Consider the following 177,866-nt stretch of genomic DNA (forward strand, 5'->3'; position numbering starts at 1 on the left):
CGCGATCTCCCACAGCCCGTCCGGAACAATCCAACTCCACGTACCCCGCCCCATGACGAGCTCAACGAGCCAGCCCCACATAGGACACGGTCTTACTCCCGGCGGACGTTCACGTGGCCGCGGTGATCGGACCCCGGGCGAGCCGCCAGGCCGTCATGGCCGACAGCAAGGCCTGGAGGTCCTGCGGCACCGTCGGTGCCAGCCCGGTGAGTTCGCGTATCCGGCGCAGGCGGTAGTCCAGGGTGTTGGGGTGGATGTGCAGGGCCTGGGCCGTGCACCGGCGGTCCTGCCCCAGATTCACGTAGACCAGCAGGGTGTGCATGAGAGAGGCCCCGTTGCCGTGCAGCGGAACCAGGCGGCTCATGAGCAGTTGGGCGAGGTCCGGGCATCTGGTGAGCGCGGCCTCGACGGGCATGTCCGACAATTGGTGTACGCCGTCATCGAATTCGAGGACATCGGTGACGTGCTGGACGGTCCTCGCCTCCTCCAGGGCCGCCGGAATGTGCTCGTGGGTCTGCGCCGAAGCCACCGAGGCGCGCGTCCGGGAGACGTCGACGACACCGTCGAGCATCCGCTCGCAGAAGGCCCGGAGCCGAACCCACGGGACCGGGAGGAGGGTCGGCAGCAACAGGACCTCGGCGTCCTGGCGTTCCGCCGTCAGGATGGCGTAGCGGTCGATGGCCGGGCGCCACCGCGGTTCCCGCGGCCGCACGAGCGCCACCGCGTAACTGGGGGCGAGCCTGACGCCGTGGCGGGACGCCAGCGGCTCGGCCGGGCGGCCGTCGAGCAGCGCCTCGGCGACCTCCCGGTACAGGGCCTCGTTCCCCGCGGACGCCGGGTCCCGGCGCGTCGGGGCCGAAGCCGCCTGCGCGTGTCCGGCCTGTTCGAAGAACTCGGCCGCGACGCGCAGCAGCCCGATCCGCTCTGCCGCGTCCGCCCCGTCGACGAGGACGCGCCAGGTCCGGGCGAAAGCGGTCTGGCGCACCGTGCGGACCAGGTCCGGGGCGAGGGAGTCCCACCGCGGGGCGGTCGGCGGCTCCGTGCCCTGCCCCGCGCGGAAGCCGCCCCGGGGCGGCCGGCCGGCTGCCTCCAGGGCCTCCTCGACGGCGTGCCGGGCGAACGGAAGAAGGCGCTCCCGGTCCGCCGGGGCGGATCCGCCGGGAGCGGACTCGGCCAGCACGGCGCAGGCGATCTCCTCGGCCAGGGCGTCGGTCTCGGCGCGGACTCGACCGACTGTGGCCAGGTCGCCCATGGTGTCCGTCATTGCACACCTTCTTCCTCTTGTGCAGGTGCTGCGGCCATGCTTGCCACCATCAACCAGAGAGCGCTCTCTTAATTCGCGGTGAGCCTACATGGCACAACCGCCTTCCCGGCAGGTCTGGTTGGATCCGATCTGCGGAACCCCCGGCCGGGGGCCGAGGCCGGTGCGCTGCGAGGTCCGAACGATCAGGTCCGCTCTTCCGGGACCTGTCGCAGCAGGCGGGCAAGCGCCGTGAGGCTCGTCGGACGGCGCAGGTCTTCGATCGTGAGGCCTTCGAACCCGCTCTCCCGCAGCGCCGTGAACACGCGCGGGGCCAGGTGAAGCCGGCCGCCGACCGTCAGATACGTGCCGGCCATCGTCGGCTCGGTCAGGTCGTTGGCCGCACCGACCGCCTTGCCTAGGGCTTCCTCGGCCGCTCCCGCCGGAGCCTTCATCGGACGGTCCGCGCCCGAACCGGTGACCGTGGTCCCGTCGGTGCGAGCGACCACGAAGCGGTGCGGGCTCAGTACGGCGCCGCGTCCGTTGTCGGCGGAGAGCAGATGGTCGCGCAGCTCCCACGGCTGGAGGTCCGTGCCCACCTGGGCGGTGACACGGCCGTCCTCCTCGCGGACGTCGGCGTGGCGCACCGCGGGATGCGCCCGCAGGCGGTCGGCGATGCAGTCGAGGTCCACCCAGACGCCGTCGACCAAGGCCCAGCGCGCACCCGGTCGCCAGGGGTCGGCCGCCAATGCCTCGGCTTCCTCGAAGGCCAGGTCGCCGGACACGGAGGCATGGACCAGGATCGCCTCGACCAGGGTGACGAACCCCGCGTCGTCACGGGCTCCCGGGATGGACGCGTCGAAGCGCGAGTGAATGTGGACCCGCTCGTCCTCGACGTAGGCGCTGATGTACAGATTGCAGCCGTCCCCGAACCCGTTGGTCCGCTCCAGGACCACCTGCGATTTCGGGAGCAGGTCCCGTGGATCGCCGCTCTGGTCCACGGAGCCCCAGTCGACGCCGTAGATGGTGGAGCCGACCACCTCGGGTCCGGACAGGAAGCTGCCCCGCTCGGCATCGACGTGCCCCGCGCACTCATGGAACTCCAGGACGTCGAAGCCCATGTGCCGTCCCGAGAGGAGCAGGGACCTCTCCAGACGCCGGAGCACCTCGGAGAACGAGGGCCTGCCCTCGAGATCGACGATCAACGGCATGTCCCGGAAGACCGCGGCGGCCACGTCCTGAGTGGTCGGGTGCTCCCGGAACGACCAGGTCATGCTCAGCCCCAGCCGGGTCCGAGCGAACTGGACCGCCAGAGCGGTGTACACGGCCGCGGTGAAGAGCGAGGCCGGTGTCGCGGAGAGCCGGCGCTGCAGGGCGGCCAGGGCCTGGGTGGCGGCGGGCGACTCGATGGTCGCGCGCAGTATGTCGGCTCCGGGCGCGGTGCGGCTCAGCGGCACCGACGTCACCGGGAAGCCCTTCAGCGCCGTGCGCCAGTACTTCAGGGCGGCCTCGACGCGTGGCCGGCCGGCTTCCCGCTCGTAGAGGGCCCGCTCGATCGGCTGGGGCGCTTCCGCGCTCAGGCGAGGGGCCCGGTCCTCGGCCCGGGCGGCCAGCAGCTCGTTGAGATCGGTGAGCAGGATCCAGCCCCCCATCCCGTCGGCCGCGATGTGGGCGAGGGCGGCGACCAGCTCTCCTTCCGGAGCGCGGCCGAACCGGATCGGAGGTTCGTCGGCGACGTCGAACGGGCTCTCGTAGAAGAGGCGCCGGGCTTCCCCGTCCTCGACGACGGGCAGCGGCGCGAGAACGTTCCGGTGTACGCGCTGCTGCGGCGCACCCTCGCCATCGGCGTCGAAAGCGGTGCGCAGCACCTCGTGCCGGAGCAGGAGGTCGCTCACCGCACCGCCGACCGCCTCGTCCGACAGTCCCTCGGGCACGGGGACGGCCCACTCGTGGTTCGGGTGATGACCCCGGCCACCGGCCTGGTAGTTCACCCACTCCAGCTGGCCGATGCCGGACTGCATCGGGCCCGTGCGTTCCAGCCCTCCGGCGAATGTCGCCTTCTCCTCGTCCGGATTCATCCTGTTGGCGTGCATGGGTGGCCACCTCTCTCGGCACCGCTGTCGCAGTGCATCTGGTCGGACGGGGTACCGGGCCGGTGGCCGGTACGCGAAGGCCGGTCTCCCCGCGCGCTCCCCTGAGTCACGGGGGCGCCCTCAGTCGCCGTCCGCGGCCTGGAGACCGGTGAACAGCATGCTCGGCCGGCGCAGCTCCACCGCCGCCGTGAACCCGCCGAGGTCGAACATCAGGTCCACCGAGGCGCAGGCGAGGCGTTCGACCGCTCCGTCCGCCCATGAGTCGCCGTCGCCCCGTAGCCGGTGGGCGCGCGCGGCCACCAGGACGCCGAGTGCGGCGGGCACCGCGAGCAGGCTTCGCCCCCTGGTGCGGGCCGCCAGCGCCCCTCCGGCCACGGCGGCCGCCGTGGCCACGGTGAAGGCGTTCAGCGCGGGCCGGCGATGGTGGGGATGGACGGAGCAGACCCACTGTTCGGAGCGGCCGTAACCGTAGAGCCGGCGGCCCGCCGAGGAGAGCGAGCCGACGATGTCCTGGTCGTGGACGGCCACCGCCCCGGCGTCGCACACGATCTTGTATCCGGCGTCGGAGATCTTGATGCCGAGGTCGCAGTCCTCGCCGCCCACGTGGTCCAGGCTCTCGGACGGGAAACCGCCGACTTCCATGAACACTTCACGACGCACGGCGAGGTTCGTCGTCGTCGCCCAGGTGACCGTCGCGCACCGCTGCGGGCGTTCCAGGTCGTCGTTGATCAGCTTCGACCAGCGCATGACCCGGTTCGCCGGCGACTGCCGCGGCTCCACGAAGGTGGGCCCCGCGACTCCTCCGACGGAGGCGTCGGCGCCGCGCAGCGTGCTGATGTGGCGTGCGATGAGGTCCGGCGGCACCCGGCAGTCCGAGTCCGTGAACAGCACGAGGTCGTACGCGGCGCGTTCGACGCCCAGATTGCGCTTGGCGCCGACGTGGCGCGACCCTCGCACGTAACGGGCTCCGAACTCATGGCAGTTGGCCTGATGGAGTGCGGCGTCGGACGGTTCCGAGTCATCGACGACGATGACTTCCGAGGGTTCGGGGCTGTGGTCCATGGCGATGCGGAGTGAGACCAGTTGCGCACGCATCAGTGACACGCGGCCCTTGACCGGGACGACGACCGACATCCCGTGTTGCGGTGGTGCCTCGGGCACGTGTCCTCCTTGGGTTCGGGGAAGCTCGACGGAATTCCTCCCCCTCTGCGTATCGGTGGTCGAAAACTTCGCCCCGCCTTCTTATCTTCGGCCGCCACCAAATATCAGGCCCGACTGTTTGTCAACGAGCCGGTTGTCGTGCGCACCTTTCGCCCCGCTCCTCCTCTTTGCTGCCGGTGAGGGGGAATGGCTCTTCCGATCCGGGCCCCGACTGTGCTGCCTCCCAAGTGCAGTTGTGACCGGAACCGGAATCGGCGTCCGTGCACAATTCGCCGTCCTGGCGACCTCTTCGCGGTGCATTTCGATGACACAATGGCAAAGATCAAGTGGCACGGGATTCCTTGCCGTGCGAGTTCAGGCGGATTCACTGTTCACGTTCTGCCGACGCCGGCGGACCTCCTGATCCCATCCCGTTCTCCCGATGAGGAGGCTCCATGCGCCGACCCCGGTCCGACAGCACCGTCCTCGGGACCTGCCCGCCGCCCGCGGCGGCGCACGGGCCCGACTGCCGACGGCGGCGTGCCGGCTGATGATCGAAGGCATCCTGCCCGGCTGCGTGGCGGTCGCCGAAGCGTTCGACGATCCACCGGGGGCCGAGTTGTTCCCGGAGGAGGAACGTGCGATCCGCGGCTCCGCCGAGAGGCGTCGGCGCGAATTCACCACCACCCGGCACTGCGCCCGACGGGCGCTGGCCGGGCTCAGGATCGCCCCGACCGCCATCCCGGTCGGGGCGCGGCGGGAACCCCGCTGGCCGGTCGGCGTCGTGGGAAGTCTGACCCACTGCGAAGGCTACCGGGCCGCGGCCCTGGCGGCGGAGAACCGCCTCGTCTCGGTCGGCATCGACGCCGAGCCACACGCACCGATGCCCGAGGGCATGCTCGCCGGAATCGCCGGTCCTGCGGAGACCTCACGTCTGGCGGAACTCGGCGAGGAGTTCCCTCATGTGCACTGGGGCCGCCTGGCGTTCAGCGCCAAGGAATCCGTGTACAAAGCCTGGTATCCCGTGGCCCGGAGCCGGCTCGAATTCCACGATGCCGTCCTCGACTTCATTCCGCGTACGCAGACGTTCACGGCGGAACTGCACCGGAAGGGCCCTTCGGCCGACGGACTGGAGCTCAACCGGCTGACCGGCCGCTGGCTGGTGCTGAACGGTCTGATCCTCACCGCGGTGACCATCGCGGGCCGTGGGTCCGGAGCCGGTGGAGGCGGCCTCACGCGGCCGGCCGGCGGGGGAGCGCCCGTTGATCCGAAGACCGATCCCCGAAGTGAATGTTCTTCGTTCAGAAGGCTGGAGCGTGCAGAAGTGATGATTACGCGCGACGACATGACGGCGGTCATCGCCGAGTGCATGGCCCTCCAGACGGGCGAGGCCTCCGTCGACTACGACACGCCGATAGCCATCGACTCATTCAGCTTCGTCTGGCTCCAGCACCAGCTCGGGGAGCGCTTCGGCTACGACCTGCAGCCGCCGGAGGGCGAGGTCATGCAGACGCTGAACTCGGCGCGGGCCATGCACCGGTATCTCGCCGGCCTCAGCCCGGACCGATTCGCCCCGGTGGACTGAGGAGTTCACGTGGTGACCGTGGCCGAGGGCCACGCCGCACCGGTTTCGACATTCAGGAGTTTTCCATGGCAACAGGGAGTCCGCCTATGCCCGAGCAACCCGCGTCCGCCGCGCTGGATCCCGAGTTCGAGGCCGTGCTGCGGAAGAATCTGGACGGTCTGACAGGATCGGACGTCCCCCTCCGGGCGGACAGCGATCTGGCGGCGTACGGACTGGACTCGCTCACGGTCGTCCGGCTCATGGTGGCCGTTGAGGAGACCTTCGGGGTGCTGATCCCCGACAAGGCCCTGACCTTCGAGGTCTTCTCGTCGCCCGCCGCCCTGTGGAACCTCGTTTCCGGGCTCCGGGAGGACTCGGGTGAACGCTGAATCCCTTCAGGACGTCGTGGACCGGGTGCGCAGGGTCCCCGAGAAGTACCGGGCATACGACCAGGACACGTCGACCGCCGCGAGGATCTACCGGATCGGCGAGCCGCTGCTGTCCGACCTCCTCGATCTCGGGTTCCCCCACCACGCGTCGGCCGGGAACCGGTACTTCGACCAGCTGGACCTGGACAACGTCGCGCTCGCGCTGCGCCTGCCCTCGCCGCGCCACCTCGCCATGCGGCGCTGGCCCCAGATCTTCCGTGCGATGGTGGACGACACACCGATGCGCTACGACGTCGAGGTCTCCGCGGAGTGCGGTTCCTCGGAGACCGGGCATCCGTGCGACTTCCGGCTCCCCGAACCGGTACTCGCCCTCGGGGTGGACGCGGGCCCCACGGCGCGGCGGTTCACGCTGCGCCGCGACATCTGTGCCACCGGACGGCCCGGGGATGCGCCGCCGGAACTGCGGCCGCTCTTCGCCGAAATGGACAGGTTCCAGTTCCACATCCTGCCGGTGGACCTGTACGGCGACCTGTCCTTCCTCGCGGACACCTCCCTCGCCAACTGCGAACTGGCCAGCCGCTACCTGTTCCGGCGGGGCGTCGAGGAGGGCTGGGAGGCCCGACGCAGCTTCGGGCTGCTGCTGTCCAGCCCCTACTCCGCGCCGCACTTCTGGGCCGAGTTCCGACTGGACGGGACATGGGCCGCGTTCGATCCCTTCCTGATCACGAGTCTGGAGCGGTGGGGGGTGCTCACACCCGGTGAAGTGCCGACCACCCAGGTCCTGGACTCGGCCGTGATCCGGATCGCCGAGGAATGGATCGACCTCGTCCAGGACGCCGACGTCCCCGCCCAGGTCTCCTTGCTCACCCGCTACCGGCCGCTGACCGACGTCGGGTGAGTGGTAGCGGCCTTCCCACAGCCGTGCCCGGGTCCGGACGTCATCCGGCACTCCGGAAGACTCGTCCCAGGGGTGCGTATGAAAACTCTTCTCATCGACAATTACGATTCCTTCTCCCACAACGTGGCCCATTACCTCGGGGAGATCAACGGCTCCGAGCCCACCGTCATCCGCAACGACGAGCCCGGATGGCGTGCGGAGCACCTCGACGGGTTCGACAACGTCGTCATCTCCCCCGGGCCGGGAACACCGGGCGTCCCGGCGGACTTCGGCATCTGCAGCGACGTCATCTCGGCGGGCCGCATACCGCTGCTCGGGGTCTGCCTCGGACACCAGGGCATCGCGATGCTCGGCGGCGGGACCATCGCGCTCGCCCCGGAGCCTCGGCACGGCCGCAAGTCGCCCGTCTTCCACGACGGCACCGGGCTGTTCGCCGGCGTACCGTCGCCGCAGGAGGTCGTGCGCTACCACTCGTGGGCGGTCGACCGCCTCTCGGACGATCTGGAGGCGCTCGCCTGGACGCCCGACGGGGTGCTGATGGCCCTGCGGCACCGGGAACGGCCCCAGTGGGGCGTGCAGTTCCACCCCGAGTCCATCTCGACCGGGCACGGCCACCGCCTGCTGGCCAACTTCGCCGAGCTGAGCGGTGAGTGGAACCTGCGGAACGGCCGGACCACCCGCCCGCGGCTCCCGCGGCCGGCCCGCCCCGGCGGACCGGACCCGGAGCGCCGGGTGACGTACCGGCTGCTGGTCGAGGAGTTCCCCACCGGACCCGACGCGGAGCAGGTCTACGAGGCGCTGTTCCTCGACCGGCCCGAGGCGTTCTGGCTGGACAGCAGCCGGCCCGATCCGCGCCTGGGCCGCTTTTCCGTGATGGGGGCGGCCGAGGGCCCGCTCGCCGAGGTGGCCACTGCCGATGTCGCCGCCGGCACGGTCACCGTCAGGTCGGGACAGCGCAGCCACAGCGAGGTCCGGCCCTTCCTCGACTGGCTCGACGACCGCCTGCGTACCGCCGAGGTCGTCGGGGGCGAGGACCTCCCCTTCGACTTCCGGGGAGGGTGGGTCGGCTACCTCGGCTACGAGCTCAAGGCCCAGTGCGGCGCCGGCGGACCGCGCCACCGCTCCGAGCACCCGGATGCGTGCTTGCTGTTCGCGCCCCGCAGCGTGGTCTTCGACCACAGCACCGCCACGACGTACCTGCTGGCCCTGTACACCGAGGACGACGCACCGGCGCGGAACTGGCTCGCGGCCACCCGTGCCCGGATCGAGGCGTTGCCCGGCACCCCCCGCCCCCCGGCGGCGCGGCCGGAGCCGGCCGGGGTGCCCCTGGCGCTGCGTCACGAACGCGGCCACTACCTGGGACTCATCGAGTCCTGCCAGAACGCCATCGCCGCGGGCGAGAGCTACGAAGTCTGCCTGACCAACATGATCGACGTAGAGACCACGCTCGACGTGTGGTCCGCGTACACCTCGCTGCGCCGGGACAATCCGGCTCCGTTCGCCGCGCTGCTGCGCCTGGGCGACCTCTCGGTCCTGAGTACGTCCCCCGAGCGCTTCCTGCGCGTGGACGGCGAGCGGCGGGTGGAGGCCCGGCCGATCAAGGGCACCCGCCCCCGTGGCCGCACGGCCGAGGAGGACCGGGCGCTCAGGGAGGACCTGGCCACCTGCGAGAAGGACCAAGCGGAGAACCTCATGATCGTCGACCTGCTGCGCAACGACCTGGCACAGGTGGCGGTGGTCGGGTCGGTGGCCGTCCCGGAACTGTTCGCCGTCGAGACCTACGCCACCGTCCATCAGCTGATCAGCACCGTGACGGCACGGCTGCGCCACGACCGCAGCCCGGTCGACTGCGTCCGCTCCGCCTTCCCCGGAGGCTCGATGACCGGCGCGCCGAAGCTGCGCACCATGGAGATCATCGACCGACTGGAGGACGGTCCCCGGGGGATCTACTCGGGTGCGATCGGGTACTTCTCGATGTCCGGAGGCGTCGACCTGAGCATCGCCATCCGCACCCTCGTGGCGCGGCCCGGCCGCGTCAGCTACGGCGTCGGCGGCGCGATCGTGTCCATGTCCGACCCCGTCGCGGAGTTCGACGAGACGGTCGTCAAGGCCACGCCGCTGCTCACCCTGCTCGGTGCGGATCCGCCGGGGTGCGACGCGGCCGGAGCGGAGAGCAGCGGCGGTCCCGTGTCATCGACCCGTTTGACGGCCCGTTACTCCTTCTCGCTCCGGGAGACGCCGTGATGCTTTATCACCGGTTCGAGGCGTCGGTCGCCCGTCACGGAACCCGGACGGCCCTGGAGATCGACGGAGAGAGCTACAGCTACCGCCGGCTCGCCGAGATGGCGGAATCCCTCGCGGCGCACATCCACGCCCGGTCGGACAGCGCGCACCGGAGAATCGGCCTGATGACCGGGCGGAGCCTGCTCGGCTTCGTCGGCTATCTGGCCGTCCAGCGCCTGGGCACGTCGGTCGTCCCGCTCAACCCGGCCTTCCCGCAGGAACGGACGCGCCACATGCTGGCGGCCTCCGGGGCCGGCCTGGTGGTCGCCGCACCCGGACTGACCGTACCCGACACCGAGGGCGTCCGCGTGCTGGCCGTGGACCCGACGGCGGTGCCGGAACCAGCCCCGGCCCCGGCCCCACCGCTGGTCGACGCCCCCGAGGCGGAGGCGTACCTGCTGTTCACCTCCGGCTCGACGGGCGCGCCCAAGGGGGTGCCGATCCGGCAGCGCAACCTCTCCGCGTTCCTGGAGACGGTCCGGGACAGGTTCGGTCTGGGCCCGGAGTCCAGGTGCTCGCAGTTCTTCGACCTGACCTTCGACCCTTCCGTGTTCGACCTCTTCGCGGCCTGGTCCGCGGGCGCGACCCTCGTCGTGCCGAACCGGAACGACCTGTTGCGGCCGGTGCGGTTCGTCACGGACAACGCCCTCACCCACTGGTACGCGGTGCCCTCGGTGATCAGCAGGGCGCAGGCCGGCGGAAGGCTGCTGCCCGGGAGCATGCCGTCACTGCGGCACAGCATGTTCGGCGGTGAGTCGCTCACCTGGCAGCAGGCCCGCGCCTGGAAGGACGCCGCGCCCCGGAGCGTCCTGACCAATGCCTACGGGCCCACCGAAGTCACCATCTTCTGCAGCGACGTCACCCTGCCCGCGGACCCGGGCGACTGGCCGGCCACGCCCAACGGGGTGGTGCCGATCGGTCTGCCCTACCCGGGTCTCGAATACGTGGTGTTCGACGAGTCGGGGCAGCCGGCCGCCGAGGGCGAGCTGTGCGTCCGGGGACCGCAGCGCTTCGACGGATACCTGGACCCGGCGGCGAATCGCGGCCGGTTCCACCCCTCGCCCCCTCCGGAGGGAGATCCGGCGGTTCCGAAGGACAGCTGGTACCGGACGGGGGACCGGGTGACCTGGATCGACGGCGTTCCGTGCTTCCTCGGACGCGTCGACCACCAGGTGAAGATCAACGGCTACCGGGTGGAACCCGGTGAGATCGAGGCGGCGCTGCTGTCCCTGCCCGGCGTCGCCCTCGCCGTGGTCGTGGCCGTCCGGGAGGACGCCGACGTGCTGGCGCTGTACGCCGTCTGCGTGGCCCCGTCGAGCGACCCGGCCGCGCTGCGTGCCGCACTCGTACGGGACCTTCCGGCCTACATGGTGCCCCGGCGGGTGCTCACCGTGGACCAGCTGCCCTGCGACGCCAACGGCAAGGTCGACCGCCGGGCCGTGGCCGAGCTGGTCCGGGCCGCACTCGACCGCCCGGTGGCCGCCGGCGCGGGACGGGCCGTCGAGCCAGCGACCGCGTCGAGCGGAGAACGGAGCCGGACATCATGACATCCGCAACGGAACTGAGTGCCCGTCTGTGCGGGGAGGTCTCGGCCGAACCGGTGTGGGGCGACGAGGCGGGAACCGTCGACCGGGCGGCGCTGCACCAGGAGGTCGACCGGTGCGTCGGTCTGCTCGTGCGGCACGGCGTCCGGCCCGGCGTCTGCGTGGCGGTACAACTCAGCCCGGACGCCGGCCTCTTCGCCCTCGTCCTGGCGATCTGGCGGCTGGACGCCCGGGCCATGCTGCTGGACCACCGGCTCACCGAGGCCGAGACCGCGTCGCTGACCCGGCTGTGCAGGCCGGCCTTTCGGGTGCGCGCCTCGGCCGCAGGGGGCCACTTCACCGGCCGGTCCGAGCTGGCCGTCGAGCCGCTGGCCGACGCGTCCCCGCTGCCGGACCAGGTGTGCCTCGTACAGTTCACCTCCGGATCGACCGGGCGGGCCAAGGTGGTGGGCCGCTCGGCGGCGTCGCTCGACGCGGAGCTCGACCGGTACGCCGACATCGAAGACATGCCGGGCAAGGACGACCGGCTGCTCCTGCTGTGCTCGCCGGTCCACACCTGGGGCCTGATCGGCGGCATCCTCCACGGCCTGGCGGCGGGCCTGCCGGTGCTCATCCCGTCCGCGCAGCACGGTGCCGCGATCGCCCGTGCGGCGGTGGCGCTCGACCCGACGGCGGTGTTCGGTGTGGCGACCCACTTCGACCTCATCGGGAAGACGGCGGAACTGCCCCGGCTGCCGCGGCTGCGCGTGGCCACCAGCGCCGGGATGGCCACCGGCCCGGCCGTTGCCGAGCGGTTCCGGCTGGCAACAGGTTGCCGCCTGGGCCAGGTGTACGGCATGACCGAGGTCGGGGTGATCACGGCCGACCTCGCCGGCCTGCTCCCGGCTCCGTCCGTCGGCCGGCCCGCCCCCGGCATCGACGTCCGGGTGACCGACGGCGAGCTCTGCGTCCGGATGGACGGCACCCCGTACCTCGTGGAGGACGGCGTGCCCCGTTTCACCGACGGCTGGCTGCGGACGTTCGACCGGGCGGTGATCGACGGGGCAACCGGCGCGGTCACCATCCTCGGCCGCGCGGATTCCGTGGTGGCGATCGGCGGCATCAAGATCGATCTGATGGAGATCGAGCAGACGCTCAAGGAACACCCTGACGTCACCGCCGCGGTCGTGACGTTCGGGACCGTGGTCGAAGCCCACGTGGCGATCAGGAACGGGCTAACGGACCGGGCACTCGCGGCCTGGTGCCGGGAGCGGATGAACCCGCTGAAGGCGAAGCGGTACTACCTGCAGGACCGACTCATCGAGACACCGACCGGAAAGGTTGTCCGTGACCGAGTACAGCTCCTCTCCGCATTCCGAGAGCGCACAGCAGCAGCCGACGACGCCGCCCGAGGGAATCAGTAGGGACGAACTCTTCGCCATCCTGGCCGACTGCGAGGACGCGGGACTGCCCGAGACCATAGACGGCGACACCCTGCTCGTCATCGACTCCTACGCCGCGATCTGGATCCAGCACCTGCTGGAGGAGCGGCACGGCGTCGTGGTCAAGCTCAGCGGCGAGACCGCCGGCGTCGACTCCGTCGCCGGGTTGCAGGCCCTGGTCAACCGCGGTCTCGGAACGGGGTCCGTATGACCGCGGAGGTCTTCGTCAGCGGCTTCGGCGTGTTCGGTGCCTTCGGCTTCGGGCCGGACGCCCTCCTCGCCGGAGCCTTCGCCGGTACGCCGGCGTTCCGCCCGGTCACCCGCTTCGACGTGTCCCACTGCCGCACCGACCGGGCGGCCACCTGGCAGGACGCCGACGCGTACTTCCTGGACGGCCGGCACGACACCGGGACGGTCGAAGTGGCGAGCGCATGCGGAAGGCAGGCGCTCGACATGGCCGGCCTGCGCGGTCCGGCGGACGTTCCCCTCGTTCTGGCGACCAAGGTGCGCGCGCCCTCGCTGGAGCCGGATTCGGCCGCAGGGACCACCGCGCGGGTCGCCGACCGGCTGGGTCTGGGCACGCCGCGGCGCACCTTCGTCAACGCGTGCTGTGCCGCGACGAACGCCCTCATCCATGGAGCGCAACTGGTCGGTACGGGGGCTGCCGAGGCGGTGCTCGCGGGCGGGGCCTTCCTCGTCGACCGGCAGGCGTTCGGCCTGTTCGACGCCGCGCAGGCGCTCGCCGCCGACGGGCGGCTGCGCCCGTTCGACCAGGACCGCAAGGGCGTGCTGCTCGGCGACGGCGCCGCGATGCTGCTGCTGGAATCGGGGAAGAGGCTGCGCGCACGCGGGGCCGAGCCCCTGGCCAGGCTCGCCGGCTGGGCCATGACCGACGACGCCTTCCACGTGGCCAAGCCGCACGTGGAGGGGGCCGGGGCCGCGGCAGCGGTCACAGGGGCCCTTCGACGCGGGGGCATCGGCCCGGACCGGCTCACCTACGTCAACGCCCACGCCACAGGCACCCCGCTCAACGACGCCGCCGAGGCGGCCGGGCTGCACACCGCGCTCGGCGACCACACGGAGACCGTGTACGTCAGCGGGACGAAGAGCACGACCGGCCACGCGCTCGAAGCCAGCGGAGCCCTGGAGGCGGTCATCTCGCTGCTGGCGATCCGCTCCTCGGTGCTGCCGCCGACCGCGGGGCTCGACCGGCCGGACACCCGCCACCCGCTCCGGCACGTCACATCCCCGGAACGGATCGACGTGCCCTACGCGTTGAGCCTCAACTCCTCGGTCGGCGGGGTCAACGCCGCGATCCTGCTGGCGGCGGCATGACGACGCTGCCGGAACTGGAGACCGTCGCCGGGGCTACGGTGCACGGAGGCCCGCAACTGCCCAGGCTGCCCGGGTTCATGGAGTCCGACTTCGCGCCCCTGGTGTACGCCGCCGTCCGCGCGTGCGTCGGCGAGGCCCGCTCGGAGCACCTGCTCACCGACGCCGGCGACCGGTGTGCGATCGTCCTGGGCTCGCAGTACTTCGACACGGTCACCCTGGAGCTGTCCGTCGAGCACGTGAACCGCAAACGGGTCAACCCGATCTTCTTCTACCAGGCGGTGCCCACCGCCGTGCTCGGCCAGATCGCCCGCGACTACCGGCTGACCGGCCCGGTGAGCTGTGTGGCCGCCCTCGACGACGTTCGCGCGGAGGTCCATGAGCTGGCCCGGGTGATCCTGGCCGACGGCGGCGCGGACCAGGTGCTCGGCCTCGTGGTCGAGATGCGTCCCGACCCGGCGCTCGGCTTCGCCCGCGCCGACCTGATGCGCGCGGTACCAGGACCGGCCGGGCGGAAGGGAACGCCATGACCTCCTCCGGAGCCCGGCCCTCGCGGGCCGCCCTGGTGCGCGGCACCTGGCTGGTGAACAGCACAGCCGACGGAGTCACCGAACCGGCCACCTTCCGGCTGCACGACCGGGAGTGGGACCTGCTGCCCGGGGTGTTCGCGCCGAACTACTGCGAGTCCACCGCGTTCTTCACCGAGTCCATCCCGTTCCCGGTCGGCGGCTCGTTCCTCGAAGTGGGCAGCGGCACCGGCGTGACCGCGGTCAGCGCCGCGGCCGAGGGCTGCACCAGGGTCGTCGCCACGGACATCAGCGAGGCGGCCGTCGAGAACAGCAGGCTGAACGCCTCCCGGCACGGGCTGTCCGACCGGATCGAGGTGTACCGGGGCGACGTCTTCGACGGCCTCCGGCCGGAGGACCGGTTCGACCTGGTCTTCTGGAACTCCCCCTTCATCGACCCCGGCGCCGCCACCGCTCCCGCCCGGGTCCAGGACGAGAGGCGGGAGGGCCTGCGGCGGGCCGTATTCGATCCCGGCTACCGCGCGCACCAGCGGTACCTGGCCGAAGCCGCCACCAGGCTGACCGCCGGCGGCCGGCTGCTTCTCGGCTCCAGCGACCTCGGCGACCACGACACGCTGCGTCGGCTGGCCGACGATGCGGGCTACCGGATCTCGGTCCTGCGCACCTCGGGCGACCGGGTACGCGGCATGGCCTACCAGCTTCTCGAACTAGTGCCCAGTGACGATTAGGAGATCCCAGGTGGGGACCACGCTTGTCCCGTCCCACGTACGCCACGCCATCGCCGCCGAGCCGACGCTGGGGGGAGGCAACGCCCTGGAGGTGGCGCTGCGGGTCAGTCCGGACGTCCACGCTCCCTACCTCTACGCCGAGTTGCGCATCCGGGACGCGCACGGCGTCCCGCGCGACTGGCTGAGCCTGGCCGACCTGGCCGAGCTGGTCGACGCGTGGAGCGCCTGGTACGCCGACCGCGGCGTCGGCCCCCGCGACCGGGTCGGGGTGTACCTCCGGGACAGCGCCGACGACCTGGTCCACTATCTGGCGCTCAGCCGGCTGGGGGCGATCGCGGTCCTGGTCAACGGCGAGATGGAGGCCGGCATCGCGCTCAACCACCTCCGGCAGACCGCGCCGGTGGGGCTCCAGACGGACGCCATCGGTCTGGAGCGCCTCGGCGGCGCGTTCGAGGCGGAGGGCGACAGCTTCTGGGTGTCCTCGACCGACGCCACCGTTCCGTCCCGGGACCTGCCGGTACCGGCGCCGTTCCGGCACGCGCCGGGCGACCCCGTCCTGATCTGCCACACCTCGGGCACCACCGGCACACCGAAGCCGGTCATCTGGGCCCACGCGCAGATGATGGTGGGCATCAGGGCCCACCTGACCGGGTTCCGGGACCATGCGCAGTCGCTGATCCTCTCCGCGCTGCCGCAGTCGCACGGTTCCGCCATCGGTTACGCCCTGCTCGCGATGCTCTCCGGCGTGCCCCTGGCACTCATGTCCGACCGCAGCAGCAGTGCGGTGACCGCGGCGGCGGGCCGCTACGGCGCGACCATCGTGGTCGGCTTCGCGGTGACGCTCGCCGAGCTGGCGCTGCGGGAGACCGACGCGCCCGGTCTCGACCTGGTCGAGCGCTGGGTGAGCGTCGGTGATGCCTCGCACCGCGCACACATCGCCAGGTTGGTCGAGCGCGGCCAGCACCGGGTCGGCGCCGAACCGGTGCCCGGCTCGATGTTCGTGGACGGCTTCGGCAGCTCGGAGCTGGGCTGGGGCGGTGTGCTCGGCCTGATTACGATCCCCGGAGTCGTCCCGCCGCACCGCTGCCTGGGCGTCGCGCAACCGTTCGCCGAGGTCGCCGTCCTGCGGCCGGACGGTACACCGGCCGAGGTGGGCGAGGTCGGGCTGCTCGGGGTGAAGGGCCCGACGGTGACCCCCGGCTACTGGAACGACTCGGACAAGACCTATCGCAGCCTGCTGAACGGCTACTGGCTCTCCGGCGACCTGGTCTTCCGGGACCGGGCGGCCCGCTTCTATCACGTGGACCGGGCGGTCGACGCCATACACACCGCGGCCGGAACGGTCTACTCGGTGCTCACCGAGGAGATTCTGCTCGCCCATCTGCCGGAGCTCGACGACTGCGTCGTGGTGGCGTCCGAACAGGACGGGGAAGTCCGCGCCGTCGTCCTGGTCCACCTCCGCGACGGCCACGGCACCGAAGGAATGCTGGACCGGGCCAACAAGATCCTCAGCGGCCTGGACAAGCCGCCGCTCGCCGAACTCCGGTCGGCCGAACAGGAGTCGATCCCGGTGGGCGTCACCGGAAAAGTACTCAAGCGCAGGCTCCGCGAGGCGTATGCTGCCGCGGCCGCCCACAGGTGTTGATCGCACCGCAGTGCCGCAGAAGCACTGACCGAGCACGAGAAAGAGCGATGTCGAGCACCCAGGGGAAGACATGACTACGGATACGGGCCATTCCGCGGCCCCGGCGAAGCAGTGGGTGATGCCCGCTCTCGTCCGGTACTCCTTCGTGGAGGCCCCGGTGGTGAGCACCCTGACCGCGCTCACGGCCGTGCTGGCAGGCGCCGCGCCGGTCGGCATCACCATCGCGATCGGTGAACTCGTGGACGGTCTCACCTCGGCGGTCGGCAAGGGCACGAGCGGGCCGGTGGCGGACGAGTGCTTCCGCTGGGTCGGGGGCATCGTCCTGCTGTTCCTCGTCACCCACCTCGCCGAGTCGGCACGCAGCGCGCTGGGCCGGGCGCTCGGCCGCCGGGTCACCGGGCGGCTGGGCGAGCGGGTGATGGGGGCGGCCTCGGAGCCGACGACCGTCGGCCATCTGGAGGACTCCGCCTACCTCGGCCGGATCAGCCGGGCCCGGGGCGCCGGGACCATCGACATGCCCCCCGGGGAGGCCGTCTTCGGGTACTCCACCAGGTCCACGCTGTGGGTGACCGCGATCGGTTCCGCGGCGCTGCTCACCGGGGTCGCCTGGTGGCTGGGGCCGATCGTCTTCGTCGTGTTCACGCTGCTCCACTCCCGGCTGGTCCGGAACTACCGCAAAGCCGTTGTCGAGACGGTGAACCAGACGACGGAGCTGCGCCGTACGTCCTATCTGCGGGATGTGCCCATCACGCCCGGAGCGGCCCGGGAGGTGCGGCTGTTCGGCCTGGCCGGCTTCTTCCGCGAGGCGTACGAGGCGGAGTGGCGTACGAACATGGCGGAGGTCTGGCGGCGCCGGCGCGAGCACGACCTGTTCGTGGTGGTGGTCGTGCTGCTCACCGGCGCTGCCGTCGCCTCGGTCTTCTGCTACCTGGCGTACCGGGCCGCGACCCGCGCCGACGGGACGACCGTGGGTGATCTGGCGATCGGCGGCCTGGCCGTGCGGGCGCTGATGCAGGTGCTCCGGGCGGACGACGACGACCTCCGCATGGGCTTCGGAGGGAAGGCCGCCGGCGAGGCGCTGTCCTTCCCCGCTGTGGAACCGACCGCGGAGCCGCTGGCGCCGTCGTCGGCCGAGCAGGTGTCCTCCGGCACCATAGCCTGCGAGGGTCTGCGGTTCTCCTACGGTGGCGGCGCGGGCGAGGTGCTGCACGGCATCGACCTCACCGTCCCCGCCGGTCAGTCGCTCGCCGTCGTCGGCCTCAACGGCGCCGGCAAGACCACACTGGCCCGCCTCGTCGCCGGACTGGACGCTCCGAGCGGGGGCTCGCTGAACATCGGCGGGGTGCGGGTCGACGACGTGGGTCGGCGCGGCTGGCAGCGTCAAGTCGTCGCGGTGTTCCAGGACTTCGGACGTTACGAGCTGACCGTGCGCGACAACATCGCGTTCGGCTCGCTGCTCCACGCGGACGACGAGGACGGACTGCGTGCCGTGGCACGACAGGCCGGGCTGCTGGACTTCATCGAGCGGCTGCCCGACGGCTGGGACACGGTGATGTCCAGCGGTTACGCGGGCGGGGTCGACGCGTCGGGCGGCGAATGGCAGCGCATCGCTATCGCCCGAGCACTGTTCGGCCTGCGCCATGGCGCACAACTGCTGATCATGGACGAGCCGGCCTCCAGTCTGGACCCCCGCGCGGAGGCCCAGCTCTACGACACGTTCCACGAGCTCACCGCGGGGGCCACCACCATCGCCATCTCGCACCGCTTTGCCACCGTGCGCAAGGCGGAGCGGGTCGTCGTGCTCGACGGCGGCCAGGTCATCGAAGACGGCACACATGAGGACCTGCTGGCCGCCGACGGCCGGTATGCCGAGCTGTTCCGCCTGCAGGCCAAGCGTTTTGAGGAGGTGGCGTCGTGATCGGCGCGCTGCGGTTCGTCCTGGCGATCGGACCACGCACGGACCGTGTCCGGTCCCTGCTGGTGGTGGCGGTGGCCCTGCTGGAACCGGCCACCGGGGTGGGCCTGGCCGTGCTGCTCGGCCTCTTCAGTGAGGTGGCGACCCGCCACTCGACGGACGGCCTGATCGCCCTGACGCTGTCCGCGGCGGTATTCGTGATGCTCACCCAGGGCACGTTCATCGCCGGGTACTTCACCCGGCTGCGGCTGCAGGAGGAGATCCAGAACCGGATCGAGCTGCGGTTCATCGACGTGGTCGGCACGACGCCGACCCTGGAGGTCCACGAGCGTCCGAGCCGTTCCGACAAGGCGGCCACGGCCCGTGCCACCCGCGGCCAGATCGGACCGGCCTTCGACCGGCTGCTGTGGCTGACCGGAGCAGCGCTGGCGCTGATCGTCTCGGCGGTGCTGATGGCGTCGGTCGTCCCGGTCCTCGCGGCGCTGCCACTCTTCGCCATCCCCACCGTGCTGGCCACCAAGGCCGCGGACAAGCGACGCGGCGATGCCGAAGAGCGCACCACGCCCAGCACCCGGCTGGCCGGGCACCTTTTCACGCTCGCCACCACCGCCGCACCCGGCCGGGAGACCCGTCTGTTCGGACTGGCGGGCGAACTGCGGCGCAGGCACCGCGCGCAGTGGGACGCTGCTGGCCGCGACATCGCCGGAACCGACGGACGGGCCCGGGTGCGGGTCGCCCTGGCGTGGCTGCTCTTCGTGCTGGCCTACGCGGGCGCGATCGTCCTGATGGTGCGGGCCGCCCTGTCCGGCCAGGCCTCACTCGGCCTGGTCATCACGGCCGTCGCAGTCAGCAGCCAGATCACCGGACAGGTGCAGGGCCTGCTGAACCTGAGCTTCTGGACCCTGGAGTCGCTGCGGGCGACCCGGGTCTTCCTCGACGTCGTCGAGGACGCTGACGCGGAGCGGGCGGCCGTCGTGCCAGCCACCCCGGCGCCGGTGCCGGACGCACTGCGCGACGGGATCACCCTGGAGGGCCTCACCTTCCGGTACTGGAACCGGGAGCAACCCTCGCTGGACGCCGTCGACCTCCACCTCCCGGCCGGTGCGGTGGTCGCCCTGGTCGGCGAGAACGGCGCCGGAAAATCCACCTTCGTCACCATGCTCACCGGCTTCTACCGCCCCGACGCGGGGCGCGTCCTGGTGGACGGCACCGACCTCGCCCAGCTCTCGCCGGAGGAGTGGCGGGCCCGGACCACCGTGGCCTTCCAGGACCCGGTCCCGATCGAGATGTCTCTCCAGGACACCATCGGACTGGGTCTCCTCGGCCACCGCGACGACCCGGAACGCATCCTCGAAGCGCTGCGGACCGCAGGCGGCGACAGGCTTCTCTCCGGGCTTCCCGACGGCCTGGACACCCGGCTCGGACGCACCTCCTGGGACGGCAAGGGCCTGTCGGGCGGCCAGTGGCAGACACTCGCCAACGCCCGGGCCGCGATGCGGCGGACGCCGCTCCTGCGCATCCTCGACGAGCCCTCCGCCAGTCTCGACGCCCGGGCCGAGGAGTGGCTGTTCCAGCAGTACGCCGAGCTCAACCGCCTGGACGGCGGGGTGACCGTACTGGTCACCCACCGCTTCACCACCGCCCGCGCGGCCGACCTCATCGTCGTCCTGGACCACGGCCGGGTCGCCGAGATGGGCACCCACGACAACCTGATCCAGGCCGACGGCACCTACGCCGAGCTGTGCCGCCTACAGGCCAGATACTTCGTCTGACCACCCGAGGCGCGTTTCGCACTCGACCCCTGTCGTACGTGGGCGGCCGGGTCTACGACGAGGAGATGGGCTGGATGGTACTGAGGGGGACGGGCTGTCCACGGCCGCCGAGCGGGACGGCAGCGTACTGCAGTTCCTGTCCGAAGGCCTCAACGGTCGCTCAGGGTGGCTGCGATCCCGTTGCACGCGAGGCTCTGAGTGAGGGGGCGCCCGGAATCCGTGGGCAGGGACGTCGTGTCCAGGCTCTTGATCAGCGCGGTGATCTCCTTCTCGCCCGCGGCGGGGTCCTCGCCCTCGGAGAAGCACGCTCCGTGCTTTACGAAGTCCTCGGTGAAGTCCTGCAGTGCATACTGGAATTTCTTCGCCTGGCCGAGACCGCATTCCGGGACGTTCTGGGTGATCGACCACGGCGTCGAAGACGGTTCGTCCGACGTCCGCCAGTGTGTGCGCCAGGCCACGGGGCATGGCCGTCATGGCGTTGGTGAAGACCTCGGCTTCTCCGGGTGCGGCGGCAAGCCAGTCGAAGTTGGGTGCGCCGAGGGCGGCTTCCGCCTGAGGGCTGCCGGTGCGAATCGGGTGCGACAGGCGACCCCACGGCAGCCGGCGCGACTCGGCTCCACCCCACAGCGCCAGGCCCCCCAGAGACCCGGGAGGTCGGAGCGCAAGGTGTCGAGCAGAGGCGTGCTGGTGAACCGCTCCCCGTCGGTGGAGCCGGCCAGGCCGAGGGAGGCACACGCCCGCAGGGTGGCCATGAGGAGTTCCGACAGCCCGGATCGGTAACAGTGCCGGTACTCCCAGGGCGTACGGGGCTAACGTCGTGGGAGTCGCCACGGTGCAGCCCGGCGACGGCCTCCGTCGCGGGAGGCGACCACGCGCGCACACTCCAGGAGAGCTCATGGCGAAGATTCTTTTTGTGATGACCGGTGCAGACCGGCGGACGCTGGCCGACGGTGGCACGAAGCGCACCGGTTTCTGGGCCGACGAGGCCGTCATCCCGTACGAGGCGTTCAAGGCCGCGGGCCACGAGATCACCGTGGCCACTCCGGGCGGAGTGGTGCCACCGGTGGACCCGGCCAGTCTCAGCGCCGGGGCCGACGGCGGTGACGAGAACGCCGCCGCGGTCCGGGCCGTACTGGAAGGCGCTGCGGAGTTCAGTAGCCCGCTGGCGCTCTCCGGCGTGCGGGCGGAGGACTTCGACGCGGTGTACGTGCCCGGCGGGCAGGGCCCGATGGAGGATCTGGCGGTCGACGCCGACTCCGGCCGCGTTCTCACCCAGGCAGTGGAGTCAGGGATTCCGGTCGGCGTCGTGTGCCACGGCCCGGCCGCGCTGCTGGCCGCGGTCAAGGAGGACGGGACGAACGCCTACGCCGGTTACCGGATCACCGCCTTCAGCAACACCGAGGAGCGGCTGGCCGGAAACGCCGACACAGCGAGGTGGCTGCTGCAGGACCGGCTCACCGAAGCCGGTCTGAAGGTCGAGGTGGGTGAGCCGTGGGCGCCGCACGTCCAGGTCGACCGCAACGTCGTCACCGGTCAGAACCCCGCCTCGTCCGGTCCGCTCGCCGTCGAGTTGCTCAAGCAGCTCGACGGCCCCGCGCCGGTGACGCCGTAGGGTCCGGGCAGCGAAGTGATGTGCCGCCCTCCGGCGCGCGTGGCTGGCGGGGGGCGGTGCGCGTCATCACGGGTGTGCCCGGCCGGAAGGCGGACACGCGGGGGCTGCGGAACAATGACCGGGGAGCCGGCAGGGGGCGCGCACGGTCCCGGGAGAGATGCCGATGCGCAGGGGACGCAGCCGGTGTGACCGCAGCCCGGGAGTGATCGACGGCCGGCGGGAGTCACGCGGTCCCGGTGCAGGACCTGGGGCAGGCCCTCCTCGCTCCCCTCATCGGCGAGCCGCCTGACGACGACGCGGCACTGCCGGTGGCACGCGTACGGGTTCCGGCCGGAGGGGCGGTGGCCGCTTGGGAGTATCCCGCGGTCCTGGAACGGGTCGCGGATGTCCGGGCCGAGACGGCCGGCCAGTTGACCCGGTGGGGACTCGACGAGCTCGGGTTCACCACTGAACTGATCGTCAGTGAACTGGTCACCAACGCCATACGCTACGCCGGCGGGCCGGTGCTGCTCCGGCTCATCAAGGACCGACGGCTGATCTGCGAGGTGTCCGACACCAGCCAGACGCAGCCCCACCTGCGCAGGGCACTCACCGACGAGGGCTGTTCCTCGTCGCCCAGCTCACACACCGCTGGGGCAGCCGGTACACCGCCTCCGGCAAGACCATCTGGAAGGAGCAGCTCATCGACGGCCCGGAGGCGTGAGGAAGAGGGCCCTGACCGGGCCCGTCCCGTCGGCGGGCCCGGTCATCAGGGGACCTTCACCCAGTCGAGAGTGCGTTCCACGGCCATCTTCCAGCCCGCGTAGCCGTTTGTGCGCTGGTCGTCGGACCACTTGGGTTCCCACCGCTCCGACTCGTGCCAGTGGGTGCGCAGTTCGTCGGTGTCCCGCCAGAAGCCCGTTGCCAGTCCTGCCGCGTAGGCGGCGCCGAGCGCGGTCGTCTCCGCGACGGCGGGACGGCTTACGGGGACGCCGAGGACGTCAGCCTGGATCTGCATGCAGAGGTTGTTGGCGGTGACACCGCCGTCGACCCTGAGCACGTCGAGGTGGACGCCTGAGTCCTGTTCCATGGCCTCGACCACATCGCGGCTCTGGTAGCAGATGGCTTCCAGGGTGGCTCGTGCCAGGTGTGCGTTGTCGTTGTACCTGGCCAGACCGACGATCGCTCCCCGGGCGTCGGAGCGCCAGTAGGGGGCGAACAGGCCCGAGAACGCGGGGACGAAGTACACGCCGCCGTTGTCGTCGACCGTACGGGCGAGATCCTCGCTCTCGGCCGCGGTCTTGATGATCTTCATCTGGTCGCGCAGCCACTGCACCGCTGAGCCGGTCACCGCGATGGATCCTTCCAGCGCGTAGACCACCGGGTCCTCGCCGAACTGGTAGGCCACGGTGGTGAGGAGACCGTGCTGGGAGCGGACCAGCTCCGTGCCGGTGTTCAGCACGAGGAAGTTGCCCGTACCGTACGTGTTCTTGGCCTCGCCGGGTGAGAAGCAGACCTGCCCTACCGTCGCCGCCTGCTGGTCGCCGAGGACTCCGCCGATGGGGACGGCGGCGCGCAGCGGCCGGGAGGTGCGAGTCGCGCCGAAGGCTTCGGGGTGCGACGACGGGTTGATCGTGGGCAGCATCGCCCGGGGGATGCCGAAGAAGCCCAGCAGTTCGTCGTCCCAGTCGAGGGTCTCCAGGTCCATCAGCATGGTGCGGCTCGCGTTGGTCACGTCGGTGGCGTGGATGCCGCCGTCGGGGCCGCCCGTCAGGTTCCACAGGACCCAGGCGTCCGTGTTGCCGAAGACGGCGTGGCCCGCCTCCGCCGCTTCCCGTACGCCGTCGACGTTCTCCAGGATCCACTGGATCTTGCCGGCGGAGAAGTAGGTGGCCGGTGGCAGCCCGGCCTTGCGGCGGATGACCTCGCCCTGGCCCGTGCGTTCGAGGTTCGCCGCGATGGCGTCGGTCCGGGTGTCCTGCCAGACGATCGCGTTGTAGTAGGGCCGCCCGTTGCGCGGGTCCCAGACCACCGTGGTCTCACGCTGGTTGGTGATCCCGATCGCCGCCAGGTCCTGGGAAGCCAGACCGCCGTAGCGCAGGGCGTTCTGCATCACCGAGTTGGTGCGCTCCCAGATCTCCACCGGGTCGTGTTCCACCCAGCCGGAGCGGGGGAGGATCTGGGCGTGCTCCAGCTGGTGCTTGGCGACCTCGTTGCCGCCGTGGTCGAAGATCATGAATCGGGTGCTGGTGGTCCCCTGGTCCACCGCGCCGATGAAGTCCGCCATGATGTACCGCCTCTCGAACCGCTGTCAGCGGTCCTCGCTCGCCGGGACCCGCCCCGTCGGCTCGGGTTCCGCGGAAGGCAGGAACCTGCTGATCAACCCCTTGTACAGACCCGCGCCGAGCAGTCCGCCGACCAGGGGGCCCAGGATGGGGACCCAGAAGTACAGATTTCCGTACTGGTCCCGCCACGCTCCGCCGTACCCGGTGATGAAGCTCGCCAGCCGGGGGCCGAAGTCACGGGCCGGGTTGATCGCGTAACCCGCGTTGGTACCGAACGCCATGCCGATTGCGACGACGACCAGGCCGATGACGAACGGGGCCAGATTCGCCCCCGGCGGCGTGTTCAGCATGTCGGTGATGGCCATGATCAGCAGCAGCAGGATGGCGGTGCCGATGACCTGGTCGCGGAAGGCGCCCCATTCGTGAACCGGCAGAGCGGCGTTGCCGTTCGCCGGGAGTGTGGAGAAGACCGTCTGCGTCTTGACGGTGTGTCCGGGGTCGGCCTTCGCCAGCGCCTCGCTGTAGTTCCAGCGCACGAGGAGGGCGGCCACGAACGCTCCGGCCGTCTGGGCGAGCGCGTACGGAACGACCTTGCTCCAGGGGAAGTCCTTGAAGGCGGCGAGCGAGAGGGTCACCGCGGGATTGAGATGGGCACCGCTCAGCCGCGCCGCCACGTAGACGCCCAGGGTGACGCCCAGGCCCCAGGCCCAGGCGATGCTGTCGTGGTCCCCGAGGCCGCCAGGGGGATCGGTCAGGGCCCCGCCTGCCGCCACCTGGGCCACCACGCCGCACCCGAAGAGAATGAGGATCATCGTGCCCGCGAACTCGGCCGACAACTCGCCCAGCAAACCGGACCCCGTACGGCGCTCAGCCATGGAAGCTCGCCCTCCGCCGGCCGGACCGGCTGTCGACTATCACCCGGCAGTAAGAGCAGGCTAAGGCGACTCACATAAAGGTGCATATCGGGAGCAGAACCGACTGCGGCGGCTGTGCGCTTCCTTGCCGGGGGCACGGCCGCCCTCGGACTGGCGGTGACCGGGCAGGCCGGACGGATGCCGGGGCGAGCAGAGGGCTGCCCTGCTCCCGGTGGGAGGCTCACGTGCCGACGGGGTCCAGGTGCGCGAGTGTGGTGATGATGCGGTCCTCGATGTCCTCCGGCCAGGGGAAGGCGCGGGTCACGGCGCGCTGGTGTGCGAGTCCGTGCAGGCCGAGCCAGAGCGCGACCGCGTCGGCGGAGGGGTCCGTGCTGGTGGAGTATCCGCCGGCGACGCAGTCGCCGAGGGTGTCGACCAGGATCTGCATGGTCTCCATGCCGAGTGTGGCCAGGTCCCGCGCGGTCAGCGAGCTGTCGCCCAGGTCCGGAACCCAGAGTCCGCCGAACATCGTGCGGTAGCGCTCGGGGTGGAGCCGGGCGAACTCGAGATAGGCGTTGCACACGGCGTACAGGCGCTGCCGTGGGTCGTCGTCGGTCTCGCCCAGTATGGAGCGCAGCTTGTTCTCCAGTCCGGTGAACTCCTGTCGCACGACGGCGAGCATGATGGCCGGCTGGTCGGGGAAGTGCGGGTAGATCGACGGAGCCGCGATTCCCACTTTGCGTGCGACCGACCGCAGGGTGATGGCGCGCTCGTCGCCGGCCTCGTCGAGGAGCTCCACCGCGGCGGTGATGATGTCGTCGCGCAGGCGACCGCCCTCCCCGCGACGGTTGCGGGCGCGTGCCGGGCCCGGTGTCGAGGTGGTTTTTCCGGTGCGTTCCATCTTGTCACCTTACACAGTGAAGTTTATTGCGGCAGCCTCTTGCGGGTATTGGGTTACGTCTGTAGCTTTACGATTGTAAGTGAACAAGTGAAGCGTCAGGGGATTTCGTGATGACCAGCACTGCCGCCATCCGCATCCGCGTTGCCGAGATCGTCCTGCCTCGCGCCGTCGAGCTGGGCGGCCTTGATCTCCGGACCTGCGGCCTCCTTCCGTCTCCATCCAGGGCGGGCCCCCTCGGGGGTGAGTGTCGTGGCCGGGTGCGGCGTGTACACCCTCGCCGCGGCCCCCGAACGCCGTCGCCTCGCGCGATGGCGGGCGACTGTCGCCGAGTGAGCTCACGCTGACGATGGCAGGCACTGACATCAACTGTTACGCTGATGTCAGTCACTGTCATTGCTGAGGGTTTTCGTACCGCTCGGCGGTACAAGAAGGTCGTTTCACATGCGTGTTTTCGTTACCGGCGCGTCCGGCTGGATCGGCTCCGCCGTCGTCCCAGACCTGATCGGAGCAGGGCATCAGGTCGTGGGACTCGCCCGCTCGGAGGCATCCGCCGACGCTCTGACCGCGGCCGGAGTCACGGTGGTGCGGGGCAGCCTCGACGATCTGGACGTCCTGAGCAGCGCGTCTGCGGCTGCGGACGGCGTGATCCACCTCGCGTTCGACCACGAAGTCGCCTTCCTGGGAGGGAACTTCAAGGGAGCGGCCGAAAGGGACCGGCGCGCAGTCGAGGTGATGGGGGAGGCGCTGGCCGGTTCTGACAAGCCGTTCGTTCTCGCCTCCGGCACGCCCGCGGTACCCGGGCGGGTGGCGACCGAGCTCGACGGGCACGAAATCGTGCCGGGCGCCGCCGACAATCCGGTGCTCGCGGGACCGGCGGCCCGGATGGCCACTGCCGAGTGGGTGCTCTCACTCGCTTCTCGCGGCGTACGCTCGTCCGTCGTGCGCCTGCCGCGGACCAATCACGGTGAAGGTGACCAGGGCTTCGTCGCGACCCTGGTCGGCACGGCCCGCGAGAAGGGCCTGGCGGGCTACTACGGCGACGGGAGCAACCGCTGGCCCGCTGTCCACCGCCTGGACTCCGCGCACATGTTCCGCCTCGCGCTGGAGGAGGCCCCCGCGGCATCGACGCTGCACGCCGTCGCCGACGAGGGGGTGTCTCTCCGCGACATCGCGGAGGTCATCGGCGGGCACCTGGACGTGCCGGTGGCCTCTGTCCCGCCGGAGGCGGCCGACGAGCACTTCGGCTGGCTCACCATGGTGCTCTCGACCGACCAGCCGGCCTCCAGCGCCGTGACACGCGAGCTGACGGGGTGGCTGCCGACGCAACCGGGGCTCATCGACGATCTCGACAAGGGCCATTACTTCCACATCCCGTCCGTCTGAGTCACTGCCGGAACGAAGCCCCGGCCGTCCGCCGCGACGGGCAGGTGTGGTCAGCGCGATCGCCGGACTGGTGATTCGCCGGGCCAAGATCACTACGGCGTCGCACCCTGGCGAAGGTGGCCGACCAGCGGACCGGACAGTCCATCTCGATCAGGCCGGGGCCAGGCAGTACGACGGTGCCGCGGAACCCGATCTTCCAGCTGGGGACCGGTGAACCATGGGACGACTTCCGCACCCTGAGGTGTGTGTACTCCGTGGGCACGAGGGCCCGAACACGGTGACCCCCGAGGTTGTGCGTCACGAGCATGCGGCCCTGCTCGAGCCGGCCGGGAATGTCGATCAGTCCGTAGACGTGGAAAGCGGAGAGACCACCGCCTTGATTTCCACCACCGTGGTCGCGCTCTTCGGGACGTGGCTGACAGGGACCGCGCCGTTCCCACGGGGTCCCCTCCTCCCGGCGGTGTTCGCAGCCGGCCCCACCCCGGTCCTCGTCCGAGATCCGGCCGGCTTTACGTTCCGCGTCCTGCTGACCCCGCCGGCGGTCGCGGCCGTCGCCACCACGGCCCGTGCCGCCCTTCCGCCCGGGTCCCGCCGACGGCCGCCCTCATAGCGCCTACCTGCGGTACCGGCCGCCCGACGCTCGGCTTTCTCCGGCCCAGCGGCCTTCTCCAGCCCCGCCTTCTCCGGCCCCGCGGCCTTCGCCCTCAGCCGATGGTCACCACCCGTGCCCACGCGGGTGGCCCGCCCGGGGTGTACTCGGGATCGGACTCGTCGTAGGACGAGCGGCGGCTGTCGCGGCCGAACAGACCCACGACCGTCCGGCACGGCGGGCGCCGGGACGGCCAGGGGGTCTGGCCGTCCGTCAGCATCACCACCACGTCAGGGCGCGGACGGGACTCCAGGGCGCGGGCGAAGCCCGCCCGCAGGTCGGTTCCGCCGCCGCCGAGCAGCTCGACACCCTCCGTACCGCCGCACAACGGGCGGACCCGGCCGGCCGCCGCGTCGCACGGCAGCACACCGACGAGGTCCCTGCGGCCGCCCACGGCCCGGGAGATCGCCGCCACCTCCAGCAGCGCGCTGCCCAGCTCCGCGTCACTGACCGAGCCCGAGGTGTCGATCACGACGACGACCCGCGTCGGTCTGCGCCGCAGGCTCGGCAGGATCGCACCCGGGACCGCCGCCGAACGGCGCGCCGGCCTGCCGTACACATAGTCCTCGCCCGTGCCCGGTGCGGAGGCCGCCGACCGTACAGCCGCCCCGAGCAATTCGCGCCAGGGCTGCGGCGGGTGGAAGGCCTCCTCCGCCCACCGGCGCCACCCGGCGGGCGCGTTCCCCGGACGGCCGACGATGCCCTGCGCCACCCGGAAGCGGACCGCGTCCCGTTCCTGCGTGCTCAGTCCGTGGGCCCCGTCCGGCCCTTGATCCCACGGGCGCGGCAGGCCGTCAGCGCCGCTGCCGCACTCCAGCCACGCCAGGTGGGCGGTGTGCGGCCCGAGCCGGAACTGGCGTAGGTAGTCCTCCATCAGTTCGCCGTCCTTCAGCCCGAGTGACCCCGGGCGGACCGCTCCTTCGGGCCCCACCAGCCCCTCGCCGAAGATGTCGTCGTTGATCTCGCAGTCGGCCGCGATGTTCATCCGCAGCCACTCCGCCGGACCGTTCAGCCGGTGAAGGTGCGCATAGCGGTCGCTGCGCCCGTGGTGGTCACGCAGCAGGTGCGACACCTCGTGCACCCAGACACCGGCCAGCACCTCCACCGGGGTGCGGTCGACGAAGGCGGGGGACACGTAGCACCGCCAGTACGGATCGACCGCCATCGTCGGAACATCACGGGACTCCACAGGGTGCAGGGCGAACAGCGCCGTCGCCAGGTATGGCCGCACCCGTGCTGCCTGAAGACGGGCCGCGAAGAGCTTCCCGGTGTCCAGCCCGCTGCCGGGAACGCGGGCGGGCGCGACGGGGCCGCCGGGGGCGGGCGCGGTCACCGGCCCGCCCGTACGACATCGAGGGCACGGACCTTCGCCCGGTCGGCCCGCTGCGATACGGACACCGCGCCGGCGAGCCCCTCGATCGACACCGGCACGTCCCAGTCGTCCCGGCGCAGGGTCGCGAGCGTCGTCGCCGGAACGACCAGCAGGTCCGGAACGCCGGTCTCCGCCGCCCTCGCCAGCAGCGCCCAGGCGGCGTCCCACCGGGCCCGCTCCGGGCGCGAGCGGACCGCGGCGACCACCGCGTCCAGGGTCGCCTGTCGCAGGTCCCCGCGCTCCGGCAGCTCCGCACCTCCCGGATCGGCGAGCAGGTCCTCCGGGTCAGGCAGGTCCATCCTGTCGAGGTAGGCCAGGAACTCCAGCCCGGGCCCGTCCCCCACCGTCCCCCTGACCAGCATCGACAGAACATCGCGCGAAGCACCGGCGGCGGTCGCGAATGCGGTCAGGCACAGCGCCATGTCCCAACTGCGCGGTGACGGCCACGCTCCGCCGCGCCGGGCCTCACCCGAGGGCAGCCGGTGCACCAGGGCAGGCCGGGCCCCCAGCAGCCCGCACACCGCGCGCCGGGCGAACGCCACGGACTCGGTCAGTCTGCCGGCGTCGAGCACCGGCAGCGTGGCCCGGGGCCAGACCCCGCCGAGTCCCCGCACCACCACGTCGGTGTCGTGGACCCACTGCAGATGGACGAACCGGTTGGCGAGCGGCGGGCTCAGCTCCCAGCCGTCGGCGGCGGAGGACCGGGGATTGGCGGCGGCCACGATCCGTACGCCCGGCGGGAGGCGCAGGGCACCGACCCGGCGTTCGAGTACGAGTCGCAGGAGTGCCGCCTGCACGGCGGGCGGTGCGGTGGACAGTTCGTCGAGGAACAGCAGGCCGCGGCCCGCTCGCACGAGGCTCACCGCCCAGTCCGGGGGTGCCATCGGGATCCCGTTCTCAGCCGGGTCGTCCCCGATGACGGGGAGACCGGAGAAGTCCGAGGGCTCGTGCACGCTGGCGATCACCGTGGTCAGCGGCAGGTCCAGGGTGGTGGCGAGCTGGGTGAGCGCAGCCGTCTTGCCGATGCCGGGCTCGCCCCACAGCAGCACCGGAAGATCCGCGGACACGGCCAGGGTGAGCGCCTCCAGCTGCGGATCCGGCCGGGGCGCGGTGGTCGTGTCACGCAGCAGAGCCAGGAGCTCGCCGGACAGGTCGAGGCGTGAGGCCGGGGCGGAGGGAGCGAGGGAGTGGGACGGGTCCGGCGTCCGAAGGGTCTCGAAAAGCGGGGTCTCGGAAAGAGGGGTCTCGGCGAGCGGGTATCCGGGGAGCGGAGCGTTCGTGGTCATGAGGCATCACCTGTGGGGTCGTCGAAGGCGGTCGGCGCCCGGTGGGGCGGGTGCGCGAGGACACGGAAGGGGCGGCGGCGGTCCTGCGGAACCGCCGCCGGAGGTCAGAGAGAGGCCGCTTGCCGCGGCCGGGAGCGGTGGGTCGTGGGCCGGGAAGGCTTCTGGCCGGGCGGTTCCCGGCCGGGTCCGGTGAGACCGGCCCTGAACAAGCCATGGGTCACCCGCTGCCGGGCGGCATCGTGCAGGGCGTCGCGCAGGTCCCCGTCCCGCAGATGCGCTCCGGCGCCGAGCACGTTGTCGATACGGGCCAGGGCTCCTGCCGCGTCCCCGTGGGCGAGCCGGTCACGGACCTCGGTGAGGCAGTCCGGCCGGCGATGCGCCACGTCGATGACCTGGAGGCAGGGGAGGGGCGTCCCGGTGAGCGCGGCGAGCAGTTCCTCCCGCCGGATCTCGGCGGGATCGTGGTCCAGCGGAACCAGCACCCCGTCGATCAGGCCGATCCGGTGCCGGGCGCCCCGGCAGTCCACCGTCCGCGCTGTGGTCCGGCAGTCACCGTCCCCGTCCGCGGAGGGGCCGGGGGCGGAGGGTCCTGGTGTTCCGGGCTCCAGGGCCGCCGCCACCAGCGGATGCAACCGCTCGGCGGCGATCCAGCCTTCGCGCAGCAGTACGAGGTCGGGCAGGACCCAGGTGGCGGCGTCGGGCAGGACCGGATGTCCGGCGCAGGCACCCGCCCGCGCGAACTCGACGGAGCGAACCTCGGGCGTCGTGCCACCTCCCCCCGAGAGCGAATCCGAGAGCGAATCCGAGACCGAATCCGAGACCGAATCCGAGACCGAGGCCGCCGCGGAATCCGAGACCGAGGCCGCCGCGGAGGCGCGGACGTCCAGGAGGAGACGTCTTCGGGCACCGAGACGGACCGCGACACGGCCCCCTCCCGGAGAGCCCTCCGCTGCCGTCAGCAGGGCCGCCTCGGCTGCCCACCGGCCGGACGCGAACCGCTGCGCACCCGGCAGGGACCCGGCCCAACGTGGCGCCGGCCCACCGGCCACGGAACGTTCGCGCAGTTCACCGCTACGGCTCGCGTCCCACAGATGGCGGTGCAGATCCAGACGGAACCGCCGGTCGGGAGGCCGGTAGCCGCCTGGCCCGGTCGACGCGTGGCCGTCCCACAGTGCCAGGCTGATCCGCTGCCCGGCGTCCGCCCACGTGGGCGCCGTACGCGCGACGAGGTGGACCGGACGGGCGCGGCCCGGATCGTCGTACCGGACGAGCGTGAGGGAGGTGCCGGGCCGCAGGAAACCGTCAGGTGCGGTCCTGGGCATGTGCCAGCGCAGCAGATCGGGTGCGAGCCGACGCAGGTCCGCCCGGAGCCGGACGGCCAGTTCGCTGCCGTGCAGGCGTCCGGCGGTACGCAGGTCCAGGTCGACGTCGAATCCGGCGGCGGCACACGCCCCCGCCCAGTCACCGGCGGTACGCCGGGCCGTCGCTGTCCTGATCATGGGGGGCGGCACGGCGATCTCACGCACGCGCAGCCAGAAGGAGAGGCGGGAATCCTCGAACGCGGTCCTGGTGAGCATCAGCACTCACCTTGCGCGGTCGGGACCCCCAATCTGCGAACACATTGAGTAGTCATCGGCGGGAGCGTAACCCCGGACCCGCGCGGCGGGCCACACCTTTTCGCACAGCGCTGCCCCAAGGTGCCCGAGTAGCTGCTCCGGCAGCGGACTTGGACCGGTCACTCCAGGTGCCGGTGCCCGCAGCCGGGACGCGGGCCCGGCCGAATGCCGAGCCCGCCGTGCCGGATCCGTAGCGGAACCGGGCCCGTTCCGCGCCGTCAGCGCTGCAGTGTCAGCAGACCCGGACGGTAGGGCAGGAGGCCGTAGTCGCCCCCGGAGCCGGGGCTGCGCCCCTGGTAGAGCAACCGCAGATTGCAGGGGTCGACGGTCATGGTCTGATCGGGGCTGGTGCGGAGCAGTTCGCCATGGCTGATGTCGTCGGTCCAGGTGGCCCCACTGTTGGCCTTGCCGGCGAAGGGATTGCTCTCGGTCGCGGCCTGCGGTGTCCATGAACCGCTCAGACTGGTGGCCGTGAACGAGCGGAAGTAGCGGCCCTGTGAGCCGATCGCCTCCACGATCATGAGGTAGCGGTTCTGGCCCTGCAGCTTGTAGACCTGCGGGGCTTCGAACAGGTTGTTCGTCGTATCGCTCATGACCACTGTCGAGGTCGAGCCGAAGCTGCCCGGGAAGTTCCCGATCGGCATGCCGGCCCGGTAGATCCTGCCGTTGTCACCGGCGAAGAACAGGTACATGTTCGTCCCGTCACCGATGAGCGTCTGGTCGATGGGCCCCGTTCCTGAGTCGGGGATGCTTCCGGAGAAGAGCACCTGCGGGGCTGACCAGCCATTCGGATCGGTGGGGTCGCTCGACGTCCGGTAGGAGAAGGCCGTCCCGCCCCACTGGTAGGCGAGCACCCAGATGTCCTTGGGCGCAAAGTGGAAGAGCGTGGGCGCGACCGTGGAATTCGACATCGCGTTCTGGCCGGCCGAGGCCATTTCCGGCCAGTCGGTGAACAGGTTGAAGTTCATGGAACCCCAACTCGTCCCCGTGTCGTGCGTCGTCGCATAGACGAGTTGCCTGCCGCCGTAGGGGGCGACGGTGAAGTCCTTGAGCGAGACCCAGCCCGCCTTGGGCTGCGCCAGCGCACCCGTTGATGTCCAGCGGTATGCCGAGGGAAGACCGCACGGGCCGGAGTTGTCACCGCTGACCTTGACCAGCTGCCATTGCTGGTTGGCGCCACCCCAGTCGTCGTACTGGACGATATTCGAGTTGTCGGCAGTGGAGGCGCCCTGCACTTCGAGGGCCTTGTCGCTGTGGCGCGAGATGAGCCTCACGTAGCCGTCCGAGCTGTCGGCCAGTCGCCACTGCTGGTTCGTGCCGTTGAGATCGGCCCACTGGACGATCGAACCGCCGTTCGCGGTGGACCAGTTGTGGACGTCCAGCACCTTGCCCGAGTGGCGGGACCTTATGCGGTAGTAGCCGCCTCCGGAATCGACGAACTGCCACTGCTGCTGCGCCTGGTCGTTCCTGGTCCACTGGGTGATGCGGGCGCCGTCACCGGTCGCCATGTTGTAGACATCCAGGGCCTTGCCGCTGTTGCGGTTGACCAGCACGTACGAGGCGTCGGAGTCCACGGTCGCCGCGCCGGCGGGCTGGGCGCCGAGGAAGGTGGCCAGAAGCAGCAAGGGCGCGACGACGGCGAGTAACCGTCGTGCCCGGACCGGGGAAGGGTGGCGGAACCACATCGGAGGGCCTCCTTGGTGGGGGGCGGTGTGAGGCGACCCCGGCGAACCGCGTGGCAGCTGTGCCAGGGGACGGAAGATTCCGAAACCTTTCGAAGAACTTCCGGATTCTGTGACGCCTCAAGTTAGGAATGCAAGGCCCTCGGGTCAAGGCCTGGCGCTGATCTGTCCGTAAACAGAGCCGCTCCAGTAGGCGTGACAAGCTGCCGCGTCGACCGGGAATCCCCTGGCCTTGGTGCTCAGGCATCCGTCGGCAATGGCGCCGGAGGTTCGAGGTCCAGCTCACCGAGAGCTCTGAAAGTTTCGATCGTTAGACGGAAACTTTTTCTGCGAAGGGTGTTGACGATCCATCGTCAACACCCCAGCATCCCTGTCTGAGGCACCGGCCATTGCCCGAGATCCCGTACGACATCGGCTCCGGGCGATCTGCGTCGCACAGCGATCCACGCACAGCCGCACGACCGATCCGCGCACCTGAGCACCCGTACCGCCACTTCTTCGCTCCGGTGAGGCCCCGGCACGCCCCGTCCGTCCGAGAGGGAGCGGACGACGTACCGCCCCGCACTTCAGTCCAACCGTGATTTCTACCTTGGAGGCACAGTCATGGGCTCGTTCGCCCTTCCCCGACCCGGTATGCGCCGGAGATCCCGCGGCCTGCTGATGGCTCTGGTCGTCGGCGCCCTCGGCGCGGCCGGCACCCTGGCCGCACCGCCGAACGCACACGCGGCCGAGACGACGCTTGGCGCCGCGGCAGCGCAGAGCGGCCGCTATTTCGGCACCGCCATCGCCTCCGGCAAGCTCGGCGACGGGGCGTACACGACGATCGCGGGCCGTGAGTTCAACTCGGTGACGGCCGAGAACGAGATGAAGATCGACGCCACCGAACCGCAGCGGGGCCAGTTCAACTTCACCTCTGCCGACCGTGTCTACAACTGGGCGGTGCAGAACGGCAAGGAGGTTCGCGGTCACACCCTGGCCTGGCACTCCCAGCAGCCCGGCTGGATGCAGAGCCTCAGCGGCAGCAGTCTGCGCCAGGCGATGACCGACCACATCAACGGCGTGATGGGCCACTACAAGGGCAAGATCACCCAGTGGGACGTCGTGAACGAGGCATTCGCCGACGGCAGTTCAGGAGCGCGGCGCGACTCGAACCTCCAGCGCAGCGGCAACGACTGGATCGAGGTCGCCTTCCGCGCCGCGCGCGCCGCCGATCCGGCCGCCAAGCTCTGCTACAACGACTACAACGTCGAGGACTGGACCTGGGCCAAGACCCAGGCCATGTACGCCATGGTGCGGGACTTCAAGCAGCGCGGCGTGCCGATCGACTGCGTCGGCTTCCAGTCGCACTTCAACAGCGGCAGCCCCTACAACAGCAACTTCCGCACCACCCTGCAGAACTTCGCCGCCCTCGGCGTCGACGTGGCCGTCACCGAACTGGACATCCAGGGTGCCTCGGCCACCACGTACGCCAACGTGGTCAACGACTGCCTGGCCGTCGAGCGCTGCCTCGGCATCACCGTCTGGGGTGTGCGCGACAGCGATTCCTGGCGAGCGGACCAGACGCCGCTGCTGTTCGACAACAACGGCAACAAGAAGTCGGCCTACACCGCGGTCCTGAACGCGCTCAACGGCGGCTCGACCACGCCCCCCGAAGAGGGTGACGGCGGCCAGCTCAAGGGCGCCGCCTCGGGCCGCTGTGTGGACGTCCCCAACGCCTCCACCGCAGACGGCACCGCGGTCCAGCTGTACGACTGCCACACGGCGAGCAACCAGCAGTGGGAGCAGACCGCCGCCGGTGAGCTGCGGGTCTACGGCAACAAGTGCCTGGATGCCGCCGGCACCGGCAACGGGGCCAAGGTCCAGATCTACAGCTGCTGGGGCGGCGACAACCAGAAGTGGCGCCTCAACTCCGACGGCTCCATCGTCGGTGTCCAGTCCGGACTCTGCCTCGACGCCGCCGGCTCCGGCAACGGATCCTCGGTCCAGCTCTACTCCTGCTCGAACGGCGGCAACCAACGCTGGACCCTGACCTGATGCATCCTGCTCCGCCAAGGTGGCGGCGAGCCCCGCGATCGTCGGGCTCGCCGCGGTGAATCCGCGGCGGCGGCCGCGTCCGGTCCCCGGCGTCCGGCGGAGCTGCGCCGGACGCCGGGGACCGCTGCGGGGCCGAGCAGCGGGCCCGCCCGGCGGAACCCGACGTGGGCCGCGTACGGCTGATCAGCCGCGCCGGCAGCAAGGCGGTGGAGGCACGGGCGCCCCGCTCAGCCGAGGAACTCGCGGACCAGGGCGCCGGCCGCCTCCCGGCACTCCTCGAAGTAGGCGTGCCGGGCGCCTGGGAGGAGACGGGCGGTGGCGTCCGGGATGCGGTCCGCGAGCAGCGGGACGTTCTCCGGCGGGGTGAGCCGGTCCTGGTCGCCGTGGAGGATCAGCGTCGGAGCCGCGACGGAGGGGAGCGCGTCCCACGCGTCGTGCCGGTTGCTCGCGGTCAGGTGCCCGCGCCGGGCGTGCGGCTGCATATGGGGATCGCCGAGGGTCTTGTACGGACCGGGGTGCCGGGCGATCCAGCCGGGACTGTACATAAGCTCGGTCAGCGTCTGCCGTACGGCGTCGGGGTCGGGCAGGGCCAGGGCCCGGCGCACCGTGGCATCGCGTTCGACGGCGGCCGGCCCGCCGGGCGAGGTGCAGCCGAGGACGAGGCGCCGGACCCGGTCGGGGTGGCGGGCGGCGACCCACTGGGCGACGCGGCCGCCCATCGAGGTGCCGTAGACATCGGCCCGCTCGACGCCCAGCGCGTCGAGGACCGTCACCACGTCCTCCGCGAAGCGCCGCGTGGAGTAGCCCTCCCGGGGCGCGTCGCTCGCGCCGGTGCCGCGGTAGTCCATGGTGATCGTGAAGCGGGCGCCGTGGAAGTCCTCGCGTACGCCGTCCCACCAGTGGTGGTTGTTCGCCTGCCCTGCCAGGAGGACCAGCGGGAGGCCCGTGCCGCGACTCTGGTACGCCACCGACACCCCGTCATCGGTCCGTACGAAGGCGTCGGGGTGTTCGTCGGTGCCGGTCACAGGAGTTCCTTCCGGAGGTGTGGGTGCCCAGGATCATCTGCCGCCGGACGCGCCCGCACAGCGGCGCCGCGCCGAGCGTGCCGTTCACGACGCCGGTGCCGGGTGGAACGGTCCATCCGTCGGCCACGGGAGCCACCGCCCACGGATGCTCCCGCACCAGGAGCGGGCGCTGAGGGGCGTCGTCATCAGAGCGGTTCCCCGTCCGGTCGGCCGCACCGGTGGCTCGGCGAGCAGGCCGGTCGTGCTCTCCGGGAGCCCGTGCCGGCGATGCCCGTCACCCCTCCGGGGCTGGGCCGCACGCACATGAACGCAGATGATGGTACTCCCGCCCGGGCCGCCGACACCTCCGGAGGACAACGCATGGCCGAGAACGCAGCGCCCGCCGACGACCTGCCGCTGTCCGGCATCACGGTCGTGAGCGTCGAGCAGGCGGTGGCCGCTCCCTTCGCCACCCGCCAGCTCGCCGACCTCGGAGCTCGGGTGATCAAGGTGGAGCGCCCGGGCGAGGGCGACTTCGCCCGCCGCTACGACACCACGGTGCACGGCCAGTCCAGCTACTTCGTGTGGCTGAACCGCTGCAAGGAATCGGTGACCCTGGACCTCAAGTCGGAACAGGGGCGGGAGGTCCTGGAGGAACTCCTGGCGCAGGCCGACGTGTTCGTACAGAACCTGGCGCCCGGCGCCGCCGCCCGCATGGGCCTGGACGCCGACGCGCTCGCGAAGCGGTTCCCGTCGCTGATCCCGTGTTCGGTGACCGGCTACGGATCGAGCGGGCCGTGGGCGGACCGTAAGGCCTACGACCTGCTGGTCCAGTGCCAGACCGGGCTGGTCTCCCTGACCGGCAGCGCCCAGGAGGCCGCGCGGGTCGGGGTGTCCGTCGCCGACATCGCCGCCGGTATGTACGCCTACAGCGGCATCCTCACCGCGCTGTTCACGCGGGCGACCCGTGGTTCCGTACGCGCCGTGGAGGTCTCCCTCTTCGAGGCGCTGGCCGAATGGATGAGCCAGCCCGCCTACTACACGGCGTACAGCGGGGCGCAGCCGCCCCGGGCCGGTACCCGGCACGCCACCATCGCCCCGTACGGCACCTACACCGCGGCCGACGGCAAGGACGTACTGCTCTCCGTGCAGAACGAACGCGAATGGGCGGCCCTCTGCGAGAAGTTCCTCGGCGATCCCGGACTCACCGACGACCCGCGCTTCGCCGGCGGGCCCGCGCGGGTGAGTCACCGCGAGGAGGTCGAGGCGCTCCTGGCCGGGCGGATCGCCGCGTCGGACAGCGGCGAGGTGATGGAGCTGCTCGACGCCATCGGCATCGCCAACGCCCCCGTCAACGACGTGAAGCAGTTCCTGGAACACCCCGTGCTGGCCGCCCGGAACCGCTGGCGGGAGGTGCCCGTACCCGGCGGGGAGACGATGTCGGCCCTGCTGCCGCCCGTGGACCTGGCCGGCACCTCCCCGCGCATGGGCGCGGTCCCGGCGGTGGGCGAGCACACCGGACCGATCCTGGCCGAGCTGGGCCACACGCCCGCAGACATCGACGCCCTGCGGGCCGCCGGCGTCGTCTGATCCCGGGGAACTCCGCCGGTCCGCAGTCCCGCTGTCGCGCCATCCGGGGCCGAGCCGGATTCCAGACGTGTCATGAACCTTGTCAGTTGACGGTGGGCACCCTATTGTCGCGGGCAGAAAGCGCTTTCCCCTCCTGGTTCCGCCCCGGTGGAAGCGTCCGCAGCGACGGCCGTCGCGACGGACGCGCACGAGCCGCCACCGGTCCGGCGAAGGGCTCACGCACCACCGCCGACGAGGCTGCCCGGTCACCACCGGCGGTCCCGCCGGTCCGCCGTTGCGACCGCGGCGAAACCCAGCACGTGAAGACGAATGGGGACACGAACATGAGACGACCACTCGCACTGCGACTCAACGCCGCGCTGGCCACCCTGGCCGTGGCGGCGGCGACCGGTGTGGTGATGTCGATGCCCGAGGCCTCAGCGGCGGTGGCGGGCAGCGCCACCGGTTACGCGACCCAGAACGGCGGGACCACCGGCGGAGCCGGCGGTGAGACGGTGCGGGCCTCCACGGGTACCGCGATCCACGCGGCCCTGTGCGGCCGGGCGAGCAGCAGCACCCCGATCACCATCGAGGTCGAGGGCACCGTCAACCACGGCAACACCGCGAAGGTGTCGGGCGACAGCTGCAACACCGCCGCCGGTGTGATCGAGCTGAAGCAGATCAGCAACGTCACGATCGTCGGTGTGGGAAGCGGCGCGGTCTTCGATCAGCTGGGCATCCACATCCGGGAGTCCAGCAACATCATCATCCAGAACGTGACCGTCAAGAACGTCAAGAAGTCCGGCTCGCCGACCTCCAACGGCGGTGACGCCATCAGCATGGAGAGCGATGTCCGCAACGTCTGGGTCGACCACACGACCCTGGAGGCGTCGGGCGGGGAGTCGGAGGGCTACGACGGCCTCTTCGACATGAAGGACAACACCCAGTACGTCACGCTGTCCTACAGCACCCTGCGCAACTCCGGCCGCGGCGGCCTCATCGGTTCCAGCGAGTCCGACGTCTCGAACGGCTACGTCACCTTCCACCACAACCTGTACGAGAACCTCGACTCGCGCACCCCCCTGCTGCGTGGCGGCATCTCGCACATCTACAACAACTACTACGTGAAGCTCAACGAGTCCGGTATCAACTCCCGGGCAGGCGCCAAGGCCAAGGTGGACAACAACTACTTCAAGGACTCCAAGGACGTCCTGGGCACGTTCTACACCGACGCGGCCGGATACTGGCAGGTCAGCGGGAACACCTTCGACAACGTGACCTGGTCGGCCCGTAGCGGCGACAACCAGCCCGCCGGGCCGAACCCGACGTCGAACACCACCGTCAGCATCCCCTACTCCTACACGCTCGACGGTGCGAGCTGCGTGCCGGGGATCGTGGCCGGGACCGCCGGTGCCAACAAGGGCCTGAAGGTGTCGGACGGCAACTGCACGCCGCAGACGCCGGACCCGACGGACCCCACACCGGACCCGACCGATCCCACACCGGACCCGACGGACCCGACGCCGGACCCGACGGACCCGCCCACCGGGACCAACCTCAGCATCGGCGCGGGCGCGGACGGTTCGAGCAAGGCCGGCGGGACGAGCTACGGCAACGTGCGGGACGGTGACATGAGCACCTACTGGTCGCCGGCCGGCTCGACCGGTTCCGTCTCGGTCAAGTGGGGAACCGCCACCTCGGTCGCCAAGATCAATGTCCGCGAGGCGTCGGGCTCCACCGGCAGCATCGGAACCTGGAGGGTCCTGAACGGCGACACCGGCGCCGTCCTGACCTCCGGCAGCGGTGCGGGCGTCATCACGGTCCCGAAGACTTCGCTGAAGAAGATCACCTTCGAGATCACCGGCTCGACCGGTACACCGAAGGTCGCCGAATTCGAGACGTACGCCGGATGACGTACGCCGGACAGCGGTGAGTGAACGGGGGCCGTCGGACGCGACGGCCCCCGTTCGCGTGGTGGTGCGCCCCCCCCGGGGGGAACGCCGCACATGAGCCCTGTGGTGGAATCGGCAGGCAGAGCCGACGCAACTCCCCGCCCGCCGATCCGATCCCGACTCACGGACAGGACTCCACCATGAGCAGCACAGACTCCGCTTCCCCGGCGTCCGGGCCGATCTGGTCCGCGAAGATCTTCGACGGTTCCTGGCGCGCTGCCGGCGGCGGCACCATCGAGGTGACGGCCCCCGCCACCGGCGAGATCGTCGCGACCGTGGGCGCGGCCACCGCCGAGGACGTCGACACGTCGGTCGCCTCCGCGAGGACTGCGCAGCGTGCCTGGGCGAGGCTCGGTTACGCCGAGCGGGCCCAGGTCTTCATCAAGGCATCCGCCCTGCTGTCCGCCGATCCCGACCGCATCGCGCGGTGGCTCGTCCCGGAATCCGGCTCAGGGCAGGGCAAGGCGCGGTTCGAGGTCGGACTGCTCGTCTCGGAGCTCAACGAGGCGGCGGCGCTGACCTCCGAGCCCTACGGCGAGCTGCTGCGAAGCTCCAAGCCCCGCCTCTCCGCGGTGCGCCGGCTCCCGCTCGGCGTCGTGGGCGTCATCAGCCCCTTCAACTTCCCCGCCATCCTGGCCATGCGCTCGGTGGCCCCGGCGCTGGCCGCGGGCAACGCGGTGGTCCTCAAGCCCGATCCCCGCACTCCGGTGTCCGGCGGCCTCGCCCTCGCCGAACTGCTGGCCGACGCCGGGCTGCCCGAAGGCCTGCTGCACGTCCTGCCGGGCGGCGCCGAGGTCGGCGAGGCCCTGGTCGCGCACCCGGACGTGCCCTGCATCTCCTTCACCGGCTCCACCCCGGCCGGCCGTGCGATCGGCACGGCGGCGGCCCCTCTGCTCAAGAAGGTCCACCTGGAGCTGGGCGGCAACAACGCCCTCCTGGTCCTTCCCGACGCCGACCTGGACGCGGCGGCATCGGCCGGTGCCTGGGGGTCCTTCCTGCACCAGGGGCAGATCTGCATGACCACCGGACGCCATCTGGTGCATGTCTCCCAGGCCGCCGAGTACGCCGCCAAGCTGGCCGAGAAGGCGAACGGGATCCCGGTCGGCGATCCGGTGGACCCGGCCAACGTGCTCGGCCCGGTCATCGACGAACGGCAGCGCGACAGGATCCACTCGATCGTCACGCGCACCGTCGAGCAGGGAGCGGAGCTCGCGGCGGGCGGCACCTACGACGGCCTGTTCTACCGTCCGACCGTCCTGACCGGTGTCCCGTCGGACTCGCCGGCGTTCGCGGAGGAGGTGTTCGGACCGGTCGCCCCCGTCGTCGCGTACGAGACCGTCGACGAGGCCGTCGACATCATCAACTCCTCCGAGTACGGGCTGTCCGTGTCGATCCTCACGGGTGACGCCTTCGCCGCGTGGCAGCTCGCCGACCGGATCGAATCGGGTGCGGTCCACATCAACGACCAGACGGTGGACGACGAGGCGGTGGCCCCCTTCGGCGGTACCAAGGCGTCCGGGACGGGCGGCCGCTTCGGCGGCAGGGCGAGCCTGGACACCTTCTCCGACGTGCAGTGGATCACCGCTCAGGCCCGCATCGAGCGCTACCCGTTCTGACCGCCCGGCTTCCCCTGGAGTACCCCTTGAGCAGCGATACCGGCCAGATCCTCGACGTACGGGCGATCCGTGCCTGCTTCCCCGCGCTGGAGGCGGGCACCGCCCGTTTCGACGCGCCGGGCGGCACCCAGATGCCCCGGCAGGTCATCGACGCGATCACCGAGGCACTCTCCCGTCCGCTGGCCAACCGAGGCCCGCTCACGGAAGGCGGACGCAACGCCGAGGCGATCGTGACCGGCGCGCGGCGGGCCCTGGCCGACCTGCTCGGCTCGGAGGCCGGGTCGGTGGTGTTCGGGCGCAGTGCCACGCAGCTCGTCTACGACCTGGCGCGCACCCTGGCCAAGGACTGGGGCCCGGGGGACGAGGTGGTGGTCTCCCGGCTGGACCACGACTCGAACATCCGCCCCTGGGTCCAGGCCGCCGAGGCCGTGGGGGCGACGGTCCGGTGGGCCGACTTCGACCCCGCGACGGGCGAGCTCGGCGCCGAGCACATCGAGGCCGTGCTGTCCGGCCGCACCCGGCTCGTCGCCGTCACGGCCGCGTCCAACCTCATCGGCACCTGCCCCGACATCCCGGCCCTCGCGGCGCTGGTGCACGGGGCCGGCGCGCTCTTCCACGTCGACGCGGTGCACTACGCATCGCACGCCACGGTCGACCTGTCCGCGCTCGGCGCGGACACGCTGGTCTGCTCGCCGTACAAATTCCTCGGACCGCACCTCGGCGTGCTCACCGGGCGGCGGGAACTGCTCCACAGTCTGCGGCCGGACAAGCTGCTGCCCTCCAGCGACGCCGTCCCCGAGCGCTTCGAACTGGGCACGCTGCCCTACGAACTGCTGGCGGGCGCGACGGCGGCCGTGGACTTCCTCGCCGCGCTCGTCCCCGGAACGGGCAGCCGACGGCAGGATCTGCGCCAGGCGTTCACCGCGCTCGCCTCGCACGAGGACCGGCTGCACGGCCGCATGGAGGAGGGCCTGGCGACGCTGGACGGCGTCACGGTGTACTCCCGTGCGGCACGGCGCACGCCGACGACGCTGTTCACGGTGGCGGGCCGGAAACCCGAGGAGGTCTCCCGGCACCTGGCCGGACGAGGTGTCGACGCACCGGCGGGATCCTTCTACGCGTGGGAGGCGTCCCACCGTCTCGGACTGGGCGAGGAGGGCGGCGTACGGGCCGGTCTCGCGCCCTACTCGTGCGACGAGGACGTCGACCGGCTCCTGAACGCGCTGGACGTGCCCCGCCGCTGACACGGCGGCGGGGCACCGCGCGAGCGGCGCTTCCGGACGGCCGCCGGTCAGCGCCAGTCGGGGGCGCCGGACGCGGGGGACAGGACGCTTTCGATCTTCGTCCGGATCTCCCGCATGACCGCCACGACCCGGGTCTCGTGCTCCTCGCTGAGCCGCGCCACCGGCACCGAGCAGCTGATGGCGTCGATGGCCGGGGAGTCGTACCGGAGGGCGAAACCGAAGCCGGCGATGCCCGTCACCGTCTCCTCGCGGTCGATGGAGTAGCCGCGCTCCCGCACACCGGCGAGGTCGGCGACCAGGGTGGAGCGCTCGGTGTGGGTGTTCTCCGTACGGGCCGTCAGTGGGCCCTCGGGCAGCGGGAGTTGGTGGTCGGGCCGCTCGGCGAGCAGGGCCTTGCCGAGCGCCCCGGCATGGGCCGGGATCCGGCGGCCGACCCGGCTGATGGTGCGCGGGTACTCGTGTGACTCGCGCGTCGCGAGATAGACGACGTTGGTGCCGTCGAGCCGGGCCAGATGGATGGTCTCGCCGAGTGCGTCCGAGGCCTCGGCCAGATAGGGGCGGGCCGCGCGCACATGCGGATCGCTGTCCAGGTAGCTCGTCCCCGTGTGCAGGGCGCGGATGCCGATGCCGTAGAGCGAGCCGGTGGTGTCGGTGCGCACCCAGCCGCAGTCGATGAGGGTCCGCAGCAGCTGGTACATGCTGCTGCGCGGTACGCCCAGTTCCCCGGCGAGTTCGTCCAGGCGGGCCGGCCGGTCGCCCCGGGCGGCGAGGAGTTCGAGCAGCGCGACGGTGCGGGTCGCCGACTTCACCCCACGTACCCCGTTGTTCTCCGGCATGTCCACATCCTAAATCCGAGTGGTCGGACCCATTGACCGCGTCGCGTTCACACGCCTAACCTCCGTTCTCATACATGTACGCCATCTGCATACAGGGATGAGTCGGCGCGGTCACCGAGGCGCCCCACGCCGGCGGCGCCGACGAGGAGCCTCCGCAGGCCGGGGTTCCGCAGCCCGACAGTCCGACAGTTCAAAGGGGAACTGACATGCCGCTCCTCGTGGTCGGGATCAGCGTTCTGGTGCTGCTGCTCCTGATGACCCGTATGAAGCTCAACGGCTTCGCCGCACTCCTGCTCGTGGCGGTCGGTGTCGCGCTGGTCCAGGGCATCCCGGCGGTCGAGATCCCGGACGTCCTCTCGGCCGGCATCGGGGACCAGATCGGCGACACCATGCTCACGATCGGCCTGGGCGCCATGGTCGGCCGGGTCATGGGCGACTCGGGCGCCGCCCAGCGGATCGCGGGCAAGCTGCTCGACGCCTTCGGGCCGCGCGGTGTCCAGGTGGCCATGGTGGTCACGTCCATGCTCATCGGCGTGACCATGTTCTACGAGGTCGCCTTCATCATCATCGTTCCCATCGCGTTCACCCTCGTCAGGGTCACCGGGGTGAACCTGCTCTGGGTGGGCCTGCCGATGTCGATCGCCCTGTCCACCATGCACAGCTTCCTGCCACCGCACCCCGGCCCGACCGCCGTGGCCGCGACCTTCCACGCCTCCGTGGGCCACACCCTCTTCTACGGCCTCTTCATCGCCGTGCCGGCCGGTGCGCTCATCGCGCTCCTGTGGCCGCGGCTGCCGTTCGTGCGGGCGATGAACCCCTCCATACCCAAGGGCCTGGTCAGTGAGCGCGAGTTCACCGACGAGGAGATGCCCGGCATGGGCTGGTCCCTCTTCGTGGCCCTCTTCCCGGTGGTCCTCATCGCCGGCGCGGCCGTCACCGACATGCTCACCTCCGGGGAGAGCGCCTTCCTGCACGGGGTCGCCTTCATCGGCTCGGCACCGGTCGCACTGCTGCTGGCCCTCCTCCTGGCGGCCTGGGCGTTCGGCCCGCGCATCGGCCGCAGCCTGGCCGACGTCAGCGCCTCCTGTGCCTCGGCGGCCCAGGCCATGGCGATGATCCTCCTGGTCATCGGCGCGGGCGGTGCCTTCAAGAACGTCCTCGTCGAAGGCGGAATATCCGACTACATCAAGGACATCACCGAGCACTGGGCCGTCTCACCGATCATCCTCGCCTGGCTCATCGCCGCCATCCTCCGCATCGCGCTCGGCTCCGCGACGGTCGCCGTGGTCACCGCCTCCGGCGTCGTGCTGCCGCTCCTCGCCGGCAGCGGCGTCCACCCCGAGATGATGGTGCTCGCCGTCTCGTGCGGATCGATCGCCTTCTCCCACGTCAACGACCCCGGATTCTGGCTGTTCAAGGAGTACTTCAACCTCTCGGTCATCCAGGCCATCAAGGTCCGTACCGGCTACACCACGGTGCTCGCGGTCCTGGGCCTCGGCGGCGTCCTGGCAGCCGAGTGGGCCCTCGACGGCATCGGCCTCTGAACGCGCCAGCCCCCCAGCCCCCCTCCCGTACCCAAGGAAACGGACCAGCATGAACCAGCCGACCGTCACCCACTTCGCCGTCTATCCGGTCGCGGGCCGCGACTGCATGGAGCTGAACCTCTCCGGCGCCCACGGCCCCTTCTTCACCCGCAACATCGTCGTCCTCAAGGACTCCGAAGGCCGTACGGGACTGGGGGAGGTGCCCGGAGGCGAGAAGATCACCCGGACCCTGCGGGATGCCGAGCCGCTGGTGGTCGGCGCGAAGGTGGGCGACTACAAGCGCGTCCTGCGCGAGATCGGGGCCCGGTTCGCGGACCGCGACGCGGGCGGACGGGGCGCGCAGACCTTCGACCTGCGAACCACGGTGCACGCCGTCACGGCCGTCGAGTCGGCGCTGCTCGACCTGCTGGGCCAGCACCTCGACGTACCGGTCGCGGCGCTGCTGGGTGACGGCCTCCAGCGGCACTCCGTACGCGTGCTGGGCTACCTCTTCTACGTCGGCGACCCGGACCGCACCGGTCTGGAGTACGTACGCGAACCCGGATCCGAGGTCGACTGGTACCGCATCCGGCACGAGGAGGCACTCACGCCCGAGGCGATCGTCCGCCAGGCCGAGGCCGCCCACGGCCTGTACGGCTTCCGGGACTTCAAGCTCAAGGGCGGAGTCCTCGCCGGCGCGGAGGAGGTCCGGGCCGTACGCGCGCTCAAGGACCGTTTCCCCGAGGCGCGGATCACCCTGGACCCGAACGGAGCCTGGTCGCTGCGCGAGGCGGTCGAGCTGTGCACCCCGCTGGTGGGCACGCTCGCCTACGCCGAGGACCCCTGTGGGGCGGAGGACGGCTACTCGGGGCGCGAAATCCTCGCCGAGTTCCGCCGCGCCACGGGCCTTCCGACCGCGACGAACATGATCGCCACCGACTGGCGGCAGCTGACCCACGCCCTGGCCCTCCAGTCGGTCTCCATCCCACTGGCCGACCCGCACTTCTGGACCATGCAGGGATCCGTGCGGGTGGCACAGCTGTGCAACGCGATGGGCCTCACCTGGGGCTGCCACTCCAACAACCACTTCGACATCTCGCTCGCCATGATCACGCACTGCGGCGCCGCCGCCCCCGGCGAGTACAACGCCCTCGACACACACTGGATCTGGCAGGAGGGACTGGAGCGGCTCACCGTCGAACCGCCGCGCATCGCCGGTGGCGAGATCGCCGTCCCCGACGCCCCCGGTCTGGGGGTCGAACTCGACATGGACCGCCTCCTCGCGGCCCACGAGCTCTACCGCGAGAAGGCACTGGGGGCGCGGGACGACGCCGAGGCCATGCGGTACCTCGTGCCCGGCTGGACCTTCGACGCCAAGCGGCCCTGCCTGGTGCGGTAGGGCGGACCGCCCCGTCAGGAGGCGCGTGCCGCCGTCGCCAGGAGCTGCGCCGTCCACCTGCGCACGGCCTCGGTGAGTTCAGGGGTGACGAACCCCAGGAGCGTGTCGTCCACCGTCCCGTCAGGTCCGACGACCAGGCCGGTCCGCCCTTCCAGTGCAGGGTCGGTGGCGGCGGCCAGCGGGCCCCTCGCGGCCGACGCGACCGGAGCGGAGACGCCCTTCAGGATCTGCTCCCAATGGGGCCGCAGCGCCGGCGGCAGGATGTCGATGGTCATGAGCGCTGCGTTGTCGGTCGCGGCCGCCCCGGGATCGGCGGCGAGCACCGAGACGCCTCTGGATTCCAGGCGCCCGGCCAGCTCCATGGAGTGTGCGAGGTGGGCCAGCTTGGCCCGTCCCGTGGCGGCCAGACCGTAGTGGGGGCCCGTCGGTTCGGCGTCGTCGAACACGGTCTCGGCCGCGGCGATGGCGCTCGACGTGACGTTCACGATGCGGCTCGGGGCCGCGGCGGCGAGCGCGTCGACAAGGGCCTCGGTGAGGACGTAGGGCGAAAGGTGGTTCAGGGCGATGCTCGCCTCGATGCCCTCGGGGCTCTCCCACCGTTCGGTCCACATGCCGCCCACGTTGTTCACGAGGAGGTCCAGGGCGCCTTCGGCGGCGAGGCGCTGCCCAAGCCGCCGGGTCTCGGCGAGCGACGCAAGGTCCGCGCGGACGAAACGCCCCGCGCCTCGCCCGGCGGCCTCGTCGACACGGGCCACGGCCGCCCCTCCCCGGGCCGGGTCTCGGGCGACGAGAGTGACGTCCCATCCTTGACGTGCCAGTCCCACGGCCGTCTCCAGACCTATGCCGCCGGTGCCGGCCGTCACCACTGCCTTAGGGCTGTGCTCAGTCATTGCTTGCTCCCCTTCGCCGGGTCGTCCGCGGGCGGGTGAACCCCGTCCGTGCCTCCAGCAGACAGGCTGGGCACCGATCATGGAAGTTCCTGTCCGGCATGGCCCGATGCCGCGGCGGCATGGCCACAGGTGGGAGAATGCGCGCATGGGTGATGTGGAGATCCGGCAGGTCCACTACTTCGTCGCTGTCGCGGAGGAGGGCAACTTCACCCGCGCCGCAGAGCGGCTGTCGATGACGCAGCCGGCACTCTCCCGGGCGATCCTGGCCCTGGAGAGGACCGTGGGCACCACTCTGCTGCTGCGCACCCCGAAGGGCGTCACACCCACGGCCGCCGGTCACGCGATGCTCGAAGAGGGCAGGTCGCTGCTGGCCCAGGCGGGGAACGTCACCTCGCGGGTACGCCGGGCCGCCGAGCAGCGGACCTCGGTGACGGTGACCGGCCCCGGCTGCGACGCCGCTCTGCTGGACGGCATGGTCCGGGCCTACAACGAGACCGGTCCGGGGGCCCCGGCCCGGATGACCGTCGGCACGATCGACGACCAGCTCGGCCGGCTGCGGTCTGGGCAGGCGGACATCGCGCTCCTGCGCGCCGCCCTGCCCGGACACGGACTCGACAGCGTGGTGGTCCGCCACGAACGCGTCAGCGTGCTGGTGGGGAACCGGCACCGGCTGGCGGACCGGGAGACCCTGACGGTCGCCGACCTCACGGGCGAACCACTGCTCCGCTGGCTGGGCCCGGGCGCCCAGCTCGACGACCCGGGCCTCTGGCCGGACGGACTGCCGGGCACGCCGGGGCCCCAGGTGAGCGACGGCCTGCAGATGCTGGCGGTGGTCCGGCTCGGCCATGCCGTCGCGCTCGCCGCCCCGGCGGCGGACGGCACCGGTGCGCCCGAGGGAACCGTCGGGATCACCCTGGAGGACGGGCCGGCCGTACCCCTGCGGCTGGTCTGGCCGCGGGAGCGTACGACGCCGGCCGTACGGCGCTTCGTCAGGCACGCCGTCGCGTCGGCCGGCTCGTCCGCACGCTCCACCGGCCCTCGAAGCGGGTGAGGTGGACCGGATGGTCGAAGCACTTGCTGATCTGATCGCTGGTCAGCACGTCGTCGACGGGGCCTGACGCCAGGCACCGCCCGTCACGCAGCAGCATCACGTGCGTCGTGCCGGGAGGAAGCTCCTCCAGGTGGTGCGTGACCAGGACCGACGCGAGCTCCGGTGAGCTCTGCTGCAGGGTGTCGATCCGTTCGATCAGCTGCTCACGGCCCGCGAGGTCCAGCCCCGTCGCCGGTTCGTCCAGGAGCAGCAGCCGGGGCCGCGGCATGAGCGCCCGGGCGATCAGGGCGCGCCCCCGTTCACCCTGGGACAGGGTCGGCCACCTGGCCTCGCGCCGTCCGGCGAGCCCGAGCAGGCCGGTGAGGCTGTCGGCCAGAGCGAGTTGTTCCGCCGTCGGCCGCCAACGGGGCACCGGCTCGATGCTGTTGGTCAGGCCCGTCAGGACGACGTCCCTGACCTTCAGCGGTGAGCGCAGCGCGTGACGCGGGTCCACATGGCCGACGTACGTGCGCAACTGGCGCAGGTCGACGCGCCCCAGCTCGTGTCCGAGGACCTCGACCGTGCCCCGGGTGGGGTGCGCGAGGGCTCCGAGGAGACTGAGGAGCGTGCTCTTGCCGGCGCCGTTCGCGCCGAGCAGGGCCCAGTGCTCGCCGGCCCGTACGGTCAGCGACACCTCGCCGAGGATGTGGTTCCCGTCGCGTACGAGGTCCACGTCGTGGACGCGGAGGACGGGGGGTGTGTCGTTCATCGGGTCTGTGCTCCGGTGCGGTTGACGGCGGCCATGACGGCGTGGACGGAAGCGGCGAGGACCGAGGTGTCCCAGCCGGATCCCCAGCGGGTGACCCCGTCCACGCGGCACTCGGCGTAGGCGACGGCGGGGCTGCCCGGCCCGGTGGTGGTGGAGTGCTCGGCGTAGCCGAGGACGTCGACCGTGACACCGGCCGGACGCAGGGCGTCCGTCAGGGCGGAGAGCGGGCCGTTGCCGGTGCCCCGGCAGGAGCGGGTCCGGCCGTCGGCGCGCAGCTCGCAGGTGAACTCGTGCTCGCCGGGCCCGGTCTCCGAGGTGGTCCAGGACTCCAGCGTGAGCGGACCGTCCTGCGCGGGGGCGATGTACGTGGCGCGGAAGAGGTCCCACAGCTCCTTGTGGGAGAGCTCGCGCCCGGTGCTGTCCGTGACGTGCTGCACCGTACGCGAGAAGTCCGGACGCATCGCCTGCGGCAGGTCGAGCCCGTGGTGGGTGCGGAGCAGATGCGCGATTCCTCCCTTCCCCGACTGGGAGTTGATGCGGATGACCTCCTCGTACGTACGGCCGATGTCACCCGGGTCGATGGGCAGGTACGGCACTTCCCAGGGCGCCTCCCCGGCGCTCAGCCCGGACTCGGCTGCCTGCTTCGCGTGGCGGGCCATGCCCTTGGCGATGGCGTCCTGGTGGGTGCCGGAGAACGCCGTGTGCACGAGTTCACCGCCGTAGGGGTGCCTGGGGTGGACCGGGAGCCGGTTGCAGTGCTCCACCACGTCACGGACCGCGTCGATGTCGGAGAAGTCGATCATCGGGTCGACGCCCTGCGCGTAGAGATTGAGCGCAAGGGTCACCAGGTCGACGTTCCCGGTGCGCTCGCCGTTGCCGAACAGGCAGCCCTCCACCCGCTGGGCGCCTGCCAGTACGGCGAGTTCGGCGCAGGCGACGCCGGTGCCCCGGTCGTTGTGCGGGTGCACGGAGAGGATCACGGAGTCGCGGCGCGCCAGATGGCGGTGCATGTACTCGATCTGGTCGGCGTAGACGTTCGGCGTGGCGATCTCCACCGTGGCCGGCAGGTTGTGGATCACCGGCCGGTCCGGGCTCGCCTCCCACAGCTCGGTGAGGCCGTCGCAGATCTCCAGGACGAAGTCCGGCTCGGTGAGGTTGAAGACCTCGGGGGAGAACTCGAACCGGACGTCCCCACCCGGCCGTTCCTCCACGCGGCGCATCAGATGCGTGGCGGCGTCCCTGATCAGCGTCCGGACCTCGGCGCGGGACCGGCCCAGGACGACGTCCCGCCACACGGGCGCGGTGGCGGTGTAGAGGTGGATCAGAGTGCGGGGGAGCCCTTCGACGGAGTCGACGGTCCGGTCGATCAGGTCCTTGCGGGCCGGGGTGAACACGGAGACCGTCACGTCGTCGGGCACCGCGTCGCTCGCCGCGAGGTGGCGTACGAAGTCGAAGTCGGTCCGGCTGGCGGACGGGTAGCCGACCTCGATCTCCTTGAAGCCCATGGTGACCAGGAGGTCGAAGAGACGGCGCTTGCGTCCGGTGTCCATGGGCTCGGCCAGCGCCTGATTGCCGTCCCGCAGGTCGACGGGGACCCACAGGGGAGCGCGCTCGAGCCGGCGGGAGGGCCAGGTGCGGTCGGTCAGGGGCAGTGCCACCCGCTCGTGAGCGGGGCGGTAGCGGTGGTGGGGCATCGCGCTCGGGCGCTGGGGATTCCAGGCCGGCGCGGCCGCCGGGAGGTCACCGGACGGCGTGCGGAGGGTGGGGAAGGCCATGGTCCCCGAGGGGGACGGAGTGCCGGAGGAAGAAGTCATCGCGGGAATACTGCTCTCGGTCGGCCATGAGATGACCGGCACAGCCCGACACCCGCTGCGGGGGGCCGGTCGTTCGTGTCAGGCCCCGCAGCGGCGGACGAGGAGAAGGAGTTCGTTCAGCGGCATGCCGGGTACAGTAGCCGGAAGCAACTCCTCAGACAACCTGAGGTGTGAATCGGGAAGTGACCTCACATGCCGCTGGGATCCCTGAGACCCTCGCCCCTGGTCGAGCAGGCCGCCGAACACCTGCGCGAGCAGATCAGCACGGGTGCCTGGCCGGTGGGCACGAAACTCCCCGGTGAGACGAGCCTGGCCGCTTCCCTGGGGGTCGGGCGTTCCACGGTCCGTGAGGCGCTGCGCGCACTCGCGGGGGCGGGGCTGGTGCGGGCGAGACAGGGGGCGGGCGTCTTCGTCATCGCGGCCGAGCCCGAGGAGGACTGGGCCACGCGGCTGCGCCGGGCGGCCGTCACCGACGTCTACGAGGTCCGCATCGGCATCGAGGTCGAGGCCGCGCGGCTGGCCGGGCGGCGCCGGACGGACGACGACGTCGCGGCCCTCACCACCGCCCTGGCCGGACGCCGCGCCGCCGCCGGCGCGGGCGACGCCGCGTTCGTCGACGCGGACATCGCACTGCACGCGGCCGTGGTCGCGGCGGCCCACAACCCCGTGCTCTCGGCGCTGTTCACCGAATTCGTCCCCACGCTGCGCCAGGGGCTGATCGACATGCTCGCACTGCTCGAACTGCGCTCAGGAGACCCGAACCACGGCGACGAGGGCCACGCCTCGCTGGTGGACGCCGTCGCGCGGGGGGACGGCGACGCGGCGGGCCGTACGCTCCGCGAGGAGCTGGAGCAGACGCTGGTCCGGCTCACGTCGCTGTAGCGGCCTCACCGTGGGCCGGGAGGAAGGGGCAGGGGATGAGCAGGCCGAGAATCCGTGTCGCCGCGTATGTGGTCCGTTGCCGCGAGGGCGCGGAGCTGCTGGTGTTCGACCACGTCGGCATGGCTGAGGCCGGGACCCAGATCCCCGCCGGGGGAATCGAGCCGGGCGAGGAGCTGCCCCGCGCCGTCCTGCGGGAGGTCGCGGAGGAGACCGGCCTGCTGACCGCCGTCGTGGTCCGGCCGACAGCCGTCGACGAGAGGCCGCACCCGCAGACGCGGGAGCCGCGCCGGACCACCTTCTTCCTGCTGCGGGCACCGGACGACACTCCCGACGCATGGGTCCACCGGGTGCGGGGTGACGGCGCGGACGCCGGCCTCACCTTCGCCTGCCGGTTCGAGGCCCTTCCGCTGCGGCGGCCCCTGGCCGACGGGCAGGACGCGTGGCTGGGGGACCTGGAGCTCTGAGAAGGACCGGGCAGCGCCGCCGTACGTCAGTGGCCGTGCCCCCCGTCCTCGTGCCCGCCCGAAGGCGTCGCCGGACGGGGGGTTTCCACCGCCCCCCGGACGGAACGGTGAAGGCCGCCGTCCGGACGGTGCCCTTGTGAGGTCGAGCGTGTAACCGCCCTCGGAGATCTGGAGGCCCCCGGCCGGAGGTCCGGTGCGGCTGCCCCCGGCTTGCGGCGCCGCACCCTCCGTGCGGCCGGAGGGTCCGGTGGCGCCGGCTCCGGGGTCCGTGACGGCGCCGACGCCGCGCCGTATGCGGCGCCGAATGACGCGGCGAGTGCGGCGGTGAACGCGGTGATCTTCGCGGCGGGATTCATGACTGCTCCTGTGGCCTTCTGTGCGGAGGGCTCGCAACGGTCCGATGTCTCACACCGTATACCCGTAGGGGGTACCGCTCGGAAGGCTTGCCAGGCGTACCCCTTGGGGGTATACCTGGCCGGGAGGTAGATACCCATGAGGGGTATAGTGGACTCCGTTCGGACGAGGAGCAGTAAATGACTACAGCCACTCCCGGCGCCGACAGGGTCGAGCTCGCCATCGGCGGCATGACCTGTGCCTCGTGCGCGGCGCGGATCGAGAAGAAGCTCAACCGCATGGAGGGGGTCGAGGCCACGGTCAACTACGCCACGGAGAAGGCCAGAGTCGCCTTCGCCGAGGACATCTCGGTCGACGACCTGATCGCCACGGTCGAGGCCACCGGCTACACCGCACAGCGCCCGGCTCCGCCCCTCCCCGAGCCCGGCGACTCCGGCGGGCCCGCCGCCCGCCGGGACGAGGACGAGCGCGCCGCCGGCGAGCTGCGGTCCTTGCGCCAGCGGCTCGTCACGGCGGTGCTGCTCGCCGCGCCGGTCGTCGCGATGGCCATGATCCCGGCCCTCCAGTTCGAGTACTGGCAGTGGCTCTCCCTCACGCTGGCCGCCCCGGTCGTCACCTATGCGGCCTGGCCCTTCCACCGCGCGGCCTGGACCAACGCCCGGCACGGTGCGGCCACCATGGACACCCTGATCTCGGTCGGTACGTCGGCGGCGTTCCTCTGGTCACTGTGGGCGCTCTTCTTCGGCACCGCCGGGATGCCGGGCATGACGCATCCGTTCGAATTCACGATCAGCCGCGGCGACGGAGCGGGGAACATCTACCTGGAGGCCGCCGCCGGCGTCACGGCCTTCATCCTGGCCGGCCGGTATTTCGAGGCGCGATCGAAGCGCAAGGCGGGCGCCGCCCTCAGGGCGCTCATGGAGCTGGGCGCCAAGGAAGTCACCGTGCTGCGTGAGGGCCGTGAGATCACCCTGCCCACGGCCGGTCTGCACGTGGGGGACCGCTTCCTGGTCCGCCCCGGCGAGAAGATCGCCACGGACGGGACGGTCGTCGAGGGGTCCTCCGCCGTCGACGTCTCGATGCTCACCGGCGAGTCGGTGCCCGTCGAGGTCTCCGCCGGTGACTCCGTCACCGGCGCGACGCTCAACGCCGGCGGCCGCCTGGTCGTCGAGGCCACCAGGGTCGGCGCCGGCACCCAGCTCGCCCGGATGGCCACACTCGTGGAAGAGGCCCAGAGCGGCAAGGCATCCGCCCAGCGCCTGGCCGACAGGATCTCCGCGGTCTTCGTGCCGGTCGTCATCGGGCTGGCGCTCGCCACGCTCGGCTTCTGGCTCGGCTCGGGTGCCGGACTCACCGCGGCCTTCACGGCGGCCGTCTCCGTACTGATCATCGCCTGCCCCTGCGCACTGGGTCTGGCCACGCCCACCGCCCTGCTCGTCGGCACCGGCCGTGGGGCCCAGCTCGGCATCCTGATCAAGGGACCGGAGGTCCTGGAGAACACCCGCAGGGCCGACACGATCCTCCTCGACAAGACGGGCACCGTCACCACCGGCCGCATGACACTGCTGAAGGTCCACGCGGCCGCCTCCACGGACGAGGCCGAAGTGCTGCGCCTCGGGGGCGCACTGGAGCACTCCTCCGAACACCCGATCGCCCGGGCCGTCGCCGAGGGCGCCGCCGGGGCCGTGGGCACGCTGCCCACGCCCGAGGACTTCGTCAACGTCCCCGGCCTCGGTGTGCAGGGCGTCGTCGAGGGCCACGCGGTCCTCGTCGGCCGGGAGAGGCTGCTGGCCGACTGGTCCATCGAGCTTCCCGAAGAGCTCAGGAAGGCCAAGGACCTGGCCGAGCAGGACGGACGGACCGTGATCGCGGTGGCCTGGGACGGCGAGGCGCGTGCGGTCCTGGAGGTCGCCGACGCCGTCAAGGAGACCAGCGCCGAAGCGGTCCGGCGGCTGCGCGGCCTCGGGCTGACCCCCGTCCTGCTGACCGGCGACAACAAGGCGGTCGCCGCATCCGTCGCCGCCGAGGTCGGTATCGACGAGGTCATCGCCGAGGTGATGCCGCAGGACAAGGTCGAGGTCGTCAAGAGGCTCCAGGCGGAAGGACGCAGCGTCGCCATGGTCGGGGACGGGGTCAACGACGCCGCCGCGCTCGCCCAGGCCGACCTGGGCCTGTCCATGGGCACGGGCACGGACGCCGCGATCGAGGCCGGCGACCTGACTCTCGTACGCGGGGACCTGCGGGTGGCCGCCGACGCGATCCGGCTCTCCCGCCGGACGCTGGGCACCATCCGCTCGAACCTGTTCTGGGCCTTCGCCTACAACGTGGCGGCCCTCCCGCTCGCCGCCGCCGGCCTGCTCAACCCCATGATCGCCGGTGCTGCCATGGCGTTCTCGTCGGTCTTCGTCGTCGGCAACAGCCTCCGGCTGCGCGGCTTCCGCCCCGCCGGCTGAGAGGGGCCACGCCCCGCCGTCCCGCGTCCCCCGACAGGGGCGCGGGCATCGGTGAGCGGGTAGGTTCGGCAGCGTGGCCACTCTGCTGATCGTGCATCACACGCCCTCGCCCAACTGCCAGGCGCTGTTCGAGGCGGTGGTCTCCGGTGCGACGACGGAGGACATCGAAGGGGTCCGGGTCGTGCGACGGGCGGCGCTCTCCGCCACGGCCTCCGATGTGCTCGCGGCCGACGGCTACCTGCTCGGCACCCCGGCGAACCTCGGGTACATGTCCGGGGCCCTGAAACACTTCTTCGACCAGGTCTACTACCCGTGCCTGGACGCGACGAAGGGCCGGCCCTTCGGCTACTACGTGCACGGCGGCAACGACGTCACCGGGGCCGTGCGGGGCATCGAGACGATCACCACGGGCCTCGGATGGCGCCGCACGGCCGACGCCGTGACCGTCACCGGCGAGCCGGGCAAGGCCGACACGGAGGCGTGCTGGGAGCTGGGGGCGACCCTCGCCGCCGGGCTGATGGACTGACGTACTCCCGGGCCGCGCCGCCACGCTGCCGGGACCCGTCGGCGGGGACGGCCGCCTCCCGGCGGCGGATGCCGCCTCAGGTGCGGTCGATGTGCACGCTGGTCGACTTCACGCGGGCCGTGGCCTGCATGCCGACCTCGAGTCCCAGTTCCTCCACTGCTTCCCGGGTCAACAGCGAGACGAGGCGGTGCGGGCCGGCCTGGATCTCGACCTGGGCCGCCACATCGCCCAGCTTCACCGCCGTGACGATCCCGGGGAAGGCGTTGCGCGCCGAGGTGTAGGGCACCTCCTCCTCGCCGGGGGCGGCCTGGCCGACCTCGATCGAGAACGCGGCCAGATCGCGGCCGTCGATGAGGCGGCGCCCGCCCTCGTCGCGATGGGTCGCGACGCGGCCGGCGTCCGCCCAGCGCCGGGCGGTGTCCGGGCTCACGCCGAGAAGACGTGCCGCCTGCCCGATGGTGTAGGTCTGCATGCGCTGCACCATATGTCTCAGCGCGGCCTCCAGGTGAGCTTGCCCCCGCCCACCCACCGGATGACGGCCGGGTCGTCGAGGTCGTGGACCGGAATGCCGGCTGCCGCGGCGGCGATCAGCACATCCGTCATCGCCGTCGCGCTTCCGATCACCTCTCCGTCGATCTCCACGATCCGGAAGGGCGGATCCCCGGGCTGGACGGGCAGGACGGTGATCCGGGGTGCCGAGGCGAGGGGGCTTTCAGTCATAGGCGCATCGGTTCCACGCGGGCGCCCCCTGTATGCGTCTGGGTCTCAGCTGTGAGTCGTATGCCCGATTTGAGGTAGTTTTTTGGAATTAATCCTGTAATACATAAAAGGCCATTTCGTGTGACCTGAGGCCTTCGCTCGGGAGCAAATCGCCCGAATCGGACTCCGTGACCAGGGTCACTCCCGGGGGCCCGGACGCAAGGGCGCGGCAGTCGGTTCCCTTCTGTGCCAAGAGAGATGGCCGGCGCGATGTGGGGTGGATTACATGAATTCCCGAGAATTGATCTTGCGAATGAATTGTGATCATCGCGCCAGGCTTGTTCCTTTCCCTATTTCTCGCCTACGGTCTCCATCACTCCGGGCGGAACGCCGAATCCTGCCGCCGTCCGGTTACCCGACTACTTCTCGTACGGCAGGAGCGGGGGACCCAAGTAAGCGCCGATCCGGTTTCCGGAGCGGCTCGGGGTGAAGTCGCATTCGTGTGCGGCCGGGCATCTCCAGCCCGAACCCGACAGCTCACTTCGCAGGCGACGGAGAGGAATTCAGCATGCCCGAAAACGGTAAGCACCGTCGTTCCAGGACCAGTTCGCTCACCCGCGGCATCATCGCCGTGAGCACGGGCGGAGCCGCCCTGGCCCTCCCGGTGATCGGTGCGACCGGCGCCTTCGCGGCCCCGGCCCAGCCGGTCGCCGTGGAAAAGGCTGCGACGTCGACTGCCGCGTCCGGCAAGGGAATTGCCGCGCAGAAGTCCGAGTCCGTCACCTATTCCGTGATCTTGGGTGACACCCTTGCAAAGATCGCCCGCGAGCATTCCGTGGACGGTGGCTGGAAGGCCCTGTACGAGGACAACGAGAAGGTTGTCGGCGGAAACCCGGACCTGATTCACCCCGGTCTGAAGCTGACCATCGGCGGCAAGGCCGAGAACAAGTCGGCGGACAAGGGAGAGAAGGCAGAATCCAAGGCCTCGGCCTCGTCCGACCGCGCTGCGGAGAGCGCCGACCGTGCCGACCGTTCGGAGCGCACGAGCACGCCCGTCGCCGCGGAAGGCGCACCCGCCGCCGAGGCCGCTCCGGCCGCCGAGCCGGTCTCGTACACGGACGACCTCGACGGCTGGATCAAGGAGTCGCTCGCCGTCATGGCCGAGCACGGCATCCCCGGCAGCTACGAGGGCATCCACCGCAACATCATCCGCGAGTCCGCGGGCAACCCCCAGGCCATCAACAACTGGGACATCAACGCCATCAACGGGGTCCCGTCCAAGGGCCTGCTCCAGGTCATCGACCCGACCTTCCAGGCCTACCACGTGCCCGGTACGTCGATGGACAGCTACGACCCGGTCGCCAACATCACGGCCGCGTGCAACTACGCCGCGGACCGGTACGGCTCCATCGACAACGTCTTCGGGGCCTACTGAGCCTTGCCGAGGCGGGACCTCTGACACGCGGACGTGTATGACAGAGGGACAGAAGTGACGGGTGGTGTGGGTTCGGCGGAACCCGCACCACCCGTCGTCCGTTTCCGGCGCCGATCCGTTCCGAAGGTCCCGTGCCGTCCGCGTCACGGCGGCCGAGGTGGCGCCGACAGGCCCGGCGGGGCGCGGGTGACTGGTCTCGTACAGGTTCGTCGTCCATACTGCCCGCCGTGGAGCAGCGCATAGATTCGAAGACGAAGCCCGAGTTCGCCGCGGGGACAGACCCGGCGTACATCCCTGGCCTGACGGCCCCTGCCCCCGCGCGGACGGAGGCGGAGAAGGAGGATGCGGCGCCCCGGAAGGCGGAGAAGGCCGACGAGCCCCGGGATGCCGGGGCCGCGGACGCGCTCGGCGAGGAGGCCGTGGACGAACCCTCGGCCGCCCCCGACGACACCACCGTGGACGCCGCGGCCTCCGACGGCACGGCCGGGGCCGACGACGACGCCCCGGAGGCCGGGGCCGAGGGCGCCGCGGACGGCCCCGTCTTCGAGGTCAGCGACCGGCGCGGATCCATCAGAGTGGACGCGGACGGTGTCCGCTTCCGGCTCGACGACCAGGAGGCGGAGTTCGACTGGTCCGAGATCGGCGCTGTCGAGGTCAAGACCGGCCGCTTCGGGCGCCGGTTCACCGTGACGGTCCACCTGTCGAGCCGCCGGTGGTTCAACGCCGAGGTCGAGGCCGGGTCCCGGAGCGACCTCAAGGGGTGGACGGCGGAGCTCGACGAGGCGCTGGACGCCTACTTCGAAGAGGCCTGACCTCTCCGGGCACCCCTGTCACCGGGCCGGACCCCCGGCCCGGATGACAGGTCCGCTCGCCCGGATCATGCCGGGGCAGGCGTGCCGGCGCCGCACTCGCGGCGTTGCCGTCGGCCGGCACGGCCCCTTCCCGTGCCCAGGGGGCCGTTCAGGCTCCCGGAGCCGTGCCGAGCACCACCGACCGGGTCAGATGGCGCGGCAGGTCGGGGTCGAGTCCACGGGCCGCCGCGCGGGCGATCGCCAGCCGCTGGACCCGGACCAGGTCGGCCAGCGGGTCCAGTCCGCTCTCCACCCAGCGGGCCCCGGTCGCCACCACCTGTTCCCGCAGCCCGTCCGGGGCGGTGCCGAACATCCAGGTCGCGGTCCCGGCGGTGGCGATGCTGATGGGGCCGTGGCGGTACTCCATCGCCGGATACGACTCCGTCCAGGACAGGGACGCCTCCTTCATCTTGAGCGCCGCCTCGTTGGCGATCCCCACCGTCCACCCCTGCCCCAGGAAGCTGAACTGACCGCATTCCAGAAGACCTTCGGGCAGCGGCTCCGCCAGCGCGGTCTCCGCGTCCCGTACGACGTCCTCGGTGTGCAGCCCGAGATGGGCGCGGAGCAGCGTCAGCGCGGTGGTCGCGAACCTCGTCTGCACCACGGACCGTTCGTCGGCGAAGTCGAGGACGACCACATCGTCGGCGGCGTCCATCACCGGGGTCCGCGGGTCGGCGGTGACGGCGACGGTCCTGGTGGTGCCCCGCAGCCGGGTCAGCAGGCCGAGTACCTCCGTGGTCGTCCCCGACCGGGTCAGCGCGACGACCCGGTCGTACGAGCGCCCGAAGGGGAACTCCGAGGCGGCGTACGCGTCCGACTCGCCCTGCCCGGAATTCTCGCGGAGTGAGGCGTACGCCTGCGCCATGTAGTACGACGTTCCGCAGCCGACGACGGCGATGCGCTCACCGGTGGCGGGCAGGGCCGCCCTGTGGCCGGCGGCGGCCTCCGCGGCGCGGCGCCAGCACTCGGGCTGGCCGGCTGTCTCGGTCTCGACATGCGACATGTCCGCACTCCGCTTCCACTGCTGCTCGCATCTGGTGGGACGGGGTTGTGTGAAATCGACGCCCGCTTGTTCGATCCTGCATGTTACATGGGGCATTCGAGCAAGAACAAGCAAACTGCCCGTGCTGCCACCCTCCGGGCGGGGTCGGTTTTCGGCCATGCTCGGTGGGTAGCCGACTCGATCCGGTTCTGTCGCGGCTCCGTGGGTATCCGTCGCATGGCGCGAACTCCACTGCCGACATCCCGTACATCAGGTGGAAATGCCCCTGGAGTACCGCTCCCGGGCAACCCCGGACGGTCACCGTGCGGCGGCGGGCGGCTTCCCGAAGGGACGATTTCACGTCATCGGACCGACGCACTGGCTGAGTTCGAACACGCGGCCGGAATGTGGTCGGCATAATCAGCCCATGTCGATCACGGGGGACGTCGTGGACCTCGGCAGAGGTGTGCCAGGAGACCGGCGCGGCGTGTACCGGGAGTCCGGCGTGACGGCCCGTCGGTACGGCGGCCGGACGCCCCGCACAGGCGCGGGCTGTCGACCGTCCCCGACAACAGAGACGCGGTGACGCCGTGGTGGCATGGATCGTGGCCCTCATCGCCGTCGTGGTGGCGGTCTGGTCGGCAGTACGCATGCACCGGGCCAGGCTGGACGCGTACGCCGCCTCGGCCCGCGCGGAGCTCACCGAGCGGCAGGGCAGAGCGGCCGATGCCCGGACCCTCGCCCTCACCGAGGAGATCCGCCAGCTGGCCCGGAACCGGATACCCGCCGCTGCCACCGCACTCTCCCACCGCTCCGCACCTGTTCCCGGGCTGCGGGAGGCCGCCGGTATCGAGGGTGACGCCGCGCGCCTGCTGACCGAGGCCGTAGAGGCCGCGCGCACAGCGGTCCTGGAGGAACGCCGACGCGTCGACGCGGCGGCACGGTCCGCCATGCGCGGCACCTCCGCCAAGATCCAGTCACTGCTCAACCAGTCGCAGCACCTGCTGCACGAGCTCCAGCACGAGTACGACGACCCGCGGATCCTCCAGCTCGACTTCCGTAACGAACTGGCGCTGCGCCGCACCCAGGCCACGGCCGTGCTCTGCGACGCCTGGCCCGGACTCGCCCGGCAGAACTCCTCACTCGTCGAGGTCGTGCTGGGCGCCCAGTCCCGGGTACCGGGGTACGAGCGGATCAAGGTCGCCAACCATCTGCGTCAGGAGCGGCTCGCGCTGGCCGCCCGGGCCGCCGAACCCCTCGCGATCGCGCTCGCCGAGCTGTTGGCCAACGCCACGGCGTACTCGCACCCGGACACCGAGGTGCCGGTGACGGTCCAGCAGACCGCGGGGCGCGGCGCCATGATCCTGGTCGACGACGCGGGGATCGGCATGGACGACGACGCGCTCAAGCGGGCTCGCGCCCTGCTGTCGGGCCCCTCCGAGGTGCTGCTCACCGAGCTGGGGGACCCGCCGCAGACCGGCTTCGCGGTGGTGGGGCGGCTCATTGCGCGCTACGGCTTCAGCTGCCACATCGAGTCGTCGCCGTACGGCGGGATGCGCGCGATGCTGCGCATTCCGGCCCATCTGCTGACCGTGATCGACGACGCCCGCACCCTGTCCGTGCTCGCGCCCAAGCCGGTGCAGGCGCGCGCCGAGGATGCCGCACTGAGCCCCGTGACCACCAGGCCCGCGGCGGCCGTCGCTCCCACCGAGTCCGAGCCGGCCGTCCCCGCGGAACCCGCAGGGCCCGCGGAACCCGCAGGGCCCGAGCCCGCCGCCCGGGAAGCCGCGCGTCCGGCAGAGCTGCCCACCCGGCGGCGGAGATCCCGCCGGACGGCTGCCCCGGAGGCGCCGCCGGTCGGGCAGCAGCCGGACGAGGAGCCCGTGCTCCGCACACCCGAGCAGGCCGGAGCGGCCTGGGCCGCCCTCCAAAAGGGCACCCTCAGCGGCAGGAACGCCTCCACGCCCCCGGCGCGGACACCCTCAGCATCCCCATCGGACGACCAAGGAGACGACGAGACGTGAGCACCACCCCCACCGCCGGTGATCTCGCCTGGGTGCTGACCCCGCTGCTGGAGCTGCCCGGTGTGCAGCACGCCGTGGTCGCCACCGGCGACGGACTCGTCGAGGGCGCGTCGCCCGGCCTGGACCGTGCGTCCGCCGAGCGCGTCGCCGCGATGACGGCCACCCTCCACGCGGCAGCCCGTGCCTTCACCACCGCGTTCACCGAGGCCGAGTCGCCGCGACTGGCACAGACGGTCGTCGAGTCCGACCTGGGCTTCGCCGTCGTCGTACCGGCCGGCAAGAACACCACCCTGGCCCTCTTCGCGGCCCCCGACGCACATCTGGGGAACATCGCCTACCAGATGCAGGTGCAGGTCACCGCGCTGACCAGGGCCATGCACGCCCCCACCCGCCAACCGGACGCTCCCACCCGGCCATGACCCCCGGCCCGGGCCGCCGCCTGATTCCCCCCTACCTGGTCACCGGTGGCCGCTCCACGCCCGCCGGCCCCGCGCTCGACCGGCTCGCCGTGCTCGTCCGTACGGACTCGGCCCTGCCGGTGCACACCGGTTCCGAGCAGCGCAGGCTGTGCGAGCTCCTCGAACCGGGAGCCCTCACCGTCGTCGAGTGCGCTGCCCATCTGGACCTGCCGGTCAGTGCCACCGTCTTCCTGGCCACGGACCTCGTGGCCGCGGGACATCTGCACGCTCGACCACCGATCCCCAGTGCCGGTGAGATCGACCGGTCGCTCGTCGAGAGGCTGCTCGTTGGACTCCGTTCCCTCCACTGACCGGGGCGGCATCGGCTATCTGCCGAGCGCCGCCGAGACCCTGATGAAGCTCGTCGTCACGGGTCCCTTCGGCGTGGGCAAGACGACCCTGATCCGCACCCTGTCGGAGATCCCGACCCTCCACACGGAAGAGGCGATGACGCAGTCCAGTACGGGACTCGACGACACCGCCGGGCTGCCGGAGAAGACCACGACCACGGTCGCCGTCGACTTCGGCCGGCTGACCGTCCAGGACGATCTGGTGCTGTACATGTTCGGCACGCCGGGCCAGGAGCGTTTCCTCCCCCTCTGGGAGGACATCGCGCGGGGTGCGCTCGGCGCCCTCGTCATGGTCGACACCCGACGGCTCGAGGACTCCTTCGCCGTCATGGACATGGTGGAGGAGCAGGGGCTCCCGTACGCCGTCGCCGTGAACCGCTTCCCCGATGCCCCCGCCCACCCGGACGAGGTCCTGCGCAAGCACCTCGACCTCGATCCCCGCACCCCGCTGGTGCAGTGCGACGCGCGCGAACGCGGGGGCGGCATCGGCGCCCTGATCGCCCTCGCCGAGCACGCGCTGACCTGCCTGCCCGCGCCCCTGGAATCGTCATGACGCCTCCCGTGACCGGCACTTCACCGGGCACCGCCCCCTCTCTCCACGAGCCCCTCGCGCTGTACGGAGCCGGCTTCGCCGCCGATCCGCACGGCCACTACCGCATGCTGCGCGACCAGGGGCCGCTGGCCAGGGTGCGGGTCGCCCCGGACGTCGACGCGCTGCTGGTCACCGACTACCACGCGGCCGTCGACCTGCTGCGGGACACCGAGACCTTCACCAAGGACCCACGTGCCTGGCAGGCGGGCGTGCCCGCCGACTCGCCGGTCCTGCCGGTGCTCGGCTACCGGCCCACCGCGCTCTTCACCGACGGCGCCGTCCACGCCCGTTACCGCGACGCCATCAACGACACCCTCGCCCTGATCGAACCCCACCTGCTGCGCGCGGAGGTCGCCCGGGTCGCACAGCGGCTCATCGCCGGGTTCTCGGCCACCGGCACCGGTGACCTCATCGCCCAGTACGCCCGCAGGCTGCCCCTGCACGTCTTCACCGCCTCCTTCGGCGTCGCTCCGGAGGACACCGAGCGGGTGGTCCGCGGTACGGCGGGAATGATGGACTCCGCGGGGGACGCGACAGCGGCGTACGACGACCTCGTCGGCGTCGTCACCGCGCTCGTCTCCGCACGGCGGCGCTGCCCGGGCCGCGATCTCACCTCGTACCTGCTGGCGCACCCGGCCGGTCTCGACGACGACGAGGCCGTGCGTCAGATCACGCTCATCATGAGCACGGGCCACGACCCCACGACCAACCTGATCGGCAACGCGCTGCTGCGCATGCTCAGCGACACCGGTTACGGCGGCTCGCTGCACGGCGGCGCGATGACCGCGCACGAGGCGGTCGACGACGTGCTCTGGCGCGACCCGCCGCTGGCCAGCATGGGGGCGCACTTCCCGCGCCACGACACCGAGTTCCACGGCGTCCCACTGCGCGCCGGGCAGTTGGTGCTGGTCTCCTTCGCCGCCGCCAACACCCAGTCACCGCCGTCCGGTTCGGACCCCGCGGTGCGCTCCGGCGACGGCGCGCACCTGGCGTGGTCGGCGGGCCCGCACCGCTGCCCCGCCAAGCAACCCGCCCTGCTGATGGCGATGACCGCGATCGAACAGCTCACCAGTCAGCTCTGTGACCTGGAACTCGCCGTCGAACCCGGCGCACTGGTCTGGCGTCCGGGCCCCTTCCACCGCGCCTTGGCCCACCTTCCGGTCCGTTTCACACCGCTCGACACGCTCCCCGGACCGGACGGCGGGGACCCTCCGGACGCCGCCGATCCCGTTCCGACCCGTGTCGGTGGTACGCCGAACGGGTGAGGGACGAGAGAATTGCCCGATGAACAGCGAGCGCAGCCGGCGCACAGCCAACCGGCATACGGACGGGGTGGTTCTGTGAGCAGGTACGACAGGTACGACAGGTACGACGCCACCGACGAACAGTGGGAGGGGCTCGCCCAGGTCGTACCCCTGAGGGGCCGCAACGAATGGCCCTCCCGGGTCGACCACAGGACGGTCCCGGAGCAGCGGGAGTCGGCCGAGCAGCGGCGGATGGTCGTCCTGCGGGTCCAGGTGTTCGCGGACGCGCGCGAGGTGGCCGAATACCTGGTCGCCCAGATCCCGGTCCTGCTGGACCTGACCGGCGCCGAGAACGATGTGGCCAAGCGGATCCTGGACTTCAGCAGCGGTGTGGTCTTCGGGCTCGGCAGCGGGATGCACCGGGTGGACCGCAACGTCTTCCTGCTCGCGCCGGTCGGCATGGAGGTCGAGGGGGTAACCGCGGCGGGCGTACCTCAATCGTAGGCAGCTCGTGCGGGCGGAACGGTTCGCCGCTCACGGGCGTGCGTACGGTCCGCTCATGACTGTTGTGATCTCCACGGGGAGGGCGGCCTCCGCGCCGTCCGGCGCGGGCCGGCCCGCCCGTCCCTTCGTCAGCGAACTCCGCCTGCACGCCTTCGCCTCGCACCGCCGCACCGTCATCCCGCTCGGACCGCTCACGCTGCTCACCGGAGGCAGCGGAAGCGGGAAGTCGACCGCCCTGCGCGGTTACGAGGCGCTCGCGCGCCTGGCCGCCGGTGATCCGCTGGAGGACGTCTTCCCCGACCCGGCGGCCTGGGTGCCCGAGGGGGCCGGGGCCGACGGGCAGGGCCGGCGTGGATTCCGGCTGGGCTGCACGGTGGAGGGCCCGGCCGGCCCGGTGGCACTGGATATCGCCGTGCAGGCCGAGCCCACGCTGCGCGTCGTCGGCGAGCGGATGGCCGACAGCGGCGAGACGCTGCTGAGCACGGCGCTGCGGGATCCCCGGCGTTCCGCCGTCCAGGCGGCCTGGTACACGGCGGGGGCGGTGCCGGTGACGCGTGCGCCCTTCCCCGACGACCGGCTCGGCACGGCGCTGCTGCCGTTGCGCGTCGCGGGGACCACGGACGGGCAGCTCAGGGTGCTGGCCGCCGCGGAGCAAGTGGTGGTGGCCCTGCGTTCCGCGTTCGTCTGCGATCCTCAGCCGAGCCGGATGCGTGCGCCCGTGCCGGTCGTGGAAGGGCGGCTGACCTCGTCCTGCGACAACCTCGCCGAGGTACTGTTCCGCACCCACAGCCGGTGTGCGCAGCCGCACGCCCGGTTGGTCGCCGGCGCGGCCGCCGGGTTCGCGGGACCGGTGACGGGACTGACCACCGAGCGACTGGAGGGCGGCACCGTGCGGGCCCTGACGGTGCGGGGTCCCGGCCGTAGTACGCCCATCGGGCGCCTGGGCGACGGCGAACTCCGGTATCTCGCGCTCACACTCACTCTGCTGACCGGCCCTCAGTTCCTGGCGGTGGACCCGGCGGCGGAGGTGCCCCCGGCCATGCAGGCCCTCACCGTGCTGGCCGACGGACTCGACCGGAGCCTGGACGCGCGGCAGACCGGGGAGCTGCTGGCGCTGGCGGCCTCGACCTGTGCGAGCGGCCACATGCGTCTGCTGGGGGCCGTGGGTGAGGCAGCAGCGGCAGCGGCCCGGCAGACGGCCGGTGCGACAGTGGTAGACCTGACACGGTGAGCGAACTCGATGTAGCACAACTGCAGCGGCGGCTGGCCGACTTCGCGGCGGCCCGGGCCTGGGAGCCGTACCACACGCCCAAGAACCTCGGTGCCGCGCTGAGCGTGGAGGCCTCGGAACTCCTGGAGATCTTCCAGTGGCTGACACCGGAGCAGTCGGCGAGGGTGATGGAGGACCCCGACACGGCGTTCCGGGTCAGGGACGAGGTCGCGGACGTCCTGGCCTATCTGCTGCAGTTCTGCGAGGTCCTGGGAATCGACGCGCTGGCGGCGCTGGCCGCCAAGATCGACCGGAACGAGGAACGCTTTCCGGTGGCGACGGCGGCGGACGCCGAGCCGGTGCGGCCGGAAGGCGTCGACGGGGGAGGGACGGCGTCGAAATGACCGTTCGTCACTCTTCGGAGTGATCGATTTATTCACAATCGGCTTCCTGTCCACAGATTTCCGATTTCCTCTGGCTTTCGTGTGCCACGGCCCTCACTGTGGGTAATGAAGAAGTGAGCGGATTCTTCAACCGGTGGTGTCGGCGACGGGGGAGTGTCATGGAAGCGGAGCGACTGATCGAGGCGGGCCGGAGTGCGCTGGCGGGGAGCCGGGGGATGCCGGCCGTCATGGCGGAGGCATGGCAGGCCCAGGCACTGGCCCGGGCGGTCGGCGGTCATCTGGCGAGGTTCGGACCGGCGGAGTTACGGACGGAGGCGCGCGAGCTCAGCGAGACCTGCGCCCTGGGGAGCGCCGTGCTCGACCACCCGATGGTTCCGGCCGGAGGTGTGCGGGCGTCCCAGCTCACCGAAGTGGATCACGTGCCCCGGGCGTTGGCCGCGCTCGCGCAGCTCCTCGGGGAGGCGGGTATCGCACTGGTGGGTGTTGCCTGCGGCACGGAGGAGGAAGGGCTCTACTGGCAGTGCATCGAGGCGATAGACGCCGTCGACGAGTCCGTGGACCGGGTCCACGGGATGCTGAGACGGCTTGCCGAGCAGGAGCGCGAGCACGAACAGGAGTTGGACCGGGAGCGGGACGGCCCCTTCGGAGTGGTTCACGGACCGGCGGGGTTCGTCGCCGGCCAGCCGTGAGCCGTGAGCCGTGAGCCGTGAGCCGGGACACGGACAGGGCAGGGGTCGGGGGCCCGCCGGCCGCCCGGTGCGTAGGAAGAGGCCAAGAGAGGGGGCACAGCGGGTTCGAAGGTGCAGGATGGAGGCATGGATCTTCGAATCTTCACCGAGCCCCAGCAAGGGGCGAGCTACGACACCCTGCTCACCGTCGCCAAGGCCACCGAGGACCTCGGCTTCGACGCCTTCTACCGATCCGACCACTATCTGCACATGGGCTCCGGGGACGGTCTGCCCGGTCCGACCGACGCGTGGATCACCTTGGCCGGACTGGCCCGCGAGACAAAGAGGATCCGCCTCGGCACGCTGATGACGGCGGGCACCTTCCGGCTGCCCGGCGTGCTGGCCATCCAGGTCGCCCAGGTCGACCAGATGTCCGGCGGCCGGGTCGAGCTGGGCCTGGGTGCGGGCTGGTTCGAGGAGGAGCACAAGGCGTACGGAATCCCGTTCCCGAAGGAGAAGTTCGGCCGGCTCGAGGAGCAGCTGGCGATCATCACGGGTCTGTGGGAGACCGAGACCGGCAAGACGTTCAGCTACGACGGGACGTACTACCAGCTCACCGACTCGCCCGCTCTGCCGAAGCCCGCGCAGACGAAGGTGCCGGTCCTGATCGGAGGCCACGGCGCGGTCCGGACCCCGCGGCTGGCCGCGCGGTACGCGGACGAGTTCAACATCCCCTTCGCGTCGATCGAGGACAGCGCGAAGCAGTTCGGCCGGGTCAGGGACGCGGCCACGGCGGCCGGGCGGACCCCAGACGACCTGGTGTACTCCAACGCCCTGGTGGTGTGCGTCGGGAAGAACGACGCGGAGGTGGCGCGGCGCGCGTCCGTCATCGGACGGGAGGTAGAGGAGATCAAGGCGAACGGGCTGGCGGGTTCACCCGCCGAGGTGGTCGACAAGATCGGGCGGTACGCCGCCATCGGCTCGTCGCGGATCTACCTCCAGTTCCTGGACCTGCACGACCTGGACCACCTGGAACTGATCTCGTCGCAGGTCCAGTCGCAGCTGGGCTGACGGGAGGGGCCCGGCCGTGGCGGGCCGGGGCCCGTGCGGCGGCAGGACCGTCAGGAGCCACCCGACAGAGAGGAGCGGCTGTGCATCCCGCCCGGACACCGGGGAAACCGCCCGGCCGTACGCTCGGTGACGCGCTCGCCGAGGGAACGGTCCTGCTGGACGGGGGCCTCTCCAACCAGTTGGAGGCACAGGGCTGCGATCTGTCCGACGCGCTGTGGTCGGCCCGGCTGCTGAGCGATGCGCCCCAGCAGATCGAGGCCGCCCATGCCGCCTATGCCCGGGCGGGTGCGCAGGTGCTGATCACGGCCAGCTACCAGGCGACCTTCGAGGGATTCGCGCGGCGCGGGATCGGGCGGGCCCGCGCGGCGGAGCTGATGGCCGGCAGTGTGGAGTCGGCGCGCCGGGCGGGTGCGGCGACGGGGCGCGAACTCTGGGTCGCCGCCTCGGTCGGACCGTACGGGGCGATGCTCGCGGACGGCAGCGAGTACCGGGGCCGGTACGGGCTCACCGTCCGGGAACTGGAGCGCTTCCACCGGCCCCGGGCCCGGACGCTGGCCGAGGCGGGGCCCGATGTGATGGCGCTGGAGACGGTGCCCGACATCGACGAGGCCGAGGCCCTGCTGCGGGCGGTCGAGGGGCTCGGGGTGCCGGTCTGGCTCTCGTACAGCGTGGCGGGGGACCGGACCAGGGCCGGGCAGCCGCTGGCGGAGGCGTTCGCGCTCGCCGCCGGCAACGACCAGGTGGTGGCCGTCGGGATCAACTGCTGCGATCCCGCCGACGCGGACCGTGCGGTGGAGGTCGCGGCGTCGGCCACCGGCAAACCGGTGGTGGTGTACCCGAACAGTGGGGAGGAGTGGGACGCCGACGGCCGGGGCTGGACCGGGAGAGAGACGTTCGAAGCGGGCAGGGTGCGGGACTGGCAGCGGGCGGGCGCGCGGCTGGTCGGCGGCTGCTGCCGGGTGGGCCCCTCCCGGATCGCGGAGCTGGGTGAGCGACTGGAACCTTCAGGAGTGTGAAAATCCCTGGTGGGAGGCCGGTCGCCGGACCATACTCGGACGCGTGTTCCTGACTATCAGTACGACCGGCACCCCTGAGCGTCCCGCCACCGATCTCGGATACCTGCTGCACAAGCATCCCGACAAGGCGCAGACGTTCTCCACCTCGCACGGGACCGCGCACGTCTTCTACCCCGAGGCGTCCGGTGAGCGCTGCACCGCCGCGCTGCTGCTCGAAGTGGATCCGGTGGCGCTGGTGAGGCGCGGCAAGGGCAAGGGCCGGGGCGGAGCCCCCGACGCGGCACTCGCGCAGTACGTCAACGACCGGCCGTACGCGGCGTCTTCGCTCCTCTCGGTCGCGATGACGACGGTGTTCAAGTCCGCGCTGAGCGGGGCGTGCCGGGCGATGCCCGAACGGGCCGAGCAGCCGCTCCCGTTGCGGATCGAGGTGCCCGCGCTGCCCGCACGCGGGGGCGCCGAGCTGGTGCACAAGCTCTTCGCGCCGCTCGGCTGGACACGGGTGGAGGCCACGGCCGTACCGCTGGACGAGCAGTTCCCGGAGTGGGGCGACTCGCGCTACGTACGGCTGGTGCTGGAGGGGGAGTTGCGGCTCGCGGACGCGTTGCGCCAGCTGTATGTGCTGCTTCCGGTGCTCGACGACGCCAAGCACTACTGGGTGGCGCCCGACGAGGTGGACAAGCTGCTCCGCGCCGGGGAGGGCTGGCTGGCCGGCCACCCCGAGCAGAAGCTGATCACCAGCCGCTACCTCTCCCGTCGCTGGGGGCTCACCCGGCAGGCGATGGAGCGGCTGGAGCTGGTTCGGCTGGCGGAGTCGGACGACCTCGAGGTGGAGAGCGTCGACAACGCGGTGGACGAGACGACCGACACGGAGGAGAAGCCGGTGCCGCTCGCGGAGCAGCGACGCGCGGCGGTCCTGGAGGCGCTCCGCGCGGCAGGGGCGACCCGCGTGCTCGACCTCGGCTGCGGCCAGGGCCAGTTGGTGCAGGCGCTGCTCAAGGACGCGCGCTTCACGGAGATCGTGGGGGTCGACGTGTCGATGCGCGCCCTGACCGTCGCCGCACGCCGGCTGAAGCTGGACCGGATGGGCGAGCGGCAGGCCGGGCGGGTCACCCTCCGCCAGGGCGCGCTCACCTACACCGACAAGCAGCTGAAGGGGTACGACGCCGCCGTGCTGAGCGAGGTGATCGAGCACCTCGACCTGCCGAGGCTCCCCGCCCTGGAGTACGCGGTGTTCGGCTCCGCACGGCCACGGACCGTGCTGGTGACGACGCCCAACGTCGAGTACAACGTCCGCTGGGAGACGCTCCCCGCCGGGCACGTACGCCACGGCGACCACCGCTTCGAGTGGACCAGGGCGGAGTTCCGGGACTGGGCGGAGCAGGTGGCCGGGCGGCACGGCTACACGGTGACGTTCGTGCCCGTGGGCCCGGATGACCCCGAGGTGGGGCCTCCCACACAGATGGCCGTGTTCACGATGACCTCGGCCCAGGAGACGACGAAGGAGGCGAAGGCCGCATGACCAGTACCTCTCGCACGCTGCCGGTGACCGACCTGTCCCTCGTCGTCCTCATGGGCGCCAGCGGGTCGGGCAAGTCCACCTTCGCCCGGAAGCACTTCAAGCCGACCGAGATCGTCTCGTCCGACTTCTGCCGGGGCCTCGTCGCCGACGACGAGAACGACCAGAGCGCCAGCCGCGACGCCTTCGACGTGCTCCACTACATCGCGGGCAAGCGCCTCGCCGCCGGCCGGCTCACCGTCGTGGACGCGACCAACGTCCAGCCCGAGAGCCGTAAACAGCTCGTCCAGCTGGCCCGGCAGTACGACGTGCTGCCCATCGCCGTCGTGCTCGACCTGCCGGAGGAGCTCTGCCAGGCCCGCAACGCCTCCCGGCCCGACCGCGCCTCCATGCCCCGCCATGTCGTGCAGCGCCACCGCCGTGAGCTGCGCCGGTCGCTGCGCGGACTGGAGCGCGAGGGCTTCCGCAAGGTGCACATCCTGCGCACCGAGGAGGAGGCCGACACCGCCGAAGTCGTGCTGGAGCGCCGCTACAACGACCTCCGGCACCTCACCGGCCCCTTCGACATCATCGGCGACATCCACGGCTGCAGCTCCGAGCTGGACACCCTCCTCGGCAAGCTGGGATACAAGGACGGCACGCACCCCGAGGGGCGTACCGCCGTGTTCGTGGGCGACCTCGTCGACCGGGGCCCCGACAGTCCGGGAGTGCTGCGCCGCGTCATGTCCATGGTGGCGTCGGGCGACGCGCTGTGCGTGCCCGGCAACCACGAGAACAAGCTCGGGCGTTATCTCAAGGGGCGCAAGGTCCAGCACAGCCACGGTCTCGCCGAAACGGTCGAGCAGCTGGAGCGGGAGGACGCCGAGCACCCCGAGTTCCGCGGACAGGTCGCGGAGTTCATCGACGGACTCGTCAGCCACTACGTCCTGGACGGGGGCAAGCTGGTCGTCTGCCACGCGGGACTGCCCGAGAAGTACCACGGGCGCACCTCCGGGCGGGTCCGCTCGCACGCGCTGTACGGGGACACGACCGGCGAGACCGACGAGTTCGGCCTGCCCGTGCGCTACCCGTGGGCCGAGGAGTACCGGGGCAGTGCCGCGGTGGTCTACGGCCACACACCCGTGCCCACCGCCTCCTGGGTGAACAACACCCTCTGCCTGGACACCGGGGCGGTCTTCGGCGGGAAGATGACCGCACTGCGCTGGCCGGAGCGCGAGATCGTCGACGTACCGGCCGAACGCGTCTGGTACGAGCCGGTGAAGCCGCTGACCACCGAGGCCCCCGGAGGCCGGGACGGCCGGCCGCTCGACCTCGCCGATGTCCAGGGCCGCCGCATCGTGGAGACCCGGCACATGGGCCGCGTCGCGGTGCGTGAGGAGAACGCGGCGGCGGCACTCGAAGTCATGAGCCGCTTCGCCGTCGACCCCAGACTGCTGGCCTACCTCCCGCCGACCATGGCCCCGACAGCGACCTCGCGCGAGGAGGGCTTCCTGGAGCACCCGGCCGAGGCGTTCGCGCAGTACCGTGCGGACGGCGTCACCAAGGTCGTCTGCGAGGAGAAGCACATGGGCTCGCGCGCCGTGGCGCTGGTCTGCCGCGACGCCGAGACCGCGCGCGAGCGCTTCGGCACGGGGAACGCCTCGGACGCCGCCGGCGGCGGGGGAGGTCCCACCGGCGCCCTGTACACCCGCACCGGGCGGCCGTTCCTGGACGACACCGCACTCACCGAGGTCGTCCTCGGCCGGCTCCGCACCGCCGTCACCGCCGCCGGGCTCTGGGAGGAGTGGAACACCGACTGGGTGGTGCTCGACGCCGAGCTGATGCCCTGGTCCCTCAAGGCGGCGGGGCTGCTGCGCTCGCAGTACGCGGCGGTGGGCGCCGCCGCCGGCGCCGCCCTGCCCGTGGCCGGGGAGGCCCTGGCCGCGGCGGCCGCCCGCGGTGTCGACGTCGGCGCCCTGGCCGGCCGCCAGCGGGAGCGCGCCGAGGACGCCTCCGCGTTCACGGAGGCGTACCGCCGCTACTGCTGGAGCACCGAAGGGCTCGACGGCGTCCGGCTCGCACCGTTCCAGATCCTCGCGGTGCAGGGCCGCTCACTCGCCTCCGTCCCGCACGACGAGCAGCTGGCGTGGCTGGACCGCCTCGTCGAGCACGATCCGACCGGTCTGCTCCAGGTCACCCGGCGCCTCGTCGTCGACACCGGTGACGAGGCATCCGTGCGCTCCGGCATCGACTGGTGGCTGGAGATGACCGGCCGCGGTGGCGAGGGCATGGTCGTCAAGCCGCTCGGCGCCCTCGTCCGGGACGAGAAGGGCAGGCTCGTCCAGCCGGGCATCAAGGTGCGCGGCCGGGAGTACCTGCGGATCATCTACGGCCCCGAGTACACGCGGCCGGAGAATCTGGAGAGGCTGCGCTCCCGGTTCCTGGGCCACAAGCGGTCGCTGGCCCTGCGGGAGTACGCCCTCGGACTGGAGGCCCTCGACCGGCTGGCCGACGGCGAGCCGCTGTGGCGGATCCACGAGGCGGTCTTCGCGGTGCTGGCCCTGGAGTCGGAGCCGGTCGACCCCAGGCTGTAGGCGCCGCGGGACGGCCGACCGGAATCGGGTGGCGGTTCGCGGGGTGAACGGCGCTCCGCGCGGTGAGGATGAAGGCATGGGATTCCATGTCGATTCCGAGGCCGGGCGGCTGCGCCGCGTCATCCTGCACCGCCCCGATCTGGAGCTGAAGCGGCTCACCCCCAGCAACAAGGACGCGCTCCTCTTCGACGACGTGCTGTGGGTGCGCCGCGCCAGGGAGGAGCACGACGGTCTGGCCGATGTGCTGCGCGACCGGGGGGTGGAGGTGCATCTCTTCGGCGAGCTGCTCCGGGAGTCCCTCGACATCCCGGTGGCGAGGAGGCTCGTCCTGGACCGGGTCTTCGCCGAGAAGGAGTACGGCCCGCTCGCGACCGAGCACCTGCGCGCCGCTTTCGAGGAGCTGCCCTCGGGGGAGCTGGCGGAGGCGCTGGTCGGCGGGATGACGAAGCGGGAGTTCCTGGAACGGCACAACGAGCCGACCTCGGTCCGCTTCCACGTCATGGATCTGGACGACTTCCTGCTCAGTCCCCTGCCCAACCACATCTTCACCCGCGACACCTCCGCCTGGATCTACGACGGTGTGTCCATCAACGCGATGCGCTGGCCGGCGAGACAGCGCGAGACCGTGCACTTCGAGGCGATCTACCAGCACCACCCCCTCTTCACCGGCCCCGAGGCAGGCGTCTTCCACCACTGGTCACAGGGCCAGGAGGACTATCCGTCCACCATCGAGGGCGGGGACGTCCTGGTCATCGGCCGGGGTGCCGTCCTGATCGGGATGAGTGAACGCACCACTCCCCAGGCCGTGGAGATGCTGGCCAGGGGGCTCTTCGACGCCGGGTCGGCCCGGACGATCGTGGCGCTCGACATGCCCAAGCGGCGGGCGTTCATGCACCTCGACACCGTGATGACCATGGTCGACGGGGACACGTTCACCAAGTACGCCGGACTCGGCATGCTGCGCTCCTACACGATCGAGCCCGGTGCCGGACCACGTGAGCTGAAGGTCACCGACCACCCCCCGGAGCACATGCACCGTGCCATCGCCGCCGCGCTCGGGCTCGACGGCATCCGGGTGCTCACCGCCACCCAGGACGTGCACGCCGCCGAGCGGGAGCAGTGGGACGACGGCTGCAACGTGCTGGCCGTGGAGCCCGGGGTCGTCGTCGCGTACGAGCGCAACGCGACCACCAACACGTATCTGCGCAAGGAAGGCATCGAGGTCATCGAGATCCGGGGCAGCGAGCTGGGACGGGGCAGAGGCGGTCCCCGCTGTATGAGCTGCCCCGTCGTGCGCGATCCGGTGTGAGGCGGGCCGGAGGCGCGGAGCGCGGGGAGGCGCGGCGCACGCCCTGTATAGCAATACGGTCGCTCGTATAGACTTCCAGGACGTTCGTCCGTATGCCCTCAGCCCGACCCAGGAGAAGTCATCATGGCCATAGACCTCACAGGCCGCCATTTCCTCAAGGAGCTGGACTTCACGGCCGAGGAGTTCCGCGGCCTGATCGCCCTGTCCGCCGAGCTCAAGGCCGCCAAGAAGGCGGGCGGCGAGGTGCAGCGGCTGCGGGGCAGGAACATCGCGCTGATCTTCGAGAAGACCTCGACGCGCACCCGCTGCGCCTTCGAGGTGGCAGCCGCCGACCAGGGCGCGTCCACGACGTACCTCGACCCCTCCGGCTCCCAGATGGGGCACAAGGAGTCGGTCAAGGACACGGCCCGGGTGCTCGGCCGGATGTTCGACGGCATCGAATACCGGGGTGACAGCCAGCAGGCCGTCGAGGAACTGGCGGCGTACGGCGGCGTACCCGTCTTCAACGGACTCACCGACGACTGGCACCCCACCCAGATGCTCGCCGACGTCCTCACGATGACCGAGCACAGCGCGAAGCCCCTGGAGGAGATCACCTTCGCCTACCTGGGCGACGCCCGCTTCAACATGGGCAACTCCTACCTGATCACCGGGGCCCTGCTCGGTATGGACGTGCGGATCGTCGCCCCCGCGGCCTACTGGCCGGTGCCGGAGATCGTGGACCGGGCCCACGAGCTCGCGGAGTCCAGCGGCGCGCGCATCACCCTCACCGAGGACGTCACCGAGGGCGTCCTGGGCGCCGACTACGTCGTCACCGACGTCTGGGTCTCCATGGGTGAACCCAAGGAGGTCTGGGACGAGCGCATCGCGGCGCTCTCGCCGTACGCGGTGACCATGGACGTCCTGCGCGCCACGGGCAACGACGACGTGAAGTTCATGCACTGCCTCCCCGCCTACCACGACCTCGGCACGAAGGTCGCCAGGGAGATCCACGAGCGGCACGGCCTCTCCGAGCTGGAGGTCACCGACGAGGTCTTCGAGTCCTCCCACTCGGTCGTCTTCGACGAGGCGGAGAACCGGATGCACACGATCAAGGCGGTCCTCGTCGCGACGCTGGCAGGCGGCACGCTCACCGCATGAACATGCACCCGATTGGGTGAACATGCGCACAAGTGGCTACGATAGTGCCACTTGGTGGGGGTTCGGGCTCGCGTGCCCGAGCCCCTTTTCACGTGCCCCGGTGCGCGTGCCCAGGCGCGAGCCTCCCCACAGGCTCATTTCCCGGCACCACCAGAGAAGAGACCCCGTCCCCCCATGAGTCCCGCCTCCTCCACCCCGCAGAGCCCCCCGCGCAGGACAGGGGCACGCGTCAAGAGTCCCGAACTGCTGCTCGCCGAGTCCGGAGCCGACCTGGAAGGGCACGGCCTGCGGCGCACCATGGGGCTCTTCCAGCTCGTCTGCTTCGGTGTCGGGGCGATCGTCGGCACCGGCATCTTCGTCGGGCTGTCCGACAGCGTCGCCGAGGCGGGCCCCGCCGTGCTGATCTCGTTCGTCCTCGCCGCCGTGACCTGCATCTTCACCGCCTTCTCGTTCGCCGAGCTCGGCGGCGCCATCCCGGTCTCCGGCAGCTCCTACTCCTTCGCCTACGCCACGCTCGGGGAGCGGGTCGCGTTCCTCGTGGGCTGGTGCCTGCTGCTGGAGTACGGCGTCTCGGTCTCCGCCGTGGCGGTCGGGTGGAGCCAGTACGTCAACGAGCTGCTGGACAGCCTCATCGGCTGGAACCTCCCCGAGGCGCTCTCCTCCGGACCCGGCGACGGCGGTGTGATCAACCTGCCGGCGGTCGTCGTGGTCATGATGGCGGCCACCCTGCTGGTGCGCGGCATCAGGGAGAGCGCGGGCGCCACGGCGGCGATGGCGGTGCTGAAGATCGGTATTCTCATCGCGTTCTGCGTGATCGCCTTCACCGCGTTCCAGGACGGACACCTCTCGCCGTTCGCCTCGCACGGCATGGCCGGCATCACCGCCGGCGCGTCGGTGGCGTTCTTCTCGTACATCGGCTTCGACGCGATCACGACCGCCGGTGAAGAGGTCAGGAACCCCCGCCGGAACATCCCGATCGCGATCATGATCTGCATCGGCGTCGTCACGCTGCTCTACTGCGCGGTCGCCCTCGGCGCCATCGGCGCACTGGGCGCGGACGCCGTGGGGGACAAGCCGGCCGCGCTCTCCCTGGTCGTGGACAAGGTCACCGAATCGAGCGTCGGCGGCGGGATCATCGCCTTCGGCGCGGTCGTCGCCATCGCGTCGGTCGTCCTCGCGGTGATGTACGGCCAGACCCGCATCCTGATGTCGATGTCCCGCGACGGGCTGATCCCCCGGGTCTTCGAACGGGTGTCGCCGAAGACTCGTACGCCGGTCGCCAACACCTGGATCGTGGCCGTCGTCTTCGCGGTCCCCGCCGCGTTCTCGTCCCTCGACGTCGTCGTGAACCTGACGACCATCGGCACGCTCGCCACCATGGCGGTGGTCAATGTCGCCGTCATCGCGCTGCGCCGCCGCAACCCGGAGCTGAAGCGCTCCTTCCGGGTGCCGCTCTACCCCGTCAGCCCGATCCTGGGCGTCGGCTTCTGCGTGTACCTGATGTACGGGACGGGCTGGACGACCTGGGTGCAGTTCCTGGTGTTCCTCGCCGTGGGATCCCTGGTGTACGCGGGATACGGCCGCAGCCGCTCCCGGCTCGTCAGTTCCGGGGAGCCCCAGGACCGGGCGGAACCGGACCCGGCGGCAGGGTGAACCAGACCGCCTTGCCGTGCTCGGTGGGGCGGTGACCGCAGGCCGAGCTGAGGGCGCGGATCAGGAGCAGTCCCCGGCCGTGCTCCTGCCACGGGTCCGGCACGGAGCCGGGCAGCAGACGGGAGAGGTCGCCGGGCGGCCCCGGGTCGTGGTCGTGGACCTCCACCTGGCAGCCGGACGCCAGGAGCTCGACCACCAGCTCGATGGGCCCCGAGCCGTCGGTGTGCTCGACGGCGTTGGCGACCAGTTCCGCGGTCAGCAGCTCGGCGGTGTCGCTGTCCGCGGGCGCCTCGAGGTCCGCCAAGGCCGTACGGATGAGGGCGCGGGCGATGGGCACGGCGGCCGTCGAGTGCGGCAGGGCGATTCGCCAGGACGAGGGCGGGGGCGCTGGGACGTCGGGCGGCAAGGCGGGAGTTTCCGTTCGGGAGCGGGACATCCGGCGGGGGAGCTTCGTTCCGGGGCGGCAGCGTCCGGGAGGCGTCCTCCGGCACCGGAGGGTACGGGGGTCCGTACGAGGACTTCCTGCGCTCAACCATACGAAGCGCGACGCCGCAGACATAGAGCCGGTCGACCATGACAAAGGGGACGTTCGCCACAGGGTGCTCTATCGCGTACTCATGACGGAAGTCACAGATTGGTGATAGCTTCGAAGCGCATCAGCATCGGCCCGACGGCTGGAGGGAAACCTTCCATGAGCCCGTTCACCGGCTCCGCCCCGCGCACGGAGCGCTGGAAGCACCTGCGCCTCACCACGGACGACGGCGTGGCGACCGTGACGCTCGCCCGTCCCGAGAAGCTCAACGCGCTCACCTTCGGCGCCTACGCCGACCTGCGCGACCTTCTCGCCGAGCTCTCCCGCGAACGCTCCGTGCGGGCCCTCGTGCTCGCGGGGGAGGGGCGCGGGTTCTGCTCGGGCGGTGACGTCGACGAGATCATCGGCGCCACGCTCGCCATGGACACCGCGCAGCTCCTGGACTTCAACCGGATGACCGGACAGGTCGTACGCGCCCTTCGCGAGTGCCCCTTTCCCGTCATCGCCGCCGTCCACGGGGTGGCCGCCGGAGCCGGTGCGGTCCTCGCCCTGGCGGCCGACTTCCGGGTGGCCGCCCCGTCCGCACGCTTCGCCTTCCTCTTCACGGCCGTCGGCCTGTCCGGCGGCGACATGGGTGCCGCCTACCTCCTGCCCCGGGTCGTCGGTCTGGGCCACGCCACCCGCATCCTCATGCTCGGCGAACCGGTCCGTGCCCCCGAGGCCGAGCGCATCGGGCTGATCAGCGAGCTGACCGGCGAAGGGGAGGCCGACGCCCGCGCCGCCGCCCTGGCCAGGCGGCTCGCCGACGGGCCGGCACTCGCCCTCGCCCAGACGAAGGCGCTGCTCACCGCCGAGCTCGACATGCCGCTCGCCGCCGCCGTGGAGATGGACGCCGCTACCCAGGCCCTCCTGATGAACGGCGAGGACTACGCCGAGTTCCACGCGGCCTTCACCGAGAAGCGTCCGCCGAAATGGCGGGGCAGGTAGCGCGATGCCCCCCTCCGCCACGGGGCGCATCGCGGTCATCGGCGGCGGGCCCGGCGGGCTCTACGCCGCCGCCCTCCTGAAGCGGCTGGACCCCGGCCGCGACATCACCGTGTGGGAGCGCAACGCCCCCGACGACACCTTCGGCTTCGGCGTGGTCCTCTCGGACGAGACGCTCGGCGGCATCGAGCACGCCGACCCCGTCGTGTACCGGGCGCTCACCGACGCCTTCGTCCGCTGGGACCGCATCGACGTCGTGCACCGGGGCACCACCCAGACCTCGGGCGGTCACGGCTTCGCCGCACTGGGCCGCCGCACGCTCCTTCGGATCCTGCAGGAGCGCTGTGCATCCCTCGGCGTACGGCTCCGCTTCCGGACCGAGGCGCCGCCCGCCGCCGAACTCGCCGCCCGTCACGACCTGGTCATCGCCGCCGACGGGGTGCACAGCGCCACCCGCGAGGCCCACGCCCGTCACTTCCGCCCCACCGTCACCGGCCACCGCAACCGCTACATCTGGCTCGCCGCCGACTTCGCCTTCGACGCCTTCCGCTTCGAGATCGCCGAGACCGAGTACGGCGTGATGCAGCTGCACGCCTACCCCTTCTCGGCCGGCGCCTCCACCGTCATCGTAGAGATGCGCGAAGAGGTCTGGCGGGCCGCCGGCCTCGACACCTGCGACACCGCCCGGTCGGCCGAGCACTGCGCCAAGGCCTTCGCCGAGGCCCTCGGAGGCCGGCCGCTGCGCTCCAACAAGTCCTCCTGGCTCACCTTCGCCACCGTCACCAACGCCCACTGGTCGTACGGCAACACGGTCCTGCTCGGCGACGCCGCCCACACCGCCCACTTCTCCATCGGCTCCGGCACCAAGCTCGCCGTCGAGGACGCCCTCGCCCTGGCCGCCTGCGTCGGGGAACAGCCGGACCTGCCCACCGCCCTGGCCGCGTACGAGGCCGAGCGCCGCCCCGTCGTCCTGTCCACCCAGCGCGCCGCCGCGGCCAGCCTCCGCTGGTTCGAGGAACTCCCGCAGTACGTGGACCAGCCGCCCCTGCGGTTCGCCTTCAACCTCCTCACCCGCAGCCGCCGCGTCACCCACGACAACCTGCGGCTGCGCGACCCCGCCTTCACGGAAGCGGTCGAGGACGAGTTCGGCTGCCCGCCCGGCACCCCGCCGATGTTCACCCCGCTGCGGCTGCGCGGACTCGAACTCCGCAACCGTGTCGTCGTCTCACCCATGGACATGTACTCCGCCGTCGACGGGATGCCCGGCGACTTCCACCTCGTCCACCTCGGCGCCCGTGCGCTCGGCGGCGCCGGCCTCGTCATGACCGAGATGGTCTGCGTGAGCCCCGAGGGCCGTATCACGCCCGGCTGCACCGGTCTCTGGACCGATGAGCAGGCCGGGGCGTGGACGAGGATCACGCGGTTCGTGCACGACTCCGCCCCCGGCGCCGCGATCGGGGTCCAGCTGGGCCACTCCGGCCGCAAGGGTTCCACCCGGCTGATGTGGGAGGGTATCGACCAGCCGCTGGACGAAGGCAACTGGCCGGTCAGCGCCGCCTCCCCCCTCCCGTACGCGCACGGCGTCAGCCAGGTCCCGCGGGAGCTCGACCGGGCCGGGATGGACGCGGTCAGGGACCGGTTCACCGAGGCCGCCCGGCGGGCCGCCCGCTGCGGCTTCGACCTCCTCGAACTGCACTGCGCCCACGGCTACCTGCTCTCCGGCTTCCTCTCCCCGCTCACCAACCTGCGCACCGACGCCTACGGCGGGACCCTGGAGAACCGGCTCCGCTTCCCCCTGGAGGTCTTCGACGCGGTGCGCGCCGCATGGCCCGACGACCGGCCCATGAGCGTACGGATCTCCGCCACGGACTGGGCACAGGGCGGCACGAGCGACGAGGACGCCGTGGCGGCCGCCCGTGCCTTCGCCGCCCACGGCGCGGACGCCATCGACGTCTCGACCGGCCAGGTCGTCCCCGAGGAACGCCCCGAGTACGGCCGCTCCTACCAGACCCCGTACGCCGACCGGATCCGCAACGCCCTGGACGTGCCCGTCATCGCGGTCGGCGCCATCTCCTCCTGGGACGACGTCAACTCGCTGCTGCTCGCGGGCCGGGCCGACCTCTGCGCCCTGGCCCGCCCCCACCTGTACGACCCGCACTGGACGCTGCACGCGGCGGCCGAGCAGGGCTACACGGGCCCGGGCGCCTCCTGGCCGCTCCCGTACCGCGCGGGCAGCCGCACCCCGCCGGCCGGCCGCACCGACGCTCCGAAGCCCCGGCTCACACTTGACTGAGCGCCAGGCACTCGTGGCAGCGGCACGGGTCGGGATGCGGCACGGCCCAGTGCGTGGTGCGGTACTCGACGGACAGTCGGCCGAGCAGGGAGGCGACCTCCTCGGCGTCCTGACGGGCCGTCCACCAGCCGCCCACGCCGGCCTCCTCGCACAGCCGCAGCACGGCCGGGCTGTGGACCTGCACGGCCCGGAAGGTGTGCAGATTGCGGGTCGACATGTCGATCGTGATGTACGTGCCGGTATGGCGGCCGCGCCCGATCGTGGTCAGCTGCTCGTGGCCCGAGCCCGCGTAGGTCTCGGTCACGTACACCTTGGAGCCACCCCGGTAGGACTTGGTCCCGGGCCGCAACTCCTGGCCGCCCTCGCCGTACCGCCTCCACCGCACGACGTTCGCGGCGACCAGCCACGCCTGCCCGGCCGGTATCTCCCCGGCCCCGGCCCCGGCCGTCATTCCGGCTCCGCGGTGATCAGCAGCCGGTCGCCGACGGCCTCGTAACCGATGCGCCGGTACACGCCGTTGCTCGTCGGATTCGCGAGGTCGGTGAAGAGCAGCACCTCACCGGCGCCCCCCTCCCGTGCCGCGCGGCTGACCTCCGCGGTCACCGCCGCCGCGTAGCCCCGGCCCCGGTGCTCCGGTGGTGTGTAGACGGGCGCCACCCGCACCATGCCCGCGATCCTGCGCGAGAGGCCCGCCATCGACACCGGCTCCCCGCCCACCTCCCAGAGAGTGAGCAGGCCGTGCGCCGTGCGCGCGTCCACACTCCGCCCGGCCCGGTCGCCCGGCTGGCCGGTCTCCTCGGCGGCGGCGCGGAACCAGCCCACCAGCAGCGCCCGGTCGGCGGCCGTGGCGGTTCTGGGCCGGCCGGCGGGTGCGGGGGAGGGCGGTACCAAGGTGCCCAGCCGGTACAGCCGGTGCTCCTCGTCGACGCGGTGGCGCGGCCACCGGGCGGCCAGGATCCGGGCGGTGTCGCGGTCGGCGTTGACCCCGGGCAGCGGCAGCGCGTCGGCCAGAGCGGCGACCCCCTCGGGGGACATCACGCCCAGGAGCGGCAGGTACGGCGGTGTACGTACCAGTGCCCCGGCCACCTCCCCGTCCGCCCCGCGCCACCACCCCAGTACGGGCGGCTCGGTGCCGAACGCGAACGGGCCGTCCTCCCGCAGGGTGGCGGTGACGGTCAGCAGCAGCGTGTTCTCCGCGGGCCGGGCGGCCAGGCACGCTCCGGCCGCGTCGAGGAAGGCGCCGACGTCATCGGTGAAGGTCCAGGTCATGCTTCATCCTGACGTTCACACGCCCCCGGGTCACCCAGATTTCGGCACTCGACTCAGGGACTTTCCGCGACGAACCGGGCACCGGCGTCCCGCAGTTGCGCGTGCAGCAGCCCGAACACCTCGGCCGAGCGCCCGCCCGGCCAGTCCTCGGGCAGCAGCTCACCGGGCAGCCCCGGGTCGGCGTACGGCAGTTGCCGCCAGGAGTCCAGCGCGCGGAGGTAGTCCCGGTAGGCCTCCTCCGGATCCGGTGCCTCCCCGCCGGCCCGTGCCTCCCAGGAGCGCAGCACCGGCTCCTGCGCTTCCAGGAAGTCCAGGTGGAGCCGGGCGATCGCGTCCAGGTCCCACCAGCGCGCCACCGCCTCCCTCGTGGCGGCGAAACCGAGGTGCTCCCCGCGGAACAGATCGACGTACGGGGCGAGTCCGAGGCGCTCCAGGGTGTGCCTGGTCTCCTCGTACAGACCGACGGGTGCGATCCACACCCCCGGTGCAGCCGTGCCGAAGCCGAGCCGGCCGAGGCGGGAGCGCAGCAGGTGGCGCTTGTGGCGCTCGGCCTCCGGTACGGAGAAGACGGCGAGCACCCAGCCGTCGCCGGGCAGGGGAGCAGGCCGCCGGTAGATCCGCCGGTCACCGTCGTCCAGCAGCTGGCGGGCGTCGGACGACAGGGCGTATCCAGCCGCGCCGTCCGCCGTGCGGGCGGGGGCGAGCAGCCCCCGGCGCTTGAGGCGGGACACGGAGGAACGCACCGACGGTGCGTCGACCCCGACCGCGTGCAGCAGCCGGATCAGCTCGGACACCGCCAGCGGCGGGTTGCCGGGGAGACGGCCGTACGCGCCGTAGAGGCTGACGATCAGGGAACGGGGAGTGTGCTCGGCCACGTGATCACTCTAGAGCGGTGCCGCGCAGCAGGAAGCGCTGGAGCTTGCCCGTCGCGGTCCTCGGGAGCGCGGGCAGGAACTCGATGGCACGCGGGCACTTGTGCGGTGCCAGCTCGGCCTTCATGTGGGCCCGCAGACCGTCTGCCGACAGCAGCGCGCCCTCGCGCGGCACGACGTAGGCGGCCACGATCTGCCCGCGCAGATCGTCGTCCCGGCCCACCACCGCGGCCTCGGCCACGTCGGGGTGGCGCAGAAGGGCCTCCTCGACCTCGGGACCGGCGATGTTGTAACCGGCGGAGATGATCATGTCGTCGGCACGGGCTACGTAGCGGAAGTAGCCGTCGGGCTCACGGACGTAGGTGTCGCCGGTGATGTTCCAGCCGTGGCGTACGTACACCCGCTGACGTTCGTCGGCGAGGTACCGGCAGCCGACCGGACCGCGCACGGCCAGCAGGCCCGGTTCACCGTCGGGCAGCTCCTCGCCGTCGTCGTCCACCACCCGCGCCTGCCAGCCGGGCACGGGGACACCGGTGGTGCCGGGCCGGACGGCACCGTCGGCGGCGGAGATGAAGATGTGCAGCAGCTCGGTGGCCCCGATGCCGTTGATGATGCGCAGCCCCGTCCGCTCGTACCAGGACTCCCAGGTCGCGGCGGGTAGGTTCTCCCCCGCCGACACGCAACGGCGCAGCGCGGACAGGTCATGCCCGTCGAGCGCGTCGAGCATCACGCGGTACGCGGTCGGCGCGGTGAACAGGACGGAGACGCGGTGCTCGGCGAGCGCGGGCAGGAGTTGCTTGGGACCGGCCTGCTCCAGCAGCAGGGCACAGGCGCCGGCCCGCAGCGGGAAGATGACCAGCCCGCCGAGCCCGAAGGTGAAGCCGAGCGGCGGGCTGCCCGTGAACACGTCGTCCGGACCGGGCCGCAGGACGTGGCGGGCGAAGGTGTCGGCGACGGCCAGCACATCGCGATGGGCGTGCATGCAGCCCTTGGGCCGCCCGGTGGTGCCCGAGGTGAAGGCGATCAGCGCGATGTCGTCGGCGGCGGTGTCCACCACCGGGAAGGGCCCCGGCCGGGCCGCCGCGAGCGCCGTCAGGTCGTCGGGGGAGCCGCCCCCGTACGTCGTGACGCGCAGGCCGGGCACCTCCGCCGCGGCCAGGTCGTCGACGGACCTGATGTCGCACAGCGCGTGTCCGACACGGGCGAGGGAGCAGATGGTGGCGAGCTCCGACGCCCGCTGCTGCGCCAGCACCGTCACCGCGACCGCACCGGCCTTCATCACGGCGAGCCAGCACGCCGCGAGCCAGGGCGTGGTGGGGCCGCGCAGCAGCACCCGGTTGCCCGGAACGACACCGAGATCGTGCGTCAGCACCCGGGCGATGCGGTCCACCCGGTCCCGCAGCTCCCCGTAACTCCAGACGCCGCCGTCGGCGCTCCGGAAGGCCGGGCGGTCGGGGCCGAAGCGGTCGAGGGTGCGGTCGAGCAGCTCGTATCCGCAGTTCAGCCGGGCCGGATAGGCCAGTTCGGGGAGGTCGAAGACCAGCTCGGGCCAGTCCTCGGCGGGTGGGAGGTGATCGCGCGCGAAGGTGTCGGTGTGCGCGCTGGCGGTACCTGACGGCTTCATGAAGCATCGCTCCCTGATCCGGCCTCACCCGAACGAAAGCCCCTGGAGCCCTTCGTTCGCACCGGGCCGGCTTCCCGGTCCGGCCCGATCCGAACGGAAGACTCTGGTAGCCCTTGGAGCGTATCGTTTGAGTGACGGTAGTCAACGGTCCGCGATAAGTCGTGACAAGAGAGGCGCCGGTATGACGGCATTCTCCCTCGATCCCGGTCAAACCGCCTGGTGCGACGAGCTGTACGCGCTTGCCCGCGACGAGCTGCGCCCCCTCGCGGAGAAGGGCGAGCCCGGCCATGTCAACCGCCCGCTCGTCGCCGCCCTCGGAGGACTGGGGCTCCTGGACCGGCTCCTCGGTTCGGGAGCGCTCGACCTCTGCCTGCTGCGCGAATCGCTGGCCCGCGGCTGCACGGAGGCCGAGACCGCGCTCGCGCTCCAGGGACTCGGAGCCGGCCCGGTCCGCCTCGCGGGGACCGAGGACCAGCGCGCGCGGTGGCTCCCCGAGGTGCGCGCGGGACGCGCCGTCGCCGCCTTCGCGCTCAGTGAGCCGGGCGCCGGATCCGACGCGGCGGCGCTCGCCCTCGCCGCACAGCCGGGCCCCGGCGGCGGCTGGCGGCTCACCGGCGAGAAGTGCTGGATCTCCAACGCCCCCGAGGCCGACTTCTACACCGTCTTCGCCCGGACGGGCGAGGGCGCCGGAGCCCGTGGTGTCACCGCGTTCCTCGTCCCCGCCGACCGCCCCGGGCTCACCGGGGCGCCCCTGGAGATGCTCTCGCCGCACCCCATCGGAGCGCTGGACTTCGACGGCGTACCGGTGACCGCCGACGACGTGCTCGGTGAGCCGGGCCGGGGTTTCCGGGTCGCCATGGACACCTTGAACCTCTTCCGGCCCAGCGTCGGCGCGTTCGCCGTCGGGATGGCACGCGCCGCGCTCGACGCCACCCTGGAGCACACGGCCCACCGCACCGCCTTCGGGGCACCGCTCAAGGACCTGCAGGCCGTCTCGCACCAGGTCGCCGAGATGGCCACCCGCACCGAGGCCGCCCGGCTCCTGGTTTACGCGGCGGCGGCCGCCCACGACGCGGGCGAGCCGGGTGTCCCCCGGCGCGCCGCCATGGCCAAGCTGTACGCCACCGAGACCGCGCAGTACGTCGTCGACGCGGCCGTCCAGCTGCACGGCGCCCGCGCCCTGCGCCGGGGTCATCTCCTCGAACACCTCTACCGGGAGGTCCGCGCGCCCCGGATCTACGAGGGGGCCACCGAGGTGCAGCGCACCATCATCGCCAAGGAGCTGTACGCGACCCAGGAGACGACCGCATGAATCCGATCACCCGGATCAACCCCGCCGAACTGGCCCCGCCCACCGGCTTCTCGCACGCCGTCACGGCCACCGGCGGCCGACTGGTCTTCCTGGCCGGCCAGACCGCGCTGGACGGCGACGGAAAGATCGTCGGTGCCACCCTGCCCGAGCAGTTCGAGACGGCCCTGGGCAATCTGCTCACCGCCCTGCGCGCAGCGGGTGGCGCCCCGACCGCCCTGGCGAGGGTCACCGTCTACGCCACCGATGTCGCCGCCTACCGCACCCACGCCCCGGAACTGGGCGAGATCTGGCGGCGGCTGGCGGGCCGTGAGTACCCGGCCATGGCCGTCATCGGCACCGCCCGGCTCTGGGACGAGCAGGCCATGGTCGAGCTCGACGGCATCGCGGTGCTGGACTGAGGCAGAACGCGTGCAGGGGGCGGTGCGACCGTCCGCACCGCCCCCTGCCGCCGCGAGACGCGGATCAGTACGGCTTGACCAGCACGTGGGCGGCGCCCGGCATCCCGACCTTCAGGAGCTTGTCCTCCTCCGGGGTCGTCGCACTGCCCGTCTCCTCCTTCAGGAGCGCGCGCGAGAGGTTCTGCACGAACATGGCGCGGGAACGGCGGCGGTCCTCCCAGGCGGCGAGGGCCGCCGCGACGTCGTCCTCCGCGTCCAGGGACCGGGCCAGGACCAGGGCGTCCTCCACCGCCATCGCCGCGCCCTGCGCCAGGTTCGGCGTGCTCGCGTGCGCGGCGTCACCGGCGATGACGACCCGGCCGACGTGCCAGGGCGCGTCCACCGTGACCTGCGAGATGCGCGAGTACACGACTCCGTCCGCGGCCGTGACCGAGGCCAGCGCCTCGGCGACGGGCCCGCCGAACGCGGCGAGACGCTCGTTCAGCTGCTCGTGCGCCCGCGCGGGGTCGGGACGGAAGTCCGGCTCCTCGGCGGTCACGGCGGCCAGATACATCAGCTCTTCCGTGATCGGCGTGAGCAGTGCCTTGGTCGACGACCGGCCCGTGCTCACCACGACACCCTGGACCTCGGGGAGACGGTCGACGGTGACCCGCCAGTTGGCGAAACCGGTGTACTCGGGGGTGAAGCGGTCGCCGTACAGCCGGGTCCGCAGCGGCGAGCCGATCCCGTCGAAGCCGACGACGAGGTCCCAGCGGGCGGAGGAACCGTCGGACAGGGTCACCTCGACGCCGGCACCGTCGTCGGTCAGCTCGCTGATCGTCGTACCGAAACGGACCGGGACCCCGGCGGCCGCGGTGGCGGCGCCCAGCACCTCGGCCAGGGCGGGGCGCGGGATGCCGTTGCCGGCGGGGACGCCGTCCATGCGGGGCTGCGGGATCTTGGCGAGCGTGGCGCCGGCCGGGTCGCAGATGGTCAGCACCTCCCACTCGAAGCCGGCCGCCAGGCATGCGTCGAGCACGCCGATCTCACGCATGACGTGCAGGGCGTTCGACGGCTGGATGATGCCGACGCCGAGTGCGTCCAGCTCGTCGCGGAGTTCGACGACCTCGACCGTGTGCCCGCTCCGGGCGAGTGCGACGGCAAGGGTGAGTCCGCCGATGCCGCCGCCATGTACCAGTACGCGCAGGGGTGTTGCCATCTGAGTTCTCCAGGCGGGAAAGGGAGGGAAAAGGGGGGAGGGGCGGTCAGCCGACGGCCACGGGCAGGCTCATCAGGTGGTCGACCAGAGCGAGCAGCACGTCCCGGCCGAAGGTCCGCTCCCGGACGTCACCGATCATGAGCGGGACGTGCGGGTCCAGGTCCAGGGCGGCCCGGATCTCCTCCGTGGTGCGGGTGTTGTGGCCGTGGAAGCAGTTGATCGCCACCACGAAGGGGATGTCCCGGCTCTCGAAGAAGTCGATCGAGGCGAAACTCGTCTCGATCCGGCGGGTGTCGGCGATGACGACTCCGCCGAGCGCGCCGCTGACCAGGTCGTTCCACATGAACCAGAAGCGTTCCTGGCCGGGTGTGCCGAAGAGGTAGACCACCAGCTCCGGGCTGACCGTGATCCGGCCGAAGTCCAGTGCCACCGTGGTGGTGTCCTTCTGGCTGACGCCGGCGAGGCTGTCCACGCCGACGCTCGCCTGGGTGAGGTATTCCTCGGTGCGCAGCGGCGTCACCTCGCTGACGGCGCCCACTAGCGTGGTCTTGCCGACGCCGAAGCCACCGGCTATGAGGATCTTGACGGCGGAAGGCGCCGTCGGACTGGTTGTCATATCGGTTCAGAGTCTCCGGAGTCCGTCTCGTACTGCGGCGAGCAGGCCCATGTCCGCCCCGCCGGAGGCCCGCGCCACCGACAGGGGAGCGCGGGCCAGCAGCAATCCCTGGGCCACCAGATCGGCCAGCAGGATCTTGGTCACCGAGACCGGCAGATCGAGGCCGGCGGAGACCTCCGCCACCGCTGCCGGCCGGCGGCAGCGGTCCAGGATCATGCGGTGTTCCGGCTGGAGCCGGCCCGCTCGCAGGGGTGCGCCGTGCTCGTCCAGCGCCTCCCCGGCGGTCGTGAGCACGGTGATGAGGCTGAAGTCGTCCCGCTCGGGGGCGGTCCGGCCACGGGTGATCGTGTAGGGGCGCACCATGGTGCTCGCGCCGTCCTCGGTCTCCGGCTCGTCCTTCCTCTCGTACCGGTAGGGGGTCACACCCGCTGCCCGTCCCCGGTGCCGAAGGCGTCGAAGTCACCGCGGGCCGGTGCGGTGAGCTTCTGGCCCACCTGCTGCACCAGGTTGTGCATCGCCAGCGACATCACCTCGGCGTCCACCTCCTGGGAGGCGACCACGGCGAGGTGGGTGCCCTGGCCGGCGGCGATGATGAAGAGCCAGAGGTCGGCCAGCTCGACGATCACCTGGTGGACCGAGCCACCGTCGAACAACTGGCCGACACCGCGGGCGAGACTCTGCTGGCCGGTGCATATCGCGGCGAGCCGTTCCGCGTCGGCGCGCTCGATGGTGCGTGAGTGGCTCACCACCAGCCCGTCGTCGGACAGCAGCACGGCGTTCAGTGTCTCGGCGACCGAGTCCACCAGACCGTCGAGCAGCCAGTCCAGGTCCTGGAGGGTGGCCGTTGTGCGCGTCATGACCGTTCTTCTCTCGTAGGGGAGGGTGCGGCGGGGGCGGGGCCCGGCGGCTCCTCAGCCGCACGTGCCGCGCGCGAGCGCCGCTGGAATGCCCCGATCGCCGCACCGGCCCGCCGGGGGACCGGGCGGAGCAGCGGGTTCTCGTCCCAGCTCGGGGGCTTGGGCGTGGCCGTCCGGGCGGCTGGGTCCACCCGGAGCTCGTCCACCAGGCTGGCCTGGCGGACGCGGCGGGGGAGCGGGGGCTCCCCGCCCGCCGGTGCGGGGGCCGGCTCCTCCGCCGGGCCCGCGGGAAGGGCCGGGGGCCCGGGACGGTCCGGCGCACCGTAGGAGTGCGGCCCGGAGGTGCCGTCCCCCGCCGGGTAGGGCTGCGCGTAGGACGGTTCGGGCGCCGTGTACGGGTCGTCCGCGGGCTCCGCGTACGGGTGGCCGGGGACGGGATACTGGCCCGCGGCCGTCATGTACGGCTGTTCCTGGACCCCGTAGGGCTGTTCGGCGCCGGAGTACGGACCGTCCGCCTCGGCGTACGGCTGCCCGGGCACGGAGTACGTGCCTTCGGTGTACGCGCCGTCGGTGTACGTGCCTTCGGTGTACGCGCCGTCGGTGTACGCATGTCCGGGTGCGGGGTACGACCCGGCCGCGTACTGCTGGTCCGCCTCGATATACGGCGTGTGGCCCGGCCCGTCCGGCGGGAAGGGCTGTCCGGGCACCGGGAACGGCTCCTCGGCCCCGGCGTACGGGTCCTCGGCCCCGGCGTACGGCTCCTCGGCCCCGGCGTACGGCTGCTCGGGAGCCGGCTGCTCCTCTTCGGCGGGCCGCGATCTGGCGGTGTGGTCGGCCAGGGCCGTGACCCCGGCCATCGCCCGGCCCTGCACCCGGGTCGGCAGCGCGCCGGGAGCCGCGGGCGCGGCGGCCGGGGGCTGCTCCGCCGCCGGCACGGCGGCGGCCATGGGTACGCCGACGGGCCCGGAGCCGGGCTCCGGCACGGTCAGCTCGTCCGGGACGAGGACGACCACGCGGGTCCCGCCGAAGGCTGAGGGCCGGAACTCGACCCTCAGCCCGTGCTGGTCCGCGAGGCGCGAGATCACGTAGAGGCCGAGCCGGATGTCCTCCGCGTGGGCCAGCACGTCCATCCGGGGCGGACGGCTCATCAGCTCGTTCGCGTCGGACAGTTGTTGCTCGTCCATGCCCAGGCCGCGGTCCTCGACCTCGATGGCCAGGCCCCGGCTCACCTTCGCCGCGCGGACCTCGACCGGGCTGGGCGGCCGGGAGAAGGTCAACGCGTTCTCGATCAGCTCCGCCAGGACGTGGGAGACCGGACCCACGGCCCGTTCGGCCAGCCACGGGGCACCGTCGAGGTCCAGCACCACCCTGCGGTAGTCCTGCACCTCGCCCTGGGCCGAACGCATGACGTCCAGCAGCGGGACCGGCTTGCGCCAGCGGCGGTGCGGCGAGCCGCCCGCGAGGATCACCAGGTTCTCCTCGTATCGGCGCAGACGCGCCGTCAGGTGGTCGAGGTCGAAGAGACCGTCGAGCACCTCGGGGTCCTCGTGCTTGCGCTCCAGCTCGTCCAGCTTCTTGAGCTGCTGGCCGATCAGCTGCTGCGTGCGGCGCGCGATGCGCTGCAGCAGCCGCTCGAAGCCGCGGTGCTGGTCCGCCTGCCGGACGGCCGCCTGGAGTGCGCTGGTGCGGGCCTGGTTGAGCGCGCCGCCGAGCCGGGTGAGTTCGTCACCGGCCCCGTCCGGGGCCTCGATCGCGCGGGCCTCGGCCTCGACATCGATCTTCTCCCCCTGGGCCAGCCGGTCGACGACGTCCGGCAGCGCCTTCTCCAGCTCCTCGGCCCGTTCCTGGAGTCCGGAGATGCGCCGGCGCAGGTTACGGGTGAGACGCCAGGTGGTCCAGACGACCGCGACGACCGCGAGCAGGCCGATCACCGAGGTGAGGACCATCTTCAGCAGCAGGGACATGACCGTGTCCTTGCCGGTCACCACCACGGCGGCGGTGCGCTTCTCCAGCATGCTGACGAGCTGGGGGGTGACGCCGTCCATGGCCTTGCGCCAGGTCTGCTCCTCGGCCTCCAGCTCGACGAAGCCGGACCGGTCGGCCTCCGCGGGGCGCAGGACCTGCTCCTCGACCTTCGTCTTGGCCTTCCACGCGGAGCTCTCGGTCAGCTCCTTCCAACGGGCCTGCTCGTCCTCGGGGAGATACGGGACCACCTTGGTGCCGGCCTGGAAGGACTGGCCGGAGACCGCGTTCCGGAGCTCCTGGAGGTCCTCCGTGCCGAGCTTGCCCGTGGGCCAGCCGCGGGTGAGGATCGCGTCCGAGCGGGAGATCATCTCCTTGGCCCAGAAGAGGTCCACGAGAGGCTGGCCCAGGGTGGTCACCTCGCCGTTGTCCACATGGCTGAGGGCCGAGAACAGTTCCAGGTCCACGGCGATCAGGTCGGTGTAGTAGCCGTAGACGACCGCCTGCTGGTCACTGTCGCCCTCGTCGACGAGGGTGCGCTGGGCGGGCAGTTGGCTGATGGCCTCCCGCGCCCTGCCGACGGCGTCCAGCACCTCGTCGGGTGCGTCGTCCGCGCTCACGTCCGAGAGGGACTCGAAGGTCCTGATCGCCTTGTCGGTGAGCGTGCGCTGCTGCTTCAGCGCCGTTCCGGAGTCACCGGGCCGGGCCAGCACCTCCGCGCTGAGCCGGCGTTCCTCCTGCAGGTTGTAGTACACGATGTTGGACGGTTGGCCTGCTTTCTCGGCCAAGAGTCCCTGGGCTGCCTGGCGCTGGAAGTCCAGGAAGGTCTGACCACTGGTGACGGCCCACAGGGCCGCCAGTGCGACTCCGGGGACGATCGCCAGTACGAGAAGGGCCGTCCGCAACGACATGGGTGCCGAGTCGGTCCGCCGTGACGCGCGCGTGCGCAGGGGATGCTCCTTGACGATGGTGCCAGCCGGTGACTGGTCAAATACGTTGAGAACTTGGACACATGGATATTAGCCACAGTGCAAAAGAGAAGAAAAAGTGGCCTCACATGTGCAACACAGGGCACGCACCGGGAGCACACGATCGCCCGCCGAAGCGTCGGGAATGCCGGCCGTGTCCCGGTAGCGGTATGCGCGCTCCGGAGCGAGGCTGAAGGTGCAGGCATACGTACTCCGGCGCACCCAGGAGGCGACGGCGATGACCGGCGGACCGCCCCCGTGCCCCGTGAAGAGGTCCCCCGACGGCGAAGGCCTCACGGTCGGCGACGACCCGCCCCGCCGCCCGCGGGCCACCGGAGGCATCCGGGGCCTGCCCGGCGAAGTGCCGGACGCGTCGGAAAGGTCCCACGTCATACCGTGTGACCGCGGGCGCACAGGGCAGACGCCGTCCTGTGACGACAGTGTGGCGAGTACCGACCGGAGCCGCCGACCGTAAGCAGCGGGCCGACCGCCGCGCGGCGCGCCGGACGGGTGAACCGGGCCGGGGGATATATCTGTATTCGGTGCCCTTTGTTCCGGACCGCCTCTCGTGATCGCACTCGTCCTCAGCCATTTCGTACTCGCGGCGTGCTCCGCGCCGCTCGTGCGGCGTCTCGGCAGATACGCCTTCCTCGTGCTCGCGCTGCCCCCGGCGGCCACCACGGCGTGGGCGGCCACCGAGTGGGGCGGTACGGAATCGGGCCGGGCCGTCTCCTGGTCATGGGAGTGGATCAGCACCTACGACGTGTCCGTCGCCCTGCGCCTGGACGCGCTCGCCGAACTGATGGTGCTGCTCGCGGCCGGGGTGGGCACGCTCGTCCTGCTGTACTGCGCGTACTACTTCACCGACGACTCACCCCAACTGGCGCCCTTCGCCGGGAACCTGCTGGCCTTCGCCGGTGCGATGCTCGCGCTCGTCCTCGCGGACGACCTGATCACGCTCTACGTGTTCTGGGAACTGACCACGGTCTTCTCGTACCTGCTGATCGGTCACACCAGCCAACGCAAACAGAACCGCCGCTCCGCCCTCCAGGCCCTGACGGTCACCACGACGGGCGGCCTGGCCATGCTGGTCGGCTTCCTGATCCTCGGCGAGGCCGCGGGCACCTACCGGATCTCCGCGATCGTCGCCGAACCGCCGGAGGCGACACTCGCCGTGTCCGTCGCCGTCGTCCTCGTGCTGTGCGGGGCGCTCTCCAAGTCGGCGATCTGGCCGTTCAGCCTCTGGCTGCCGAACGCCATGGCCGCGCCCACCCCCGTCAGCGCCTACCTGCACGCCGCGGCCATGGTGAAGGCCGGCGTCTACCTGGTGGCACGGCTCGCCCCCGGCTTCGCCGACGTCCCCGTCTGGAGGCCCGTCGTCCTGGTCCTGGGAGGAGCGACGATGCTCCTCGGAGGCTGGCGCGCCCTGCGCCTGCACGACCTGAAGCTCGTCCTCGCCTACGGCACGGTCAGCCAGCTCGGCTTCCTCACCGTCCTCGCCGGGGCGGGGAACCGGAACGCCGCGCTCGCGGCCGTCGCGATGATCCTGGGGCACGCCCTGTTCAAGGCCGCGCTGTTCCTCGTCACCGGCATCGTGGACCACGCGGCCGGCTCCCGCGATCTGCGGCGGCTCTCCGGCCTCGGCCGCACCATGCCGTACGTCTGCGCGGTCGCGGTGCTCGCCGCCGCGTCCATGGCGGCACTGCCGCCGTTCCTCGGATTCGCAGCCAAGGAGGCCGCCTTCGAGGCGTTGCTGCACGGCGACACCGCCGACCGCTGGGTGCTGGCCGTCACCGTCGTGGGCTCCGTGCTGACGTTCGCGTACACCCTGCGCTTCCTCTGGGGCGCGTTCGCCCGTAAGCCGGGTGTCCCCGACACCTCCGCCCACCGCGTCGGCGCCGGCCTCCTGGCTCCGCCCGCCGTGCTCGCCGTCGCCGGGCTGGTGCTCGGCCCCGGCGTCGGATGGACGGACCGTCTGTTCGCCGCGTACGCCGACACCTTCCCCGCCCCCGCGCACCCCTACCATCTCGCGCTCTGGCACGGCTTCGGCACGGCCCTGCTGCTGTCCGCCCTGACCTGGGCGGGCGGCGCGGTGCTCTTCGCGGGACGTACGACGGTCACCCGCGTCTCCCGCCGCGTCGCCTGGCCCACCGCGGACAGCGTGTTCGGGCACCTCCTGCTGGGCCTGGAGCGTGTCGCCCTCCAGGTCACCGGTTTCGTCCAGCGCGGCTCCCTCTCCGGATACCTGGCCATCACGCTGATGGTGATGCTCTTCGGCCAGCTGGCGGTCCTGGCCGTGGACCACCCCTGGGAAGGAGCGGTCGCACCCCGGGTGTGGGACACCCCCCTCCAGGGGGCGGTGGCCGCGCTCACCTGCGCCGCGGCCCTCTCCTGTCTGACCGTCAGCCGCCGGATGAAGGCCGTCGTCCTGGCGGGGCTGACCGGATACGGGGCCGCCCTTCTCTTCGTCGTACAGGGCGCGCCCGACCTGGCACTCACCCAGTTCTGTGTCGAGACCGTGTCGATGATCGTGTTCGTGCTGGTGCTGCGCCGGATGCCGGTGCGTTTCGAGGAGTCGATCGGCACCTGGCGGCGCGCGATGCGGATCCCCGTGGCGCTGGTCGCGGCGGCGACGGTCGGGGTGGCCGTCTGGGTGGCGGGCGCCGCCCGGGTCGCCGAGCCCGCGGGCGCGGCGATGGTCGAGGAGGTCGCCCACCACGGTCTCAAGGACGTGGTGGCCACCATCCTGGTCGACCTGCGCGCCTGGGACACGATGGGGGAGTCCGCCGTCCTCGCGGCCGCGGCGATCGGCGTGACCAGCCTCATCTATCTGCACCGCCGCGGCGAGACCTCCCTGGACAGAGGAGAGCTGCAGGGGGAGACCGCCTGGGCGGCGCTGTCCGGCCGGCGGCTGGCCGGTGTGCCGGAGGGCGACGACAACGCGCCCGAACGCAGCTGGCTGGCAGCCGGCTCCACCCTCGCGCCCGAGCACCGGTCCATCGTCTTCGAGGTGGTGGCCCGGCTGCTCTTCCATCCCATTCTGGTGCTCTCCCTCTATCTGCTGTTCTGCGCGGAGAACATGCCGGGCGGCGGCTTCGTCGCCGGACTCGTGGCGGGCCTCGCCCTCATCACCCGCTATCTCGCGGGCGGCAGGTTCGAACTGGCGGAGGCCGCACCGCTGCAGCCCGGACTCTTCACCGGACTCGGACTGTTCGTGTCCACCGGGGTCGCCCTGGGCGGCCTCGCGGAGGGGACGGTGCTGCACGCCTGGACCTACCACGGGCATCTGCCGGTGTTCGGTGACTTCCACCTGAGCACATCTGTCCTCTTCGACTTCGGCGTCTATCTGCTGGTGCTCGGCGTGGTTCTGGACATCGTGAGGGCACTGGGCGCCAAGGTCGACCGGCAGATCGAACGGGCGGCGGGCGCACTGACCCCCGCGACGGACACCGGGAAGGGGGAGCCGCAGCGATGACCATGAGCGCCTCGCTCCTCGCCACCGCCGTCGTCCTCTGCGCGGTCGGAGGCATCCTCATGCTCAGCCGGCCGCTCACCCGCATCCTGCTCGGCGCGGTGATCACGGGCAACGGCGTCAACCTGCTGGTCCTCGCGTCGACCGGCTCGGCGGGCGCCGCGCCCCTGCTCTACGGCGTGCCGCTGCAGCGGATCACCGACCCGCTGCCCCAGGCCATCGCCCTCACCGCCATCGTCATCACGCTCGCCACCACGGCCTTCCTGCTCGCCATGGCCTACCGCAGCTACCAGCTGACCGGCACGGACGAGGTCCACGACGACCTGGAGGACCGGCGCATCTTCCTGCGCGCCGAGGTGATGGGGCAGCGGGCCGAGCTCCGTGAGGAGTACCGGGCGGGGCCACGCCCCACGCGGCAGGAGCGTGCGGACTACCGCGAGGAGCACCGCCGGCTGAGGGCCCGGCTCCGGGCCGACCGCGCCCTCCAGGCCCGGGGCCGGGACGCCGGCGGAGACCTGTGGCACGACGTGCTGGGAGCCGATCCGGAGGACTACGTGAAAGAGAAGGACGACGACCGAGGAGCCGCCGGATGAACGGGCTCGTCCCGCTGCCCGTCCTGCTGCCGCTCTGCGCCACGGGAGTGAGCCTCGCCTTCGGCACCAGGCTCGCGCGCTTCCAGCGCTTCATCAGCGTGGCCGTCCTCACCGCCGTCCTCGGTCTCTCGGTGGCACTGATGATCGCCGCCGACCGTCAGGGCCCCCTCTCCGTCCACCTCGGTGACTTCGCGCCGCCGCTCGGCATCACGCTCGTCGCCGACCGGCTGTCCGGGCTGATGCTGACCGTCTCCTCGGCGGTCACCCTCTCCGTCCTGGTCTACTCACTGGGCCAGGGCATGGCCGACCGGGACAAGGAGACGCCCGTAGCCGTCTTCCACCCCGCCTACCTCATCCTCGTCTCCGGGGTCTCCCTCACCTTCATCGCGGGCGACCTCGTCAACCTGTACGTCGGCTTCGAGATCATGCTGCTCGCCAGCTTCGTCCTGCTCACGCTCGGCGGCACGGGCCCCCGGATCCGGGCCGGCTCCACCTACGTGATCATCTCCCTGTTCTCCTCGATGCTGTTCCTGACGGCGATCGCCATGACCTACGCCGCCGCCGGCACGGCGAACCTCGCCCAGCTGGCGGTCCGGCTGCCCGAACTCCCCCTCGGCGTGCAGACGCTGATCCAGGCCATGCTGCTCACCGTCTTCGCCATCAAGGCCGCCGTCTTCCCCGTCGCGGCCTGGCTCCCCGACTCCTACCCGACGGCGCCGGCGCCCGTCACCGCCGTCTTCGCGGGCCTGCTGACGAAGGTCGGCATCTACTGCATGCTGCGGACCGAGACGCTGCTCTTCCCCGGCAACCGGCTCGGCGATCTGATCATGGCCGTCGCCCTCGTCTCGATGCTCGTGGGCATCCTCGGGGCGGTCGCGCAGACCGACCTGAAGCGGCTGTTCTCCTTCACCCTCATCAGCCACATCGGTTACATGGTCTTCGGTATCGGCCTCGCCACCCGTGCGTCGTACGGCGGCGCGATCTTCTACGTCGCCCACCACATCACCGTCCAGACCTCCCTCTTCCTCGTCGCGGGCCTCATCGAACGCCGGGGCGGGACCAACGAGCTCACCCGGCTCGGCGGACTGGCCAGATCGGCTCCGCTGCTCGCGGTCCTCTTCTTCGTCCCCGCGATGAACTTCGCCGGGATCCCGCCCTTCTCCGGTTTCATCGGCAAGCTCGGACTCATGCGGGCGGGCGTCTCGGACGGCGGTGTATGGGCCTGGATCCTCGTCGCGGGCGCGACCGTGACGAGCCTGCTCACCCTGTACGTGATGGCCAAGATCTGGAACCTGGCCTTCTGGCGTACCGAGCCACCGGGCCAGGCCGCCTACGGCACCGTCCTGGAGGCCGCCGACGACAGCGACGACGACGACACCGACACCGGACCCGACCGCATCCCCGGGACCGGCGACGAAGGCGTGGGGCCGCCTCCGGCCGGCCGGGCCCAGGCCGCGACCCTGCACGGGCGGGCCGTCACCACCACGGTCCGCCCGCCCGGGGCCATGACCGCTGCCACCGCGGGAGCCGTCGTGCTCGGCCTCGCCTTCACCGTGCTGGCCGGCCCGCTGGCGGCGTTCACCGACCGTTCGGCCGCCGGACTCATCGAGCGCCGGCCCTATGTGGAGGAGGTGCTCGGCCGGTGAGGCGCCTGATCACCCTGTCGTACCGCAATCCCGATCTGCCCCGGTACAGCCTTCAGTTCGCCGGCCGCCGGCGCCGGGTGCTCGAACTTCCGCTGATCGCCTGGCTCACCCTCATCTGGGTCCTGCTGTGGTCCACCCTGACCTGGGCCAACGTCATCACGGGCGTGGTCGTCGCGGTGGTCGTCTGCCTGGCGTTCCCGTTGCCGAAGGTCGATCTGGGGCTGCGACTGCACCCCTGGGGCATCCTCCGGCTCGCCGGCTACCTGCTCTACGACATGTACACCTCGGGGGTGAAGGTCACCCGGCAGATCTTCGCCGGCCGCCCGCACCGGCCCGCCGTCATCGGCGTACCCCTGCGGTGCCGCAGCGACCTGATGCTGGCCGCGACGGCCGTCTCCGTGTCCAACGTGCCGGGCGGCGCCGTCGTGGAGGTGCGCAGGGCCACCGCCACGCTCTTCATGCACGTCCTGGACGCGGACAGACCGGAGGAGCTGGAGGCGGCCCGGAGCTCCGTCTGGAAGCTGGAGGAACTGACCGTCCGGGCGTTCGGCACCCCTGACGAGATCGCCCGGGTCGCCGGGCCCCCGCCACCGGTCGCCGGGTCCGACGACGGGGAGGAGCGACCGTGAGCGGCCCCGAGACGGTCGACCGCGTGCTGATCACCGCCGCCGTCGTGCTGGTCGTGGTGGCGGGCGCGCTGCTGCTCTTCCGGATCAGCCGCGGGCCCTCGATGCTCGACCGGGCCATCGGCCTCGACGTCTTCGCCGCTGTGATCATCGCGGGCCTGGGCGCCAAGTCCGCCTTCGCCCGGGACCCGTTCTACTTCCCGATCATGCTGGTGCTCGCGTTCCTGGGCTTCACCGGCTCGGTGGGCATCGCCCGCTTCATCGCCGTACGGGACAAGCCGCTGTCGCGCCGGAAGGCCGGCGGGAAGGAGGGGCAGCGGTGAGCGTCTGGCTCCAGATCACGGACACGGCCGGGGCGGTGCTGGTGTTCCTCGGCGCGGCGATCTGTCTCCTCGGCGTCGTCGGCATGCTCAAGCTCCCCGACGTCCTCTCGCGCAGCCACGCGGCGACCAAGCCGCAGACCCTCGGGCTGCTGCTGGTGCTGGCCGGCGTCGCGCTGAGGCTGCGCAGCGGAATGGACCTGGCGACGCTCGGCCTCATCGGCTTCTTCCAGCTGATGACGGGCCCGGTGGCGGCCCACCTGGTGGCCCGGTCGGCGTACCGGACGGGGCAGATCGAGCGCGGTGAGCTCCTCTTCGACGACCTGGACGCGCAACTGACCGAGCCGGGTGCGCAGGACCCCGGTGGTGAGCCGGAGGCGGGTGGTGGAGCCGCGCGCGGCCAGGGGGACTGAACGCCCCGGTACACGGCAGTCCCCGTATCCCCACGCCCCGCACATATTTTCTGCGATGATGCGCCGGGATCCACCGGGCGCTGGGGGGCGTATGGGAAGCACGGGTACGGTGCTGCGCGAACTGCGCGGCGCACAGAAGTCGTCCAAGGGTGTCTCGCTCTACTCGCGGTACGTGAACCGGCCGGCCGGGCGTCTGCTCGCCGCCGGCGCCTTCCGCGTGGGGCTGACCCCCAATCAGGTCACCACCGTAAGCGCGTTGTTCACCTTCGCGGCGATCGCCGCGGTGGCCCTCGTGGAACCGTCCTGGTGGCTCGGGGCGGCTGTCTGGGCCGGTCTGGCCGTCGGCTTCGCCTTCGACTCCGCCGACGGGCAGCTCGCGCGGCTGACCGGAAGGGGCGGACCGGACGGCGAGTGGCTCGACCATGTCGTGGACTGCGCGAAGATGATCCTCGTCCACAGCGCCGTACTGATCTCCTTCCACCGCCTCGGCTCCCTGCCGGGCGAGGGCTGGCTCCTGCTCCCGCTCGGCTTCCTCTTCGTCGCCGTGCTCACCTTCTGCGCCGGGCTCCTGCGCGAACAGCTAGGCAGGGCGGCGGCCCGCGCCGCCCCGGCACCCGCGGGTCCCGCGGCGCCGGTGTCCCGGGCCCGGGCGGTGGCGCTGCTGCCCGCGGACTACGGGGTCTTCTGCCTGGTCTTCCTGCTGCTCGGCGCACCCGGGGCGTTCCGCGCCGGGTACGCCGCGCTCGCGGTCGTGCACGCCTTGTTCCTCGGGGCGTTCCTCGTCAAGTGGTTCAGGGAGCTGAAAGCGCTCCGGGCCGGCTGACGAGCACGTCCAGCGCCCGGCGCAGCTGGGTGCTGGACGTGTGCACGGTGTACGGGAAGTAGATGACCTCCACCCCGACCTCGGCGAAGTCCCGCTCCAGCCGTTCGCCCTTCTCCGTGCCCCGCCAGTCGTCACCCTTGAAGATGACGTCGAAGCGGACCTGCTGCCAGGTCTCGACCTTGTCCGGAACGGTCTCCACGAACGCGGCGTCCACGTAACGCACACTGCGCACGATCTCCAGCCGCTCGGGCAGCGGGATCACCGGTCTGTGGCCCTTGGCCAGCTCGGCCATCTCGTCGGAGACGACTCCGGCCACCAGGTAGTCGCACTGACTGCGGGCGTGCCGCAGGATGTTGAGGTGGCCGACATGGAACAGGTCGTACACCCCCGGCGCGTAGCCGACTCTGTGCTGCACCATCCGTTCTCTCCCCCCACGGTGGAACTGGTGCAACGACCTTACTGTGAAGAACACTTGTGCATCCCGTGAACGGATAAGCTCGGGGGAGAGGCTGTTCCGGGGGGGGAAGGCGATCATCCGTTGTCCGCAGTTGAGCATCCGATACCGTTCGAAAACCGCAGACTTCTCGTGGTCTCCACCAACTACGCCCCCGAGCTGACGGGCATCGGCCCGTACGCCACGCAGCTCGCCGAGCACTGGGCGGCGTCGGGGGCCAGGACGGAGGTCCTGGCCGGCATGCCCCACTACCCCGCCTGGCGCGTGGACGAGAGCTACCGGGGTGTGTGGCGCAGGGAGGAGAGCCGCGAGGGCGTGCGGATACACCGGCGACGCCACTACGTGCCGCCCCGTCAGACCGCTTTGCGACGCGGCGTGTTCGAGGCGAGCGTCCTCGCCCACGGGATCCTCGCCCCGCCGCCCGGCCGCTTCGACGCGGTGGTCTCCCAGATGCCGAGCCTCGCGGGCGGCGTGCTCGGAGCCCGGCTGGCGCGCCGCCACCGCGTCCCCCACATACCCGTCGTCCAGGACCTGATGGGAGCCGCCGCCGCACAGAGCGGCATCCGCGGGGGAGGCAGGGCGGCGGAGGTCGCCGCGAAGGCCGAGCGTTACGCGCTGCGCGGCGCGGCCCTCGTCGGTGTCATCCACGGGAGCTTCGTGGAGGGGGTCACCGCACTCGGCGTGGACCCCGGACGCATCCGGGTGGTCCCCAACTGGACGCACGTACGGAGCCCTTCGGCCGACCGTGCCGCCACCCGGGCCCGCCTGGGCTGGACCGGCTCCGCACCCGTGCTGCTGCACTCCGGGAACATGGGCCTCAAGCAGGGGCTCGACGTCCTGGTCGGCCTGGCGCGGCTGGCCCCGGACATCCGGGTCGTCCTGATGGGCGACGGCAACCAGCGCGACGGACTGCGCGAGATGGCGGCCGGGCTGCCCAACCTCGACTTCCTGCCGCCCGCGGACGCGGACGACTTCACCGATGTGCTCGCCGCCGCCGATGTGCTCGCGGTGACCCAGCGGGCCTCCGTGCTCGACATGAGCGTGCCGTCGAAGCTCACCTCGTACTTCGTCTCCGGACGCCCCGTCGTCGCCTCCGTGGCCGACGGGGGCGGTACGGCGGACGAGGTGCGCCGCTCGGGTGCGGGCGTCCTCGTGGCCCCCGAGGACCCCGCCGCGCTCCTCGGCGCCGTACGCCGGCTGGCCGCCGACCCGGTGACGGCCGACGCGCTGGGAGCACACGGCCCGGAGTACGTCGCACAGCACCTGAGCAGGGAGGCGGGGCTCGCCCGCTTCGACGCCCTGCTCACCGAAGCGCTCGGGGACGCGCGAACAGGTGACACACGAGGGGGAGCACGCCGATGACGCACCAGATCCGTCCCCTGGAGGACCAGGACGAACCGGCGCTGCTGCGCGACCAGTTCCGCCAGCTCCTGCGCTACCGCCTGCTGCTCGCCGGGGGCGTCGTCGTGGGCCTCATCGGCGGGGGCTTCCTCGCCCTGAGCGGTGACGACACGTACACGGCCACCGGCGAGGTCCAGGTGCGCTCCGCGACCGCGGACCCCTTCGCGACCGGGGCCTCCGCCGACAAGGGCATCAACATCGGCTCCGAACGGCAGACCGCGGTCAGCGACACCGTCGGCGACCTGGCCGCCGGGGCCCTGCTCAAGAAGGGCGACGACGTCACCGCACGGAAGCTGCTGGCCGGCCTCCAGGTCACCAACCCGCCGAATACCCTCACCCTCCGCTTCTCCTACACCGGGGCCGCCCCCGAGCAGGCCCGGTCCCGCGCCGAAGCGCTGGCCAATGCCTACCTGGCGCACCGCAAGGCGCGCACCCAGGAAAGCCTCGACAACATGGCGAACGGCTACCGCGCGCAGCTCGAACCACTGGAGGAGAAGCGCGATCTGCTGGAGGAGCGGACCGGAGTCGACGCCGCGGACGACGTCAGCAGTGCCCGCGCCAACATCATCGTCTCCATCTCCGAGCTGAGCCGGAAGATCTCGGAGCTCAAGGCGCTCGACATCACCCCCGGCTACCTCAACAAGAAGCCCGTCGCCCCGACCGAGCCGGCCGGCGCGGGACTGCCGCTGCTCCTCGGGCTGGGCGCCGTCGTCGGTCTCGCCCTCGGTCTGCTGCTGTCCTGGGTGCGCCTCGTCTTCGACCCCGCCGTACGCTCCCCCCGCGAACTGGTCCGCTCCCTCGGGGGCCCGCTGCTCGGCACCCTGCCCAGAGAACGCGCGGCCGGGGACACCCTGCTCGCGATCGGGCGCAGCGGTTCGCGGCTCGCCGAGGAGTACCGCGCGGTCGCCTTCCGGCTCGCCTACGACCCGTCGTTCGCGGAGCGGCGCAGACTCCTGGTCACCGCCCCGCGCGGCGACAACAGGGAAGCCGCGGCCGCGGCGGTCAACCTGGCCGCCGCCTTCGCCGAGATGGGCCGCGACGTCCTGCTCGTCGAAGCCGATCTGCGTACGCCCTCCCTCGCCCATGACCTGGGGCGGGCGGCCCACGAGGTGCGGCCGCCCCGCTGGGCGGCCGACGAGAGCGACCGCGGCTGGCCGGCCGGCGGCCGCTCCAACGTGGACGTGCCCGGCTCCGGGGCGTTCGCCCTGGTCGCCGGGGTCACCGCGGACAACGTGCCGCGCGCCCTGACCTCCGCGTCCGTCGGACGGATCGTCGCCGAGGCCGACCGCCCGGGCGCCGTGGTCATCGTCCTCGCCCCGCCCGTGCTGTCGTACGCCGACGCCGTCGCCCTCGTCGACCGGGTCGAGGGCGTCATGATCGTCTGCGACCCGCGTGAGGTGCACCGCAGCGACCTGGAACGCATCCGCGAAATCATCGGCGCCTCCGGCGGCTCGGTGCTCGGCGCCCTCCTCCACCCGGCCAGGACCCGGCTGCGCCGCTCGGAACGCCGGCACAAGTCCGCCCGGCGGCGCACCGGCGGCCCGGACGGCCCGGCCGCCGACGCGGACGCGCCGGAGATCACCGGGAGCCCCGACGAGACCATGGGGCTGCGTTCCGTCACCCTCCCGGGGGCGCGCCGGTGAGAGCCCGCACCGCGATCCTCTGCTCGGTCGCGGACCAGGGCGTGGCGGCGCTCACCAACATCCTGGTGCTCGTGGCCGCCGCCCGGCTCTCCACCGTCACCGACTTCGCCCGCTTCTCGGCGGTCTACCTCGTCTTCACGGTGCTGCTGGGCGTCTCCGGCGCGTACACGGGGCAGCCCCTGGTCCTCCGGCGCGGCGGCGGCGCGGACACCCGGGGCGCCTGCCGCTCGGCCGTCGTGTTCACCGTCGGAGCGTCGGCAGCACTCGGCGCCCTGCTGGCCGCCGTATGCCTGCTCGTCCCGGGGGACACGGCCCGCGCCCTGCTGGCGCTCGGCCTCGTCCTGCCGGTGGTGCTCGGACAGGACGCCCTGCGCTACGCCTTCTCCACCCTCCAGCAGCCCCATCTCGCCCTGACCGGGGACCTGGTGAGGCTGGCCTGCGTGCTGGGTGCCCTGGCCGCCCAGGAGTACGGGGCCGCCCCCGCCCGGCTGATCGCCGTCTGGGGGCTCTCCGCGCTGCCGGCCCTCCTGCTCTCCGCCCTGCTGCTGCACCGCTCGACCGCGGGCGCTCCGATGTCCTTGCGCCCGCTGCTGAGGCGCGGCCACCTCGGGCAGCGCTTCACCGTCGAGTTCGGAGTCGGCAACGCGACCAGCCAGCTCTCCGTCCTTGGGCTCGGCGCCGTCGCCAACCCCCTCCTGGTCGGAGCGCTGCGCGGGGCGACCACCCTGTTCGGCCCGCTCAACGTGCTGTTCACCTCCGCCACCTCCTTCGGCCCCCCGCTCCTCGGCAGGATCGGCGACGAACGGCGCCGGGTGCGGGCCACCGCGGGCCTCGCCGCCGTGCTCGCCGCGACCGCCGCACTCTGGGCCGCCGCACTCGCCCTGCTGCCCGAGCGGGCGGGGCGCGAGCTCCTCGGCGACACCTGGCCGACGGCCGCCGCCCTGCTCCCGGCGACCGGCAGCCAGTACGCGGCGATGGCCGTCGGCACCTGCGGACTGCTCGCCCTGCGCATGCTCGACCCGCGTACGACGCTGAGCATCCAGGTGGTCTTCTCCCTCACCGCCGTGGCCCTCATGGCCGGGGGATACGCCCTCGCGGGTGTCCCCGGGGCCGCCTGGGGGCTGTGCCTGGGATCGCTCTGCAAGGCCACCGCCACCTGGACCCGGGTCGCCCGGCTGCGCCGCCGGAGCCCGACACGGAGCCTCAGCGCCGACGCGCTGCCCGCTGCTCCCTGAACGTGCTGATCAGCACCAGGCACAGCGCGCCTATCGCCAGTTTCCCCGCGGCCTGGAGCAGCGGCCCCCGCAGCAGGATGAACGTGTACCCGGCGATCAGCGGCGCCGCGATCGCCAGCACGCTCCCCGGCCCGGGTCCCGCCCGCGTGACGGCCAGCGCGTACCTGCGGTCCGTACGGGCCGCCGCGTAGCCGATCAGCGCCAGGCCGCCGATCATGCCGGACGCGCCGAAGTCGACCCAGAACTCGGTCCACAGCGGAGCCGACAGGTTGGTCATCTTCATCCCCATCCACTCGCCGACCCGCACCCCGGTGTCCTCGGGCTTCCCGCTCCACACCGCCCTGGGCACGAAGAAGAGCGCGGAGCCCGCGAGCTGACGGCCGTACGTATGGCCCCGGGTCTCCACCCAGGTGATGGTGTTGGCGAACATCACCGTCTGGTCGTAGTCCTTGGTGGCCAGCGGCTCGAAGACGGAGGCCGACTGCACGGGCCGGTACCCCTCGTCGTCGTAACGGAAGCGGTCGGCGTAGGGGAAGAGCACCAGCGCGCCCACCACACCCATGGCGAGCACCGAGCGGTACATCGCGGCACTGCTCGGGAACGCGGTGAACAGCAGGGACACCAGCACCGTCAGGAACCAGTAACGCGCGTTGGATATCGGGTTGTTCACGATGAGGTTGACCACCGCGAGCGCCACCCACACCAGCACGGTCGAGGGGGAGCGCCGGGCCCGGCGCGAGGTCACCAGGCGCCGGGTGTAGAAGAGCAGCGCCAGCAGCGCCGGGACCGTACCGAAGCCCTTCAGGAACGCGGAGCCGACGTTCGACTCCGCCGAGGCCACCCCGCTCTGCGCCACCGTGTCGCTGATCTCCTGACGGCTGGAGAAGAAGACGGCCGGCCCGCCGAGCTTCAGCACGTAGTACGCGCTCGCCAGCAGCGCGAGCAGCACCAGCAGCCGCAGCCTGACCGGGTGGGCCACGGCCGGCCCGCCCGTGGCGCGCGAGGAGGCGCGTCTCTTCAGGGGGCGGCGGGAGGCCAGCAGGGCGCCCAGATCGAAGGCCGCGCACCCCACCAGGATCATCGCGATGGCCGTCACCAGGTCGGAGCGCGGTCCCACCATCGGCGTCGGGGTCTGCCCGATCACCACCTGGGCGAACGGCGCCACACCCATGGCGATGTACACGAACATCCAGAAGACGCCCTGGAGCAGCCGCCTGCGGGTCGACAGGATCATCGTGGCGAGCCGGGCGCCCGCGTAGCAGGTCAGGACGAGCTGCAGCCAGTAGGCGGTGTCCCGCACCCCCGAACCGGGCTGGGCGGCGATCACCGCGGGCAGGAAGCAGACCAGGCCCAGGATGAGCGGCACGGACACCGCCCGCGAGAGCATCGCCCACGTCAGGGGCCTTGCCGGCGGCTCGGCCGGCGGGCGCGGAGCGCTCTCCCGGACGGCGACGGCTCCCGCCGACTCGTGCACGGACGTCATGACCCCCCGATCACCGGCCCCGAGAGCCCCACGGCCCACGAACACCTTAACGAATGCGGCCCACTTGAGGTGGTGCGATGGCTAGTCTGTGAACAGCCGGCCGAGGTTGAGGGGAACCCTGGTGAAAGTCCTGCACATCGTCACGCTGCACACGCCCGACCATGCGTTCGGCGGGCCCACACGGGTCGCGCTCAACCTGTCCAAGGTGCAGCGCGCCGACGGCGACGACGCCCGCATCATGGCGCTCGGCGACGGCTTCGCGGGCGCGCTGCCGGACACGGTCGAAGGGGTGCCCGTACACCTCTTCCAGGCACGGCACCTGCTGCCGATGTTCGAGGTCAGCGGCATCACCTCCGGCGCCCTGCTGAACACCGCGCGCCGCATGATGCGCGGTGCCGACCTCGTCCACGTCCACCTGATGCGCGACCTCGTGACCCTGCCGGCCGCGCTGCTCGCGCTGGCCACCCGCACCCCCCTCGTCGTCCAGACGCACGGGATGGTCGACCCGACCGAGAAGCGCGTCGCCCAGCTCACCGACCTGCTGGGCGTCCGCACGGTGCTGCGCCGCGCCGACGCCGTGCTGCACCTCACCGAGGCCGAGCGCCTCGACGTGAACGCGGTCGCCGCACCGGTCGCCCTCACCAACACCGTCAGGCTCGTCAACGGCGTCCGGCCGCAGGAGCGCAAGCCCGCCAGGGACGAGGGGCGCCCGCCCACCGTCCTCTTCCTGGCCCGCGTCCAGGAGCGCAAGCGCCCCGAGGACTTCGTCGCGGCGATGCCGGCCGTCCTCGCCCGGCACCCCGACGCCCGCTTCGTCCTCGCGGGACCGGACACCGGCGCGCTCCCCGGCACGCTGGCGCTCGCCCGGAAGCTGGGCGTCATGGACTCGCTCGACCATGTGGGCCCCCTCGGCCACGAGGAGGTGCTCGCGGCCGGGCGGCAGGCCGATGTGTACGTCCTGCCGTCGATCGAGGAGCCCCTCGGCGTGTCCGTCCTGGAGGCCATGTCCGTCGGCACGCCCGCCGTCATCACCCGGACCTGCGGCCTCGGCCCCGACGTGGCGGCCGCCGGAGCGGGCCGGGTGATCGACAGCCGCGTCGGCCAGGACGCGGAGAACGCCCGCAAGGTCGCCGAAGCGGTCCTCGAACTGCTGGAGCCCGAGGCCAACAACCGTGCGGGGAAGGCCGCGTGGAACCTGGTCAACGAGCAGTTCACCATCGAGGCCGTCACACGGACCCTCCGGCGGACCTACGAGGACGTGCTCCGCCGGAGGGCCTGACCCTTCAGCCCGTCCTTCCCTCACGGGACTTCAGCGCTATCTGCCAGCGGTAGAAGCTCATCGCCAGCGCGAAGTCCAGACCGGCTCGCCCGTCGAGGAAGCCCCGGCGGTAGACGTACATGTACGCGAAGGACACCAGCGGCTTGAACGGCGCCTTGTGGAAGAGCTGGCCCTGCCGGGACTTCACCCTCCTCACCTGCTCCTTCACCTCGGGGTGGTGTTCCAGCCACGCCTCCCAGTCGGAGTAGCGGTTGTGCCGCTCGAACCAGGCGGTGACGGGGTCCAGATCCTGGTGCTCGATGGGGTTGCTCAGCGCCTGGGCCGTGGCCGCGACCGGCTGGTAGTGCCCCTCGACCTCTCCGATGCCGGGCGCGGCGAGGTCGCCGACCTCCGGGTAGTGGCACCGGGTCCGGTCGGTGAGGGACCGCTTGCGGATCGTGTAGCCGTGCCGCAGCCGCTTCCCCGAGAACCAGTAGCCCAGCGGGATGTCGTACGCGGCGGGCTTCGGGCTCTCCGCGTCGGCGAAGATCCTCCGCAGCTCCGCCAGCAGCCCGGGACTCAGCCGCTCGTCACCGTCGAGCAGCAGGATCCAGTCCAGGTCCGTGCGGACGTTCTCCAGGCACCACTGCTTCTTGCGCGGATGACCTCCGTCCCAGGTGTACGTGACGACTTCGGCCCCGCACTCCTCGGCGATCTTCGCCGTGTCGTCGGTGCTGTGCGAGTCCACCACGACGACCGCCTCGAAGTGCCCCAGGACCGACTTCACCGCCTCGGCGATGTTCAGGCCCTCGTTCTTCGTGGGGATCGCGACGGCGATGGGCAGCTTGCTCAACTGTTGTCTCCTTGCGGCAGCCAGGCGTAGCAGCCTGTGGAGGTGAAGGTGCGGGCGGACCGGGCGACGGTGATCCCCACCGGCTCGCCCTCGGCGGAGGAGCCCGACTCCAGCTCCTTGCCGTCCGCCCCCGCCACCTGCCAGCTGCAGGTCTTGGTGGGGGAGGGGGCCCTGTACCGCCCGGGCCGGAGCCCGGTGCCCTGGTGGGTGCCGTCGGCGTAACCGAGTGCGGCCTCGTCCACGACGTCCTGGTGCTGGGGGCAGAGATGGGTCACGGCCGGCTCGGCGTCCGTGACCTCACCGGAGACGATCGCGGCGACGGCGATGTCCCGGTCAGCCTTGACCAGGTAGCGGAGCCGGTCGCAGGTCTCCTGCCCGGTCTGGAGCACCGCGGCCGGGTCCATCCCCTTGGGTACGCGGTCGGTCAGGTACTCCTTCTGCTTCTCGGTGAAGGACCCCGTGGCCGGGGTGATGTCCCCGGCGGGGGCCTTCGGCGTACCGCCGGATCTCCGGGGCGCCGGGGCCGCCGCCGTACGGTCTGCGGACGGTGCGGGGGAGGCCACCGCCGCGGTGGTCGGCGTACCGCCCGCCGCGGCGGTGGCCTCGTTGCCCCCGTCGCCCGACCCGCCGGACGAGCCGCAGGCGGCCAGCACCGCCGTCGCGAGGGCGACGGCGGCGCCGGCCAGGAACGGGTGCCTCATTCGGTGTTCCTCAGGCCGTAGTGCGCGCTGACCTGGGACTCGCTCAGCGCGGTCGGGTAGACGGCGGTCTCGTCGATCTGACCGGCGAAGAAGTTGCTGGTCGGGCGGTTGGCCCAGTTGCTCAGGTTGTCGCCGCCCACCCGCCAGTAGCCCGGGTAGTTCTCGTTGCCGCTGAACAGGATGTTCGAGGCGCGCAGCTGCCCGTCGACGTAGAGCCGCATGCCGCCGGTGCCCTGGGTGGCGACGACATGGTGCCAGTTGCCGTCGTTGTAGGCCCCGGCCGTGGTCACCGTGCGGCGGCCGCCGCTGTAGACACCGAAGACCAGCCGTCCGTCGTTGGCCATGTACACGTGCTTGTCGAAGCGGGTGCTGTTCTGCATGCTCAGATTGCCGAATCCGATGATCTTGCCGCCCCGCGTGGTGGTGGTCTTGATCCAGGTCTCCACGGAGAAGCGGGTGGGCTGCGGGTGGCGCTTGTTGCTGTACGCGTACTCGCTCGCCCCGTCGAAGCCGATCGCGGTCGAGTCACCCGCGATCGCGGCCGGGGTCTGCCGGTAGGAGGGCGCGTTGCGCAGGAAGCCGTTGTCCATGCCGCCCGTGGTGTCCGCCGCGAAGGTGGAGGTGCCCTCGTCGTAGCGCCAGTACAGGGAGGCACCGTCGGACAGCACCCGCGCCGGGTAGGCCTGGGTCGACGCGGCGACGGTCGCCGACTGCGCCGGGGACTTGGCGCTGGTGTTGGTGCCGTCGCTCGCGGTGATGCGGTACGAGTGCGTCTCGCCCACCGCGACGTCGGTGTCCGTCCACTTCAGCTGCGGGCGGTCCCAGAAGAGCGAGTATCCCGTGACCGTGTGCACGGGCGTGCTCGCGCCGTCCTTGTAGATCCGGTAGGTCAGCTCCCCGTCGTCGGTGTCGAAGCTGGTCTGCCAGTTCACGTCGATCTGCCCCGGGGTGACCGTGGAGAGACTGACGTTGGGCACCCAGGGCGCCCCGGTGTCCGGGCCGTCGGCGAACCGGGTCAGACCCTGCTGCCCGGCGCCGTTGACGGTGGTGAACTCCCCGCCGACCCACAGGTAGTGGTGGCCGCCCTTGTCGGTCTGCGTCATCACCCGGGGCCCGACCGGCTCACCGATGCCGTCGTTGGTGTCCGGGAACCAGGGGAGCAGCGTCGGGTCGTCGACCGACTGGGCCAGCAGGTGCTTGCGCGGCTGGTCGGCGAACCCTCCCATGCTGGCGCAGTCATGGGCGTGACTCCCGCTGTACAGCACGCCCGAGTGGACCAGGACGGCCTGGGTGGCGCCCAGGCAGGTGTCCCGCCAGCGCTGCTGGTAGTCGTCGAGGTCGATGGCGATCCGGCCGTCGAACACACCGCCGCCGGTGCCCTCGTTGGCGGTGTAGAGACCGGTCGCGTCGGTCGTGAGGTCCTGCACCGTCGAGGTGTTGGGGATGAAACCCGGGTAGCTCTTGGTGAGCGCCCCGGTGGTGGCGTCGACGACGGCGAGCGCGTGCGAGGTGGTGCCGTTGACGGTGAAGAAGTCACCGCCGAGCGCCACGTGCTGCCCGTCGGGGGTCACCTGGACCGCCCGGGCCACCTCGTCGGCGTTCGCCGTCCACGGCAGCAGGCCGGCGTCGGTGGTGACGGCGGCGAACTTGTTCCTCGTCTGCCCGCCCACACTGTTGAAGTCACCGGCCAGGTAGACGGTGTCGGCGGTGACGTCCAGGGCCCGTACGGTCGCCGAGACGGAGATCTTGAAGTCCGTACGGGGCGTGCAGGTCGCCGTGTCGACGGCCGCGATGTTGCTGACGCCCTCGCCGTTCACCGCGCCGAACTGCCCTCCGGCGTAAAGGGTCTCCCCATCGGGCGACAGGGCGAGCGCCCGTACGGTCGCGGTCCCCGAGGACTGGGTGAACGACAGACTGCACCCCGTGGGCGCGCCGGTCGCCGCGTCGAACGCCGCGAAGTTGACCGCGGGCTGCTCCGAGGTCCCCGCCGCCGCGTCGGGCGGCCGGACCGTGGAGAAGGTGCCACCGGCGTAGACGGTCCCCTCCGTCGCGGCCATCGACCAGACGATCCCGTTGGTCTGCCAGGTGGAGAGGTCGTCCGCGGTGATGGACACCGGCGGTGTCAGCGCCGCGGCCGGGGAGGCCCCGGCCGCTGTCGCGGTCAGGGCACCCGCGAACAGGCAGAGCGCGGTGGACGCGGCCCGCACACGGCCGCTTCCCCAGGGTCTCCGCCCCGTGCTTGCGTTCATCATTCAACTCCGAAGGTGAGGACGAGCTGCGGCCGGTAGGCCGCGGTTGCCTCGCTCGACCAGATGCGGAGACTGTCCGTCCCGCTTCCGGTCAGGGCGAGTGAGGTGGCGGAGCCGAGGGCCCCGCCGAGTGCGGACGCGTCCAGCTCCGCCGAATGGTCGGTGGAGACCGATGCCGCGCCGGTGATGGTCCCCAGCACGGACGTGGCAAGCGCCGGCCGGGTGTTGTAGGTGACCGCCGATTCGGTCCACGTGCCGGTGACCGGCACGATGCTGTGGCTCTCGGCCGATCCCGCCGTCGGGTCCGACGAGGTACGGAAGGTGAGCCGCGCGCCCGTGAGCACCCGGCCCGCCGGAGCGGACGGCAGGGTGAAGCGCAGATAGCTCAGGTAGGCCGTGGTGCCCCGTGAGGCGAGCTGGCTGTCGTTGTAGTTCGTGTTCGCCGCCACGCTGTTGACGTAGGCGTCCTCGTCCGGGGTGAGGGCGACGGTGCTGCCGCCGGGGTCCGGCGGGGCGCCCGCCAGCTCGTGGTGCGCGGCGACCTGGGCGGCGGTCAGCGCGGACGGGTAGACCGCGGTCTCGTCGACCTGGCCGGCGAAGTAGTCGCTGGTGGGGCGGTTCGGCCAGGCGTTGCTCATGGCGTCCCCGCCCACCCGCCAGTAGCCGTTGTACGAGCGGTTACCGGTGGCCGCGTTGGTGCCGACCGCCTCCCCGTCGACGTACAGCACCATGCCGGACGGTCCCTGCGTGGCCACGGCGTGGTGCCAGGCGCCGTCGTTGTAGGAGCCGGCCGAGGTGACGGTGGGCCGGGTGCTGCCGCTCTGGACGCCGAACGCCAGCCGGCCGTCGTCCGTCAGATAGACCAGCTTGTCCGAGATGCCGCTCGTGTGGCCGCGCTCCGTACCGATGTTGTTGCCGTACCCCACGATCCGCCCGCCGCTCGTCGACGTGGTGCAGAACCACGTCTCGACGGAGTACGGCGTGGGGGAGGTGTAGCGGTGCAGCCGGTCGCTGTAGACGTACTCGTTCGTGCCGTTCAGGGAGAGCGCGGCGGAACCGGCCACCGCGGACGGCGTGGCGCGGTAGGAGGGCGCGTTCACGTACACCCCGCCGTTACGGCTCGCCGACGCGTCGGCCGCGAAGGCGCCACCGGCCTCGTCGTAGCGCCAGTACAGATCGGCCCCGTCGGCCAGCACCTTCTCCTGGTAGGGCGACGCCGACGACGCGGCGGTCACCGAGGCCGCGGCGGAGAGCGCGCTGGTGTTCGTGCCGTCGCTCGCCGTGATCCGGTAGCTGTACGACCGGCCCGCGACCACGTTCCGGTCGGTGAAGGTCAGCTGCGGTCTGCTGAAGAACAGCGACGGACCCGTCGTCGTGTACACCGGCGTCGCGCCGCCGTCACGGTAGACCCGGTACGTCAGGAGACTGTCGTCCAGGTCCAGGCTGCTGCGCCAGCTGACCGCGACCTCACCGGCCCGCGGCGCGGACACACTCACCGCCGGTGCGGGCGGCGCCCCGGTGTCCGGCGTGTTCGCGAACCGGGTCAGCGCCTGCTGGCCGGTCCCGTTGACCGTGGTGAACTCGCCGCCGACCCAGAGGAAGTCACGGCCGCCCTTCGAGGACACGGTCAGCGCCCGGGGGCCGACCGGCTCACCGATGCCGTCATTGGTGTCCGGGAGCCACCCCAGCAGGTCGGGGCTGTCGACCGACTGAGCGGTCAGATGCTTGCGGACCTGGTTGGGGAAGCCGCCCATGGTCGAGCAGTCGTGCACATGGCTGCCCGCGTACAGCACCCCCTGGTGGACCCGGAGCGCCTGCGTCGCGCCCTGGCAGGTGTCCCGCCAGCGCTGTCCGAAACCGTCGAGCTCCATGGCCAGCCGGCCGTCGAACGACGTCGGGCCCGAGCCCTCGCCCGCCGCGTACCAGCCGTCGGACTCCTCGTCCGTGACGATGTCCTTGATGACGGCGGACCGGGGGATGAAGGAGGCGCCGTAGGCGTGGGTGACGGCGCCCGTGGCGGCGCTCGTCACCGCGAGCGCGTGCGAGGCGGCGCCGCCGACGGTCAGGAAGTCACCGCCGATGAGCACGTGGTCCCCGTCCGGGGTCACCCTCAGGGTGCGGCCCGGGTCGTCGGCGTCCGGGTTCCAGCCGGTCAGGGTTCCCTGTGCGGTCACCGCGCCGAAGAAGCGCCGGGCCGTGCCGTTGACGGTCCGGAAGTCGCCGCCCGCGTAGACGGTGCCGTCCGCCGCGACGTCGAGGGCGCGGACCGTCGCGCCGAACTGCGGGGCGAAACCCGCCCGCGGCCGGCAGGTGGCGGTGTCGATCGCCGCCAGGCCGTTGACGGCCGTGCCGTTCACCGCGTTGAAGTAACCCCCCGCGTACAGCGTGGACCTGTCGGGTGAGACGGCGAGCGCCCGGACCGTCGCCGTGCCGCTGCTGCGGGTGAAGGAGAGCGAGCAGCCGGTGGGCGCCCCGGTCGCCGCGTCGAGCGCGGCGAAGTTCACGGCGGGCGTCGTGTTGCTCCCGGCCGGGGAGCCCGCGGGCCGGATCCCTGAGAAGGTGCCGCCCGCGTAGACGACTCCGTTCGCCTCCGCGAGCGACCAGACGATGCCGTTGGTCTGATACGTGGACAGGGCGTCGGCGGTGAAGCCGACCGGCGGGGTGAGCGCGGCGGCCGGGGGAGCGGAGAGCGCCGTCAGCGTGCCCGCGGCGAGGCCGATGACGGCGGCGGACACCGCGCTCCGAGTGCGTCCGAGACGTCCTGCCCCTTTCATCTGTCCACCCGGACCGCGGAACCCGTGAGCTGGTCGCTCAGCAGCCGGATGTCGGCGTCGACCATGATCCGTGCCAGCTCGCGCGACTTCACCTCCGGCTTCCAGCCCAGGAGTTCCTCCGCCTTGGACGCGTCGCCGATCAGCGCGTCGACCTCGCTGGGGCGCTCGTACTTGGGGTCGTAACGCACATGCTCGGCCCAGTCGAGGCCCGCGTGCTCGAAGGCGTACTCCAGGAACTGCCGGACGCTGACCCCCTCACCGGTGGCCACCACGTAGTCGTCGGGGGTGTCGCACTGGAGCATCCGCCACATCGCCTCCACGTACTCCGGGGCGTACCCCCAGTCGCGTACGGCGTCGAGGTTGCCCAGATGCAGCCGGTCCTGCAGGCCCGCCTTGATCCTCGCCACCCCCCGGGTGATCTTGCGGGTCACGAAGGTCTCGCCACGACGCGGGGACTCGTGGTTGAACAGGATGCCGTTGGTGGCGAACATTCCGTACGCCTCGCGGTAGTTGACCGTCGCCCAGTACGAGTACACCTTGGCCACGCTGTACGGACTGCGCGGGTGGAACGGCGTCCCCTCGTTCTGCGGGGGAGGGCTCGCGCCGAACATCTCGGAGGAGGAAGCCTGGTAGACCCGCGTCTCGATACGGCTGGCCCGGATCGCCTCCAGCAGCCGGACCGTTCCGAGCCCCGTGACGTCCCCCGTGTACAGCGGAGCGTCGAACGACACCCTGACATGGGACTGCGCGCCGAGGTTGTAGACCTCGTCGGGCTGTATGTCCCGCAGCAGGTTCACCAGCGCGACCCCGTCGGAGAGATCGGCGTGATGGAGCACGAAGGACCGATCGGCCTCCTCGGGCCCCTGGTAGATGTGGTCGATCCGCTCCGTGTTGAAGCTCGAAGAACGGCGTATCAGGCCGTGGACCGTGTACCCCTTCTCGAGCAGCAGCTCCGCCAGGTACGAACCGTCCTGCCCGGTCACGCCGGTGATGAGTGCGGTTTTCGCCATGACTCCCCCCTTCTCTGGTCGCCCGTAGGGCTGTTCGGTGCATCGAAATATCGCCATCTGAGCGGAATGCGGCAAAAGGTCACCCCGATGCCGCGCTCCTGGCAGAATCCGGGCCATGACGACTGACCTGCCAGGACCGTCCCAGGAATCCGCTCTCCCCCTGCTGCGCCCCGGCGCCCGCATATTCGTCGCGGGCCACCGCGGCCTCGTCGGCTCGGCGCTGGTGCGCCGCCTCACCGCCGACGGCCACGACGTGATCACCCGTGGCCGGGACGAACTCGATCTGCGCGAGGCCGCGCCGACCGAGGCGTTCCTGCGCGACACCCGCCCGGACGCGGTCGTGCTGGCCGCCGCCAAGGTGGGCGGGATCATGGCCAACAGCACGAGCCCGGTGCAGTTCCTGGAGGACAACCTCCGGATCCAGCTCTCGGTGATCGCGGGCGCGCACGCCGCGGGGATCCAGCGGCTGCTCTTCCTCGGGTCGTCGTGCATCTACCCCAAGCACGCCCCGCAGCCGATCCCCGAGGACGCGCTGCTCACCGGCCCGCTGGAGCCGACCAACGAGGCCTACGCACTCGCCAAGATCGCCGGGATCGTGCAGGTCCAGTCGTACCGCCGGCAGTACGGCGCCTCGTACATCAGCGCCATGCCCACCAATCTCTACGGCCCCGGTGACAACTTCGACCTGGAGACCTCGCATGTGCTGCCCGCCCTGATCCGCCGCTTCCACGAGGCGAAACGGGACGGTGCCGACGAGGTCACCCTGTGGGGCTCCGGCAGCCCCCGCCGCGAGTTCCTCCACGTCGACGATCTCGCCGCCGCCTGTGCGCGGCTGCTGGAGGTGTACGACGGCGCCGAGCCGGTCAACGTCGGCTGCGGCGAGGACCTCACCATCCGTGAACTCGCCGAGACCGTGAAAGACGTGACGGAGTACCGGGGGCGCGTCGTCTGGGACACCTCGAAGCCCGACGGGACCCCGCGCAAGCTCCTCGACGTGTCCCGGCTCTCCTCCCTCGGCTTCAAGCCGCAGATCCCCCTGCGGGACGGCATCGCCCGCACCTACGCCTGGTGGCTCGGCCGGAACGCCCCGCAGGGCTGACGTTTCGGCCGGACGGCCGCGGTACGCACTGGCTCCGTGCACGCTCGTCTCCTCGTGTCCCCCCACCACGTCTCAGTACGCCCCGCGGCCGTCGGTGACGGCGCGCACCGTTCTGGCGAGGAGCCCCATGTCCGTCGCCACGGACCAGTTGTCCACGTACCAGAGGTCCAGCGAGACCGTCTCCTGCCACGACAGGTCCGACCGTCCGCTGACCTGCCACAGACCGGTCAGCCCGGGCCGCACCGCCAGGCGCCGCAGCTCCCGCTCGTCGTAGCGCGAGACCTCCTCCGGCAGCGGAGGACGGGGACCCACCAGGGACATGTCACCTCGCAGTACGTTGAGGAGCTGAGGGAGCTCGTCCACGGAGGTGCGCCGCAGGGCGTGGCCGATGCGGGTCACCCGAGGATCGCGGCGCATCTTGAACATCGGGCCCTCGCTCTCGTTCTCTGCCGAGAGCCGCTCCCTGAGGGACTCCGCGTCCGCCACCATCGTGCGGAACTTCCACATGGTGAACGGCCTGTTGTGCAGGCCGTGACGCGTCTGGCGGTGGAAGACCGGGCCGGGGGACGAGAGCCGCACCGCCAGAGCCACCCCGATGAACAGGGGCGCCAGCACCAGCAGCCCGAGAGCGGCACCCGCCCGGTCCACGACGGCCTTGAGCGCGGCCTGCGGACCGCTCCGCAGCGGCGGCGCGACATGCAGCAGCGTCAGTCCGGCGGCGGAGGCCGGCCGCACCCGGGCGGCGGCCACGCCGGACAGCTCCGAGAGGACGCAGAGGGCCAGCCCGCCGTCGTGCAGCCCCCACGCCAGCCGGCGCAGCCGGTCGTCGTCGAGCTGCGGGCCGGGCGCGACGAGCACCAGGTCCGCGTCATGGGCGAAGGCGCCGCCGAGCACCGTGGACACGTCGTCGTCGGCGTGCCTGGGCCCCAGCCGCCCCGGCGCCGGGGCGGCGCAGGCCGGCACCGCCGGACCTACCGGCACCACGGCCACCGCCGTGTACGGGTGGTCCGTACGGGAGTTGAGGAGATTCACCGCCCGGTCCAGACCTGCCGCCTCGCCGACCACGAGAACCCGGCGTCCCCCTCGCCGGCCCGCCGTGCGCCGTAACCGGCCCGCGGCCCCCACCAGGACGGCCACGGCCAGGCCGGGCACCAGAGCGGCGACGGCGGTCGCCGGGTCGAGGCCCCGGCCCGTCACGGCCAGCAGCACCGCCAGCACCCCGACGAGCGCCAGCCAGTCCCCCGAGGAGGCGTACGCCGCTCCGGCCGCTTCCCCCGGCAGCCGGTGCGCGTACCGGCCGCGTGCCGCACGCACCCCGGCCCACACGAGCGCGGCCGACGCCGCGGCGGCCGACGGATCCGGCTGATCGCCTGCCCGCAGCACGAGCCAGGCGGGGACCCCCAGGCCCACCAGATCGGTCAGGACGAGGAAGGGCACACGCGGACCGGGCGACTTCCTCGCCCGCGGTCTCTCCGCGTGATCGCGCTCACCGGTCGTCGGAGCTCTCCACAACTGCTGCGGAGCCACCGTATGGTTCCGGGACCCTGCGGTACGCGGTCGTGGTGCTCCCGCGAGCCCGACAGGCCCGGATATATCCGATTCAGGTATTTCGACATGCCCCATGAACCCCCCAGCCACAGTTGCATCCCCACAAACGGGGCGCATCCGCCGATCCTGTGGACTGACGGATGCGCCCTCGCTCGGTGCACGATATCCACACACGTGCCATTTCGCTGGAGTTCCCGTGAAGTTCAGACACACCGGGCGATGTGATTCCTGTCGCCCCGTCCGAAGGGTTGCGGAGGCACACACCTAGAGTGGAGGTATGGAACCGCTTTCCGAGGAACAGACCGGCCAACTCGTCGTGATCGTGACCGACCTGGCCAGGCAGGGGCGTACGGAAGAGCTCCTGGAGTTCTTCGACCACGGGCTGCCGGTCGACGTCCAGGACCAGGAGGGCAACACCGCCCTCATGCTCGCCGCCTACCACGGGCGGACGGAGACGGTGCGGGCACTGATCGGGCGAGGGGCCGACGTCGATCTGCGCAACATCAGGGACCAGTCACCGGTGGCGGGGGCCCTGTTCAAGGGCGAGGACGAGATCGTCGCGGCGCTGGTCACCGCGGGCGCCGACCTGGACGCGGGGACGCCCAGCGCGCGGGCCACGGCGGAGATGTTCGGACGGACGGCGCTGCTGGCGTAGCCGCGCCACCACGGAGGGGCCCCGGGCTTCGTCGCCCGGGGCCCCTCGCGTTCGGCCGGCTCAGGCCTGCTTGGAGGCCTTCAGGGCCTCGATGGCCTTGCGCACACCCTCGCCGTAGGCCGGGTCGGCCTGCGTGCAGTGGTGGATGTGACGCTCGATCGTGGCCTCGGAGGCCCCGTCGATCGCCCGCGCGGTGTTGCCGAACAGGGCGTCCTGCTGCTCCGGCGTCATCTGCCGGAACAGGTTGCCCGGCTGCTCGAAGTAGTTGTCGTCGTCCTCGCGGTAGTCGAACCGGTCGGCCGAGGCGCCGTCGAGCGCCATGCCGGGCTCGGCGAACTGCGGCTGCTCGGCCCAGCGGCCGTAGCTGTTCGGGGTGTAACCGGGGACGGCGCCCTGGTTGCCGTCCACGCGCAGCTGGCCGTCGCGGTGGTAGGTGTTGACGTTCTTCGCGCCGCGCGGCTGGTTCACCGGGATCTGGTGGTGGTTGACCCCGACGCGGTAGCGGGCCGCGTCACCGTACGAGAACAGCCGGCCCTGCAGCATGCGGTCGGGCGAGGCGCCCACACCGGGGACGAGGTTGGCCGGCGTGAAGGCGGCCTGCTCCACGTCCGCGAAGTAGTTCTCCGGGTTGCGGTTGAGCTCGACCTCGCCGACCTCGATGAGCGGGTAGTCCTTCTTCGACCAGACCTTGGTGAGGTCGAAGGGGTGGTAGCGGTACGTCGCCGCGTCCGCCTCCGGCATGACCTGGATGTAGAAGGTCCACTTCGGGTGGTCGCCGCGCTCGATGGCGTCGAACAGGTCCGCCTGGGAGGACTCGCGGTCGTCGGCGACGATCGCGGCGGCCTCCGCGTCGGTCAGGTTCTTGATGCCCTGCTGCGTACGGAAGTGGAACTTCACCCAGAAGCGCTCGTTGCTCTCGTTGATGAACGAGTAGGTGTGCGAGCCGAAGCCGTGCATGTGACGGTAGCCGTCGGGGATGCCGCGGTCCGACATCACGATGGTGATCTGGTGCAGCGCCTCGGGGAGGCTGGTCCAGAAGTCCCAGTTGTTCTCCGGCGAGCGCAGGTTGGTGCGCGGGTCGCGCTTCACGGCGCGGTTGAGGTCCGGGAAGTGGTGGGGGTCACGGTGGAAGAAGACCGGCGTGTTGTTGCCGACGACGTCCCAGTTGCCCTCCTCCGTGTAGAAGCGGAGGGCGAAACCGCGGATGTCGCGCTCCGCGTCGGCCGCGCCGCGCTCACCGGCGACGGTCGAGAACCGGGCGAAGAGCTCCGTCTCCTTGCCGACCTCGGAGAAGAGGGCCGCCCTGGAGTAGCGGGTGATGTCCTGCGTCACCTTGAACGTGCCGAAGGCGCCGGAGCCCTTGGCGTGCATACGGCGCTCCGGGATGACCTCACGGCTGAAGTGGGCCAGCTTCTCCAGGAACCAGACGTCCTGGAGCAGCATCGGGCCGCGCGGACCGGCGGTGACGGCGTTCTCGTTGTTCGCGACCGGTGCGCCGGCAGCGGTGGTCAGCGGCTTCGTGTTGTCAGAAATTGTCCTGCTCCTCCGTGTGGAAACTTGCATGCACCGACTCCAGGTCCCGTCGGCCACGGTCGGTCCGGCATCCGGGGCACAGGCCCCAGTACGTGACCTCCACGTGGTCCACGGCGAACCCGTGGTCCTGGGGCGCATCGAGGCGCGGAGAGCCCTGGGGGACGTCGACGTCGGCGATCGTGCCGCACGTGCGGCAGACCACGTGCCGATGGTCGTCCCGGGACTGTCCTTCGTACCGTGCCGGAGAGTTCGGCAGGTCGATCCGCCGCGCCAGTCCGGCGTCGACGAGCGTCTTGAGTACGTCGTAGACGGCTTGGGTCGAGACCGCTCCGATGCGGGTGCGTACCAGCGTCAGGAGGGAACTGACATCGGAGTGCGGGGCCTCGTGGACCGCCGAGAGCACGGCGACCCGGGGGCGGGTCACTCGCAATGACGCTCCGCGCAGGAGAGTCCTGGCCTCGGTTTCGATCACCTGCGCAGTCAATCACTTTTCTGGAATGATTCCAATGAAAGACTGGCACCAGTTCTGGTGGCAGGGGTGTGCGGCGGGCGCGATGTCCGATTCCCGCCAGCTTTAGGGGTGCCCCATGCCGCATCCTTGGAGCATGACCAGTGACGACAGCAGGTACGAGGCGGTGACCAGCCGCGACGCCCGGTTCGACGGCGAGTTCTTCTTCGCCGTGTCCACGACCGGGATCTACTGCCGCCCGAGCTGTCCCGCCACCACGCCGAGGCGCCGGAACGTCACGTTCTTCCCCACGGCGGCCGCAGCCCAGGGCGGCGGATTCCGCGCCTGCCGGCGCTGCCGCCCGGACGCGGTGCCCGGCTCGGCCGACTGGAACGCGCGCGCCGACCTGGTCGGCCGGGCGATGCGGCTGATCGGCGACGGAGTCGTCGACCGGGAGGGCGTGGCCGGACTGGCCTCGCGCCTCGGCTACAGCGCCCGCCAGGTGCAGCGCCAGCTGAACGCCGAGGTCGGAGCGGGACCCATCGCGCTCGCCCGCGCCCAGCGGGCCCACACCGCGCGGGTCCTGCTGCAGACCACCACCCTGCGGGCCGCCGACGTCGCGTTCGCCGCCGGTTTCGCCAGTATCAGGCAGTTCAACGACACCGTCCGCGAGATCTACGCCCTCACCCCCGGCGAACTGCGCACCGCCCGGCCCGGCAGCTCCTCCCGCTTCGGCTCAGTCCCCACCGCCGACGGGGCCGGGGGAGTGCCGCTGCGACTCGCCCACCGGGGGCCGTACGCGGCGGAAGCGATCTTCGACCACCTCGCGGCCCGCGCCCTCGCCGGCATCGAGGAGATGGCCGGCGAACGGGGTGACCGCACCTACCGGCGCACCCTGCGCCTGCCGCACGGCACCGGCATCGCAGAGGTCCGCGAGCGGACCGGTGACGGCTGGCTGGAGTGCCGGCTGCACCTGGGTGACCTGCGCGACCTGACGACCGCCACCCAGCGGATGCGCCGCCTCTTCGACCTGGACGCCGACCCCCAGGCGGTCACCGAGCGCCTCGGCGCGCACCCCGCTCTGGCACCGCTCGTCGCCCGTACGCCCGGACTGCGGGCCCCCGGCGCCGCCGACGTCCACGAACTGGCCGTCCGGGCGGTCCTCGGCCAGCACGTCTCCGTAGCGGCCGGGCGCAGACTCGGCAGCGCCCTGGTGACGGCCTACGGCGCGCCCCTCCAGGTGCCCAGCGGCGCCCTGACCCGTACGTTCCCCGGCCCCGGCGACCTGGCCGGAGCCGGCCTGGAGGAGCTGGGGGCCACCGGCTCCTCGCGCGCCACCCTGCGCGCCGTCGCCGCGGCCCTGGCCGACGGACGGCTCGGGCTCGACCCCGGAGCCGACCGCGACCAGGTGGAGAAGGAACTCCTGAGCCTGCCGGGCGTCGGCCCCCGGGCGGCCGGCTGCATCCGCATGCGGGCGCTCGGGGACCCCGACGTGCTGCTGACCGGCGACACCGCCCTCGACGCGGGCATGCGGCACGCGGGCGCGGACGCGGCGGACGCCGAGGCGTGGCGCCCCTGGCGGACGTACGCCGTGCACCACTTCTGGAACGCGGCCGCGGACCGGCCCCGTCTCGCGGCAGCGTGACGTCCGAATCCCGCCGGCCGTCCCACCGCGGACCTCGCACAGTGGACGTAGACGACCGATCCATCCGGAAGGACCACCACGATGACGCTCTACACCACGATCGACAGCCCGCTCGGCGAGCTGCTGCTGGTGGGCGAGGAGTCCGCCACCGCGGAGGGCGGCACGGCCCTCGCCTCGCTCTCCGTGCCGGGCCAGAAGGGCGGGGCGACGGTCCAGGACGGCTGGACGGAGCGCCCGGCGGCCTTCACCGCGATCGCCGCCGAGCTGCGCGCGTACTTCGAGGGGAGCCGGACCGGCTTCACCGTCGAGCGCGCCGTCAGCCGTGGCACCGACTTCCAGCGGCGCGTGTGGGAGGCACTGGAGACCATCCCGTACGGCACCACGCTCAGCTACGGCGAGATCGCCGCGCGGATCGGCGCCCCGCGCGCGGCCGTCCGCTCGGTGGGCACCGCTGTCGGCGCCAACCCGCTGCTGGTCGTGCGCCCCTGCCACCGGGTGATCGGCGCGAGCGGCGCGCTGACGGGCTACTCGGGCGGCCTCGACCGCAAGAGGCAGCTCCTGGACCTGGAGAACCGCCACCAGGCGGCCTGAACGGCCGCGCCCCACGGCGTGCGAACGCCCTGGGGCCGTGCGACGAAGGCACACCGATGACCGACACCCTTCATCACGACGCGCGTCACCGGGCTCACGTGGGCCGTCTCCCGATCTCGTTGTCAGTGGGCGCCAGTAGGTTCAGTCGTGTTCCGCCGGTCCGGCGGCGACAACCCCTCAGCTGTGCATTGGAGATGGCGCGTTGTCCGATTGGGAGAGGTCGAGCACGGCACGGGTGATACCGCCCGCGCGGCCGCGCAAGCTCGCCAAGGTTCCGTTCGTCGAGCTGGCCGACGGGCGCCTGCAAGGTGTGGTGTCCAGTGGTTCGGACATCGGCCGGGTCTACGTCTCGTCCGTCGCCACGGGGAGCTACGCGTTCGCCTGCAGCACCAACAACAACCGGCCCTGCGGCGGTGCGCGCGGATCGTTCTGCAACCACATCGGCGCCCTGATCAACGAGGCGGTCCTGCAGTACGGTGCCGAGCGCGTCGTCCGCTACCTGAAGGCCGAGGTGCCGGAGGGGGAGGTGGACGGGGCCGCGCTGGCCTCGGCCATGAGGAGCACCCGCCCCCAGGCGGACGCGACGAAGGCCGCGGCATCCGTCTTCAGCCGGTTCCTGCGGCACCTGGCCTACCTCGAACACGCCCCGGTCACCGCTCCGTTGCCCGAGATGCACTTCTTCCCGCCGACCCGGGCGGTGGCGTGATGCACGCCGGACTGCTCACCGAACCCGTCGACGGACTCGACGAAGCCCTGGAGGCGGTCGACGCCTTCGACCGGGCGCTCGTCACCGGCCTGCTCCGCCCCCAGCACGCCGAGGCCGCCGGCCCGGCACGGCTCGCCGGCGCCGTGGTGGGGACACCCCTGGCCGCCAGGGTCGCCGAGGCGGCCGGGAAAGCGGCGGCCGGAGCGGCCGGCGAGGACCACTTCCTGGCCCTGGCCGCCGCGCGGACCGCGCTGCTCGGCTCCGTCCACGACGCGCTGCTGACCCGGACCGAGGAGGCGGCCGGCCGCTCACCCGGCGCGGAGACCGCAAAGCCCGCCGGTGGACAGCCGACGGCGAATCTGCTGACGGCCGCCCGCGCCTGGCTCTCCGATCTGGCGCGCTGCGGATGGCAGGGACTCGACCACGAGGTGGTGTCCGGGGCGGCGGAGGTCGTGTCCGCGATGCTTCCCGACCCGTCCCTGCGCCGCCTCGCCGCCCTCCTCGACGGCTTCGCCGCCGAACTCGCCGCCTCCTGTCCCGGTGCCTCGGCGGAACGGTTTCCGGTACGCCGCTGGGCCGACCTCTGGTCGCGCGGGATGCTGCTGACGGTGCCCGGAGCGGCCGTCACTCCGGCAGTCGGGACCGCCGACGGCCGCCTGCTGCCCCTCGGCATCGACGTACAGGAGCACGCGACCGCCGCACAGGCGCAGGTGCACGCCGTGTTCGAGCCCGCGGACGGAACCGCGCCCCGCCTCGTGCGCGCCAGCGTGTCCGTACCAAAACCCGACACGATTCTCGGAGCCGGGATCTGGCAGCTGCTGCGCCCGCACATGTCGCTCCTCACGGCCGCAGGTGAGGGCCGCTCGATGGTCCTCGACGGTATGCCGGTCACGGCCGAGGGCGACCTCCTCTGGAGCGACGAGCACGCCCGCCCCGGCGAGCCGGCCGACGCGTTCGCCACGGCCCGCGTGGCACTGCCCACCGCGACCGCCCCGGTGACCGCGCCTCTGGACCGGCATCCGGCGCGCATCGCCGTACCCGTCTTCCTGGAGGGCTACACCGCCCGCACGGATGACGACGGCCGACTGACCTTCACCGTCGCCGGAACCGAACTGGCCGTGGACACGGACCGCATCCCGGCCGCCGGGCCGCTCACGCCCGACGCCGTCGCCAGGTCCGGGGCGTGCATCGCGCTCATCCGCTGGGACGCCGGGAGATTCGGCGTACAGCCGCTCGCCGTCGAGACCACGGTGCGGAAGAAGGTGACGTCGCTGCACGCGGGGGCGTGGGCCGGAGGGACAGCCGACAAGGCCGGGGCCAGAGCGGAGAAGGCGGCCACCGACGCCGCGAAGGTGCTGAGCGAGCGCGCGGGAAGGCTGCTGCGGAAATGACCGGACAGCAGAGTCCCGAGGTGACCGGAGAGCCCTCGCACGACAACCGCCGCCAGGTCATGTACTGGCGCCTTCTCGCCCGGCTCTTCGACCACGAGGAGCACCCGGCCCTGGAGTCGGCGAGCCTCGCCGTGGTCGAGGACATCGGCCTGCCGGCCAAGCTGCTGGATCCACAGGCTTCGGTCGACTCCGTGGTGCAGCGCCATCCCGAGCTCTCCGCCGAGTTCGACGGGCTGATGGTCCCGGAGGCGGAGGCCGGCGGAGATCCCGACGCCCGCGACCGGGCAGCCGAGGTGCGGCGCGCCGCGCTCGTGTCGAAGGTGCTGCTGAACGTCTTCCACGATCCTCCCGGCACCGTCACGGCCGGCCGGCTTTCCCGGTGGCAGTCCGACGCGGGATGGCTGGAGCGCGCGCTCGGCTGCAAGCCCGGCGAACTGCGCGGCGGGCGCGCCGGAGGAACAGGTGTCAGCCCCACGGGGACGGGCGGCGGCGGCCGGACCCCCGATCTCAGCCGCCTCGTCCCGGAGATCGGCCCGGAGCTCGGCTCCATCGAGGCCGGCCTGGTCAAGCGGATGCGGCTGCGCGAGGTGCTCGCCGACCCCCGGCTGGCCGGACAGCTGACACCGAGCATGTCGCTGATCGAACAACTGCTGCGTGACAAGGACAACCTCTCCGGTGTGGCCCTGGCCAACGCCAAGGCGCTGATCCGCCGCTTCGTGGACGAGGTCGCCGAGGTGCTGCGCACACAGGTGGAGAAATCCACCGTCGGAGCCCTGGACCGCTCGGTCCCGCCCAAGCGGGTCTTCCGCAACCTCGACCTGGACCGCACGATCTGGAAGAACCTCACCAACTGGAGTCCTGAGGAGGAACGGCTCTACGTCGACCGCCTCTTCTACCGCCACACCGCGCGTAAGACCACGCCGCAGCGGCTGATCGTGGTCGTGGACCAGTCGGGCTCGATGGTGGACTCGATGGTCAACTGCACCATCCTCGCCTCGATCTTCGCGGGTCTGCCCAAGGTGGACGTCCACCTCATCGCGTACGACACCCAGGCGCTCGACCTCACTCCATGGGCACACGACCCCTTCGAGGCCCTGCTGCGCACCAACCTCGGGGGCGGCACCGACGGCACGGTCGCCATGGCACTGGCCCAGCCGAAGATCGCCGAACCCCGCAACACGGTCGTGGTGTGGATCTCGGACTTCTACGAATGGCAGACCGAGCCTCTGTTCGAGAGCATGGCCGCCATCCACCGCTCCGGGGCCAAGTTCATCCCGGTCGGCTCCGTGACCAGCTCCGGGCGCGCCGGCGTCAACCCGTGGTTCCGGGAGCGCTTCAAGGACCAGGGGACACCCGTCCTCTCCGGCCACATACGCAAGCTCGTCCACGAGCTCAAGACCTTCCTCACCTGAGGCCCCCCGGCCCGGTGCAGTCGAACCCCCCTTCTTCGAAAGGCACACCCATGTCCGACCTGTTGCGCGCCCCCGCCGAGATCAAGTACGCCGAGGAACTGGACTGGCTGGAGTCGGTCGACGACGGCCCGAAGCCCTTCTCCTGGCGCCTGTCGCCGAAGATGGTCCGCCTCTTCATCCTGGGATCCGAGCGCTCCGACGGCCTCGACCGGGAGATCTCCCAGAAGTGGTACGGCGACCGCAGCTTCGTCGAGCGTTCCATCGTCACGCTGGCCTCCGACCGCGGTCTGCTGCTCATCGGCGACCCGGGCACGGGCAAGAGCTGGCTGGCCGAGCTGCTCTCCGCGGCCATCTCCCGTAACTCCACCCTCGTGGTGCAGGGGACGGCGGGCACCACCGAGGACCACATCAAGTACTCCTGGAACGTCTCCATGGTGATCTCCAAGGGCCAGTCGCGGGAGTCCATGATTCCCTCACCGATCATGACCGCGATGGAGACCGGAGCGATCGGCCGTTTCGAGGAGCTCACCCGCTCCACCAGCGACGTACAGGACGCGCTGATCTCGATCCTGTCCGAGAAGTACATCTCGGTCCCCGAGATGGACAGCGACAACATCGTCTTCGCCAGGCCGGGCTTCTCCGTCATCGCCACCGCCAACAGCCGCGACCGGGGCGTCAACGACCTGTCCTCAGCGCTCAAGCGCCGCTTCAACTTCGTCCGGATCCCCGTGGTGACGAACAAGAAGAGCGAGGCGGAGATCGTCCGCTTCCGCACCGAGGAACTGCTGCGCCGCCATCAGATCGAACTGGACGTCCCGCCTACCCTGCTCGACGTGCTGCTCCAGAGCTTCGCCGACCTGCGGGCCTCCGCCGCCCGCGCCGGCAGCGACGACGAGAAGCTGGAGTCCGCGCTGTCGAGCGCCGAGCAGATCGGCGTACTGGAGGACGCGATCCTGCACAGCAACTTCTTCGGCGAGAGCGCGCTGACCGCCCGCGCCCTCGCCTCGTCGCTCGTCGGATCGCTGGCGCGGCGCGAGCCCGAGGACCTGGCCATCCTCAACAAGTATCTGCACGGTGTCGTCGAGCCGCGCAGCAAGAAGGAGGGCGGCTCGTGGCCGGAGTTCCTCGAGGGCGGCCGCGACGCGATCGCCACCCTGTCGTGAGCGCTCTGAGCGCGGGGACACCCTTCGAGGCGCTGCGGGGACAACTCGAGCAGGCGGCGACGGAGTTCGCCGACGGGCCCGACGCGCTGCAGGGCATCCTCCTGGGCATCGTCGACGACGTCGACCGGGCCGTGCGCGAGCCGCTGGAGATCTTCCCCGTCTGTCATCACTCGCCCGCGTCCGCGGTGGCGATGGCACGGCGGCTGCGGGAGAAGCAGCCGAAGGTGGTGTATCTGGAGCTGTGCGAGGACATGGCGCCGCTCCTGCCGGAGCTGCGGAACTGCCGGCTCCCCGTGGCGGTCCAGGCGTTCGCGAGCGAGGTCAAGGGCTTCCCCGCGGAATGGGCGCCGCTGTCGGTCGTCGCTCCGATCACCGAGGCGTCGGCCGAGTACCAGGCCATCGCCTACGCACTGGAGACCCCGGGCGTCGAGCTGGTCCTCGTCGACCGGTCCTCGGACCACGTGTTCCAGTGGCAGGCGGGCGCGACGGAGCCCCCGGACCCCGACGCGCCACCCGCCGAGGAGGAGGCGGCGCTGCACGGCGACGCCGTCGGGGTCGAGATCGGTGACCTGCGTCCCCGGTTCGCGGAGCTGGAGGAACACCTCCTGCACCACGGCCGCGTGCGGCACTGGTCGGAGTGGTGGCACCAGTACGTCGAACTGCCGCTCGGCGACAGCGACCACGACACCTACCGCCAGGTGATGCTCCTGATCGGCAGCCTGTTCCGCCGGCTGGCCCCCGGCGACACGGACCGGGTCCGGGTGGACGAGGACCGCGAGCGCTACATGTGGACCCGTATGCGCGAACACCTCGCCACGACCGGTACGGACCCCGAGGACTGCCTCTACGTCTGCGGCGCGTTCCACGCGTCCAGCCGGGTCGAGGAGTTCGGGGTCCACGGCAGTGACACCTTCGAGATCACCCCGCCGAGCGCAAGCACCTGGCAGCACGGCCTGATCCCGTCGAGCCACGCGGCGATCGAGGCGCAGTTCGGACTCGCGGCCGGGTCCGTGTCGATCGCCGCCACCCAGTGGGCGAAGAACGTCAAGCGCACCCGGGTGGAGCCGTACCGGCTCGTGGGGCAGGCGGGCGCGAGGAAGGCGGCGAAACCGAGGAAGGCCGTCGCACCGGCCGCCCCCGCGACACCGGAAACACCCTCCGACAGGCTCTCCGGCTTCCTGCGGACCCCGCCCGCCCTCGACCGGCTCGACGAGGCCGAACTCCTCGGCTGGTCGGTGGAGATCGTGCGCTCCGCCCGCCGCAACGGCTACCTCGCCTCGACAGCGGACGCCATCGCCGTGTTCGAGACGTCGATCCTGCTGGCCGGCATGCGGGACCGGGCCAGGCCCACGCCGTACGACTTCCAGGACGCGGCGGTCACCTGCATCGAGAAGGAGACCGTGCCGGGCAGGCGCGATGTCCGCCGCCTCGTGGAGATCCTGATGGGCGGCGACCGGATCGGCCAGGTCGGCTACGACGCCCTGCCGCCCCTCGCCCGCGACGTCCACGATCGCCTCGCCCCGCTGGATCTCAAGCTCCAGCAGCGCGGGGTGCAACGAGCCCTGCTGGACATGACGTCCCGGCCGGAGCTGCGGCAGTGCTCCGACGTGCTGTGGATGCTGCGCCACCTCATGCCCCACGGCGCCGCACGGCCGATCATGGGCGAGCGGGAGCTCGGCAAGCAGTCGGTCCAGGAGTCCTGGGACCTGGCGCTGGGCACCCACCAACGGGCGCTCATCGAGCTCGGTTACGAGGGCGTCAGCATCGAGCAGGTCCTGGAGCAGCGCCTGCGCCGCGCGGCCTACGCCCCGAACGCCACCACGGCGCAGGTCCTCGCGGCCGTCGAGGACGCCGTGCTGCATCTGCGCAGCGGCCGTCTCGCCGACGAGCTGGGCACCCGCGCCCTCGATGTGCTGGCCACCGAGCGCAGCGTCGACGGGGCGCCCGAGGTCCTGCGCAGGGTGCGCCGGCTCCTGGCGTACTACCGCATCAGCCGGCCGGTGCTGCCGTCGTGGATCGAGTCCTTCGCCAAGACGGGGTACGCGCACTACTGCACGCTCCTGCCGACGGCGTTCACCGACGAGGACGCGACCGTCCGCCAGGTCGCCGCGATGCTGGGGTTCCTCTTCAGCATGGAGAGCCTGGCACTGTCGCTCGGCTGCGACCGGACGCAGCTGGACCTGGCCTTCGCGCAGTCGCATCCGCAGGAGCCCTCCCGAGTGGCCCTGCTGTGGGCGGCCCAGGTGCACCTCGGGCAGCTCCCGCGCGCCGAGCTGAGGGAGCGCTGCGACGGACTGCTGGCCGACCCGCTGGTGGTGCCGGCCTACCCGCACTACCTCAGCGGGTTCCTCCACGCCCTGGAGCCGGTGCCTCAGCTGGCCGACTTCGTCGTGGAGGCGGTCTCGAACGCCTTCGCCCGGCTGCCGGACCCGGTGCTGCTGCCCTGGCTCCCGTCCCTGATCACCACCCTGCGGGCCGAGGGCGCCGACCTGGCCCCGTTGCTGATCCGCGAGGCCGGACGCGTCTTCCCCGGCCGCCTGGCCGCGCTGGACGCCTGGGTCCCGCCGTGGCGCGGCGCCCCGGAGACGACGACCACGCCGGTGGCGGCCGGCGGCGGCAGTGCCCGGCGGGCCGCGCTGCTCGCAGTCCACCCGGAGACCTGCGACAGCGTGGCGGGACTGCTGGGCTGCGAGGGCACCTGGGACGCGGAGGCAGCGGCCCCCTCCGGGGCGGTACTCGTCGGCCGCCACCCGGAGACGGCGGCGGCACTGGAGGTGCTGCTGGCGGGAGTCTGACGGAGCGGGGGAGCGGCCCGGAGCTCGCGTGTGCCGCCAGAACGGCCCACGCGGGCCGGCGGCCTCCCCCGTACGGGGTCCTCGGCTCACTCCTACGGCACAGTCACGCGGCGTCCCGCCGCGTGGGCGGGGAAGGTAGGGCTGTCGGAAAGACAGCCGGCGTCATGCGGCACGGCGGAGGGGCAGGGCTACAGCGGAGGGCAGCGTTCTCATGCACCGACCGGGACAACGGCCACGTGTCCTCCGGCAACAGGGCGAGCGGTCGGCGACGGACCGGATGGTGCGGACCCTTCTGCGGCGGCGCAAGAAGTCCCTGGCCGCCGGGGACGTGATGGTCACCGATCCGCCGAAGGTGCGCCGCGCCGTCACGGCGGCGGCGCTCGGCAACACCATGGAGTGGTTCGACTTCGGTGTCTACGCCTACCTCGCGGGGACCCTGGGCAAGGTCTTCTTCCCGTCCAGCTCGCCGGGTGCGCAGGTCGTGTCGACCTTCGCGACCTTCGCCGCAGCCTTCGTCGTGCGTCCGCTCGGCGGGCTCGTGTTCGGGCCGCTCGGCGACCGCGTGGGGCGGCAGAAGGTACTGGCGATCACCATGATCATGATGGCGGCGAGCACCTTCGCCGTCGGCTTCCTCCCCACCTACGCGGCGGTCGGCTTCGCCGCCCCGCTCCTGCTCCTGCTGTGCCGTCTGGTGCAGGGCTTCTCGACAGGTGGCGAGTACGCGGGCGCCACGACGTACATCGCGGAGTACGCGCCCGACAAACGCCGGGGGATCCTCGGCAGCTGGCTGGACTTCGGGACCTTCGTCGGATATTCGCTCGGTTCCGGTCTGGTGACCGTGCTGACCGCGGTGCTCGGCACGGACGGCCTGACGGACTGGGGGTGGCGGATCCCGTTCTTCGTCGCGGGCCCGCTCGGCCTGATCGGTCTGTACATGAGGCTGAAGCTGGAGGAGACCCCTGCCTTCCAGCGGGAGGAGGAGGCGCAGGCGGAGGCCCTGTCCGAAGGTGACCCCGTCGAACAGGCCCGCCAGTCCGGCAAGGGCCGGCTCAAGGAGATCTTCACCGGGCACTGGGAGGCGGTGCTCATCTGCATGGGCCTGGTGCTGCTCTACAACGTCACGAACTACATGGTGACCTCCTACCTGCCGACGTACATGTCCGAGACGCTCGGCGAGCCGGAGACGACCTCCCAGCTGCTGGTCCTCGGCACGATGCTGCTCGTGGTGCTCAGCATCACGACGGTCGGCAGATCCTCGGACCGCTGGGGCCGACGCCCGGTGTTCATGGCCGGGAGCGTGGCGCTCATCGTGTTCGCCATCCCGGCCTTCCTGCTCATCCGTCAGGGCGGCATCCTGCTGCCGGCGATCGGCTGTGGGGTGCTCGGGCTGCTGCTGGTCTGCTTCGCGGGGACATCCGCCTCGACGCTTCCGGCGCTGTTCCCGACACGCCTGCGCTACGGCGCCCTGTCGATCGCCTTCAACATCTCCGTGTCGCTGTTCGGCGGGACCACGCCGCTGTTCGCCTCCGCCCTCGTCGAGATGACCGGCAACGACATGATCCCGGCGTACTACCTGATGGTCGCGGGTGCCGTCGGGCTGGTCGCGACCTTCTTCCTCCACGAGACGGCGGGCAAGCCGTTGCGCGGCTCCGGCCCCATGGTGGAGACCCCGGAACAGGCGCGCACCCTCGTCGCCCGCAGCAGGACACGCGCGGGCAGACAGGCGCGCGACGTGTGGATCCGGATGCGGCATCCGGGAGGCGGGGGCGGGGGTAAGGGCTGACAGGGGCGCGCACCCGGCGCATGGAAGCTTTGCCGCGATTCGTGTGCGGAACAGGAGTACGCGGGCGCACGCCGGAGGTTATCCGAAACCGTGTGGTGTATATCAAGCAGTACCCGCACCGAGCGGACATCTCGTGGCCGGATATGTTCGAACGGGGGCCGGTTGGCATATACCCCGGGCGGGTGCGCTCCGCGCCGGCAGAGCGGGTACTTGTAAGTAATCAGGCGAATACACGCCGTTCGTTGCCGCGGGTCCTCTAATGTGATTGCCGTGAGCGGGTGACGTCGGGTTAACCCTTGCGTGGACACCGGTATGTTGACGGAATGTGAGACGGAACGTATCTCCGTTCCGCGTGCCCGGTGCCGCACCGCGGGGGCGGGGGCTCGATGGTGTGTCGCGGAAAACGACCGGAGCGGTACGCCCGTACAGACCTGATGAACGTGTCGTGAAAAGAGTGAGAACAGTGGGGGGACGGCCGTGACCAATCCTTTCGATGACGAGTCGGGACGGTTCGTGGCGCTGGTGAACGACGAGGGTCAGTACTCGTTGTGGCCCGCACATATCGACGTTCCGGGCGGCTGGCGCGCCGCCGGTCCGGAAGGGTCGCGTCAGGAGTGTCTCGACGTGATCGAAGGCGCCTGGACCGACATGCGGCCCGCCGGCCTGGTGCGATCGATGGGGGCCGACGCCGGATAGGGCTGCGGCAGGGCCGCCGGCGGCGCTGCCCGCCGCTCCCCGGGCCGAGTGGCTTGCCGAGGCACCGCTCCGATCGATGTCGTTCCCGTTCGAGCGAAATCGATCAGGTGTGATCAGGTATCGATACCCCTTGTTCGCGCATGCTCATTTCGTCTCCATGTGACGTGCATACGTTATCGATGGGCTGTCTTGCGCGGCGCCTTCGATGTGCGAATGAAACACCGTCTCCCGCCGGGTGGTAATGCCCCGTGGGAGATCTCGGCCGCGCCGGATTCGGTGGGTGCGGCGGCAGTCGTCTCCGCTTGCGCCGGCCCCAGTACCAACAACCGGTGCACTGGCGTGGTCGGTTTTACCCGGCCCTTCTTCACCGTCCCCGAACGCTCTCCCCAAAGGTGTGGACCGGCATGCAGGAAAACCGTTCTCTCCCGACCCCCGAGGCTCCCCAAGAGTTCCTCGAACTGACCACGGCCCAGCAGGGCGTCTGGTATGGGCAACTCGTCGACCCGGCCAGCCCGAAATACAACATCGGGGAATGCTTCGAGATCCATGGTGACCTCGACGAGGAATTGTTCGGCGCGGCAGTCGGCCGGGCCATCGCCCTGTGCGACAGCCTCCATCTCGAGTTCGTCACCCAGGGCGAGACGGTCCGGCAGCACGTCGGTCACCGGGCCGCGACGGACAGCGGCAGGCTCCGCCGGGTGGATCTCTCCGGCGCGGACGACGCCGAAGCGGCGGCCGAGCGTTACATGGCCGCCGACATGTCCACCGTCGACCGGCTCGACGCCCCGCGCCACCACTTCGCGCTGCTGCGCATCGGCGTCCGGCTGCACTACTGGTACGTCCGCTTCCACCACATCGCCGTCGACGGCCTCGGCGGTGGCGTCTTCGGCCGCATCGTGGCCGACCTCTACGGGCGGGCCGTGCGCGGCGAGGACCTCGCCTCGGCCGAGCTGCCCCCCGCGCCCCTGCGCGACCTCATAGCCGACGAGGCGGCCTACCGCGGCTCCGGCCGCTTCGAGGCCGACCGTGCCTACTGGACCGGGAAGTTCGGGGACCTGGCGGGCGAGGGCACGCGTAACACCGCAGGCACCGGGGACGACGCGCGCGCCCGGGGCGGCGCACCGCTCGTCCGGCGGCGCACCGACGCTCCGACAGCGTCCGGACCAGCCGGAACGGACGTCCGGATGCACACCGGGGAGACCCTGCCCGTCACCGTCCTCGACGACCTGCGCACTCTCGCCTCCGGTCACCGCACCAGATGGCCGGTCGTCCTCGTGAGCGCGGTCGCCGCCTACGTGGCCCGGGTCACCGGCGCGCAGGACATCACCGTGGGGCTCGCCTCCAACGGCCGTCACGGCGGCCTGCGTCACGTCGTCGGCATGACCGCCAACATCCTGCCGCTGCGCCTGACCGTCACCGCCGACATGACGGTCGGCGCCCTGGTGCGTGCCGTCGCGGCCGAGATGGGCGGAGCCCTTCGTCACCGCCGCTTCTCCCGTGAACAGCTCGCCCGCGAACTGAACCTGGCCGACGGCGCGGCGCACCTCACCGACGTCGTCGTCAACATCATGGGCTACGACTACGACCTCGACTTCGCCGGCAGCCCCGCCCCGTCCCGTGTGCTGTCCATCGGCCCGGTCGACGACGTGTCCCTCTTCGTATCGGAACGGGCCGAGGGCAAGGGGCCGTTGATCGGGTTCGACGCCAACCCGGAGCTGTACCACCCCGATGACGTGCGGCTGCTCCAGCAGGCCCTCGTCCCCTTCCTGTCGGCCGTGGCCGGCGCGGAGGCCGGCACACCTCTGGGCGACCTGCCGTTCATGGACGACACCGCCGCCGAGGCGCTGCTCGCCCACGGGCGCGGTGCCGCCCTGCCGGCCGGGACGACGGCCTCCGGTCTGCCGGAGGCGTTCGGCGCGCGGGCCCGCCTGACCCCCGACGCCCCGGCTGTGGTGGACGGCGCCGCCACCCTCTCGTACCGGGAGCTGGCGCGGACGGCGGAAGAGATCGCCGGTGCCCTGGCCGGATGGGGCATCGGTGCCGAGGACGGCGTCGGCGTCCTCATGGCCCGCTCGGCGGCCGTGGTGTGCGCCACGCTCGGGACGGTCGCGGCAGGCGCCGCGTACGTACCCATGGACGCGGCCTGGCCGGCCGAACGGCTCGCCCGTGCGGCCGAAGTGGCCCGCGTCCGCGCCCTGGTGGTCGACGAGGCCACCGCCAGGCAGCCCTGGGTGGAAGAGATGTCCGCAACCCTGCCGGTGATCGTCCTCGACGGTCTCGGCGGTGTCGTACGCGGAGACCCGCAGCGGCCCGGACCGTTGCCCGGAACGGCTCCCGCAGGCCGGCTCGCCTACGTGATGTTCACCTCAGGCTCCACCGGCCTGCCCAAGGGCGTCGGGGTCACCCATGCCGACGTTCTCGCCCTGGCCGCCGACACCACATGGTCGGACGGTGCGTGTGACGCGGTACTGCTCCACTCCGCCTATGTGTTCGACGCCTCCACCTTCGAGATGTGGGTGCCGCTGCTGAACGGCGGCTGCGTGGTCGTCGCGCCCGGCGGCGTACTGGAGGCGCCCGCCCTCAGAGAGGTCGTGGACCGGCACGGGGTGACCGCGCTCTTCCTGACGACCGCCCTGTTCAACGTGGTGGCCGAGGCCGACCCCGCGGCGTTCGGCGGACTGCGCCTGGTCGCCGCGGGCGGCGAGGCCGCGACCCCGGACATGATGCAGCGGGTGGCGGCGGCCGCGCCCGGCACGCGCGTGCTGCACGTGTACGGGCCCACGGAGACCACGACCTTCGCCACCCGCCACCAGGTCGACGCCGGCACGCCCGGCATGCCGCCCATCGGCCGGGCCCTGGACGGGATGCGCCTCCTCGTGCTCGACGACACCCTCGGGCCGGTGCCGCCCGGCGTCGTGGGGGAGCTCTACGTGAGCGGCCACGGCGTCGCACGCGGCTACCAGGGCCGGCCGGCGCTGACCGCCACCCGGTTCGTCGCCGACCCGTACGACACCCGTGGCGGCCGGATGTACCGCACCGGTGACCTCGTGCGCTGGACCGCGCGCGGCGACATCGAGTACGTCTCGCGCGCGGACGGGCAGGTCAAGCTCCGCGGATTCCGCATCGAGCCGGCCGAGATCGAGAACACCCTGCTCGCCGACCCGGACGTCCGGGCCGCCTGCGTCCTGGTCCGCGAGGACCTGCCGGGCGACCGGCGGCTCGTCGCCTATGTGGTGCGGACCCCCGGCGCCCGGCCGGACGACGCCGCCCTGGCCCGTCGCGTGGGGCGGGCCCTGCCCGCGTACATGGTGCCGTCCGTGTTCGTCCTCCTCGACGCGCTGCCCCTGAACGCCAACGGCAAGGTCGACCGCCGCGCCCTGCCCGCCCCGCGCGCCGTGGCCACCACGGGCCGCGCCCCGCGCACGGCGTACGAGGAGGTCCTGGCGGGTCTGTTCGCCGACGTCCTGGGTGTGGACGCGGTCGGCGTCGACGACAACTTCTTCTCCCTGGGCGGCCACTCACTGCTCGCGACCCGCCTCACCGGACGGGTGCGGGCCACCCTGGGCGCCGAGATCAGCATGCGTACGCTCTTCGACCACCCCACGGTCGCCGCTCTCGCCGCCGCGCTCGACACCACCGGGACGGCCAGGCCCGCCCTCGTCCCGCAGCAGCGGCCCGGCACGGTGCCGCTCTCCTTCGCGCAGCAGCGCCTCTGGTTCCTCAACCGCGCCGAGGGCCCCGGCGACACCTACACCGTCCCGCTGGCCGTCGAACTCGAAGGCCCCCTGGACACGGACGCCCTGCGCGGCGCGCTGGCCGACGTCGTCGTCCGGCACGAGAGCCTGCGCACCGTGTTCACCGAGGAGGACGGTGTCGCCCGCCAGGACGTCCTCGCCCCGTCCGCCGCCGTGGCGCTCGTCCCCCTGATCGTCGAGCTGCCGCCGGCGAACGAGAGCGCCGACGCCTGGGCGGAGGCGACGGTGCGCCGCTTGTCCGCGGTGCCCTTCGACCTCACCGGGGACGTCGGAGTCCGGGCGCATCTGCTGCGGCTGGGCCCCGCCCGTCACGTCCTGGTGCTCGTCCTCCACCACGTCGTCGCCGACGGCTGGTCCCTCGCCCCGCTCAGCCGCGACCTCGGGGCCGCCTATCGCGCCAGACGTTCGGGCGCGGACACTCCCGACTGGCCCGCGCTGCCCGTGCAGTACGCCGACTACGCCCTCTGGCAGCGGCGGCTGCTCGGCTCGGCCGACGACCCGGACAGCCTGGCCGCACGACAGATCGCCTTCTGGCAGGAGGCGCTGCGGGGCGCGCCCGGCCTGCTCGACCTGCCGCTCGACCGGCCCCGCCCGCCCGTGGCCGGCCACCGGGGCGACTCGGTCTCCTTCGAGCTGCCCGCCGCCGCGCACGCCGCGCTCACCCGGCTCGCGCGCGCCACCGGCTGCACCCCCTTCATGGTCCTCCAGGCGGCTCTCGCCGTGACGCTGCACGCCCACGGCGCCGGAACCGACATCCCACTGGGAACCGCGACCGCGGGGCGCACCGACGAGGCACTCGACGATCTGGTCGGGTTCTTCGTGAACACCGTCGTCCTGCGCACCGACCTGTCCGGCGATCCGACCTTCCGCGAACTCCTCCAGAGGGTCAAGGAGTTCGACATCGCCGCCTTCGGTCACAGCGACATCCCCTTCGAGGGGATCGTGGAGGCGCTCAATCCCGAGCGGTCCGGCGACCACCACCCGCTCTTCCAGACGATGCTGGTCCTGCAGAGCCAGGAGCGGGCGGCGCTCGACCTCCCCGGCGTCACCAGTCACGACCGGTCCCGGCACACCGGGGTCAGCAAGTTCGACCTGACGTTCTCGCTCACCGAAGTCGCCGAAGTCGCCGAAGTCGCCGAAGCCGCCGAAGCCAACGAAGCCGGTATCGGGGGTTACCTCGAATACGCCACCGACCTCTTCGACGCCTCCACCGCCCGCGCCCTGTGCGCCCGTTTCGCCCGCGTCCTCACCCAGGCCGTGGCCGCCCCGGACCGTGCGGTCGGCGACCTCGACCCCCTCGCGCCGGACGAGCGCGACCGTCTCCTCGCCCAGGGACACGGCGCGGAGCTCCCGCAGCCCACCCGCACCGCCCCGGAGGCGGTCCGGGAATGGGCGGCACGCACACCCCGTGCCGTCGCCGTGCGCGACGCGCACACGAGCCTCACCTACGCCGAACTCGACGCCCGCGCCGACGCCCTCGCCCACGTCCTGCGCGAGCGGGGCGCGGGGCGTGAGGACCGGGTGGCGCTCGCCGCGCCGCCGTCCGTGGACACCGTCGTCGCCATGCTGGCCGTACTGCGCGCCGGCGCCGCCTATCTGCCCGTGGACCCGCAGTATCCGCCCGCCCGCATCCGGCACATGCTCGACGACGCCCGGCCCGCCCTGCTGCTCACCACCACGGACGTCCACGGGGACCTGCCCGCCCTCGGCATACCGTGGCTCGCCCTCGACGGCCCGGAGTCCCGGCCGGAGGGCCCCACCGCACCCCTCCCGGACCGCCCGCACCCCGAGGATCCCGCGTACGTCATCCACACGTCGGGCTCCACCGGCCGTCCCAAGGGCGTGGTCGTGACACACGCGGCTCTGGCCAACCACATGGCCTGGATGACGCGCTACCTGGCCGTCACCCCGGAGGACCGCGTCCTCGCCCGTACCTCCACCAGCTTCGACGCCTCCGTGTGGGAGATCTGGCTCCCGCTGATGAGCGGCGCCGAGGTCTGTGTGCTGCCGCACGACGCCAACCGGGAACCGGGTGCCCTCGTCTCCTGGATGAGCCGGTTCGGCGTCACTCTCGCCCAGTTCGTCCCCTCGCACCTCACCCTCGTCCTCACCGAGGCGGCGCACGCCGCGCCGCTCCCCGGCCTGCGCGCCGTCCTGTGCGGCGGCGAACCGCTGCCGCGCGCCCTCGCCGACGACGTCACCAGGCTGTGGCGGGCCGAGGCGCACAACCTCTACGGGCCGACCGAGGCGACCATCGACGCGACCGCCCACCGTGCCGGCGACCCGGGAACCGGCGGGCACCCGGACGCCCGTACACCGTCGGAGACCGTGCCGATCGGCCTTCCCGTCGACACCATGCGCGCCTACGTCCTCGACACCCGGCTGCGGCCCGTGCCCGCCGGCGTCACCGGGGAGCTGTACCTCTCGGGCCCCAACCTCGCCCGTGGCTACCTGAACCGCCCGGGGCTGACCGCCGCACGGTTCGTCGCCGACCCGTTCGACGCCACCGGCGCCCGCATGTACCGGACGGGCGACCTCGTACGGTGGAACCGGCACGGTCTGCTCGACCACGTGGCCCGCGCCGACGACCAGGTCAAGCTGCGCGGCTTCCGCGTCGAGCTGGGCGAGGTCGAGGCCGCACTCCTGGCGCGGCCGGGAGTCACGGCCTCCTGCGCCGTGATCCGCGAGGACGCACCCGGCCGTCGCCGGCTCGTCGCCTATGCCGTCACCGGGGAACCGGCCCCGCGCCCCGCCGCCCTCCGCGACGCCCTCGCCGAGACCCTCCCGCACTACATGGTGCCCGGGGCGGTCGTCGTCCTGGACGACCTCCCGCTCCTGCCCAACGGCAAGGTGGACCGGCGTGCCCTGCCCGAGCCGGGCGCCGGCGCTCCCGCCGGAGCGGGGCAGCGCACCCTCCAGGAGGACCTGCTCGCCGGGATCTTCGCCGATGTCCTGGGCCGGCCCCTCGTGGGCCCGCACGACAGCTTCTTCGACCTCGGCGGACACTCGCTCCTCGCCATGCGCGTCGTCAGCCGTGTCCGTACCGTTCTGGGCGCCGAGATCGCCGTACGCACCCTCTTCGAGCACCCGACCGTCGCGGGTCTGGCCCGCGTCCTCGACACGCCGGGCCGAACCCGCCCGCCGGTGGTCTGCGTGGCTCAGCGGCCCGATCCGCTGCCGCTGTCCTCCGCCCAGCAGCGCCTGTGGTTCATCGACCGGCTCGAAGGCCCCAGCTCCGCCTACAACATCCCGCTCGTCCTCGAACTGGACGGCGCCCTGGACACCGACGCCCTGCTGGCGGCGCTGCGCGATGTCGTGGAGCGGCACGAGGCGTTGCGCACCCTGTTCCCGGAACGGGACGGGGTACCGCACCAGTTGGTTCTTCCCGTCGACACCGCCGCGCCCCGTCCGCCTGTCCTGGCCACTTCCCCCGGGGAACTGGAGGAAGCCGTCCTGGCCGCCGTGCGCGAGCCGTTCGACGTCGTCGTGGATCCGCCGCTGCGGGCCCTGCTGCTCCGCTCGGCGCCGGGTCACCACGTCCTGGTGCTCGTCCTGCACCACATCGCGGGCGACGGCTGGTCCCTCGCCCCGCTCGTCCGCCACCTCGGAGAGGCCTACCGGGCCCGCGTCGAGGGCCGCCGGCCCGAGCTGACAGCCGGCACCCCGCTCCAGTACGCCGACTACACCCTCTGGCAGCAGGCGGCGCTCGGCGACGGCGTCGCGCCGGAGAGCGCCCTGCGCCGGCAGCTCGACCACTGGCACTCCGCCCTCGCCGGTCTGCCCGGGCTGATCGACCTGCCGCTCGACCGGCCCCGCCCGGTCACGACGGACCCGAGAGGTGCCGTCCACACCTTCGACGTGCCACCCCCGTTGTACGCGCAACTCCTGCGCCTGGCCCGTGAGTCGGGCAGCAGCCTGTTCATGGTGCTCCAGGCGGCGGTGGCCACCCTGCTGCACCGGCACGGCGCTGGTGACGACATCCCGCTCGGTTCGCCCGTCGCCGGCCGCACGGACGAGGCGCTGGAGGACCTGGTCGGGTTCTTCGTCAACACACTCGTGCTGCGCACGGACCTGTCCGGCAATCCGACCTTCCGCGAACTCCTCGTGCGTGTGCGTGAGTTCGACCTCGCCGCCTACGCGCACCAGGACGTGCCCTTCGAGCGCCTCGTCGAAAGCGTCAACCCCGTCCGGGCGCGCAACCACCACCCGCTGTTCCAGACCATGCTGGTCCTGCAGAACCAGGAGACCGACCGCCCGGACCTGCCGGGGCTCACCGTCGAGGACCGGCTCGTCCACAACGGCCTGAGCAAGTTCGACCTGACCTTCGCCTTCACCGAGGAGCAGGGCGCGGGCGACGGGGAGCAGGGCGCGGGCGGTCTCTCCGCCGGGATCGAGTACGCCACCGCCCTCTTCGACCGGGCCACCGTCGAAGCCCTCGCGGCGCGCCTGGTCCGCCTCCTGGAGCAGGTGGCCGCCGATCCGGGCCTGCCCCTGGCGGGCTACCACCTGATGACGCCGGACGAGCGCACCCAGGTCACGCGCTGGGGTACCGGCCGCGGTCTGCCGGACACCTCTGACGCCACCCTGCCCGAGCTCTTCGCGGCCCAGGCGCGCCGCACACCCGACGCCGTGGCCGTGACCGGCGACCACGCCACGCTCACGTACGCCGGACTCGACACGGTCTCCGCCGGCCTCGCCCGTACCCTGGCGGGTCTCGGGGTCGGCCCCGAGGCCGGGGTCGGCGTGCTGCTCACCAGGTCGCCGGCCGTGGTGTCGGTGTCCCTCGGCGTGGTCCGCGCGGCCGGCGCCTACGTTCCGCTGGACGCGCGCTGGCCCGAGGAACGGCTCGACCAGGCGGCCGAAGTGGCGGACCTGCGGGTCCTCGTCGTCGACGAGGAAGCGCACGGCACCCCCTGGGTCACCGCGGCGGCCCGCCGGGTGCCGGTCGTGGTCGTGGACGGCACCGGCCGGATCCTGCGGGGCGCTCCCGCTCGGCCGGGCCACCCCGCGACGGTGCCGGGACCCGACGCGCTCGCCTACGTGATGTTCACCTCCGGGTCGACCGGCCTGCCCAAGGGCGTCGGCGTCACGCACGGCGACGTTGCCGCGCTCACGGCCGACTCGGCGTGGGCCGGTGGCGCCGCCGACGCGGTCCTGATGCACTCGGCGTACGTCTTCGACGCGTCCACGTTCGAGATCTGGGCCCCGCTCCTGCGCGGCGGCCGGATCGTCGTCGCACCGGCCGGTGTCCTGGAGGCCCGTGCCCTCGGTGACGCCGTCCAAGAGCACGGCGTGACCGCCGTCTTCCTGACGACCGCCCTGTTCAACGTGTTCGCGGAGACCGACCCCGGTGCCTTCGCCGGCCTCCGGCTGGTGTGCGCCGGAGGTGAACTGGCCTCACCGGACGCGATGCAGCGGGTGGCGGGCACCGCACCCGGCACGCGCGTCCTCCATGTGTACGGACCCACCGAGACCACCACCTTCGCCACCCGTCACGACGTGCCGGCCGACCTGCCCCCGGGGCCGCCGCCGGTCGGGCGCCCCCTGGACGGCATGCGCGGCTACGTCCTCGACGGCTCCCTGGGCCCGGTACCGCCGGGCGTCGTGGGCGAGCTGTACCTGGCCGGACGCGGCGTGGCACGCGGGTACACCGGGCTCCCGGGCCTGACCGCCACGCGTTTCGTGGCCGACCCGTTCGACCCGTCGGGCGGACGCATGTACCGCACCGGCGACCTCGTCCGGTGGACCCACGACGGCCGGATCGCGTACGTCAACCGCGCCGACGGTCAGGTGAAACTGCGCGGCTACCGCATCGAACTGGGCGAGATCGAGGGCGTGCTCGCCTGCTGCGAGGGCGTCGCCGACTCCTTCGCCGTCGTCCGCGAGGACACACCCGGTGACCGCCGGCTGGTCTCGTACGTGGTGCCCGCCGGGGGCGCCCGCCCCGAACCCGGCGACCTCGCCCGGGCCGTCGGCAGGTCCCTGCCCGCCTACATGGTCCCCGCCGCCTTCGTCCTGCTCGACGCGCTGCCGCTGACCCTCAACGGCAAGGTGGACCGGAGCGCCCTGCCCGCCCCGGAGCAGCACGCCCCGGTCCGCGGGCGCACCGCGCGCACCGCCCGCGAGGAAATCCTGTGCGGGCTCTTCGCGGACCTGCTCGGCCTCGACGGGGTCTCCCTCGACGACGACTTCTTCTCCCTGGGCGGCCACTCCCTGCTCGCCACCCGTCTCGTCGCGCGCATCCGTACCGCGCTGGGTGTGGAGGTCCAGGTCAGGGCCCTGTTCGAGCACCCCACACCGGCGGCGCTCGCCGCCGCGCTGGACGGTGCCGCAACGGCCAGGCGCCCCCTCGGGCGCGCCCCGGGCCGTCCCGATCCACTGCCGCTGTCCTACGCGCAGCAGCGCCTGTGGTTCCTCAACCGGTTCGAGGGACCCAGCGCCACGTACAACGTGCCCCTGGTGCTCCGCCTGCGCGGACGGCTCGACGCGGATGCCCTGGAGAGCGCCCTGTCGGACGTCGTCGAACGGCACGAGAGCCTGCGCACCGTCTTCCCCGACACCGGCGGAGTGGCGCGTCAGCTCGTCCTCGGCGCCGAGGACGCCGACCTCGACCTGACGCCCCGCGACACCGAGCCCGCCCGCCTCGACGAGGTCCTGGGCGCCGAGGTGGCGCACACCTTCGACGTGAGCACGGACCTCCCCGTACGGGCCCGGCTGCTGCGGCTGGGGACCGAGGACCACGTCCTCGTACTGCTCGTCCACCACATCGCGGGTGACGGCTGGTCCCTCGCCCCGCTCGCGCGCGACCTGGGCGAGGCGTACCGGGCACGGACCGAGGGGGTGGAGCCCTCCTGGACGGGACTCCGCGTCCAGTACGCCGACTACACCCTGTGGCAGCGCGCCCTGCTCGGAGACGGGAACGACCCGGCGGGAGAGGCCGCCCGCCAGCTGGCTTTCTGGCGGACCGCGCTGGCCGGCGCTCCCGGTCTGCTCGACCTGCCCTGCGACCGGCCGCGTCCCGCCGTCACGGGACACCGCGGCGACGCGTTCGCCTTCCCCGTCGACGCGGACACCCATCGGGCGCTGGCAGAGCTGGCCCGGTCGAGCGGATGCAGCCTCTTCATGGTGCTCCAGGCGGGCCTGTCGGTGCTCATCTCCCGGCACGGTGCCGGCGAGGACATCCCGCTCGGCACCGCCGTCGCCGGACGCACCGACGAAGCCCTCGACGACCTGGTGGGCTTCTTCGTCAACACCCTCGTCCTGCGCACCGACCTGAGCGGGGATCCCACCTTCCGCGACGTACTCGACCGGGTACGGGACTTCGACCTGGCGGCCTACGCCCACCAGGACGTGCCGTTCGAGCGGCTGGTGGACGCCCTCAGCCCGGCGCGGGCGCAGAACCACCACCCGCTGTTCCAGACCATGCTCGTCCTCCAGAACCACGCGGCCGCGGCCGTCGGCCTGCCCGGGCTCACGGTGACCGAACAGCCCGTGCGCACCGGCATCAGCAAATTCGACCTCACCTTCACCTTCACCGAGAAGCACGACGGCGCGGGGCGGCCCGCCGGTCTCGACGGCGTCCTGGAGTTCTCCACCGAACTCTTCGACCAGGACACCGCGCACACCCTGGCCGCCCGGCTGACCCGACTGCTCGCGTCACTCGCCGCCGACCCCGGCCGGCGTGTCCACACCACCGACGTCCTGGAACCCGCCGAGCGGCTCGGCGTCGAACGCGCCGCGCACGGCGTGGTGCGGCCGGTGGCCGCCCGCACGGCGCCCGAGGCGTTCCGGGCCCAGTGCGAGCGGACCCCCGAGGCGACCGCCGTGCTGGACGGCACGCACCGTCTCACCTTCGGCGAACTCGACGCGCTCTCCGACGATCTCGCGCACCACCTGGGCGCCAGGGGCATCGGCCGCGGCGACCTCGTCGCCCTCGCCCTCGAAGGGACCGCCGACCAGGTCGTGGCGATGCTGGCGGTGGCCAAGTCCGGGGCCGCGTACCTGCCCGTCGACCTGGAGTACCCCGAGGCGCGCGTCGCCCACATGCTCGACGACGCCCGCCCGGCCCTGCTCCTCACCCATGGCACCGCACGAACCGCGCGCTACAGCCCGTCCGTGCCCTGCCTCGCCCTCGACGACCGGGCCGCCTGGTCCACCGGCCGGGCTGCGCCCGCGACCGCCGCGCCGGACCCGCGTGACGCGGCGTACGTCATCTACACCTCGGGCTCCACCGGCCGCCCCAAGGGTGTCGTCGTCACCCACGCCTCCCTGACCAACCACATGGCGTGGATGGCGGACCACCTCGGCCTCACCGGCGAGGACCGGGTCCTCGCCCGCACCTCGCCGAGCTTCGACGCCTCGGTCTGGGAGACGTGGCTGCCGCTCCTGCACGGCGGCGCCACCTGCCCCGTGCCGCCCGCCCTCAACCACGACCCGGCGGCGCTGCTGGCCCGCATGCGCGACGCGGGCACGACCCTGGCCCAGTTCGTGCCCTCGCACCTCTCGCTCGTCCTCACCGAGACCGCTCCCGGCGAGGCGCCCACGACGCTGCGGGCCGTCCTGTGCGGCGGTGAACCCCTGACCAGGGACCTCGCGGAGCGCGTCCGGCGGACGTGGCAGACCGAGGTGCACAACCTCTACGGGCCCACCGAGGCGACCATCGACGCCACCGCCCACCGGTACGGGACCACGGACGCCCCGGTCGGGGAGGGGAACGTGCCGCTGGGCCGCCCCGTCGACAACACCCGCGCCTACGTCCTCGACGCGCACCTCCTGCCGGTGCCCCCGGGCGTCACCGGCGAGCTCTACGTCGCCGGCGAGGGCCTCGCACGCGGCTATCTGGGGCGCGCGGGCCTGACCGCCGCACGGTTCGTCGCCGACCCGTACGGCCCCGCCGGCAGCCGCATGTACCGCACGGGCGACCTCGTCCGGCGGGACGCCGACGGCCTGATCGGCTATGTCGCCCGCGCCGACGACCAGGTCAAGCTGCACGGCTACCGCATCGAACTCGGCGAGATCGAGGCCGCTCTCACCGCGCTCGACGGCATCACCGCCGCCTGCGCCCTCGTCCGCGAGGACCGTCCTGGCGAACGGCGCCTGGTCGCCTACACCGTCTCCGGTGGGAACGGCGGGAGCGGCGGCCATGCGGCCCTCACGGACGCCGAGGTACGCACCCGTCTGATGGCCGCCCTGCCGCCGTACATGGTGCCCGCCGTCCTCGTCCCCCTCGACGCGCTGCCGCTGCTGCCCAACGGCAAGACCGACCGGCGCGCCCTGCCCGTCCCGGAGCGCCCCGCCGTCCTCCGGCCGGGCGGGGGGCCGCGCACCGCTCAGGAAGGCGTCCTGTGCGAGGCGTTCGCCTCCGTCCTGGGGACCCCCGCCGTCCGCGCCGACGACGACTTCTTCGCGCTCGGCGGCGACAGCATCCTCTCGATCCAGCTCGTCAGCCGCGTCCGCGACGCGGGCCTCGGCGTCACCCCGCGCGATGTGTTCGTCCACCGCACGCCCGAGGCCATCGCGGCCGTCGCCACCGCCCTCGGCGGGGAGACCACCGCGCCGGCCGGGGAGGGCACCGGCGAGATGCCTCCGACGCCCATCGTCGCCTGGTTCCTGGAGCGGCCCGGCACCACCGACGGATACAACCAGTCCGGGGTGCTGCGCACGCCCGTGGGAGCCGACGAGGACTCCCTCGTAGCCACCCTCCAACTCCTCATCGACCAGCACGACATGCTCCGGCTGCGGACCACCCGGTCAACCGACGGGGCACCCGTCCTGGAGGCACTGCCGCCCGGGGCCGTCCCCGCCCGGCGCCGCTTCACCCGGGTCGACGTCGCGGGGCTCGACGCCGAGGCGGTCCGCGCCGCCGTCACCGAGGCGGGTGAAGAGGCGCGCAGACGGCTGCGGCCCGCGCACGGGGAGGTGGTCGAGGCCGTCTGGTGCGACGCCGGGCCCCGCGCCCGCGGGCGGCTGCTGCTCGTCGTGCACCACCTGGCCGTCGACGCGGTCTCCTGGCGCATCCTCGCCGCCGATGTGGCGCATGCCTGGGAGACCGTCACCGAGGCCGCCGACGGAGGCGGACGGCCGCCCGCGCCACGCCCGGCCACCACGTCCTACCGGCAGTGGGCGCGGCTCCTTGCCTCCCAGGCGCGTGAACCGAGACGTGAGGACGAACTCGCCCTGTGGCAGGCAGCGTCGAGCACACCCGACCCCCAGCTGGGATACCGGCCGCTCGACCCCGACCTGGACACCGCCGACCGGACGCGCACCCTCGTCACCCACCTGCCCGCCACCTGGACGAGATCCCTGCTCACCACCGCCCCCGCCGCCTTCCACGCCGGGGTGGACGACGTCCTGCTCACGGGGCTGGCCCTCGCCGTCTGCTCCTGGCGTGCCGAACGGGCCGCCGCCCTCGGCGGGCCCCGGCCGGACAGCACCGCCGTCCTGCTCGACCTGGAGGGACACGGCCGCGAGCAGATAGCCGACCACCTCGACCTCTCCCGTACGGTCGGCTGGTTCACCAGCCTCTATCCGGTCCGGATCGACCCCGGCCCCGTCGACGCACGCGCCCCCGGCCGCTTCGACGCCGCCCTGGTCGAACGCGCGCTCAAACGCGTCAAGGAGCAGCTGCGCGCGGTCCCGGACCACGGTGTCGGCTACGGAATGCTGCGCCACCTCAACCCCGCCACCCGCCAGGTGCTGGCCGCCTCACCCGATCCCCAGATCGGCTTCAACTACCTCGGCCGGTACGCCTCTTCGTCCGCCCCGGCGGGCGGGGGCGACGGCGCCGACTGGGACGTCCTGCTCGACGGCGGCGGACCACGAAGCCAGGACCCCGACATGCCCGTCCACCACGTCCTCGACATCAACGCGCACACCGAGGACCTGCCGGACGGCCCGCGCCTGGTGACCCGCTGGACCTGGCCCAGCGACCTCCTCAAGGAGGAGGACGTGGAGTCCCTGTCCGAGGCCTGCACCCGCGCCCTGCGCGCGGTGGCCGAACACGCCGAACGTCCCGACGCGGGCGGCTACACGCCGTCCGACCTTCCCCTGGTCTCCCTAGGCCAGGCCCAGATCGACCGACTGCAGAACAAGTGGGGTGGCCGCAAGTGACCGGGTTCCGACTGGAAGACGTACTGCCGCTGACGCCGTTGCAGGCAGGCATGCTCTTCCACGCGCTGTACGACTCCCGTGCCGTGGACGTCTACACCGCGCAGTTCGTCTTCGACCTCGAAGGCCCCGTGAGCGTCCCCGCCCTGCACGCCGCCGTGGACGGTCTGCTGCGGCGGCACGCCAACCTGCGGGTCGGATTCCTCCACGAGGACCTGGACGAGCCCGTGCAGGCCGTCGCCGCCGAGGTGCCGGTGCCGCTGGAGGAGCTGGACCTGACCGGGGCGGACGGCTCGGACACGGCACAGGAGCGCCTCACCGCGTTCCTCGCCGCCGACCGGACCCGACGCTTCGACCTCACCTCCCCGCCGCTGATGCGGTTCACCCTCGTGCGTACGGGTGCCGGGAGCCACCGGCTCGTCATGACGAGCCACCACATCCTGCTCGACGGATGGTCGATGCCGCTGCTCGTGCGGGAGCTCTTCGAGCTGTACGCACGCGAGGGCGACGACAGCGCTCTGCCGCGCGTCGTCCCGTACCGCACCTACCTCGCCTGGCTGGCGCAGCAGGACCGGGCCGCCGCACTGGGCGCCTGGCGCGCCTCCCTCGCCGGTATCGAGTCGCCCACCCTGCTCGCCGGGACCGGCGGGGCGGACGTGCCGGGCTCAGGCGAGCTGCCCGACACGCTCGTCCTCGATCTGGACCCCGGCACGACGCACAGGCTGCGCGAGACGGCCCGCGCGCACCGGCTCACCCTCAACACCCTGGTCCAGGGCGCCTGGGGTCTGCTGCTCGCCTACCGCACCGGACGCCCCGACGTCGTGTTCGGCACCACCGTCTCCGGACGCCCGCCGGAGATTCCCGGCATCGAGTCGATGGTCGGCCTGTTCATCAACACCGTGCCGGTACGGCTCCGCCCGGCACCCGGCGAAACGCTGGCCGCGCTCCTGACCCGGCTCCAGGAGGAACAGAGCCGCCTCCTCGGCCACCAGTACGTGGGCCTGACCGAGATCCGCGGTGTCACCGGGCTGGACGAACTCTTCGACACCCTGGCGGTCTTCGAGAACTACCCGATGGACGCGGAGGCCCTGCGCACCGCGCAGCAGGGGCTGCCCGGTCTCGCCGTCACCGGCTTCAGCGGCACGGACGCCGCCCACTACCCGCTGACCCTCACCATCGCTCCGGGCGACTCCCTGCGGATCACCTTCGGATACCGGTCCGCCGTACTCGGCCATGACGAGGTGGCCCGCACGGTCGCCCGCATGCGGCGCCTGCTGACCACGATGGCGGACGGGCTCGACAGCCGCGCCGACGCCGTCCCCGTCCTCCTGGACGGTGAGCGCGAGACACTGCTCTCCCAGGGGATCGGTGCCGGACTCCTCCGCGACACCATGGACGAGAGCATTCCGGCCGCCGTCGCCCGGCATGCCGCCCGCCACCCGGACGCGGTGGCCGTGTCCGAGGCCGGCGAGCAGCTGACCTACGCCCGACTGGTGTCACTGGCGGACGGGCTGGCCGGTGTGCTCGCGGGGGCCGGAACCGGCGCCGAGGACGGCGTCGGCATCCTCATGGGCCGCTCGACGGCCCTGGTCACCGCCTCTCTGGCGGCCCTGCGCGCGGGCGCCGCCTATGTACCGCTCGACCCGGGCTGGCCCGTCGAACGGCTCACCCGTGTCGCCGAGGTGGCCTCCCTCCGCACCCTGATCGTCGACGCGGCCAACCGCACCCACCCATGGGTGCGGGGTCTCGGACCTGACGTGCACGTGGTGACGGTCGACCGCGCGGGCCGGACCGTGCAAGGGGCCCCCGGCACCCCGGGGGCGCTCCCCACCGTCACGGGCGGCGCCCGGCTCGCGTACGTGATGTTCACCTCGGGCTCCACCGGTCTGCCCAAGGGGGTCGGCGTCACCCACGCCGACATCACCGCCCTGGCGGCCGACCGGACGTGGCGTGACGGCGTCACCGACGCCGTCCTGCTGCACTCGGCCTACGTATTCGACGCCTCCACCTTCGAGATCTGGGCCCCCCTCCTCAACGGGGGCCGCGTCGTCGTGGCCCCCGAGGGCGCTCTCCAGCCCGCAGTGCTCCGTGACCTCGTCGCCCGCGACGGCGTGACGGCGGCGTTCCTGACGACGGCCCTGTTCAACGTCATCGCCGAGACCGATCCCGGTGCCCTCGGGCTGCTCCGCCTCGCCGCCTCGGGAGGCGAGGCCGCAGCGCCCGGCATCCTCCAGGACCTTGCCGCCGCGCACCCCGGCACCGCCTTCCTCAACGTCTACGGGCCCACCGAGACCACCACGTTCGCCACGCTCCACCGCGTACCCCCCGGTGACGCTCCCGGCGTCGTCCCTCCGATCGGCCGCCCGCTCGACGGCATGCGCGCCTACGTCCTGGACGGCGCGCTGCGACCCGTGCCGTCCGGCGCCGAGGGCGAACTGTACGTCGCGGGCCCCGGTGTCGCCCGCGGCTACCTGGGGCGCCCCGGGCTCACCGCCACCCGGTTCGTCGCCGACCCGTTCGCCGGTACGGGGGAGCGCATGTACCGCACCGGCGACCTCGTGCGCCGGGACCCCGACGGCACCCTGCGCTACGTGGCCCGGGCCGACCAGCAGATCAAGCTCCGCGGCCACCGCATCGAGCCCGCCGAGATCGAGGCGGTGCTCCGCACCGACCCGTCCGTACGCGCGGCCTGCGTCCTGGTCCGCGAGGACCTGCCGGGCGACCGGACCCTGACCGCCTACGTCGTCCCGGCGCCCGGACGCGTCCCGGACCCGGACCTGCTCGCCGCCCACGTCGGCAGTCAACTGCCCGCCTACATGGTGCCGGGGGCCATCCAGCCCCTCGACGCGCTTCCGCTGACCACCACCGGCAAGCTCGACCGGTCGGCCCTCCCGGCACCCGCCGCCCCGCCCGGCCCGGGGAGCCGCCCGCCGCGCACCGCGCACGAGGAGATCCTCGCCGGACTGTTCGCCGACGTGCTGGGCGTGGACCGCGTCGGCGTCGACGACAGCTTCTTCGCCCTGGGCGGCCACTCCCTGCTCGCCACCCGCCTCGTCGGCCGCGTCCGCACCGCCCTGGACACCGAGACGGAGATCCGCACCCTCTTCGAGAACCCCACCGTCGCCACGCTCGCCACCGCCCTGCGGGACGCGGGCCGCCCCGCCCGCCCCGCGCTCGTACCGCAGGAACGCCCCGCCGCGCTCCCGCTGTCCTACGCCCAGCAGCGCCTGTGGTTCCTGCACCGCCTCGAAGGCCCCTCCGCCACCTACAACATCCCCTTCGCCCTGCGCGTCGACGGACCGCTCGACACCGAGGCGCTGCGCCTGGCCCTCCGCGACGTCGTCGACCGGCACGCCGCCCTGCGCACCGTCTTCCCCGAGCAAGACAGCCGGCCGCGCCAGCACATCACCGCCCCGGACGACGTCCGTCTCCCGTTCGCCCTCGAAGCCGTCGACGAGCAGGGACTGCCCGAAGGGATCAGGGCGGCCGCCGCCGCACCGATCGACATCGAGCACCGTCTCCCGCTCCGGGCGACCCTGCTGCGCCTGGCCGACCACGCCCACGTCCTGGTCCTCGTGATCCACCACATCGCCGCCGACGGCTCGTCCCTCGCTTCCCTCGCCCGGGACCTCGGCACCGCCTACCGCGCCCGCGTCCGCGCCGAGGCACCGGAGTGGACCGAACCGGCCGTCGACTACGCCGACTACACCCTCTGGCAGCGCCGCCTGCTCGGCGACGAGCACGACCCGGAAAGCCTCGTGGCACGGCAACTGGCCCACTGGAGGGGCGCGCTGGACGGGCTGCCGGAGAGGGTCGAGCTGCCCTGGGACCGGCCGCGCCCCGCCGTGCCCCGGCACACCGGTGCCACCCACGACTTCACACTCGGGACCGTCACCGCCCGGCGGATCGCCGACCTCGCCCGCAGCAGCGGATGCAGCGTCTTCATGGTGCTCCAGGCCGCCCTGGCGACCGTCCTCTCACGGCACGGCGCCGGCCACGACATCCCCCTGGGCACCGCCGTCGCCGGTCGCACCGACGAGGCGGCCTCCGACCTCGTCGGCTTCTTCGTCAACACACTCGTACTGCGCACGGACCTGACGGGAGACCCCACCTTCCTGGAACTCCTGGACCGAGTGCGGGAGTTCGACCTCTCCGCGTACGCGAACCAGGACGTCCCGTTCGAACGCCTGGTGGAACTGCTCAACCCCGCCCGTTCGCAGAACCACCACCCGCTGTTCCAGACCATGCTCATCCTCCAGAACCACACCCCGGCCGCCCCCGTCGACCTGCCCGGCCTCACCACCCACGGAGTGCCGGCCGCCTCCGGCGTCAGCAAGTTCGACCTGTCGTTCACCTTCACCGAGACCTACGACGACAGCGGCGCCCCCAGCGGCATGCGAGCCGCCGTCGACTACGCGACGGAACTCTTCGACGCGGCAACGGTCCGCGACCTCGCCGCGCGCCTCGTCCTGCTGCTCGACTCCGCGACCACCGAACCCGACCGCCCGCTGAGCACGTACGACGTGCTCACCACCGATGAGCGCACCCGCCTCGCCGCCTGGGGCACCGGACCCGTCGAGAACCTGCCGGAGTCGACCGTCCCCGCGCTCTTCGAGCAGTGGGCCCGGCGCACCCCGGACGCTCCGGCGGTCCGCGACGCCGGCACCACCCTCACCTACGGTGAGCTCGACGCCCGCGCCGACGCCGTCGCCCACCACCTCGCGGCGCGGGGCATCGGCCCCGAAGACCGGGTGGCGATAGCGCTGCCCCGCACCCACGACCTCGTGGTGACCCTCCTCGGCGTGCTCAAGGCCGGGGCGGCGTACGTACCGCTCGACCCCGACTACCCGGCCCCGCGCCTGTCCTACATGCTCGACGACGCCCGGCCGCGCCTCCTCCTCACCACGCCCGGCATCCGCCGCCGCCTCCCGGAGTCCCCGGTGCCCTGCCTGTACACCGGCGACCTGGAGGCCGCCGCGTCGGCGTCCGCGCACGCCCGCCCGGTCCTGCTCCCGGCGCACCCGGCGTACGTCATCTACACGTCCGGCTCCACCGGCCGCCCCAAGGGCGTCGTGGTCACCCACCGGGGCGCCGGTGCCATGGCCAGGACCCAGAGCGAGCGGCTGCGCGTCGCCCCGGGCAGCCGGGTGCTGCACATGGCGTCCGTCAGCTTCGACGCCGCGTTCTGGGAGCTGTGCATGGGGCTGCTCTCCGGTGCCTGCCTGGAGATCGACGAACGCGAAGCCCTGCTGCCAGGACCCGCCCTCGCCACCCTGGTCCGCGAGCGGGGCGTCACCCACCTCACCGTGCCGCCCGCCGCGCTCGCGGTGATGCCGCCGGATTCGCTGCCCACCGGGACGACGATGGTCCTCGCCGGCGAGGCGTGCCCGCCGGCCCTGGTGCACGCCTGGGCGCGGGACCGGTTCCTCGTCAACGCCTACGGCCCGACCGAGACCACCGTGTGCGCGACGATGAGCACCTTCCAGCACGCGGACGGGCCGCACGCCCCCGACCGCACCGTGTCCATCGGCGTCCCCGTCAACGGCACCCGCGTCCAGGTCCTGGACGACAGGCTGGCCCCCGTGCCGCCCGGCGTCGTCGGCGAACTGTACGTCTCCGGAGAGGGCGTGGCCCGCGGCTACCACGGCCGCGCGGCCCTGACCGCGACCCGCTTCGTGGCCGACCCGTCCGACCGCGCGGGGGGCCGTATGTACCGCACCGGTGACCTGGTGCGCTGGGCTGCCGACGGGGAGCTCGTCTACGTCTCCCGAGTCGACGACCAGGTCAAACTGCGCGGCTTCCGCATCGAACCGGGCGAGATCGAAGCCGTGCTCACCGCCCTGCCCGGCGTCGCCGCGGCCTGCGCCGTCGTCCGCGAGGACCGGCCCGGCGACCGGCGCCTGGTCGCCTACACCGTGGCCGCCGACGGTGCGGACGGCCCGGACGACGCCGGGATACGGGCGCACCTCGCCGCCGCCCTGCCCGCCCACATGGTCCCCGCCGCCCATGTACGGCTCGACGCCCTGCCCGTCACACCCAACGGCAAGACCGACCGTCGCGCCCTGCCCGCACCGGACCGTGCCGCACCGGCCGGCGGCGGTGCACCGCGCACCGCTCGGGAACGCGCCCTGTGCGAGGCCTTCGCGGAGACGCTCGGCGTACCCGAGGTCGGTGTCTCGGACGACTTCTTCGCCCTCGGCGGCCACTCGCTGCTCGCCGTGACCCTCGCCCGGCGGATCGGCGAACGCTGCGGCCGGCGCCCCTCGCTGCGCGCCCTGTTCGCGGCGCCGACCGTCGAAGGGGTGGCCCGCCTCCTGGAGAGCGAGTGCCTCCCGGAAGGCGAGACGGGGGAGGAGGACCGGGCGAGCGCCGTCGCTCCGGCGCTCGCCGCCGAGGTCCGCCTCGCGGCGGACATCACGGGCGTGGGCCGGGACGGCACCGCCCCGCGCCCCGGGCTTTCCCGCCCGTCCCCCCGGCCGTTTCTGACCGGCGCCTCCGGCTTCCTCGGCGCCTTCCTCCTGCGCGACCTCATCGAGACCACCGACGGCCCGGTCGACTGCCTCGTACGTGCCGAGGACGAGCAGCGCGCCGCAGACCGGCTACGGGCGAATCTGGAACGCTACGGCCTGTGGCGTCCCCGGTACGCGGCCCTCGTCCGCCCCGTCCCCGGGGACCTCGCAGCCCCCGGCCTCGGCCTGTCACCCGAGGCCCGGGCCGCCCTTGTCCGCCGGCTCGGCCCCGTCGTCCACAACGGCGCACGCGTCAACTTCGCCGCCGGCTACGGCGATCTGCGCGCCCCGAACGTGGCGGGCACCGAGGAACTGCTGCGTCTGCTGGCCGACTCCGCGTCACCCGGGATGCACTACGTCTCGACCACGAGCGTCTACGCCCCGGCGACCGGCGTGGATCCCGTCACCGTCACGGAGAGCACTCCGACAGGACCGGCGTCCGGCCTGCCCGACGGCTACGCGCAGAGCAAGTGGGTCGCCGAGCAACTGGTCGGCATGGCCCGCGGACGCGGGCTGCCGGTGACCGTCTACCGGCCCGGCCGCATCAGCGGCGACACCGCCACCGGCGCCTGCCAGGACCGCGACCTGCTGTGGCAGCTCATCAAGGGGTGTCTCCAGGCGGGCGCGGTGCCGGACCTGCCGTACGCGTCGACCGACTGGGTGCCCGTGGACCACGTAAGCGCGGCAGTGGTGGCGCTCTCCGCGTCCGGTGGGACCGGTGACGAGACCTACCACCTCACCAACCCGGACGCGCCGGGGCTGGACCGTGTCTTCGACGCCGCCGCCCGCCTGGGCCACGAGCTGCGCACCGTCCCCGCAGCGGACTGGCAGGCGCGCGTCGCGGCGCGGCACGACAACGCGGCGCAGCTGTTCCTCGGCGACGCAGGGCAGACCGGGCAGCAGGCGATGGAGCACCGCCGCTTCGACTCCAGCCGGACGGCGAAGGCGGTGGGAGCACTGGGCGTCCACCTGCCGCCCCTGACCGACGACATCCTGACCCGCTACCTGACCTACTTCCAGGAGACGGGTTTCCTGCCCACTCCGCAGGGGCTGCGGGTGACGACGTAGCCGGCCGAGCGCCGACGCGTGAGGAGCTCCGCCGCCCGGGACTGTCAGTGGCGGATGCCAGACTCCGTCGGCATGAGTGAACAGGTGCGTCTGAGAGATGTCGGTCCGTCCGATCTGGAGGTCTTCCTCGCGCAGGAGCACGACCCGGAGTCCGTGCGCCGGTCGAACTTCCCGCCCAGGGAACGGGAGGCCTTCATGAACCACTGGAAGACGAAGGTCCTGGGCGAGCCCTCCAACCGGGTGCAGGCCGTCACCGTGGACGGGGAGCTCGCGGGCAACCTGGTCGCGTGGTGGGACGAGGACCGGCGCTTCATCGGGTACTGGCTCGGCCGGCAGTACTGGGGCCGGGGCATCGGCACCCGGGCGCTGGCGCTCTTTCTCGACCTGGAGACGGCCCGGCCTCTGTACGCCGACCCCTTCGCGGGGAACACCGGCTCGGTGCGGCTGCTGGAGAAGCACGGCTTCCGGCGCACCGGGACGGTCATGTACGGCGAGGACGAGCACATCATGCTGGTGCTCCAACAGCCCGCTGACGGGCGCTGATCGGCGGTCGAGGTCCGTTGTCAGTGGCTCCACATACGGTGAACACATCACTCGGGGAGCTTCGGAGAAGGAGCAGATACATGTCCGCAAACAAGATCCAGCACAAGGTGAACCACGTCGCGCTGGTAGTGGACAGTTCGGGTTCCATGTATCAGCACCAGGGCCAACTCATCCGCGTCGTGGACGAGTTCGTGGCGGGTCTGAAAGCCGAGTCGGACAACCTCGGACATGAGACCCGCATCAGCCTCTACTCCTTCGACCACAGGGTGGAGAACCTGGTCTGGGACATGGATGTGAAGCATCTGCCGTCCATGCGGGGTCTGTACAAGGTCAACAACGGCGCCACGGCCCTCATCGAGGCCTCTCTGAAGTCCCTGGACGACCTGGGGCACATCTGGGAGGAGTACGGCGAGCACAGCTTCCTCCAGATCGTGGTGACGGACGGCGAGGAGAACGCCTCCGGCGGCGACAGGCGGCACGACGGGGACATGTCCATACTCGGCCCCTGGCTCGACAGGATCACGGCGAAGATGGGCGGGCTCCCGAGCCACTGGACCTCCGCGATCCTCGTCCCCAACTCCCTGGCGAAGCGGACCGCGCAGAACTACGGCTTCCCCGCCGGGAACATCGCCATCTGGGACGCGGACTCCCAGAAGGGTGTCGAGGACGCGATCGGCACCGTCCGAGCCGCCGCCACCAGCTTCCTGCGGGGCCGTGAGCAGGGTGTGCGCGGCACGAAGAACCTGTTCGCCGTCGGCCAGGACATATCGGTCGACGAGGTGCGCGCGAACCTCGAACCGGTCTCGGCCGACAAGTACCGGCTCCTGAAGGTCGACAAGGAGACCGAGATCCGCGCCTTCGTGGACTCGCATCCGGGGGTCTCGTACCGACGCGGCTCCTGCTACTACCAGCTGGGCACCCGGGTCCAGGTGCAGCCCGACAAGGAAGTCATCGTGGTCGAGAAGGACACCGACCGCGCGTACACGGGCGACGCGGCGCGCAGCCTCCTGTTCGGCACGGGCATCCATGGGACGGTCTCCGTCAAGGCCGGCAACAACCCCAAGCTGGAGGTGTACGTGCAGAGCCGCTCGGTGAACAGGAAGCTCAAGGCCGACACGCGCCTTCTGATCATGCTCTGACGTTCCGGCGAGGACGCAGTCGTCCGGACAGGCCGTCAGGTCGCGGTCACTGGGGGTGCGTTGACGGTGCGCAAATGCCGCGCGTGTCGACATTCACGCTGTGAAGATTGCATGGATAACGAGATGGTTACTAAGGTCATGGCTCGAACCTTCGCACGGTTGATTGCCCACCCGGGGTGACGGCGAAGGAACCGCCGAGTCCGTGACGTGCACGGAGCCGGGGATCCATTCGTTCCCCCCCCAGCCCGGTAGGCGGCTCGAGGAAGAAGGAGCTCGCCTTCGTGGGGTCCCACCGTCGTCCCAAGCAGCCGAGCCGCGCCCGCGTGACCGTGCTCACCGCGACCGCCGCCGCAGCTGTGGCCCTGACCTCCCAGGCGGCGCACGCCGACCCCAAGCCGACCAAGAGCGAGGTCAAGGCGAAGGTCGACAAGCTCTACCACGAGGCCGAGGTCGCCACCGAGAAGGCCAACGGCGCCAAGGAGCAGCAGGACAAGCTCAAGAAGCAGGCCGACGCGCTCCAGGACAAGGTCGCCCGCGGCCAGGACGAGCTCAACACCCTGCGTGGACAGCTCGGTTCGCTGGCCACCGCGCAGTACCGCTCCGGCGGTCTCGACCCGTCGGTCCAGTTGCTGCTCTCCTCGGACCCGGACAGCTTCCTCGACCAGGCGTCCGCGCTCGACCAGCTGTCGGCCAAGCAGGCGGATTCGCTGGAGAAGATCCAGGCGAAGCAGCGCGCCCTGGCGCAGCAGCGCAAGGAGGCGCAGGGCAAGCTCACGGCCCTCGCCGAGGTCCGCGAGACGCTGAACGAGAACAAGAAGAAGTCCCAGGGCAAGCTGGCCGCCGCGCAGAAGCTGCTGAACACCCTCACGGCCGCCGAGCGCGCCAAGATGGCCGAGGACGATCGGCGGGCGGCCAACCGCGCCGCAGGCGAGCGGGCCGGCGCCGGCAACAAGACCTCCTCCTCCTCCTCCTCCTCGGGCGAGCAGGTCGACCTCGGCAACGAGGTTCCCGCCTCGGCCCTCGGCGCCGCGGCCCTCCAGGCCGCCCACACCCAGGTGGGCAAGCCGTACGGCCGCATGGGCACAGGCCCCAGCTCCTACGACTGCTCGGGCCTGACCCAGTGGGCCTACGCCCAGGCCGGTGCCCAGATCACCCGCACCACCTTCACGCAGATCAACCAGGGCACCCGCATCGCGCGCAGCCAGCTGAAGCCGGGCGACCTGGTCTTCTTCAGCAACACCTCGCACGTGGGCCTCTACGCGGGCAACAACACGGTGCTGCACGCCCCGTACCCGGGCACGTACGTCCGCTACGAGTCGATGAACACCATCGGCGCCTACCAGACCGCGGTGCGCATCTGACCGTGCCCAGGGGCCGTTCTGTCCTTGCCCGTCGGATGGCTGGGAGAAGCGCCCCGGAGCCGGTTCCGAACCGGCTCCGGGGCGCTCGATCAGGCCTGAGAGGTGTCCGACGCGCGCGGTGAGCGGCGGCCGCCCCCGCCGGGCGGCCTCGGCCGGTCTGGCGTCGCGGCGGACTCGGGCCGGGGGTCGCTCCTCGTGGAGGCGCGAGCGACCCGGTGGTCGGTGCACGACCGCGTGCCCGGGGGCAAGACCGTACGGGTGGAGATCGACCCGCTGCCGTCCGTAGCCGGGGCGGCCCGTCCGAGGAGGGGCCGCCTTCCCTCGTCGGGGCGCGGCCACGGCGCTCAGATCTGGTTCATGCCGCCGTCGACGTACAGGCTCGAACCGGTGATGAAGCTGCTCTGCCCGGAGGCGAGGAAGGCCACTGCGGCGGCGATCTCCTCCGGACGCCCGAGCCGGCCCAGCGGCACCTGCGCGGCCAGGTGCTGCCTGAGGCCGGCGGCCTGCTCCGGGTCGGGAGCGAGTCCCGAGAGGCCAGGAGTGTCGGTCGGCCCGGGGGTGACGGTGTTGACCCGGATGCCGCGCCCCTTGAGTTCGTTGGCCCAGGTGCGGGCGAACGACCGGGTGGCTGCCTTGGACGCCGCGTACGCGCCGAAGGCATCCGCGCCGACGTCCACGTTGGTGGAGCCGTTCAGGATCACCGAGGCGCCGTCGTTGAGCAGCGGCAGCGCCTTCTGGACGGTGAAGAGCGTGCCCCGGACATTGATGCCGAAGAGGGCGTCGAAGTGTTCTTCGGTGGTCTGCTCCAGTGTGGCGAACGTGGCGACGGAGGCGTTCGCGAACAGAACGTCCAGGCCCCGCCCCCGGTCGTGGATCGTCTCGTAGAGCCGGTCCAGGTCGGCCAGGTTCGATATGTCGCCGATCACCGCCGTGGCCGATGATCCGATCGTCTCGACGGCCGCGTCGAGTTCGGCCTTGCGACGGCCGGTGATGAACACGTGCGCACCTTCGGTGGCCAGCCTTGCGGCGCTGGCCAGACCGATCCCGGTGCCGCCCCCGGTGACGAGAGCGGTTCTGCCTTCGAGTGACCCCATGTGAATGACCTCTTCCGACTTCCGCATCGATCGTTGCTGAAGTCGAACGTAGCACTTCCGTAGCGATCGATGCGGAAGCGGTAGACTGCGGTGGTGGCGACGAAACAGAGCGGCCCGATCGGCCGACCGCGGGGATTTGACGTCGACGAAGCTCTCGAACGCGCCGTGCTGGTCTTCTGGGAGCAGGGTTACGAGGGAGCCAGCGTGGCCAACCTGACGGATGCGATGGGCATCTCCACCACCAGCATGTACGCGGCCTTCGGCAAAAAGGAGGAGCTGTTCCGCAAGGCCCTGGAGCGCTACACGGAAGGCCCGGGCGCCTACCTCACCCGGGCGCTGGACGAGCCGACCGCCCTCGGCGTCGCCACCGCGATCCTGGCCGGCACCGTGCGGACCACCACCCGCCCGGCCCGCCCCCAGGGATGCCTGGGCGTTCAGGGCGCCCTGGCCGCCGGGGACTCCGGGCGGGCGGTCCGGGACATTCTCGTCGCCTGGCGTAACAACGGATGTTCCTGCGTCCGGGAGCGGTTCCAGCGAGCCGTCGACGACGGAGACCTGCCTCCGGACGCGGATCCAGGGCTACTGGCCCGCTACGTCACCACCTTGGCCTTCGGTATCGCCGTACAGGCCGCGAGCGACGTCGGCCGCGACGAACTCCAGGAGATGGCCGACGCCGCCCTGCGCGCCTGGCCGCTCTCCTGAGGACCGCGGTCTCCGACGCCGTGCCGCGTACCGGTCTCCGTCACCTGAGGTGAGGCGGTCAGGCCGTGTGCTGGTACGTCGGGTAGGTGAGGTACCCGGCGTCGCCGCCCTGGTAGAAGGTGTTCTCGTCGGCGGGCGCGATGGGCAGGCGCGAGCGCATCCGTTCGACCAGGTCGGGGTTGGCGAGGAAGCCGCGGCCGAAGGCGATCAGGTCGGCACCCAGACCCAGCCAGTGGTCGGCTTCCGCCCGCCCGGCCTGCTTCGGGCCGCCGGGCATGGCCGGGCTCATGATGAGGGTGCCCGGCCAGGTCTTGCGCAGCCCGAGGAGAACGTCCTCGTCGGCGGTGGCCTCCAGGTGCACATAGGCGAGGTCGAGGCGGGCCAGTTCCGTCAGCAGAGCGGTGTTCAGCTCCGCCGCGTCGTCCTCGGTCACACCCCATATGCCGCCGCCGGGCGACAGGCGGATCCCTGTACGGGCGGCGCCCACGGCCTCGGCCGTGGCGGTGGCCGCCTCGACGGCGAAACGGATCCGGTTGCTGATCGAGCCGCCGTAGCGGTCGTCGCGCAGGTTGGCGTTGGACGACAGGAACTGGGAGATCAGGTAGCCGTTGGCGCCGTGCAGTTCGACCCCGTCGAAGCCCGCGTCGACGGCGCGGCGGGCGGCGTGGGCGTAGGACTGGACGTGCTCGGGGATCTCGTCGGTCCCCAGGGCTTGCGGCACGGGCATCGGCTGGGGGCCGCTCGGGGTGAACACGCTGCCCTCGCCTGCCACGGCCGACGGGCCGACCGGCTGGAGGCCCGTGGTCTCGTGGTGCGAGACCCGCCCGCCGTGCATGAGCTGGGCGAAAACGCGTCCCCCGCCGGTGTGGACGGCATCGGTCACCTGCCGCCACGAATCCGTCTGCTCGTCGGTGTGCAGGCCGGGCGTGCCCGGGTTGGACTGCCCGACGCGACTGGGCTGCACGCCCTCCGTGACGATCAGACCGGCCGATGCGCGCTGCGCGTAGTAGCTGGCCATCGAGGGAGTGGCCAGACCGCCGGCGGAGGCCCGGACCCGGCTCATGGGAGCCATGACGGTCCGGTTGGGCAGCGTGAGCCCGCCGAGACGGTAACTGCTGAACAGGGAGGGCATATCGGTTCTCCTCGCGTACACAGTGCTCCGTTCGCCGAAGCACATGGGTACGCTAAAACCTGACGTCAATGTCAGAGGCAAACGGAGAACGCCGCGGATCCGTGTGGGGCGCATCACAGGACCCGCGGCGCTGTGGACCACCACGGGAGGCAGTCATGCGGATCGGAGAACTCGCGGCACGCGCCGGAGTGAGCGTGCGGTCCCTGCGCTACTACGAGCAGCAGGGGCTGCTCACCAGCACGCGTACGCCGAGCGGACAACGGCAGTACACAGAACACGACGTGGAGCGCGTCCACTTCATCCAGGGGCTGTACGCGGCCAACCTCTCCAGCCGCACCATCGCGGAACTCCTGCCGTGCCGCGACAACCCGAGCACGCACAACTCCGACGCCACGCTGGAGCGGATGGCCCGCGAACGCGAGCGGATCACGGCGCAGATCGACGACCTCCTACGAGCCCGGGGCACCCTGGACAGGATGGTGACCGTGGCTCGCGCCCACCGGGAGTCCCTGCTGCACACGGCGCCCGCCGCGGACGAATCGGCGGCGACCCGGGACGCGTCGCCGCTCTCCTCAGGGCACGCCTCCGTGTGAGCCGACGCGGCGGGCGTGGAGTCGTCGTCCCGCAGCTTCTCGCCCGCCCGCACGGGTTCGGTCAAAGCCGGTGTCTGCTGGGGTTCAGTTCTCGCCGACGGCCAGATTGGCGTGAACATGCAGCTCTGCCCTGCCATCCAGATATGAAGCCCCGTCAGGGCAAGGTGCCCTTGCCCTGACGGGGCTCGGCCGGCCGGACAGCGCTTCGGGAGCGTAGGCCGGGGCCGGTGCCACGTGCGGCGCTCCTGGGCTCAGTCGAAGTTCACGTCGCTGCACCACATGTAGGCCTGGTCGAGGTGCGAGGCCTGCCAGATCACGAACACGATGTGGTGTCCGGTGTAGCCGGTGGTCTGGACAGGGAACGTGATGTCCTGCGCAGGCGCGTAGCTGCCGGTCTGCTTGATGAAGTCAAGGTTGCCCCAGCCCAGGGTCTGGGTCTTGGGGTCGAAGCCCTGCTTGCTCACGTAGACCTTGAAGTAGTCGGCACCGTGGGACGCCTGGTCGTACAGGTGCACCGAGAAGTTGTTGCCGATCGTGGTGGTCTTCCACGCCCCGGGCTTGTCCAGGCTGGCGTTCCGGGACAGGTTGTTGCTGCAGAGAGTCCCGTCGGGGGTCTTCGCCTGGAACTGGCCGCCGAGGCCGTCGCGCAGCGCGCTCATCCAATTCCACATGGTGTCGGTATTGGTCTGCCAGGCCTGCCAGCACATGGGGTCCTGCGCTTGCATGGCCGGGTCCATGTGATGGCTGCCCCACGTCTCCCAGCACTGGTACGCGCGGGTGGCGGGGCCGACGATCGTGCCGTGGGCCTGGGCGGGGGACGACCAGGCCAGCGCGCCGGCGACGACGGCGAACAGCATGACGAATGCCTGGAGGGGCCGGCGGAGGTACGACCTCGAACGCCCGGTTAACGGAATCTTGTTATGCATGTGGGGGGAACTCCTTCCAGTGACAAGGCTGTGATGGGAGCGCTCCCAACGGTACGACTTCTGAGTGAAGTGTCAATGAAACGAACGAAGTTGATCACAAAACGGGCGGACAGGGGATGTGTCGTGACACCGCGTCGGTTTGCGCTCTTGCAGATCTGGACCAACCGAGGAGACTGCCTTCATCCCCCGGCCCGCTCTGTACCCGGCAGCACCACGCCGAACAGGTCCGAGCGGCCCCGGGCAGATCGGTCCACCGTCACTCCCCCCGGGATTGAGGTCTCATGAACCGGAACCGAGCCGTCGCCAGCGCCGTCACCGTGACCCTGTTATCAGCCGGCCTCGCCGTCGGCCCTGCAGTCGCCTCCGCCTCCGCCTCCGAGGCGAAGGCGCGCGTGGGGGGCGACTGGGAGACCCAGACGATCGTCTTTACCGCCGCTGCGGGGCAGACCAACGACCTGAACATCTACCCGATGTACACCAGCGACGGGATCCGCCGGATCGGCTTCAGGGACGTGGTCCCGCTGGAACCGGGCGAGCACTGCGCGTACTCCAGCGCCGAGGACACCACCGTCGTCGTCTGCGAACTGCCCGCCGACAGCACACGGCCCGACAGGATCGACGTCTTCCTCGGCGACGGCGACGACACGATCGCCGCCTTCACGCCCGGAATGAACACGGTCAGCGGCGGCGCGGGCGACGACGAACTGCACGCCCACACCGCGCGCACGGTGCTGGGCGACGCGGGGGACGACATGGTCATGGGGCCCGCGACCCTGCACGGCGGGGATGGCATGGACCACCTGATGGGTGACAGCGGGAACCAGCGGATGTGGGGCGGCCGGGGCGATGACATGATCGAGGGCTACGGCGGTGACGACACCGTGCACGCAGGCTCCGGTGACGACCACGTCATGGGCGGGGACGGCCGGGACATCCTGCTCGGCGGCTCCGGCGACGACATGGTGCACGGGGAAGGCGGCAACGACTTCGTCTGTGGTGGCACCGGGAAGGACGACCTCGACGGCGGGGACGGCCGTGACATCGTCCTCCCGTAGCCGCCGCTCGCTGCCCGAAGACTCCGAGGCGCTGAAGTCCGCGAAGGCTCTGGTTCTGCGGCGTGAACAGCGTCGCGGGCGCTGAATCACCGCCTGGCGACCCCGACCACAACAGGTGGCAGACGGGAAGCGACACATCAGGCGACCGGCGTCAGGGCTGATTCCGAGTCGGCCGGCTCCTGGCGCTCGAAGCGGCTGCAGGCGTCACGGCGGCCGAACTTCTCGCGCTCGGCATCGGGCCGACGGCTGGAGGCCGCGAACACGTCGATCAGTTCGCGAGGCGCTCTGCGGTCGGCGAGGGCGCGGACCCTGGTCCCGATCACGTCCTCCTCCCGAGGCCGCCGGAACTTCTCCCCGGTACAGAGGGAGGCCCTCGGCGACCACCCCGGAAAGGCCGCTCGGTGGGCTCACGGGGTGATGCAGGCTCCGTCATGGTGGCTGGAGGTTCTTATACCGACCGAAGGCCACAGAAGAGTCCCGGAGGCGCCGCCACCTCCTCTCCCGCTTCGCTTTTACGCAGTTCAGTGAGGGGATGGCGGCGCTTCTTCTGAGGACTCTCAGATGTCCCGGAAGATCTCGATCTGCGCGCCCACCGAGTTAAGCCGCTCCGCCAGCTCCTCGTAACCCCGGTTGATGACATAGACGTTGCGGAGCACGGACGTGCCCTCGGCCGCCATCATCGCCAGCAGTACCACCACCGCCGGGCGCAGGGCGGGCGGGCACATCATCTCGGCGGCGCGCCAGCGGGTCGGGCCCTCGACCAGGACGCGGTGGGGGTCCAGGAGCTGGAGCCGGCCGCCGAGGCGGTTGAGGTCGGTGAGGTAGATCGCGCGGTTGTCGTAGACCCAGTCGTGGATCAGGGTCTTGCCGTGCGCGGACGCCGCGATCGCCGCGAAGAACGGCACGTTGTCGATGTTCAGCCCGGGGAAGGGCATCGGGTGGATCTTGTCGATGGGCGCCTCCAGCTTGGAGGGCCGGACCGTCAGGTCCACCAGCCGGGTGCGGCCGTTGTCGGCGGCGTACTCCGCCGTGCGGTCGCAGTCGACGCCCATCTCCTCCAGGACCGCGAGCTCGATCTCCAGGAACTCGATCGGGACCCGGCGGATCGTCAGCTCGGACTCCGTCACCACGGCGGCGGCCAGCAGGCTCATCGCCTCGACCGGGTCCTCCGAAGGGGAGTAGTCGACGTCCACGTCGATCTCCGGCACCCCGTGCACCGTGAGGGTCGTCGTCCCGACGCCGTCGACGCGTACGCCGAGCGACTCCAGGAAGAAGCACAGGTCCTGGACCATGTAGTTGGAGGACGCGTTACGGATGACCGTCGTGCCGTCGTGCCGGGCGGCGGCCAGCAGCGCGTTCTCGGTCACCGTGTCGCCGCGCTCGGTGAGGACGATCGGGCGGCCCGGCCGGACCTCGTGGTCGACCTGGGCGTGGTAGAGCCCGTCGGTCGCGGCGATCTCCAGGCCGAAGCGGCGCAGCGCGATCATGTGCGGCTCGATCGTGCGCGTGCCGAGGTCGCAGCCGCCGGCGTACGGCAGGGTGAAGCGGTCCTCGCGGTGCAGCAGCGGGCCGAGGAACATGATGATGGAGCGGGTCCGGCGCGCGGCGTCGGCGTCGATGGACTCCAGCTCGAGCCGGTCGGGCGGCAGGATCTCGAGGTCGACACCGTCGTTGATCCACCGGGTGCGTACGCCGATGGAGTTGAGGACCTCCAGCAGCCGGAAGACCTCCTCGATGCGGGCCACCCGGCGCAGCACGGTGCGGCCCTTGTTGAGCAGTGAACCGCAGAGCAGCGCGACACAGGCGTTCTTGCTCGTCTTGACGTCGATGGATCCCGAGAGCCGACGGCCACCCACGACCCGCAGGTGCATGGGACCGGCGTAGCCGAGCGACACGATCTCGCTGTCGAGGGCCTCGCCGATGCGGGCGATCATCTCAAGGCTGATGTTCTGGTTGCCGCGTTCGATGCGGTTGACGGCGCTCTGGCTCGTCGCCAGCGCCTCGGCGAGCTGACTCTGTGTCCAGCCACGATGCTGACGGGCGTCACGGATGAGCTTGCCGATACGTGCGAGGTAGTCGTCTTCCATGGCTGCACGCTATCTCAGATATGAGATGAAGCTCGTGCCGGGGGTGTGGGGTTCGGGTGACGGTCGGGTGCCCGGCCGTGTGGGGGCGCCTGTTTGAAGGGTCGGACGTCCCCGGCGCCCCGGCGTGCGGAGCTCGGCCGAACGGGTGAGGCCGACGGGGTGAAGCCCGGCCGGGTGAAGGCCGGCCGGGCCCGCGACGTGAGCCGGGGTCAGCCGCGGCGGCGGCGCGTCGTCCGGCGCCAGCCGAACGGGCCCGGCAGATCCATGGAAGTGGTGCGCCGGCCCGTGCTGCTCGTGGTGCGCCTCGGCCCGTGCCGTCCGCCGGTGGTGACGGACCACGAGCGGCGGTTGATGTTCACCCGGACGCCCGGGAGGATCTGGAAGCTCTTGCGGAAGGTGAGCGGCATCTGTGCCTCCTCTGTCAGGAGTACGGGTATCCCGAAGCCGCCGGGTCATGCGCACGGGCCCCGAGGGCGTGGTCAGCGCCGCGCCGGGTCCGGTCCTCGCAGGGCGTTGGCCAGGGGTGCCGATACGGCCCATCCCGTGCTCTCGTACAGGGCCCGCCCCTCCGCCGACGAGGCCAGCAGACCGGCCGTCGCGCCCTGCTCGGCGGCCGCGTCGGTCAGCGTGCGCATGATCAGGCGGCCGAGACCGCGGCGCCGGTGGGCGGGCTGGGTCTCGACCTTGTCGACGACGGCGGTGACGCCGGTGACGGCCGCCTGGCCCCGCGCGGCAGGCGTGCCGTCGTCCGCGCACACCCGGGCGTGGGTGACGCCGTCGTGCGTCCAGGTGCGGAGCCGGTAGCCGTGGGGGAGGGGAGCCGGGGCGCGGGCGGGGTGGAGCGGGGCGGACATCAGGTAGCCGGGTTCGTCGGCGACGGACCAGCCGGGTGCGATCCAGGACGCGAGCGACTCCGTCCGTACGAAGGCCTTCAGCCGGACGCCGGGCCTGGCCGGGCCCTCGGCGATCTCCCGCACCGTCGCCGCGTCGGCGACGGTCAGGACGTGGCTCGTGGCGTGTGCGGGAGGACCCGTGCTCACGGTGAAGCCCCAGGGCGAGGGGTCCGGTTCGGCCGCTCCCCGTGAGAGGGCCCAGCCCTGGACCCACGCGCGTACGGCCTCGGAGGTGGTGGTGAAGTGCACGGCGCCTTCCCGGGCGGGGTGGTCGGGCGTGGTCGGCTTCGAAATGTACCGGTCCCGCCCGCGCGCCGTCGCGGTGCGGCGCGGGACACGGGCGCCCGGGCATGACCGCGCGGCGGCTATGTACTAGAGTTATCTCGACATCGAGATATCTGCCGAGGCGCACCGCAGCCGCCGCTCGGTAAGGGTTACCTAACTAATCCTTACCTTAGCGGATGGTGGGGGCCGCAGGCGGCGCCGGCCGCACATGAGGCGCGGCGCGGTTGAACGCGCACATTGAAGAAGGAGACTGTCGTGTCGGCGAACAGCTTCGACGCCCGCAGCACGCTGCGCGTGGGTGACGAGTCGTACGAGATCTTCAAGCTGGACAAGGTCGAGGGCTCCGCGCGCCTCCCTTACAGCCTGAAGGTGCTGCTGGAGAACCTGCTCCGCACGGAGGACGGCGCGAACATCACCGCCGACCACATCCGTGCGCTCGGCGGCTGGGACTCCCAGGCCCAGCCCAGCCAGGAGATCCAGTTCACGCCGGCCCGCGTGATCATGCAGGACTTCACGGGTGTCCCGTGTGTCGTGGACCTCGCCACCATGCGTGAGGCCGTCAAGGAGCTCGGCGGCGACGCCACGAAGATCAACCCGCTGGCCCCGGCCGAGCTGGTCATCGACCACTCCGTCATCGCCGACAAGTTCGGCACCAACGACGCGTTCTCCCAGAACGTCGAGCTGGAGTACGGCCGCAACAAGGAGCGCTACCAGTTCCTGCGCTGGGGCCAGACCGCCTTCGACGAGTTCAAGGTCGTCCCCCCGGGCACCGGCATCGTCCACCAGGTCAACATCGAGCACCTGGCCCGCACGGTCATGGTGCGTAACGGCCAGGCGTACCCCGACACCCTCGTCGGCACCGACTCGCACACCACGATGGTCAACGGCCTCGGCGTGCTGGGCTGGGGCGTCGGCGGCATCGAGGCCGAGGCCGCGATGCTCGGCCAGCCGGTCTCCATGCTCATCCCGCGCGTCGTCGGCTTCAAGCTGACCGGCGAGCTCCCGGCCGGCACCACCGCCACCGACCTCGTGCTGACCATCACCGAGATGCTCCGCAAGCACGGCGTCGTCGGCAAGTTCGTCGAGTTCTACGGTGAGGGCGTCGCCGCCACCTCCCTCGCGAACCGCGCCACCATCGGCAACATGTCGCCGGAGTTCGGCTCCACCGCCGCGATCTTCCCGATCGACGACGAGACGCTGAAGTACCTCCGCCTGACCGGCCGTGACGCGCAGCAGGTCGCGCTCGTCGAGGCGTACGCCAAGGAGCAGGGCCTCTGGCTCGACCCGGCCGCCGAGCCGGACTTCTCCGAGAAGCTGGAGCTCGACCTCTCCACGGTCGTCCCCTCCATCGCCGGTCCGAAGCGCCCGCAGGACCGCATCGTCCTCGCGAACGCCAAGGCGCAGTTCGCCCAGGACGTCCGCAACTACGTCGCGGACGACGAGGAGGCGGGCAAGGAGTCCTTCCCGGCCTCCGACGCCCCCGCCGCCTCCAACGGCGTCCCGTCGAACCCGGTCACCGTCACCGCCCCCGACGGCACGACGTACGAGCTCGACCACGGCGCCGTCACCGTCGCCGCGATCACCTCCTGCACCAACACCTCGAACCCGTACGTCATGGTCGCCGCGGCGCTCGTGGCGAAGAAGGCCGTCGAGAAGGGCCTGACCCGCAAGCCGTGGGTCAAGACCACCCTCGCCCCGGGCTCGAAGGTCGTCACCGACTACTTCGACAAGGCGGGCCTGACCCCCTACCTCGACAAGGTCGGCTTCAACCTCGTCGGTTACGGCTGCACCACCTGCATCGGCAACTCCGGCCCGCTGCCGGAAGAGGTCTCGAAGGCGGTCAACGACCACGACCTGGCCGTGACCTCGGTGCTCTCCGGCAACCGCAACTTCGAGGGCCGGATCAACCCCGACGTCAAGATGAACTACCTGGCGTCCCCGCCGCTGGTCGTCGCGTACGCCATCGCCGGCTCGATGAAGGTCGACATCACCAAGGACGCCCTCGGCGTCGACCAGGACGGCAAGCCCGTCTTCCTCCAGGACATCTGGCCCTCCGAGGCCGAGGTCAACGACGTCGTCGCCAACTCCATCGGCGAGGACATGTTCAACAAGTCCTACCAGGACGTCTTCGCGGGCGACGCCCAGTGGCAGGCCCTGTCGATCCCGACCGGCAACACCTTCGAGTGGGACTCCGAGTCCACCTACGTGCGCAAGCCCCCGTACTTCGAGGGCATGACGATGGAGACGTCCCCGGTCGAGGACATCACCGGCGCCCGGGTGCTCGCCAAGCTCGGCGACTCGGTCACCACCGACCACATCTCCCCGGCCGGTGCGATCAAGGCCGACACCCCGGCCGGCAAGTACCTCACGGAGCACGGCATCGAGCGCCGCGACTTCAACTCCTACGGCTCGCGCCGTGGCAACCACGAGGTCATGATCCGCGGCACCTTCGCCAACATCCGCCTGCGCAACCAGATCGCGCCGGGCACCGAGGGCGGCTTCACCCGCGACTTCACGCGGTCCGATGAAGGTGCCCCCGTGTCGTTCATCTACGACGCCTCCCAGAACTACCAGGCCGCGGGCACCCCGCTCGTCATCCTGGCGGGCAAGGAGTACGGCTCCGGCTCGTCCCGTGACTGGGCGGCCAAGGGCACCGCGCTCCTGGGCGTCAAGGCCGTCATCGCCGAGTCCTACGAGCGCATCCACCGCTCGAACCTCATCGGCATGGGCGTCCTCCCGCTCCAGTTCCCCGAGGGCCACACCGCCGAGTCGCTCGGCCTGACCGGTGAGGAGACCTTCTCCTTCGCCGGCGTGACCGAGCTGAACAACGGCACCACGCCGCGCACCGTCAAGGTCACCACCGACACCGGTGTGGAGTTCGACGGCGTCGTCCGCATCGACACCCCCGGTGAGGCGGACTACTACCGCAACGGCGGCATCCTGCAGTACGTCCTCCGCAGCCTGATCCGCAAGTAAGGGCACCGCGAAGTGAGCGAGGGCCGCACCCCCCGGGGTGCGGCCCTTCGCCGTTAGGCTCGAAGGTCTGATGAAGAACACCCTCACCTCGCCGGCGGCCAAGGCCGGACACGAGTCCGTGCGCCGCCACAACCTCAGCCTGGTCCTGCGGACCGTCCGTGACGAGGGCGAGGTCACCCGGGCACGGGTGGCGAGCCTCGTGGGGCTGACCAGGGCCGCCGTGTCCTCGCTCGTCGAGGAGCTGCTCGCGCTGGACTGCCTCAGCGAGTCCGGCAAGACCTCCAGCGGATCGGCCGGCCGCCCCGGCACCGTGCTGAAGCTCTCCCGCACCGGCCCGGCGGGACTCGGCGTGGAGATCAACATCGACTACGTCTCCGTGTGCGCCGTCGACCTCACCGGCACCGACCGGGTCCGGGTCACCGAGCACACCGACCACCGGGACGTCCCGCCCGCCGAGGTCCTGGCCCACGCCGCCCGGCTCACCAACCGGGTCATCGCCTCCACCCGGGAACAGGAACTGCGGGTGGTCGGCGTCGAGCTGGCCCTGCCCGGCCTGGTCTCCGGCGGTGTCGTCCGGCAGGCCCCGAACCTCGGCTGGAGCAGGGTCGCCGCCGAGGGCATCTTCGGGCAGGCACTCAGCACCCTGCGTCCGGCCGGGCGGGCGCTGGCCGTCGGCTCCGACAACGAGGCCAATCTGGCGGCCCTCGCGGAGCTGTGGTTCGGCGGACTCGGCGGCGTACGCACCTTCCTCTATCTCACCGGTGAGATCGGCGTGGGCGGCGCGCTCGTGGTGAACGGCGAGATGCTCCGGGGCGCCCACGGGTTCGCCGGTGAGATCGGGCACGTCGTCGTCGACCCGCGGGGCCCCCTTTGCCGGTGCGGCGCGCACGGCTGCCTGGAACAGTACGCCGGCCGGGCGGCCCTGCTGCGAGCGGCCGGGATCGACCCGGACACGGGCGTGCGCGGCATCGACGAGCTGGAGCAGCGGGCGGCGGCAGGCGAGAAGCGGGCCGTCTCGGCGCTCCGGGAGGCGGGGGACCGGATGGGCGTGGTGCTGGCCGGCGCGGTGAACCTCTTCGACCCGGAGGCCGTCGTCCTGGGCGGGATCTACCGCAACCTGATGCCCTGGCTGGAGGTGTCCGCGGACGCCCAGCTCACCGCACGGGTCGTCTCGGGCCGCTGGCACGCGAACGGCAGCCGGCTGCGCGCCTCCTCCCTCTCCGGCGACGCGGCGCGGGGCGCGGCGGCCCGGGTGATGCACGAGGTGCTGGAGAACCCGGCGGCGTACGCGATGCGTTGACCGCCCGGCCCCGCAGCCGTCCGGAGGTTCTCAGCCGAGCTCGCGGCGTTCCTCCTCGGACCACTTGGCGGTGTCGCGCGGCTCCACGTACGGCTCCTCGGCTTCGGGGTGGCCGCCGTCGATGGCTCGCTGGCGGGCCATCTCCGCGTCGAATTCGAGACCGAGCAGGATCGCCAGGTTGGTGATCCAGAGCCACACCAGGAAGATGATCACGCCGGCGAGGGCGCCGTACGTCTTGTTGTACGAGGAGAAGTACGCCACGTACAGCGCGAAGCCGGCCGAGGCGATCATCCAGAGCAGCAGGGCGAGGAAGCTGCCGGGCGTCACCCACTTGAAGCCCCGCCCCCTGGCGTTCGGCGCGGCCCAGTACAGGAGCGCGATCATCACGACGACGAGCAGGACCAGGACCGGCCACTTCGCGATCGACCAGGCCGTCATGGCGGGGCCGCCGACCCCCAGGGCGGAACCGGCCTTCTGGGCGACGGGGCCGGTGAACACCACGATCAGGGCGCTGACGACCGCCAGCACCATCAGGGTCACCGTCAGCGCCAGGCGCAGCGGCAGCACCTTCCACACCGGCCGCCCCTCGGGCATGTCGTAGACGACGTTGGAGGAACGGATGAACGCCGCGATGTAACCGGAGGCCGACCACACCGCCAGCAGCAGACCGACGACGGCCATCAGCGACCCCGTGCCGCCGTTGCCCTGGAGCTGCTGCACCGCTCCCGAAAGGATGTCCCGGACCGGCCCGGGGGCGAGCTTCTGCAGGTTGTCCATCACCTGCTGGGTGGCGGACTCGCCCGCGATACCGAGCAGGGACACCAGGACGAGCAGTGCCGGGAAGAGCGAGAGGACGCTGTAGTAGGTCAGGGCGGCGGCCCGGTCGGCGAGTTCGTCGTCCGTGAACTCACCTACCGTGCGCTTCAATACCGCCCACCACGACCTCCTGGGCATGGCGGCCGGCCCGTCGGGAGCGTCGCGCTCCACCTCCGGGTCCGGACCGACGTGGGTGGGGTGAGCCTGGGGTTCCGGTGTCCGTGCCATGGGACTCCGGTAACCGCCCCGGCCGGACGGAAACCGGCTGAGCCGGGATTCCCCCGGGAGCCGTCCGGCGGCGGGAGACACACACGGGCCCGGGACGGCTGTCCAGCCGTCCCGGGCCCGCAAGCCGTAACCGCGCGATCAGGCCTTGTGCGCCGCGATCAGCTGCTGATACCAGCGGTAGCTGTCCTTCGGGGTGCGCTCCAGGGTGTCGTAGTCGACCCGGATGATCCCGAACCGCTTCGCATAGCCCAGCGCCCACTCGAAGTTGTCCAGCAGCGACCACACGTAGTACCCGCGTACGTCGACACCGGCGTCCATCGCCGCGCGCAGCGCCGTCAGATGGGTGCGCAGGTACTCCACCCGGTCCGCGTCGTGGATGGAGCCGTCCGCCTCGACGCTGTCGAACTCCGCCGAGCCGTTCTCCGTGATGTGCACCGGCGGGAGGGCGTCGCCGTACGTCTGCTTCAGCACGGTCAGCAGGTCGGTGAACGACTCCGGGACGACCGGCCAGCCCATGGCCGTCTTGCGGACGTCCGGGTAGTTCCCCTCGGCGTAACGGTTGTCCGTGGCCACGCGCAGCGCCGGGTCCGCCTCGCGGTGCGGGGCGGCGGCGACCACGATCGGCCGGTAGTAGTTGATGCCCAGGAAGTCCATCGGCTGGGAGATCAGCTCCAGGTCGCCCTCGCGGCGGAAGTCCTGGCCGGTGATCAGCTCGCCCCAGGTCTCCTCCTCCGTGGCCGGGTAGCGGCCCGCGAGGATCGGCTCGGTCCACACCAGGTTGTGCTGGGTGTCCGCGCGGACGACGGCGGCGAGGTCGGCGTCCGACTCCGTGGCCGGGACGTTGCGGTCCAGGTTGAGCGTGATGCCCGCCTCGCGGACGCCCGCCGCGCGCAGCGCGCTCATCGCGTGCCCGTGACCGACCAGCAGGTGGTGCGCGGCGGCCAGGGCCCCGCGGCCCTCCTTGGCGCCCGGCGCGTGCCGGCCGACGGAGTAGCCGAGGAACGCGCTGCACCAGGGCTCGTTGAGGGTGATCCAGCGCGGCACCCGGTCACCCAGGTGCTCGGCCATGATCGCCGTGTACTCGCCGAAGCGCTCAGCCGTCTCCCGTACGCGCCAGCCGCCCTTGTCCTCCAGGGCCTGCGGCAGGTCCCAGTGGTAGAGGGTGGCGGCCGGCTCGATGCCCGCCTCCAGGAGCGAGTCGACGAGCCGGGAGTAGAAGTCCAGCCCCTTCGGGTTGACCGCCCCGCTGCCCGTGGCCTGGATCCGGGACCAGGCGATGGAGAACCGGTACGACTCCACGCCCAGGTCGCGCAGCAGCGCCACGTCCTCCGGGTAGCGGTGGTAGTGGTCGCAGGCCACGTCACCGGTGTCGCCGCCGTCCGTCCTGCCGGGCGTGTGGCTGTAGGTGTCCCAGATGGACGGGCCGCGGCCGTCTTCCTCCACGGCGCCCTCGATCTGGTACGAGGCCGTGGCCGCACCGAAGACGAAACCGGGCGGGAAGACCGGGAAGTCACTCATGGAGAACCCTTACTTGACCGAGCCGCCGGTGATCCCGGCGGCGATGTACTTCTGGGACAGGACGAGGAGGACCGCGGCGGGCACGGCCGAGAGCACGGACGCGGCCATGACCGAGCCCCAGTCGCCGACGTGCGCGCCGATGTACTGGTAGATGCCCAGGGTGATCGGCTTGACGTCGTCCGTGGTGTTCAGCGTGAGCGCGAACATGAAGTCGCTCCACGCGTAGAGGAACGAGAACAGCCCGGCGGTGATCAGCGAGTTGCGGCTCATCGGCAGGACGACCTGGACGAACGTACGGACGCGGCCCGCGCCGTCCACCTCGGCGGCCTCGATGACCTCGCGCGGGATCGACACCATGAACGACCGCATCAGCACGATCGCGAAGGGGATGCCCAGCGAGGCGTCCGCCAGCATCAGGCCGAAGTAGGAGTTGACCAGGCCGAGGTCCACGTACGCGCTGTACAGGGCGTTGGCGATGACGATGCCCGGCACCATCTGGGTGATGAGCGTGCCGAAGACGATCGTCTTGCCGCCACGGACCTTGAACTGCGCGAGGCCGTACGCCGCCGGCGCGGAGATCGCCAGACAGATGGCGACGGCGCCGAGCGCCACGGCCAGTGAGGTCAGCAGGTTGCCGCCCTGCTCCGTGATGGCGGACGTGAAACCGGAGAAGTCGATGCCCGTGGGGACCGGGCCCACGTCGACCAGGCTCGCGTCCGGCTGCAGCGCGGTGTTGATCATCCAGTACAGCGGGAACAGCATGACCGCGAGGACGACGACGCCGAAGACGGTCGCACCCCAGCGGCGCTTGGGCCGGTGGACGGCGGGTGCCGGGGCGGCGGGGATCTGGGTGGTGGTCGCCATGCCGGTCACTTCCCCTCGTTGCGGTTGACCCGCAGGTAGAACACCGCGAAGACGGCGGAGATCAGGATCAGGATGTTGCCGACCACGGCACCGGCCCCGAAGTCCATCTGGACGAAGGAGTTCTGGTACGTGAGCGTGCCGAGCGTCTGCGTGGAGTCGGCGGGCCCGCCGTCGGTGAGGGCGAGGACCAGGTCGAGGATCTTGACCGTCGACATGAAGCCGAGCACCAGCACCACGGTGATGACGGGCTTGAGCATGGGCAGGGTGACCGAGCGGAACGTACGCCAGGCGGACGCGCCGTCGAGCGCGGCGGCCTCGCTCAGCTCCTTCGGGACCTCCTGGAGGCCGCCGTAGAGGATCACCATGTTGAACGGGATGCCGATCCAGATGTTCACCAGGATCACCGAGACCAGCGCCATGCTGGTGCTCGTCAGCCACGGGGTGTCACCGGGGAGGCCGACGGTGCCCAGGAAGGAGTTGAGGACACCGGTGTCCTGGTCGAAGATGCGCCGCCAGACGATGCCGGAGACGACCATCGGGACCAGCCACGGAAGCAGGATCAGCGAGCGCAGGATCCCGTTGAGCGGGAAGCGGCGGGTGAAGAAGACCGCGAGGGCCAGACCGATGCAGAACTGGCCGACGAGCGATCCGACGGTGAAGAGGATCGTCTGCCAGAGGGCCTTGCCGAACAGCCCGTCGTTGAAGACGTTGCTCCAGTTGTCGAAGCCGTTGAACGGCGCCTCGCCGGTGAAGAAGGTGGACGGCGAGTAGTCCTGGAAGCTCATCACGATGTTGCGGACGAGCGGGTAGCCGAAGAACAGCGCCATGAAGATCACGGCGGGGGCGATGAACCCCCACTGGGCCAGCGACTTGCGCCGCTTGGCGCTCCGCGGGTTCACGGGCTTCCTGACCGCGCCGGCCGCGGGGGCCTTCGGGTCGGCCGGCGGTGCGGCGGCTGAGGCTGTGGTGGATGACATGGTTCGTTACCTCAGTTCCCGCTCGTGACCTGCTGCTGGGCACGCTTCAGAGCGGCCTCGCTGGATTCGCCGGTGAGCGCGGACTGGAAGGCGCTCTGCAGGGCGAGCGACACCGACGACCACTGCGCACCGACCTTCGCCGTACGCGACCGGGCCGTCGAGACCTGTCCGGCGAGCGCGGCCAGCTCGGGGACCTTCTTGCGCCACTCGGCGGCGGCCTTGGTGTTCGCGGGGACCATCCAGCTGTTCAGGGCGTAGGTGATCTCCTCCTGCTCGCCCGACATGCAGCCGATGATCTTGGCAGCCGTCTTCTCGCGCTCGGTGTCCCCGGTGTTGGGCACGGTGAGCACGCCGCCGCCCAGCGGGCCGACCGAGTCGTCGCCCGCCTCGGGCACCGGGATCTCGGCGATGCCCCAGTTGAGCCCCTTCTTGGAGTTCAGGGTCTCGACCTGCCACGGGCCGTTGATCATCATGGCCGCGTTGCCGGCCATGAACTGGTCGTTCACATCGGCCTGGGTCCAGTTGACCGTGGACTTGGAGAGCGAGCCGTCCTTCAGGAGTGCCTTCCAGTAGTCCAGCGCCCCGGCGACCTCGGGGGTGTCGAGCTTCGACTCGTCGCCGCCGTTGGACCACATGAACGGGGTGAACTGGAAGACGCCGTCCTCCGCGCCGCCCGCGCTCAGCGCCAGGCCGTACCGCTTGCCCTGGGTCAGCTTCTTGGCCGTCGACTGCATCTCGGCCCAGGTGGTGGGCACCTCCAGGCCGGCCTCGTCGAGGGTGTCCTTGTTGTAGAACAGCGCCAGTGTGTTCACCGTGCGCGCGGCCCCGTAGTACTCCCCGTCGAACGAGCCGAAGTCGACGATCCCCTCGGGGATGTCCGTCGTGGTCAGCCCGAGGTCCTTGAGCGGGATCAGGCCACCGGCCTCGGCGAAGGTCGGCATCTCGGACGCGTCCAGCTGGAGGACGTCCGGCAGCGACTTCGAGGACGCCATGCGCAGCGCCTTCGTCATCAACTGCGCGGCCGGCACGCTCTGCTGCTCGATGGTGATCCCGAGCTTCTTGCTGCAGCGCTCGAGGGTGTCACCGTCCCAGCGGTGGTACGACTCGTCGGTCGAGGAGTTCATGACGGTGTAGACGTCCTCGTCCCGCTGCTGGCCGCACCCCGACAGGACGGTGCCGGCGACGATCGCGGAGACGACGGTGAGAGGGACGACGATCCGCCTGCTGCGACGGGTACGGCGTCCGGTCCGCCCGTCGGGGGAAGGTTCTGTCACGGTGGTGCCCTTGCGGTGAGAGGGGGCCGGGGCCGGTCCATGGGAACGCTCCCACGGGCTGCTCGTCAAGCCCCTGCGCGAATCCTGCGGTGCCACGGCGGTGCCACGGCGGGGAAGTGGCGGGCGCCCGGCAGGTCGGCCGGGCGCCGGGGGGTGGGGTCAGCGGACGCCGATGAGGTGTTCCATGGCGAGC

The 177,866-nt window shown here is 71.7% G+C and carries 133 protein-coding genes and 1 riboswitch; of the genes, 82 read left to right on the forward strand and 51 right to left on the reverse strand.

All coding sequences use genetic code 11. The features are described 5' to 3' along the window. Positions 1–109: 109 nt before the first annotated feature. The 3 genes from AB0P41_RS27490 to AB0P41_RS27500 all read right to left on the reverse strand — a co-directional run bounded on the left by AB0P41_RS27490 (position 110) and on the right by AB0P41_RS27500 (position 4,494). Positions 110–1,264 (reverse strand): helix-turn-helix domain-containing protein, encoded by a 1,155-nt coding sequence (locus AB0P41_RS27490; protein WP_356710377.1) that lies wholly within the window; start codon positions 1,262–1,264, stop codon positions 110–112. A gap of 182 nt (positions 1,265–1,446) precedes the next feature. Beyond that, positions 1,447–3,333 carry a condensation domain-containing protein gene (locus AB0P41_RS27495; RefSeq protein ID WP_365934681.1) on the reverse strand — a complete coding sequence of 629 codons (1,887 nt, stop codon included), beginning with the start codon at positions 3,331–3,333 and terminating at the stop codon, positions 1,447–1,449. A gap of 120 nt (positions 3,334–3,453) precedes the next feature. Beyond that, positions 3,454–4,494: a glycosyltransferase gene (locus AB0P41_RS27500; protein WP_356710381.1), complete on the reverse strand. Its 1,041-nt coding sequence runs from the start codon at positions 4,492–4,494 to the stop codon at positions 3,454–3,456. A 529-nt stretch (positions 4,495–5,023) separates the two neighbouring features. On the opposite strand from AB0P41_RS27500, the gene AB0P41_RS27505 reads away from it, so the two are divergent. The 13 genes from AB0P41_RS27505 to AB0P41_RS27565 all read left to right on the forward strand — a co-directional run bounded on the left by AB0P41_RS27505 (position 5,024) and on the right by AB0P41_RS27565 (position 20,491). Next, on the forward strand, positions 5,024–6,058 hold the full coding sequence (locus AB0P41_RS27505; RefSeq protein ID WP_365934683.1) for a 4'-phosphopantetheinyl transferase superfamily protein: 1,035 nt from the start codon (positions 5,024–5,026) through the stop codon (positions 6,056–6,058). Positions 6,059–6,144: 86 nt separating this feature from the next. Then, positions 6,145–6,426 carry a phosphopantetheine-binding protein gene (locus AB0P41_RS27510; protein ID WP_356710385.1) on the forward strand — a complete coding sequence of 94 codons (282 nt, stop codon included), beginning with the start codon at positions 6,145–6,147 and terminating at the stop codon, positions 6,424–6,426. Next, entirely contained in the window at positions 6,416–7,324 is a 909-nt protein-coding gene (locus tag AB0P41_RS27515; RefSeq protein WP_356710386.1) for a hypothetical protein, read from the forward strand. Before AB0P41_RS27510 ends, AB0P41_RS27515 begins: the two co-directional genes overlap by 11 nt. A gap of 78 nt (positions 7,325–7,402) precedes the next feature. After that, positions 7,403–9,568, forward strand: a complete 2,166-nt coding sequence (gene pabB / locus AB0P41_RS27520; RefSeq protein WP_365934685.1) for an aminodeoxychorismate synthase component I — start codon at positions 7,403–7,405, stop codon at positions 9,566–9,568. Continuing rightward, positions 9,568–11,154, forward strand: a complete 1,587-nt coding sequence (locus AB0P41_RS27525; RefSeq protein WP_356710390.1) for an amino acid adenylation domain-containing protein — start codon at positions 9,568–9,570, stop codon at positions 11,152–11,154. The genes pabB and AB0P41_RS27525 overlap by 1 nt, the downstream gene beginning before the upstream one ends. After that, positions 11,151–12,554: a class I adenylate-forming enzyme family protein gene (locus tag AB0P41_RS27530; protein ID WP_365934687.1), complete on the forward strand. Its 1,404-nt coding sequence runs from the start codon at positions 11,151–11,153 to the stop codon at positions 12,552–12,554. Before AB0P41_RS27525 ends, AB0P41_RS27530 begins: the two co-directional genes overlap by 4 nt. Then, positions 12,478–12,783, forward strand: a complete 306-nt coding sequence (locus AB0P41_RS27535) for a hypothetical protein (protein ID WP_356710394.1) — start codon at positions 12,478–12,480, stop codon at positions 12,781–12,783. The genes AB0P41_RS27530 and AB0P41_RS27535 overlap by 77 nt, the downstream gene beginning before the upstream one ends. Further along, on the forward strand, positions 12,780–13,907 hold the full coding sequence (locus tag AB0P41_RS27540; RefSeq protein WP_365934689.1) for a beta-ketoacyl synthase N-terminal-like domain-containing protein: 1,128 nt from the start codon (positions 12,780–12,782) through the stop codon (positions 13,905–13,907). Before AB0P41_RS27535 ends, AB0P41_RS27540 begins: the two co-directional genes overlap by 4 nt. Next, positions 13,904–14,434 carry a hypothetical protein gene (locus tag AB0P41_RS27545; RefSeq protein ID WP_365934690.1) on the forward strand — a complete coding sequence of 177 codons (531 nt, stop codon included), beginning with the start codon at positions 13,904–13,906 and terminating at the stop codon, positions 14,432–14,434. Before AB0P41_RS27540 ends, AB0P41_RS27545 begins: the two co-directional genes overlap by 4 nt. Then, positions 14,431–15,159 carry a methyltransferase gene (locus AB0P41_RS27550; protein ID WP_356710399.1) on the forward strand — a complete coding sequence of 243 codons (729 nt, stop codon included), beginning with the start codon at positions 14,431–14,433 and terminating at the stop codon, positions 15,157–15,159. Before AB0P41_RS27545 ends, AB0P41_RS27550 begins: the two co-directional genes overlap by 4 nt. A gap of 10 nt (positions 15,160–15,169) precedes the next feature. Beyond that, positions 15,170–16,804, forward strand: a complete 1,635-nt coding sequence (locus AB0P41_RS27555; RefSeq protein ID WP_365934691.1) for a class I adenylate-forming enzyme family protein — start codon at positions 15,170–15,172, stop codon at positions 16,802–16,804. A gap of 70 nt (positions 16,805–16,874) precedes the next feature. Then, positions 16,875–18,722, forward strand: coding sequence for an ABC transporter ATP-binding protein (locus AB0P41_RS27560; RefSeq protein ID WP_356710403.1), 1,848 nt, complete (start codon positions 16,875–16,877; stop codon positions 18,720–18,722). After that, positions 18,719–20,491 carry an ABC transporter ATP-binding protein gene (locus tag AB0P41_RS27565; protein ID WP_365934694.1) on the forward strand — a complete coding sequence of 591 codons (1,773 nt, stop codon included), beginning with the start codon at positions 18,719–18,721 and terminating at the stop codon, positions 20,489–20,491. The genes AB0P41_RS27560 and AB0P41_RS27565 overlap by 4 nt, the downstream gene beginning before the upstream one ends. Before the next feature lie 149 nt (positions 20,492–20,640). Here the strand turns inward: AB0P41_RS27565 and AB0P41_RS27570 are convergent, their stop codons facing one another. Then, positions 20,641–20,949, reverse strand: coding sequence for a hypothetical protein (locus AB0P41_RS27570; RefSeq protein ID WP_365934695.1), 309 nt, complete (start codon positions 20,947–20,949; stop codon positions 20,641–20,643). 437 nt (positions 20,950–21,386) lie between these two features. Between AB0P41_RS27570 and AB0P41_RS27575 the strand changes: the two genes are divergently transcribed. Beyond that, positions 21,387–22,103 carry a type 1 glutamine amidotransferase domain-containing protein gene (locus AB0P41_RS27575; protein WP_365934697.1) on the forward strand — a complete coding sequence of 239 codons (717 nt, stop codon included), beginning with the start codon at positions 21,387–21,389 and terminating at the stop codon, positions 22,101–22,103. Between the two features lie 236 nt (positions 22,104–22,339). Next, the gene (locus AB0P41_RS27580; protein WP_356710411.1) at positions 22,340–22,909 is read left to right on the forward strand and encodes an ATP-binding protein; all 570 of its coding nucleotides are present in this window, start codon (positions 22,340–22,342) and stop codon (positions 22,907–22,909) included. Here AB0P41_RS27580 and glpK read toward each other — a convergent pair. From glpK to AB0P41_RS27595, 3 genes are all read right to left on the reverse strand, one after another. Continuing rightward, positions 22,852–24,369, reverse strand: a complete 1,518-nt coding sequence (gene glpK, locus AB0P41_RS27585; RefSeq protein ID WP_356710413.1) for a glycerol kinase GlpK — start codon at positions 24,367–24,369, stop codon at positions 22,852–22,854. The genes AB0P41_RS27580 and glpK overlap by 58 nt on opposite strands. 24 nt (positions 24,370–24,393) lie before the next feature. After that, on the reverse strand, positions 24,394–25,242 hold the full coding sequence (locus AB0P41_RS27590; protein ID WP_365934699.1) for an MIP/aquaporin family protein: 849 nt from the start codon (positions 25,240–25,242) through the stop codon (positions 24,394–24,396). 220 nt (positions 25,243–25,462) lie between these two features. Continuing rightward, positions 25,463–26,122, reverse strand: coding sequence for a TetR/AcrR family transcriptional regulator (locus tag AB0P41_RS27595; protein ID WP_365934701.1), 660 nt, complete (start codon positions 26,120–26,122; stop codon positions 25,463–25,465). 441 nt (positions 26,123–26,563) lie between these two features. Between AB0P41_RS27595 and AB0P41_RS27600 the strand changes: the two genes are divergently transcribed. Beyond that, entirely contained in the window at positions 26,564–27,505 is a 942-nt protein-coding gene (locus tag AB0P41_RS27600; protein ID WP_365934703.1) for an SDR family oxidoreductase, read from the forward strand. 704 nt (positions 27,506–28,209) lie between these two features. Here AB0P41_RS27600 and AB0P41_RS27605 read toward each other — a convergent pair. The 4 genes from AB0P41_RS27605 to AB0P41_RS27620 form a co-directional block, all read right to left on the reverse strand. Further along, the gene (locus AB0P41_RS27605) at positions 28,210–29,487 is read right to left on the reverse strand and encodes a VWA-like domain-containing protein (RefSeq protein WP_365934706.1); all 1,278 of its coding nucleotides are present in this window, start codon (positions 29,485–29,487) and stop codon (positions 28,210–28,212) included. Then, positions 29,484–30,812 carry a MoxR family ATPase gene (locus tag AB0P41_RS27610; protein WP_365934708.1) on the reverse strand — a complete coding sequence of 443 codons (1,329 nt, stop codon included), beginning with the start codon at positions 30,810–30,812 and terminating at the stop codon, positions 29,484–29,486. The genes AB0P41_RS27605 and AB0P41_RS27610 overlap by 4 nt, the downstream gene beginning before the upstream one ends. A gap of 104 nt (positions 30,813–30,916) precedes the next feature. Then, on the reverse strand, positions 30,917–32,389 hold the full coding sequence (locus tag AB0P41_RS27615; protein ID WP_365934711.1) for a hypothetical protein: 1,473 nt from the start codon (positions 32,387–32,389) through the stop codon (positions 30,917–30,919). Between the two features lie 257 nt (positions 32,390–32,646). Continuing rightward, positions 32,647–34,113, reverse strand: coding sequence for a non-reducing end alpha-L-arabinofuranosidase family hydrolase (locus tag AB0P41_RS27620; protein WP_365934713.1), 1,467 nt, complete (start codon positions 34,111–34,113; stop codon positions 32,647–32,649). Positions 34,114–34,713: 600 nt separating this feature from the next. Between AB0P41_RS27620 and AB0P41_RS27625 the strand changes: the two genes are divergently transcribed. Continuing rightward, the gene (locus AB0P41_RS27625) at positions 34,714–36,144 is read left to right on the forward strand and encodes an endo-1,4-beta-xylanase (protein ID WP_365934715.1); all 1,431 of its coding nucleotides are present in this window, start codon (positions 34,714–34,716) and stop codon (positions 36,142–36,144) included. 227 nt (positions 36,145–36,371) lie between these two features. On the opposite strand, the gene AB0P41_RS27630 is transcribed toward AB0P41_RS27625, so the two are convergent. Continuing rightward, a complete protein-coding gene (locus tag AB0P41_RS27630; RefSeq protein WP_365934717.1) occupies positions 36,372–37,169 on the reverse strand; it encodes an alpha/beta fold hydrolase in 798 nt (265 codons plus the stop codon). Between the two features lie 360 nt (positions 37,170–37,529). Between AB0P41_RS27630 and AB0P41_RS27635 the strand changes: the two genes are divergently transcribed. The 4 genes from AB0P41_RS27635 to AB0P41_RS27650 all read left to right on the forward strand — a co-directional run bounded on the left by AB0P41_RS27635 (position 37,530) and on the right by AB0P41_RS27650 (position 43,529). Continuing rightward, positions 37,530–38,738 (forward strand): CaiB/BaiF CoA-transferase family protein, encoded by a 1,209-nt coding sequence (locus AB0P41_RS27635; RefSeq protein WP_356710432.1) that lies wholly within the window; start codon positions 37,530–37,532, stop codon positions 38,736–38,738. 323 nt (positions 38,739–39,061) lie between these two features. After that, positions 39,062–40,630 carry a polysaccharide lyase family 1 protein gene (locus AB0P41_RS27640; protein WP_356710433.1) on the forward strand — a complete coding sequence of 523 codons (1,569 nt, stop codon included), beginning with the start codon at positions 39,062–39,064 and terminating at the stop codon, positions 40,628–40,630. A gap of 179 nt (positions 40,631–40,809) precedes the next feature. Continuing rightward, a complete protein-coding gene (locus AB0P41_RS27645; RefSeq protein WP_365934719.1) occupies positions 40,810–42,285 on the forward strand; it encodes an aldehyde dehydrogenase family protein in 1,476 nt (491 codons plus the stop codon). Positions 42,286–42,311: 26 nt separating this feature from the next. Further along, positions 42,312–43,529, forward strand: coding sequence for a cysteine desulfurase-like protein (locus tag AB0P41_RS27650; RefSeq protein ID WP_365934721.1), 1,218 nt, complete (start codon positions 42,312–42,314; stop codon positions 43,527–43,529). A gap of 47 nt (positions 43,530–43,576) precedes the next feature. Here AB0P41_RS27650 and AB0P41_RS27655 read toward each other — a convergent pair whose 3' ends face one another. Then, positions 43,577–44,365 carry an IclR family transcriptional regulator gene (locus AB0P41_RS27655; protein WP_365934723.1) on the reverse strand — a complete coding sequence of 263 codons (789 nt, stop codon included), beginning with the start codon at positions 44,363–44,365 and terminating at the stop codon, positions 43,577–43,579. Between the two features lie 206 nt (positions 44,366–44,571). On the opposite strand from AB0P41_RS27655, the gene AB0P41_RS27660 reads away from it, so the two are divergent. Next, positions 44,572–45,909 (forward strand): gluconate:H+ symporter, encoded by a 1,338-nt coding sequence (locus tag AB0P41_RS27660; protein WP_356710441.1) that lies wholly within the window; start codon positions 44,572–44,574, stop codon positions 45,907–45,909. Positions 45,910–45,958: 49 nt separating this feature from the next. Next, positions 45,959–47,287, forward strand: coding sequence for an enolase C-terminal domain-like protein (locus AB0P41_RS27665; RefSeq protein WP_365934725.1), 1,329 nt, complete (start codon positions 45,959–45,961; stop codon positions 47,285–47,287). 14 nt (positions 47,288–47,301) lie between these two features. Here the strand turns inward: AB0P41_RS27665 and AB0P41_RS27670 are convergent, their stop codons facing one another. Then, a complete protein-coding gene (locus AB0P41_RS27670) occupies positions 47,302–48,177 on the reverse strand; it encodes an SDR family NAD(P)-dependent oxidoreductase (protein WP_365934727.1) in 876 nt (291 codons plus the stop codon). Between the two features lie 145 nt (positions 48,178–48,322). Between AB0P41_RS27670 and AB0P41_RS27675 the strand changes: the two genes are divergently transcribed. Further along, complete coding sequence (locus tag AB0P41_RS27675; protein ID WP_356710447.1) at positions 48,323–49,228, forward strand: LysR family transcriptional regulator; 906 nt, start codon at positions 48,323–48,325, stop codon at positions 49,226–49,228. On the opposite strand, the gene AB0P41_RS27680 is transcribed toward AB0P41_RS27675, so the two are convergent. Both AB0P41_RS27680 and leuA read right to left on the reverse strand, forming a co-directional pair. Then, positions 49,167–49,976, reverse strand: a complete 810-nt coding sequence (locus AB0P41_RS27680; RefSeq protein ID WP_365934729.1) for an ATP-binding cassette domain-containing protein — start codon at positions 49,974–49,976, stop codon at positions 49,167–49,169. The genes AB0P41_RS27675 and AB0P41_RS27680 overlap by 62 nt on opposite strands. Then, complete coding sequence (leuA, locus tag AB0P41_RS27685) at positions 49,973–51,790, reverse strand: 2-isopropylmalate synthase (RefSeq protein WP_365934730.1); 1,818 nt, start codon at positions 51,788–51,790, stop codon at positions 49,973–49,975. The genes AB0P41_RS27680 and leuA overlap by 4 nt, the downstream gene beginning before the upstream one ends. Before the next feature lie 192 nt (positions 51,791–51,982). Between leuA and AB0P41_RS27690 the strand changes: the two genes are divergently transcribed. The 4 genes from AB0P41_RS27690 to AB0P41_RS27705 all read left to right on the forward strand — a co-directional run bounded on the left by AB0P41_RS27690 (position 51,983) and on the right by AB0P41_RS27705 (position 56,469). Beyond that, positions 51,983–52,672 carry an FCD domain-containing protein gene (locus tag AB0P41_RS27690; RefSeq protein ID WP_365934731.1) on the forward strand — a complete coding sequence of 230 codons (690 nt, stop codon included), beginning with the start codon at positions 51,983–51,985 and terminating at the stop codon, positions 52,670–52,672. Positions 52,673–52,707: 35 nt separating this feature from the next. Further along, positions 52,708–53,136 carry an NUDIX domain-containing protein gene (locus tag AB0P41_RS27695; protein WP_365934733.1) on the forward strand — a complete coding sequence of 143 codons (429 nt, stop codon included), beginning with the start codon at positions 52,708–52,710 and terminating at the stop codon, positions 53,134–53,136. A 533-nt stretch (positions 53,137–53,669) separates the two neighbouring features. After that, positions 53,670–55,943 (forward strand): heavy metal translocating P-type ATPase, encoded by a 2,274-nt coding sequence (locus tag AB0P41_RS27700; RefSeq protein ID WP_365934735.1) that lies wholly within the window; start codon positions 53,670–53,672, stop codon positions 55,941–55,943. Between the two features lie 73 nt (positions 55,944–56,016). Continuing rightward, positions 56,017–56,469: a flavodoxin family protein gene (locus AB0P41_RS27705; protein ID WP_356710459.1), complete on the forward strand. Its 453-nt coding sequence runs from the start codon at positions 56,017–56,019 to the stop codon at positions 56,467–56,469. Positions 56,470–56,545: 76 nt separating this feature from the next. Here AB0P41_RS27705 and AB0P41_RS27710 read toward each other — a convergent pair whose 3' ends face one another. Both AB0P41_RS27710 and AB0P41_RS27715 read right to left on the reverse strand, forming a co-directional pair. Further along, positions 56,546–56,941: a helix-turn-helix transcriptional regulator gene (locus AB0P41_RS27710; protein WP_356710461.1), complete on the reverse strand. Its 396-nt coding sequence runs from the start codon at positions 56,939–56,941 to the stop codon at positions 56,546–56,548. Positions 56,942–56,958: 17 nt separating this feature from the next. Then, positions 56,959–57,189, reverse strand: coding sequence for a hypothetical protein (locus tag AB0P41_RS27715; protein WP_356710463.1), 231 nt, complete (start codon positions 57,187–57,189; stop codon positions 56,959–56,961). 357 nt (positions 57,190–57,546) lie between these two features. Further along, a riboswitch (cyclic di-AMP (ydaO/yuaA leader) is annotated at positions 57,547–57,732 on the forward strand. Positions 57,733–57,736: 4 nt separating this feature from the next. Between AB0P41_RS27715 and AB0P41_RS27720 the strand changes: the two genes are divergently transcribed. Beyond that, positions 57,737–58,603, forward strand: a complete 867-nt coding sequence (locus AB0P41_RS27720) for a transglycosylase SLT domain-containing protein (RefSeq protein ID WP_356710465.1) — start codon at positions 57,737–57,739, stop codon at positions 58,601–58,603. A gap of 227 nt (positions 58,604–58,830) precedes the next feature. Further along, positions 58,831–59,415 (forward strand): hypothetical protein, encoded by a 585-nt coding sequence (locus AB0P41_RS27725; protein WP_365934738.1) that lies wholly within the window; start codon positions 58,831–58,833, stop codon positions 59,413–59,415. A gap of 148 nt (positions 59,416–59,563) precedes the next feature. On the opposite strand, the gene AB0P41_RS27730 is transcribed toward AB0P41_RS27725, so the two are convergent. Next, complete coding sequence (locus AB0P41_RS27730) at positions 59,564–60,457, reverse strand: sugar isomerase (protein WP_356710469.1); 894 nt, start codon at positions 60,455–60,457, stop codon at positions 59,564–59,566. 569 nt (positions 60,458–61,026) lie between these two features. On the opposite strand from AB0P41_RS27730, the gene AB0P41_RS27735 reads away from it, so the two are divergent. From AB0P41_RS27735 to AB0P41_RS27810, 16 genes are all read left to right on the forward strand, one after another. Further along, positions 61,027–62,460 carry an ATP-binding protein gene (locus AB0P41_RS27735; RefSeq protein ID WP_365934740.1) on the forward strand — a complete coding sequence of 478 codons (1,434 nt, stop codon included), beginning with the start codon at positions 61,027–61,029 and terminating at the stop codon, positions 62,458–62,460. Further along, positions 62,457–62,879: a roadblock/LC7 domain-containing protein gene (locus tag AB0P41_RS27740; protein ID WP_356710473.1), complete on the forward strand. Its 423-nt coding sequence runs from the start codon at positions 62,457–62,459 to the stop codon at positions 62,877–62,879. The genes AB0P41_RS27735 and AB0P41_RS27740 overlap by 4 nt, the downstream gene beginning before the upstream one ends. Beyond that, on the forward strand, positions 62,876–63,229 hold the full coding sequence (locus AB0P41_RS27745) for a DUF742 domain-containing protein (protein WP_365934742.1): 354 nt from the start codon (positions 62,876–62,878) through the stop codon (positions 63,227–63,229). The genes AB0P41_RS27740 and AB0P41_RS27745 overlap by 4 nt, the downstream gene beginning before the upstream one ends. Further along, positions 63,207–63,821: an ATP/GTP-binding protein gene (locus AB0P41_RS27750; RefSeq protein WP_356710477.1), complete on the forward strand. Its 615-nt coding sequence runs from the start codon at positions 63,207–63,209 to the stop codon at positions 63,819–63,821. Before AB0P41_RS27745 ends, AB0P41_RS27750 begins: the two co-directional genes overlap by 23 nt. After that, on the forward strand, positions 63,818–65,125 hold the full coding sequence (locus AB0P41_RS27755; RefSeq protein WP_356710479.1) for a cytochrome P450: 1,308 nt from the start codon (positions 63,818–63,820) through the stop codon (positions 65,123–65,125). The genes AB0P41_RS27750 and AB0P41_RS27755 overlap by 4 nt, the downstream gene beginning before the upstream one ends. A gap of 75 nt (positions 65,126–65,200) precedes the next feature. Next, entirely contained in the window at positions 65,201–65,608 is a 408-nt protein-coding gene (locus tag AB0P41_RS27760) for a cell division protein SepF (RefSeq protein ID WP_356710481.1), read from the forward strand. A gap of 55 nt (positions 65,609–65,663) precedes the next feature. Further along, on the forward strand, positions 65,664–66,839 hold the full coding sequence (locus AB0P41_RS27765) for an ATP-binding protein (RefSeq protein WP_365934744.1): 1,176 nt from the start codon (positions 65,664–65,666) through the stop codon (positions 66,837–66,839). After that, positions 66,836–67,222: a nucleotide pyrophosphohydrolase gene (locus AB0P41_RS27770; RefSeq protein ID WP_365934746.1), complete on the forward strand. Its 387-nt coding sequence runs from the start codon at positions 66,836–66,838 to the stop codon at positions 67,220–67,222. Before AB0P41_RS27765 ends, AB0P41_RS27770 begins: the two co-directional genes overlap by 4 nt. Positions 67,223–67,380: 158 nt before the next feature. Then, positions 67,381–67,911 (forward strand): DUF6099 family protein, encoded by a 531-nt coding sequence (locus AB0P41_RS27775; RefSeq protein ID WP_365934747.1) that lies wholly within the window; start codon positions 67,381–67,383, stop codon positions 67,909–67,911. A 126-nt stretch (positions 67,912–68,037) separates the two neighbouring features. Continuing rightward, positions 68,038–68,961 carry an LLM class F420-dependent oxidoreductase gene (locus tag AB0P41_RS27780; protein ID WP_365934748.1) on the forward strand — a complete coding sequence of 308 codons (924 nt, stop codon included), beginning with the start codon at positions 68,038–68,040 and terminating at the stop codon, positions 68,959–68,961. An 80-nt stretch (positions 68,962–69,041) separates the two neighbouring features. Then, a complete protein-coding gene (gene mmuM / locus AB0P41_RS27785) occupies positions 69,042–69,977 on the forward strand; it encodes a homocysteine S-methyltransferase (protein ID WP_356710490.1) in 936 nt (311 codons plus the stop codon). A gap of 43 nt (positions 69,978–70,020) precedes the next feature. Beyond that, positions 70,021–71,496, forward strand: a complete 1,476-nt coding sequence (locus AB0P41_RS27790) for a 3' terminal RNA ribose 2'-O-methyltransferase Hen1 (RefSeq protein WP_365934751.1) — start codon at positions 70,021–70,023, stop codon at positions 71,494–71,496. Beyond that, entirely contained in the window at positions 71,493–74,066 is a 2,574-nt protein-coding gene (locus tag AB0P41_RS27795) for a polynucleotide kinase-phosphatase (protein ID WP_365934754.1), read from the forward strand. The genes AB0P41_RS27790 and AB0P41_RS27795 overlap by 4 nt, the downstream gene beginning before the upstream one ends. Positions 74,067–74,142: 76 nt before the next feature. Then, complete coding sequence (locus AB0P41_RS27800; protein WP_356710495.1) at positions 74,143–75,375, forward strand: arginine deiminase; 1,233 nt, start codon at positions 74,143–74,145, stop codon at positions 75,373–75,375. Between the two features lie 123 nt (positions 75,376–75,498). Then, the gene (gene argF, locus AB0P41_RS27805; RefSeq protein ID WP_356710497.1) at positions 75,499–76,515 is read left to right on the forward strand and encodes an ornithine carbamoyltransferase; all 1,017 of its coding nucleotides are present in this window, start codon (positions 75,499–75,501) and stop codon (positions 76,513–76,515) included. A gap of 174 nt (positions 76,516–76,689) precedes the next feature. Beyond that, positions 76,690–78,168: an amino acid permease gene (locus tag AB0P41_RS27810; protein WP_365934757.1), complete on the forward strand. Its 1,479-nt coding sequence runs from the start codon at positions 76,690–76,692 to the stop codon at positions 78,166–78,168. Here the strand turns inward: AB0P41_RS27810 and AB0P41_RS27815 are convergent. Further along, positions 78,116–78,574 (reverse strand): ATP-binding protein, encoded by a 459-nt coding sequence (locus tag AB0P41_RS27815; RefSeq protein WP_356710501.1) that lies wholly within the window; start codon positions 78,572–78,574, stop codon positions 78,116–78,118. The two genes, AB0P41_RS27810 and AB0P41_RS27815, sit on opposite strands and share 53 nt — an antisense overlap. 285 nt (positions 78,575–78,859) lie before the next feature. Here AB0P41_RS27815 and AB0P41_RS27820 point away from each other — a divergent pair, with 285 nt between their 5' ends. Both AB0P41_RS27820 and AB0P41_RS27825 read left to right on the forward strand, forming a co-directional pair. After that, the gene (locus AB0P41_RS27820; protein ID WP_104789717.1) at positions 78,860–79,687 is read left to right on the forward strand and encodes an enoyl-CoA hydratase family protein; all 828 of its coding nucleotides are present in this window, start codon (positions 78,860–78,862) and stop codon (positions 79,685–79,687) included. A 4-nt stretch (positions 79,688–79,691) separates the two neighbouring features. Beyond that, entirely contained in the window at positions 79,692–81,977 is a 2,286-nt protein-coding gene (locus AB0P41_RS27825; RefSeq protein WP_365934759.1) for a bifunctional salicylyl-CoA 5-hydroxylase/oxidoreductase, read from the forward strand. Here the strand turns inward: AB0P41_RS27825 and AB0P41_RS27830 are convergent. Genes AB0P41_RS27830 through AB0P41_RS27845 form a run of 4 tightly spaced genes read right to left on the reverse strand, consistent with a single transcriptional unit; the run spans position 81,964 to position 85,742 of the window. Continuing rightward, positions 81,964–82,428, reverse strand: a complete 465-nt coding sequence (locus AB0P41_RS27830; protein WP_356710505.1) for a hypothetical protein — start codon at positions 82,426–82,428, stop codon at positions 81,964–81,966. The two genes, AB0P41_RS27825 and AB0P41_RS27830, sit on opposite strands and share 14 nt — an antisense overlap. Next, positions 82,425–83,246 carry a GNAT family N-acetyltransferase gene (locus tag AB0P41_RS27835; protein ID WP_356710507.1) on the reverse strand — a complete coding sequence of 274 codons (822 nt, stop codon included), beginning with the start codon at positions 83,244–83,246 and terminating at the stop codon, positions 82,425–82,427. Before AB0P41_RS27835 ends, AB0P41_RS27830 begins: the two co-directional genes overlap by 4 nt. A 53-nt stretch (positions 83,247–83,299) precedes the next feature. Further along, positions 83,300–84,121, reverse strand: coding sequence for a PaaX family transcriptional regulator C-terminal domain-containing protein (locus tag AB0P41_RS27840; protein WP_365934761.1), 822 nt, complete (start codon positions 84,119–84,121; stop codon positions 83,300–83,302). Between the two features lie 4 nt (positions 84,122–84,125). Further along, positions 84,126–85,742 (reverse strand): AMP-binding protein, encoded by a 1,617-nt coding sequence (locus tag AB0P41_RS27845; RefSeq protein ID WP_365934763.1) that lies wholly within the window; start codon positions 85,740–85,742, stop codon positions 84,126–84,128. A 181-nt stretch (positions 85,743–85,923) separates the two neighbouring features. Here AB0P41_RS27845 and AB0P41_RS27850 point away from each other — a divergent pair, with 181 nt between their 5' ends. Continuing rightward, positions 85,924–87,054, forward strand: a complete 1,131-nt coding sequence (locus tag AB0P41_RS27850; protein ID WP_365934765.1) for an acyl-CoA dehydrogenase family protein — start codon at positions 85,924–85,926, stop codon at positions 87,052–87,054. Beyond that, complete coding sequence (locus AB0P41_RS27855; RefSeq protein ID WP_356710515.1) at positions 87,051–87,452, forward strand: RidA family protein; 402 nt, start codon at positions 87,051–87,053, stop codon at positions 87,450–87,452. Before AB0P41_RS27850 ends, AB0P41_RS27855 begins: the two co-directional genes overlap by 4 nt. 64 nt (positions 87,453–87,516) lie before the next feature. Here the strand turns inward: AB0P41_RS27855 and AB0P41_RS27860 are convergent, their stop codons facing one another. The 5 genes from AB0P41_RS27860 to AB0P41_RS27880 are packed head-to-tail and all read right to left on the reverse strand — an operon-like array spanning position 87,517 to position 92,996. Then, positions 87,517–88,650 carry an FAD-dependent monooxygenase gene (locus AB0P41_RS27860; RefSeq protein WP_356710517.1) on the reverse strand — a complete coding sequence of 378 codons (1,134 nt, stop codon included), beginning with the start codon at positions 88,648–88,650 and terminating at the stop codon, positions 87,517–87,519. Positions 88,651–88,696: 46 nt separating this feature from the next. After that, positions 88,697–89,266, reverse strand: a complete 570-nt coding sequence (locus tag AB0P41_RS27865; protein ID WP_356710519.1) for an ATP/GTP-binding protein — start codon at positions 89,264–89,266, stop codon at positions 88,697–88,699. 6 nt (positions 89,267–89,272) lie between these two features. Next, complete coding sequence (locus AB0P41_RS27870) at positions 89,273–89,629, reverse strand: DUF742 domain-containing protein (RefSeq protein WP_365934819.1); 357 nt, start codon at positions 89,627–89,629, stop codon at positions 89,273–89,275. A 56-nt stretch (positions 89,630–89,685) separates the two neighbouring features. Beyond that, positions 89,686–90,123 carry a roadblock/LC7 domain-containing protein gene (locus tag AB0P41_RS27875; RefSeq protein ID WP_145808438.1) on the reverse strand — a complete coding sequence of 146 codons (438 nt, stop codon included), beginning with the start codon at positions 90,121–90,123 and terminating at the stop codon, positions 89,686–89,688. Continuing rightward, the gene (locus tag AB0P41_RS27880) at positions 90,120–92,996 is read right to left on the reverse strand and encodes a nitrate- and nitrite sensing domain-containing protein (protein ID WP_365934767.1); all 2,877 of its coding nucleotides are present in this window, start codon (positions 92,994–92,996) and stop codon (positions 90,120–90,122) included. The genes AB0P41_RS27875 and AB0P41_RS27880 overlap by 4 nt, the downstream gene beginning before the upstream one ends. Positions 92,997–93,621: 625 nt before the next feature. On the opposite strand from AB0P41_RS27880, the gene AB0P41_RS27885 reads away from it, so the two are divergent. The 7 genes from AB0P41_RS27885 (at position 93,622) to AB0P41_RS27915 (ending at position 100,946) form a co-directional block, all read left to right on the forward strand. Next, the gene (locus AB0P41_RS27885; protein WP_365934769.1) at positions 93,622–96,528 is read left to right on the forward strand and encodes a Na+/H+ antiporter subunit A; all 2,907 of its coding nucleotides are present in this window, start codon (positions 93,622–93,624) and stop codon (positions 96,526–96,528) included. Then, on the forward strand, positions 96,525–97,118 hold the full coding sequence (locus AB0P41_RS27890; RefSeq protein WP_356710525.1) for a Na(+)/H(+) antiporter subunit C: 594 nt from the start codon (positions 96,525–96,527) through the stop codon (positions 97,116–97,118). Before AB0P41_RS27885 ends, AB0P41_RS27890 begins: the two co-directional genes overlap by 4 nt. Continuing rightward, positions 97,115–98,764: a Na+/H+ antiporter subunit D gene (locus AB0P41_RS27895; RefSeq protein WP_356710527.1), complete on the forward strand. Its 1,650-nt coding sequence runs from the start codon at positions 97,115–97,117 to the stop codon at positions 98,762–98,764. The genes AB0P41_RS27890 and AB0P41_RS27895 overlap by 4 nt, the downstream gene beginning before the upstream one ends. Continuing rightward, positions 98,761–99,393, forward strand: a complete 633-nt coding sequence (locus AB0P41_RS27900; protein WP_356710529.1) for a Na+/H+ antiporter subunit E — start codon at positions 98,761–98,763, stop codon at positions 99,391–99,393. The genes AB0P41_RS27895 and AB0P41_RS27900 overlap by 4 nt, the downstream gene beginning before the upstream one ends. Next, positions 99,390–99,713, forward strand: coding sequence for a monovalent cation/H+ antiporter complex subunit F (locus AB0P41_RS27905; protein ID WP_356710531.1), 324 nt, complete (start codon positions 99,390–99,392; stop codon positions 99,711–99,713). Before AB0P41_RS27900 ends, AB0P41_RS27905 begins: the two co-directional genes overlap by 4 nt. Beyond that, complete coding sequence (mnhG, locus tag AB0P41_RS27910; protein WP_356710533.1) at positions 99,710–100,123, forward strand: monovalent cation/H(+) antiporter subunit G; 414 nt, start codon at positions 99,710–99,712, stop codon at positions 100,121–100,123. Before AB0P41_RS27905 ends, mnhG begins: the two co-directional genes overlap by 4 nt. A gap of 91 nt (positions 100,124–100,214) precedes the next feature. Then, positions 100,215–100,946 carry a CDP-alcohol phosphatidyltransferase family protein gene (locus AB0P41_RS27915; RefSeq protein ID WP_365934771.1) on the forward strand — a complete coding sequence of 244 codons (732 nt, stop codon included), beginning with the start codon at positions 100,215–100,217 and terminating at the stop codon, positions 100,944–100,946. Here AB0P41_RS27915 and AB0P41_RS27920 read toward each other — a convergent pair. Next, complete coding sequence (locus tag AB0P41_RS27920; RefSeq protein WP_365934772.1) at positions 100,915–101,364, reverse strand: adenylyltransferase/cytidyltransferase family protein; 450 nt, start codon at positions 101,362–101,364, stop codon at positions 100,915–100,917. The genes AB0P41_RS27915 and AB0P41_RS27920 overlap by 32 nt on opposite strands. Before the next feature lie 120 nt (positions 101,365–101,484). Between AB0P41_RS27920 and AB0P41_RS27925 the strand changes: the two genes are divergently transcribed. Genes AB0P41_RS27925 through AB0P41_RS27935 form a run of 3 tightly spaced genes read left to right on the forward strand, consistent with a single transcriptional unit; the run spans position 101,485 to position 105,679 of the window. Further along, the gene (locus AB0P41_RS27925; RefSeq protein ID WP_365934774.1) at positions 101,485–102,762 is read left to right on the forward strand and encodes a glycosyltransferase; all 1,278 of its coding nucleotides are present in this window, start codon (positions 101,485–101,487) and stop codon (positions 102,760–102,762) included. After that, positions 102,759–104,444, forward strand: a complete 1,686-nt coding sequence (locus AB0P41_RS27930; RefSeq protein ID WP_365934775.1) for a lipopolysaccharide biosynthesis protein — start codon at positions 102,759–102,761, stop codon at positions 104,442–104,444. Before AB0P41_RS27925 ends, AB0P41_RS27930 begins: the two co-directional genes overlap by 4 nt. Then, positions 104,441–105,679, forward strand: coding sequence for a hypothetical protein (locus tag AB0P41_RS27935; RefSeq protein ID WP_356710544.1), 1,239 nt, complete (start codon positions 104,441–104,443; stop codon positions 105,677–105,679). The genes AB0P41_RS27930 and AB0P41_RS27935 overlap by 4 nt, the downstream gene beginning before the upstream one ends. Here AB0P41_RS27935 and AB0P41_RS27940 read toward each other — a convergent pair. After that, positions 105,648–107,162, reverse strand: coding sequence for a hypothetical protein (locus AB0P41_RS27940; RefSeq protein ID WP_365934777.1), 1,515 nt, complete (start codon positions 107,160–107,162; stop codon positions 105,648–105,650). The genes AB0P41_RS27935 and AB0P41_RS27940 overlap by 32 nt on opposite strands. A 121-nt stretch (positions 107,163–107,283) precedes the next feature. Here AB0P41_RS27940 and AB0P41_RS27945 point away from each other — a divergent pair, with 121 nt between their 5' ends. Then, a complete protein-coding gene (locus AB0P41_RS27945; RefSeq protein WP_365934779.1) occupies positions 107,284–108,441 on the forward strand; it encodes a glycosyltransferase in 1,158 nt (385 codons plus the stop codon). Positions 108,442–108,445: 4 nt separating this feature from the next. Here the strand turns inward: AB0P41_RS27945 and AB0P41_RS27950 are convergent, their stop codons facing one another. Genes AB0P41_RS27950 through gmd form a run of 5 tightly spaced genes read right to left on the reverse strand, consistent with a single transcriptional unit; the run spans position 108,446 to position 116,007 of the window. Then, positions 108,446–109,273 (reverse strand): glycosyltransferase family 2 protein, encoded by an 828-nt coding sequence (locus tag AB0P41_RS27950; RefSeq protein ID WP_356710550.1) that lies wholly within the window; start codon positions 109,271–109,273, stop codon positions 108,446–108,448. Further along, complete coding sequence (locus AB0P41_RS27955; protein ID WP_365934781.1) at positions 109,270–109,974, reverse strand: hypothetical protein; 705 nt, start codon at positions 109,972–109,974, stop codon at positions 109,270–109,272. Before AB0P41_RS27955 ends, AB0P41_RS27950 begins: the two co-directional genes overlap by 4 nt. Then, positions 109,971–112,226, reverse strand: coding sequence for a LamG domain-containing protein (locus AB0P41_RS27960; protein WP_365934783.1), 2,256 nt, complete (start codon positions 112,224–112,226; stop codon positions 109,971–109,973). The genes AB0P41_RS27955 and AB0P41_RS27960 overlap by 4 nt, the downstream gene beginning before the upstream one ends. Further along, positions 112,223–114,997 carry a LamG-like jellyroll fold domain-containing protein gene (locus AB0P41_RS27965; protein ID WP_365934784.1) on the reverse strand — a complete coding sequence of 925 codons (2,775 nt, stop codon included), beginning with the start codon at positions 114,995–114,997 and terminating at the stop codon, positions 112,223–112,225. The genes AB0P41_RS27960 and AB0P41_RS27965 overlap by 4 nt, the downstream gene beginning before the upstream one ends. Further along, the gene (gene gmd, locus AB0P41_RS27970) at positions 114,994–116,007 is read right to left on the reverse strand and encodes a GDP-mannose 4,6-dehydratase (RefSeq protein ID WP_356710558.1); all 1,014 of its coding nucleotides are present in this window, start codon (positions 116,005–116,007) and stop codon (positions 114,994–114,996) included. Before gmd ends, AB0P41_RS27965 begins: the two co-directional genes overlap by 4 nt. Before the next feature lie 115 nt (positions 116,008–116,122). Here gmd and AB0P41_RS27975 point away from each other — a divergent pair, with 115 nt between their 5' ends. After that, on the forward strand, positions 116,123–117,106 hold the full coding sequence (locus AB0P41_RS27975) for a GDP-L-fucose synthase (RefSeq protein WP_356710560.1): 984 nt from the start codon (positions 116,123–116,125) through the stop codon (positions 117,104–117,106). Positions 117,107–117,178: 72 nt separating this feature from the next. Here AB0P41_RS27975 and AB0P41_RS27980 read toward each other — a convergent pair whose 3' ends face one another. Continuing rightward, a complete protein-coding gene (locus AB0P41_RS27980; protein WP_365934786.1) occupies positions 117,179–118,729 on the reverse strand; it encodes a sugar transferase in 1,551 nt (516 codons plus the stop codon). Between the two features lie 202 nt (positions 118,730–118,931). Here AB0P41_RS27980 and AB0P41_RS27985 point away from each other — a divergent pair, with 202 nt between their 5' ends. Next, on the forward strand, positions 118,932–119,309 hold the full coding sequence (locus AB0P41_RS27985) for an ankyrin repeat domain-containing protein (protein WP_356710564.1): 378 nt from the start codon (positions 118,932–118,934) through the stop codon (positions 119,307–119,309). Positions 119,310–119,369: 60 nt separating this feature from the next. Here the strand turns inward: AB0P41_RS27985 and AB0P41_RS27990 are convergent, their stop codons facing one another. Both AB0P41_RS27990 and AB0P41_RS27995 read right to left on the reverse strand, forming a co-directional pair. Then, entirely contained in the window at positions 119,370–120,872 is a 1,503-nt protein-coding gene (locus AB0P41_RS27990; protein ID WP_356710566.1) for a catalase, read from the reverse strand. Further along, positions 120,835–121,314, reverse strand: a complete 480-nt coding sequence (locus tag AB0P41_RS27995; protein WP_365934787.1) for a Fur family transcriptional regulator — start codon at positions 121,312–121,314, stop codon at positions 120,835–120,837. Before AB0P41_RS27995 ends, AB0P41_RS27990 begins: the two co-directional genes overlap by 38 nt. Before the next feature lie 133 nt (positions 121,315–121,447). Between AB0P41_RS27995 and AB0P41_RS28000 the strand changes: the two genes are divergently transcribed. The 14 genes from AB0P41_RS28000 (at position 121,448) to AB0P41_RS28065 (ending at position 158,953) form a co-directional block, all read left to right on the forward strand. Next, complete coding sequence (locus AB0P41_RS28000; protein ID WP_365934789.1) at positions 121,448–122,935, forward strand: AlkA N-terminal domain-containing protein; 1,488 nt, start codon at positions 121,448–121,450, stop codon at positions 122,933–122,935. 81 nt (positions 122,936–123,016) lie between these two features. Next, positions 123,017–123,526 carry a methylated-DNA--[protein]-cysteine S-methyltransferase gene (locus tag AB0P41_RS28005; protein ID WP_356710572.1) on the forward strand — a complete coding sequence of 170 codons (510 nt, stop codon included), beginning with the start codon at positions 123,017–123,019 and terminating at the stop codon, positions 123,524–123,526. A 202-nt stretch (positions 123,527–123,728) separates the two neighbouring features. Beyond that, positions 123,729–124,232 (forward strand): hypothetical protein, encoded by a 504-nt coding sequence (locus AB0P41_RS28010; RefSeq protein ID WP_365934790.1) that lies wholly within the window; start codon positions 123,729–123,731, stop codon positions 124,230–124,232. Further along, complete coding sequence (locus AB0P41_RS28015) at positions 124,232–125,623, forward strand: hypothetical protein (protein ID WP_365934792.1); 1,392 nt, start codon at positions 124,232–124,234, stop codon at positions 125,621–125,623. Before AB0P41_RS28010 ends, AB0P41_RS28015 begins: the two co-directional genes overlap by 1 nt. Continuing rightward, a complete protein-coding gene (locus AB0P41_RS28020) occupies positions 125,620–127,035 on the forward strand; it encodes a VWA domain-containing protein (RefSeq protein ID WP_356710578.1) in 1,416 nt (471 codons plus the stop codon). The genes AB0P41_RS28015 and AB0P41_RS28020 overlap by 4 nt, the downstream gene beginning before the upstream one ends. Positions 127,036–127,085: 50 nt before the next feature. Then, positions 127,086–128,198, forward strand: a complete 1,113-nt coding sequence (locus AB0P41_RS28025) for an AAA family ATPase (protein ID WP_356710580.1) — start codon at positions 127,086–127,088, stop codon at positions 128,196–128,198. Continuing rightward, a complete protein-coding gene (locus AB0P41_RS28030) occupies positions 128,195–130,993 on the forward strand; it encodes a hypothetical protein (RefSeq protein ID WP_365934794.1) in 2,799 nt (932 codons plus the stop codon). The genes AB0P41_RS28025 and AB0P41_RS28030 overlap by 4 nt, the downstream gene beginning before the upstream one ends. A gap of 277 nt (positions 130,994–131,270) precedes the next feature. Next, complete coding sequence (gene proP / locus AB0P41_RS28035) at positions 131,271–132,776, forward strand: glycine betaine/L-proline transporter ProP (protein WP_356710584.1); 1,506 nt, start codon at positions 131,271–131,273, stop codon at positions 132,774–132,776. 477 nt (positions 132,777–133,253) lie between these two features. Beyond that, positions 133,254–133,472 carry an MbtH family protein gene (locus AB0P41_RS28040; RefSeq protein WP_356710585.1) on the forward strand — a complete coding sequence of 73 codons (219 nt, stop codon included), beginning with the start codon at positions 133,254–133,256 and terminating at the stop codon, positions 133,470–133,472. A gap of 404 nt (positions 133,473–133,876) precedes the next feature. Then, positions 133,877–148,336 (forward strand): amino acid adenylation domain-containing protein, encoded by a 14,460-nt coding sequence (locus tag AB0P41_RS28045; protein WP_365934796.1) that lies wholly within the window; start codon positions 133,877–133,879, stop codon positions 148,334–148,336. Then, positions 148,333–155,910 carry an amino acid adenylation domain-containing protein gene (locus tag AB0P41_RS28050; protein WP_365934798.1) on the forward strand — a complete coding sequence of 2,526 codons (7,578 nt, stop codon included), beginning with the start codon at positions 148,333–148,335 and terminating at the stop codon, positions 155,908–155,910. Before AB0P41_RS28045 ends, AB0P41_RS28050 begins: the two co-directional genes overlap by 4 nt. Positions 155,911–155,982: 72 nt before the next feature. Next, positions 155,983–156,453, forward strand: coding sequence for a GNAT family protein (locus AB0P41_RS28055; RefSeq protein WP_356710593.1), 471 nt, complete (start codon positions 155,983–155,985; stop codon positions 156,451–156,453). An 80-nt stretch (positions 156,454–156,533) separates the two neighbouring features. Continuing rightward, a complete protein-coding gene (locus tag AB0P41_RS28060; protein ID WP_365934800.1) occupies positions 156,534–157,592 on the forward strand; it encodes a VWA domain-containing protein in 1,059 nt (352 codons plus the stop codon). A gap of 281 nt (positions 157,593–157,873) precedes the next feature. Beyond that, on the forward strand, positions 157,874–158,953 hold the full coding sequence (locus tag AB0P41_RS28065) for an NlpC/P60 family protein (protein ID WP_365934801.1): 1,080 nt from the start codon (positions 157,874–157,876) through the stop codon (positions 158,951–158,953). Positions 158,954–159,297: 344 nt separating this feature from the next. Here the strand turns inward: AB0P41_RS28065 and AB0P41_RS28070 are convergent, their stop codons facing one another. Further along, positions 159,298–160,047, reverse strand: a complete 750-nt coding sequence (locus AB0P41_RS28070) for an SDR family oxidoreductase (protein WP_365934803.1) — start codon at positions 160,045–160,047, stop codon at positions 159,298–159,300. 93 nt (positions 160,048–160,140) lie between these two features. On the opposite strand from AB0P41_RS28070, the gene AB0P41_RS28075 reads away from it, so the two are divergent. Then, a complete protein-coding gene (locus AB0P41_RS28075; RefSeq protein ID WP_365934804.1) occupies positions 160,141–160,749 on the forward strand; it encodes a TetR/AcrR family transcriptional regulator in 609 nt (202 codons plus the stop codon). A gap of 58 nt (positions 160,750–160,807) precedes the next feature. Here AB0P41_RS28075 and AB0P41_RS28080 read toward each other — a convergent pair whose 3' ends face one another. After that, positions 160,808–161,881 (reverse strand): alkene reductase, encoded by a 1,074-nt coding sequence (locus tag AB0P41_RS28080; protein ID WP_365934806.1) that lies wholly within the window; start codon positions 161,879–161,881, stop codon positions 160,808–160,810. 155 nt (positions 161,882–162,036) lie between these two features. On the opposite strand from AB0P41_RS28080, the gene AB0P41_RS28085 reads away from it, so the two are divergent. Beyond that, positions 162,037–162,474: a MerR family transcriptional regulator gene (locus AB0P41_RS28085; protein ID WP_356710606.1), complete on the forward strand. Its 438-nt coding sequence runs from the start codon at positions 162,037–162,039 to the stop codon at positions 162,472–162,474. Positions 162,475–162,725: 251 nt separating this feature from the next. Here the strand turns inward: AB0P41_RS28085 and AB0P41_RS28090 are convergent, their stop codons facing one another. Further along, a complete protein-coding gene (locus AB0P41_RS28090; protein WP_365934808.1) occupies positions 162,726–163,331 on the reverse strand; it encodes a lytic polysaccharide monooxygenase in 606 nt (201 codons plus the stop codon). Between the two features lie 350 nt (positions 163,332–163,681). Between AB0P41_RS28090 and AB0P41_RS28095 the strand changes: the two genes are divergently transcribed. Beyond that, the gene (locus AB0P41_RS28095; protein WP_365934810.1) at positions 163,682–164,455 is read left to right on the forward strand and encodes a calcium-binding protein; all 774 of its coding nucleotides are present in this window, start codon (positions 163,682–163,684) and stop codon (positions 164,453–164,455) included. 137 nt (positions 164,456–164,592) lie between these two features. Here AB0P41_RS28095 and AB0P41_RS28100 read toward each other — a convergent pair whose 3' ends face one another. The 4 genes from AB0P41_RS28100 to AB0P41_RS28115 all read right to left on the reverse strand — a co-directional run bounded on the left by AB0P41_RS28100 (position 164,593) and on the right by AB0P41_RS28115 (position 167,684). Then, positions 164,593–164,778, reverse strand: coding sequence for a hypothetical protein (locus tag AB0P41_RS28100; RefSeq protein WP_365934812.1), 186 nt, complete (start codon positions 164,776–164,778; stop codon positions 164,593–164,595). 234 nt (positions 164,779–165,012) lie between these two features. Then, the gene (locus AB0P41_RS28105; RefSeq protein WP_356710614.1) at positions 165,013–166,542 is read right to left on the reverse strand and encodes a UDP-N-acetylglucosamine 1-carboxyvinyltransferase; all 1,530 of its coding nucleotides are present in this window, start codon (positions 166,540–166,542) and stop codon (positions 165,013–165,015) included. Positions 166,543–166,751: 209 nt separating this feature from the next. Further along, entirely contained in the window at positions 166,752–166,949 is a 198-nt protein-coding gene (locus tag AB0P41_RS28110) for a DUF4236 domain-containing protein (RefSeq protein WP_356710616.1), read from the reverse strand. Between the two features lie 72 nt (positions 166,950–167,021). After that, positions 167,022–167,684, reverse strand: a complete 663-nt coding sequence (locus AB0P41_RS28115; RefSeq protein WP_365934813.1) for a GNAT family N-acetyltransferase — start codon at positions 167,682–167,684, stop codon at positions 167,022–167,024. Positions 167,685–167,975: 291 nt separating this feature from the next. Between AB0P41_RS28115 and acnA the strand changes: the two genes are divergently transcribed. Both acnA and AB0P41_RS28125 read left to right on the forward strand, forming a co-directional pair. Continuing rightward, positions 167,976–170,696: an aconitate hydratase AcnA gene (gene acnA / locus AB0P41_RS28120; RefSeq protein WP_365934815.1), complete on the forward strand. Its 2,721-nt coding sequence runs from the start codon at positions 167,976–167,978 to the stop codon at positions 170,694–170,696. A 70-nt stretch (positions 170,697–170,766) separates the two neighbouring features. Then, a complete protein-coding gene (locus AB0P41_RS28125; RefSeq protein WP_356710622.1) occupies positions 170,767–171,996 on the forward strand; it encodes an ROK family protein in 1,230 nt (409 codons plus the stop codon). Positions 171,997–172,026: 30 nt separating this feature from the next. Here the strand turns inward: AB0P41_RS28125 and AB0P41_RS28130 are convergent, their stop codons facing one another. From AB0P41_RS28130 to AB0P41_RS28150, 5 genes are all read right to left on the reverse strand, one after another. Continuing rightward, positions 172,027–173,040: a YihY/virulence factor BrkB family protein gene (locus tag AB0P41_RS28130; protein ID WP_356710624.1), complete on the reverse strand. Its 1,014-nt coding sequence runs from the start codon at positions 173,038–173,040 to the stop codon at positions 172,027–172,029. 138 nt (positions 173,041–173,178) lie between these two features. Then, positions 173,179–174,558: a GH1 family beta-glucosidase gene (locus tag AB0P41_RS28135; RefSeq protein ID WP_356710626.1), complete on the reverse strand. Its 1,380-nt coding sequence runs from the start codon at positions 174,556–174,558 to the stop codon at positions 173,179–173,181. Between the two features lie 9 nt (positions 174,559–174,567). Then, positions 174,568–175,422, reverse strand: coding sequence for a carbohydrate ABC transporter permease (locus AB0P41_RS28140; protein WP_365934817.1), 855 nt, complete (start codon positions 175,420–175,422; stop codon positions 174,568–174,570). A gap of 5 nt (positions 175,423–175,427) precedes the next feature. Beyond that, positions 175,428–176,399 (reverse strand): sugar ABC transporter permease, encoded by a 972-nt coding sequence (locus AB0P41_RS28145; protein ID WP_356710630.1) that lies wholly within the window; start codon positions 176,397–176,399, stop codon positions 175,428–175,430. Positions 176,400–176,410: 11 nt separating this feature from the next. After that, positions 176,411–177,673 carry a sugar ABC transporter substrate-binding protein gene (locus tag AB0P41_RS28150; protein ID WP_356710632.1) on the reverse strand — a complete coding sequence of 421 codons (1,263 nt, stop codon included), beginning with the start codon at positions 177,671–177,673 and terminating at the stop codon, positions 176,411–176,413. Positions 177,674–177,866: the final 193 nt, after the last annotated feature.

Source organism: Streptomyces sp. NPDC079167 (assembly GCF_040686735.1).
GTDB lineage: Bacteria > Actinomycetota > Actinomycetes > Streptomycetales > Streptomycetaceae > Streptomyces.

Excerpts from the sequence above, each read along its gene's own strand:
- AB0P41_RS27595 (WP_365934701.1), bottom strand. The coding sequence starts at position 26,122 with ATGGAACGCACCGGAAAAACCACCTCGACACCGGGCCCGGCACGCGCC.
- AB0P41_RS28055 (WP_356710593.1), top strand. The coding sequence starts at position 155,983 with ATGAGTGAACAGGTGCGTCTGAGAGATGTCGGTCCGTCCGATCTGGAG.
- AB0P41_RS28125 (WP_356710622.1), top strand. The coding sequence starts at position 170,767 with ATGAAGAACACCCTCACCTCGCCGGCGGCCAAGGCCGGACACGAGTCC.
- AB0P41_RS27575 (WP_365934697.1), top strand. The coding sequence starts at position 21,387 with ATGGCGAAGATTCTTTTTGTGATGACCGGTGCAGACCGGCGGACGCTG.
- AB0P41_RS27695 (WP_365934733.1), top strand. The coding sequence starts at position 52,708 with ATGAGCAGGCCGAGAATCCGTGTCGCCGCGTATGTGGTCCGTTGCCGC.
- AB0P41_RS27965 (WP_365934784.1), bottom strand. The coding sequence starts at position 114,997 with ATGAAAGGGGCAGGACGTCTCGGACGCACTCGGAGCGCGGTGTCCGCC.
- AB0P41_RS27880 (WP_365934767.1), bottom strand. The coding sequence starts at position 92,996 with ATGTCGTTGCGGACGGCCCTTCTCGTACTGGCGATCGTCCCCGGAGTC.
- AB0P41_RS28145 (WP_356710630.1), bottom strand. The coding sequence starts at position 176,399 with ATGTCATCCACCACAGCCTCAGCCGCCGCACCGCCGGCCGACCCGAAG.
- AB0P41_RS27865 (WP_356710519.1), bottom strand. The coding sequence starts at position 89,266 with ATGACAACCAGTCCGACGGCGCCTTCCGCCGTCAAGATCCTCATAGCC.
- AB0P41_RS27560 (WP_356710403.1), top strand. The coding sequence starts at position 16,875 with ATGACTACGGATACGGGCCATTCCGCGGCCCCGGCGAAGCAGTGGGTG.
- AB0P41_RS28140 (WP_365934817.1), bottom strand. The coding sequence starts at position 175,422 with ATGGCGACCACCACCCAGATCCCCGCCGCCCCGGCACCCGCCGTCCAC.
- AB0P41_RS27540 (WP_365934689.1), top strand. The coding sequence starts at position 12,780 with ATGACCGCGGAGGTCTTCGTCAGCGGCTTCGGCGTGTTCGGTGCCTTC.
- AB0P41_RS27545 (WP_365934690.1), top strand. The coding sequence starts at position 13,904 with ATGACGACGCTGCCGGAACTGGAGACCGTCGCCGGGGCTACGGTGCAC.
- AB0P41_RS27660 (WP_356710441.1), top strand. The coding sequence starts at position 44,572 with ATGCCGCTCCTCGTGGTCGGGATCAGCGTTCTGGTGCTGCTGCTCCTG.
- AB0P41_RS28085 (WP_356710606.1), top strand. The coding sequence starts at position 162,037 with ATGCGGATCGGAGAACTCGCGGCACGCGCCGGAGTGAGCGTGCGGTCC.
- AB0P41_RS28105 (WP_356710614.1), bottom strand. The coding sequence starts at position 166,542 with ATGGAAGACGACTACCTCGCACGTATCGGCAAGCTCATCCGTGACGCC.
- AB0P41_RS27510 (WP_356710385.1), top strand. The coding sequence starts at position 6,145 with ATGCCCGAGCAACCCGCGTCCGCCGCGCTGGATCCCGAGTTCGAGGCC.
- AB0P41_RS27835 (WP_356710507.1), bottom strand. The coding sequence starts at position 83,246 with ATGACCTGGACCTTCACCGATGACGTCGGCGCCTTCCTCGACGCGGCC.
- AB0P41_RS27680 (WP_365934729.1), bottom strand. The coding sequence starts at position 49,976 with ATGAACGACACACCCCCCGTCCTCCGCGTCCACGACGTGGACCTCGTA.
- AB0P41_RS28110 (WP_356710616.1), bottom strand. The coding sequence starts at position 166,949 with ATGCCGCTCACCTTCCGCAAGAGCTTCCAGATCCTCCCGGGCGTCCGG.
- AB0P41_RS27715 (WP_356710463.1), bottom strand. The coding sequence starts at position 57,189 with ATGACTGAAAGCCCCCTCGCCTCGGCACCCCGGATCACCGTCCTGCCC.
- AB0P41_RS27985 (WP_356710564.1), top strand. The coding sequence starts at position 118,932 with ATGGAACCGCTTTCCGAGGAACAGACCGGCCAACTCGTCGTGATCGTG.
- AB0P41_RS27670 (WP_365934727.1), bottom strand. The coding sequence starts at position 48,177 with ATGACTGAGCACAGCCCTAAGGCAGTGGTGACGGCCGGCACCGGCGGC.
- AB0P41_RS27505 (WP_365934683.1), top strand. The coding sequence starts at position 5,024 with ATGATCGAAGGCATCCTGCCCGGCTGCGTGGCGGTCGCCGAAGCGTTC.
- AB0P41_RS27525 (WP_356710390.1), top strand. The coding sequence starts at position 9,568 with ATGCTTTATCACCGGTTCGAGGCGTCGGTCGCCCGTCACGGAACCCGG.
- AB0P41_RS27990 (WP_356710566.1), bottom strand. The coding sequence starts at position 120,872 with ATGCAAGTTTCCACACGGAGGAGCAGGACAATTTCTGACAACACGAAG.
- pabB (WP_365934685.1), top strand. The coding sequence starts at position 7,403 with ATGAAAACTCTTCTCATCGACAATTACGATTCCTTCTCCCACAACGTG.
- AB0P41_RS27700 (WP_365934735.1), top strand. The coding sequence starts at position 53,670 with ATGACTACAGCCACTCCCGGCGCCGACAGGGTCGAGCTCGCCATCGGC.
- AB0P41_RS28080 (WP_365934806.1), bottom strand. The coding sequence starts at position 161,881 with ATGCCCTCCCTGTTCAGCAGTTACCGTCTCGGCGGGCTCACGCTGCCC.
- AB0P41_RS27825 (WP_365934759.1), top strand. The coding sequence starts at position 79,692 with ATGCCCCCCTCCGCCACGGGGCGCATCGCGGTCATCGGCGGCGGGCCC.
- gmd (WP_356710558.1), bottom strand. The coding sequence starts at position 116,007 with ATGGCGAAAACCGCACTCATCACCGGCGTGACCGGGCAGGACGGTTCG.
- AB0P41_RS27855 (WP_356710515.1), top strand. The coding sequence starts at position 87,051 with ATGAATCCGATCACCCGGATCAACCCCGCCGAACTGGCCCCGCCCACC.
- AB0P41_RS27600 (WP_365934703.1), top strand. The coding sequence starts at position 26,564 with ATGCGTGTTTTCGTTACCGGCGCGTCCGGCTGGATCGGCTCCGCCGTC.
- AB0P41_RS27765 (WP_365934744.1), top strand. The coding sequence starts at position 65,664 with ATGACTGTTGTGATCTCCACGGGGAGGGCGGCCTCCGCGCCGTCCGGC.
- AB0P41_RS28130 (WP_356710624.1), bottom strand. The coding sequence starts at position 173,040 with ATGGCACGGACACCGGAACCCCAGGCTCACCCCACCCACGTCGGTCCG.
- AB0P41_RS27860 (WP_356710517.1), bottom strand. The coding sequence starts at position 88,650 with ATGGCAACACCCCTGCGCGTACTGGTACATGGCGGCGGCATCGGCGGA.
- AB0P41_RS28070 (WP_365934803.1), bottom strand. The coding sequence starts at position 160,047 with ATGGGGTCACTCGAAGGCAGAACCGCTCTCGTCACCGGGGGCGGCACC.
- AB0P41_RS27845 (WP_365934763.1), bottom strand. The coding sequence starts at position 85,742 with ATGAAGCCGTCAGGTACCGCCAGCGCGCACACCGACACCTTCGCGCGC.
- AB0P41_RS27800 (WP_356710495.1), top strand. The coding sequence starts at position 74,143 with ATGGGATTCCATGTCGATTCCGAGGCCGGGCGGCTGCGCCGCGTCATC.
- AB0P41_RS28025 (WP_356710580.1), top strand. The coding sequence starts at position 127,086 with ATGTCCGACCTGTTGCGCGCCCCCGCCGAGATCAAGTACGCCGAGGAA.
- AB0P41_RS27960 (WP_365934783.1), bottom strand. The coding sequence starts at position 112,226 with ATGATGAACGCAAGCACGGGGCGGAGACCCTGGGGAAGCGGCCGTGTG.
- AB0P41_RS28095 (WP_365934810.1), top strand. The coding sequence starts at position 163,682 with ATGAACCGGAACCGAGCCGTCGCCAGCGCCGTCACCGTGACCCTGTTA.
- AB0P41_RS27820 (WP_104789717.1), top strand. The coding sequence starts at position 78,860 with ATGAGCCCGTTCACCGGCTCCGCCCCGCGCACGGAGCGCTGGAAGCAC.
- AB0P41_RS27795 (WP_365934754.1), top strand. The coding sequence starts at position 71,493 with ATGACCAGTACCTCTCGCACGCTGCCGGTGACCGACCTGTCCCTCGTC.
- AB0P41_RS28060 (WP_365934800.1), top strand. The coding sequence starts at position 156,534 with ATGTCCGCAAACAAGATCCAGCACAAGGTGAACCACGTCGCGCTGGTA.
- AB0P41_RS27810 (WP_365934757.1), top strand. The coding sequence starts at position 76,690 with ATGAGTCCCGCCTCCTCCACCCCGCAGAGCCCCCCGCGCAGGACAGGG.
- AB0P41_RS27955 (WP_365934781.1), bottom strand. The coding sequence starts at position 109,974 with ATGAGGCACCCGTTCCTGGCCGGCGCCGCCGTCGCCCTCGCGACGGCG.
- AB0P41_RS28045 (WP_365934796.1), top strand. The coding sequence starts at position 133,877 with ATGCAGGAAAACCGTTCTCTCCCGACCCCCGAGGCTCCCCAAGAGTTC.
- AB0P41_RS27590 (WP_365934699.1), bottom strand. The coding sequence starts at position 25,242 with ATGGCTGAGCGCCGTACGGGGTCCGGTTTGCTGGGCGAGTTGTCGGCC.
- leuA (WP_365934730.1), bottom strand. The coding sequence starts at position 51,790 with ATGACTTCTTCCTCCGGCACTCCGTCCCCCTCGGGGACCATGGCCTTC.
- AB0P41_RS27980 (WP_365934786.1), bottom strand. The coding sequence starts at position 118,729 with ATGGGGCATGTCGAAATACCTGAATCGGATATATCCGGGCCTGTCGGG.
- AB0P41_RS28005 (WP_356710572.1), top strand. The coding sequence starts at position 123,017 with ATGACGCTCTACACCACGATCGACAGCCCGCTCGGCGAGCTGCTGCTG.
- AB0P41_RS27975 (WP_356710560.1), top strand. The coding sequence starts at position 116,123 with ATGACGACTGACCTGCCAGGACCGTCCCAGGAATCCGCTCTCCCCCTG.
- AB0P41_RS27640 (WP_356710433.1), top strand. The coding sequence starts at position 39,062 with ATGAGACGACCACTCGCACTGCGACTCAACGCCGCGCTGGCCACCCTG.
- glpK (WP_356710413.1), bottom strand. The coding sequence starts at position 24,369 with ATGGCGGACTTCATCGGCGCGGTGGACCAGGGGACCACCAGCACCCGA.
- AB0P41_RS28020 (WP_356710578.1), top strand. The coding sequence starts at position 125,620 with ATGACCGGACAGCAGAGTCCCGAGGTGACCGGAGAGCCCTCGCACGAC.
- AB0P41_RS27625 (WP_365934715.1), top strand. The coding sequence starts at position 34,714 with ATGGGCTCGTTCGCCCTTCCCCGACCCGGTATGCGCCGGAGATCCCGC.
- AB0P41_RS27780 (WP_365934748.1), top strand. The coding sequence starts at position 68,038 with ATGGATCTTCGAATCTTCACCGAGCCCCAGCAAGGGGCGAGCTACGAC.
- AB0P41_RS27755 (WP_356710479.1), top strand. The coding sequence starts at position 63,818 with ATGACGCCTCCCGTGACCGGCACTTCACCGGGCACCGCCCCCTCTCTC.
- AB0P41_RS27655 (WP_365934723.1), bottom strand. The coding sequence starts at position 44,365 with ATGCCGGAGAACAACGGGGTACGTGGGGTGAAGTCGGCGACCCGCACC.
- argF (WP_356710497.1), top strand. The coding sequence starts at position 75,499 with ATGGCCATAGACCTCACAGGCCGCCATTTCCTCAAGGAGCTGGACTTC.
- AB0P41_RS27530 (WP_365934687.1), top strand. The coding sequence starts at position 11,151 with ATGACATCCGCAACGGAACTGAGTGCCCGTCTGTGCGGGGAGGTCTCG.
- AB0P41_RS27830 (WP_356710505.1), bottom strand. The coding sequence starts at position 82,428 with ATGACGGCCGGGGCCGGGGCCGGGGAGATACCGGCCGGGCAGGCGTGG.
- AB0P41_RS27550 (WP_356710399.1), top strand. The coding sequence starts at position 14,431 with ATGACCTCCTCCGGAGCCCGGCCCTCGCGGGCCGCCCTGGTGCGCGGC.
- AB0P41_RS27615 (WP_365934711.1), bottom strand. The coding sequence starts at position 32,389 with ATGCTCACCAGGACCGCGTTCGAGGATTCCCGCCTCTCCTTCTGGCTG.
- AB0P41_RS27490 (WP_356710377.1), bottom strand. The coding sequence starts at position 1,264 with ATGACGGACACCATGGGCGACCTGGCCACAGTCGGTCGAGTCCGCGCC.
- AB0P41_RS27915 (WP_365934771.1), top strand. The coding sequence starts at position 100,215 with ATGGGAAGCACGGGTACGGTGCTGCGCGAACTGCGCGGCGCACAGAAG.
- proP (WP_356710584.1), top strand. The coding sequence starts at position 131,271 with ATGGTGCGGACCCTTCTGCGGCGGCGCAAGAAGTCCCTGGCCGCCGGG.
- AB0P41_RS27745 (WP_365934742.1), top strand. The coding sequence starts at position 62,876 with ATGACCCCCGGCCCGGGCCGCCGCCTGATTCCCCCCTACCTGGTCACC.
- AB0P41_RS27775 (WP_365934747.1), top strand. The coding sequence starts at position 67,381 with ATGGAAGCGGAGCGACTGATCGAGGCGGGCCGGAGTGCGCTGGCGGGG.
- AB0P41_RS27710 (WP_356710461.1), bottom strand. The coding sequence starts at position 56,941 with ATGCAGACCTACACCATCGGGCAGGCGGCACGTCTTCTCGGCGTGAGC.
- AB0P41_RS27870 (WP_365934819.1), bottom strand. The coding sequence starts at position 89,629 with ATGGTGCGCCCCTACACGATCACCCGTGGCCGGACCGCCCCCGAGCGG.
- AB0P41_RS27720 (WP_356710465.1), top strand. The coding sequence starts at position 57,737 with ATGCCCGAAAACGGTAAGCACCGTCGTTCCAGGACCAGTTCGCTCACC.
- AB0P41_RS27850 (WP_365934765.1), top strand. The coding sequence starts at position 85,924 with ATGACGGCATTCTCCCTCGATCCCGGTCAAACCGCCTGGTGCGACGAG.
- AB0P41_RS27690 (WP_365934731.1), top strand. The coding sequence starts at position 51,983 with ATGCCGCTGGGATCCCTGAGACCCTCGCCCCTGGTCGAGCAGGCCGCC.
- AB0P41_RS27940 (WP_365934777.1), bottom strand. The coding sequence starts at position 107,162 with ATGACGTCCGTGCACGAGTCGGCGGGAGCCGTCGCCGTCCGGGAGAGC.
- AB0P41_RS27645 (WP_365934719.1), top strand. The coding sequence starts at position 40,810 with ATGAGCAGCACAGACTCCGCTTCCCCGGCGTCCGGGCCGATCTGGTCC.
- AB0P41_RS27920 (WP_365934772.1), bottom strand. The coding sequence starts at position 101,364 with ATGGTGCAGCACAGAGTCGGCTACGCGCCGGGGGTGTACGACCTGTTC.
- AB0P41_RS28135 (WP_356710626.1), bottom strand. The coding sequence starts at position 174,558 with ATGAGTGACTTCCCGGTCTTCCCGCCCGGTTTCGTCTTCGGTGCGGCC.
- AB0P41_RS28090 (WP_365934808.1), bottom strand. The coding sequence starts at position 163,331 with ATGCTGTTCGCCGTCGTCGCCGGCGCGCTGGCCTGGTCGTCCCCCGCC.
- AB0P41_RS27665 (WP_365934725.1), top strand. The coding sequence starts at position 45,959 with ATGAACCAGCCGACCGTCACCCACTTCGCCGTCTATCCGGTCGCGGGC.
- AB0P41_RS28015 (WP_365934792.1), top strand. The coding sequence starts at position 124,232 with ATGCACGCCGGACTGCTCACCGAACCCGTCGACGGACTCGACGAAGCC.
- AB0P41_RS27875 (WP_145808438.1), bottom strand. The coding sequence starts at position 90,123 with ATGACGCGCACAACGGCCACCCTCCAGGACCTGGACTGGCTGCTCGAC.
- AB0P41_RS27930 (WP_365934775.1), top strand. The coding sequence starts at position 102,759 with ATGACGCACCAGATCCGTCCCCTGGAGGACCAGGACGAACCGGCGCTG.
- AB0P41_RS27610 (WP_365934708.1), bottom strand. The coding sequence starts at position 30,812 with ATGACCACGAACGCTCCGCTCCCCGGATACCCGCTCGCCGAGACCCCT.
- AB0P41_RS27495 (WP_365934681.1), bottom strand. The coding sequence starts at position 3,333 with ATGCACGCCAACAGGATGAATCCGGACGAGGAGAAGGCGACATTCGCC.
- AB0P41_RS27890 (WP_356710525.1), top strand. The coding sequence starts at position 96,525 with ATGACCATGAGCGCCTCGCTCCTCGCCACCGCCGTCGTCCTCTGCGCG.
- AB0P41_RS27635 (WP_356710432.1), top strand. The coding sequence starts at position 37,530 with ATGGCCGAGAACGCAGCGCCCGCCGACGACCTGCCGCTGTCCGGCATC.
- AB0P41_RS27675 (WP_356710447.1), top strand. The coding sequence starts at position 48,323 with ATGGGTGATGTGGAGATCCGGCAGGTCCACTACTTCGTCGCTGTCGCG.
- AB0P41_RS27895 (WP_356710527.1), top strand. The coding sequence starts at position 97,115 with ATGAACGGGCTCGTCCCGCTGCCCGTCCTGCTGCCGCTCTGCGCCACG.
- AB0P41_RS28000 (WP_365934789.1), top strand. The coding sequence starts at position 121,448 with ATGACCAGTGACGACAGCAGGTACGAGGCGGTGACCAGCCGCGACGCC.
- AB0P41_RS27620 (WP_365934713.1), bottom strand. The coding sequence starts at position 34,113 with ATGTGGTTCCGCCACCCTTCCCCGGTCCGGGCACGACGGTTACTCGCC.
- AB0P41_RS27730 (WP_356710469.1), bottom strand. The coding sequence starts at position 60,457 with ATGTCGCATGTCGAGACCGAGACAGCCGGCCAGCCCGAGTGCTGGCGC.